This window comes from Novosphingobium hassiacum, assembly GCF_014196055.1.
GTDB lineage: Bacteria > Pseudomonadota > Alphaproteobacteria > Sphingomonadales > Sphingomonadaceae > Novosphingobium > Novosphingobium hassiacum.
This window is the reverse complement of the sequence record NZ_JACICY010000003.1, coordinates 55,303-284,692: the sequence shown is the minus strand read 5'-3', so window position 1 is coordinate 284,692 and position 229,390 is coordinate 55,303. Positions and strand designations below refer to the sequence as shown.

The window sequence follows — 229,390 nt, the reverse complement described above, 5'->3', positions numbered from 1 at the left end:
CTCCCGCGAGCGGGAGGGGGGAAGATTGGTTACTTCGCTGCGTTGGCGGCGCTGAGAACAGCGCGGACGCTGGCGGTGGCGACGTCTTCATCGATGCCGACGCCCCAGACGGTGCGGCCATCGGGCAGGACGCATTCGACATAGGCGGCGGCGCGGGCGTTGCTGCCCGAACCCATCGCATGTTCCGTATAGTCGCGGACGTCGAGGTCGAGGCCGAAACCGTCCTTGATCGTGGCGACGACCGACGAGATCAGCCCGTTTCCTCGGCCCGAAACCGACTGGACCATGCCATCGACTTCGACCTTGCCCGCGAAGATGCGGGTGCCGTCGGGGCCGCGTGCTTCTTCATAATCGACGAGTTGGAACGGCTGCGGTCCTTCGAGGCGGTAGGCCTTGCGGAACACCCCCCAGATGTCGGCCGCCTGCAGTTCGCGGCCCAATTCGTCGGCGAGATCCTGCACGTGACGCGAGAAATGCGCCTGCATCTTCTTCGGCAGCTTGAGGCCCTGATCCTGTTCGAGCACCCAGGCAAAGCCGCCCTTGCCGCTCTGCGAGTTGACGCGGATCACGGCTTCGTAGGTGCGGCCGAGGTCGGCGGGATCGATCGGCAGGTAGGGCACCGCCCAGAGTTCGTCGTTGCGCTGTTCCTGCGCTGCAAAGCCCTTCTTGATCGCGTCCTGATGGCTGCCGGAAAAGGCCGTGAACACCAGTTCGCCGCCATAGGGGTGGCGCGGGTGGACGGGCAGCTGGTTGCAGTATTCGACCGTCTGGATGACGTCGTCGATATTCGAGAAGTCCAGCTCGGGATCGACACCTTGCGTGTAGAGGTTGAGCGCGACGGTCACCAGACAACAGTTGCCGGTGCGCTCGCCATTGCCGAACAGGCAGCCCTCGACGCGATCCGCGCCTGCCATCAGCCCGAGTTCGGCCGCGGCAACGCCGGTGCCGCGATCGTTGTGGGTGTGCAGGCTGATCACCGCGCGATCGCGGTTCGGCAGGTTGCGGCAGAAGTACTCAATCTGGTCAGCGTAGATGTTCGCGGTCGACGCTTCCACCGTGGCGGGCAGGTTGAGGATGATCGGGCGGTCGACGGTCGGCTGGAGCACGTCCATCACGGCCTCGCAGCATTCGATGCTGAAATCGAGTTCGGCCGTGGAGAAGGTTTCCGGGCTGTATTCGAAGTGCCAGTCGGTCTGCGGGAAGCGCGCGGCCTGATCGCGCAGGACCTTGGCACCATCGATGGCGATCTGGCGGACGTCAGCCTTGTCCATGCCGAACACGACCTGACGCCACAGCGGCGAGACCGCGTTGTAGACGTGGACGATGGCCTTTTTTGCGCCGGCCAGGCTTTCAAAGGTGGTGCGGATCAGGTCTTCGCGTGATTGGGTGAGGACCTGGACGAAGACGTCGTCGGGAATGCGCCCGGTATCGACGAGGCCGCGGATGAAGTCGTATTCGGTCGCGCCTGCACTGGGAAAGCCGACTTCGATTTCCTTGAGGCCGACTTTGACGAGCAGGTCGAAGAAGCGGGCCTTCTTCTCGGCGTCCATCGGGTCGATCAGCGACTGATTGCCGTCGCGCATATCGGTGGAGAGCCAGCGCGGAGCCTGGGTGATGGTGCGGCTGGGCCACTGCCGGTCGGGCAGGTTGATCTGCGGAAAGGCGCGGTACTTGGCCGACGGGGTCTTCAGCATAGTCATGGGGATTTCGCTCGATATATCTGGATTTGTCTGCGTGTGGATCCGGCTTCCCTTGAGCGCCGATCCGCGCCGCGATGCGACACGTCAGCTCACGCCCAAGGGCGGATAAGTCGCAGGCTAAGGTCCAGTCGAGCAGTCATCGCGAAAGCCTATGATGATTTGGCGCGCGCTTGTCCAGAATGAATGCGTGATAACGTGCGCAAGCCCATCGCTCGCCGGGGGCAGTCCGAAGCGGACATACGGACTTCGGACTGCCAATCGTCAATTCAGCGGCGCCTACTTCTTTTCGAAGGCGACCGTGATGTCGAGCTTCACGTCATCGGAGACGAAGGGGATGCCGTACTTCACGTTGAAGTCCGAACGCTTGATCGTGGTCATGGCGTGAAAGCCTACGGTGGCAGCCTTGTTCATTGGATCGTTGCCAGCGCCCGAGAACGTCGCCGCGATAGCGACCGGCTTGGTCACGCCGTTGAGCGTGAGATCGCCGTTGACCGTGGCCGACATGCCGTCAGCACCGGGTACGACCGATGTCGAGACGAAGGTGGCGTCGGCGGGGGCAGGGCCGAAGAAATCGGCAGGCTTGCCGTCAGCGCCCGGCTTGAGCAGGTGTGCAGTCAGGCCGGGGCTTGCGGTCATGATCTTGGCGACCGGGATCTTGACCGAGACCTTGGCGTCAGCAGGCTTGGCCGGGTCTAGTGTCAGCGTGCCGGAGACATCACCGAACAGTCCGAAATAATCGTTGAAGCCGAGGTGGTTGACCTTCCAGCCGATCAACGAGTGCGAGGCGTCGGCGGTGTAGGTTCCGGCGGTGACGCGTGCCTTGTCGGCCTTGCCCGGAGTTTCGGGCATCTGCGCGAGCATCGGTGCGGCGGCAGCGGCGAGGGCGAGCGGCAGCGCAAGCTTGAGCGCGCGGGGCATCTTGGGGAGGGTCGGCAAGGGGGGATCTCCTCGATCACTGGGAAGCTGCAAGGATGCCAAAGGCGAGGCTATCGCACAAGGGCGATGAAGGCTTGTCAACCGCAGCGCATAGTCAGGATCTTGCCCGCATTGTCGATGATTACGTTAAGCCGGTCTGAGCGGTAGTCCTGCGTGACGATTTCGCCGGGCTTGATCCAGCGGATCCGGGTGTGCCCTGCGGCCTTGGCGACAGCCTCGCGCGTGGTGAGACTGGCGGTCCCGCCGATGTAGCGATGCGCTGGATCGAGGCCACAGGCATCGTCGCCAATGACACGCGCGGCCGGCTGCTGGACGATGGCGGGAACGGTGGGGGACCGGCCGAGGGCTGCGGTCGGAGCAGATGCTGATTGCTGGGCGAAAGCCATGTACAGCATGACCAAGCCCATCGACGAATTGAACACGGCGCGACCCTCGTTCGAGTGGATATCTCCAGAATGGAGAAGTATCATTCGTGAGGCTTACGTCCAATCGTTTCGTCGATGACGGGATGTCGTTGGTGGAACGGGCGGCTCCGTGTTGGAGCCGCCCGGCCAAGTCTCAGTTCTTGGTCTGGTCGACCAGCGCGTTGGCGCCGATCCACGGCATCATCGCGCGCAGCTTGGCACCGGTTTCCTCGATCGGGTGGCGCTTGGCGAGGCCGCGGGCAGCCTTGAGTTCCGGCTGGCCGGCGCGGTTGTCGAGCACGAAGTCCTTGACGAAGCGGCCCGACTGGATGTCGGCCAGAACGCGCTTCATTTCCTTCTTGGTCTCTTCGGTGATGATGCGCGGACCGGTCTTGATGTCGCCGTATTCAGCGGTGTTCGAGATCGAATAGCGCATGTTGGCGATGCCGCCTTCGTACATCAGGTCGACGATCAGCTTCAGTTCGTGAAGGCATTCAAAGTAGGCCATTTCAGGCGCGTAGCCTGCTTCGACCAGCGTTTCGAAGCCAGCCTGGACCAGCGCGGTGGTGCCGCCGCAAAGCACGGCCTGTTCGCCGAACAGATCGGTTTCGCACTCTTCGCGGAAGTTGGTCTCGATGATGCCCGAGCGACCGCCGCCGACGCCCGAAGCGTAGGCAAGGCCGACGTCATGCGCGTTACCGGTCACGTCCTGATGGACCGCGATCAGGCAGGGTACGCCGCCGCCGCGCTGGTATTCGCTGCGCACGGTGTGGCCGGGGCCCTTTGGCGCGATCATGATCACGTCGATGTCGTTGCGCGGTTCGATCAGGCCGAAGTGGATGTTGAGGCCGTGCGCGAACGCGATGGCCGAACCCGGCTTGAGGTTGGCGTGGAGATCGTTGGCATAGATCGCGGCCTGATGTTCGTCGGGCGCAAGGATCATCAGCACATCGGCCCATGCAGCGGCGTCGGCGTTGGCGAGGACCTTGAAGCCTGCAGCTTCGGCCTTCTTCGCGCTGGCCGAGCCCGGACGCAGTGCGATGGCGACGTCCTTGACGCCCGAATCCCGCAGGTTCTGCGCGTGGGCGTGGCCCTGCGAGCCATAGCCGAGGATCACGATCTTCTTGTCCGTGATCAGGTTCAAGTCGCAATCGGCGTCGTAGTAAACCTTCATTTCTTTCCCAATCCTGTTGAGTTCATGTCTGAAATCGTATGTGAAACCGTCAGGCGACCGAAGCGCCGCGCACCATGCCGACGATGCCGGTGCGGCCGACTTCGACGAGGCCGAGTTCCTTCATCAGCGTGACGAAGCTGTTGATCTTGTCGGGCGCGCCGGTCAGCTCGAAGATGAAGCTGGAGGTCGTGGTATCGACCACCTTGGCGCGGAACACGTCGGCGAGGCGCAGTGCCTCGACGCGGTTTTCGCCTTTGCCTGAGACTTTTACCAGCGCCAGTTCGCGTTCGACGTAAGGGCCGACTTCGGTGAGATCGGTGACCTTGTGGACCGGCACCAGTCGTTCAAGCTGGGCCCGGATCTGGTCGATGATCTCGGGCGGGCCGTGGGTGACGATGGTGATGCGGCTGACATCGTGGCCATCGGTGATGTCGGCCACGGTCAGGCTGTCGATGTTATAGCCGCGCGCGGTGAACAGCCCCGCGATCTTCGCAAGGATGCCTGCTTCGTTATCGACCATGATGGTCAGGACGTGGCGTTCGGACGCCTCGGTGGGGATGTGCATCATTTCCAGGTATCCTAAACCAGCGCCTTGGCTTCGTCGTCCATGACGCCGGAGACCTCGTCGCCGTAGAGCAGCATTTCGGTGTGGGCCGCGCCGCTGGGGATCATCGGGAAGCAGTTTGCTTCCTTGGACACGAGGCAGTCGACGAAGACCGGACCGTCGTGGTCGATCATCGCCTGGATGCCGGCGTCGAGCTCGCTCAGGTCGGAAATGCGGATTCCCTTCCAGCCGTAGGCTTCGGCGAGTTTGACGAAATCGGGCAGGCTGTCGGAATAGGAGTTCGAGAAGCGGCTCTCGTAAGTCAGCTCCTGCCACTGGCGGACCATGCCCATCCATTCGTTGTTGAGCACGAAGACCTTGACCGGCAGGCGATACTGCGTGGCGGTGCCCAGCTCTTGAATGTTCATCTGGATCGACGCGTCTCCCGCGATGTCGATGACCAGCGCATCGGGGAAGCCCGCCTGCGCGCCGATGGCGGCGGGAAGGCCGTAGCCCATCGTGCCGAGACCGCCCGAAGTGAGCCACTTGTTTGGCTTCATGAAGTGGAAGTGCTGTGCCGCCCACATCTGGTGTTGGCCAACTTCGGTGCTGATGATCGGTTCGCGGTGCTTGGTCAGTTCATACAGGCGTTCGATTGCCAGTTGCGGCATGATTTCCGAGGACTTGCGCGGATAGGCGAGGCTCTGGCGCGCGCGCCAGCCGTCGATGCGGGCGTGCCATTCGGTGAGGTCGCGCGCCTTGTGGCCCTGTTCCAGCCAACCGTCGATCAGTTGGGCGAGAACCTTGCCGCAATCGCCGATCACGGGGAGGTCGACGCGCACCGTCTTGTTGATCGAGGCGCGATCGATATCGATGTGGATCTTCTTGGAATTGGGCGCGAAGGCATCGAGGCGGCCGGTCACGCGATCATCGAAGCGTGCGCCGATGCAGACGACGAGGTCCGCACGGTTCATCGTCATGTTGGCTTCGTAAGTGCCGTGCATACCCAGCATGCCGAGCCACGCGGGGTGGTCGGCCGGGAAAGCGCCAAGGCCCATCAGCGTCGAAGTGACCGGCGCGCCGGTCAGCGCCTGCAGTTCGCACAGCAGACGGGCGGCTTCGGGGCCGGAGTTGATCACGCCGCCGCCGGTGTAGAACACGGGTGCCTTGGCGTTGGCGATCATCTCGACTGCGGTCGCGATTTCCTTTGCGCCGCCTTCGGTCTGCGGATTGTAGCGGTTGCGCTGCTGGGGCGCGTTGCTGCTCCACGGTGCGGTGGCGATCTGGACGTCCTTTGGGATGTCGATAACGACCGGGCCGGGGCGACCTTCGGTGGCGATGCGGAACGCCTCGTCGATGGTTGCGGCAAGCTGCGCCGGGTCTTTGACCAAGTAGTTGTGCTTGGTGCAGTGACGCGTGATGCCGACAGTATCGGCTTCCTGGAACGCATCGGTGCCGATCAGGCCGGTCGGGACTTGCCCAGTGATGACGACCATCGGGATTGAATCCATGAACGCATCGGCAATGCCGGTAACGGCATTGGTCGCGCCGGGTCCGGACGTGACGAGAACGACGCCCGGCTTGCCGGTGGCGCGCGCATAGCCTTCGGCAGCGTGCGCCGCGCCTGCTTCATGGCGGACGAGGATGTGGCGGATGCGTTCTTCACCAAACAGCGCATCGTAGATCGGCAGGACTGCGCCGCCCGGATAGCCGAACACGAATTCGACGCCCTTGGCGACAAGGCTTTCGACCAGGATCTCGGCGCCGCTGCGCTCGCTGTTCACGTTACTGTATCCTTCTGGACTCTCGCGTCCGGCTGGGGGCCGATAGCCGCGATAGGCAAGCCTTAGAACAAAAAATTCTCGGCCCGGTGCAGGCTGGCTGCGCCGGGCCATCTCTCACTTTCGGGTGCGCAACAGATGCAGGGCACCTGTCAGGCAATCGATAGCCTGCTACTTGACATAAAACACCATGTCAACGGCTAACTGCGCAATAAACTAACGACGTGATCTAGTTCTATGGAATTTTCGTACGTCAAGCGTGGCCATCCACTCGGGCTCTGGTTGTTGCTCCAGGTGTATTGGCGTTTGGCGTAGCGGCGGGTGGCCTGCTGGCCTGCCGCGATGGCATCGGCTGAAGAAAGGTCTCCGCGCAGGTATTTGGCGATCTCGGGTACGCCGATCGCGCGCATGACCGGCGCGTCTGCCGGCAGGTTGCGGGCGAGCAACGTTTCCACCTCGGCGAGCGCGCCACCGTGCCACATGGTTTCAAAGCGCAAGTCGCAGCGCCGATAGAGCCATGCGCGATCGGGCAGGAGGATCAACGGAGCAAGATCGACGCTGGCTGCGATCCCGCCGCTCAAGCGCTGCTGCCAGTGGCTGAGCGGGTGTGCGGTCGAGCGCACGACTTCGAGCGCGCGCGTGATGCGCTGCGCGTCGGCCGGGGCGAGGAGGGCGGCGCGCGCCGGGTCTTCGGTTTGCAGGGCGGCATAAGCGCGGTCGAGCGGCATGGCGCGAACTGCGGCGCGAATGTCCGGGTCGATTTCGGGCACGGGGGCGATCCCGTCGAGCAGCGTGCGTATATAGAGGCCGGTGCCGCCGACGAGGATCGGTAGAGCGCCGCGAGCATGGGCGGCGGCGATATCGCGCTTTGCTGCTGCCGCCCAGTCGGCCGCCGAGCAGGCCTGTGCGCCGTCCCAAGCGCCGAACAGAAGGTGGGGAACGCCGTGCATTTCCTCGTCGGAGGGGCGGGCGCTGAGCACGCGCAGATCGGCGTAGACTTGAGCGCTGTCGGCGTTGATGATGACCGCTTGTTGACCCTGTGCGATTACGTGTTGCGCGAGTTTCACCGCCAGATCGCTCTTGCCGCTGGCCGTCGGCCCTGCGATTAGCGCGAGCCTTGGCCGCTGGGCCGAAGGACTCACGTTTTCGCTCTCGAAGGAATTTCCGTTGATCATCGCGCGGCTGATAGCAGACCCGGAGACGCTTGGTGACAATCTTGCGCTGGCGATGGAGATGATCGAAGCGCGCGACTGGGAAGTGGCGGGCGCAGGGATGCTGGACTTCTGCGACGACGTGCTTGAGCTCGAAGTGCTGCACGGCGATCCGGCAGGCATCCGCGCAATCCTTGACCAGTGTTTCCCGGAGTCCGATCTCCTGCTCAGCGCAGGGTTGATCGAGGTGCCGAACTTGTTCGTGTCCGACATGGATTCGACGATGATCGGGCAGGAATGCATCGACGAACTGGCCGATTTTGCGGGGCTGAAGGACAGGATCGCAGCGATTACCGAACGCGCGATGCAGGGCGAACTTGATTTCGAATCTGCGCTGCGTGAGCGGGTGGGACTGCTGAAGGATCTGCCCGAAGCGGCGATCCAGCAGTGCCTGGATGAGCGCATCCAGCCGATGGCGGGTGCGCGGACGCTGGTCTCGACTCTGAAATCGCGCGGGTGCCAGACGGTGTTGGTGACCGGCGGGTTCCATTCGTTTGCCGATCCAGTGGCGGAGTTGCTCGGTTTCGACCGCGTCGTTGGCAACCGCTTGGGCCTGCATGAGGGCGTGCTGACCGGCGGCTTGGTCGGCGGGATCGTCGACAGTTCGGTCAAGAAGCAGGTGCTGCTCGATGAAGCCGCGCGGATCGGCGATGGGGCACTGAGCCTTGCGACGGGCGATGGCGCGAACGACATCCCGATGATCGAAGCCGCGAGCTACGGTATTGCCTACCGTGCCAAGCCGAAGGCGCGCGCAGCGGCGGACGGCTGGATCGATCGGGGGGATCTGACTTCGATCCTGTCGTTGCTGGGTATTGCGCGCAAGGACTGGGTGCTGGATTGACGTTCTATTTACACACCTGTTAGTATTACGGTGCAAGACCAGCGGAGAGTGGACGCGTGAATGCGATGACTGGTGCGATGCAAGCCGACCTGCCCATCTATGACGAGCGCCGCCCGGTATTACGCCTGCGTCCCGCCAAGGCCTGGCATCATTTCCAGAACCTGCTGAAGGACAAGGAAAATACTGAAGAGGTGTTTCACATCTTCGAATCGCTGCCGTGGCGGAACCTGCGTCCGGCAGGGGAGCGGTTCCTGCGTTCAGTACGTGGGCAGGCGATTCGTGCGAAAGAGCCTTATCTACCGGCGATCCTCGATGATCACGCTGCGCTTCGCCTTATGCCAGAGGGATCGCTGGCGCATGCCTATTGCGACTTCATGGAGCGCGAGGGGCTGACGGCGCAGGGGCTGGTCGACGAGTTCGACAAGTTCGCGCGCCACCATGAGAAATTCGACGACCAGTTCCGCTGGTACCTCAACCGTCTGCGCGACGTGCACGACATGCTGCATGTGCTGACCGGATACGGCCGCGATGCGCTGGGCGAGGCTTGTGTCCTAGCGTTTACCTACAGCCAGCAGCCGAGCTATGCTAACCTGTTCATCGGTTATCTGGCGGGGCTGAACATCAACAAGCAGACGCGGCGGTCTGCGCCGGTGCTGCGTGCGGTGCGCGAAGGGCAGAGGCTGGGCAAGGCGTGCCCGCGCCTGTGCGAGCAGTCGATCACCGAACTGCTGCCCTTGCCGCTTGAGGAGGTCCGGCGTCGGCTGAACATCACGCCTGCGGTGCACTATCATCAGGCGCATGCAATCTGGCGCGCGATCGGCGTCGATCCGTACGATCTGCTGGGCAAGAACGCCAAGCTGGCGGCCTGATTATAGCGTCTCGATCAGCGCCTGCGCGGCTGCCGGGTTGCGGTGCTTCGCGCCTGATATGAACAACATGAAGACGTCGCGGTTGCCGCGTGACCAATCGTGCGCGCGCTTGGCCCAGTCGGCGATGGCGGGCTTGGCGTAGCCTGTCTTTGGCTTGTCGCTGGACCGCTGCAGGCGGGCGTAGGTGAAGTCGGCGGTCTGTTCGTCGATTTGCGGAAACTCGGCGCTGTCGGCGAACACGACCGCGAAGTTGCGGGCGCGGCAGAGGTCGAGGAACGCGGTGTCGCGGAAGGTTTCGTCGCGCACTTCGATGGCGTGGCGCAGGGGCGCACCATCCTGCTTGTCGGGGATCAGATCCAGGAACCGGGCAAAGTCGTCGCGGTCGAATTTCTTGCCGTCGCGGAACTGCCAGAGGACCGGGCCGAGCTTGTCGCCGAGCTCGGTGAAGCCTTGTTCGAGGAACTTGGTGACCGAGTCCGCACCGTCGGCCAGCACCTTGCGCTGGGTGGTGTAGCGTGAAGCCTTGAGGCTGAAGATGAATCCATCGGGCGCGGCTGCCGCCCAGTTGGCGAAGCTCTGGCGCTTCTGGCGGCCGTAGTAAGTCGCGTTGATTTCGATGCAGGTGAGCTTGCTGGCGGCGTATTCGAGTTCACGCTTTTGCGGCAGACCTTCAGGATAGAACAGGCCGCGCCAGGGCTCGTACGTCCACCCGCCGATGCCGACGCGGATGGACCCGTGGGTCATGCTTCCATCCACTCGCGGAAAAACGCCTCGTTGGCTTCACGCAGGGTGATGACATCGACGCCTGCGACCTCGGTGCCCCCGACGCTGCCGATGCGGGTTGCGCCTTCCAGCGTATCGTTCGGCGCGGTGGTCACGATATAGCGCGACTGGTCCTCGCCGAATGCCATGGCGGTATCGAGAGGGATGTCGAGGGCACAGCCCTTGTTGCTGGCCAGCGCCATTTCCGTCAGCGCGACGAGCAGGCCGCCATCGGAAATGTCGTGAACGGCCGTCAGCTTGCCCGCGGAGATCCATTCGCGGACCTGCTCGCCATTCTTGCGTTCGAGGGCCAGATCGACCTTGGGGGCGTCACCCGCCTCGCGACCAGCAATTTCGCGCAAGTAGAGCGACTGGCCAAGGTGCGTGCCTTCGCCGCCGACCAGCCAGATCGCGTCGCCCTCGTTCTTGAACGCGATCGTCGCCATGATCGTGTGGTCGAGCATCAGGCCGACGCCGCCGATGGCGGGGGTGGGCAGGATGGCCGAGCCGCCGCCGGTCGCCTTGCTCTCATTGTAAAGCGAAACGTTGCCCGACACGATCGGGTAGTCGAGCGCGCGGCAGGCGTCGCCCATGCCCTCAAGGGCCTGGACGATCTGTGCCATGATCTCTGGGCGCTGCGGGTTGGCGAAGTTGAGGCAGTTGGTGATTGCGAGCGGGCGCGCGCCGACCGCGCAGATGTTGCGATAGGTCTCGGCCACGGCCTGCTTGCCGCCTTCGTAGGGGTCAGCGTAGCAATAGCGCGGCGTGCAGTCGGTGCTCATCGCGAGCGCCTTTTGCGTGCCGTGGATACGCACGACGGCAGCGTCGCCGCCCGACTTCTGCAGCGTGTCCGCGCCAACCTGCGAATCGTACTGTTCGAAGATCCAGCGGCGGTTGGCGAGATCCGGGCAGCCGATCAGTTTGCTCAGGTCCGCGCCGATATCAGTGCTTTCGGGTACGTCGCCGAGCGGCGCGACGTTCGCCCATGTCTTGTAGTCGGCAAGGCTGAGGGCAGGGCGGTCATAGAGCGGGGCGTCTTCAGCCAGCGGGCCGAGCGGAATGTCGCACACGGTTTCGCCCTGAAAGGTCAGGACCATGTGACCGGTGTCGGTGACTTCGCCGATGACCGCGAAGTCGAGTTCCCACTTCTTGAAGATCGCCTCGGCCATGGCTTCCTTGCCGGGCTTCAGCACCATGAGCATGCGCTCCTGGCTTTCCGAAAGCATCATTTCGTAAGGGGTCATGCCCTCTTCGCGGCAGGGCACCATGTCCATGTTGAGGATGATGCCGGCGCGGCCGTTGGTCGCCATTTCGACCGAGGATGAGGTCAGGCCAGCCGCGCCCATGTCCTGAATAGCAACGATGGCGTCGGTCGCCATCAGTTCGAGGCACGCTTCGATCAGCAGCTTTTCGGTGAACGGATCGCCGACTTGCACGGTGGGGCGCTTGGCTTCGGAATCCTCGCCGAAATCGGCGCTGGCCATCGTCGCGCCGTGGATGCCGTCGCGTCCGGTCTTGGAGCCGACGTAGACGATCGGATTGCCGAGGCCGGTGGCGGCGGAATAGAAGATCTTGTCCTGTTCGGCGACGCCCACGGTCATCGCGTTGACCAGGATGTTGCCGTCATAGGCGGGGTGGAAGTTGGTCTCACCACCCACCGTCGGTACGCCGACGCAGTTTCCGTAGCCGCCGATGCCCGCGACGACGCCCTGCACGAGGTGCTTCATCTTGGGGTGATCGGGACGGCCGAAGCGCAGCGCGTTCATGTTGGCGACGGGACGCGCGCCCATCGTGAACACATCGCGCAGAATTCCGCCGACGCCGGTCGCCGCGCCCTGGTAGGGCTCGATGTACGAGGGGTGGTTGTGGCTCTCCATCTTGAAGATGGCGGCCTGGTTGTCGCCGATGTCGATCACGCCCGCATTTTCGCCCGGACCGCAGATCACCCAGGGCGCCTCCGTGGGCAGCTTTTTCAGATGGATGCGGCTCGACTTGTAGGAGCAATGCTCGGACCACATCACCGAGAAGATGCCGAGCTCGACGAGGTTCGGCTCACGCCCGAGCGCGTTCAGGACGCGGGCGTATTCTTCCTCGGACAGCCCGTGGGCGGCGACGACATCTGCGGTGATCTGAGACATGCGCCGCGCCTTAGCGAGGGGCGGCGAAAGAGGCTAGTGCTAACCTGCGAATCTGATGGCGATCCATGTGGCCGCGGTGGCAGCGACGGCGGTGGCGAACGTGCCCCAGACGACGTCGATGATCGTCAGATGGACCGGCCAGCGTGCCAGCACGGCCTGGCTGGTCAGATCATAGGTCATGTAGCACATCGCGCCCAGCAGCGCGCCGTTGAGCGCGGCGGCGCCGAGGCCGCTGGCAAGACCAGGGCGAACCGCGAACCACACCATTCCGGCGATGTAGAGCACGTAGAACACCAGCGCCGGGCCGGTGCGGAAGGCGGGCGCGAGCAGGCTGCCGAGCGCGGGGCGGTAGAGCCGGGTCCCCGCCCAGCCGAGCCACACCGCGTCGAGTGCACCGAAAACGACGGCGGCTGCGACATAGGCGATGAGGTACTGCATGGCGTTTCACGACCTCCGCGGGCATCTTGTCATCGAAGCTTGACCCGACACCTGTGCGCCGTCAATGCTGCCCCGATGGGAACCATACCGGACAATGCGAACCTCAGCTTCGAAGAGGCGCTCAAGGAACTGGAATCCGTCGTGAGGCGGTTGGAAAGTGGTGAAGCGCCGCTCGATGAATCGATCGAGCTCTACGCCAAGGGCGACAAGTTGCGCGCGCATTGCCAGGCGCGGCTCGACGCGGCGCAGGCGCGGATCGAGGCGATTGTCGCGGATCGTGACGGCAAGCCGCAAGCCTTGCGTCCATTCGACGAAACTTCGGGTTGAGCGTTCACCAGATGACCGTAACCCCCGGCCTGCTCAAGCCCGCGCTCAAGGCGATTGCCGAGGATATCGATCACAGCTTCGATCTGCTGCTGCCGATCCCGGGCGATCCGCGCGACCGGCTGGTCGAGGCGATGCGCTATGCCACGATCGGGGGGGGCAAGCGGATCAGGCCGTTGCTCGTCTGCGCGACAGCCGCGCTGTTCGGCGTATCGCGCGAAGCGGCGGTACGCGTCGGAACCGCGATCGAGGCAGTTCACGTCTATTCGCTGATCCACGATGATCTGCCGTGCATGGACAATGACGCGTTGCGCCATGGCAAGCCGACCTTGCATGTGGCGTTCGACGAGGCAGCGGCCGTGCTGGCAGGCGATGCGTTGCATGACTTTGCGTTCGAGCTACTGTCCGATCCCGCCACCAGCGGCGATCCGTTCGTGCGCATCGAACTGATCCGCACGCTGGCGACATCGAGCGGGATGAACGGCATGTGCGGCGGGCAGATGATGGACATCGTCGCCGAAACGTCGAGCTTCGACCTGCCTACGGTCACCCGGTTGCAGCAGCTCAAGACCGGCGCCCTGCTGGGCGCGGCGGTAGAGATGGGCGCGATCCTGGGGCACGCGCCGATCGAGGGACGCTCGCACTTGCGCGGCTATGCCCGCGACATCGGGCTGGCTTTCCAGATTGCGGATGATCTGCTCGATCTTGAAGGTGACGAGGCCGAGGCTGGAAAGGCGCTGCGCAAGGACGCCGATCAGGGCAAGCAGACCTTTCTTTCGCTGCTCGGCCCAGAGCGCGCGCGCGAACAGGCGCGACGACTGGTGGAGCAGGCGATCGAATTGCTGGCCAGCTATGGTCCCGAGGCGGATCTGCTGCGCGAACTGGCGCGCTTTATTGTCGAGAGGGACCACTGATGGCAGACCGTGTGGGGGTTTATCCCGGGACATTCGACCCGATCACTCTGGGACACCTGGATATCATCCGGCGCGGCGCGAAGCTGGTTGATCGGCTGATCATCGGAGTGACGACGAATCCTTCGAAGAACCCTATGTTCACGACTGAAGAACGCATGGCCAGCGTGCTGCGGGAAATCGATCTGCAGGGCATCGCCAACGTCGAGGTCGTGGGTTTCAACGCGCTGCTGATGAAGTTCGCGCGGGCGCAGGGAGCCAGCGTGATCGTCCGCGGCCTGCGCGCGGTCGCGGATTTCGAGTACGAATACCAGATGGCGGGCATGAATCAGCAACTCGATGCCGAGATCGAAACCGTGTTCCTGATGGCGGACGTCTGCCTGCAGCCGATCGCGTCGAAGCTGGTCAAGGAAATCGCGCTGTTCGGCGGTGACGTTTCCGACTTCGTGACCCCGACAGTCCGCGACGAGATCGTCGCGCGGGTCGAGAAAATGGGCCGACTGGGCGACTACTGAACCGGATCGTAATCGTTCATTGCAGCGACAGCGCGAGACGCCTATCCGCGCTGCAGGTTTATTCGGAGTTCGACTGTCCCATGGTTTCGCGCATTCTTACCGCTTTCGCGCTTGGCGCAGCTCTGATCGCTTCACCCGCATTGGCGCAAGACAAGGCAGCCGCACCGGCAGTTGAAGCCAAACCTTTGACTTACGCGGTAAATGCAGATCCGACCGTTGACCGCGAGAACATCCTGGTGCTGGATCTGTCGAACGGCGGACGCGTGCTGATCCGGTTGATGCCGGAATGGGCGCCCAACCATGTCGAGCGGATCAAGACGCTGGCGCGGCAGGGATTTTACAACGGGGTAATCTTTCACCGCGTGATCGATGGTTTCATGGCGCAGACCGGCGATCCGACCGGGACCGGGCAGAGCGGCTCGACGCTGCCAGACCTGACCGCTGAATTCAACGCGATCCCGCACGTACGCGGTTCGGTGTCGATGGCGCGCACGAATGAGCCGAACACGGCCAACAGCCAGTTCTTCATCGTGTTCTATCCGCGCTTTGCGCTCGACCACAAATACACCAACTTCGGTCGCGTGATCGCAGGCATGGACTATGTCGATGCGATTGTCCGGGGCGAGCCGCCTGCGAACCCGACCAAGGTTGCCCAGGCCTCGATTGCTTCGGATAACAAGGCTCCGCCTGCACCATCGGCGACGACGGATGCGCCAAAGATCACGGCCGACATGCTGAGCAATTCGCAGTCGAACTGATCCGAGATTGCGGCTAGGGCGCGCCGATGCGCGTTGACCTGTTTGATTTCGAGCTGCCACCTGAACACATCGCTTTGCGTCCGGCAAAGCCGCGCGATTCTGCGCGCTTGCTGGGCGTGGGGCGTGAGGGTGTGTTTCGGGATTTGAGCGTGCGCGACTTGCCGTCGCTGCTTGAGCCCGGCGATGTGCTGGTTTTCAACGATACGCGGGTAATCCCGGCACAGCTCGAGGGTACAAGGGGCGAGGCGCGGATCGGGGCGACCCTGCACAAGCGCGTGGATTTGCGCCGCTGGCAGGCGTTCGTGCGCAATGCCAAGCGATTGGGTGAAGGCAACGTGATCGAATTTGGCGCGGGCGTGACCGGGATCGCCGAGACAAGGCATGCCGACGGAAGCTGGACGCTGATGTTTCCCGGGGACGAGCCGGTCGAAGTGCTTCTGGAACGCGCGGGGCGGATGCCGCTGCCGCCGTACATCGCGGGCAAGCGTCCGACCGATGAGCAGGACCGCACAGATTACCAGACGATGTTCGCGTCCAAGGATGGTGCGGTGGCCGCCCCGACAGCCGCGCTGCACTTCACGCCAGAATTGATCGAGGCGCTGGCTGGACGCGGAGTGAAGTCCGAGACGCTGACGTTGCATGTCGGCGCGGGTACGTTTTTGCCGGTCAAGGCGGACGACACGACCGATCATGCAATGCACGCCGAATGGGGGCGTATCGATGCCGAGACCGCCGATCGCCTGAATGCGGTGCGGGCTGGCGGCAACCGGGTGATCGCGGTCGGTACGACCAGCTTGCGCTTGCTTGAAAGCGCGACGGGTGCAGACGGCGTCATTCGCCCGTTCGAAGGCGACACCGCGATCTTCATTACGCCCGGCTACAAGTTCCGCGCGATCGACGGGCTGATGACCAATTTCCACCTGCCCAAATCGACGCTGTTCATGCTGGTCAGCGCGCTGATGGGGCTTGAGCGGATGCAGGCAGCTTATGGGCACGCGATAGCGAACGGGTATCGCTTCTACAGTTATGGCGATTCCAGCCTGTTGCTGCCTTAGCCAGCGAACCAGCCCCAGATCAGGCGCGCGGTCAGGCCGATGCTGCAAGTCACGAGAAGCGGGCGGATAAGTCGCGCTCCGAAACGCGTGGCATAGTGTGAGCCTATCCACGCGCCGGTCATGGCGCCCGCGCCCATGCACAAGCCTAACACCCACATAGCCTGCCCGCCGATAGTGAACACGATGACGCTGGCGATGTTGCTGCTGACATTGATGAATTTGGTGAGTCCCGTGGCGCGGGTCAGGCCGAGGCCGCGCAGGGCGACAAGGGTTGTCGCAAAGAATTGGCCTGCACCAGGCCCGAAGAACCCATCGTAAAATCCGATACTTGCCCCCACCGGCATATAACCACGTTCGCCGAGGTGCCCATGGCGTTCGGCGTCGCTCATGCTGGGGGAAAAGATGGTGTAGAGCGCAACGCCGATCAACAGGACCGGCACGACCAGTTTCAGAGCGTCGGCGCTGATCTGCTGGATCGTGAGGGACCCCGCCAGAGCGCCCATGAAAACGACGATGGCAGTCGGCGCGCTCTGGCGGAAGCTGAACAGGCCTGCGCGATGATAGCGCCAAGCTGCCATGCCAGTGCCAAAGCTCGACTGAATCTTGTTGGTACCGAGCACGACGTGCGGGGGCAGGCCGGTCGTCAACAGTATCGGCATCATCAGCAACCCGCCGCCGCCCGCGATCGCATCTACCACCCCGGTCAGTGCCGCCACCAAGGTGAGCGCCGGGTAAAGCCACAGATCGAGTTGCACCGGGTCAAGCATTTGCGCGCCTTGGCGAATGCGCCTAAGGGCCGCAAACTCTTTTTGCCGAGCAGATGCAATGACCCGCTTCGCCTTCGATATTCACGCAACCGACGGCAAGGCCCGCACCGGCACGATCCGGATGGAGCGAGGGGAAATCCGTACGCCTGCGTTCATGCCGGTGGGCACCGCTGCAACGGTAAAGGCGATGAAAGTCGAGGACGTTCGCGCTGCAGGCGCTGACATCATTCTGGGCAATACCTATCACCTGATGCTGCGGCCCGGCGCGGAACGCGTGGCGCGGCTAGGGGGCTTGCACAAGTTCATGGGCTGGGACCGCCCGATCCTGACCGACAGTGGGGGCTATCAGGTGATGAGCCTGTCGGACTTGCGCAAGATCACCGAGGAAGGGGTGACCTTCGCCAGCCATCTCGACGGATCGCGGCATATGCTCAGCCCTGAACGGTCGATGGAAATCCAGCGGTTGCTGGGCTCGGATATCGTAATGTGCTTCGACGAATGCCCGCGCGCCGACCAGCCGCGCGATGCGATCGAGAAATCGATGGAGATGTCGATGCGCTGGGCCAGGCGCAGCCGCGATGCGTTCGATGCAGGCGGCGACCATGCCGCGCGGTCGGCGCTGTTCGGTATCCAGCAGGGCGCGCTGGACGAAGGCCTGCGCAAGGCCAGCGCCGATGCCCTGGCCGACATCGGGTTCGATGGCTATGCGATCGGCGGGCTTGCGGTGGGTGAGGGGCAGGAGGCGATGTTCGCCACACTGGACTTTGCGCCGGGACAGTTGCCCGCTGATCGTCCGCGTTACCTGATGGGCGTTGGCAAGCCCGACGATCTGGTGGGAGCGGTCGAGCGCGGGGTCGACATGTTCGACTGCGTGTTGCCGACGCGGTCGGGTCGCAACGGGCAGGCGTTCACGTGGAACGGCCCGCTGAACCTGCGCAACGCGCGTCATGCCGAAGACACCGGGCCGTTGGACGAGCGTTGCCCGTGCCCTGTCTGCACGAAATACAGCCGGGCCTATCTCAATCACCTGCACAAATCCGGCGAGATGCTCGGCGCGATGCTCCTGACCGAGCACAACCTGTGGTTCTACCAGCAGCTGATGGCCGGAATGCGCGCGGCGATTGCCGACGGAAAGTTTACCGACTTCGCTTCCGGTTTTCGCCGTGATTACTTTAACCACTGAAATGATTGTAAAACGGGCTTGTCGCGAAAGCCGCGAAAGCTAGGTTGCGCTCCCATAGCGGGAGGCAAACATGATTCCGACGTCGAGACTTCTACTTGTGGCAGCGACGGCGCTTTGTTCGTTGCCGGCGATGGCACAGGCGGTCGATCCGCTTGCAGCCAAGTTCGGTGCGATAGAGTCGATCGTCAACGTCTCGATCTCTCCCGATGGCAAGCGCGTGGCGGTGCTTGCGCCCCGGCCCCAGGGCGGTGAGGCGATCCTGGTGGTTGCGCTGGATGGTGGGAACACCGTCGCCATACCTGGATCGAACGGCCAAAGCGACCGGTTGCGCTCTTGCGGCTTTGCTACCGATACGCGGATCGTCTGCAACGCGACCTACACACAGCGCCGGGGCCGGTATCTGGACGTGTTCAGCCGCCTGCTCGCGGTGGATAGCACCGGCACCAACATGAAAGTCCTGACACCGGGTGCAAGGTCGAACTCGTTCTACGAGGTCCGTTCCGGCGGATCGCTGATCGACCTGGTTTCACCGGATGGCGGCAACGCGATTCTGGTCAGCAAGGTGACGGCGGAAGAGTTCACGACCGGATCATACACGTCGCGTAACCGCCCCGGCACAAGCGTCATCTCGATCGACACGCTGAGCGGCAAGTTCAAGGAAATCGAGCCGCCAAAGCGGACCGCAACCGAGTACATCAGTGACGGCAAGGGCAATGTCCGTGTCATGGGGATCACGCGCGTCGAGGAAAGCGGGCAGCTGGCAGGGCGCAACACCTACCAGTACCGCAAGGCCGGATCGCGCGATTGGCTCCCGCTCAGCACCGTGGAGTTTGATTCCCAGACGTCGCGCGGCTTTGTCCCGCAGGCCGTCGATAGCGACATCGACGCGGTCTACGGCTTTGCCGACCATAACGGCTTCAAGGCGCTTTATCGGCGCAGCCTTGCACGCGACGATGCGCCCGAGCTGGTACTTGCGCGTAATGATGTCGATGTGGACGGTCTGGTCCGGATCGGTCGTCAGGAGCGGGTCGTGGGGGCGAGCTACGCGACCGAAAAGCGCATGGTGGAGTTCTTCGACCCTGAATTGCGTAAGTTGGCTGTTTCGCTGGGCCAGGCTCTGCCGAAGGGATCGCAGATCTCGTTCGTCGATGCGACATCGGACGAGGGCAAGCTGGTGCTGTTCGTCAGCAGCGATACGAATCCGGGCGTGTTCTACCTGTTCGACAAGGCGACCAAGCGCCTGTCGGAAATCGCTCCCGTTCGCCCGGAATTGGCAGGCCTGAAGCTGAGTACGGTCAAGCCGATTACGTTTCCAGCGGCCGATGGCACGATGATACCGGGATACCTGACGCTGCCTCCGGGAAGCGACGGCAAGAACCTGCCTGCCATCGTCATGCCACATGGTGGACCATCGGCGCGAGACGAGTGGGGGTTCGACTGGTTGTCGCAGTACTATGCGAGCAAGGGCTATGCCGTGCTCCAGCCGAACTTCCGTGGTTCAGCCGGCTATGGCTCGGCGTGGTTCCAGAAGAATGGCTTCCGCTCGTGGAAGCTTGCTGTCGGCGATGTTAACGACGCGGGGCGCTGGCTCGTGCGTGAGGGCATTGCAGCATCCGGCAAGCTCGGCATCGTCGGCTGGTCCTACGGCGGCTATGCGGCGCTGCAATCGCAGGTGCTCGACCCGGATCTGTTCAAGGCCGTCGTGGCCATCGCGCCGGTTACGGATCTCGATGAATATCGCAACGAGTTCAACGAGACCAGCATGGCTAATATGGTCCAGGCATTTGTTGGCCAGGGACCGTACATTGCTGAGGGATCACCGGCACGCCGGGCGAACCTGTTCAAGTCGCCGGTCCTGTTGTTCCATGGCGATGTCGATCAGAACGTAGCCGCGGCTGAATCGCGCCTGATGGCCGACCGGCTCAAAGCCGCGGGCAAGTCTGTCGAGTATGTCGAGTTCAAGGGGCTCGACCACTATCTCGACAATACCGCAGCGCGCACACGAATGCTGTCGGAAAGTGCTGCTTTCCTGTCGCGTAATCTTGGTGGCGGAACGGCACCCTGAGGCAAGCGGTACCGGAGGTGCGGCGGTGAATGAATCAGGCGGCGGTGTCGAACTCGTCGTTCTGTGAGTCTCCGTCGACCTCCAGCCGCGTCTCGGGATATTTGTAGAACATGCCGGTACGCTGATCGAGAAAGCCCGCGCCGATGGCGAACGCCTGACGTTGCGCAGTGAGCAGATCCGAGTACCATTTACCGGTGCGGTGGGGTGTGACGAAGCGATAGAGCGACATGTCGGTGCAATGGTCGCAATGCCCGCTTGTTCCCTCTCGAAGGCCCGATTTTGCCTTAGATTACAAAAAAATACGCCCAAGCTGCGGGCACGAAAAAGGCGGAGCTTGCGCCCCGCCTTTTTGCGTTTGTTCACGATGATTCGAAAGCTTAGCGCGAGTAGAACTCGACGACCAGATTCGGCTCCATCTTCACCGGATAAGGCACTTCGTCCAGCGTCGGAACGCGGGTGAAGGTGGCCTTGTCGGCATCGGTCGAAACGTAGTCGGGCACGTCACGCTCGGGCAGGGTCTGCGCTTCGGCGATCAGGGCCATTTCCTTGGCCTTCTTGCCGAGGCTGATCACATCGCCGGGGCGAACGCGACGCGAGGCGATGTTGCACTTCACGCCGTTGACGTAGATGTGGCCGTGCGAGACGACCTGACGAGCCGAGAAGATCGTCGGCGCGAACTTGGCACGGTACACGACCATGTCGAGGCGCTGTTCGAGCAGGCCGATCAGATTCTGACCGGTATCGCCCTTCATCTTCGACGCTTCCTGATAGGTGCGCTTGAACTGCTTTTCGGTCACGTCGCCGTAGTAGCCGCGCAGCTTCTGCTTGGCGCGCAGCTGGATGCCGAAGTCCGACACCTTGCTCTTGCGGCGCTGGCCGTGCTGGCCGGGACCGTACGAACGACGGTTCACCGACGACTTGGGGCGGCCCCAGATGTTTTCGCCGAGACGACGATCGATTTTGTACTTGGACGATTTACGCTTGGACATGCACTACCATTCAATTTGCCAACGCTTCGACGATGTGTCGATGCTTCGAGTCCCGGAACCGCACCATTCTGTCGATCTGGCGTGCCAAATACAGAATGCGGCCACCGCTTCACCGGGAGTGCGAGGCCAATTGCGAAGCGCGGCCAAGAACAGAGATTCAGGTCGATGTCAAGGGCAGCCCTCATAGACAGCGCGGGCGAATCCGGGTGATACAAGGATTGATGGACCAGTGGCCGCCTCGTCTCGATCTGAACCTGCCTCCCGGCGACGGTGCCGATGGGTTGGCCGCGATCGATGAGCATATCCTGAGCCTGCTGACCCAAAGGTTGGCCATGACGCCGTATCAGCCAAGTTCACCGCTGTTTAATGACCAGCATCGTCGGGACACGCTGTCGCTCGTTCGCAAAAAGGCGTTCAAGCTCGGCATTCCGGTGGGACTGGCGGTCGATTTCTGGGATCGCATGCTCGATGCGGCAGAGGCGATCCGGGACCGGGCAAAAGGCCCGGATCGTGATGCGACCGCCGAGCAGCTGATCAGTTGAAATCGTTGACCCCGCCGGACGTCTGCGCGCGGCGGCGATCGAGCGTCTGTTCGGCTGCGTTGCCAACCGCCTTGTCAAACTCGGCCCATTCGGACTGGGTATGGCAGATGCGTTTGCGCATGTGAGAACCCGTCGCGGCAATCGCCCGGCAGACTTTCTTGTCGGTCTTGGCAGTTGCAGTGGCTGGCTTGCCATCCGCTTCGCCATTATCAGCGAAGGCAGGCGATGCGGCGAGAATGATCGCAAGTGCGGCAATACGATGAATAATCACGAGAATCCTGACATGCTTGGTCTCATGCGCTCATATCGTAATGTTGCCAGCCATGTCGAGACGGTTTCTCGAGAAACAAGATTTCGTATGGTGAGCCGTCAACCGGCTCAATCGCGCGGATCGCCGGGCTTCGACCCGGGGCGGCGACGGAGTACGCTCAGGACCCCCCGGAACGTGCGCAGTTCCAGGTGATTCCAGCCCGGCTTGATCATCATCGAGCGCAGGGTCCGGCGGGTCGTTCCTGCGCGGCTCGGCGGTTCGAAATAGCCACGCGGTTCGAGCATGTCGCATAGCTGGCCGAACATGCCCTCGAATTCCTCCTGTGGGGCAGGGGGCAGCACCTCTTCTACGGTGGGCTGAACGAGGTCTGCGTGTTTGGACCATTCATAGGCGCACAGGATCACTGCCTGGGCAAGATTGAGCGAGCCGAATTCGGGATTGATTGGCACGGTGACGATCGCGCGAGCAAGCGCGACGTCGTCGGTTTCGAGGCCCGAGCGTTCGGGGCCGAACACGAATGCACTGCGGCCCTGTGCGACGAGGATTTCGGCGGCCGCCTGCTCGGGCGTGACCACCGGCTTGACCACGCCGCGTTTGCGGACGGTCGTGGCGTAGACATGCGCGCAGTCGGACACGGCCTCGGCGAGCGATTCGAATACCTGAGCGCGTTCGAGGACGATGTCTGCCCCCGCCGCAGCAGGCCCTGCCGATGGGTTGGGCCAGCCATCGCGCGGAGTGACCAGTCGCAACTCGACAAGCCCGAAGTTGAGCATCGCGCGCGCGGCCTTGCCGATGTTTTCGCCCAGTTGCGGGCGCACCAGCACGATGACCGGCTGGCGCTTGTCAGCTTCGCTCACTGCTCGCCGTTCCCGAGCCCGCTGACTTCCTGAACGCTGCTGGCAAATTCTTCGAAATCGCGGGCCTCGGCGAAATCACGATAGACGCTGGCGAAGCGGATATAGGCGACGCTATCGAGTTGGCGCAGGCCTTCCATGACCATCTCGCCGATGGCCTTGGACGGCACCTCGGCATCGCCCATCGTCTCGATCTGGCGCTGGATGCCCGATACCAGCTGGTCGAGACGCTCCTGCGAGACCGGACGCTTGCGGCAGGCGAGCGAGACGGATTGTTCGATCTTGGCGCGGTCGAACGTCTCGCGACGCCCTTCACTGCCGAGGCCGCCGCTTTTGACGACGACAACCTCGCGCAGCTGGACACGTTCAAACGTGGTAAAGCGCGCCCCGCACCCTTCGCACTGCCGACGCCGGCGAATCGAGGTATTATCCTCGCTCGGCCGACTGTCTTTTACCTGGCTGTTGTCATGGGCGCAAAAAGGGCAACGCATCGATCAGTTTTTGATCCGCTGCCAAAAGGCGTAGCCCGCGCCGACGGCAAGGCCGAGCGGAAGCGATACGACGGGCAGCAGCGCGCCGGCCACAGCCCCGATTGCAGCACCGGTCAGTACCGGCTTGGTCGAGGGGTGGGCCAGGCCCTGCTTGGCCATGCCGTTGAATTCTTCCTTGGCGCGCGTGGCGAGATCGTTCTGTTCGTTCATGGCATCAAAGCTCCGGGTAGATGGGGAAACGGTTGCACAGTTCGGCAACGCGGTCACGCACCCGCTGTTCCACCTGACCATCGCCCTCATCGCCATTGCGCGCAAGACCTTCGACAACTTCGGCAATCAGCCCACCAATCGCCCGGAATTCGTCCTCGCGGAAACCGCGCGTCGTTCCTGCGGGGGTGCCGAGGCGGATGCCAGAGGTCACGAAGGGCGAGCGCTTGTCGAAGGGGACGCCGTTCTTGTTGCAGGTCAGCCACGCGCGATCGAGGCCCTTTTCAGCGGCCTTGCCGGTAACGTCCTTGGCCGACAGGTCGACGAGCATCAGATGGTTGTCGGTACCGCCCGAAACGATGCCGAGGCCTGCGTCCTTGAGGCTCTCGGCCAATGCCTTGGCGTTGGCGACGATCTGGTGGGCGTAAGCCTTGAATTCGGGACGCAGCGCTTCACCGAAGGCGACCGCCTTGGCGGCGATCACATGGACGAGCGGGCCGCCCTGCATGCCCGGGAACACGGCCATGTTGAACTTCTTGGCCAAAGCCTCGTCGTTGGTAAGGATCACGCCAGAGCGCGGACCGCGCAGCGACTTGTGCGTGGTCGTGGTGACCACGTGCGCGTGCGGGATGGGCGAGGGGTGTGCGCCGCCTGCGACGAGCCCTGAGATATGCGACATGTCGACCAGCAGCCAAGCACCGATTTCATCGGCGATGGCGCGGAAGGCGCCCCAGTCCCAAGTGCGCGAATAGGCGGTGCCGCCCGCGATGATCAGCTTGGGCTTGTGCTCACGGGCAAGGCGCGCGACCTCGTCCATGTCGATCGTGTGATCGTCGGCGCGCACGCCGTAAGGGATCGGGTGGAACCACTTGCCGCTCATGTTGACGGGCGATCCGTGCGTCAAGTGCCCGCCCGAATTGAGGTCCAAGCCCATGAAGCTGTCGCCGGGCTGAAGCAGGGCGAGGAACACGGCCTGGTTCATCTGGCTGCCCGAATTGGGCTGAACGTTGGCGAAGCCGCAGCCGAACAGCTGTTTGGCGCGCTCGATCGCCAGCGTTTCGACGACGTCGGCGTACTCACAGCCGCCGTAATAGCGCTTGCCGGGGTAGCCTTCGGCATACTTGTTGGTGAACACCGAGCCAGTCGCTTCGAGCACGGCGAGGCTGGTGATGTTTTCGGACGCGATCAGTTCGATCTTGGTCTGCTGGCGGTTAAGTTCGCCCCGGATCGCGGCGAAAACTTCGGCGTCGGCGCTTTCGAGGTGCTGCGTGAAGAAGCCGGCCTTGCGGATTTCCGGCGCTGTGGTGGCGGTGGTCATCGTGAGGTAGCTCCTTCAGAAAGCGGGATTGTAGAGTTTGGCGACGCGGCCCGCGTGGCGGCCTCCGCCGAATTCGGTCGACAGGAAAGCGTCGAGGCAGGCCTTGGCCATGTCCTCACCGGTGAGCCGAGCGCCCATTGCGATCACGTTGGCGTCGTTGTGTTCGCGGGCCAAGGCGGCCGAAAGTGGCTCGGAGACCAGAGCACAGCGGCAGGCGGGGTCGCGGTTGACCGCGATCGAGATGCCGATGCCGGACCCGCACAGTGCCACGCCGAACTCCGCAGTGCCATCGGCGACGACAGAGGCCAGCTTGTAGCCGAAATCGGGATAGTCGACGCGATCGGCCGTCTCAGGACCGAGGTCTGCAACCTCGTGGCCCTGTTCGATCAGGTACTCGCGCAGGGTCGCCTTGAGGTCGACGGCGGCGTGATCGGAAGCGATGGCGATGCGCATGGAATCCGTTTCGATTGCGATGTGACGGGACTCGTTGGCGGCCCCATAAGCTGTCGCACCGCAACAAGCCACCGCAAATCGTGCGGGTGAACGTGCCCGATGGGGCCGATACTACCGGTTGTGACGATCCAGCTGCCGCAGGCTGGATGCTGTCATGAAAAAGGCGGCAGAACGAACTGCCGCCTTTTCAAATACCAAGATCCCGGAGGACCTACTGATCCAGGAACGAGCGCATCTTGCGGCTGCGGCTTGGGTGCTTGAGCTTGCGCAGCGCCTTGGCTTCGATCTGGCGGATGCGTTCGCGGGTGACCGAGAACTGCTGGCCGACTTCTTCCAGAGTGTGATCGGTGTTCATGCCGATGCCAAAGCGCATGCGCAGCACGCGTTCCTCGCGCGGGGTCAGGCTGGCAAGGACGCGGGTGACCGTTTCCTTGAGGTTCGCCTGGATCGCCGCATCGACCGGGATGATCGCGTTCTTGTCCTCGATGAAATCGCCCAGGTGCGAATCTTCCTCGTCGCCGATCGGCGTCTCGAGCGAGATCGGCTCTTTGGCGATCTTCATCACCTTGCGGACTTTTTCGAGCGGCATCGACAGACGCTCGGCCATTTCTTCCGGCGTCGGTTCGCGGCCCTGCTCGTGCAGGAACTGGCGGCTGGTGCGAACCAGTTTGTTGATCGTCTCGATCATGTGGACCGGGATGCGGATCGTGCGTGCCTGATCGGCGATCGAGCGGGTGATCGCCTGCCTGATCCACCACGTGGCATAGGTGCTGAACTTGTAGCCGCGGCGGTACTCGAACTTGTCGACCGCCTTCATCAGCCCGATGTTGCCCTCCTGAATGAGATCCAGGAACTGCAGGCCACGGTTGGTGTACTTCTTGGCGATCGAAATCACGAGGCGCAGATTGGCCTCGACCATTTCCTTCTTGGCGATGCGCGCTTCGCGTTCGCCCTTCTGGACCATGTTGACGATGCGGCGGAACTCACCGAGCGACATGCCGGTGGCTGCCGCAATGTCCGAGATTTCAGCACGGATGCGTTCAACCGGGTCAGCCTCGTTGGCGAAGAACGCCGCCCACTTCTTGTCGCGACCCGCAAGGTTCTGCAGCCAGCCATCGTCGAGCTCGTGCCCGACGTACATGTCGAGGAAGTCCTTGCGCGGCACCTTGTGACGCTCTGCCAGGCGGAGCATCTGTCCGCCGAGCGCGGTCAGGCGACGGTTGAAGGCATAGAGGTTGTCGACCAGGTATTCGATCTTGGATGCGTGGAACTGTACCGATTCCACTTGCGCGGTCAGGTCCTCGCGCAGCTTCTGGTACTGCGTTTCCTTCGATGCGGGGAAATCGTTGCCCAGGCCGAGTGCATCGAGGCGCGTGCCCTGAATCTTCTCGAACGCGCGGAACAGCGCGGTGATTTCGGCGAAGCGTTCGAGCGCGGCAGGCTTGAGCTGCGCTTCCATTTGGGCGAGGCTGAGGGTGTTGTCTTCCTCTTCCTCCTCGGCAGGACGGGCGCGGCGTTCGCGCAATTCATCGTCCTCGTCCTCGGCGGGTTCTTCCTCGGGCTCTTCTTCTTCCTTGAAAGTAGGGCCTGCGGTGGCTTCGCTGATTTCGGGCTCGCCGGTTTCCTCGCCGTCTTCGGCAAGAGCTTCGGGCGCTGGCTCCTTTGACAACATCGCATCGAGATCGAGGATCTCGCGCAGCTGCATTTCACCGGCGTTGAGCGCTTCGGACCACTGGATAATGGCGTGGAAGGTGATCGGGCTCTCGCACAGGCCCATGATCATCGTGTCACGGCCTGCTTCGATGCGCTTGGCGATGGCGATCTCGCCTTCGCGGCTGAGCAGTTCGACCGCGCCCATCTCGCGCAGGTACATCCGCACCGGATCGTCGGTGCGCTCGATCGTTTCCTTGCGCTTTTCGACGACCGGGCGATCGTCCATGCCGGTCTCCGGTTCATCCGGTTCGTCGGCTTCCTTGTCCTCGGGATCAATCGCGTCGTCGTCGCTCTCGACGATGTTGACGCCCATCTCCGAGATCGCGGCCATGATGTCTTCGATCTGGTCGGCCGACATCTGGTCTTGCGGGAGCGCTTCGTTCAACTCGTCCACGGTGATGATGCCACGGCGCTTGGCGCGGGCAATCAGCTTCCGGACAGAAGCATCATTGAGGTCGATCAGAGGAGCGTCGCCACTGTCGGTCTTGTCGTTCGAAGCCATTTAACCCCGGTACCACCATCTAAAGCCGGGCCCGGCGGACCCGATGTGCGTGAAAGTATAATTATAACGCAGCACGAGCGCGGTTCATTTGCTCCAAACGGCCAAACAAATCCACCCTTCGTTTGCGCAATCGTTGTTGCTCGGCATAACTATCGTCGGAAAACTCCGTTTCGTGGCGCTGCGTCGCGGTAGCGAGCGCCTCTTCGACGGCCGGCAGCTCGACCAACAGCGACACTGCCTCGGCCAGCTCATCGGTGGCCTGCTCGCTGCTGCCGGCCAAAAAGCCGAATCGCATTCCGGCGTAATGTTGCGCCGACGGTGGCCGAAGTCCCCGCTCGGCCAATATGGGATGAAGTCGCGTGCTTTCAAGCGCCTGCGCGTTGTCGGCAAGGTCCAGCAGGCAATCGAGCAACGCAGATGTCGCCGTGTCCTCGGGCTGAAGACGGACGAGCGCGCCGGCGTGGCGCGCGATTTCGCCTGGGTGGTTGATCAGCCCCGCGAGCACCGCTGCCAGCAGGTTGGTGCTCGGCCCGACGCCGATCTTGAGCATCCGCGCCTTGTCGTCCGCGCCCAGTGGCAGCGGCGGCGGTTTCCATGGACCTTTGCCCTGCGACCGCGCCGAACCGGGCTGGCGCGGCTGGAACGGCGCACGTTCCTTGCGGGCAAAAGCGAGTTCGCCGAATCGCTCGGTCAGCTCGCGGCGGTAGAGCGATTTGATGTCGGGATGCTGGATCGTCTCGCAGTGCTGGAGCAGCCGCGCCTTGAGCCCGGCCTTGTCCTCGGGCGTGGCGAGGGGCAGCGCGTCGCGTTCGACCTGCCACAGCATGTCGACCATGCTTTGCGCGCCGTTGAGCAGCGCTTCCATCGCCTGAGGCCCGTCGCGCTTGATCAGATCGTCGGGGTCCATGCCCTTGGGCAGCGTGGTGATGCGCAGGGAGTGGCCGGGCCGGAGCAGGGGAAGGGCGCGGGTGATGGCGCGCATCGCGGCGCGCTGGCCTGCAACATCGCCGTCGAAGCAGAGGGTGGGAGTTTCGACCAGCCGCCAGAGGCGTTCGATCTGGTGTTCGGTCAGCGCAGTGCCGAGCGGCGCGACGGCCTCGCCGATGCCTGCTGCGGCCAGCGCCACGACGTCCATGTAGCCCTCGACCACGACGACGCGCCCGTTGTTACGCGAGGCTGGTGCCGCGCGATGCAGGTTGTAGACCGTGCGGCCCTTGTCGAAGAGCGGCGTGTCGGGCGAGTTGAGGTACTTGGGCGCGTCGGTCTTTTCGGCTGAAAGGATGCGCCCGCCGAACGCGATCACGCGACCGCGCGGGTCGAGGATCGGGAGCATCAGGCGTCCGCGAAAACGATCGTACGGCTCTTTGCCTTCGACAACGATGCGCAGACCTGCTTCGATCAGCATGGCGTCGGGGAAGGCGGACAGGGCTTCCTTGAGCGCGGTACGGCTGTCCGGTGCGAAACCGAAGCCGAATTCGCGCACGACGTGCGCCGGAAAGCCGCGTGAGGCGAGGTAGCGGCGGGCTTCGGTGCCGCGATCCTCGGCCAAGCAATTGACGAAGAACTGCTGGGCGGCGGCCATCACATCGTGGAGCGACTTCTGCTGCTCGGCGACTTTGGCTGCGCGCGGATCGGGCGCGGGGACTTCCATGCCCGCCTGAAGCGCGAGTTCCTTGACCGCGTCCATGAACGGCAGGCCCTGATGGTCGGTCATCCAGCGGATCACGTCGCCATGCGCACCGCAGCCGAAGCAGTGGTAGAAGCCCTTTTCGTCGTTGATCGTGAAGCTGGGCGTTTTCTCGTTATGGAACGGGCAGCACGCCTTGAACTCGCGCCCCGCCTTGGTGACGCGCACGCTCCGCCCGATCACGCCTGAAAGCGAGATGCGGGTGCGTAGCTCGTCCATCCATTGCGGGGTTAGGGTCATGGGGCGATCACGCGCGCTTGAGTTCCGGCATCCATTCTACCGAAATTTCATCCTGACGTTCGCGGACTTCAGCGATGTCGTACGCCGATTGCATGCGCATCAGCGTATCGGCGTTGAGGCCGAACACTTTTTCGAAGCGGATGGCCATTTCGGCGGAAAGATCAGCATTGCCGTTGAGCAGGTTGCTGAGCGCAGGACGTGAAACGTGCAGCACTTCAGCCGCACGCTTGACCGTGAGACCATGCGGCTCGACAACCTGCCGTCGCAGCCAACCGCCGGGATGCACCGCCATGGATGGGTGAAGCTTGATTGCCATCAGTGGTAATCCTCCAGATCCAGATCACCGACAGCATGGTCTGCAATCCGAGTGAACGTCAGTCGCCAATTGCGCGTGACGGTCATCGCCCAAGTGCCGACGCGATCGCCCGTCAAGGGATGGAGGCCAAAATTGGGTGGCAATGCTAGCGCGTCAAATGATGTAGCTGCATCAATGTACGCCAGCATGTCTCGCAGCCGATCCGGCTCTATTAGCCCCTTTGCTTTGCCTTCGGTAGCAAAGCGACGGAGGGCCTTATGCCGGATCGATGCGATCTCCATGCATCATGGCCTACGCCAAAGAGTACAGTGCGTCAAGCGTAGCGTTACGCACTACACGTGCATTTCACCCAGCCAGTGCAGCCTTCACCAAGCCGCTGGCCTTGCTCATATCCAACTGTGTGCCATGCTTGGCCTTCAATGCCGCCACGACCTTGCCCATGTCCTTCATGCCCGCAGCGCCCGTCTCGGCAATCAGCGCAACAATCGCGGCGCGCGTATCGTCCTCGCTCATCTGCGCGGGCAGAAACTCGTCGATTACGGCCAGCTCCGCCTTCTCCATGTCCGCCAGTTCCTGCCTGCCGCCTTGCTCATACATCGTGATCGACTCGCGGCGCTGCTTGGCCATTTTCTGAAGGACGTCGGTGACGAGCACATCATCGTCGGGCTGCGTGGCGGCGGTACGCAGTTCGATGTCCTTGTCCTTGAGCTTGGCGAGAATCAGGCGGACGGCGGCGAGGCGAGGCTTGTCGCCTGCTTTCATGGCCGAAATCTGCGCGGCCTTGATGGTGTCGCGGATCATGGTGGTTCAATTCCTGTGAGTTTGGTGGCCCTAAGCAATCGGGCGAAAGCCATATGTAGGACAAACTTTCGGGGATCGCTAGGTTGACGCGCGGGGGACTCAGGTCTAACCGCCGCCCCTTAGCAACATCGCCATAAACCCTGCCAACGGAGCGCCCCAGATCATGGCCGACCCCGCACTTTCGCACGCGCCCAAACCAGACGGCGCGACGGGAGTCCTCGTACTTGCGGATGGGTCTGTGGCGTGGGGACGGGGCTTCGGCGCGACCGGATCGGCTGTGGGCGAGGTGTGCTTCAACACCGCGATGACCGGCTATCAGGAAGTGATGACCGACCCGTCCTATGCCGGGCAGGTGGTGACCTTCACCTTCCCGCATATCGGCAATGTCGGCACCAATGGCGAGGACATGGAAAGCCATGACGTGCCCGGCGCGGTCGGCTGCGTCGTGCGTGAGGACGTCACTGACCCCGCCAACTTCCGCAGCGCCGGACACTTCACCAAGTGGATGGAAAAGCTCGGCAAGATCGCCATCGCGGGCCTCGATACCCGCGCGCTGACCCGCCGCATCCGCATGTCGGGTGCGCCCAACGCGGTGATCGCGCACGATCCCAAAGGCGAGTTCGACATTCCCGCCCTGATCGAGCGCGCGCGGTCATGGCCGGGGCTCGAGGGCATGGACCTTGCCCGCGTGGTCACGCGTGACGGGCAGGAGGCGTGGGAAGGCTCGGTCTGGAAGCTGGGCGAGGGCTTCGGCCGCAGCCCGCACGACAAGCGCCCGCATGTCGTCGCGATCGATTACGGCGCGAAGGACAACATCTTCCGCAATCTGGTGAAGGCGGGCGCGAGCGTTACCGTGGTTCCGGCGCAGACCTCGTGGGAGACGATCCTCGAACTCAAGCCCGATGGCGTGTTTCTGTCGAACGGTCCGGGCGATCCGGCGGCGACCGGCGCTTATGCCGTGCCGGTGATCCAGAAGCTGCTTGAGGCCGATGTGCCGACCTTCGGCATCTGCCTCGGCCACCAGATGCTGGGCCTTGCCGCAGGCGCGCGCACGACCAAGATGCACCAGGGCCACCGCGGCGCGAACCACCCGGTCAAGCGCATGGCCGACGGCGTGGTCGAGATCACCTCGATGAACCACGGCTTCGCGGTGGACAACACGGCGCTGCCCGACAGCGTGGAGGAAACCCACGTCTCGCTGTTCGACGGCTCGAACTGCGGGATCGCGGTCAAGGGCAAGCGCGCGTTCGGGGTGCAGTATCACCCTGAGGCATCGCCGGGACCGCAGGACAGTTTCTATCTGTTCGAGAAGTTCGTGGGGATGTTGGGGTGAGTACTTTTGCTCAATATCTCGCCGTAGTCTTGCTCCATGAAGCGGAGCAACTTGAGGATGAGTCCTATTCGGGTTCATTCACTAGCGTAGCAAGCAAAGTCACGACTCTTTTACAAGGCGTAAAGGTCAGCAAGAATGAAGTTGCCGAGGCAATATCAATTTTGGTTGAATTCAGCGGTGTCCAACGTTACGAAAATCCCCTGACTGGTGGCTACTTTAAGGTTAACTACGATAACTTTAGATATTATTTCATTCAAGATGGCCCAGACCCAAGCGATGCCGATAAGGATGGGTGGAAGCGTTTACGAACTTTGCTTTTCGAGAAATATCCTATTCTCGTTACATACGCTGAGATAGGCCGTAATTTTGCGACAGACATTATTGAGCATTTGCGCCGGGTGCCGGAAAGTGAATGGGGTCACCTTCGTAGTGACCAAGCTTCAACTGCTATTCCTGCTTCTGACAGAATTGTCTCGCTCAGCCACAATCAAGTTGCTGAACTAGAAAATCCGCTGTCCGAGGTTATTGACGCCGTTGAAAAGACTAACGGTGATCCAGATAGTCCGGGTTTTCGAGAGAGAGTCTTAGGGCAACTGCGAGCGGGCCGGGAACTCATTAGAGCGGGAACTATAAAATCTTACCTTCTCTACACAGTTCTGCTTTCTGCGCTCGCGGAGGTGGCTGCCCGAAACAAGGGTACTGCCATTGAAGCCACAATCAACACGCTCGTCGAGCTTTTAATTAACCATGTTTTTTCAGGTGGCTAATGCCCAAACGCACTGACATCTCCTCGATCCTGATCATCGGCGCCGGGCCAATCATCATCGGCCAGGCTTGCGAGTTCGATTATTCGGGCACGCAGGCGGTGAAGGCGTTGAAGGAGGAGGGGTACCGGATCATTCTGGTCAACTCGAACCCCGCGACGATCATGACCGATCCGGACATGGCGCACGCGACGTACGTCGAGCCGATCACGCCCGAGGTTGTCGCCAAGATCATCGAGAAGGAGCGCCCGGATGCGCTGCTGCCGACGATGGGCGGGCAGACCGCACTCAACACCGCGCTGGCGCTGTTCAACGATGGCACGCTGGCCAAGTACGGCGTGCAGATGATCGGCGCCGACGCCGATGCGATCGACAAGGCCGAGGACCGCCAGCGCTTCCGCGATGCGATGGACAAGATCGGGCTGGAATCGGCGCGCTCGGGCGTGGCCCATTCGGTCGAGGAGGCGCTCGTCATTCTGGAGCGCACCGGCCTGCCTTCGATCATCCGTCCCAGCTTTACCATGGGCGGCACTGGCGGCGGCATTGCCTATAACAAGGACGAATTCGTCAAGATCGTGAAGGGCGGCCTCGAAGCTTCCCCCACCACCGAAGTGCTGATCGATGAATCGCTGCTCGGCTGGAAAGAGTACGAGATGGAGGTTGTCCGCGACAAGAACGACAACTGCATCATCATCTGCTCGATCGAGAACGTCGATCCGATGGGCGTCCACACCGGCGATTCCATCACGGTTGCGCCGGCGCTGACGCTGACCGACAAGGAATACCAGATCATGCGCAACGCCAGCATCGCGGTGCTGCGCGAGATCGGCGTCGAGACGGGCGGTTCCAACGTGCAGTTCGCGGTCAACCCCGCCGATGGCCGCATGATCGTGATCGAGATGAACCCGCGCGTGTCGCGTTCGTCCGCGCTGGCATCGAAGGCCACCGGCTTTCCGATCGCCAAGGTCGCGGCAAAGCTTGCCGTGGGCTACACGCTCGACGAGATCATGAACGACATCACGGGTGCAACGCCCGCCGCGTTCGAACCGACGCTTGATTACGTCGTGACCAAGATTCCGCGCTTTGCCTTCGAAAAGTTCAAGGGTGCCGAAAGCAACCTCGGCACCGCGATGAAGTCTGTCGGCGAAGTCATGGCGATCGGCCGCAACTTCAAGGAATCGATGCAGAAGGCACTGCGCGGCCTCGAAACCGGGCTCGACGGTTTCAACCGCGTGGTCGAACTCGAAGGCGTCAGCCGCGACCAGATCGTTGCCGCGCTGAGCAAGGCGACGCCGGATCGCATTCTGGTAATCGCGCAGGCTTTCCGCGAGGGGCTGAGCGTCGACGAAGTCCACGCCGTCACCAAGTATGAACCGTGGTTCCTGCGCCAGATCTGCGAGATCATCGCCGAGGAAGCCGCGATCCAGAAGGACGGCTTGCCCAACGATGCCGCGGGCCTGCGCCGGTTGAAGGCGATGGGCTTTTCGGACAAGCGCCTCGCCACATTGGCGGTGCGCTCGGTCGGCGTGGCTGGCGGCATGGGCGAGACACAGGCCAAGCGGTCGGGTCTGCTCCACGATGTTCTGAACGCGATGGCTGGTGCTACCAGCGAGGCTGAAGTCCGCGCACTGCGGCACAAACTGGGCGTGCGCCCGGTGTTCAAGCGCATCGACAGTTGCGCCGCCGAGTTCGAGGCGGTGACGCCGTACATGTACTCGACCTATGAAAGCGGATTGTTCGGCGAACCGGAGAACGAATCCGCGCCGACCGACCGCAAAAAAATTGTTATCCTCGGTGGCGGGCCAAACCGCATCGGGCAGGGCATCGAGTTCGATTACTGCTGCTGCCACGCGTGCTTCTCGCTGGCAGATGCCGGGTTCGAGACGATCATGGTCAACTGCAACCCTGAAACCGTCTCGACCGACTACGACACCTCGGACCGCCTGTACTTCGAACCGCTGACGGCCGAAGACGTGCTCGAAATTCTCGAACTAGAGCAGTCGAACGGCGAACTGGTCGGCGTGATCGTGCAGTTCGGCGGGCAGACCCCGCTGAAGCTGGCGCAGGCGCTGCAGGATGCTGGCATTCCGATCCTGGGCACCTCGCCTGACTCGATCGACCTTGCCGAAGACCGTGAGCGCTTTGCCGCGCTGGTCAGCAAGCTCGGCCTCAAGCAGCCGCTCAATGGTATTGCGCGCAGCCGTGACGAAGCCGTGGCCGTGGCAACGCGCATCGGCTTCCCCGTGCTGATCCGCCCAAGCTATGTGCTGGGTGGCCGCGCGATGGAGATCGTCGACAGCTTTGCGCAATTGGACGACTACATCGCCACTGCCGTGAAGGTGTCGGGTGACAGTCCGGTGCTGATCGACCAGTACTTGCGCGATGCGATCGAGTGCGATGTCGATGCATTGTCAGACGGTGAAGATGTCGTCGTCGCAGGCGTGCTGCAGCACATCGAGGAAGCAGGCATCCATTCGGGCGACAGCGCCTGCACCCTGCCGCCCTACAGCCTGCCTGCCGACATCATCGCCGAGATGGAGCGTCAGGCCGTGCTGCTCGCCAAGGGCCTCGACGTGATCGGGTTGATGAACATCCAGTTCGCGATCAAGGACGGCGAGGTCTACCTGATCGAGGTCAACCCGCGCGCCAGCCGCACCGTGCCTTTCGTTGCCAAGGCCATCGGTCAGCCGATCGCCAAGTTCGCCGCGCGGATCATGGCGGGCGAGAAGATTGCCAACCTGCCGCCGATCAAGCGCGACATCGATTACATGGCGGTCAAGGAAGCCGTGTTCCCGTTCGCGCGCTTCCCCGGCATCGACCCGGTGCTGTCGCCCGAGATGAAGTCCACCGGCGAAGTCATGGGCATCGACAGCACGTTCGCGGTCGCATTTGCCAAGTCGCAGCTGGGGGCAGGGACCATCCTGCCGCAAGGCGGCACGGTGTTCGTTTCGGTCAAGGATTCGGACAAGGCGATCGTGCTGCCAGCGGTCGGCAAGCTGACCGATCTCGGGTTCAAGATCGTGGCGACGGGCGGGACGGCGCGCTATCTGGCCGATGCCGGCGTGATCGTGGAGCGGGTCAACAAGGTCGCCGAAGGGCGACCGCATATCGTCGACCGAATCATCGATGGTGATATCGCGTTGATTTTCAACACGACCGAGGGCTGGCAGAGCCACAAGGACTCGGCCTCGATCCGTGCCTCGGCGCTTGGCGCGCGGGTTCCGTCGTTCACGACAGCGGCGGCGTCGGTCGCGGCGGTAGAAGCGATCGAGGCGATGCGGTCGGCTAAACTTGAAGTGCGTTCGTTGCAGGACTATTATAGCTGAACCTTGCGAAAGTACCCCGTCATCGTGGCACTTTTAGGCCGGTCAGGCGTATACGGCGTCTGCCGGTAAGGACAGTTTTTCCCTGAACGCCCTCGCGGCGTGCAGGGCGCAGTACAAAGAAAGAGAGTGACGGATGGCGAGTGTGGAAAAGCTGCCGATGCTAGCAGCAGGCTACGAACGCCTGACTGCCGAGCTGAAGGCGCTGCGCGAAGAGCGTCCCCTGATCGTAGACGCGATCGAGGAAGCCCGCGCCCACGGCGATCTGTCCGAAAACGCGGAATATCACGCAGCCAAGGAACGCCAGGGCCAGGTCGAGGCATCCATCGGCGATCTTGAGGACCGCGTCAGCCGCGCGCAGATCATCGATCCGGCAACGCTTTCGGGCGACAAGATCATCTTCGGTGCGACGGTTACGTTGCTCGACGAGGATGACAAGCCGGTGAAATATCAGATCGTCGGCCCGTACGAAGCCGATGCCAAGCAGGGCATGATCAGCTACGCATCACCCTTGGGCAAGGCGCTGATCGGCCGCAAGGTTGATGAAGAAGTCGAGGTGACGGTGCCCTCGGGCGACAAGTTCTATCTCGTCAAGAAAGTCGAATTCATCTGAGCTAAGCGAAGCGCGGCAGATATGGTGAGCGGTTGCCTGCACAAGGGACGCTCAACCGTCTCATGCGCTACTTGGCACAATTCCCGTAGACCGAGATCTCGTCGGTTGCGAAGACCTGTCTGACGGGTTGCCGCAGCCATAGCTCGCAATGCGCGACATAACCCCTGATCATGGCGGTGGTTGCAGGGTTTTGTGACGCGCTCGGCATATCCGAATACAACGTCACCACGGTCGGTTTCCACGCGAGAATGCGCTGAACTTCTGCCTTGGTATTGAACGGGCCGGAGTTATTCTCATACCGGTGAAACAGGTGCATGGGAAAGCGCAACGGGCTTGGCGGCAGCTTGGCGTCGAGCATGGAATAAAGCGCGACCGGGCCTCCGAAAATCAGCAATCGAGGGTGTGGATCACGCGATTGTATGGTCGTGACGATCCTTTGCGTCGCAACGCGCGATTGTGCGCGGAGATCGAAACGTAGCGCCGGGCCGATTGCCAACAGACCGACAAGAAGCAGCATGGCAGTCATCGGTCTGATCCGCCCCCCTGATATCGCGCCCCCCGCGGCGATGCTGGCGGGCACAAACAGTGGCAGCGCGTAATGTTCAAAAAAGTTCGGCATGATGGCGATTCCGCAGCAGGCTGCGAGCAGCCAACCACCCAGAAATCGGGTCTGCCAGTCATGTTCTTGCCGACGGAAAAGGCCGGCCGCCGCGACGATTAGGGCCGGACTGCAGCTGAGGAAAAACAACCCGCCCTGTGTCAGCATCGCTAAAGGAGGGTTGTAGGTGCGTTTCAAGTTCGCATCGACAATCGCGCTCCAGAAGAACGCAAAATGGCCTTGCGACGCGTATGACAGCGCGAAAATCATCATCGGCGCGGCGCCGCAAAATGCGAGTCCGAACCCGGCCCGGATCAGTTTCGGCAATTCCGTTCCCGACCTGCGAAGTTGCCAAAGGCAATAGCAGCCCAGAAAGGCACTTTCCGGAGCGGCGCATTGCTTGAAGGTGATTGCCATGCCTGCGCAGAACATCGCGGCGTAAATCTGCCAGCCAACGCGCCCCGCCTGTAGCTGCTGGCGCTCGTGCAATACGAGCCATCCCGCAAGCGCAATCAGGAGGTTGTAAAATACCGGCGATTGCCCGCCACCGCCGCCATACAGGGGCAACAGGGCAAGATAGAATGTTCCGGCAAACCAGGCTCCGGTGCGCCCGAAAAGCTTGCTCGATGCCGACGAGATCAACACCGCAGTCGCACTGGCGCAGAGCCATGCTGCGAGGCGGAACGACACCATCGTCGGTGACAATGCCGTAACCAGGAATGTGAGTAGGAACAAGCCTGGCCCCTTGCGGTCCCAGATGTCTACATAGGGGATGGTGCCCTGATGGGCCAACTGCCCCACAAGGACATAAAATGCTTCGTCGTTGGAATAGCTCTGATCGCCTAACGCCCCGATCCTGGTGAGAAGCGAAAATGCGAACAGCCAAGCCACCAGCGGCAATTTGCTGTTGGCCCAGTTGGCAGAGCGCCGGACGGCCAGCACTGGCAAAGATGCGGTTCGTGACGACATGGGGTTCACGTCACACTTACGCGCCAACACTTAAATATGCGTTGTGAATGCAGGCACCCCACAGCAGGCGGACTACTGCGGGGTGGCTGTCAATTCATGCAGCAGGCAGGTCCGGTTCGAGCAGCTTGTGCATATGTACGATCACATACCGCATTTCCGCATCGTCGACCGTACGCTGTGCCGCACCGCGCCAAGCTTCTTCTGCCGACGCGTAGTCAGGGAACACACCGACGACGTCGATCGCTTTGAGGTCGACGAATTCAAGGCCTTGCGGGTTTTTAACCCGCCCGCCCATCACAAGATGAAGCTTTTGCATTGGCGACTTTCCGTTGGGGAGGATTAACCTGTGCCCTGACAAAAAGCGCCAAGCAAAGCAAGTCGCTGGACGGCGTATTAGACCTTAGTATCCCCGGCCCTAGTGCTTCAACCGCGAAGCGATCTCATTGACCTTGCGGATCGCGATTTCGCTGGCGTCGGCTGCCGCCGAGCGCGCGATTTCGGCGAAATCGACGGCCTTGCGTCGGGCCTCGCCGCTACCATCGGCGATGCGGCTTCCTACGGTGCCACCAACATCAGCCAGCCTGGTGCCAACCGACCCGCCGACTTCCTCGACCTTGTGCAAGCCTTCGCGGCCCGCTTCAGCAGCCTTGCCGGCGTAATCGACCGCATACTTGCCCGCGAGCGTTGCCAGACCGACAGCGCAGCTGCGCATGCGCCCGCTCGAGGGCAGGGCCTTGGCGATCAGCGCACCGAGCAGGATGCCCGCGGCGAGCGATGCCACCGGGTGTTCCTCGATCAGGCTCTTCACGGTATCGACCGGGCGCGCATTGCCTGTACGTTCGGCCAACCGCGCCTTTGCCGCGTCGACCTTGTCACGCAGTTCGGGCTTGTCGGCCTGATTGGTGCCCGTCTTGTCAGCCTTGTTCTTGTCGGCCATGTTCAATCTCCAGATTTGACCGCGTCGCGCAACTTTTCCGCGAGCGCCAGAAGCTGATCCCTGAAGAACCAAGCTACCAGTGCAGCCGAAGTCGCGCCGATTACGGCCATGTTGTCCTTCGCGATGTCGCGAGCGGCGTCGACCAGTTCAACGGCTTCGTCGACCGCACGTTCCTTGATGCGGGCAGGCGACGATTCAGTCTTGGCAAGGTCGAGATCGGCGCGGAAAATCACGAGTGCTTCGTCACGCAGGGCGCGCGCTTCAGCAATGGTGCGGGCATTGCTCATGACGCAGCCCCCGACGTTGCTGACTCAGTTATGCCAAGTCCGGCCTTGGTCCGGGTGATGCGTCTGGACGCACTCAGCAGGCAGACGGCAGTCAGGACCAACAGCGCACCACCGACAATGCCGAGCGCTCCCCACACGCCTATATAAGGCGCTAGGGCCAGCAACAGGCCCACGACGATCGCAAGGAGCGTGAAGAAGCCGAACACCAGTCCGAACACGAGCAGAATGCCGATCGCCTTCGCTTCACCCAAGCCAAAGGAGGCTTGGGCTTTGCGGTAGGCGATCTCCGCTTCGAACAGCGTCTGTCCGTCCTCAACCAAGGCGCGGACAGCGTCGCCGATAGATGCGGGTTTGTGTTCCGCCGCAGCGGCGGGGGTTTCCAGTTCGCTCATCGTAACGATGGCCCCTTGTTCGGGTGCAACCGTCAGTCGTCCGACCCGCCGGAGAGGAGCTTTGCGATCGCGAACCCTGCGACGGCCGCAATGCCGACAGCAATGCCCGGGCTCTTCTTGACGAATTCCTTCACGTCGTCACCCAGTTCGCCCAGATCCTTGGCTTCGATGCGAGCAGCGGTTTCCTGAATGGAACGCGCTGCGCTGCGGGCGTAATCCCCGTACTGGACGCCCAGCTTATCATCGATCGTGGCGGCATTGTCGGAGATGGTCTTGCCCAATAGGCCCAACGCGTCGCTGGCCTTGGACTTGCCTTCGACGGCCAGAGACGCACCCTTTTCCTTGGCCTGGCTGGCGTAGACCTTGGCCTCGCCAACCCAGTCCGTAGTCGTTTCACCGACCTTGGCCTTGTACGCCGCGCTCTTGTCGAGCGCTTCGCCCTTGAGCGCCTCGACACCGGCCTTGGCTTCGTCGATTGCCTTGCTGAAGCGACCCTTGGCGCTGAGATCGGTGGTATCGCCGGCGATACCTGAAAGATCGGCCGTGCCGAGCGTGTTCGGAGCGTCTGCGGGGTTGATCGTCGTATCGGCCATGTTCGTATTCCCTTCGGCGTGTCGCGCAGCTTCTTGTCGCTACGATATGGGCGGTCCGCGCCATCTTGCTAGTGCCATGGGCACAAAGGCAAGAGGCAAGATGCCGCTTTGATCGGTCCCATACCCAACGCGGCTTGCCTGTCGGGGTTCCAGCCGATAGGAGCCGCGCCAAACGTTAGCCCAAACATTTGAAGCGCAAGATTCCTTGTGCCAGCCCTGCAGGGAGCAGACCATGACCGCGATCATTGACATCCATGCACGCGAAATTCTCGACAGCCGTGGCAATCCGACCGTCGAGGTCGATATTCTGCTGGAAGACGGCAGCTTTGGCCGCGCCGCCGTGCCTTCGGGAGCCTCGACCGGCGCGCATGAGGCCGTCGAACTCCGCGATGGCGACAAGGCGCGCTATATGGGCAAGGGCGTCACGAAGGCCGTTACTGCGGTCAATTCGGACATTGCCGAAGCGATCCTCGGTCTAGACGCCGAAGATCAGCGCGACGTCGACCTTGCGATGATCGAGCTGGACGGTACCGAGAACAAGAGCCGGTTGGGCGCGAATGCGATCCTGGGAACCAGCCTTGCCGTTGCCAAGGCCGCTGCGGATGCGCGTGGCCTTCCGCTCTACAGCTACGTTGGCGGAGTTTCAGCGCACGTCCTGCCGGTGCCCATGATGAACATCATCAATGGCGGCGAGCATGCCGACAACCCGATCGATTTCCAGGAATTCATGATCATGCCGGTCGGCGCGCCGACGCTGGCCGAAGCCGTGCGCTGGGGCGCGGAAGTGTTCCACACGCTGAAGAAGGGCCTGCACGACAAGGGCCTTTCGACCTCGGTGGGTGATGAGGGCGGTTTCGCGCCGAACCTTGCGAGCACGCGCGATGCGCTCGATTTCGTCATGACCTCGATCGAGAAGGCGGGGTTCAAGCCGGGCGAAGACATGATGATCGCGCTAGATTGTGCAGCGACGGAGTTCTTCAGGAACGGCAAATACGAAATCAGCGGTGAGGGCCTGTCGCTGTCGCCGGAAGCGATGGCGGATTACCTTGCCGCGCTGTGTGATGCCTACCCGATCATCTCGATCGAAGATGGCATGGGCGAGGACGATTTTGAAGGCTGGGCGGCGCTTACCGCCAAGGTCGGCAAACGCGTGCAGTTGGTCGGCGACGACCTGTTCGTGACCAACCCCAAGCGCCTGTCGATGGGGATCGGCAAGGGACTGGCGAATTCGCTGCTGGTCAAGGTCAACCAGATCGGCACGCTGACCGAGACGCTGGAGGCGGTCAGCATCGCGCAGCGCAACGGCTACACGGCGGTCATGTCGCACCGTTCGGGCGAGACCGAGGATGCCACCATCGCCGATCTGGCGGTCGCGACCAACTGCGGCCAGATCAAGACCGGATCGCTCGCGCGTTCGGACCGGTTGGCCAAGTACAACCAGTTGATCCGTATCGAGGAAGAACTGGGTAATTCGGCGCGCTATGCGGGCAAGGGCGCGTTCGGTCGCCTCGGCGCCTGATCAGCACTATTGGAATTCGAAGGGGCAGCGCCGGAAGGTCTGCCCCTTTCGATTCCGCCAGGCTACTGCGCCATTCTCATGGCGGGGAACTCGATTTCCTCGTCCTGGCGCATGTCGCCGGCGATATTGGCGAAGTACGCGACCATCTTTTCGTAGCCATCGGTCGATAGGCGAACGAACACGCGGCGCGCGTCGGCCGTGTCGTTTTCGCGCACGATCAGGCGCTTTTCCTCGAGCACCGTGAGCCAACGCAGCGCGGTCGTTGCGGGGACCGCCGCGCCGATACACGCGCTCGTCACCGGAAGACGCTTGCGTTCCTTGGCGGCGATGAACAGATCGAGCAGGATATCCCACGCTGGCTCACCAAACAGGGTGGGGTCGTTGAAGATGTTGCTCCGGCGGCGGCGCTCGCGATAGGCGGATCGTGCGACTTCGGACCAGACGGGGCTGTCCTTGGCGATGTGCAGCGCTGCAGAATCTTCTGCCCGTTGCTCGGCATCGCTTGATTCCAGTTCGTGCGCGATAGCGAGAAGTTCATTTGCCGTCGCGATCAACCGGCGCGCCTTCGCTCTCAGCTGGTCTTTGCCCATGCGACACACCCCCTAGAAAGAAAACGGCTGAAATCCGATGTCTTTCAGAAATCTGCCGCAGTCATTGTCCATAGTGCATGATGGTGCCATTCGTGCTCACGCTAAGTGCATTTCCTTATGCAACAGGCGTAATACTGGAATACCTTTGTAATCGCCTTGCAAAAATTTTGCTCGGATCCTTTTGTACTGCACAAATCAGCCATTTCGGATCAAACTACTTGGGTTATCTGGAAGTCTTCGGCTGTTCGCCTTTGATCAAATATTGCCAGACGCCCCATGCGTTCACGAACAACAGCGCACCATTCTGGATCACGAGCGAGATCGCGTCGTTCAGCAGGCCCGATACAACCCAGGATATCGACACGATCACGAAGAGGACAAAGCCCCAGCCGGTTGAGCGCCTGCCTAGGTCCGCTGCCACTAGTCCGGCCGCAACGATCGTTCCCACTGCTGCAAACCACTCAAGAATTCCGTCCACCTGCATGCTCCGTCCATCGCGCATGGTCCCCAACCGGCACAACCGCGATCCTGTTCCGACCCAGGCAATTAATCACCCGATTGAATGCCTCTTTTCACGTAGGTTCCCGTATCTCCGCCTGGGAGCGGGAGACGATGACGATGCGCTCTCGGTCGATGCCTTGGAAGTGCGCCCGTTGTGGCGGCGTGTCGCCAAGCTGATTCGCCGAATCACCCCTAATTTACCCTACGAGGTGACTAGCGGCGCTGAGATGCTGCGTGTTTCGCTGCAATGGGACGCTTTTCTAGTCTCGGATGAAACAAGCTTCCCTTACGGAAAGCCCTGTTTTTAATTATCCGATTGACAAAGAATCGCCGCTGTTATGTCCTGTGATTCAGGGTAGCTCGCGACCAATGACGGGCACCGCTGGAGAGAGAGGTCTGACTTATGAGGGGCAAGCTATCCCTGCTGGCTGGCGTCTGCGCCACGGCCATTGCGACACCGGTTTTCGCTCAGACGGCGACCGAAACCAACGGCATCGAAGAGATTATCGTGACAGCGCAGCGCCAGGCGCAGTCGCTGCAGGCGGTGCCGATTGCGGTATCGGCGTTCACTGCCGAAAACCTTGAGAAGCAGCAAATTCAGAACTCGTCGGATCTGCAACTGTCGCTACCGAACGTTACCTTTACCAAGACGAACTTCACGTCGTCCAGCTTCACCATCCGCGGTATCGGCGACTTGTGCGTCGGCGTGTCGTGCGATGCTGCTACCGGCATCCACCTCAATGACATGCCGATGGTCCAGAGCCGCCTGTTCGAGACCGAATTCTTCGATCTTGAGCGCATCGAAGTGCTGCGTGGACCGCAGGGTACGCTGTTCGGTCGAAACGCGACCTCGGGCGTGGTAAACGTCATCACCGCAAAGCCCGATCTGTCCGGCTTCGGCGCGGCGGGCGAAGTGGAGTACGGCAAGTACAACTCGGTTCGCGTCAAGGGCATGGTCAATGCGCCGCTGACCGAAACGCTCGGCGTTCGCGTGGCGGGCATGTACAACAAGCGCGACGGCTACACGTTTAACCAAGGCACCAACAGCCGCATCGACGGGCGCGACATGTACGCGCTGCGCGGCTCGCTGCGCTGGGAGCCGAGTTCGGACACGACGATCGATCTTTCGGCTTACTACTTCCGCGAAAACGACAATCGCAGCCGTGTCCAGAAACAGTTGTGTCATCGCGATCCCACTGGCGTACTCGGCTGCCTGCCCGACAAGCTGGCGAACGAGACGACAAATGGCGATTCCACCTTGGCATCGCTGCTTTCGTCGCGTGAATTCTTCGCTGTGGCGGTTGCCCCTTCCTTTGCGCCGCTCGGCCTTGGCAGCATCTACGGGAACGACGGCGACAGCCTGTTGGGCTCGACCAATCCTGCCGATGTGCGCACTGTCAATATCGATTACCTGCCGACCTACTTTGCCGAGGAAGAAGTCTACCAGGGCAAGTTGCAACAAGCCCTTGGCGACAGCCTGACGCTGAACGTCACCGCCGGCTACGCGCGCAATGAAGTTCGCAGCCGCACCGATTACAACCTCGCAACCGGGCGAAGCTTCGCCGGTAATCCCGGCCTGTTCGCACTCGCCGCTTTTGCAGCAAATCCCGCGACGGCATTTGCATTCGCACCGATCGCTGCACGCCTGATCCCCAATGGCCCGACGGGCAACGTGTGCCAGTCGGACATCGACTACAACAACGTCGGTGTCTTCGGCGCCAACGGCGGCAAATCGATCTGCGCCTCGACGTCGCTGGATTTCGACGAATCGAGCCAGTCGTACAAGCAGTACGCGGCAGAAGCGCATATCGATTCCGATTTCGACGGAATGTTCAATTTCCTGATCGGTGCCAACTACTTGCGTGGCGAAACGCGCAACAACAACTATTTCGTTAACTCGTTCGGCCTTGATTATGCGTCGGGTATCCTGGGTGCCGCAGCGGCAGCTTCCGGCGCAACTGGCGGCCGGGCCGTGTTCCGGCCTTCGCCGTTCTTCCGGAGCAACACGGTCAAGGGTGACCTCAACAGCTACGGCATTTTCGGAGAGGCGTACTTCCAGTTCAACGACAAAATCAAGCTCACCCTCGGCGCGCGTTACAATCACGACAAGAAGTTCACCAGCGCCCGCACCACACTTCTGAGCAACGGCCTGTCGAGCGAATTTGCCAGCGGCGGGGCAATCCTCGCACCCGTGGGCGCTAACAATCTCGAAGAGGCGCTGAACATCGCCACAGCCGATTTCGACAAGGGTCTGCTCGGCGTTCAGGCATTCCAGGAACGTTCGGTGAGCTTTGGCCGGATGACGGGCCGTGCGGTCCTCGATTACCAGATCACGCCGGACAATCTCGTCTACGCGTCCTACTCGCGGGGTTACAAATCGGGTGGCATCAATCCGCCGCTCTCGGTCGGCTCGGTCAATGACATCTTCAAGCCCGAGACCGTCGATGCGTTCGAACTCGGCTCAAAGAACCGGTTCGGTGCGTTGCAGCTCAACGTTTCGGCCTTCTACTATCGCTACAAGGACCTGCAGCTCAGCCGCATCACCGCACGCACTTCGGTCAACGACAACATCGATGCCAATATCTACGGTGTGGAGGCCGAGGCGATCATGGCGCCGAGCCGCAACTTGCTGGTCAACCTCTCCGCAAGCTACCTCAAGACCAAGGTCGTGGGTGACCAGTTCTTCATCGATACCCGTGATGTTTCGGCTGGCCGCTCCGACACGGTGATTATCAAGGACATCACGCTCGGCTCAAACTGCGCGGTTACCGGTGCCTCGGCGGCGGGAGCGAACGCGTTCGTCAACACGATCAACGGCGGAGCGGGCCTGCGTCCGACGACGCCGATCCCGGGCACGAACACTACCGGCGCATTCTCGATCTGCGGCGTGCTGGCACAACAGGCCGCTGCGATCGGCGGACTGTTCGGCGGCATCAAGGTCAGCTCGGGCATCGAAAAGAACGTGAAGGGCAACCAGCTGCCACAGGCGCCTGAATTCAAGTGGTCGGCGGGTATCCAGTACACGATCGAAGCCGGCGAAATGAGCCTCGTCCCCCGCTTCGACATCAACTATACTGGAGAAAGCTACGGCACGATCTTCAATGGCAGCATCAACCGCATCAAGGGCTACGCGGTGATGAATGCGCAGATCCAGCTGAACGCGCAGGACGAACGCTTCTTCCTGCGGGGCTTCATCCAGAACATTGCCAACAACAATGCGACGACGGGTCTGTACGTAACCGACCAGTCGTCTGGCCTTTTCACCAACATCTTCTCGCTCGAGCCGCGGCGTTATGGTGTTGCAGCCGGGTTCAAATTCTGAGCCGATTGACCGACAACGCAAAACGCCGGAGCCGCGAGGCTCCGGCGTCTTGTTTTTTTACCGGGTGATTGAACGACCCGGCGTTTACTTGTTTGCTTTCGCGTCGGCGTCGACCAGCAACTCGCGATCCCACACGCGCAATTTGCCGAGTGCCGCGACAAATGCAGCGGGATCGTCAGCGCTTTCGAGTGGGATGCAGCCGTCGTCGAGCTTGTCACCAAGCCCGGCCGCGCTCATCAAAGCCTTTCCGCCCTGCGACAGACCGATGAACTTGCAGTGCGCGAAAGCATCGCTGACGAAGTCGCGGGTTGGTGCATCGCCTGCCAGCATTTGCGCGCCCTCGACCGATGGGATCACCGCCACGGCATCGAACAGGACCGATGGGCCACCGTCGATCTTGTGTTTGGCGGCCAAAGCCTCACCGGACGACAAGGTGACGCCGCCGATCTTGGGTGCGATCACTTCGTAGACGCCGCCCGCCGCAGTCACTTCTTCGACAAGCGCATCGAACAGCGCGGTGTCTGACCCGTTGGTGACCACGATGCCAAGCTTGCGTCCAGCAAAGGCCTGGGGGCCGTTGCCGATGATGCTCAGCGCTGCGGAAGGCTGCAGATCCTGACGGGTCGGCACTGCAGCTTGCGCAGGCGCCGGCAAGTCCGCGCCAAGGCCATCGGCTACGGTCGCTGCAAGATCCGCGTCGATGTTCAGCAAATGCGACACTACGCGCAAACGGATATCTGCACGTTCGACCTTGCTTAGTTCGAAGGTCAGCGCATCGCCGATGTGCTTCTGCTCGACCGGGGTCTGGCTGATGTAGAACTGCCGCGCCTGACTGTAATGGTCAGCAAAGCTCTCGGGCCTCAAACGCTGCTTGGGCTCGGGATTGGTTTCGGCGAAGCTCTGGAAACCACGAACCGGGTCCTCGCGAGGGCCACCCATCTGCGGACCCCAGCTATTGGGCTCATAGTTCACACGGCCGCGCGGATTGCGCATCGCCATGTGCCCATCCTGCTGAAAGTGCGCCATCGGGCAGCGCGGCGCGTTGATCGGGATATGCGTGAAGTTCGGCCCACCCAGCCGCTTGATCTGCGTGTCGAGGTACGAAAAGTTGCGGCCCTGCAGCAGCGGATCGTTGCTGAAGTCGATCCCCGGCGGCACGTTTTGGGTGCAGAATGCGACCTGTTCGGTCTCGGCGAAGAAGTTGTCGACGACACGGTCGAGCACCAACCGACCGATGACGCGGACCGGCACCAGCTCTTCGGGAATGAGCTTGGTTGGATCGAGTACGTCGAAATCGAAGCTGTCGGCGAACTCCTGGTCGAACAGCTGGACGCCAAGGTCCCAGGCAGGGAAATCACCGCCTTCAATCGATTCCCACAGATCGCGACGATGGAAATCGGGGTCTGCACCGTTAATCTTGACGGCCTCGTTCCACACTACCGACTGCAACTTGAGCTGCGGCTTCCAGTGGAATTTGACGAAGGTCGAATTACCCTCTGCATCGAGCAGGCGGAAGGTATGAACGCCAAAGCCTTCCATGAAGCGCAAGGACCGCGGGATCGCACGGTCGGACATGGTCCACATGACCATGTGCATGCTTTCCGGCGTTAGGCTGATGAAGTCCCAGAAGTTGTCATGAGCGGTTTGCGCCTGCGGGAAATCGCGATCCGGTTCGGGTTTTGCTGCATGGATCAGGTCTGGGAACTTGATCGCATCCTGGATGAAGAACACCGGGATGTTGTTGCCGACGAGGTCCCAATTTCCCTCATTGGTATAGAGCTTTACCGCAAACCCGCGGACGTCGCGCGCAAGGTCGGCGGAACCCTTGTTTCCGGCAACGGTGGAAAAACGGACGAATGCGGGCACACGCTCGCCGACGCGCTGGAAAACATCTGCGCGGGTCACGTCAGCCAGCGAATCCGTCAGTTCGAAGAAGCCATGCGCTCCATAGCCGCGTGCGTGGACGACGCGCTCGGGAATGCGCTCATGATCGAAGTGGAACATCTTTTCGCGGAAGTGGGAATCCTCCAGCAGGGTGGGGCCGCGTGCGCCCTGCTTGAGCGAATTCTGGTCGTCCGCAACCGGGATGCCCTGCTGTGTCGTGAGCGTGGCAACGCCGTTGCCTGCGATCTGGTGTGTCTCGCCGCCCTGGCCCTGTGGCTCACCATAGCTGGTCGAGATATCGACACCCGGCGGGGCCTTGGGAGCCTTGCGTGGTGTCTCGCCGCTTTTAATCGCGGGCGGGGTCATGGTTTTAGGATTTCGGGCCAAGGGCTTGCTCCAGTGAATTCGGGTCGGATCAGGAAAGGGCGAGGATGGGATTGGACTTGGTAAAGCCGGTGAGCAGTTCCTGCTTCCGCAGCGCCATGGTCGCGCCAAGCGCGTCGAGATCGAGGCTGCTATCGCGACATTTGGGGAAGATTTCCTCTTCCTCCTCACCGACATGGTGGTCGATGTATTCGGCCAGAACCTTGACGCGGGCGTCGTAGAAGGGCTCGCCTGGCGCGCCGGCTTCGATCTGCGCGATCAGGTCCTTGGCGCTCGCATGTTCGACCTGCGCCTCGGCGATCAGGCTCTTGTCGTCGAGGACGGCGTAAGCGGCCGGGTAGAAGATTTCTTCCTCGATCCGCGCGTGGACCTTGAGCGCAACGCAGATGGCGATCGCGATGTCACGCTTGGTGGCATCACCGGTAGCCTGCTCGAACTGCTCGAACAGGCCCTCGACTTCGCGGTGATCTGCTTCGAGCAAGGCGATCGCATCACCGGTCGCTGGGGTCGCATCCGGGGTGATGGTCTTGCTCGACTTGTTTGCTTTGACGCCCTTACCGGTCTTCGGCTTTGCTGGCGATTGTGGGGATTGCGGCATGGGTTAGCTCCGGCTGCTTCCCAAGGCTAACCGCTCGGCTCCATCGGCGTTCCACCGGGCCACCCTTTTCTTTATGTAACATGTGTTGGAACGCCAGCGTTGCCAGCGTTGGAAAGCCGGTAAAATGCTTGGGTTACAAGGAGAAACCGGGGGGGCAGGTGGCAGCGGCTTGGCCCTTGCCAGGCACATTCCTGAAGTACCGGTCCGGCAAAGTGGGGTGGACTGTCAATTCGCCATCGGAACTACCGCATATCTGGCAGTTTTTGCGGCAACTCGTTTGGCCGCGAGAGTGCTGGTATCCAACCACCAGCAATCGGGAGTTGAAATGTCGGATCTGTTTGGTGTCGCCGGTAAGCGCGTGCTGATCACTGGTGGAGCTCAAGGGCTGGGCAACATGATTGCCGAGCGGCTCCTTTGTGCCGGGGCAGAGGTGATCATTACCTCGCGCAAGCTCGAAGCAAGCCAGGAAGCCGCAATGGCCTTGCAGGCTCATGGGAAGTGCATCGGGCTTCAAGCCGACCTGTCTACCGCCGACGGTGCTGTAGCGCTCGCAGATCAGATCAAGGCGCTAGGCGAGCCTTTGCACGTGCTGATCAACAACGCGGGCAAGGTGTGGGGGGCGCCGCTGGAAAGCTTCCCCGACAAGGCATGGCCCGACATCATGTCGATCAACGTGCAGACGCCCTTTACCCTCACGCACGAACTCCTGCCGCTGCTCAGTGCAAGCGCAACGACCGGCGATCCTGCCCGGATCATCAATATGGGTTCGCTAGTGGGCCACGTCGTCGAAAAGCGGCCAGCTTTTTCCTACGCAGCCAGCAAAGCGGCGATCCATCATCTCACGCGGATACTCGCAGCCCATCTCGCTGCGTCGAAAATCACCGTGAACGCGATCGCGCCCGGGTACTTTTCGACCCGCATGACTGCCTCGATGCGATGTCGTCCCGGCCGACAAGCTGCTCGAAACCGGACTTGAACTGGCGAACGACATGCTGAAGACCGCTCCGATGGGGCTGCGCATGACCAAGGAATCGCTCAACGCGCTTTCCCAGATCACCAGCATCGAAGCGGCGCTTGCATTCGAAGACAGGCAGCAGATCCTGCTGATGGAGACGGCCGATCACCGCGAGGCAATCGCAGCGTCCAAGGAAAAGCGCGCGCCGAACTTCACAGACACCTGAGCCGAGGTTCCGCACTTGCAGTCATGGGGTGCCCGGCACCCCATGACTTGCCGTTCGTCCGCCTCGGCAGCGGGGCGAACATTGGCAGGTGGGGTCAAATCGTCAGTGCCAACCGGGTTGCCTGGTCGATCGCGCGCACAGCATCCAGTTCTCCCGCCACGTTGGCGCCGCCAATAATGTGCAGCTTCGAAGGCGGTAGCCGGGTTGCAAGTTGATCATACAGCGAACGCCGCGATTCCTGGCCGGCGCAAATGACGATGGTGTCAGCCGCGATGACGCGTTCCTCGCCTTCGATCGAAATTACCAAGCCTTCATCGTCGATGCGACGATAGTCCACGCCTCCCAGCATTTCGACGCCCGCTCGATGCAGCTTGGCGCGATGAATCCAGCTTGTCGATACCGCCTGGGGGATGCCGGCTGGCTTGCTGCTTTTGCGCTGCATGAGCGTGATTTGGCGACGGGGGGCGGGCGCTGGCGCGTCCTGCGCCAGACCGCCGGGCGCGCGAAGGCTCAGGTCCAGTCGGTATTCCTCGGCAAAATCATCAATATCGGGCAAATGGTCAGGGTCACCGAGAAGAAACTCTGCAACGTCGAAGCCGATGCCGCCAGCACCGACAATTGCCACCCTGCTGCCTACCGGCTTGCGATCGCGCAAGACCTCCGCATAATTTAGCACCCTCGGATCCGCGATGCCGGGTATGTCCAGATGGCGCGGCAGGACACCGGTTGCGATCACAATCTCGTCATAGCCGCCAGCCGTCAGTATTTCAGCCGAACAGGCATGGTTAAGGCGAACGGTGACGTTCTCGTCGACCAGTCTTTGTCTGAAATACCGCAAGGCCCGCTTGAACTCGAATTTTTCAGGGGCTTCCTGGGCCATGAGCAGTTGGCCGCCCAATTACGGACCGGACTCATACAGCGAAATCGTGTGCCCGCGCGCGGCGGCGTTGATCGCAAAGTTCATGCCCGCCGCCCCGCCGCCGACGACCGCGATCTTTTTGAATTTCAGGCAGTCTGACCGGATCGACGATGCGGTCGTGCACATTCGCTGCTTCCCTAATCCGCTCCATCACACATTCGGCCTCGGTGCGACCGACAAGCCGACGTTGAACCACCTCACGTTCAACGTACACCACATCGACGATATCGGTCGCGCCAAGGTCCGCATGGAAGAGGCTGGCGTGCCGGTTGTCTACGGACCTGGACGGCATCCGCAATCGGGGTCGATCTTTTTCTACTTCCTCGATCCTGACGGTCTGACGATCGAATATAGCCAGGGCATGGAGGAGTTCCCCGAAGACAACCCGCGCCCGCCGCGGCGCTTCCCGCTTGAAGGCGGGGTGTTCGATTACTGGAACGGCAAGCCCAAGCCCGGCTTCACTGCCGTCGGCGCGATCGGCTGAAGGCGCCGAAGGGATTGCACGTCGCGCGACAGGTCTTGACGGAGCGAAGATGTTGGTCCTGATAGGGTAATGGATCGGCAACCTAGCATGCCGGGCGCGTCCGATTTCTCCGGGGACGTCCTCGTTGTCGGAGCGGGCGCGCTGGGTGGTTATATTGCGTCGCGATTGGCGGAAAGCGGGCAGCGGGTTGCCGTGGTTGCGCGCGGCCAGCGGCGTGAGAATATCGCGCAGCACGGCATCGTGCTCGACATGGCCAACCGGCGCCACGTTGTCGGGGTGAAGTGCCATGACAGCACGGCCACGGCCGCGGCAGCCGACCTCGTCGTCCTCGCAACGAAGTACGCAAACCTGGCCGAGGTGCTAGCTGAACTCGCCGGGTGGGACAAACCACCCCGAGCGGTGTTGACCTTGCAAAACGGGGTCGACGCTCCCGATCTGGCTGCGACGAAGCTGCCCGCGACGCAAGTGCTCGCCGGGCGAGTGCACGGGTTCTTCGAGCTTGTCGACAGTGTCGTCGTGCACGCCGGTGTGCCGCCCGAAATCGCGTTTGGTCCCTGGCGCTCGGCGGGCGATGCCGAGTCCGACCTGTTGGCTGTCCGCCTTGCGGCGGCTGGCATTCCGTTTTGCCGACCGACCGACATCGCCTCGGCGCTGTGGGAGAAATTCCTGCTCGCCTCGGCGATTGGCGGTGTCGGTGCGGCGACTGGTGTGCCGGTCGGTCGTTTGCGGGAGTCGCCGGAAAGTTGGTCGCTGCTAAGCTGTGCCATGCAGGAAATCCGGGAACTGGCAGAAGCGCGCGGGGTACGGCTTCCCGAAGGCTGCGTCGACAAAACGCTAGAGTTCGTCGCCAGCTTTCCGCCAGAGGCGACCAGTTCGCTGCAACGGGACCTGCTGGAGCGGCGAGAATCGGAGTATGCCACGTTGACCGGCGCGGTCGTGCGGATGGGACGCGAGTCCGGATTGCACCAGCCCGCGCATGACCGGATCGTGGGCCTCCTGATTGGCAACGGCAGTCTGCGCGCAGAGGATGGGCCGTCGACCCCGCCACAAAAAAGCTATACATTCAGGACGTAACGCTGCGCGACGGCGTGCACGCCATCCGTCAACCGCCATGATAAAGCGTGCTATCGAGGATAATCTCGATGACACCCGAGGCCCTGATCGGCCGCCGATCGCTTTAACGCTGGCAACTAACACAAACCTGATGCCATTCCGCGTCGCCTTTCCAAATCAAGGTGTTATGGCCATCGTCAACATTGGGACAACGCGATGGCGAGCGGCTTGGGAAGGGATTGGGCTTGAATAACCTCTAGCATCTCCACATGGCCTCAGGCCTTGAACCCAAGCGCCGTATAGCTGCGACTCGGCACTGCGAAACATAGGCGACAGATGTCAATTGCGATGCCAATTCCTGACGCGTCGACCCTGAAAAAACGGGCGACGATCATTGCTGCCATGCGGGAAATTGTGGCTTTCGACAATGTGATCGACGATATAGACGCATTGCGACCATACGAATCCGATGGCCTGACCGCATATCGTCAGCCCCCGATGCTTGTCGTTCTTCCCGAGACGGTCGAACAAGTTTCCGCGGTACTGCGCTGGTGCCACCGTGAAGCGGTAAGGGTGGTCCCGCGAGGATCCGGCACGTCGCTATCAGGCGGTGCATTGCCGCTGGCCGATGCAGTTCTGCTAGGCTTGGGAAAATTCAAGAAAATCATCGAAGTCGACTATGAAGAAAGGATCGCCGTCGTCCAGCCGGGGGTCACGAACCTCGCGATCACACAGGCTGTCGAGGGCAGGGGCTTCTACTATGCGCCCGATCCGTCGAGCCAGATCGCCTGCTCGATCGGTGGCAATGTCGCAGAGAATTCGGGTGGTGTGCATTGCCTGAAATACGGCCTCACCACGAACAATGTGCTGGGCGTGGAACTCGTCCTGATGGACGGAGAGATTGTCAGGCTCGGCGGTCGGCATCTCGACCCTGCCGGGCTCGACCTGCTCGGAGTTGTTGTCGGGTCGGAAGGGCTCCTTGGCGTCGTGACGGAGGTTACGGTCCGCATCCTGCCCAAGCCGCAGACAGCGCGCGCAATTCTGCTCGGTTTCCCTGATGCCGAGCGTGCAGGCGCATGCGTCGCTCAGGTAATTGCGGAGGGGATCATTCCGGCGGGTATGGAGATGATGGATAAGCCCGCGATTCATGCCGCAGAGGCCTTTGTAAACGTTGGATATCCGCTTGACGTGGGTGCTCTGCTCATCGTTGAAGTCGACGGTCCTGCTGCCGAATGTGATCACCTTGTCGCCGAGATAGATCGCATTGCCGGGGAAAACGACGCTGTCACCCGCCGCGTTTCGAACAACGACCAGGAACGCCTGTCGTTCTGGGCGGGTCGGAAGGCGGCATTCCCGGCGGTGGGGCGCCTGGCTCCGGATTACTACTGCATGGACGGGACCATTCCCCGTCGTCGCTTGCCCGAGGTACTGAGCAGGATGGAGCAACTTTCCGAAGAATACGGGCTGGCCGTTGCGAACGTGTTCCATGCCGGGGACGGCAATCTGCATCCTCTGATCCTGTATGACGCGAACAAGCCTGGCGAACTCGCCAAGGCCGAAGAATTCGGCAATGATATTCTGCGCCTTTGCGTTGAGGTGGGCGGTGTGTTGACGGGGGAACATGGCGTAGGCGTCGAGAAGCGCGATCTGATGCCGGAAATGTACAACGAGATCGACCTGGAGCATCAGCATCGCCTGAAATCCGCGTTCGATCCGTTGCTTTTGCTGAACCCCGGCAAGGTTTTCCCCCAGTTGCATCGCTGTGCTGAAATGGGCCGCGTCCACGTTCATGGCGGGCAGCATCGCTTCCCTGAAATCCCGCGGTTCTGATGACTGAAATCAATCCTCAGTCACCGCAAGACGTCTGTGACGCCATTGCCGACGCGAAGCGTGACGGAGTCCGGTTGGAGATCCGTGGCGGCGGCAGCAAGTCACTCATTGGTGCTCCTCGCGAAGCGCGAACATTGGGCATGTCGGCGATGGCCGGCGTGGTCGATTACGATCCGGCTGAACTCGTGCTTACGGTGGGCGCCGGAACGCCGCTGGCGCAGATCGAGCAACTCGTAGCGTCCGAGCGGCAGATGCTGGCTTTCGAACCGTTCGATCACGGACCGGTTTTCGGCCAAGCTGCGGGCAAGGCCACGATCGGCGGCGTGATCGCTGCTGGTGTTGCAGGATCAGGACGCGTGACAGCGGGCAGTGCTCGCGATCACCTGCTTGGTTTCACGGCAGTTTCAGGCCGAGGAGAAACGTTCGTCGCTGGCGGCAAGGTCGTCAAGAACGTTACCGGCTTCGACCTGTCAAAGCTTGTCACAAGCAGTTGGGGCAGGCTGGCGGCCATAACGGAACTGACCCTGAAAGTTCTGCCAAAACCCAGGACTTCCGTTACCTTGGGAATCGATGGCCTGGATTGCAGCAATTCCTGCGCGGCAATGGCCCAGGCGTTTGGAAGCAACGCTGAAGTTTCAGCTGCAGCACGTCATCATGATGGCGCAACCATATTCCGGCTGACCGGCTTCGAGCCGTCGATCGCAGCGCGCCTTGTCATGCTGCCAAAGGTGCTGGAAGCCTTTGGCACGATGATAGCGCTCGATCCAGACCAGGCAGACATATTCTGGCGCGAGACAGGTGCCGGTCTTGCCCTGAAGGGTGATGTCCTGTGGTGCATCCACGTACCACCGCGGCAGGCGGCCAATGTCATCGCCCGTCTTGAACCGTTCTCACCCCACTGGTCGCTAGATTGGGGCGGCGCGCGGATCTGGATGTCATTAGACAGCGGAGAGGCACCGGTACGCGGCGCAGCGGAAGCCGCTGGAGGGCACGCAATGCTGATCCGGGCGCCGCTGTCGATGCGCCAGGCTATTCCGGTACAGCACCCGCGGTTGGCCGGCGTTGCGGCACTGGAAGCACGCGTGCGCCGCGCGTTCGATCCCGATTGCATTTTCGAAACCGGCCGCTTTCTTGGTGAGGAGGTTGCCCATGCAGACTAGCTTTACTCCGGAAAGCTTGGCCGATCCGGCGATGGCCACGTCTGAGTCGGTTATCCGCAAGTGCGTTCACTGCGGTTTTTGCACGGCGACATGCCCGACATATACCCTGCTGGGCGACGAACTGGATTCGCCCCGCGGGCGCATCTATCTGATCAAGGACATGCTCGAGAATGACCGGGCGCCGACTGAAAAGGTCGTTCGTCACATCGATCGCTGCCTATCCTGCCTGTCTTGCATGACGACATGCCCTTCCGGGGTGAATTACATGCACCTGGTCGATCACGCGCGGACTTATGTCGAACAGCGTTATCGGCGTCCCCTGTTGCAGCGCATCTACCGCGCACTGCTGGCCGTAATCCTGCCGAATGCTGGTCGCATGCGCTTCGCGTTGCGACTGGCACCTCTGGCGAAACCCTTGCTTCCTGTATTCCGACGGTTCGAAGCATTCGGTCCGCTTGTCGCGATGCTTGACATGGCCCCGCGCTCGCTGGGCAAGAAAGCATCCGGCGTGTCGTCAGCCGTATCCCAAAGCAAGGGACGGGTCGCCATATTGCAGGGCTGTGCCGAGCCTGTTCTTCGGCCCGAGTTCCGTGCAGCTACGGTCCGGCTTATAAATCGCTGCGGTTACGATGTTGTTTTCGCACCGGGCGAAGGCTGTTGTGGCGCATTGGTGCATCACATGGGGCGCGAGGAAGCCGCGCTCGAATCCGCGAGGCGAAATGTCGATGCCTGGACGCGCGAAATCGATGCGGGCGGGCTGAAGGCAATCATCATCACAACTTCAGGATGTGGCACCACCATCAAGAACTACGGGTTCATGTTGCGGGATGACCCCGAGTACGCCGAAAAGGCGGCTCGGGTGTCCGAGCTAGCCCGCGATGTCAGCGAGTTTCTTGACGAGGTGGGGCTCCCTCCATCCATCCCAAGCGGGATGAAGGTTGCCTATCACGCCGCATGTTCGCTGCAACACGGGCAAAAGGTCACCGCCGCTCCAAAGAACCTTCTGTCGCAGGCCGGCTTCAGCGTGTTGACGCCTGCGGATTCGCATCTGTGTTGCGGTTCGGCGGGTACCTACAATATCCTTCAACCTGAAATTGCCGGCCAGCTGGGCGATCTCAAGGCCGCGCAGATCGACAAGCTTGAAGCTCAAGTCATTGCTGCCGGAAACATCGGCTGCGCGATCCAGATCGGCCAGCGCACAGGCACGCCGGTCGTGCATACCGTTGAACTGCTCGATTGGGCAACCGGGGGACCGGTCCCGTCGGTACTTCGCGATATCGAACGTAAAGGAACTCATTCATGACCCGCATAACCCACGATCAGGCAACGACCATCATTGCAGGCGCCTTCACCAAAGGAGCCGAACTCTCGCTCAAACCGCTCGGTGTGGTCGTGGTGGATGCAGGTGGTCATGTGATCGCGTATCAGCGCCAGGACGGCGCTTCGACCGGTCGGTTTCAGCTTGCACTGGGCAAGGCGGCAGGCGCGCTGTTTCTTGGAATGTCATCACGCAAGATCGCCGACATGACGGCCGAACGCGCGACCTTCGTCACTTCGCTTGGCCCGGTCGCGCCTGCGGGTGTCATACCTGCCGCTGGTGGGATAATCGTTGTCGACGCCGATGGCATGGCGATCGGGGCGGTCGGAATTTCTGGCGACTTGTCCGACATGGATGAAGCCTGTGCGCTTGCTGGAATAGCGGCGGCGGGATTGACGGCTCAGGGCTGAACATGCCCGGTGACAGGCTGGCATTCCGCCGGTCTGTCACCAGAACCTTGAAGGCATGTCGGATTGCACCATCGGCCATGTGGCGGTGCCGGGGCACATCGATCCAGTGATGGCGCGCACGGCCCCGCGGTTTCATTGGGCTGAACTAGCCGATCCTGAAGGGGTCGCCTGGCGCGCACCACCTCGCGCGACTGCAGGAAGGGCGGACGCTTCCTGCCAGAGCCTGTTTGAAGACTTGGTGGTCGTCGAGATCAGCGATACGCCGGCGGCTTGTTTTGCTGCAACTCTGTTCGCGGATTACGGCGCCACCACTTACATAATCGAGCCTGCGGCCTCCACCTCGAACCCGAATGTTCTGTCCCCCGCGCTTCGAACAGCGCTGTCGCGGAACAAGCGCTCCGTCGAACTCGATTCCGCGCGGGACAAGGACGCGGTCGAGGCATTGCTGGCCCGCGCCGACGTCGTTTGCACCGACGTGCCGCGCCGGTCCTGGGCGGATCACCCGTTGCTCGCGGGCATCAATGACAGGGACAATGCCCCGACAGTCGTCTCCATATTTCCCCCCGGTGCCGATCGTCCGGATTTATGGCCTTGGAGCACGCACCCGGCGTTTTCCGCAGCAGCTAGCGGGTTGATGACGATCACCGGTTGGGAGAATGGCCCTCCTGTGCAACCCGAAGTACCGCTCGCCGATTACTGCGCGGGGGCGCTTGCGACGCTGCAGGTCGCTGCAGCGCTTTGGCGAGGTTCGGCCCGAGGGCTCATCATCGAAGAGCCAATGCATCGGGCCCTTAGTCGCATGATCGAATGGCAGTGCCCGGCTGCTTCGGTGCTAGGCTATCCGGCCCAGCGGCAAGGCAACAGCCTGCCTCTGAACATGGGGGTTGGCTCGCTGTGCCGCTCGCGCGACGGAAAATACATTTCCGTCTCAGCGGTCGGCGACAAGATCGTCGCCAACTTGCTTCGCCTCATTGGCGGTGACGTCATGCTCCAGGATCCCCGCTTCGCCACCATGGAGGCCCGCCGTGTCCACGGACCAGAAGTCAACAGGCTGATGGGAGATTGGGCGAAGAACTACACTGCCGACGAACTCATGCGATTCGCGATCGAGCACGACATCGTGATGGGCCTTGTCCATGATGCGGGTGGAATAGGGCACGATCGGCAAGTAGAAGCGCGCGGTAACCTTGTGGAGGTTGCTGACGGAACCGCCAGCCTCACGCTCGTGGCGGTCACGCCGAGCCTGGGGAATGGGTTGGGCCGATCCGACTTGTGCAGTAAGCAAATAGTGGGAGTGGTCGCGGCAAGGAGATTTGGTCGATAACCATGGCAAGTTGCAACCTCGCAACATCCTTGCCCGGATTGTCTATCTCGCCACGTCGTGCTTGGATCTCAATCTGCTCGACTTCTGCGAAGCTTGGAACATAGTGGCAGCACCGCTTGCGGGGTGTTTTTTCGACTGCTGATCGGTTCCGATCAACCGGGCTGCAAGCAGCATTCCATGCACTGCAAGTTATGCATTTCCTTCATCCTTCGATCGCTTCGGCGTTCGCTCCCCATGGGGTAGCCGCGCGGAAGAGCTTCCGTCTGATCCGGCGCGCCATGTTGTCAAGCGCCCCGCAGAACGTTATGCGATGCAGGACACGCGCCGTCGTGGGAGGTCACGACAGACTCGAAGCCCAAAAAACAGTTAGTTCATCGCCGTTAGCCGCGAGACAATGGAATCACACCTTTCCCAAGTGCAGTTGGGACGAAAGGACGCACTCCCATGAATGAAACTGTCGGCATGGCTGCCGCATACAACGACAAGCCCGACGTATATTTCGGAGAGGGTCGGCATGACTACATCGCACAATTGCCGCCAAACACGAACGCCAAAATACTCGAGATTGGTTGCGGCAATGGATCGACCGGTGCGCTCGCCCTACAGGCTGGAAAGTGTAGCGATTACATAGGTGTCGAGATCTTTCCACCGGCAGCCAAGGTGGCAGAAGGTCGGCTGACGAAAGTCCACATTGGCAATGTCGAAGACATGCCCCTGCCATATCCCGAAGAACATTTTGATGCGCTAATTCTGAGCGAAGTGCTTGAGCACTTGGTCGATCCTTATTTGCTGCTCTCGGGACTGGTGCGGAAGGTCAAGCCATCCGGGTTGGTTATGGCCAGCTCGCCGAATATTTCACACTGGCGCATCCTGCGCAACCTCATCTCTGGAAAGTTCGAATACCAAGATAAGGGCCCTATGGACCGGACACACCTTCGCTGGTTTACGCCCGAGAGCTTCCGCCGAATGTTTGAAGACGCTGGCGTCGAGGTATTGAGCGTAGGCCCCGTTGCCCCGCCGCGTGGGAAAGCTAGACTAGCAGCCAAAATCTTGGGTAGTGGTTTCGAGCATCTGTTGTTCAGCCAAGTCAGCTTAATCGGCAGACGGACTTAATGGATGTCAGCCTGCCGCAGGAGCGAACGCATTGGCGTGGGTAAGGGCGGGGGACATCAGGTCGTCGACGGCAGGATGAGGTCAAGCCATCCCGCGCGAGCTATTTCTGATCCTGCAATCATAGATCCCCAAGCGAATGGCGACGTCATCTACAGTTCACACGATCATGTCGGCCAGTTCGCTTGGCGCAGAAACCGTCTCGTGGGCGAGCTCACGGGCGGTCAACGAGCGCGGTGAAAGCATGGTCCCAAGCACTTTTTGCCACAAATTCCCGAACGTTTGCAGGCGGCTTGAATCCTAATGCGCCCGCCAAAGCGGCTTTTGCTTGTGGCAGCGCACCACGCTTCACATTGCGCAATGACTGTAGGAGGATGAACGCATACGCCAAGGGCAATGCTGTCGGCATGAAGCGCCTTACGAAACGAATGCGATTTCTGCTGTTGAAATATGTGGAGAACGGGGAAGGCAAGCGATTGAGGGATCCTGAGCCGATGACAGTGCCGCCGTCGTGCAGGATCACAGCCTCGGGCACCTGCCGCAAGGGCAGTGCGCCTCTGCGGAATGCCCAGTCGACCTCCTCGTAATAGATGAAGTAGTCCTCCACCATGTAGCCTGCCGCTTCGATGAACTTGCGTGATGCCACGCAATTCGCGCCCGTGATGAAGTCGATTTCCGTGTCACTGGGCATCGCTGCCTGTCGCAGCGGGACGCCCCAATTGACCGACTTGCAAACGCCGGTCAGGCGAGAGACGCGGCCTCCGTCGGTCTGGACGATATCGGGGTTGTTGCGGAAGATCGTGCGCCCTCCCATCAGGGAAAACTCCCCTTGCGAGGCACCGCGAATGAACTGGGCAGCAGTATCAGGCAGCACTTCGCAATCCGGGTTGACGAGCCAGAACAAGTCAAGCCCTTCGATCGGCGTCAATAGCCGCAGTCCTGTGTTGCACGCATAGGCAAACCCACCGTTGACCGGTGATCTCACCAGGGTCAGGTCCGCGGTCGCTACGGAAATCTCGCCCAGGACGGCTTCCTGAAAGGTAACCCGGTCCGCGTTTTCCAAAGCCCACGCGCGGATGAGGTCTACTGTCTGATCGGTGCAGGCATTGTCCGTCACCACCACCCGAAGCGATGCGCCCTCGGATCTGAACAGGCTTTCGAGGCAGGCCAGGATCACGGGAGCAGACTGATAGGCTACTATTGCTACACCAATTTGGGGAGGGGAGACGGTCATTGGAGCTAGATACACAATGACCCCCTGCAAAACCATGGCGAATATCGGCTTTTGCATATTCCGATATTGCATCGCAGCAAGCCTTGCCTGGTAGCCCGACCGGTCGGAAGAGCGTAATGTGGCGAGTTGAGCGACGTGGTTCGTAATAGCTTATGCGGATCGTGTGCGATGCAGCATTTATCGGTGCCACGTTGCGCCCGCGGGTCAAAAATACATCCGAACCGGTATCCTCGGGTGTAATCGGGCAAAGCCGCCGTGGAACAGCAGGCGTGTAGCGCTTGCCATCCCACGTAGACGTCTTCAACTGAGCGCGCCGGCCGGTGCAAGCGTGGCACGAGGAGCATGTGTCTGATCGTGATTCAGACGCGGCACTTTGAGATTTGTGAGCAGTGCTCCGCCAGGAGCAAACTTGCCGATGCTGCCCAAGGGAAATAGAGTATCCTCGGTTCCGCCCTGACTTGTGTTTACCGAAAGGGCAGGGAGCGCGTAGCCAGCAAAAAAGTGATTGTCGGCAAGTCGCAAGTCTGAGTCTTGCGCAGTCGCAGGAGACCATTCAAAGTTATCAGCCACGTTGTTGGCGATTACACAGTAAGCGTCATAATCAGCACCAGAAACATTGTTGCCGCTCAAACGCATAATTTGACCAATGACCGTATTGTGTAGGAAAACTTGATGGCGGCCACGAATCAGGACGCTCCGAGCACTCGTCCTGAGGCCTTCTGTCCAGATCGCCTTTGTGCGCCATGTGTTGTTTATACAAATCCAGTCGTAGCAGTTTCTTTCGATAAAGATTAGCTGGCAAGCGATCTCATTCGCATAATTGTAGCCGATAAAGATGTTCTCGGATTCAGCCGTGTTGGTTCGCTGGTACCAATCCGAGTGTATGTCGATCATCGTGTCGAGGATCAGCACTCCGCCCGCGCCGCTTTGCGCCGCCCATGTACCCGGCAGTATTGTCGTCGAACCCGGCGCGAGAAGTGTGGCCGCTCGTGTATCGTCCAGCAACGTGGCGCTCCAGCCCGCAAGCCCGTTGACCCAATTGACCACATTTGCATTGGTATAGTTGGTGTTGGCGTTAAAATCTGCGAGTGCGTTCGCTAGTGTAAAACTGCCAACGACGCTGCCGTTGACACGAGCGGCAACAGTGTTGCCGGTACGCTCCAGAGTGCCGCCGGACGGCATATTGATCGAGATTGAGGGGATGCGCAGGCGAAATGCGCTGCTGTCGAAATCATTGACGCGGTTGTAGATCACGCATTGCGCACCGGTGAACAAATCGCCGTAGCACGCATCGAAGGTACAGCCGCGTACGAGCGGGCTTTCGTTGCCAGCGTTCCACAAATTTCGGAACTCACATTCCGTGACGTACGCGCCGGCGCGGAATATCCACCCGAGGATGCTGCGTGAAATCTTGCGGAACAGGTCGTAGCGGCCACGCGAGTTGGTAAAAATGCAACCATCGAACCAATGGTTCAGGCGTGTCGCGGTGTCACTGTGATAAGCCTCGCTGCAATTAGCGAAATCTACTGTAATGTTGCGTCCCTTGATGTGGAGCCCACACGTCGGACGCATGGGGGACGGATCGGCGTTCGAAGCTGGCACCGGTCGCCCCAATGTGACGGGTACGGTCGCTTCGAGATGCACGTATCCATTGATCCACGACCCTCCCGACCAATTGTTCGCGCCAGGAGGCTCGACATTGTATGTGCCGCTCTCGATAAAAGTCAGCCGCGGATTCGTAGCGTTCATTGTGCGCAGGTAGCTCAAGGCCGCGCCCATCGTCTTGTAGCGCGAACCGACGATCTCCGGCGGCGTTGCGGCGATCGTTATCTCATGGCTAAAGAGTGAGGCTTGCGGGCTGAACTGGAATGGTCCAATCACGCGGCGCTGCATGGACGGGTCCTTTGCGACACCTTCGAAGTAAAGCTGCGCATGTCCGTTTCTGCCGTCGTGGCGTAATCGGATCCACCATCCGTAATAGGGGCGCTTGATGCCGTTGGCATCAGTGATCACTTCGATCGATGGGCTCTCGATAAAGACGCGGGTCCCTTCGAAATGGGCGATGACCATATCGAGCCCCATGTCATTGATCAGCGTTCCACCGTCACTCGCCGCCGCGCATACGCCGACGAGCAACTGGTTACTGTACCACTGATACGGAGCTACCATGATCCGCATTGCTGGCTTCGCAGTGGACCTTACGGGATCTGTTGGAACGGTCGTGAATCCGCTGCCGCTGGTGCCGTTCCATGCTGCAGATGGCGCGATCGGGGGTGCAACAGACCTATAGCCCATACTTCGCCGTCGTCCGCTGCCGTAGCCGAGCCGTCCCATCAAGCCAGTCCGACGATATTGGAGGCTGTGGTTCCGGTTGCCCGGACTGCCTGAGTGCGGACGTCCAGAATCGTGCCGTCCTGAACGTTGGCAAATGTGACCGGGCTCGTTCCGCGGACCGAGAGGACCACAATTGATCCTCCGGTGCCAACATAGAGCGCCTTCGTCGCCCGCGGAAGGTCGGCCGTGTCACTTGGCGTGATGGAGAAGCAAAACTGGGCGGGGGCAATCGGACTATCTGCGTATCCTTCGAAAGCGTCTTGGATCATGGCTGCCTCCTAGATTTGGAACATCAAGAGAACATTTGCCTATCATTGGCCCGTCGGCGTAGGAAAGTTGTTTTTGCGCGTACGAAAGCGCCCGAAAAGACTTATGAACTTCGCGATACTGTCAGGCGATTCACGTCCTCGTCCCTCACTAACCTGTGGCACATCGGCGGCGGGAGCCTGACGTCAAAGCATTGTCATGATTGAGGAAATACCCATGAGGCCAAGGTCGGAAAACGCGTAGGTGATGATCCGCCCGATCTACCTCGTCATGATTTTGGCAGTCCCGGAGCGCATGCAGCAAGCAGAGGTACAGGGCAGCGCGCTGACGATTGGATGGCCCAGAATTGGCCAGACGTCATCTCATTGCGAATCGAGTGCGCTTAGCAGTGCTGCTGAATACTGCTTGGCAATCGCTGGCCGGGTAAAGCGTCTGGCATCAGGTGTACCTTGCCAGTCTAGCAGCCTTCGCTTCAGTTCCGCTTCTTCGTCCACCAATCTGGTCATGGCGCGGGCGATGGCGTCAGGGTCACGTGCATCGACGGCAATCGCAAATGGCAGTCCATCGAAATAGCCGTCCACGGCAGTTCCTGATGGATACACGATCGGCAGGCCGGCCATAAGCGCTTCGGTAAATACGAGGCCGAAGCTTTCGCGAAGTGACGGGAGGATCAAGCCCTTCGCCGAGCGCATGCGCTTCTGAACGCTCGAACGATCAAGTGGGCCCTCGAACACGATCCCGTTAAAGCCTTTGGCTAAATCGTGGCATTGCGCCAGTTCCGCGGGCGTTCCGCCTCCGACAACGGCCAAACTTACACGACGTCCGGTTTTTTCCAGCCGCTTCACCGCTTCAACCATGCCGTGCAAGTTCTTGCCGCGGTGATTCCACAAGTTGAACACCGTTAGCAGCGTGTCACCGTCGTTCTGCGGTGCCACGATCTGATCCATGTCGGTTGGACAAGGCACGACGAACGTTGGCTTGGTCCGCTGTCCGAGAAGCTCTTCGACAGCGGCGAGGGCCCAAGGCGTAAAGGGTACCACTGCAGCCGCGCCGTGAAACACCGCTTTCAGATCCTTCCGCAGATCTGGCCGCATTTCAAGAATTCGAGCGTCGGTATTGCCTTGGATCGTGATGGCGTAGGGTATGTTCAACAGCGCCGCAGCGCGGGCCACTGCGATCCCCTCGATGGTCAACTTGTGACCGACCAGCAGATCCGGGATGGGGCCGCCTGAGATCCGGCGCGCAATCCAATCACCCAACTGCCTGAGCATGGTAGCATGAAAGATCCCGCGGCCGGGGGCTTTGTATTCCAGGGCGGTGCCGTAATCAAACGGCTCAGAGGTGACTTCGAGCTTAAGCGCCTTACGATGAAGCCAACTCGACTGCAGCATCCGGACGACACCTGGAGACGAGCGATTGATTGAAAAGACCTGATGATCGAAGTTGTCAGCCGTTAGTTCCAGCAAGCTTCGAATTACGGGTGTCTTGAACTTCTTGATGGGATCCGGAAAGTCACCGCTAACGTGAACGACCAGCGGTTTTCGATGACTGTTGTCGTGCAAGTCCGGCCTCCATCTGTGTAATGCGACGCCGGATCTTATCGATCCGGCGTCGAATAACCTTGTCAGGACGCGCTGCGGTTGCCCTCGCCATACGTGTAATAGCGGTAGTGGTAGTTGTATTCCTGTCCAGCGTCGGCCGCACGATACTTGGTAAGCACCACGCCGAGTATGTTGGCGCTGGCGCCACGCAGACGCCGCAATGCCGTTTTTGCCTGGCCATGGTGAGCGCGGTTGGCCTCGACGATGAAGATCGTGCCATCCATCAGGCGCGACAGGATCGGCGCATCGGCGAGCCCCATCACTGGGGCTGTGTCGAAGATTACGAGCGCATATTCCTTGCGCATACGCTCGATGAACTCAGCCATCACGGGCGAAGACAGCAATTCCACCGGATTGACCGGCGTTTTGCCTACGGGAAGAATATCCAGGTTATCAACGCCGCTCGGCAACAAGACCGACTGGATGTCCACATCGCCAAGGAGCACTTCAGCGATACCCTTGTCGGGTCGTGTTTCGGCAAACAGATGGCTAAGCGACGGCTTGCGCAAATCGGCTTCGACCAACAGGGTCTTGCGGCCAAGTCGGGCATAGTTCCTGCCCAGAATGGCAGCCGTCAGCGACTTCCCTTCCGACGGTTCGGAGCTGGTGACCAGGAACACGCGGTTGGTGCCCGGGTGAGCAAAGTCGATTGCCGTCCGCACCGAGGAATATGCTTCCATCAGCGGGCTGAACGGATCGGTGAACTGCGCTGTCAACTCGTCATCGGCCACCATTGGTGTGTGACCAAGCAACGGATAGCCCAGCTTGCGTTCGACATCATCCGCACTGCGCAGGCGATCGTCAAAGGCTTCGCGAAGCACCGCAAGGCCAAGCGCAATGCCCAGGCCGGCGATGGCCGATACCAGCAGATTCTTCATCAGGTTTGGTGATACGGGACTTCCTGGCATAAGCGCGGAGTCCAGTTTCGTCGTATTGGTCGACTTCACTTCTGAAGCCGAGACCAACTGGTTGTAGCGATCGAGCAAAGTGGCGAGCTGCGTACGCAGCGCTCCAGCCTCACGGTTGAGCAGGTTGTAGCGTACACGCCGATCCTGCTCGGTCAGGGTCTCTCCCGATGCCTTGCTGACTTCTGTTGCCAAGCCCTGTTCTTGGCGAAGCGCCACTTCATAATCGTTTCGGACGCTGTTCTTCACGTCCGCGCCTGCCCGCGCGATCTGGCTCTCAAGCGAAGCGATCTGGCTTTTCAATTCTACGATGCGGGGAAAGTTGTCACCATACCGCTGACGCAATTGCGCAAGTTCGGTCGCCGCCTTGCCGCGGTCTGTAACCATGCTTTGAATGGCAATGTTCTGCTGAACTTCAGGCAACTGCGATGCCGGCACAGTGCTGATTGCACGCCAGCGTTGCTCAGCTGCGATGCGTTTTGCGCGGGCCTGCGTGTAGTTCGAATTGACGCTGAACAGATTGGTTGCCGTGATCGTCGGCGTAGCTTCGTTCGCTCCGCCAGCAGCACCGCCCGTTGCAGGTGCTTCACCGACAATACCGTTCTGCTTGGCGTAGTCGTTCGTGGCAAATTCTGCCAGCTGAAGCTTTGCGCGGACTTCGTCGATCTGCTTGCTGAGGTAGCCTACCGCATAGGTGTTTGCTTCAAGCTTGCGGCGCGAATCTTCGACGACGTAATTGTTCGCGATCGCATTCGCCACTTCCATGGCGATTCCGGGATTCTCGGACTTGAAAGATATCGTCAGAATGCTGCTGTCATAAGGGACGTCGACAGTAACGCCTCCTTGCACGATCGATGCCGCCGTTTCGCGCTTGCTCTTGGACCATTCGGCCGTCGAAGTTCCGGCCGGCTTTGGGTCGCTTGCTTCCACTCCGACGAACGCGGCGTTTTGATCAAGCTTGAGCGCATCGACGACCCGATAGGCGAGCTTCCGGCTCTTGATCACCACAGCCTGAGTGTTCATGTAACGACTGAACTCGTTGGCCGAAATGTCGTTTTCGAGACTTTGCCCTTCGATGATTTGGCCGCCACCGCGATCAATTTGTACCGTCGCGCTCGCCGAATAGATCGGCTTCGTCAACAGGGTCAGGACAAGACCCCCAATGAGCGCCAAGGCCACCGCTCCGATTAGAATATGGCGCTGACGATAAATGATCCCGCGGATCGCCGTGAGATTGAAAGAACCATCGCGCGGCGCTGCTTCTTCAGCGCCGCCGGGCAAGTAACGATCAATCCACGCCGCATTTGCCACGGTGGTCGGCCTGTCACCGTTTATCGAATTTTGCATTGTTTCGGCCACCACTATCACAATTGGTTAGAGAAGATGGCAAACACCGGCGCAGCCTTCAGGAAGTCTTGCCAGAATTGTGAGAGCCCTGAGGTGCCGACCACGATGCGGTCACCAGGTTGCAGTACCGGGTCCATCATAGAACCCGAGCGCACCGCGGCGTAGTCGAACTTGGCGACCTTCATGCCATCCGGGAACTGCCGGAAAACCGCGATCTGCTCCAGTTTTGCAACACGGCTCGGGCCCGACGCGAGCGACATCGCGGTCGAAAGGCGGGCGCCGGGACGGAATTGATAGACGCCTGGCTTTTCGACCGACCCATCGACGGTAACGACGTGCGAATCATAGCGGGTGACGTTCACGCTTACCGACGGTTCTTTAAGAAAACCTGCGCGCAGTTTCGTCTCGATCAGCGAAGAAAGCTCGGCTGGAGTCAGGCCGTCGGCCCTTACCACTCCGACCAGCGGTGTCGAGATCGTGCCGTCTACGCCCACTGGTATTTCCGAAACCGATAGATCCGGTTCGCGGAACACCGTTACATTCAGCACATCGCCTGCATGCAGCTTATAATTTGAAACCGGTTCCGTACTATAGTCACCTTGACCATCAGCCTCAACGGACCGCGCTTCGACGCGACCAATGGTGGGTGGGGGAGTGCTCGCACAAGCACCCAGCACCAGGGAGGTTGCGACCAGAACCACAGAAGCGCTGGTGCGCCTCTTAGCCAAACTGTTCATTCGCGAAGACATCCTGATTTCGACGGTAAGTCTTACTACGAGGGCACTTGTGTGATGGCAACCCCTGCCGCACGTTGGGATTTTGCATGGCAACATGCCTTGCTCTGACGTCATGAGCAGCCCCAAACATAAGAATCTGCCACCAGGTCGTCATTTGCGGGCCTGCAATGCTGCGGGGTATACAAAGCGTGTAGCCGATGATGCTGCACTGCGTTATGAAGCGCGGAACGTCAGCAAGGCTGCGTGGCCTGCAGGTCAATGCGCTGTCACCGATCATGCTCGAAAATTGCGGAACGAGGAAAAATGACGGGAGCACATCCATTTCTAGGTTTAGTTGCCTGCTTCTTCTACATCGGCGTAAGTTTTGCAGCATTGTCTGCTTGGCGGTTATCCGAAAGGCCTGACGATCGCTTGCGTTGGGGTCTTGTTGCCGCCTTTTTTGTCATGCTTGCCATTTTGCGCGGGAGCGGCCTGGAAGCTGCCGCCACTTCCGCCATGCGCGACGCCTTCATGCAGGACGGGTTGTACGAACAGCGCCGTGATGTGCAGCGCCCGCTGGCGGCCCTGGCAGTTGTATTGATCAGCGGTGCGCTTGCCTTGTTCTATTTCAAGCGTCCGCGCAGCCAAGGCAAGCGCGGGGTCGGCCGACGCGAATGGCCTCGTTTCTGGGCGATGGTCGGCGTCATCCTGATGTGCGGCGTCGTTCTCATGCGCCTGATATCGTTCCACGAACTCGATCGCTATCTATACGGGCCGGTGCGGGCGAACTGGATTCTCGATGTCGGCTCGAGCGCAATTGTCGTGCTGGCTGCGTTTCGGTTTCGTCAGGCCTCGCGCGAACCCGTCAGCCCGCCAGGTCGCCAGAAACGATGAAAGTATGCAGCGCCTGACGCAACTGGTCGCGCCGGGGGACCGTCTGCTCCGCAATCACATCGATCGCCAACCCTTGGGCAACGCCGGCAGCAAGGTCGGCTTCGTCCTCTACGACAATGACGCCCGGCCTGCCGCGCAATTGGCCAACGGTGGCGAGTTGATGGTCGTTGCGATGCTCGCCAAGTGCGGCCCGCCGCGGAAAAAGCAGGATCGGTTTGCCGAATTTCTGCGCGGTCAACACCGTCCCGATGCCGGCGTGGGCCACGATCAGGCGGGTTTCCCGAATCATTTCATCGAACTCGCTTGGCGGAATGCTTTCGAGCGTGCGGATGTTGCGGGCCTGATATGTACCTTTTCCGGTTTGCGCGACGACCGGCATGTCCAGTGTCGGAGCAAGTTCGTCCATTGCACGGATGAGCCTGTCAAAGGCCAACTGCATGCCCACGGTGACCAGAATCATAGCAGATTTCCGATGTATGCTGGTCGACCATCTTGGGCCAGATGCTCCCACTGCGTGACGCAATGGCTTGAAAAGTATCGGGACAGTTTCCCGCACATGGAGAGTTTCTCAGCGTTTGCGACGCTGTCGATCCATAAAGTCCGTGCACCGATGAGCCTGCCGGCCAAGATGCAGAAAAACCCCGGCGCTGCGCCCGTCGATATGACGACGTCCGGCCGGAACCGCAGCACCAGCGCTGCGGCTGCCATCAGGCAGCGCAGGGAATTGAACACCTGATCCTGGTTGCAATCAGGAAGGATCGTCGCGTCGGTGATACCCGCTCGCTTGGGCAAATCGGCCAGCGTTGTGGCAAAATGGACCTGGAATTGCTCCAGCGTCGGCCGAAGCAGCATCATCTGCTCCCAATGACCGCCCGCTGAGGCGGCGGCAAGGACCTTGGTCATCATATACTCCCGGGATTGCAAGCCAGGCTTGCACCGATCTGCTGAAAACTTTGCTTTACGCACAATCGATTGGTAGTTGCTGTCGCAAGATAGCACTGCGTGCCAACGAAGCCGGAGAAACGTTCTTGCCGAAACAGCGTTTTTTGCTGGCGTTTGTCCTGCTGCTCACTTCCGCGGTGCCCGTAAGTGCGCAGGACGCTCCGTGGCCGGTGCGCTACCGCAAGGACCTTGGCCGTATAGCTCAAATCGAGTGGCGTCTGCGCGACGCAGCCGGTCTTTCGTGTCCCGTCAGCGCAACTGACATTGGGGTCGTTTTCGACGATCGTCGCGCCTATCCCAAGCCGGATTGGACCTTGCTGGCGCAGGTTCTCGGCATGGGTGATCGTCCTGTCGTCGCGGCATTGGCAGTCGGCGGTCCTGCGGCTGTCGCCGGGCTTGCTGTGGGCGACGAAATCATCTCCATCGATGGCGAAGGTGTCGAGGAGATTGCCGCGCGCCGAAACGCCGGTTCGCTCATCGGTGAAGCACTGCTCGATGAAATCGCCGCGAAACCGCCGGGGCGTCCCGTCACGATAGCGGTTCACCGCAACCAATCCGATCACAATGTGTCGATTATGCCCGTCCGGCATTGTGCCGCGCGTCTGGTTCTTGTTTCGGATCGCAGCATCGACGCACACAGCGATGCGAACAACGTTGCAATCTCGACGGGCCTTGCGACTTTCGCCCGCAACGATGACGAACTCGCCCTCGCCGCTGGGCACGAACTGGCGCACATCATCCACCGGGACCGCCGAGGCGCAGGAATGAAGCGGCGCCGGGCCATGGAGGATGCTGCCGATGTTCTTGGCTTGCGCCTGATGCGTTGCGCCGGCTTTGACGGCGACAACGGCCTCGCGCTGTTCGAACGGCTGGGCGCACGCGATTGGCTCGGGTTCCTTCGGGCGCCAACTCATCGCTCTTTCAAGGCGCGGGTGGAGCGACTGCGTGCAGGACCGCTCCAGTCCGAATGTCCGATCACGATCCATCACGAAACGTCGCAGTGAGTGTCAAAACGCACGATCGTGGACCAGCACGCGGATCGTGTGCATGATGATCGTCAGGTCGCGCAGAATTGTCCAGCCATCGAGATATTCGAGGTCGGCCTGAAGACGGTTGGCGAGGTCTGTTTCAGTGTCGGTAGCACCACGCAGCCCGCGCACTTGGGCAAGTCCGGTAAGCCCTGGCATGAGCGAATGGCGTAGCCAGTACCGATGATCCACTTCCCAGAACAGTTTTTCGCCCGCAAGCGAACCGATTGCGTGAGGGCGGGGGCCTACGACCGACATCTCCCCCCGTAAGACATTGAAAAGTTGTGGTAATTCGTCAATGCTGGTGCGTCGGATGAACCGACCGACACGCGTGATGCGGTCATCGTCCTTGCTGGCCGATTGCGCCCCTGCCGAATCCAGTTTCTCGACACGCATCGAACGGAACTTGAAGATCGGAAAGAAGCGATTGCCCCGTCCGGTGCGCTTCTGGACGAAGAACACGGGGCCTCCATCTTCCAGCACGATCAGCGCGGCCACCAGCAGTAGAAGCGGTGACAGCAGGAGCACGGCAGACCCTGCCAGCGTCAGATCGAGCGCACGCTTGATCGCACGGGAGCGCAAGCCAAGGGGGCCGCTCGCGACGATCAGGGCGCCATAATCGCGCTCGCGCCGTGCGCCCAGGACGCCGAGCGTGCTCACCTCGGCATCGACAATCTCGCCAGAAATGTTCGCGCTCTTGAACACCAATGCCCATGCAACGCGACGGTCTGGCGGACAGCTGACCATGACCCGATCCATGTTCATCATGTAAAGGCCCAGTCTGTCCATCATGTGCGGATCGGACAGGTCAGGAGCCAGGTGATGTTCCCGAGCGTCGATGTGATAGGCGTGCGGTACGCGCAAGGCCTCGCCTCGGTCGTCGATAAGCAGTGTATTGAAGCCTGCCTCACCGCACCGTGCGCGGACCAGGGGGCGAACCAGACTGCGGACCCAGATCAGGATGGCCATGCTCAACAGCAGACCTAGCAGCGACGAAACGCGCGAAAATTGTTCGGTGCTTTTGGTGGCAAAGCCAACGAAAAGGACGATGGCTTCGGCCCCCAGCAGCGACCCAATTGCACGTGTCTTTGCAAATCCGGGCCGGCGCAGCGCGGGAAGCGTGTAGACCTGCAGGCTGAGCGCGATGGTCCAATAGATCGGCAGGATCACCTGGCCATGAAGCGTTGTGGCGTAGTCGAAAAAATCGCCGAGATACAGCCAGCTCGCGACGCAAAAGCCACCGAGCACGGCAGCAGCGTCGAGCAGCAGGAGCACAACATAGATCTGCAGCCGGCGCTTCTCGAGCGGCGGAGCAAGCGGAAGCGTAATACGCTTTATATGTTGCGTACCGGGTGTGTCCCTTGCCTCGATGATATGCGCCATGACCTCAAATCCGCTCACAATTCGAGACACCGTGCTCAGGCCGTTGCAAGAGCTCGAAGCCAACAATTTTGCGACCCTGGGCTTTGCTGCAGCGCGGTATGCATAGCTTTCCCGTCCGCAATAGCAATAGCCAAGCGTGTAATCGGAGGCTGACCCCAGGGCATTCTGACGGAATTTCTGAGCGCTCTGGCTGAGCTCTGGCAGCCGGGCCAGAAGATACGGCGCGATTGGCGAAATTCTTGATGCTGCGGCACAGAATCAGAACTTGCACGTTACCCGCCCATGATACGCACGAACGACGATACGATTGCTGCCGAGAGTGAGCGCAAGTTCCACGAAATGATCCAGCGATCCGATTTTCCCTGCGTAGGGGCGAAGTCCGCCCTTGCACAAGGTTCGCTGTCGATCGTGCAGGCCCGCAACATCCAGTCGGCCTGGAACGACCTGCAAATTCACCGCGACCTCCTGGTCTGGTCAGAGAAGTGGCGGGACGATCCTGAAGGACTGCGTAGTCTGGTCATCATCTTCGAAGGCCCGCTCGATCTCGACGAGGGGCAGTTCGAGGCCGCGATGTGGGAGCGCCTGCAGTCGCTCGCCGACAAGGATCATTGGCTCGGGCAGCGGCTGGACCGAACAGTGAGCGCCGATCCGGATGACCCACATTTCTCATTGAGTTTCGGTGGCGAAGCCTATTTCGCGGTTGGACTCCACCCCAATGCCTCGCGCCCCGCGCGACGCTTTGCCCGGCCCGCTATCGTGTTCAATCTGCATTCCCAGTTCGAACGACTGCGCGAGGAAGGCCGTTTCGAACGGATGCGCGAGCGAATTATGGCGCGCGACATCGAACTGGCGGGCACGCCCAACCCGATGTTGGCCGATCATGGAACCGGTAGCTCGGCCCGCCAATACAGTGGTCGCGCGGTAGGCCCGGAATGGTCCTGCCCGTTCCGCGATCCGCGCGCGTGACGGACAGCGTTCGCATTGCGCCGCGTTCGGGCATAGCCTTCGAATTGCCAAAGGGAGCTGCGCTGACAGTCATCGATCCGGAAGGATCGCAGGTAGCCGACTTGCTCGCTTACTCTCTGGCTGACGTGCGCGAGGTGATCTCGAATGGACGGACGTTCGACTATGAGGAGACGCTTTATCTGACGGCTGGCAATCGGCTGTGGTCAAATCGGTCCAATCCGATGCTGACGATCATCGAGGACAGCGTCGGGCGGCATGACTTCCTGCTGACCCCGTGCAGCACGGCGACTTTCGTGCACTTCTATCCCGACAAGCCCGTGCATCGCGGCTGCTTCGGCAACCTTGCCGAAGCCTTGCGCCCATGGGGCGTGACCGAGGATGACATCCCGACGGCGTTCAATGTTTTCATGAACGTCCCGGTCGATGGCACGAACGGGCGCATCGAGGTGCTGCCGCCGGTGAGCAAGCCGGGTGATCATATTACGCTCAGGGCCGAAATGGACTGCGTGATCGGGCTGACGGCATGCTCGGCCTATGCATCCAACGGCGGCAGCTTCAAGCCGATAGAGTTTCAGATAGGTTGATCGCCGCGCCGGCTCTGCGGCTTTCGGCCGGATCGGCCGACTCCCGCTGGGCGCGAAGGCGCGTGATCCTGACGTATCTTTGGCGCCACGGCCGCTTGCCCGATCTGATCGACGCGCCCCGCTTCACCGAGCTGGTCCAGCGCCGCAAACTGTACGACCGGGATACTCGCCATACGGCACTGATGGACAAGCTTGCCGCCAAGCGGGCCGTTGCCGCAAAGCTAGGTCCGGGGTGGGTCACCCCGACGATCTGGCAGGGCTTTGTCCTGCCCGAGCATCCGATCAGTCCTTTGCCGATCATCGTAAAGGCGCGTCATGGTTGCAACCAGTATGCGGTGTTGCGGCATGAGCCATCGCCCCGCCAATGGTCCGCGCTGCAAAGCAGTGCATCGCGATGGATGGCACTGCCTTATGGCAAATGGCTCGACGAATGGGCCTATGAAGGCGTACCGCGTGGTCTGCTGGCCGAACCTCTGCTCGGCGCCGGACCTGGCCTGCCGGTCGATTACAAGATCTACGTTTTCGGCGGGCATGCGACCCACGTTCAGGTCCATCTTGATCGTGGCAAGAATCACCACTGGGTACTGCATGATCGCGCGTTCCGGCCACTGGTGACGCACGGCCAGCGATGTTCCGAACCGCGCTCACTCGGCGCGATGCTCGAGGCGGCAGAAGCGCTGGGTGCAGGCCATGAATTTATCAGGATCGATTTCTACGAAGTGGACGGTGCCCCCCGCTTTGGCGAATTCTGCCTTTATCCTGGCTCCGGGCTTGATCCCTTCGCCGCCGATTGGATCGACTTCGAACTCGGAAAGCTGTGGCACGGCGCCCGCGCGCCTGTCCGACCGTCGCGCCTGGAGCGGCTCGTTCAGCCGGCCTAACGCGCTTTCCAGCATGTGGGTGTTGATCTTCGGGTCACCGCGCTCTCCGAAGCTCTTTGCCATGGGCAAGGGGCCTGCTAGCGCCGAGTTTTCGGCAAGGTACAGAGGAAGATAGGATGAGACTCGCCACGCTGTGTGACGGTACGAGGGACGGACGGCTGATCGTGGTATCGCCCGACGGCGCTGCTTATGCGCCCGCGCCTGTGGCAACGTTGCAGGATGCGCTGGAGGACTGGGCTGCATGTTCCGCCCAACTCGAAACAGTCGGCGAATTTCCTGAGCCGCTCGATCCGGTTCAGCTCGCAGCGCCCCTGCCACGCGCATGGCAGTGGCTCGACGGGTCGGCATTCCAGAGCCATGGCGACCTGATGGACGCGGTGCTCGGCATCACCAAGATCCAGACGCACCTCCCGCTGATGTATCAGGGTGCCTCGGACAAGTTCTACGGCCCGTATGACGACGTGCCATTCGGCGACGAAGCGCTCGGCATCGATTTCGAGGGTGAATTCGGGGTGATCGTCGATGCCGTTCCGATGGGTACGAGCGCCGCCGACGCGATGGCTTACATCCGCTTGATCGTGCAGATCAACGACTGGTCGCTGCGCACGCTGGCAGGCCCCGAAATGAAGACCGGGTTCGGCTGGGTACAAGCCAAGCCCCACTGCGCGATGGCGCCGTTCGCGGTCACGCCCGACGAGCTCGGCGACCAGTGGCGCGACGGACGCGTCTGCTTGGATCTCAACGTCGACTGGAACGGCAAGCGGTTCGGCGCGGCGAACGGTGGCGCGATGGGGTTCGGTTTCCATGAACTTGTTGCCCATGCGGCGCGGACGCGCGATCTGGTGGCGGGGACCGTGATCGGATCGGGCACCGTGTCGAACGCGAATTTCCGTGAAATAGGGTCGTCGTGCATTGCCGAGCGACGCGGGATCGAAGTGCTCGACCAGGGCGAGCCGAAGACCGCGTTCATGACATTTGGTGAGACCGTGCGGATGGAGGCTGTCGACGCCGCCGGTCGTGCGCCGTTCGGCGCTCTTGAACAGCGGGTGGTAAGTGTCCGATCATCGTTATGACTAACGGTGGACAATTTCGCTGACCTGGGCGAAAAGGGCGTAGTTCCATACTGTTCGGGCAGAGTTCAAATGACCGGGATCGATCGCCGACTTTTCATGGCTGGTGCTGGCGGCACGCTCTTTACTGCGGCGGCGGCCAAGGCTGCGGGTTCGGTGACACTGCCCTTCGGTAACGGGACCAGGCCGCTGGTGCGAATGCCGCAGAAGCGCCCGATGATCCTGCTGACCACGCGGCCGCCGCAGCTGGAGACTCCGTTTTCGGTGTTCAACGAGGGCCTGATTACGCCGAACGATGCCTTCTTCGTGCGTTACCACTTGTCCGGCCTGCCGTCGGAAATCGATCCGGCAACGTACACGCTGAAACTCGGCGGGCATGTAAACGCGCCGCTGTCCTTGTCGCTCGCCAGCCTGAAGCGCGACTTTCCAGTGACCGAGATTGTCGCCGTCAACCAGTGCTCGGGCAACAGCCGTGGGTTCGTCAATCCGCGCGTCGGGGGCGGTCAGATGGGCAACGGTGCGATGGGCAATGCGCGCTGGCGCGGCGTCGCGCTCAAGCATCTGCTTGCCAAGGCGGGCGTGCGTGAGGGGGCGCGGCAGGTCACGTTTAACGGGCTCGACAATCCACCGATCGACGGCATCCCCGATTTCGTCAAAGCGCTCGATATCGATCATGCGCTGGATGGCGAAGTCATGGTCGCCTTTGCGATGAATGGCGCGGACCTGCCGTTCCTCAATGGCTATCCCCTGCGTCTGATCGTTCCGGGGCACTACGGGACCTATTGGGTCAAGCACCTCGACGAGATCAATGTCGTAGATGCGGCTTTCGACGGGTACTGGATGAAGACCGCTTATCGCGTTCCGGACAACGCCTGTCTTTGTGTCGAGCCGGGGACCAAGCCCGACAAGACCAAGCCGATCGGGCGCTTCAATGTGCGCTCGTTCGTGACGAGCCATGCGGACGGCGCAAAGCTTGCGGCAGGACGCGCCACCGAACTGCGTGGCATTGCGTTTTCAGGGGGTGACCCAGTGGCCAAGGTTCTTGTTTCAACCGCTGACGGTCGCAACTGGCGCGAGGCGAAGCTCGGCGGGGCGCTAGGGCGTTATGCGTTCAATGAATGGCGCACGTCTATCGAACTGCCCGCGGGGCGCCATGCGATCAAGGTTCGGGCACAGACCGCAGGCGGGGAGATGCAGCCGCTAACCGCGTCGTGGCAACCGGCCGGCTATATGCGCAATGTGGTCGAGACCATTCAGGTGGAGGCAGTATGATGAAGCCGGTTCGCGAGATTCCCGCAAGTTTGTGCGTGATTGCGGCTCTGGCAGTGCTCGCCACTTCGTCCGCCGCCGTTTCGTCCACTCGCTCCAAGGCAGAGAAAAATGGTACCCCGGTTGCTTTCGTGATGCCGGACGAGGCCACACCCGCAGAACTGGGCGACGCCGGTGCGGAGATCGTCGTGGCAAACTGCGCGACGTGTCATTCGCTCGAATACATCACGACTCAGCCACGCGGCATGGGGCCAAAATTCTGGCAGGATTCGGTGGCCAAGATGGTCAAGGTCTATAGTGCGCCGATCGAGCCAGTCGATGCGGATGCGATTGCCGCGACGCTCGCCAAGCGGTTCGGCTAACCGATCAGCATCACCGCTGCGAAAGAGGCGGCCAGGCTGACCAGCGTAGCGATAATCACGGGGATGGCGGGCTTCATCCCGGTTTCCATCAGCAGGTCGAGACGACTGCGCATGGCGGTGGCGATTACCGCGACGAGCAGTAGACCCTTGGATACGCTGAGCGCAAAATCGCGCGAAGGGGCGGGGATGGAGACCATCGAGTTGAACAGGACCATGGCGAAGAACGCCACGATGAACCACGGCAGCGCCAGCCGCTTCCACGCCGGGTCGCTCGCCGACTTATCCGCACTACCGATCAGCAACCCGGTAATGATCACCACGGGCGCGAGCAGCGCGACGCGCGACAGTTTGACGATGGCGGCGTAGCTGCCGGCCGCCTCCGAAAATGCATAGCCGCCGCCGATGGCCTGCGCGACATCGTGTATCGACGCGCCAATCAGGAAGCCTGCCTGACGGTCGGACAGATGCAGATACTCGGCCAGCATCGGGTAGAGCGACATCGCCAGGGCGCTGGCGAGCGACACGACCACCAGGGTAATGGCGAACTGGGCTTGGCTTAGACGCTGGCGACCGATGATGCTGTACAGCGCCATCGCCGCGCTCGCGCCGCAGATCGCGGTCGCGCCGCCCGCCAGAATGCCGGTGTATAGCGACTGGCCGACGAGCCTTGCGCCGACGATCCCGGCGAGGAAAGTTACCGTCATGATCGCGATTAGCGCGGCGAATGGCTCGGGGCCGAGCGAGCCGATCTGCCCGAAGGTGACCTGCAGCCCTAGCAGCACGATGCCGAAACGAAGGCAGGTGCGCGAGGCGAAATCCAGCCCAAGATGGCTCCGCGGATCCTTGGCGACGAAGCTGAGCGAAAGACCGATCAGCAAGCCGAGCAGGATGATCGGAAAATGATAGTGTTCCGACAGCCACGCCGCCGCCGCCGCCGCAATGGCGCAGATGGCCAATCCGTGAAATACCGTGTCGCGCGGTTCCGCAGGCGATGGCGCGTGTTCGGCCAGATGAATTTCACCGAACAGGTCGGCGCCGGCGGGTAACGAGTCCCAGTCGATTTCCTTGCCCGCCATGCAGCTTCTCCCAAAGAGCGGTACTCTGTATGTCTCACGGTGTCATATAACGCTTCCCTTACGCGCGAGAGCGGCTATCGTGCAAGCGGGAAGCACCGTAAAACGGTCGAAAGAGCGGGAGAGATTGCATGGCGCAAGGCCACGGGCAGGGTATGGCAAAAGGAGCGGCAATTGCGCTGGTGGCGCTGCTGTTCCTCGGCAATGCGTTGAACTACGTCGACCGGCAGGTGCTCGCGCTGCTCAAGCCTACGCTCGAAGCTGAATTTGGCTGGTCGGACGCGGATTATGCGCACCTCGGCTCCTCATTCCAGATCGCGGCGGCGGGCACGCTCCTGTTCGTCGGCTGGTTCGTCGACCGGCTGGGCGTACGCATTGCCTATGCCATTGCGGTGACGGTTTGGAGCGCGGCGGGCATGGCACATGCGCTGGCGCAAACGGTGCAGCAGTTCGTTGCGGCGCGGATCGTGCTGGCGGCGGGTGAATCCGTCAGTACGCCAGCGGGGTTGAAGGCCGCCGCGATGTATCTGCCGGTGAAGGAACGCAATTTCGCCATCGGGCTGATCAACACCGCGCCCAACATCGGCGCGATCATGACGCCATTGCTGATCCCGCCGTTTGCTTTGGCGTTCGGCTGGCAGGCGGCGTTCTGGGTGACCGGGGGGCTTGGGTTTCTGTGGCTTGCCGGATGGTGGTTCGGCACGCGCAATCTCAAGCCGCTCGGCGATATGCCCGAACGCGCGCGGGTGCCGTGGGGCATCCTGCTGTCCGACCGCAAGACCTGGACCGTCATCGGCGCGAAGTTCTGCATCGATGCGGTGTGGTGGTTCGTGCTGTTCTGGATGCCCGATTTCTTCAACCGCCAATTCGGCATGTCGCAAGGGTCGCTTGGCTGGCCCATCGCGATCATCTTCACGCTGGCGGCATTGGGCGCGCTGACTTCGGGCGGGCTCTACCCGATCCTGCTGAGCAAGGGCCGCACCGTCAACGCCGCGCGCAAGACCTCGATGCTGTTCTTCGCGCTGGTCGTGCTGGCAATGCCGCTGGCGCTCATGACCGACAATCCGTGGATCTCAGCCGTGCTGATCGGCCTCGGCCTGTTCGCGCATCAGGGCTTTTCGACCAACGTCTTCGGCATGACCGCCGACATCATCCCCGCCACCCGCGTCGCCAGCGTGATCGCGCTGGGCGCGGTCGCGGGTAACCTCTCGGGCACTGCAATCATCGAGTTCGCAGGCTGGTCGCTGACCAACGGGCTGGGCTACGTGCCGCTGTTCGCGATCTGCGGGAGTGCATATCTGGTGGCGCTGGCGTTCATCCAATTGATGCAGCCGAAGCTGGTATTGGCGGTGGTTGAGTGAAAAAGCCCTCTCTCCTTCAGGGGAGAGGGTTGGGAGCGGGGGGCGCGCGCAACAACTCCCCACTCAACTCCGGCTAGCCAGCAAGCTGCCAAGCCTGCGTATCTCTCCCCTGAAGGGGAGAGAGCAAGGACGTGGTCTTGTGTTTCGGGTTGGTGGCTAAAGGTCAGAAAACAGACCGAAAAACTAGATCAAGCCACCCCAATCCTATTCCAGCCACCCAAACCCCGCTCATCCTGAGCCTGTCGAAGGACGCGCGCCGCAGCAGGTCCAGGCGCCTCCAACATTCCGGCCGCGACTCAATAAGATGCGGCGAGAACAGCCACGACCCGGCTCAACCTTCAGTGCGGCATCCTTCGAAAGGCTAAGGATGAGCGGGGCTGGGGTCTCGAAATTTACAGTCTGCTTACAGCGCGCCGATATCTAATTTTCGACAGCGTGAAATGGGAGGGATGCGGACGCGAAGTTAGCTTAGCTCGACGCTTAGTGGCGGACCATTCGTCAGCACGTGTAATGAAAAATCCATTGTTGAAATCACGAAGTGCCGCCAAGGGCGGTCGATACCTCCATTGCGTGCCGTTACACGCGCAACCCATGACGAATGCATGACTTCTTGTAGCGGGTATCGCCACTTGTCATCTTCGCCAATCACCTGTGGGAGCGGCAATCCACTAGCCATCCAAGGGTCGGAAAACTCTTCGTAGGCTTTGAAAGCTTCAACATAGTCAAACTCTATCGAAAGACGACGTGCCTCGCCCGTAGATGCATAACGGGCCAGCACGTTCAACTTGCAGTCTTCGAACCTGCAATCAAAGTCGCGTAATGGAGCTTCAGGCAACCCAATGATCGGCACCCATCGTTCGTAACGCTCAAGGTCGCTTTCCATGCATTGAAGATTGCACCAATGAGCCAATGCCCGCAATGGCGTCGTATCCGGAAAGACTGCTTTCAGGCAGATTCCCCGATACCAGCCGTTCCCCACACCCACACAAAAAAGAGGCCCCGGACCAACGCCCGGAGCCTCTTTCCTGCGACCCTTGAGGGAAGGGGATTACTGCAGTTTTGCCCGCAGGCTCACGCCGACATAGCGATCGGCGTCGCGAGGGATCTGGAGGCGCTGTCCGGCGCTGACGTTGAGCAGGGCGTAGGACTGATCAGTGATGTTCCGCACGTGGAACGTCAGGCGATACATGTCTTCCGCGTCCGAGAACCCGACGCTCGCGTTCCAGATGCCATAGGCATCGATCGGCCCGCTCTCGCCCAAGTCGGAGAACTGCTTGCCGACGTGGCGGAAGTCGGTGTCGAGGTAGGCCTTGAACCCGCCGAGATCGGCTTCGTAGCTGCCGCCCAGCGTCCAGGTGAACTTCGGCGCGAGCGGGAGGCGCGTGCCGTTGCGGGCGTCGGGTGCGTTTGTCGAGGGGTTCGGGTTGAACTTCAGCACCTTGGCATCGGCATAGGCACCGCTCGCGCGCAGTGTCAGGCCGTCGACCGGGACTGCCAGCAGGTCGAGTTCGAAGCCCTTGCTGCGAACCGATCCGGCGTTCGTGAGGTTCGAAACGGTCGCGCCGTTGAGCAAAACGAAATTGTTCGCCTGGAAGCCGTTATAGGTGACGGTGAAGGCTGCGGCGTTGAACTGCACACGGTTGTCGAGGAACTGCGACTTGAGTCCGATTTCGTATGCGTTCGAGGTTTCCTCGTCGATCGGCACGGCGTTGGTCGGCGCGGTGTGGTTGAAGAACACGTTGAACGCCGGGCCCTTGTAGCCACGGGTGTAGCTGCCATAGAGCATGACGTCGTCGCTTGGCGTGATCTGCAGTACGGCGCGGCCCGAAAGGTTGCCGTTGTTGCTCGATCCGGCCGAAGTGTTGGTGCCGTTGCCGCCCGATGCCAGCGTACCGCCAGCCGGGTTGCCGTTGGTGCCGGGGCCAGTCGCGGGAAGGCCGGTCGTGGCATTCACGGCCGGTGCGCGGGTGTGGGTGAAGTTCAGCTTGTCCCAGGTGTAGCGCAGGCCCCCGGTCAATGAGATCATGTCGCTGAAGCGATAAGTCGCTTGGCCGAATACCGCGTAATTGCGCGATTCCACATCGCTGAACGAAGTGGCGGTCGGGAACAGCGTGTTGACGGTGTCCGAAAGGTTGCACGGGCGTGCGCCCGATGCCGCAACCGGAAGCGTCGAACTGGCGCAGGTCACGTTGCGGCGGTTAAAGTCCTGCTGGTTGTTCGATCCCCAGGCAAACGCGCCGACCTGATAGAAGAACGGCTGCGTCTGGTCCGACGCAAGCCGCACTTCGAGGCTGAGCTGCTGCGTGCGCACTTGGCCGGTATCGTGCAGTTCACCGGTGCCGACGATCGCGCGGGGCAGGAAGTCGCCGTCGCGCGCTTCGTCGTTCTTCCAGTTGCGATAGCCCGCGATCACGCTCAGCGTGTGGCTCTCGAACACGTCGAAATCACCCGAAGCGGTCAGGCTCCACTGGCGGTCGCGGGTCCGGGTGACGAGGTTGTTGTTGATGTAACGCTGGTCGAGGCCCTGTGCCACGCCGCCGGGCAGGCCGAGTTCGGCATCGAGCACGGCGCCACGGCTGACCGTGGTGACATCGGCGCAGCAATCGTCGTTCGCCTTGAAGTAGTCGGCGATCAGGCGCAGCTTCGATCCACCGTTATCATAATCCAGGATGCCACGAACGCCGTAGTGTTCGTAGCCGTTGACCTTCTCGTTCGTACCGCCGAAAACATTGGTGATGTTGCCATCATAGCTGCCGTAGAAGCCGGTGACGCGGGCCGACAGTCCTTCCGCCAACGGGCCGGAAACGGCGGCGCGCAGGCGGTATTCCTCGCCTTCGTAGTATTCGGCGCGAGCTTCGGCCTGCAGCGTGTCCGTGCCGCCCTTCGAGACGATGTTGACCAGGCCTGCCGAGGCATTCTTGCCGAACAGTGTGCCCTGCGGACCGCGCAGTACTTCGAGGCGCGATGCGTCCACGAGGTCGATGAACGCCTGGCCCGAACGGCTCAGGACGACGCCGTCGACTACGGTCGAAACGCTGGGTTCTGCTGCCACCGAGAACGTGATTGTGCCCACGCCGCGCATGACGATCGCGCTGTTGGCGCTGGTCGTGCCTTTGCGGAAGGTGACCGAGGGGACCAGTTGGGTCAGGCCCTCAAGGCTGGTCACGCCACTCGATTCGAGGCGGTCGGCCGTGATCGCGGTGATTGCGATTGGCACGTCCTGAACGTTTTCGGCAACCTTCTGTGCGGTGACGACGATCTCGTCGATGCCTCCGGTTTCCGCGACGGCTTCCTGCGCCGATGCGGTGCCTGCGAATGCCAGTGCGGCAACGCTGGCGGTCATCGCCAAGGCGCGCGCGGTTGCGTTATTCCTGAAGCTCATGAAATCTCTCCCTGCGAAAAGCGGTCTTCCAAGGGTAGCGATGCTCCCTCGTCGATCGGCCGCTATTGGAGCTTGATCTGCTATGGTCGAGTGGATATGTCAAGCGGTGTCAGAAAAACGGACGGCGCCTGCGGCCAATCCGCAACACCAGCGCTGCCGGGATGAGGAAATGACCATTGCAACTGCGGATTGAGGCGGGAAACGACGGGTTCGATCTCCTTTTTGGGGACCGCGTGATTCTGCGTCACACCGATTCCTGTCCTGCGCTGGTCATTGCTCAAGGCGATGCTGACGTTTTGATGTATCGCGGAAACTTCCGCATTACCGACACGCCAACGGGCGAAGTTGCACCGTCATCCTGGCGCGAGTGCGATGGTGGTGTCGAACTGCTGGCAGACGGGGCGACGGTTGCTTCACTCACCGTTGCCGGAAACGCGATCCAAGTCCGCGCGCTGCAACCGCTACACGACCGCATGCGCCTTCGCTTTTACGCTGAACCGGATGAAGCCGTATGGGGCGGCGGCGAACAGATGAGCTACCTGGCGCTCAAAGGTCGTAGTTTCCCGATCTGGACGAGCGAGCCCGGCGTCGGTCGCGACAAGTCGACTGAACTTACCCGCCGCATGGATGCAGAAGCCATGGCGGGCGGCGATTACTGGAACACCAACTACCCGCAGCCAACCTTCCTGACCTCGCGTTGGCTGGCCGTGCATCTCGATGCAAGTTGCTACAGCGTGCTCGACTTCACCGACCCGGCGTTTCACGCGGTTGACGTGTGGAGCGCAACGGCGCGCTTCGAAGTGTTTGCCGACGACGGGCCGCAGGGCCTCGTCTCGCAGCTTTCAACGCGGTTCGGTCGCCAGCCCGAGCTGCCCGACTGGGCTATCGGTGGAGCAATCGTCGGGCTTAAATCGGGTGCATCCAGCTTCGAACGGCTCGAACGCTTTATCGAAGCCGGTGCCTCCGTCTCTGGACTGTGGTGCGAGGATTGGGCAGGCGTTCGCGAAACCAGCTTCGGCCGGCGCCTGTTCTGGGACTGGCACAGCGGCGCCCGCAGCGCGGAACGATACCCCGATCTGAAAGCCAGCATCGCAAGCTTGAATGAACGCGGCATCCGCTTCCTCGCCTACGCCAATCCCTACATTGCGGTGGATGGCGACCTCTTCGGAGAAGCCCGCGAGGGCGGCCACTTCTGCCTGCGCCAGGCCAGCGACGAGGTTTATCTCGTCGATTTCGGCGAGTTCGACTGCGGCGTGGTCGATTTCACCCGTGAGGACACCCGAATCTGGTTTGCCGAGCGCATCCTCGGTCGTGAGATGCTGGACATCGGGATCTCGGGCTGGATGGCCGACTTCGGCGAATACTTGCCGGTCGATCTGCGGCTCGCCGACGGGTCCGACCCGATGGAGGCGCACAACCGCTGGCCCGTGCTTTGGGCAGACGTCAACGCGCGTGCGCTCGCAAGCCGGGGTAAGACCGGGGACGCGGTGTTTTTCATGCGAGCAGGCTTTTCGGGCGTGCAGGCGCATTGCCCGTTGCTCTGGGCAGGTGACCAATGCGTCGATTTCACGCGGCATGATGGGATCGGCACGGTCATCACCGCGGCGCTGTCGGCAGGTCTGGTTGGCAATGCCTACAGCCATTCGGACTGCGGCGGCTACACCTCGCTCCACGGCAACGTGCGTACCACCGAACTGATGCAGCGCTGGTGCGAACTGGCAGCGTTCGCGCCGGTCATGCGCAGCCATGAGGGCAACCGGCCGGACGACAATCTGCAATACGACAGCAACGCCGACCTGCTCGCCTGCTTTGCACGCTGGAGCCGCGTCCACGCGCATCTCGCGCCATATGTCCGCCAGCTTTGCCACGAGGCATGCGAAACCGGCCTTCCGGCGCAACGTCCGCTTTTCCTGCATTACCCCGATGAGCCTGCGCTCTTTACGGTTCAGGATCAGTACCTCTACGGTGCGGACTTGCTGGTGGCGCCAGTGATCGAGGAGGGGGCTCTTCAGCGCCGCGTGATCCTTCCGGGTGAAGGCGTCTGGCGACACTGCTGGACGGGGGAGGATTTCGCTCCCGGTGCGCACTCTATCCCCGCCCCGATCAGTCAGCCGCCGGTGTTTTACCGCCCCGACAGCGCCTTTGCCGCGCTGTTCGCCGGGCTGAAGGGGGTGCTTGAGCAATGAGCGAACGGGCCAATATCAAGGACGTGGCGGCCAAGGCTGGCGTCGCAGTCAAGACAGTCAGCCGGGTGCTGAACGGTCACCCTTACGTCAAGGCCGAGACGCGTGTCCGGGTTGAGGAAGCAATGCGCGCGCTCGACTTCAGGCCGAGCATTGCGGCGCGTATCCTGTCGGGCGGCAAATCCAACCAGATCGCGCTGATCTACGATAATCACAGCCCATACTACATGTTCCAGATCCAGACCGGCTGCTGGGACCTATGCCGCGCCAATCGCATCCGCCTGCTCGCCCAGCCGGTGGACGTGGCGGACCCGGACGTTGGTGAACAGGTGCGGGGTCTGGTGACCGAAACCCATGTCGATGGAATCATTCTGTCGTCGCCCGTCACGGACTGCGACCCGGTGCTGCGCGCGCTGGAATCGATGGACATTCCATTCGTGCGGATCTCGCCCGGGACCAACCACGCGCTGACAAGTTCGGTATTCATGGACGATGCCCAGGCGGCCGACGACATGACTACTCACCTGATCAACGCCGGACATCGCCGTATCGGCTTCATCAAGGGTCATGAAAACCACATGGCATCGGACGATCGCCTGTTCGGCTACCGTCGCGCGCTGGACCGGGCAGGGATCTCGTACGACCCGGTGCTGGTCTGCGATGGCGAATTCGATTTCGAATCCGGCACGCGCGGAGGCCGGATATTGCTCGACCTGAGCAATCGCCCCACCGCGATCTTCGCTTCGAACGACGATATGGCCGCAGGCGTGCTCGCAGTGGCGCACGATCGGGGTATCAACGTTCCGGTCGAGCTGTCGGTGGCGGGGTTCGACGACACCACGCTCGCGCGCACCGTCTGGCCGCCCCTGACCACGATCCACCAGCCGATGGCCGAACTGGCCCGAACGGCCACCGAAATCCTCATTGCCGGCGGTGACATCACGCACCGTCGCTTGCCCCACACCCTAGTCGAACGCGCGTCCGTCGCGCCTCCTTTCAGGACTATTCCATGAGCGAACTGCCATTGCCGCCTGCCTTCCGCCCGCTGGGCAAGACCGACATCGCCGTGTCGCCCATCGCCTGGGGCATGTGGCGCCTTGCCGAGGGTGGCCGCAGTGCTGCTGAAGCAGCCAAGCTGGTCCACGCCGCGCTCGATGCCGGGATCAATTTCCTCGATACAGCAGATATCTATGGCTTCGACGGCACGGGGGGCTTCGGCGATGCCGAGGCGCTGCTGGGCGAAGTGCTGGCAGCAGAACCTGCCTTGCGCGACCGGATGGTGCTGGCGACCAAAGGCGGGATCTTGCCGCCGCTGCCCTATGACCAGAGCGCGGACTACCTGCGTGCCGCGATCGACGCTTCACTGACCCGGCTCAAGGTCGACAGCGTGGACCTGTGGCAGATTCACCGGCCCGACATTCTTGCTCATCCGCTCGAAGTCGCGCGCGTGCTCGATGACGCGGTGGCTTCGGGCAAGATCCGCACGATCGGCGTCTCCAACTTCACCCAACAGCAGATCGCGGCTCTCAGCCACTTCCTCGGCGAAAAGCTGGTCACCACTCAGCCGGAAATCAGCCCGCTGCGCATCGACTGCTTCGAGAACGGCGAGCTCGATCAGGCGATGATGCTGGGGCTGACCCCCATGGCATGGTCGCCGCTTGGCGGTGGTCGCTTGGCCGCACCCGAAACCGCGCGCGAAAATGCCGTGGCTGCGACGCTTGATGCAGTCGCTCAAGCGCAGGGCGTTTCGCGCACGGTCGCGGCCTATTCGTGGCTGATGGCGCATCCGGCGGGGATCATCCCGATTATCGGATCGCAGCAGGCATCGCGCATCGCCGAAGGAGCGCAGGCCGCTACCGTCCGCTGGACCCGCACCGACTGGTATGCCGTGCTCGTCGCGGCGCGTGGCGAAGCGCTGCCCTGAGTTCGATCGCATCCACCCATTTCGAAGGAGAGGTCAAGATGGCCGAACAGAATTGCGAAATCAGCTGGTTCTCCGCGCTGTGCGACGATGACTACGAATTTCTCGGGGTTCCCGACCCCTATCTGAAATCGAGCTGGGAGCACTGCCGCAACATCGTCACGCGCGCCGAAGAGGGCGGGTTTGACAACATCCTGCTGCCCTCGGGCTACAGCCTCGGCCTGGATACCACGGCCTTTGCCGCCGCCGTGTCCACGCAGGTGCGCCGGATCAAGCTGCTGTGGGCAACGCGCATGGGCGAGGACTGGCCGCCTCAACTGGCGCGCCGCATCGCCACGCTCGACCGCATCCTCGGCCCAAATGCTGCGGGCACGGGCGGGCGGCTCAACGTCAATATCATTTCGTCCGACATGCCGGGTGAGACGATCGCCTCGGCCGCCCGCTATGCCCGCGCGACCGAGATCATGACCATCGTGCGCACACTGCTGAACGGCGAACATCTCGATTTTCAGGGCGAGTTCTACAAGCTCAAGCTCGATCCGCCGCGTATCGGCACGATCTCGGGCAAGTGCCCTGCGTTCTACTTCGGCGGCCTCAGCCCCGACGCGCGCGAGTGCGCGGCGAAGGATTGCGACGTTTACCTGATGTGGCCCGACACGATGGTCAACGTCCGCGAAATCATCGCCGACATGAAGGCGCGTGCGGCCAACCATGGGCGGACATTGAAGTTCGGCTACCGCGTCCATGTGATCGTGCGCGAGACAGAGGACGAGGCGCGGGCCTATGCCGATCGGCTGCTGTCCAAGCTGGACGACGACGCAGGCCGCGCGATCCGCGAACAGTCGCTCGATGCCAAGAACTTCGGGGTACAGCGCCAGCAGGAACTGCGCGGCGCAGCCGATGGCGACGGCTTTGTCGAAGAGAACCTGTGGACCGGCATCGGCCGTGCCCGCTCGGGCTGTGGCGCGGCCATCGTCGGCACGCCCGATCAGGTCCTGGCCAAGCTGCGCGCCTACCAGGCCGAAGGTATCGAGGCGTTCATTCTCTCGGGCTATCCCCATGCGCAGGAGGCTGATCTGTTCGCGCGCCATGTGCTGCCGCACATCCAGCACGGCCCGCTGGCCATCTGATGCCCGCTAGCCAGATCTTCGACGTCGCGGTCATCGGCGGCGGCGTGAACGGTTGCGGCATCGCGCGCGATGCGGCAGGCCGTGGCGCGAAGGTGCTGCTGCTCGAGGCGGAGGATCTGGCCAGCGGCACATCGTCCAATTCGAGCAAGCTGATCCATGGGGGCTTGCGCTATCTCGAGCACTACGAGTTCGGGCTAGTGCGCGAGGCATTGGGTGAGCGCGAGATCCTGTGGGCGATCGCCCCGCACATCATTTGGCCGATGCGCTTCGTGCTGCCGTGGGTTCACGGCCTGCGTCCGCGTTGGCTGCTCCGGCTCGGCCTGTTCATCTACGACCACCTCGGCAAGCGCAAACGGCTGCCCGCGACCGAGACGATCCAGCTGGATCGCCATCCGGCGGGCGCGGTGCTCAAGCCCGAATTCCGCACTGCGTTCGTCTATTCGGACTGCTGGGTGGATGACGCCCGGCTGGTGGTGCTGAACGCGCGCGATGCAGCCGATCGTGGGGCCACGGTGCTCAATCGCTGTCCGGTGCACAAGCTGGAACGCGCCGATGGACTGTGGCGGATCGAAACCGCGAAAGGCAGCTTCCACGCACGGTCGATCATCAACGCCGGCGGTCCTAGCGTCTTGCGTGTACTGGATCGCAGCGGGGCTGCAGCCAAGCAGTCGATCCGGCTGGTGCGCGGGTCGCACATCGTCGTGCGCAAGCTGTTCGACCATCCACATCCCTATTTCCTGCAACTGCCCGATGGCCGCATCTTCTTTGCGATACCCTACGAGCGGGATTTCACGCTGATCGGCACCACCGACCGCGATCATCAGGACGGCGACAAGATCGCCGCCAGTGACGAGGAAATCGCTTACCTGTGCGACGGCGCCAGCCGCTTCTTCCGCCACCCGGTGACGCCCGCCGATGTCGTGTGGTCCTATTCGGGCGTGCGTCCGCTGGTGGACGATGGCTCGGGCAAACCGGAAGCGGCGACGCGCGGCTATCGCTTCGATCTCGGCTCGCCCCACGATGGCGCGCCGATCCTGTCGGTGTTCGGCGGCAAGATCACCACCTACCGCGTGCTGGCACAGGAGGCGGTCGATCTGATGGCCGAGCGTATCCCGATTCTGGCAGATGCCCACTGGACCGGCGGCGAGCCGCTGCCGGGAGGCAATTTCGGGGTGGACGATGCGGCCGTTTGCATTGCGAACCTGCGTGCGCGCTATCCATTTCTGGAACCAAGGTGGGCTGAGCGGCTCGTGCGTGCCTACGGTACACTGGCAAGCATGGTTCTGGGCGATGCCGTGCAGCTTGACGATTGCGGCAAGCATTTCGGCGAGGGCCTTACGGCGCGGGAAGTGCGCTATCTGCGCGAGCGCGAATGGGCCAACGATGCAGACGACGTGCTATGGCGGCGCAGCAAGCTCGGCTTGCATCTGAGCGCAGCGCAGCAGGAAGACTTGCGCCGCTTTTTTGATGAGGATGGGCTGAGATGAGCGACGCACGGTTCCTGCTGGTCCTCGACGAGGGGACGACCTCGACGCGCGCGATCCTCTACACGCCAACCGGCGAAGTGATCGCAACCGCGCAGGAGGACATTACCCAGCATTATCCTGCGCCGGGGCTGGTCGAACATAATGCTACGGAAATTTGGGACCGCACCCTGCGCTGTGCCCGCGCGATGGTCGAGCGGGCCGGGGGAGCGGACCGGATCGAAGCGATCGGCGTGACCAACCAGCGCGAAACTGTGGTGGCATGGGACCGGGCGACGGGCAAGCCGCTGTGCAGGGCGATCGTGTGGCAGGACCGACGGACCGAAGAGCACTGCGGCCGTCTGCGCTCCGCTGGCCATGAGGCCGTGATTCAAGCGCAGACCGGGCTTCTGCTCGACCCCTATTTCTCTGCAACCAAGATGGCGTGGATACTCGCCAATATCGAAGGCGCAGCCGCGCTGGGCGAACGCCTGGCATTCGGCACCGTGGAAAGCTGGCTGGTGTGGAACCTGACCGGTGGCCTCCACATCTCCGACGTGTCCAATGCCAGCCGCACGTCACTGTTCCCGTTGACAGCGACGACGTGGGATGACGGCTTGTGCGGTCTGTTTGGCGTGCCGCGCAGTGCGTTGCCGGAAATCGTGCCGAGCACCGGCGCTTTCGGGACGACGAAGCGCGACCTGTTCGGCGCGGAGATCGCGATCACTGGCCTTGCCGGAGACCAGCAGGCAGCGACCATTGGGCAGGGCTGCTTTGCGCATGGTCAAACCAAGGCGACTCTGGGCACGGGTGCGTTCATTCTTGCCAACATGGGCGATCAGCCGCCGAAGTCGGACCATCGTCTGCTCGGTACGGTGCTGTGCGAAGTGGGCGGGACACGGTCCTTCGCGCTCGAAGGGTCGGTGTTTGTCGCCGGGAGCCTGGTCAAATGGCTGCGCGACAGCATCGGCCTGCTTGGCGACGCCGCCGAGAGCGAGGCGCTGGCGCGCTCGGTTCCCGACAGCGGCGGCGTGGTCGTGGTTCCGGCGCTATCGGGCCTTGGCGCGCCCTATTGGCTGCCCGATGCGCGGGGAAGCATCAGCGGGCTGTCGTTCGCGACGACGCGCGCACACATCGTGCGGGCCTCGCTGGAATCCGTCGCCAACGTGTTTCACGACCTGGGCCGTGCGTTTGCTGCCGATGGCGCGGGTTGGTCGGTGCTGCGGCTGGACGGCGGGATGAGCGCGAACGACTGGATTGCGCAGGATATTGCCGATGTTCTGGCAATTCCGTGCGAGCGCCCGGTAGACGTCGAGACCACCGCGCGGGGCGCTGCGATTCTGGCCGCCATCGGCGCGGGGCTCTACGGATCGTTGGAAGATGCGCGACCGATGCTCGCGCGAAGCGACGTGTTCATGCCGGCAATGGCGGTTGATGAGAGGACGCGCCGCCTTGCCGACTGGCGTTTGGCCATGAATATCTGACCGCCAAAGCCCCAGATCGTGCGGCCTTGACCGGCTCTAGGCCGTCAGGCGGTAGCCGAAGCCGCGCACGTTCTCGATCACCGGGGGGCCGAGCGCGTGGAGCTTGCGACGCAGGCGGCTCAGGTAGACTTCGACGATATTGGTCAGCGGGTCGTCCTCGATCGCCCAAACGGCGCGCAGGATCTCGGTCCGAGAAATCACCTTGCCCGGCGATTCCATCAGCAGGCGGAGCACGCCCATCTCCTTCACCGTCAACTGGACCGGCGTACCGTTGCGGGTGAGCGTCATCGTGCGCGGATCGAAATGCAGATCGCCAACGCTAAGCGTGCCGTTGCCCTGAACAGCGGCACCGGCGGGGCGCTCGATGCGCCGCTTGACCGCGTCCATCCGCGCCAGCAGTTCCTCGAACGCGAAAGGCTTGGGCAGATAGTCGTCCGCACCGCCTTTGAGACCGCGAATGCGGTCGGCCACTTCGTCGCGCGCGGTGACCATGATGATCGGCGTGCTCTGGCCCGCTTCGCGCAGGCGTGCGCAGACTTCGAAGCCGCTCATGTCCGGCAGGTTCACATCGAGCAGAATAAATGCGAACCGCACTGAGCCTGCCAGTTCCAGGCCCATTGCACCGTCGGTTGCGAGAGTGACCTTGTAGCCTTCCTGTGTCAGGCCGCGATGCAGTGTGCCTGCCAGTTCGACTTCGTCTTCGATGATGAGAATTTTCATGACGTTGTCCCGTCGGTGGTATCTGGCAAGTTCGGCTTGAGCGGTGCGTCGGGCGGTCCGAGCAAGGGGAGACGGATCGATACGGTCGTACCCTCATGCAATTTGCTTTGGAGACTGATGGTCCCGCCAAGTGTCTCAGTTATCGAGCGCGCTATCGACAGGCCAAGGCCCTGACCGCTTCCGATACGCCGACCGCCTCTCCGAAATCTTTGAAAAAGCAACGGTATTTCTTCGGCAGGGATGCCATAGCCCTTGTCTTCGATCGTGATCAGGGCAGATCCCTGTTCCTCGCAAATCGCGACGTCGACCAGCGGCGCATGCGCCGAATAACAGACCGCATTGTCGACAATGATGCGGATCACCTGCTTGAGCCGTGTCTCGTCGCTCTCGATCATCAACTTTGCGGGTGCCTGGACAAGGCTGATGCGCCCCCCGTCAGATTCGATCACGCGGTGAAAATCGTCGATACAACTGCGGACCGCCTCGACCACGTCGATCGGCGCAATCGTCGAGTGCAGCATCGGCTCCTCGGCGCGCGCGACCTGGAGCATGTCATCGATCATTTCTGCCATCAGCGCGGTCAGGCGAACCACGCGATCCAATCCCATCCGCAAATCCTCAGGCGTGGCATCGGCCTGACGCAGCGTAATTTCCGCCTCGCTGCGCATGATCGAGAGCGGCGTGCGCAGTTCATGACTGGCATCGGCAAGGAACTGGCGGCGCAGCAGGTTTGCACGCTCAAGCGAGCGGTTGGTAGCTGCCAGTTCGGCTGTGCGCCGGGCAACCGCGCGCTCCAGACTGGCGTTGGTCTGCTGCAATGAGCGGGATGCGTCGTCGACTCGGCTCACCATCGCGTTGAAACTGCTGGCAATGGTGCGGAATTCAGTGGTGCCGACGATGGGCACCCGCTCTTCGTAGTCGCCCTGCGATATCGCCCGTGTGCCGCGCTGCAGGTTGCCCAGCGGCCGAATGATCTGTTGCTGGGTCCAGATCACGGCCAGGACGCCGCAGATACTGACGATCGCCAGCGTCCATTTGAAGGTTTCAGTGACCGCCTCGAACGTTTCGATCGATCCGCGCTGGTAGTCGCGCGTCTCAACTTCCTCGTCCTTGATGATCTTGAATAGCGTGGTTTCCCAGTCGGCATTCCTGTCGCCGCGCATGGCACGTTCCAGGTTTGCACCCACACTGCGCAGCTGTTCGCGTTGCTGAAATTCTTGGGCAATCTTGGCGGCACGCTTGGGTCTTTGCAGCGAAACTTCGCTGATCAGCCTGATTTCCGCGTCTATATAGCGATTGGCGTTGGCGACGTGCGAGCGGACGCCGTCGATATAGACCGAGCGATTTTCCTTGAAGGACTGCGGATCGACGTATTGGTCCTGGAGCAGCGTATAGCCCAGAAGCGCAAGGCGCTGATAAGCACTGAGCGTTTGTGCAGAAGCCTCGGCGCGGGCAGTCTGCGCATGAACCACCTGCAGCGCGTGATTGGCGATGAAGGCCGGAACCGCCACCAAAAACAACACGAAAACAATCGTTAGCCACAGCTTCAGCCGGAGCGCACTCACAGCGCGAACACCGTTCGCACAGCGCAGAAGGCGCCGGCGCCGTCCCTGCCTCGCTTGCTCGATTGCATTATCGCAATGTTCCCCGACCTGACCATTCCGTTTATACCCCATGCGGGCTGGGCAGGCACTGTCCTCTATTCACCTTGTCGCGGCAAAGCTTGGCAATCAACGAGTTGTGGAATTAAAATTCGATGAATGCACTGTTTAGGACAGCGAGTGTCGCCTTGCCTGCCTGACGGCGTTCGATGGTGACAACGCTTCATGCTGCTGCCAGACAACGGCAATGCGAACCACTCAGCAAGATGCAAACGTGCGGCTCTATCACCTCGGTGATGCAGCTGAAGGCGGATCGGCCGAAACACTGTGCTATGGTCCGCTGTCGCAGGCACTGGCGCTGGCAGCGGCGCAATCTGCGGAGATTCAGGAAGGTTTGTTCATCGCCACCGACAATGATGTCGTGGCCTATCTGGATCTGCTTTAGATCGTCTCGCCAGCAGCGCGTCCGCTGGCCCAGGCCCACTGGAAATTGTAGCCGCCGAGCCAGCCGGTTACATCGACCGCTTCGCCGATGGCGTAAAGGCCGGGGACGTTCGTTGCCTCCATCGTCTTTTGCGAAAGTGCGCGGGTGGATATGCCGCCTGCCATGACTTCGGCTTTTGCATAGCCTTCGGTTCCGTTCGGCGAAAACGCCCAGCGGGCGAGCCGGGCCTCCGCTTCGCGCAAGGTTGCATCCTTGCAATTGCTCAGTTCGGCGTCGATTCCCAGACGGTCGTTCAGCGCTTCGGCGAGGCGTTCGGACAGTCTCCGCGCCAGCGCAGAGCGGAGGGTAGCCTTGGGCCGCGCCTGCTTTTCGGCGATCAGCCAGCCGTTTTCGGCATTGGGCAGGAAATCGACATGGATCTCGGTGCGGTGCTCCCAGTAGGACGACACCTGCAGCATCGCCGGACCGGATAGTCCGCGATGGGTGAACAGCGCCGCCTCGCGGAACGCCGCCTTGCCCGCCTTGGCAACGACCTCGGCAGAGACACCCGACAGCGAGCGGAACAGCGCCTCGTCCTCGCCCAGCGTGAATGGGACGAGGGCAGGGCGGGTCTGCACCACGGGCAGACCAAAGCGCCGCGCCGTATCCATTGCGAAACCTGTCGCGCCCATCTTGGGGATCGAGAGGCCTCCCGTGGCGAGCACGAGCGCAGGTGCGCTGTGCTCGATGCCATCGAGCGTGATGCGGTAGATCCCGTCGGCATGGTCGAGCGCTGAAACAGGCTGGCCAAAGGCGAAGGCGACATTGCCGACCCGGCATTCGCCCATCAGCATTTCGACGATCGCGCGGGCCGAACCGTCACAGAACAACTGGCCCAGCGTCTTTTCGTGGTGCGCGATGCCGTGGCGGTTGACCAGCGCAATGAAGTCCGCAGGCGTGTACCGCGCGAGAGCGGACCGCGCGAAGTGCTTGTTTTCCGAGATGTAGCGGTCGGCGCTCGTGTGGATGTTGGTAAAGTTGCAGCGCCCGCCGCCCGAGATCAGGATCTTCTTGCCCGGCTCGTCCGCATGATCGACCAGCAGCACGCGCCGCCCGCGCTGGCCTGCGGTCAGGGCGGCCATCAGGCCCGCCGCACCGGCACCGAGCACGATCGCGTCGAAGTCGCTCACTTGAGGAGCTGCGCGGCAAGCGCCTCGGCGACCTTGATGCCGTCGACCGCTGCCGAAAGGATGCCGCCTGCATAGCCCGCGCCTTCGCCCGCCGGGTACAGCCCTTGCGTGTTGAGGCTCTGGCAATCGGCCCCGCGCGCGATCTTGACCGGCGAGGACGTGCGCGTCTCGACCCCGGTCATCACCACGTCGGGATGATCGTAGCCCGGCACCATGCGCCCGAACACCGGCAACGCCTCGCGGATCGCATCGGTCACATAGTCGGGCAGGCACTTGTTGAGTTCGGTCAGGTGCACGCCGGGTTGGTAGCTTGGCATTACGCTGCCGAATTCGGTGGACGGCCGGTCGGCGAGGAAATCGCCGAGCTTCTGCCCCGGAGCTTTGTAATCGCGCCCGCCCGCTTCGAACGCGAGGCTTTCCCAGTGCCGCTGGAACGCCATTCCCGCCATCGGCCCGCCGGGGTAGTCGCGCGAGGGATCGATATCGACAACGAGGCCGGAGTTTGCATTGAATTCGGCGCGCGAATACTGGCTCATGCCATTGGTCACGACGCGGCCTTCCTCGCTCGTCGCCGCGACCACGCGCCCGCCCGGGCACATGCAGAACGAATAGACCGTGCGCCCATTGCTCGCCTTGTGCGAGATCGAATAGGCGGCGGGACCGAGGATCTTGTTGCCTGCGTTCGACCCGTAACGCGCGGTGTCGATCCAGCCCTGCGGATGCTCGATGCGCACGCCGATCGCGAAGGGCTTGGCCTCGATATGCACGCCGCGATCATGGAGGACCTGGAACGTGTCGCGCGCCGAATGGCCGACCGCCATGATCACGTGGTGTGCTGGCAGGAAAGTGCCGTTCGACAGGTGCAGACCTGCCATCTTGCGCGAACCATCCGCCGCCGTCTCGATCTCGAAATCCTCGACCCGCGTGCCGAAGCGGTATTCGCCGCCCAGTTTCTCAATCGTCTCGCGCATCGAGATCACCATCGTGACCAGCCGGAACGTGCCGATATGCGGATGTGCCTCGGTCAGGATATCGTCGGGCGCGCCTGCCTTGACGAATTCGACGAGCACCTTGCGGCCAAGGTGGCGCGGGTCCTTGATCCGGCTGTAAAGCTTGCCGTCAGAGAACGTGCCCGCGCCGCCTTCGCCGAACTGGACATTCGATTCCGGGTGGAGCACCGACTTGCGCCACAGGCCCCAGGTGTCCTTGGTCCGCTCGCGCACCGCCTTGCCGCGTTCGATGATGATCGGTTTGAGGCCCATCTGCGCCAGGATCAGCGCGGCAAGCAGTCCGCAGGGACCTGCGCCGATCACCACGGGGCGTTCGCCGCTCCAGTTGGCAGGGGCCATGACGGGAAATTTGTATGACGTGTCGGGCGTAGCGCGGATGTTGTGGTCGTCGGCAAAGCTCGCCAGAACGGAAGCCTCATCGACCACCACGCAATCGACGACGTACGTCAGCAGGATCGCGTGTTTCTTGCGCGCATCGTTGCCGCGCCGGAAGATCTGGTAGCGCTCGAGTTCATCGCGTTCGATGCCCAGCCGCGCGCAGATGGCTACGGGCAGGTCCTCGGCCGCATGGTCGAGCGGCAGTTTCAGTTCATTAATGCGAAGCATGGCGCCGCCCTTAGCGAAATCCGCCGGACGGCGCCACACGTGCTTACTGCTTGAACGGCCCCGCAAACGCGATCTCGCTGACAGGCTTGCGATCGCTGATTACCTCGCGTTCCTGAAGCATTTCGGGCAGTTGCGAGACATCGCCCTGTTTGCCGATCACGAACGCCATTTCCACTCGGAAACCTTCGGGCACACCGACCACCTCGGCGGCCTTTTCAAAGTCGACACCACTCATCCCGTGGGTGTGGTAGCCCAGCTCCAAGGCCTGCAACGCCGCATGTGCCCAGGCGGCGCCGGTATCGAAGCTGTGCGAATGGTTGGGATTGTCACCCTTCTCGGACCGCATGAACTCGTCAGAAACCGCGTAGACCAGCACGCCTGCATCTTTGGCCCACGTCTGATTGAAAGGTACGAGCGCCGACAGGAAGGCGTCGTAATTGGCGTCACCCTTGTGCGCGTAGGCAAAGCGCCAAGGTTGGTAGTTGTAGGCGCTGGCGGCAAGGCCTGCCGCCTCGAAGATCACGTCAAGATCCTCCTGGGGCACGGCCGAGCCGTCGAAAGCACGTGGACTCCAGCGATCGACGATCATCGGCAGGACGCGGGGCGAGGCAGTACGGGTCATGGTGTTCTCCTTGCAACTTTTGGTGGATCAGGCTGCGTCGACGAGGACCAGCTCAGCATCTTCGAGGGCGGTTACGACGATCTCGGTCAGTCCGGTCATGGCCACGCCGTCGCGGGCGTTGGCTTCGACATCGCCGATCCGCACCCGGCCTGTTGCCGGAACCAGATAGGCGTGCCGCTCAGGCGTCAATGCATAGCGGATGGTCTCACCCGCCGCGACCGTCGCCCCCAGAACGCGAGCATTGGCATTGATCGTCAGCACATCGACGTCCCCGGTGATGCCTGACGCGAGTGGCACGAATTGGCCTGCGCGGCTGTCCTTGGGGAAGGGGCGGGCACCCCAGCTCGGCGCATGACCGCGCCGGTCGGGCATGATCCAGATCTGGAACAGGCGGGTTTCCTCGTCTTCCAGATTGAATTCGGAATGCTGGATGCCGGTTCCCGCAGACATGACCTGGACATCGCCTGCTTCCGTGCGACCTGCGTTGCCGAGGCTATCCTTGTGGCTGATCGCGCCTTTGGTCACGTACGTCACGATTTCCATGTCGCGATGGCCGTGTGGGGGGAAGCCCGTGTTCGCGGCAATCCGGTCGTCGTTCCACACCCGCAGTGCGCCCCACGTGGTGCGGTCCGGATCGTGATACTCCGCGAACGAGAAGTGGTGGTGCGCATCGAGCCAGCCGTGGTTGGCAGCACCGAGCGATGCGAACGGGCGCAGTTCGATGTGGGGTTTAAGGGTGGAGGATGTGATGGTCTGGGTCATGGCGGTCTCCGGTGGGACGGGCAGGCCGTCCTGATGCGACCTAGATAACTGTTGCAGGCCTCTCGAAATATCCCGATAAAACACGTCAGGATGTTCGATAATCCTGAAAGGTCACGCGCATGGATATAGGTCAACCAACCCTCGACCAGCTGCGCTTGTTCCTCACAGTTGCCGATGAAGGCAGCTTCAACGGCGCCGCGCGCAAGCTTGGCCGGGCGATTTCGGTGGTCAGCTACGGAATCACCGCGCTTGAAGCGCAACTCGGCGTCAACCTGTTCGCGCGCGAGGGCTCGCGCAAGCCGGTCCTGACCGAAGCGGGCAAGGCGATGCTGGCGCAGGCGCGCACGGTTGCGGACGATGTCGATGCGCTGCTCGCGGGCATGCGCAGCTTCAATCAGGGCCTGGAGGCCGAACTGGGCCTCGCTGTGGATGTGATGTTCCCGACCAACCTCGTCGCGAGTGTTCTGCGTGAATTCCAGCAGGAGTTTCCCACAGTTCACCTGCGGCTGTTCGTCGAGGCGCTGGGGGCAATCGATGCGCTTGTCATCGAAGGCGCGGCCGAGCTTGGCATCGGCGGGCCGGAACTTGCCGCGCGGCCCGAGCTTGAGCGCATTGCGATCGGGCAGATCGCGATGATTCCGGTCGCTGCGCCGGGTCACCCACTCGCCCGCATGGGCACGATCCCGCCGGGTGAGGTGCGCAAGCACCGCCAACTCGTACTGACCGACCGCTCCCACCTGACGCAGGGCCAGGACTTTTCGGTGTTCTCGCCGAACACATGGCGGCTGGGCGATCTGGGTGCGCGCCACGCGCTGATGCGCGAAGGGATCGGCTGGGGAAACATGCCTGCGCTCGCGGTAGAGGCTGATATCGCGGCGGGACGCCTGGTGCGCCTCGCGGTGCCCGAAGCACCGGGGATGGAATACAATTTCCACGCGCTGTGGCGACGCGATTGTCCGGCAGGGCCAGCGCGCAGCTGGATGCTCAACGCGCTGACCGAACGGCTGGCGCAATGCCCCGACGCAAAGACGGCCCGCCAGCCAGACTGAAGGGACGTCCTGGCTGTCAAGCGTGGCGGCTCAGGTGCCGTTGCTCTTGCGCTTGAACGCAGCGTTTTCGTTTGCCTTGATGGTCGCGATTGTCAGGCCAGGCGAGTTCGGAAAGCCGTTTTTCGGCCCTTGGCTTACGCTCGCGGGAATGACTTTGCTGGCGCTTGCGCGGGTTCCTGCCATGGCAGAAGCTGGCAAGAGTCCGACAACGAGCGCGGCGGTTGCCGCGATCCGAAAGGTGCTGGTTTTCATGATATGGCCCCCGAAGTGAATGATCATTTCATCAGGGAACGAAGGCTCGTCCAAAACCTTGCCCTGACGGGCACGTCTTCGGTCGCAAAGAGTTTATTGCATTGCAACAATTGTAATTAACTTCAAATTGACCATGTCAACTTGAGCCGATGTGGTTGTAATATTCAGGAGGGGAGGGAAGACCGTTTGAGCAATGCCGTGCGCAGGCACTGGCACGTAATTTCATCACGCTGGTTTTTCAGCTCATGACGGAAGGTTACGATGCCCGCTCCGGGTCTGGACTTTGATGCTTTTAATTCAATCACTTCGCTCGTTGCATGCATAGTATCCCCGATGAATACTGGCGCGGGCATGACCAGCTTGTCATAGCCTAGATTGGCCACCAGCGTGCCCAAGGTGGTATCTCCAACCGACAACCCGACCATTAAGGCGAAGGTGAAGGTCCCATTAACAAGGATCTGCCCGAACTCGCTCGCGCGGGCGGCTTCGGCATCGATATGCAGCGGCTGCGGGTTATGGGTCATCACCGAGAACAGCAGGTTGTCGGTCTCGGTCACGGTGCGCCTGATCTCATGCTCGATCCGGTCGCCCATCTGCCACTGATCGAAGTATTTGCCAGCCATCCTCAATCCTCTCCTGCAAGGGGAGGGGCACCGCCCCCTCCACCATGCCAAGCCCATTTACAAATCCCCGTTCGTGTCGAGCGTAGTCGAGACACTTCGCGCAGGTGTCTCGACTACGCTCGACACGAACGGTTCTTGGTTCAGTCCGCCTTTGTCACTTGCACGAGCACAGCCTCGACCTGAACTTGAGCGCCCGCCTCGACGTTCAACTCGGCGACTATGCCGTCAAACGGAGCCACCAGCGCATGCTCCATCTTCATCGCCTCAAGCACGAGCAACTTCTGTCCCTTGGTCACGGTTTGACCTGCCGCGACATCGACTGAGATTACTTTGCCCGGCATGGGCGAGAGGATTGCGCCGTCTTGCTGGACGTTCTGGCCGGTTCCACGCATTTGGTGTTTGAAAAAGTAGCCGTGACCGTGGTGAATGACCACCAGTCCGCCAGCACTCTCGTAAGATGAAACGTTCAAGCCGCCGCTCAAGGGGTCGGGAAAGGTGCAGGATTCCAATTTCACAGATCGGCTCGTGCCATCGAGGCCAATCGCCATGCGATCATAGTAAGGAGCGTTGAGACGAAAGCCGTTAAGCGGAGTCCACTCGAAGTTGCTCGAAAGTTCACGAGCGGCATAGAGCCACAACTTCTCCGATGGATTTGGCCGATTTATGAGCACATCCTCATTCTTTCCAATGAAGCCGGTATCGACGTTTGCCGCCAAGAAGTCCTGGTGGGTCAATGCAGCATGCAGGAAACCTGCATTGGTTCGTACCGGCCAGATCATGATGTTGCCTACCGCACGAGCGAGTTCGGTGATCGTCTCGTCGCGATCAGGACGATGAACAATCAACTTGGCGATCATAGGATCGTAAAATGTGCTGATTTCATCGGAACTGCCGACGCCGGTCTCCACGCGTTCTGACGTGTTGAAATCGAGGATTTCTAGCCGCCCTATGCTCGGCAAAAAACCCTTCGCCGGATCTTCCGCATAAAGCCGCGCTTCCATCGCCCAGCCGTTGATGCTCAGTTCATCCTGCCGCTTCGGCAACACCTCGCCCGAAGCCACGCGCAACTGCCATTCCACCAGATCGACCCCGGTGATCTCCTCGGTCACCGGATGCTCCACCTGCAACCGCGTGTTCATTTCCATGAACCATATGCGGTCCGCGCGCAGGCCTTCCGATCCATCGGCGATGAACTCGATCGTGCCTGCGCCTTCATAGTCCACCGCCTTGGCCGCGCGCACTGCTGCGCCGCACACCGCCTCGCGTGTGGCCTCGTCCATGCCGGGGGCGGGGGCTTCCTCGATGACCTTCTGGTGCCGCCGTTGCAACGAGCAGTCGCGCTCGAACAAGTGGACCACGTTGCCATGGCTATCGCCGAACACCTGCACCTCGATGTGGCGGGGTGAGAGGATGTACTTCTCGATCAGCACGCGATCGTCGCCGAACGAGGACGCAGCCTCGCGGCGGCATGACGTCAAGCTTTCCGCAAAGTCCTCAGCGCGTTCCACGCGCCGCATACCCTTGCCACCGCCACCCGCGACGGCCTTGATCAGCACCGGATAGCCGATCGCGTCGGCCTCGGCCTGCAAGCGATCGGGCGATTGGTCGTCGCCCAGATACCCCGGCGTCACCGGTACACCCGCCGCGATCATCCGCGCCTTGGCCGCATCTTTCAGCCCCATCGCGGTAATGCTCGCAGGCTTGGGGCCTACCCACACCAGCCCCGCGTCGATCACAGCCTGCGCGAACTCGGCATTTTCGGACAGGAAGCCGTACCCCGGATGGATCCCCTCCGCCCCGGTCGCCTTGGCCGCAGCGATGATCCGCTCGCCCACCAGATAGCTTTCGCGTGCCGGTGACGGCCCGATGTGCACCGCCTCGTCGGCAGAGCGCACGTGCAAGGAATTGCGGTCCGCGTCGGAATAGACCGCCACGGTGCGGATACCCATCCGACGCGCAGTGCGGATCACACGACAGGCGATCTCGCCGCGATTGGCGATGAGGAGCGATTTGATCATCGTCACATCCTGAACACGCCGAACGACGCGCGTTCGGGAATGGGAACCTCGAGGCATACTTCAAGCGCCAGCCCCAACACGTCGCGCGTTTGCACCGGATCGATTACCCCATCGTCCCACAGCCGAGCGGTCGCGTAATAGGGATTGCCTTCGTCCTCGTACTTCTGGCGTATCGGGGCCTTGAACGCCTCGGCCTGCTCGGGCGTCCAGCTGTCAGCGTCGCGGTGGACGGTCGCCAGCACCGATGCGGCCTGTTCGCCGCCCATCACACTGATGCGGGCGTTAGGCCAGGTGAACAGGAAGCGTGGGGAATAGGCACGTCCGCACATGCCATAGTTGCCCGCGCCGAAGCTGCCGCCGATCAGCACGGTGATCTTGGGGACTTGCGCAGTCGCCACCGCCGTCACAAGCTTTGCGCCATGTTTTGCAATGCCTTCGGCTTCATACTTTCCACCGACCATGAAGCCCGAGATGTTCTGCAGGAACAGCAGCGGGATGCGCCGCTGGCACGCCAGCTCGATGAAGTGCGCACCCTTTTGCGCGCTTTCGGAGAACAGCACGCCGTTGTTGGCCAGGATCGCCACCGGCTTGCCCCAGATATGCGCGAACCCGCAAACCAGCGTCGTCCCGTAAAGCGCTTTGAACTCGTGAAACTCGCTGCCATCAACGATCCGCGCGATCACTTCGCGCACGTCGTAGGGCGCGCGGACGTCGTCGGGGATGATCGAGTAGAGGTCTTCGGCGGGATAGACGGGCGCCCGCACCGCCTCAGGAGATTCCGCAATCTGGCCTGAGGCCCCCGCCTTCGCAGGGGAGCCGAGATGGCTGACGATGTCGCGGACAATGGTCAGTGCGTGTTCGTCGTTGTCGGCCAGATGATCCACCACGCCCGATTTGCGCGCATGGAGATCGCCGCCGCCCAGTGCCTCGGCCGTGATCTCCTCACCGGTTGCGGCCTTGACCAGCGGAGGGCCCGCCAGAAAGATCGTACCCTGTTCCTTCACGATCACCGATTCATCCGACATTGCCGGCACATAGGCGCCGCCTGCGGTGCACGATCCCATCACGCTGGCGATCTGCGGGATACCCAGCGCGCTCATCTGTGCCTGATTGAAGAAAAACCGGCCAAAATGGTCACGGTCGGGAAAAACCTCCGACTGGTTGGGCAGGTTCGCCCCGCCGCTATCGACCAGATAGACACAAGGAAGGAAATTTTCCCGAGCGATTTCCTGCGCTCGCAGGTGCTTCTTTACAGTCATCGGGAAGTATGTCCCGCCCTTGACCGTGGCATCGTTGGCAAAGATCATGCACTGCCGACCCGAGACCCGGCCGATGGCGGTGATGATCCCGGCACCGGGCACTTCGTCGCCATACATGCCGTTCGCGGTGAGCTGACCGACCTCGAGCAATGGTGATCCGGGATCGAGCAGACGTTCAACCCGGTCACGCGGCAACAGCTTGCCCCGCGATACATGACGGTCGCGGCTGCGCTCATCACCGCCCAGCGCTGCCTTGGCGACACGCGCGCGCAATTCTGCCGCGAGCGCTCGGTTATGCGCCGCGCGCGCCTGTGATTCAGCAGTGGATGTATCAAGGTTGCTCGAGATCACGGGAGCGGTCATGCGGAAAGCTTTCGGTTGAGCACGCGGATCCACAGCGGGATCGTCACCATGCCCATCTGGCTGAACTGGGGTGAGACGAAGGTAAGCGCGACACTGGTCAACGCACCCAGGATCACGCTGAACGCACCGTTTGCCTCACGAGCCAATGGCGCGTCGGCGAGCGACAACTCACGGATCCGGCGGACCAACACCCACCCGACCGACGCTGTCGCAAGAAGCGTGAGGTTGTAGAACATGGCGGGACCGAACTGGGTCAGGTTTGTGCCGAGCAGTGCCGTCGAGAACGGCATGAAGGCAATCGCCATCAAGTAGAACACGTTGGGCCACATCAGGCGGGGGCTGTACGCCACGACATGGCCGAACAACTGATGATGCGATATCCAGAAGCGGCCAATGACAAGGAAGCTCAGGCCGAAAGCGAAGAATTTCGGAAATAGCACCGCCATCGCCTCGCCGAACTGTTCGAGACCGCCGTCGCGTGCCAGGTGCGGAACCTCGATTTCCAGTACGAGCAGGGTGATCGCGATGGCGAACACCGCGTCGGAAAAGAATACCAGGCGCTCCAACGCCAGCCCGCCATGTTCCACTTGTGTCGTACGATCGGTCATTCGCATGTCCCCACCTTCGTTCGCCTCACAATCACGCCCTAGCTATGCGCAAGCTCAATCACGCGGCAGCTCCCTGATCTCGACGCTGCCGCCGCTCTCGTAGACAGGGTTTCCCGTGAGAAACGTTTCAGCTTCAGCAAGGTCGGCCACATGCAACCTGATATAACCTGCCAGTGGTGTAAGCTCGGTGCTTGCGGCAGCACCTTTCCTGAAACGCTTGCCATCCCCGATCGAACTGCCGCCGTCGAAAGCACCTGACGCGTGCAGGCGCGTGAAATAAGCATCCCACAGACCAGCATCTTCCGGCTGCGTGGCGTCGCCGCGCATCAGCAGGATGAAATCCGCCATCAACGTCCTCCGATCAGTTCGCGCCCGATCAGCATCCGCCTGATTTCATTGGTTCCCGCGCCGATGTCGAGCAGTTTTGCGTCGCGCAGATAGCGTTCGACCGGCCAGTCCTTGGTATAGCCCGCGCCGCCCAACGCCTGGACCGCCTCGCCCGAGACGCGGAAGGCGTTCTCGCTCGCCAGCAGGATCGCGCCTGCTGCATCGAACCGCGTCGTCTGGCCGGTGTCGCAGGCCTTGGCGACGGCGTAGACATAGGCTCGCGCCGATTGCATCGCGACATACATGTCCGCGATCTTGGCCTGCATCAACTGGAACGAGCCTATCGGCTGGCCGAATTGCTTGCGCTCGCGCACATAGGGGATGACCGTGTCGAGACACGCCTGCATGATCCCGATCTGCATGCCTGCCAGCACGACACGCTCGTAATCAAGCCCGCTCATCAGCACGCCGACGCCGCCGTGCAGCGGGCCCATGACGTTCTCGTCGGGGACGAAGCAGTCCTCGAAAACCAGTTCGCACGTCGGGCTGCCGCGCAGGCCCATCTTGTCTATCTTCTGGCCGATCGAGAAGCCGGGCATGTCTCTTTCGATCAGGAAGGCAGTGATACCGCGGCTGCCGGCGTCGGGCGACGACTTGGCGTAGACCACGAGGGTATCGGCATACGTGCCGTTGGTGATCCAGAACTTGGTGCCGTTGAGCCGGAACCCGCCTGCCACTGCGTCGGCGCGGAGCTTCATCGAGACGACGTCTGAACCGGCGCCCACCTCTGACATCGCCAATGCACCGACGTGCTCGCCCGAAATGAGCTTGGTGAGGTACTTGGCCTTCTGCTCGTCGTTACCCCAGCGGCGGATCTGATTGACGCAGAGGTTTGAGTGTGCGCCATAGGAAAGACCTACCGAGCCGGATGCGCGGCTGACTTCCTCGACCGCGATCACATGGTCGAGATAGCCCAGACCAAGCCCGCCGTGCTCTTCCTCGACAGTGATACCGTGCAGCCCGAGCGCGCCCATCGGCTCCCACAACTCGCGCGGAAAACGGTCGTTACGGTCGATCTCGGCGCTGAGCGGCGCGATCTGCTCGTCGGCAAAGCGACCCGCCGCTTCGCGGATCATCAGGGCGCTCTCGGTGAGGCCGAAGTCGAAATCGGGCGTTGCGCGCATTCTGGGGTATCCTCAGCCTTGTTTCTTGCAACCTACCACCGCCAAATCTCCGATCAAAATTGATTTACATCGCGACTTGCGATAGATTTTACCTATGATGAAACGCGCCCATCTTCGTCAGTTTCTGGCGCTGGTCGAGACCGGCAATTTTACGCGGGCAGCCGACCGCCTCGGCATTGCGCAACCCACCCTGTCGGCGGCGATTGCGGAACTCGAGCGGCTGGCGGGCAACCAGTTGTTCCTGCGTGACCGGCGACAGGTGCGGCTGACCGAGGCTGGCTCGCGGCTCGTTACCCACGCCCGCGCCATCGAGCGCGAGTTCCGCGCCGCGGAACTGGCATTCGGCGAGGCCACTGCACCGGTGACGCCGCTCCGCGTTGGCGTCGTACCGTCGATTGCAACGGCGATGCTTTCGGCAATCGTGCGGGGAAGTGCAGGACCGCAACCGCTGGTTCTCGCTGAAGGGACGGACGCCGAACTGCGCCGCAGGATGGGCGAAGGCCAAGTCGATGCGATCATCACCGTGCTACGTGCCGAAGACGCCGATCGTCCCTCATTACCGCTGATTGAAGAAGACTACAGGCTGTTCCTCCCCGAAGGTCACGCCCTTGCAGGCGCGGCCCAGATCGAGGCGGGAGACGTGGCCGCTGAAACCATGATCGCGCGGCGCAGCTGCGAAATTCTGGGCGAAACCAGCCGCTGGTTTACCCAGCGCGGCGTGCGGCCGCCATTTTTCCTGCGCTCGGCCAATGACGATCGCTGCATGGAGATGGTGCGCGCCGGAATGGGCGTTACCACCGCGCCGCATTCGCTTGGCCGAGATGGTGTGGTCGGGGTGCGGTTGTCGGGTTACGATTTCAGGCGAACGCTTGGACTACTCGCTCCTCGAGATCGGCCCGATCTTGTCAGTCCGGGGCACCCCCTGGCTGATGCTTGCAGGGCAAGCGGCGGCTGACCCGATTACTTCGTCGCGAGCAGCAAACGTCCTTCACCCAGTCGCTCAAGAACGCTGGTTATATCATTGTTCGAGAAAGCAAAGCATCCCTGACTACGGCCAATTCGGCCCTGATCCCGGGCCATGTCGGCATCGACGTAGGACGCAGCGTGGATCACGATTCCGCGTTCCATCGCCGCACTGTTAGCGTCTTCGAGCCCGATCAGGCGGCGCGAACGGCCATGCTTGCCGACATATGTGGTGCCCGTGAGGAAGGCGCCGGAACTCGACGCATTAGAGCCCATCTGGTTGGAGAACCGTTGAACCCACCCGCTGTTGGCCGGGTCCGATCCGCTCCCGTGCGAAACGAGGAGCGATGACAGGACCTTGCCACCGGCGATGTCGATGAGATGGAAGCGCGCTTCACGCGAGGCCTGCGAAAAATCCACGTATCCGACCAGATCGCGGTTGCGCACATGGTTGCCCTGCGCATCGAGCGCTGCAACTGCGCGCTGCACCATCGGCGGTAGAGTCGGCTTTGCGAAGGGGGAGGGTGCAACCTCCCGAGGCGGCGTGATCGCCAGGGCGGGTTGACCGGAAACGGCCAGACTTCCGACAGTTGCAGCAAGGGCGCCTAAAAATCGACGCCGATCAGGAACCATTACGCGAGACCCCGGTTGTTTTCTGTTGGACCGCAAATTGTATGCCGGACTGCGCTTTCGCAAGTCTGACAGCCTGCCCTTGCGACGAGGTGTGCCTCAGCCGCCGTCTGTCGAACGTTACCGAGCGCCTGGGACGACGAGCGCCACTCGCCAGCGCTGCAGTTGCCACCCGAGCTACACGCCCGCCGATACGATCCTGATGGCGCAAGCACGCGTCCGATCGTCGCAGGGCTATTGTCTATCTTTAAAGTTGAGTTACTTCTTGAGTGCGTCGGGACGTAAACCGAGTCGACCGGCTTTCAACTTCGGGAGTTAGCGAACATGACTCAATCAGCACATTCGACCGGCGGCAAAGATCCGCTGATCCTCACCGTTCCGGGCCTTGGCAATAGCGGTCCTGGCCATTGGCAGACACTTTGGGAAGAGACCCTTCCCAACTGCCGCCGCGTGGATCTCGGCTTGTGGGACGATCCGCATCGCAATACCTGGGTCAACAAGATCAACCTTGCCATCCAGCGCGCCGACCGACCCGTCGTGCTCGTCGCGCACAGTCTGGGGTGTCTTGCCGTAGCGTGGTGGGCCGAATTCGAGCAGCCGACCGACGGCAAGGTGATCGGCGCGCTTCTGGTTGCGCCGCCAGACGTCGAAGTGCGACCGATCGACCGTCGCCTCACGCGTTTTGCGCCGTTCCCGCACGGCGAACTGCCGTTTCCCTCGGTGCTCGTCGCCAGCCGCGACGATCCGTACATGGGCGTCGGTCAAGCGCACCACCTTGCGCGAACGTGGGGCAGCCGCTTCGCCGATGCGGGCGAGGTGGGCCACATCAATGCCGAGGCCGATCTGGGCGAGTGGACATTCGGCAAGCTTCTCCTCAACCAGCTTCTGCCCACGCCCGTTGCCCTGTCCGACGCGGGTGGGGTCTCGGCTGGCGGCAACTTTCAACCTGATCACGCGCTTCGGCGTCTTGGCGCTTGAGGGTCAGATTGGACCGGCTCGTGGGCCGGTCCGGTCGATGACCAGGCCATAGGCGTCGTTTGACCACGTAAAGCCTGCCGTCTCTGGGGTGTCCCATTGCGGAGACCCCATGGACACCCCTTGAAGGTCGCTCCAGACCCCGTGATCATCGAACCGGGAAAAATGCGAAATTCTCGTGGCACGCCAATGCGCTAACTCGAATACATGGGCCTCCAGCGCCCTGTCGCGCCGTTCCCAGCCGACCCACGTGATCGGGTTGTCCTGCGCATAGGCGTTGTTATTGCCGCGCTGGCTTCGCCCGAACTCGTCGCCCGCTGTCAGCAAGATCGTACCGGTTGATACGAACAGCGTGCCAAGCAGCGCGCGCGCATAGGCAGCGCGCCGCGCGAGTACCTGAGGATCCTGCGTTTCGCCCTCTATACCGTTGTTCCAGCTGAAGTTTTCGCCATGGCCGTCGCGGTTGCTTTCGCCATTCGCCCAGTTGAGCCGCTCTTTGTAGGCAAGGCCATCTGCCAGCGTGAAGCCATCGTGCGCGGCCAGGAAGTTGACCGATCGGCACCGTTTGCCGAACACATCGGACGATCCGGCAATGCGTGTGGCAAGTACGCCCACGCCGCCATCGCCACGCCAGAACCGCCGCACGTCGTCGCGGTATCTATCGTTCCATTCCAGCCAGTTATCTGGGAAACTTCCCAACTGGTAGCCGCCGGGGCCGATGTCCCAGGGCTCAGCGATCAGGACCCGGTCGGCCAGCCACGGATCGGCGGCGATATCGGGAAAGATTGGTGCGTCGGCGGAAAACCCGGGGCTGCGCGCAAGGGTCGTCGCCAGATCGAAGCGAAATCCGTCGATCCCGCAATGCTTTACGAAGTGGCGCAAAGTTTCGAGCGCCAGCGCACGGACGTTGGAATTGCCGAAGTCCAGCGTATTGCCGCAGCCGGTATCGTTGATCAGGCTACGGTCCGGCGCCTTGGCGTAGGCGTCATCATCGAGACCACGTAGCGATAGCACTGGCCCCAGAACGTCGCTTTCGCCCGTGTGATTCAACACGATATCGAGGATAACGCCGATCCCCTCCGCATGAAGCGCCGCCACCGTCGCGCGCAGTTCGGCCACCCCGCCGGGGCACAGCCTCGGGTCGAGCGCCATGGGAGTCACCGGATTGTATCCCCAAGCGTTGCTCAACCCGAGCGGGGGCAGGTGCCGCTCGTCGATCCACGCGACGATCGGCATCAATTCTATCGCCGACACGTGCAGGCTCTTGAGATGCCCGATGATCGCCGGATGTGCGAGCGCCGCGACGGTGCCGCGCAAGCGCTCCGGCACATCGGGATGGAGCATCGTGAACCCGCGTACGTTGACTTCGTAGATCAGCCCGCCATGCTGAAAACGCGGTGGTTCTGAGGCAACCATCTCGGATTGCGATACGATTGCTCGAGGAACCAAGCTCGCAGTATCAATGCCATATTCGGATAACTTCGGATCATACCTGAAGCATCTATCGAGCTCGATCGCGTATGGATCGACAAGCAGCTTGGCTGGATCGAACCACAGTCCTGCCGCCGGGTTCCATTCGCCCGCAGCACGATAGCCATAGCTTCTACCGGTCAAGTTCTGGGCGATTTCAACGTTCCAGCACGCACCGTCCCGCACCATCGGGATCCGCTGTTCGACCTCCTCATCGAACAGGCACAGCGTCAGGCCATCGGCGCGCGGGGCGCGGACAGTGAAGCGCGTCCGAAGCCCTGCAATCGAAACGCCTGGCGTCACGTCACCACATCGGGCGCAGTGCGGCCAGTGTGCCGCGCGATCCCGGCGATGGCGTCGGCAGCACCAATCAATTCAGCCAGCATATCGGGAGTCTCGCGGTCGAGATCACCGCCGACGGGCTCGTAGCGTTCGAGATAGACGCGCAAGGTCGCCCCTTCGGTGCCGGTGCCCGACAGGCGGAACGCTACGCGCGAGCCGCCCTCGAACAGCACGCGCACGCCCTGATTAGCGCTGGTCGAACCATCGACCGGATCGAGATAGGAGAAGTTATCCGCCGTCGAAATAGTCAATGATCCAAATGACTTGCCCGGCAAAGTTCCGAGGCTTTGGCCAAGTTCGGCCATCAGCGCATCGGCCTGTTCGGTGGCAATCGCTTCGTAGTCATGCCGAGCGTAGTAGTTGCGGCCGAACTTCACCCAGTGCTCGCGCGCCAGTTGATCGACGCTGATCTTGCGCACGGCCAGAATGTTGAGCCACAGCAGCACCGCCCACAGCCCGTCCTTCTCACGCACATGGTCGCTGCCGGTGCCCGCGCTCTCCTCGCCACAGATCGTCACCATGCCGGCGTCGAGCAGGTTGCCAAAGAACTTCCAGCCGGTTGGCGTCTCGAAACAGGGCAAGCCCAGTCCCTCGGCCACGCGATCGGCGGCGGCACTGGTCGGCATCGAGCGCGCGATGCCGTTGAGACCGTTCGCATAGCCCGGCGCGAGGTGGGCATTGGCGGCGAGCATCGCGAGGCTATCGGACGGGGTGATGAAGCGGTGCCGCCCGACAATCAGGTTGCGGTCGCCATCGCCATCGGAAGCCGCGCCGAAATCTGGGGCGTCAGCGGCGAACATTGTTTCGAACAACTCGTGCGCATGGACCATATTGGGATCGGGATGGTGTCCGCCAAAGTCTTCGAGAGGGACGCCGTTGCGCACGGTGCCCCTGGCGAACCCCAGCCGACCTTCCAGAATTTCGGTGGCGTAAGGGCCGGTGACCGCGCTCATCGCGTCGAACGACATCGTGAAGCCGTTCTGAACATTGGCGCGGACTGCATTGAAATCGAACAGGGATTCCATCAACTCGGCATAGTCGGCGACCGAATCGATCACCTCGACCGTCAAGTCGCCGACACGCGTCGCGCCGATCGTGTCGAGGTCCACGTCGGAAGCATCGACCGTCAGCCAGCGGTCGATCGTGGTCGTGCGCGCATAGATCGCGTCGGTTACGCCTTCGGGTGCAGGGCCACCGTTGGCGATATTGTACTTGATCCCGAAGTCCTCGTCCGGTCCGCCCGGATTGTGGCTGGCGGACAGGATCAGTCCGCCCGAGGCACAATACTTGCGGATCACGTGGCTGGCAGCTGGCGTGGACAAGATACCGCCTTGGCCGACGAGGACGCGTGCGTAGCCATTGGCCGCGGCGATGCGGATCGTCTGCTGGATGACCTCGCGGTTGTGGTAGCGTCCGTCGCCACCGAGCACCAGGGTGGAGCCGTCAGCACGCTCAACCACGTCGAACACCGCTTGGACGAAGTTTTCGGCGTAGTTGGGCTGCTGGAAGACTTTGACCTTCTTGCGCAATCCCGAAGTGCCCGGCTTTTGGCCAGAGTAAGGGGTGCTCTTAACAGTCCGGATCATTGTTCCTCCGCAATCAGGCTGGCGTAGAGGTCCGCATAGGCTTTGCCCGAGCGGGTCCATGAAAAGTCGGTCTTCATCCCGGCGCGCTGGATCGAGCGCCAGACTTCGGGTTGCTCATAGAGCGTCACAGTCCTCGTCAACGCATCGGCGAGCGAGGCGTAATGGACTCCGTCGAATTGCACCCCGGTCGCGACGCCCCCCATGACTGCTGCAAGGTTGGCGTCGATTATCGTGTCGGCCAGGCCACCCGTGCGCGCAACCACGGGCACGCAGCCATAGGCGAGGCCGTATAGCTGGGTCAGGCCGCAAGGTTCGAACCGGCTCGGGATCAGGATCGCGTCGCCGCCTGCCTGCATCCGGTGCGAAAGGTCTTCGTCATAGCCGATGCGGACCGCCACCTTGCCGGGGTGACGCATGGCGGCGGCGTGTAGACCCGCCTCCATTGCGGCATCACCCGACCCCAGCAGCGCGAGGCGGCCGCCGATGCCGACGAGATGGTCGATCACCTCGAGCAGGACGTCCATGCCTTTCTGCCAGGTCAGGCGCGAGATCACCACGAACAGTGGGCCGTCGCTGGGCTGAAGGCCGAACTCTGCTTCGAGCGCGCGCTTGTTGGCACTGCGCCTTGCGACGGTTTTGACGCTGAACCGTGCGGCAAGCGCGAGGTCTTTCTCGGGGTTCCACTGCGCCGTATCGATGCCGTTGACGATGCCCGATACGCGGCCACCCCGGCTGACTATCAGACCCTCGAGCCCCATGCCGAACTCCGGGGTGCGGATCTCGCGCGCATATGTCGGGCTGACCGTAGTGATAGCGCTGGCAGCTTCCAGGCCCGCTTTCAGGAAGCCGATGCCGCCGTGGTATTCCACTCCGTCGAGCGACCACGCCTCTGCCGGGAGGCCGAGAGCGGGGAACTTATCGGCGCTGCAGAACCCCTGGAATGCCATGTTGTGGATGGTCATCACCGACGGCGCGGCCTTGCCACCCGGGCTCGGGGCGAAGCGCAGATAGGCGAGCGCCATCGCGGCCTGCCAGTCGTGTGCGTGGACAAGATCGAACGTCCGCCCCTTTGCCGCGCCGCCTGCGATATCTGCAGCGGCGCGGCCGAATGCGGCGAAGCGGCGCCAGTTGTCGGTCCAATCCTTGCCCGAAACGTCGCCGTAAGGCCCGCCATCGCGCTGGAAATACGCAGGAGCGTCGAGCACCAGCAAGGGGTGTCCGTCGATCTTGCCCGCGAGCAGGCGGGCTCTCTCCCCGAGCAGGCTTTCCCAGACGTGGACCGCGCGCGGGCGCGAAAGATCCTTCAGAACGGTTGGATAGCCCGGCAGGAACGTCGTCAGTTCAGCGCCATGGGGCGCCAGCGCGGACGGCAGCGCGCCGACGACGTCGGCCAAACCGCCAGTCTTCACCAGCGGCACCGCTTCGGACGCGACCGAGAGCACCCTGATCGTCATCCGAGCTGATCAATCATCCGCTTGGTGATCAGGCAGACCCCGCTTTGCGTGCGGCGGAAACGCTTGGCGTCCAGTTCCGGGTCTTCGCCGACGATGAGGCCTTCGGGGATGCGAACGCCGGAATCGAGGATCACGCGGGTGAGACGGGCACTTCGTCCAATGTTGCAATAAGGCAGGATAACTGCTTCTTCACACTGGGAAAAACTGCCCATCTTGACGCCTGTAAACAACAGGCTGCGCCGCGCGACCGCGCCCGAGACGATGCAGTCCTGACTGATCAATGACGAGATCGCCATGCCGCGCCGTCCGTCCTCGTCGTGCACGAACTTCGCAGGGGCGGCGATGATCTGGTCGGTCCAGATCGGCCAGTCGCGATCGTACATGTCGAGCTTGGGCACGACATCGGTGAGGTCGAGATTGGCGTCGAAATAGGCGTCGAGCGTGCCGACATCCCGCCAGTATTCCTCGATTTCCTCGGCCGCGCGGATGCACGACGCAGTGAAGCGGTGCGCAACAGCCTTGCCGTTCTTGACGATGTCAGGGATGATGTCATTGCCGAAATCATGGCTGGAATTGGTGTCGGCGGCATCTTTCTGCAGGATGTCGAAGAGGAACTTCGTGTCGAACACGTAGATCCCCATCGACGCCAGCGCCATCGCCTCGTTGCCTGGGATGCCGGGCGGGTCGGCAGGCTTCTCGACAAAGGCGGTGATCGTGTCGGCGGTATCGACCGCCATGACGCCGAACCCGCTGGCCTCGGCGCGAGGAACGACGAGGCAGCCCACGGTGACATCCGCCCCGCTTGCCACGTGCTGGCGGAGCATCAGCTCGTAGTCCATCTTGTAGATGTGATCGCCCGCCAGAATGACCATGTATTTGGGTGCGTAGGACTGAATTATGTCGATGTTCTGGAATACCGCGTCGGCAGTCCCTTCGTACCACTGGTGTTCGGAGACACGCTGGGATGCGGGCAGGATGTCGAAGCTTTCGTTGCGTTCGGGCCGCATGAAGTTCCACGCGCGCTGCATGTGGCGGATCAGCGAATGCGCCTTGTACTGCGTGGCAACGCCGATGCGGCGGATCCCTGAGTTGATCGCGTTCGACAGAGCGAAATCGATGATCCGCGACTTGCCGCCAAAGTAGACCGCTGGCTTGGCACGATTGTCGGTCAGTTCGTTCAGACGGCTGCCGCGTCCGCCAGCGAGGACGTAGGCCATCGCATCGCGCGCGAGCGGCTGAGAGTAAGTTTCGCGCATTCCCGGTATCCCGTCCCTATCCCTGAAATTCGAGCATAATGGTCGCCAATGGTGGCAGTACGACGAAAGCTGCGCCGTCCTGTGCGGTCACTTCGCCCAGATTGCCGATGCCGCTGCCACCGTAGTCTTGCGCGTCGCTGTTGAGCACTTCGCGCCATGAGCCGTCGCGGGGCAGGAGCAGGCGATAGTGATCGTGGACTTGCGGTGTCATGTTGCAGATCACCGCGAGCGGCTTTTCGCCCGGAGCCTTGCGTAGCCAGGCGAAGACCGACGCTTGCGCATCGTCGACCACCAGCCACTCGAACCCTTCCGGCTCGCAATCGCGGGCATGGAGAGCAGGGCGTGCGATGTATATACGGTTGAGGTCGCGCACCCAGCGGCGAACGCCTTCGTGGGCCGGGGCCTCCAGCAGGTTCCAGTCGAGCGAACGCGCCTCGCTCCATTCGCGGCGCTGGGCGAATTCCTGGCCCATGAACAACAGCTTCTTGCCGGGATAGCCCCACATCAAGCCGTAATAGGCGCGCAGATTGGCGAACTTCTGCCAGTCGTCGCCGCTCATCTTGGTCAGCAGCGAGCCCTTGCCGTGGACGACCTCGTCATGGCTGATCGGCAGGACGAAGTTCTCGGAGAAAGCATACGTCAGGCCGAAAGTGATCTCGTCGTGGTGGAAACTGCGGTGGATCGGCTCGCGCGCCATGTACTGCAGCGTGTCGTGCATGAAGCCCATGTTCCACTTGAACCCAAAGCCCAAGTGCTCGCGCGGTGCCTCATCGAAGGCGGGCTTGCTGACACCGGGCCATGAGGTCGATTCCTCGGCGATCGTCAGGAAACCGGCATGGGCGGCATAGACCGCGCGGTTCATCTTCTGGAGGAAGGCGACCGCCTCCCAGTTCTCGCGTCCGCCTTCGTCGTTGGCGATCCACTCGCCCGCCTCGCGCGAGTAGTCGCGGTAGAGCATCGAGGCGACCGCATCGACGCGCAATCCATCGACGTGATAGCGCTCGGCCCAGAACAGCGCGTTGTTGACGAGGAAACTGACGACTTCGTGGCGGCCGAAGTTGTAGATCAGCGTGTTCCAGTCGGGATGGAAGCCGAGGCGCGGATCTTCGTGTTCGTAGAGCGCGGTGCCATCGAACCGGATGAGGCCGTGTTCGTCGGTCGGGAAGTGCGCGGGCACCCAGTCGATCAGGACGGAAACACCGGCGCGGTGTGCGCCATCGACGAAGCGGGCAAAACCTTCGGGTGGGCCGAACCGGGCGGACGGGGCGTAAAGGCCGGTGGTCTGATAGCCCCAACTCGGATCGTAGGGGTGTTCGGAAACCGGCAGGAACTCGATGTGGGTGAAGCCCATCTCGGTAACGTAGGGGATCAGGCGCTCGGCGAGTTCGTCCCACGTGTAGAAGCCCTCGTCATGCGGCTTCTGCCATGATCCGGGGTGCACTTCGTAGATCGACATGGGCTGGCGGCGGGCATCGACGCTTGCCCAATGCGCGCGGTGATCGGCGTCGCCCCAGTCGAGCTTGACCGGATGCGCAGTGACCGAACCGGTATAGGGCCGGAACTCGGAGGCGAGGGCGAAAGGGTCAGCCTTGAGTGGCTGGACGGTGCCGTCCGCGCCGACGACTCGGTACTTGTAGATGCGGTGTTCGCCGATGTCGGGAATGAACACTTCCCACACGCCGATATCGGCGCGGCGGCGCATCGGATGGCGGCAGTGGTCCCAGTCGTTGAAATCGCCCACCACGCTGACAAGACTGGCGTTCGGTGCCCATACCGCGAAGTGCACGCCGGACGCGCCTTCATGCTCGATCAGGTGTGCGCCGAGCTTGTCGAACAGGCGCAGATGCGTGCCTTGGGCGATCAGGAAATCGTCCGTCGGGCCTAGCACCGGTCCGAAGGAGTAAGGGTCGGTCACCAGCCACTCGTGCGTGCCTGCGGTGCAGGCATAGCGCACGGGCTGGCGCTGCCCCGTAACCTTGCCCTCGAACAATCCGCGTCCGTCCACACACGCAAGTTCGCCCAGCTTTTTGCCGCCAAGCGACCATGCAACGGCGGTCTGCGCTCCCGGCAGAACGGCGCGTGCAAACGCACCGGCAGGACCTTGGTGAATCCCCAGAAGCGAAAAAGGATCGGCGTGCGTCCCGTCAAGCAGGGCTTCGATGGCGCTCGCCGATGGCTGCATGTTGGTCCTTCAGACTCCCCAGATGTCGCTGGCGTATTCGCCGATTGTTCTGTCTGATGAGAACCACCCGACATTGGCAATGTTCCGAATGGCCGAGGCACGCCAGCCCTGCTGGTTTTCCCAGCGTCGGTCGATCTTGCGCTGGGCCGCGTGATAGGCGTCGAAATCGGCTGCGACCATGAACCAGTCGTGGTCGTAAAGTCCGCCCATCAGGCCCTTGTAGCGATCCTTGTCGTCGGGCGAGAACACGCCGCTGGCGATGGCTTCGATCGCCTGCTTCAATTCGCGTGAGTTTTCGATCACCTCGCGCGGGACATAGCCATTGGCGCGCTGGTCTTCGACCTCCTGCGCGGTCAGTCCGAAAATCTCGATGTGATCGTCGCCGACATGATCCTTGATCTCGACGTTGGCACCATCGAGCGTGCCGATGGTCAGCGCGCCGTTGAGCGCGAACTTCATGTTGCCCGTGCCCGACGCTTCCATGCCCGCGGTCGAGATCTGTTCGGACAGGTCCGCCGCCGGGATGATCCGTTCGGCCAGACTGACGTTGTAGTTGGGCACGAACACGACCTTGAGCAGCCCGCCGACCGAAGGATCGGAATTGACCCGGCGCGCAATATCGTTGGCCAGTTTGATGATTAGCTTGGCGTTGTGATAGCTCGATGCCGCCTTGCCGCCGAAAATCTTGACGCGCGGCACCCAGTCGCGTTCGGGGTGGCTGCGAATTTGGTCATAGAGCGCGACTGTCTCGATCAGGTTGAGCAGCTGGCGCTTGTATTCGTGAATGCGCTTGATCTGCACATCGAACAGCGCATCGGGATCGAGCCGCACGCCGGTCAGCGTCTTGATGTGCTTGGCCAGCGCGATCTTATTGGAGCGCTTAACCTCAGCGATGCGCTCACCCAGCGAAGCGTCGCCAGCCAGCGCGTTCAGGTCGGACAGCTTAAGCGCGTCGTCGAGGAACGCGTCGCCGATTGCGTCCTTCAACACCGACGTCAGCCCCGGATTGCACTGCTGCAGCCAGCGGCGCGGGGTAACCCCGTTGGTCTTGTTGTTGATCCGCGCAGGGTACAGCTTGTGCAGGTCCGAAAAGACCGTCGATTTCATCAGCTCGGTGTGGAGCGCGGCCACGCCGTTGACGCTGTGCGCGCCGGTAAAGGCAAGGTTTGCCATCCGTACGCGCCGCTCGCCGCCCTCTTCGATCAGGCTGATCGAAGAGATTGCGCCATCGTCCATCCCAGCCTTGCGGGCCTCGCGCAGCACGCGGCTGTTGATCGCGTAGACGATCTGCATGTGGCGCGGGAGCAGGCGTTCGAATAGCGGCAATGGCCAGGTCTCGAGCGCTTCGGGCAGCAAGGTATGGTTGGTGTAGCCCACGGTTGCCTTGGTCACCTCCCATGCTTCGCTGAATTCAAGCCCATGGACGTCGACCATCAGCCGCATCAATTCGGCCACGGCCACGGCGGGGTGGGTGTCGTTGAGCTGGATCGCGGCCTTGTCGGGCAGGGTCCGGATATCGCCGTGGTACTGGACGTGGCGGCGGACGATGTCCTGGATCGAGGCGGAGGTGAAGAAGTACTCCTGCCGCAGCCGCAGTTCCTGGCCCGCCGGCGTCGAGTCCGCAGGGTAGAGCACGCGCACCAGACTGTCGGCGCGGATCTGCTCGGCCTGCGCGCCAAAGTGGTCGCCTGCGTTGAAGGCATCCAGTCGCAGCGGATCGAAGGCATGCGCCGTCCACAGCCGCAGCGTATTGACGCGCTTGCCGCGCCAGCCGACGACCGGGGTGTCGACCGCGCTCGCCTCAACCTTTTCAGCCGGCTTCCATTCGACGCCTTCGCCGGTATCGACCACTTCTCCGCCGAAGCCGATGATATAGGCGCTTTCGCGGCGATCGAATTCCCACGGATTGCCATGGGACAGCCAGGTTTCGGGAAGTTCGACCTGCCAACCATCATCGATGCGCTGGCGGAACATGCCGTTCACATAGCGGATGCCATAGCCGTAAGCGGGGATGTCGAGGCTGGCGAGGCTCTCCATGAAGCAGGCTGCCAGCCGTCCGAGGCCACCATTGCCCAGCGCCGCGTCAGGCTCGAGGTCTTCCAGCGCGGACAGGTCGAACCCGTGTTCGCGCAGTGCCTTTTCCATGTCCCGGGTCAGGCCCATGTTCGACAGCGCATCGCGCAGCAGGCGGCCGATCAGGAATTCGAGGCTGAGGTAATAGACCCGCTTGCCGCCCTCGGCATAAGTCTTGCGGGTCGATTCCATCCAGCGGTCGATGATCGCATCGCGCAGGGTTAGTACAGTCGCGGTGTACCAGTCATGCGGCTTGGCGGCGCGCTCGTCCTTGCCCACGCGATGGCGCAGTACGTCGATAATCTGCGCGTCGATCTTGCCCGCATTGGAATCGATATCGAGGCTCATGGCACACGTCCCACCCTGTTGCTTCCGCACCTGCCTCTCGTCGCAGCCTGCTCGCGTAGTCGCGATGCCCTGGCTGCGGCTCATCAAACCCCCAGGTAGCGTGGGTAGGACAGCGCAACGCTGATCGGCAAGCGGCGAATTGGCGAGACTTGCAAGTTTATGATGCGATCGCCGTAGAGAATACGTTTGCGTTAGCGCAGGGCGATGCGAATGCCTGCCCAGACCGTGCGCGGCGTGCCGATGTCCATCGAACCGTCCTGCAACCGCGTCACGATCGTTTCACCGCCCAGATTCTCGCCGCGCAGGACCATGCTGACTGGTCCGGCAAGCGGGATTTGTGCGAATGCGTCCACAGTTGTCGCCGAGGGCAGCAGGTCAGTCTCAAGGTCGTCCTCGAACTGCGCCCCGGTGTGACGCAGCGTGACGCCAAGCGACCATCGATCCGCAGGACGCCATGACAGCGTGGTCGCCGCCGCCCAGCGCGGAGTCTGGGCAGGCCGCTTGCCGTCGAGCGCTGCCGAAGGTCCGGATGCTTCCAGTTCGGCATCGGTGTAGGCGAGCGAGCCCTCAAGCGAAACCTGGCCCGCGCGCATCCTGCCGCCAAGCTCGATCCCGCGCGCATGCACCGCATCCACGTTCTGGCGCTGACGGGTCACGGTATTGCCGCTGCTGCCGAGCGTGACGTTGGCTATCGCGTGGCGCACGCGGTTGTCGAAAGCGGTGGCGTTGAGCGTCAGGCCGGGGAGAGGCGTCAGGTCAACGCCCGCCTCGAATCCTTCCAGTTTTTCGTTGCGCAAGGCGGGATTGCGCTGCGTCGCGGTGATCGCCACTCCGCCGTTGTTGCGCGGTGCGACGACATTGAAAGAGCGGTAAAGCTCGTTCAGCGTCGGCAGGCGCAACCCGGTGTAGGCCGATGCGCGCAGCGATACGGTTCCGCTCGCGGTCAGCACTGCGCCGCCACGAAAGCTGCTCTGCCAGCCACTGCGGCCCGGGAAGGCGAGGTCGGTGGTCAGCGTGCCTGTTGGCGTTGCCTCGGCAAAGAAGCCCTTACGGATCGTCCAGCCGTCGGCGCGTGCGCCTGCGGTCAGGACCAGTGCGCCGATTGTCCAGTCGTCCTCGACAAACAGCCCCAGATCGCTGGTCTTGCCCCCAGCGCGACGGCGCGCGGTAACCAGGCCAGTAACAGCCGAATAGGCATCCTCCAGCGTCTCGCCATCGTTGAGCCGAACGTCGGCCCCCAGCCGCAGCACGTGGGCATCGCCGACCGGCGGGCGCAGTTCGGCCTTGCCGCCGACTCCGGTCGAGGGCGTCGCGCGCTGATCGAGCGTCTTGCGGAAGCTCGTCGAGCTGATCACGATGTTCGAGAAATCGCGCGCCTGCACGTAAGCCAGCACGTCGAATGCCCAGTCGCCTCGACCGACCAGCCGCAGCGAGGCATCCTGACCACTCGATGACGTGTTGGCGCCGGTGAAGCGCAGCGTGCGGCGGTCGTCGAAGACCAGTCCGCGCATCTGCAATTCGACGTCAGCCGAAAGTGGCGCGACAGCGCGAAGCCCTGCCGACCAGGCATCGAAACGTGCGCGCGCGCTGGCGGCAACGCGCTGGGAAACCGGCGTCGTGAAGAACCCCTTGCCTCGATCCCAGCGGCCCGAAACGATCGCGAACCCATCGCCCAGTTTCGGAGCGACGGCGCCCGACAGTTCGGTCTCGCCGCGATTGTTGGCCATCGCGCTTGCCTGTACCAGACCGAGCTGGTCGGCATTGGCGCTGTCAAGCTCGATCGTGCCCGCCACCGCGCCGGCACCAAATGCCCCCGCACCGCCGCCGCGCGTGACCCGCGCAGACGCCAGCCGCTCTGGCGCGATGGCGCTCAACGGGATGTAGCCGAAGAACGGATCAGCCATCGGGACACCGTCGAGTAGTACCAGCGTCCGGCTCGAAGCGTTTCCACCAAGCGAACGCAGGGTGATTCCTTGCGCCGACGGATTTGACGAGCGGCTGTCCGAGCGGCGGAACTGCTGGAAGCCTGCGGCCGACGACAGTGCGTCTTCAAGACGGCCCGATCCCGTCTGGAGCAGGCGTTCGCGTTCGATCGTCTGGACGTTGTAAGCGGTTGCGGCTGGTGGAGCCTGCAGGCCGGAGCCGATCACGACGATCGGACGCGTGGCCGGTGTCGGCTGGATATCGGCGTCCTGCGCCCGTGCGAACACCGGTACGATGATCGCGGAGAACGAGAGCAGGCCGGGCAGGCAAGTGGCTGTACGCCGCATCTAAAGCTCCAGAGCATGACCGGCGCAGCGGCGCTGGAGCGGTCAGTAGTCCGGCTCGCTCGATTCGCCAGAAAAATGTGAGGTTGTGCAATGCCGCCGATCGCTAGGTCGGGAGCCAGCATGCAAATTTATGACAATTGTCCGGGAATGACATTCGGCAAATGGCGTATCCCATGTGCTGCGCCGCAAAATATGGTGTGCAGCACATCCTAACGAGTGAGGGACAATGACAACGCAACGTCTCACCCAAGTCGAACCGGCCGTGGTGCATAAAATGGCGTCGATGCTGAAGAGCCAGAAGCCCGACGTGATCCAGAATCACTTCGGCATCGGCTTGAATACATGGGTTAAATTGCGCGAGGGGCAGGCAATCCGGCATTCGGTCGCGATACGTCTGTTGCAGCGCCTGCAACGTGACGAGGTGATTTGATCGCTTTGGGTAAGGCCCTCACGACTTCCCCTTAGGGTAGGGGGCACTCTCGGGGGCTTGAGTCGCAAACATTTGCAGTGCACAATCCCGTGGCCCGGATGACATTAGTTGGCGGGTGCTTGGGGTTGTGGGAATGGTTGCAAGCCAGAAGGACCGGACGGGGCGGGTCCTGAAAATACGGTGGACGAGATCGTGAGACTGCCTGCGCGCTTGTCTGCGCGGGCCGCTCCGTCGGCGCGCGCACCGCGCCGCGCCGAACTTGCCGCCGGCGTGTCCTGTGTCCTCACGCTTGTGCTGATAGCAGCCGACATGCTCGTGCCGGGTCAGAGCGACGTGCTTTATGTCGCCACCCTGATCAGCGCCATCGCGGCTTGTGCGCTGTTTGCCTTCGTCCCAGCCCGTGTCGAACCGGTGCCCGTCGAACTCGCCGAGCTCATCCGCGACCGTGATGCCGCGCAGTCGGCAAGTGCTGCCAAGAGCCGCTATCTGGCCAATGTCAGCCATGAAATCCGCTCGCCGCTCAACGCGATCTACGGCTACGCGCAGCTGGTTGAACAGGAAACGGCCGTCGACCCCAGGGACGCCGCGCGGGTCATCCGGCGCAGCGCCGAACACCTCACCAACCTTGTCGAAGGATTGCTCGATATCGCCTCGGTCGAACAGGGCATCGTGCGCATCGACAACGCCGTCGTTCGTCTCGGACCCGTGGTCGAACAGGTCGCCGACATGTTCCGTCCGCAGGCCGAAGCCAAAGGCCTCGAGTTTCGTTGCGAAACGCCCGATCGACTTCCCGAATTCGTCCGCATGGACGTGCGCCGCGTCCGGCAGGTGCTGATCAATCTGGTGTCTAACGCGGTCAAGTTCACAGCGTCGGGCACCGTCGTGTTGTCGCTGAAATGGGCGGGCCAGACCGCGACATTCGAAGTGCGCGATACCGGCCCCGGTATAGCGTCTACCGATGCCGAACAGGCGTTCATGCCGTTCGAGCGGATGGATCAGACCGGCGCCGGTGAGGCATCGGGCGCGGGCCTTGGCCTGGCGATCACGCGCGCGATCGTCAACATGCTTGGCGGCGACATCTCGGTCGACAGCCTTGCCGGGCATGGCACGTGCTTCACTGTCCGGCTGTTGATGCCGCAGGTTTCAGGCGTCGTCGACCGCGCTGCCGCTGCGCTCAGGCCGACCGGCTATACCGGTGATCGCCGCTCGCTCCTGCTCGTCGACGACGATCCCGACAACCGTTCGCTCCTGCGAAGTGCGCTGGGCGAACTCGGCTTCGAACTGTCGCAGGCCAGCGACGGCCATACCGCGCTGGCGCTTGCAGGACAGACGCACTTCGACGCGGTGATCCTTGATGTCAGCATGCCGGGAATCTCGGGTTGGGAGGCCGCCGCCCATTTACGCGCCGTGCACGGGGCCGCCATGCGGATCATCATGCTCTCGGCCAACGCGTCCGAGCGCCACGGCGCTTCCGGCCAGGAACCCGACCACGACCGTTTCCTGCTCAAGCCGATCGATCTTTCACTTCTGATCGACACGCTGGGAGAATTGCTCGGCCTCGAATGGACACGGCCCGTATCGGCCGATGCGGCAAAATCCGAACGCCGCGATAGCGTGCCTGAGCTGACACCAGCCGCGCTTGAACATGCCCAACGACTGAAATCGCTTGTGCGGATCGGCCACGTGCGCGCATTGGAGGACGAGATCCGCAATCTTGAACGTGCCGATCCCAATGCGCGCGTGCTGATTGCAACCCTGTACGATTGCCTCGACCGGTTCGATCTTGCGGGCCTTGGTCGAACGCTGGAGGAATTCTAGATGAGTGGCGGTGCCCGCCGCGATACGGTTCTCGTCGTCGATGACGAGCCGGATTCGCTGCGTTTCCTGACCGACACGCTCGAAGGCGCGGAGATCACCGTGCTCGTCGCCATCTCCGGCGATGCCGCGCTCGACTTGCTCCAGCATATCGTGCCCGACCTGATCCTGATGGACGCGGTCATGCCGGGGATCGACGGCTTCGAGACCACTGCGCGAATCAAGGCACGGCCTTTGCTCGCGCATGTCCCCGTCGTGTTCATGACCGGGCTGACCGAGAGCGAGCACGTGATCGAAGGCTTCGAGGTCGGCGGTGTCGATTACGTGCGCAAGCCGGTCAACGTCCATGAACTGCTTGCGCGCGTCCGCGTCCACATCGGCAACGCTCGGGCAATGCAGGCGGGCGCGGCAAGCCTCGACGCCACTGGGCGCATGATGATGGCGACAGATACGCGCGGGCAACTACTCTGGTGCACGCCGCTTGCGGAACAGGCGATCGCGCGCGCCAGCCCGGAATGGAGCCGTGAGCGCGGCCCGCTCCCCACTGCATTGCGCGTTCCGGTCGAACGGCTGCTCGGGCGCAGTTCGCCGCCCGGTGCCGCTGCCAAGATCGATCAGGGCGATACCACGCTCGAACTGGTGGTGATCGCGCAGTACCGCGAGAACGAGGTGCTTATCCGCCTCAACGAGCTGAACCCCCGCGCGGACGTGACCAAGCTGCAGCAACGCCTGTCGCTGACTGACCGTGAGGCCGAGGTGCTGCTGTGGATCAGCTACGGCAAGTCGAACGGCATGATTTCCGAAGTGTTGGCGATCAGTCCGCGCACGGTTCAGAAGCACCTCGAGCGGATCTATGAAAAGCTCGGCGTCGAAACGCGCGCGGCCGCCGCCGCCATGGCGATCAAGGTTTTGGGCAACTGACTGCCGACTGAGCGCTGTTTGCAACGCCGGACGCGCAAAGGGGAAACTTCCACGCGCCCAACGCCGCACCGGCCTGCATCGCTGTTGCAGGGCCAGCAGTAGGACGATGTGGTCTGGCTAGCGGCTTCGCGCGGCCTGACCATGTCTTGCAGCGCTCGCCATCTGCTGCACAATCGGTTCGACGCTCGCAATTGCCGCGCGACGACACTGGTAGTTCGGCAGCGTCTTGTCGATCCACCTGTCGGAAGGATCGCATGCCTCGGCCGCTGCTTCGGAAATTCGCACACGCAAGCGTCGCAGGTCCGATGAATTGCTGAGGTCGAGTCCCTCGGACGATACCGAGATATGGACGGTTTGAGCTGCTTCACCGGCGAAAGCCGTCTGCGGCGCAGACAGCAAGCCGATCGCCGCCAGGGCGATAAAGTGCCTCTTCATGGCATTCTCCTGCGTTTCTTGTCGAAGCGGCGGTTGGTCCGTCGCTCTTTCATGAATCGGCGGGCTTTCCCGGTTCCTGATCCAAGCTTGGAAAATACGCCGAATCACGTAGGCGCACAAGTGTAACTTAGGACAGTGGTCCAATATTTTTGCTGCCAGATCATGGTGCTGTGCGGCAATTGCGGGCGCAGCACCGAACGCGGTTGCCCTCTGCGCTGATCAAGGGCGTTTCGGCGGTAAGCGGGCGCCACGGCGGATACGGGCGGCGCTTTCCCGATGGCGGTGCAGAAAATAGCGCGAGCAATGTCGCGTTCGCATCCGCAGGTATGATCCTCCCACACGCCATCTGAACATTGCACCAGGGCAAAAAAGGGGCCGCTCCGTTGCCGGGGCGGCCCTTTGAAGTTTTGGGAGAGGATGCCTGAAAGGCCCGTCCGAGATGGGGCGGTTTCACTCGGGTCGCAAGTGCGAAAGTAACCACCGCAGTTGCGATATCTGCAACCGTACATGGTGCGCCTGGCTCTGCAGGTCCATCGAGGTGTAGTTAATTACAGGAAAAACAATGGACTCATACGAATGCGGGATAATCGCCTGAGTACATAAATGCATCGCGCGCATATCCAATGGCTGAATCGACGCGCTCGCTTCTGCGGTTGCAGACGCTCCCTCGGATTGCTATAACACATAACATATTGGCGCGGATTGACGTTATGGGTGGCCAGCGACCGCAGCCAACCCGACACGCTCGGGCCACTCCGATCTGACCTTCGCCATGCAAGAGGACCGACCATGACCGACCAGCCAAAAATCGAACGCGCCGAAGAAGACACTGTCGCCTATACCGTTGAAGACGGCATCGCCTGGGTGAAGTTCAATCGCCCGGAAAAGCGCAATTGCATGAGCCCCAAGCTCAACCGCCAGATGGGCAAGGTCGTCGCCGATCTCGAATTCCGCGATGACGTCAAGGTGCTGGTTTTGACCGGCGAGGGCGATGCCTGGTCGGCCGGGATGGATCTCAAGGAATACTTCCGCGAAACCGAAGCCGAAGGCCTCGGTGCGATCCGCAAGGCCCAGCGCGAAGCCTATTCGTGGTGGGAGCGCCTTCGCTGGTATGAAAAGCCGACCATTGCGATGATTAACGGCTGGTGCTTCGGCGGCGGCTACGGCCCGCTGTTCTCGTGCGACATCGCCATTGCCGCCGAAGACGCGCAGTTCGGCCTGTCCGAGATCAACTGGGGCATTCTTCCGGGCGGCGGCGCGTCGAAGGTCGCGGCCGACCTGATGCCGCTGCGCAAGGCGCTGTACCATGCGATGATGGGCGAGAACCTCACCGGCAAGCAGGCCGAGGCCCAGGGCCTCGTCACCGAAGCCGTCCCTGCCGCCCGGCTCCACGCCCGCGTCCTCGAAATTGCCCAAGCGCTGGCGAAGAAGGACGGCCACGCCCTTCGCGCGACCAAGTGGGCCGTGCGCCGTGTTGCGGAAATGACCTACGACAACGCCGAGGACTACCTGATCCGCACGCAGGAAGCCCTGCACAACTTCGGCGGCGTCGAGGCGCGTAAGGAAGCCACCCGCCAGTTCCTCGACGAGAAGAGCTTCAAGCCCGGTCTCGGCACGTTCGATACGAGCAAGATCAAGCGCTGATCTGACTGAACTTCCCCTCCCGTTTGAGGGAGCGCGCAACAAAAACGCCCCTCCCGCTTGCGGGAGGGGTTGGGGGAGGGCATGTTCCCGTTCCGACAAGGAGCGCCCGCACATTGCCCAACCGCTATGACGCACTGATCATCGGCGGCGGGCACAACGGGCTTGTGTGCGCCTTCTACCTCGCTCGCGCCGGGATGAAGGTCCGCGTGCTCGAACGCCGCCACGTCATCGGAGGTGCGGCGGTTACCGAGGAATTCCACCCCGGTTTTCGCAATTCCACCGCCAGCTACACGGTCAGCCTGCTCCAGCCCAAGGTCATCGCCGAGATGGCGCTTCACGATCACGGCTATCGCGTGATCGAACGCCAGATCAGCAACTTCTTCCCGTTCGAGGACGACTATCTGAAACTCGGAGGCGGACCCGGCCGGACCCAGGCCGAGTTCGCGCGGTTCTCAAACGCGGACGCGCTGGCCTATCCGGATTACGACGCGGCGCTCGGCCGCATCGCGCAAGTCCTGCGCGATATCGCGCTCAAGTGCCCGCCCAATGTCGGTGGCGGCATGAGGTCGCTGCTCGCCGCTGCGCAGCAGGGCTGGCCGCTCGCCAACCTCGATACCACCACGCAGCGTGACCTGCTCGCCGTGTTCACCAAGTCCGCGCGCGATTTTCTCGACGTCTGGTTCGAGAACGACCGCGTTAAATCGGCCTTCGCGTTCGATGCGGTCGTCGGAAACTACGCGGGCGTCTCGACCCCGGGCAGCGCCTACGTTCTGCTTCACCACGTCTTCGGCGAGGTCAATGGCAAGCCCGGTGCGTGGGGTCACGCCATCGGCGGCATGGGCGCGATCACCCAGGCGATGGCGCGTGCGTGCGAAAAGGTCGGCGTCGAAATCAGCCTCGAAGCGCCGGTCGCGCGCGTCCTCGTCAATAACGGCAAGGCGGCGGGCGTGAAGCTTGAAGGCGGCGAGGAACTCTACGCCCCGATTATCGCCGCGAACGTCGGCCCCGCGCTGCTCTACCGCCAGTTGATCGATTCAAGCGATCTGGACGAGGATTTCAACCGCCGGATCAAGGGCTACAAGACCGGCTCGGGCACTTTCCGCATGAACGTTGCGCTGTCCGAATTGCCCGATTTCACCGTCCTGCCGGGAAAGACCCAGGCCGAACATCACACCGCCGGGATCATCATCGCGCCGGGGATGGATTATATGGATAAGGCGTTCATCGACGCGCAGCAATTTGGCTGGTCCAAGCAGCCCATCGTCGAGATCACGATCCCCTCGACCGTCGACGATAGCCTTGCGCCGCCTGGTTGCCATGTCGCCAGCCTGTTCTGCCAGCAGTTCGCGCCGGAGCTTCCCGACGGCCGATCATGGGATGATTGCCGCGAAGAAGTGGCCGACCTGATCATCGACACAGTCACGGCCCACGCGCCCAATTTCAAGGCCAGCGTCATCGCCCGCCAGATCCACTCCCCGCTCGATCTCGAACGCAAGTTCGGCCTGATCGGCGGCGACATCTTCCATGGCACGATGGGCCTCGACCAGATTTGGGCCGCCCGTCCCGTGCTAGGCCACGGCGATTACCGCTCGCCGATCAAGGGCCTCTACATGTGCGGATCGGGCACGCACCCCGGCGGCGGCGTGACCGGCGCGCCGGGTCGCAACGCCGCAACCGAGATTCTGCGCGACCGGTCGGTGATCTGGAAGTTGTTGCATCGCGCGTGACACAACCGCCAAGGGTACTGCTCCCCCGCATAGGCGGGGGCCTCGGGAGTAGCGCGCAAAGGCTTGAGGTCCCCGCCTGCGCGGGGACGCCACTTCGTAAATCTATTAGCCCAAAACATCCGCCACGGGCACGTAATCGTATCCCAGTTCGCGGGCCACGGCTTCGTACGTTACCTTGCCGTCGTGCACGTTGAGGCCTGCCGCGAGATGCTGGTCTGCCAGAAGCGCCTGCTTCCAGCCCATGTTGGCGATGCGTAGCGCATGCGGCAGGGTCACGTTGTTGAGCGCATACGTGCTGGTCCGGGCGACTGCGCCGGGCATGTTCGCCACGCAGTAATGCACCACGCCATCGACGACATAGGTAGGCTCGGCGTGGGTCGTCGCGTGGCTGGTTTCGAAGCAACCGCCCTGGTCGATCGCGACATCGACCAGCACCGCGCCGGGCTTCATCGTCGACAGCATGTCACGCGTCACGAGCTTCGGCGCGGCGGCACCCGGGATCAATACGGCACCGATCACCAGATCGGCCTCGGCGACCAGCGCGGCAAGCGCGGCCTTGCCCGAATACAGCGTGCGGGCGCGACCTTCGAAGTGATTGTCCAGCCGCTCGAGCACATCGGGATCGCGGTCGAGAATGGTCACGTCGGCGCCGAGGCCCACTGCCATCTGCGCTGCGTTGACGCCGACTACGCCGCCGCCGATCACGACGACCTTGCCGGGAAGTACGCCCGGAACGCCGCCCAGCAGCACGCCGCGCCCGCCGTTGGCCTTCTCGAGCGCGGTTGCGCCAGCCTGGATTGCCATGCGGCCAGCAACCTGGCTCATCGGCTTGAGCAAGGGGAGGGCATTGCCCGCGCCCGTTACGGTCTCATAGGCGATCGCGGTGACGCCCGACTTGACGAGGTCGGCGGTCTGCTCGGCATCCGGCGCGAGGTGAAGGTAGGTGTAGAGGATCTGGCCACGGCGCAGCATGGCGCGCTCGCCCGCCTGCGGCTCCTTCACCTTCACGATCATCTCGCATTCCGCAAACAGCGTCGGCGCGTCGGCCTTGATCGTCGCGCCTGCCGCTTCGTAGTCCGCATCGCTCGCGCCGATGCCGTTGCCAGCGCCTGTCTCGACCCAGACCTCATGGCCATGCGCAACCAACTCCCGCGCGCTCTCGGGCGTCAGGCCGACGCGGTACTCATGGTTCTTGATCTCGCGGACGGTTCCGATGCGCATGACAGGACTCCTGAAGCTGGCTTTGGTTATGAACCCGAGGATATCCCGGACAGTCCGGTAGTTCTTGCCTTTTTCTACCTATCCGGCGGTACCGAATGGTGATATTTCACGAATGCATCCAAAAAAATGGGAAAATCTTGCATGGATCGCGCCGATCTCGCTCTGCTTGAAGCCGTTCAGGCCGATTCCAGTCTTTCCGTGGCCGAGCTTGCGGAGAAGATCGCGCTGTCCCCATCAGCCTGCCATCGCCGGATCAAGGCGCTCGAACAGGCGCACGTCATTGCGGGGTACGGCGCTCGTCTCGATCCGCGCAAACTCGGCCTGACCATCGAGGTGTTCGTCGAAATCACGCTGATCAGCCAGAGCCGCGAAGCGATGGACAAGTTCGAGCAGGCGGTGTCCGACTTCGACGACATTCTAGAATGCCACCTTATGTCGGGCACAGCCGATTATCTGCTGCGCGTGGCGGCGCGCGACCTTGAACAATACGATCGCATCCACCGCGATTGCCTGGCGCGGCTTCCCGGAGTCTCTTCGATGCGATCAAGCTTCTCACTGCGCCGCATCAAGCGGATGACGGGATACCCGGTCCGCCGCTCTTCGCTCGGCTGAAGTCCTCCAGAACGGAGCGAGTGTGCACCTGGCGAGAGGGATTTTGCGGATAGCGAATCGGTGGTGCGACTCGAAGCGCTCAGGCCACAGGGCAGTGCCAATTTTTAAGATTGGCGGCGTAAATCGTAGTCCCGAGCGTTAACCAATATTCGCAATATTTCAGCATAGTCGGCCGTTCGCGCTGCGCGATGAGGGTGCGACAGAGTGCGTCACGTCTTGCATAAATGCGAGGTAATGCGCGCGTCACAGTGGTTAACCCGGACCGTCTACTCGGTCGCCCGATCGGCCTTCGAAACTGCATTAACCACAAACATAAACCCTCCATTATCGATGCATCAGTGGCTACTTCGCTCCGAATCCAACGTATTCGGATTCACCGGAACGTGTCATTTGGCTTAAAAGATTTTCAACAAGTTAACCAATTGACGCAGTTGTTTGATAACGTTTGCCAGCCCGATCTTAACCCGTTCGACTTCACATGCACGAAGAACCGATTTTGGGTTGCCGATCTTACCGTGTCCTGATGGGCACTTTGGCATCGGAAGTTTGCAACGCGTCCCATCGACCAATCAGGTCGCGGGGGTATCGCATGCCGTTGTCACGAATGATCGCATTGTTGACGCTGGGCGCGGCATCGCTTTTGCCCGCCGCAGCCTTTGCGCAATCCACCGTTGCCGGTCCCACGGCTTATGTCGGCGGCAGTCGCGTGTTGACCATTCCAGTCACGGCATCGGTTGGCGGGCGCTGCACGTTCGCGCTGAACGGTGCACCTGGGGGCAGCTTCGACGCGGGTCAGATCGACAGGCTCGGGTGGGCCAACCAGTTTCCGTTCGTGCTCGATTGCAACGGTGCCGCACGTGTCGCCGTAACATCGGCAAACGGAGGTTTGCGCACATCGACGCAGCCGACCGACGTCGGCTACCTCGGGCTGGCCCCCTATCAGGTCCGTCTGAATTTGGCAGGCGATGCAAGCGCGACGGCGTCGGCGCAGTGCGATGTCGCCACTCTGGCCACTGGTGCCAGTAGTCCTTGCGCCTTTATCGGTCCGGCAACCCAGACCCAGGGCCTGCGCATCGCGCCAAGCTCGAAGAACCTCACCGGTTCTTATCTCGAAGTCAGCGCCGCCGCCTACTCGGGCCCGGGAATCCTGGTCCAGGGCGCTTACGCCGACACGCTTACAGTGACTGTTTCGGCCGCAATCTAGCGGTTTCGTCTACGGCCTCCGGCCTGACCGGTGCCGCAATACCCGCCAGTCGCCTGGCGAACAAGAAGAGCCGGGTAGCCGGCAAATGCAGAAGTGCCGGGCATCCGGCGAACACATGACAGCCGGGTTGTCGGCACAACACTGAAAGGTATCAAGGCAATGAAGAAGTTTCTCCTGCTCTCGGCGGGTGTCGCCATCGCCGCAGCCGCCAATCCGGCTGCCGCGCAGAGCGTGACCGGCACGGTCAATGTCACCGGCAGCGTAGCGGGCCGTTGCTCGGTCGTCGCGCCGGGCGGATCGGCCGTCCAGACGTTCTCCGGCACGATCGGCCTCGGCCAGCTCGATGAAGACGACGGCACCCTCAAGTCTTCGCTTGAAGGCACGACGGCTGGTGCCTCGGGCGGCACGCCGGTCGAAACCCGCGTTGTCTGCACTTCGGCCTCGGTGAACATCGACGTAACCGCCGAAACCCTTGCCAACGGTACGCGCGGCACCGCGCCTGCTTCCGGCTATGCCAACGAAATCAACTATACCGCAGAAATGCAGGTCGCGCTGGCATCGGGCAGCAGCGACAACAAGGTGACCTTTGATACCGCGACAGCGGCAACGGCCACGAAGACGGTCGGTCGCCTGGCCGCCAGCGGCAACAACGTCACTGTCAAGGCTTACGGCTTCGCCACCAAGGGCGGCGCGTCCGGCCTGCTCGTTGCGGGCGACTACACCTCCACCATCACTGTCAACGTCGCGCCTTCGGCCTGATCCCAAACCTGGAGTAATCATCATGTTCAAACTTACCATGGCCGCCGCAGTCTCGCTTGCCGCGATCTCGGCTCCTGCTTTTGCGCAGTCGTCGACCGGAACCGTCGATGTCAGCGGTTCGGTCGAGGGGCGCTGCCTGTTCACCGTCCCATCCGAGACGATCACTCTGGGTGAACTCGCCCTCGGCGGCGTCGATGGCACCGCTGGCCGTCTCGATACGGCCAAGGTCGATGCGCAGTCGGCTACGCTGAGCGGCTGGTGCAACAATGCCGCCGCAACGATGAAGGTCGAAGCTCTGGCGCTCACGAACTCGGCTGCCGCCAGCAGTGCTGCGTTCACCAACCGCATCGACTTCACCGCTTCGGCCGAAGCCAATTCGGTGACCGCTACCGATACGACCACCGATGCAGCCGTCGGCGCCGAAGAAGACGTCGGCATGTTCTCGGGCGACGTCGTGGTTACGCTGGCGAGCGCTGATGCTGCGGGCAAGCTGCTCGTTGCAGGTGATTACAGCGGTCAGGTGCTCGTCACGCTCGCTCCCAACTTCTGATCAGCCGCTCGCGCGCTGTCTCTTTCCGGAGAAATTCGATGAATTTTCGCAAATATCTTGGGTCGGTTGCTGTCTTGCCGCTGATCGTCTGCGCTGCCTCCGCGCAGGCACAGGATGCCGCTTCGGATAGTGACAGCGCGCAGGTTGCCGTGACCGGTTCGGTCGCCCGCCTGTGCATCCTGGGCGAGCCTTCGCAAGCGGTCGTCGATCTGGGCCAGATGGCCCAGACTTCGGGCACCAACGTCGGCAGGATCGCTGCCCTATCGGCTCAGACCGTCAGCTTACCCGCCAGCTTCTGCAATTTCGCCGGCTCGGTGGTCTCGGTCTCTGCAAGTGCCCTCGTTGGCAACAGCGGTGGTACGCCGCCTGCCGGTTTTGCCAAGGCGGTAAACTACACCGCGACCGCCTCGGGCTGGGCCACGCAGGACGCCACTGCCACCAGCGATGCCAGCGCCGACGGAGCGAACCCTGAACAGAGCGGCGCAGGCGGGACGCAGCCCGATCCCAAGCAGGCCGATATCGATGTGCAACTCGCGAATTACACCGTCCCGGGCAACGCACTGCTTGTTGCTGGTGCTTACACCGGCCTCGTGACTGTCACGCTTGGCCCGGTTCCGATCGCGGAGTGATCTGAAATGAAAGCACTCATTTTCGCTGGCACTGCTCTCGCGGCAGTGTTGGCACAGCCCGCACAGGCGCAGTCCGCATCGGACAGCCAGGATTTCTCGGTCATCGGCAACGTGCCGGCGCTCTGCGTCGGCGGTGCGGTCACTCCGGCAGGCGGGATCTTCGATCTCGGCGTGCTGGTCGATACCGCGACCGGTTTCCTGCGCACCGATCTGTCTGCTCCGGCACAACTGATCCAGGGCAGCTTCTGCTCGTCACGCAGCACGATTGCGGTCGTGGCAACGCCAATCCTTGCCCAAGGCTTCACCGGCACCGCTCCAGCAGGGTTCTCGCGCAGCATCGACTACGTCGCCTCGGCAAATGGCTGGACGGCCAGCCCTGCGGTCTTCGCAACCGCAAGCGCAAGCAATGCCGCTGCATCGCAAACGCGCGAAACGCCATTCAGCGGCCCGATCAGCGTCGGGATCGCAGGCTTTGCTACGACGGGCGGCTCGGCTCTGCGGATGGTGGCAGACACGTCCTACCTGGGTACGGTCACCGTCACCCTGACGCCTGATAACTGAGCGATGGCCAGGTTCGCCCCGCTAGCGTTGGTTATGGCGCCGCTTGTCCTGACGGGGCAGCCGGCCTTCGCGCAGTCGGCCACGGCCAGCCGCGCGATGCCGGTCACGGGCTCGGCGCCGCAAATCTGCGCTATCGCCGAGGGTGATCTGCAGGCGGGGCAGCTCGTCAATTTTAACGGGCTTAGCGGCGATACCCTGCAGATCACGCAACTGCTCGATCAGCAGACGCTGGCCGCCCGTCCAGCAAGCGCCACGTTGAGCTTCAGCGCGGTGTGTAACTATCCGCATCAAATACGTATAGAATCGCAGAACAATGGTCTCTGGCCAACCGATGGACGGCTCGTCACCGCAGCGCCCGGCTTCGCTTCGGCGCTGCCTTACGATGCCAGCGTGACGTGGAGTGATCGCACGGGAACACTGCGCACCGATGCGCTGGTGCGTGGTACGCGCGATCAGCGCATCACGCTCGATCAACCCGCTTCGGGCACCCTTACGCTGCGTTTGGCGATTGCGTCTGGGGCTTCGAACAACGGCAGCAACACGCCCGTTCTCGCTGGTGTCTACGGCGATACGCTGCGCATTTTCCTGGAGCCGCGTTGATGCGAAAAGCCGTTTTCTTAGCTGTCGCGCTCCTGCCGCAGACCGCATCCGCGCAGGACATTGCCCGGTCGGCGCAGGCGTTGGAATTGAGCGCGACCGCGCCGGCCAACTGCGTTGTTCGTGCGGTGCGCGCTACGGGCGCATCCAACGCCTCGTTCCAGTCGTCGGGTGCGACCGGCGGTCAGGTCACGATCACGCGGTTGGTCGATGCAGACACGGCCGAGCCCCGCGCGACATCGATCGACATCACCATTCCTGCCACCTGCAATGCCTCGCACCGCGTCAGTGCGCGCTCGGGGCAGGGCGGCTTGCAGCGGCTCGGCGCAACCGGCGCGCAAGGCACCGGCTTTTCGGAATTCCTGCCCTACTCGATCCAGGTCGGATGGGCGGGCAATCAACTGGCCCAGGCAAGCAACCAGGGGCCGCTCGCGATAGTCGTGCCCAACAGCGCGACGGGTGAATTGGCCTTGCGCATCGCCACAGCTGCGGGCGGCACCCCGTTGGTCGCAGGCCAGTACGAAGATTCGATCGTCATTCAACTACAGCCTGCGGACTGATCCATGACCGTGCGCATCAGGAGCCTGCCCGTGAAGTCCTTCGTAAACCGGTCGCTTTTCAAGCTGGCCGTCGCTGCTTCGACGATCATCGCGGCACCGGCAACATCTACTTGGGCGATGACGGTCCAGCCCGTCGTGATCGATCTCAAGACCTCGGGCCGCGACATGTCGCAGGTCGTCACGGTCGAAAACACGTTCGCTAATCCGCTGCCGGTCGAACTTACCGTGCAGGAACTCGCGTTGACCGAAACCGGCGTTTCGCCGACCGGCAAGGATCCGGGCGATCTGCTGGTGTTCCCGCCGCAAGCGCTGATCGAGCCGGGCCAGACCCAGTCGTTCCGCGTGCAATACGTCGGTGACCCCGCGTTGGCGGGCAGCAAGCACTACTACATCACCGTCGCACAGCTTCCGGTAAAGCTGCCCGAAGGCCAATCGGCGATCCAGATCCTCTACAACTTCCAGGTCCTCGCCAGCGTGTCGCCAGCCGGCGCGAAGCCCATGCTCGAAGTGCGTTCGGCAGAAGTGGGCAAGAACGCCGACGGCAAGCCCGTCGCGATCGTCACTGTCGGCAACGGCTCGCCGGTCCACGGCTACCTCAGCGCCAACAAGCTGCGCATCGTCGAACGCGATGCGGGCGGCAAGGAGCAATTCCGCCGCACGCTGTCGGGCCCGGAAATCCAGCAAACCATGGGCTTCGGCCTGATCGGGGGCAATCAGACGCGCAAGATCACCGTGCCGGTTGAACTGCCGCTCGCCGATGGCAAGGTCGAAGCGACCATCAGCCCGGAAGGTTGAACCGGTGAGGGGGTGGACCAGACGGGCTTGGGCGCTCGGCGCAAGCGTGTTCATACTCGGCCGCGTGCCGGTGGCGTGGGCCGAAGCGACCGAACTAGACGGGGGTAACCTCGACAGCGAGGCATCTGCTTCGAAGTCCGGCGCGGCGCAGGGTGGCGGCCAGTTGCCCGCGCCTGCATTTCGCGCGCAAAAGCTCAACCCGACCGGCCGTACCGTTGTGTTGACCGTTCCGGCCAAGGACGGAAGCAACTACCTTGGCGACATTCCGTTGCAGATCGAAGCAGACGACCGGCTCACGTTCCCGGCGATGCGCGCGGTCCAGGTATTGGCGAACACACTCGCTCCCGATATCGTCGAGAACCTGCGCGCAAGCTTTGCCGGCAAGACCCAGGTCGGGCCTGAGGATTTCGCCCCGCTGGGCATTCAGGTCGCCTACGATCCACGCACGCTTGAATTGCAGTTCCAGATCCCGACCGAGCGCCGCGCGTCACGCAGCGTCTCGGTTTCGGCGCTCGACCGCACGCGGCTGGGCGAAATCGCACAGCCTGCCGATTTCAGCGCCTACATCAATATGCGCAGCTCGCTCGACCTGATCGAGGATGGCGTGGATACCGGCTTCCAGTCGCCCAACATGCTGCTCGATGGTGCGGTGCGGCTCGGCCCGATCGTCGCCGAAAGCGACGCGATCTGGCAGCCGGGCGGCTTCGGCGCAGATTTCCAGCGCTTGGGCAGCCGCTTGGTGTTCGACGACACGAAGCACCTCGTGCGCTTTTCCGCGGGCGATCTGGAAACGCAGTCGCGCGGCTTCCAGTCGGCGCCCGACATCGCGGGCATTTCGTTGTTCCGCTCGTACAGCGTGCTCAATCCGCAGCAGATCGTGCGTCCGCGCGGCGACCGCGCCTTCCGCCTCGATCGCGCATCGACGGTCGAAGTCATCGTCAACGGCCAGCAGGTACGCCGCTTGCAGCTGACCCCGGGCAACTACAACCTGCGCGATTTCCCGTTCACCCAGGGTGCGAACGACATCCGCCTTAACATCCTCGACGATACCGGCAGGTCCGAAGTCGTGCGCTTCAACATCTTTGTCGACCAGACCCAACTCGCCAAGGGCCTCAGCGAGTTCGGCGTCTACGCCGGCGTCAAGGCGCCTCTGGGGCTGAGCGGGCCGCGCTATTCGAACGACTGGATCGCATCGGGCTATTTCCGGCGCGGCTTGACCGACGCGCTGACGCTCGGCGCAAACGTGCAGGCGGATGCGCGTAGCCGCATGGCAGGGATCGAGGCGGTGCTCGGCACCCCATTCGGAACGCTCGGGACCAATGTTTCGTTCAGCAAGGTCGATGGGATTGGCACGGGTCACGCGTTCAATGCGACCTTCCAGCGCTTGATCCAGCGGCCGAGCGGGTTGGGCGACACGTTCAACCTGTTCGTCGAACGCCGCAGCCGCCGCTTCGCCCCCGTCAACTTCTTCCTGCCCGACAATCCATACCGCTACGAATTGGGCGGCGGTTACACCCACTCGTTCACGACCAGCCTTTATGGCGGCGTCGATGCGCGCTTCTCCAAGGGGCGCGCCGGGCGACCCGATGTGCACAGCTACCGGCTCAGCGCGGGTTGGCGGTTGTCCGATCGCGCCACGCTCAACGCCGAAACACGCTACCAGCAGGATTCGCTGGGCAAGGATGTCAGCGCGTTCATGTCGCTCGTCGTCCGCCTCGGCCGCTATTCCTCGGTCCGCTCCGAGTTTGACACGCGCGACAACCGTTATCGCGCCTCGTACCAGACGCTCAACGGCAGCGGCATCGGCAGCTACAACGTCACCGCCGATGTCGAACGTTCGGACAACGGCGCGGGCATCAGCGTCAATGGCAACTATGTCGCCAATCGCGGTGAGCTCGGGTTCAGCCACTTCGGCACCTACACCCGCGGCTTCGGCGACAGCCAGAACCAGCGCAGCACCTTCCGCCTCGGCACTTCGCTGGCGCTGGCCGGTGGCGCGCTCTCGGTTGGCCGTCCGATCTATGACAGCTTCGCCATCGTCAAACCGCACAAAAGCCTTGGCAAGGCCGACGTCATCGTCGACGCCTCGACCTTCGGCAATGCGGCCAACACCGGCGCGTTGCGCGCCGCGACGATGCCCAGCCTGCCGTCCTATTCAGAACGCACGGTCCCGCTCGACGTCCGCGATGCGGTGCCCGGAACTGACATCGGTCAGGGCTCGTTCCGCGTCTTCCCAAGCTACCGCAGCGGTTACCTGATTACTGTCGGGTCCGATTACAACATCACCGCGCTGGGCGTGATGCGCAACATCGATGGTGAGCCTGTCTCGCTGGTCAGTGGCACGGCCACCGAGCTCGCCCATCCCGAACGTCCCGCGCAAACGGTCTTCACTAACCGTGCCGGCCGGTTCGGCGCGACCGGGCTGGCAGCGGGCAAATGGAAGATCGAGATGCTCGATGCAGCCCGCTCGACCTTTATCCTGAACATCCCGGCCGATGCCAAGGGCATCGTGCAACTGGGCGACATCAAGGCGGAAGAAAGCAAATGATGGTGCAGTCAATCGCCAAGGCCGCAAAGGTCCTCACGATCCTTGCGGGCGCCATCGTGTCTCTATGCGCAGCGTCTCCGGTGTTCGCGCAATCGTGCGGCATCAACGGCACAGCACTGGCAGGATCATCAGTCACCTATGACCCGTTCTCTCCATCGGGCCTGCAGTCTCTCGATATTCCGCTGACGCTGACGCGGGTCAATGGCACCGGCGGCAAGAAAACGCAGGAAGCATACTTCATCCTGACAAAACCTGCGGGAAGCCCTGCCTACACCGTGCAGGCGACCGTACCCAACGGCAGCACTTTTTCAAACGTCCTCTATGACAGCAACGCACTGCCGGCGCAGTTGCCCACGATCAGCAACATCGCGCAAGGCCAGATCAGCGTCCAGTTCGGCGGAGCCAGCCAGCCGGATTCGCTGACCATCAATATTCGCGTCTCAGTGCCTGCGAACGTCAACCTGTCGGCAGGCGGGACGATTGATTTCGGCATCCGCTATGTTTGCAAGGGAACCGGCGGGCTTTCCGACGTGCTTACGCCCGTCGATCGCCCATCAGGTATTTCGATCAACATCAACGTGTTGAGTGCGCTTCGGGCCAGCTTTGTGGGCACCGCACTCGATTTCGGTGAACTGGCACAAGTCACCGCCGCGCAAGCCTCCACTGTGAAGACTTCAGCCTCCAACTATGTGCGCGTGCAAAGCTCCGGCCCGTATACGGTATCGCTCGCTGTTGAGGGTACGGACACGAATCCCTACACGCTCACGCCGAATGCGACGGCGACCAACGACACACTCCAGCGGATCGGCTACTCGCTCAAGTTCCTCGGGCAGACGCGCTCGCCATCGTCAACGTCGCCGATCACCCAGACTTGCGCGCGCGCAGGCGTAGGCGACGCGGTCGAAGACCGGTTACCCTTGCAGGGGACGCTGATCGACGGGGGATCGAACAAGACGATCTCCCCCAACTACTCGGAATTTCTCGTCGTGACGATCACGCCGCAAGTGGCCGGATTCAACGCGCCCACCGACTGTGGCTCGATCACGCTCTAGGCGATTAACGCGGTTCGATCTGGAAGCGGATCGAACCGCCGTTGCGACCATTGCTGTCGATCGTGATCGAGCGCGCGACGATGCCGGCATGGGCACTTTCGCTGATCACGACTTCGCCCGAACGATCGAGGTTGAGCACCCGGCCGTCGATGATCAGTCGGCCCGATGCCAACTGCGGCGAATACTTCGCGACAACGCGATAGCCCGCGCCACTGTTGCAGAACTCACGCAACGTGCCCTGAACCTGGCTGGCCCCAAGCGTTGCGTTCGCGCCGTTCTCGAGATTGACTCGGCAGACCACCGGGACCGTCCCGCGAATTCCGATTGTAGTGACCGCTTCAGATGCGGACACGGTGCCTGCAGTTGCAGCAAGCCCAGCGACGCCGCCGAGAACGATTGCCTTCGTGATCTTCATGTTACGAACTCCGATAAGATGTTCGTACCTTGCATCAGCTTTCACCAACGCGGGGTTGCGCCAACTGGTTAACAAACAAGACGATCGGGGTAGGACTCGCGGAATTCTGCGGTTTTTAAGCCATAATGGTGCTAAGTATGAACACGGATGCCCCGCTAGGCAACTGCCGCCCGGATGACGGGATGCGCGCATGAACGGCCTTGCCGGGAACCATGATGCGAACTCGCGCATAGAGGTCGCGGCGGCACACATGGCTGCGCATCACAAGGATCATCGCAAATGGCCGCGCGCGCATTCTGGCAGGGACAGCTTCGTCTGGCTCTCGTTTCGATCCCCGTTGAAGTCTATCCCGCCACCCGCAGCGGTGCCGCCATTGCCTTCCATCAGATCCATGAGCCGACCGGCAAGCGCATCCGCTATGAGAAGACCGCGCCCGGTGTGGGGCCGGTGGACCGCGAAGACATCATCAAGGGCTACGAGATTTCGAAGGGCAACTATGTCCTGCTCGAAGACGAGGAAATAGAGTCCGTCAAGATCGAGAGCCGCAAGACGCTCGAACTCGTCCAGTTCGTCGGCGCGGACGAGATCGACGTGCTCTATTACGAAAAGCCGTACTTCGTCGTGCCCGCCGACGATCTTGCCGAAGACGCCTACATCGTGCTGCGCCAGGCGCTGCGCCAGACTCGCACGGTCGGCATTGGCCAGCTCTCGGTGCGCGGACGCGAACAGCTCGTCTCGCTCAAGCCCTGCGGTCGCGGGCTGATCATGGAAGTCCTGCGTTATGCCGATGAGGTCCAGCGCGCGCAGAAATGGTTCAGCGAGATACCGGCGCGCGATGCCGATCCCGAACTGCTGGATCTTGCCGCAAGCCTGATCGAAAAGAAGACCGCCAAGTTCGTGCCCGACAAGTTCCACGACCGCTATGTCGACGCGCTGCACGCGCTGATCGAGAAGAAGGTCAAGGCCAAGGGCAAGAAGATCGTCGAGGACCCCGATGCCGATGCCGCACCGCAGGGCGGCAACGTGATCGATCTGATGGCGGCGCTCAAGAAATCGTTGGGGAGCGACAGCGCAAAGCCCAAGTCGAAAGCCAAAGCTTCAGCCAAGGACGATGACGAAGACAAGCCCGCGCCCAAACGCCGCGCTCCAGCGCGCAAACGAGCCTGAGCGATGGTCAAGACCGATCCTCTCTCGAGCTACAACGCCAAGCGCGATTTCAAGCGCACGGCCGAGCCTGCCGGCCGCCGCAAGTCGAGCAAGGACGGTAACCTGTTCATCGTCCAGAAGCATGACGCTACGCGGCTGCACTGGGATTTTCGCATCGAGGTCGACGGCGTGCTCAAAAGCTGGGCGGTCACGCGCGGCCCCAGCCTCGACCCCGCCGACAAGCGCCTTTCGGTCCAGACAGAAGACCATCCGATGGACTACGCCGAATTCGAGGGCACCATTCCCGAAGGCGAATATGGTGGCGGCACAGTCATGCTGTGGGATCGCGGCACGTGGACGCCCATCGCAGGCAAGAGCGCTAAAGACCTCGAAAAAGGCCACCTCCACTTCTGCCTCGATGGCGAGCGGATGAAGGGCGAATGGCTGCTCATCAAGTTGAAGCGCCGCAGCAACGAAAAGCGCGACAACTGGCTGCTGCGCAAGATCGAGGACGCCTATTCCGGCCCCGGCCTCGGGCTGGTCGACCGCGCTCTGACCAGCGTCCTGACGGGGCGCACGATGGCCGAAATTGCTGCGGACAAGCAGAGCGCGCATTCGCTTAAAGGCAAGAAGGGCGATGCCTTTACTGCCGAGATGAAGGCAGCGGCCAAGCACAACGCGACCAAGGGCAGGGCGCGCGCAAAAAAGCCCAAGGATGCGCCGCTACCCAAATTTCAACCGGTGCAGCTCGCGACGCTGGTCGATGAAGTTCCGACCGGCAATCAGTGGATGCACGAGATCAAGTTCGACGGCTATCGCGCGCTAGTCGCCGTCAAAGGCCAGAACGTGCGCATCCACACCCGCAGCGGGCTCGACTGGAGTGAGAAGTTCGCGCCGCTCGTGCGCCACTTCGCTGCGCTCGACCTGCCGTCCTGCCTGATCGATGGCGAGATCGTCGCGATGGACGCCGATGGCAACCCCGATTTCTCGCGCCTCCAGTCTGTGCTCAAGCGTGGCCATGGCGAGCAAGGGGAAGGGGATGCGCTGTCCTTCCATGCCTTCGATCTGCTCGAACTGGAAGGCGAAGACCTCACGCCGCTTACCAACATTGAACGCAAGCAGCGCCTCGCCGCGCTGTTGTCGGCAGCGCAGGCGCCGATCCACGCGGCCGATCACGTCATTGGCGGCGGGGAGAAGCTGCTGGCTGCGCTGTGCGGTGCCGGACAGGAAGGGATCATCTGCAAACGTGCCGACGCTACATATTCGGGCAAGCGCACGCAGAACTGGCTCAAGGTCAAATGCATCCTGCGCCAGGAATTCGTAATCGTGGGCTACTCCAAGTCCAGCGCACGCCGCCGCCCGTTCGCCTCGCTTCTGCTCGCACAGCGCGAGGGCAAGGACATGGTCTACAAGGGCAAGGTCGGCACCGGCTTCAACGAAGCCCTGCTCGACGAACTCGCCGCCAAATTCGCCAAACTGGAGACGCCGGAGCGTCCGCTCGAAGTGCCGAAGGTCGAAGCGCGCGGGGCGACGTGGCTCAAACCCGAACTCGTCGCCGAAATCGCCTTTGCCGAATTCACTGGCGAGGGCCGCGTGCGCCACGCCAGCTTCGTTGGACTGCGTGAGGACAAGAAGGCTGCCGACGTCGTCCCCGAACGCGCGGTCAAGGTCGATACCGCCCCAGAACTTGTGCCTATCAGCAACCGCGATCGCGTGATCTTCCCCGAAAGTGGCCAGACCAAGGGAAACCTCGCCGATTATTACGCTGCGCTTGCCCCCGCGATGCTTGCCTTCGCGGCCAATCGCCCGATCAGCCTCGTCCGCTGCCCGCAAGGTCGGGCCAAGCAGTGCTTCTTCCAAAAGCATGACAGCGGTTCGTTCGGCGAACATGTCGGCCAAGTACCCATCCGAGAAAAGGACGGCCACACCGAGGATTACCTCTACGTCAAGGATGCCGCCGGAATTCTCACCTGCGTGCAGATGGGCACGATCGAATTCCACGGCTGGTGTTCGCGCACCGAAGATGTCGAGAAGCCCGACCGCATGGTCATCGACCTCGACCCTGACGAAGGGCTCGACTTCGAGGACGCCAAGCGAGCCGCCAAGGACATTCGTGACAAGCTCTCGGACTTGGGTCTGGTCAGTTTTGCCATGCTCTCGGGCGGCAAGGGCATTCATGTCGTGGTCCCGCTTCGCCCTGACCACAGCTGGGCCGAACACGCCGACTTCGCCGAACGCTTCGCCCGCGCGCTCGGTATGTCCGATCCCGAACGTTACGTCGCCACGATGAGCAAGGCCAAGCGCAAGGGCCGCATCTTTATCGATTGGCTGCGCAACCAGCGTGGCAGTACCGCCGTGATGCCATACTCGGCACGGGCGAGGGCTGGCGCGCCTGTCGCGATCCCGATCACCTGGGATGAACTCGCCCAATTCAAAGATGCGCACCCGTTCAGCATCGGCGATATCGACAAACTGCTCGAGCGGGAGAACTCGGGACTGCTGACGGGGTGGGGCACTGCGGCGCAAAGCCTGCCGAAGATCTAGACCATGTCCCCCGGCCGCACCAAGCGGTCGAACGTCGCCTCATCCACCAGCCCCAACGCCAGCGCCGCCTCGCGCAGGCTAAGGTCGTGCTCGTGCGCATGCTTGGCGATCTTGGCCGCATTGTCGTAACCGATCTCCGGCGCTAGCGCAGTCACCAGCATCAGCGAGCGCTCGACCAGGTCACCGATCCGCCGCCGGTTCGGCTCGATCCCCTCTATGCACCGGGTGGCAAAGCTCGCCATACCGACCGACAGCAGATGCACCGAACGCAACACCGCCGCACCGATCATCGGCTTGAACACGTTGAGTTCCAAGTGACCCTGCATCCCCCCGACAGTCACCGCCTGATGATTGCCGATGACCTGCGCGGCGACCATCGTCAGCATCTCGACCTGCGTCGGATTGACCTTGCCCGGCATGATCGAGCTGCCCGGTTCGTTGGCAGGCAATTCCAGTTCGCCCAAGCCTGAGCGCGGCCCCGATCCAAGCAGGCGGACGTCGTTGGCGATCTTGGTCAGCGCCACCGCCAGCGTCGCCAGCGTCGCGGAGAACTGCACCAGGGCGTCGTTCGAAGCCAATGCCTCGAACTTGTTCGGCGCGGTCACATAGGCGCGGCCTGTCAGCGCGGCAATTTCGGCAGCGATGTCCTCGCCGAACCCCGGCGGCGCGTTCAAGCCTGTGCCAACCGCGGTTCCGCCCTGCGCCAGCCGCAGCAGGTGTACTTTGGCTTGCCGCAACCGTTCGGTCGCATCGCTCAATTGCTGGGCGTACCCCGAGAACTCCTGTCCCAGCGTGAGCGGCGTCGCGTCCTGCAGATGCGTTCGCCCGATCTTGACGACATTGCCCCAAGCCAGCGCGGCTCCTGCCAAGGCGCCCCGTAGGCGGCCGAGTGCCGGGATTAGATCACCGTTCAACGCCTCGACTGCCGCAATGTGCAGCGCGGTAGGAAACGTGTCGTTCGAAGATTGCCCCCGGTTGACGTCATCGTTGGGATGGACCGGCACCTTGCCGCCGCGCGTGCCCGTAAGGATTTCATTCGCGCGACCAGCGATGACCTCGTTGACGTTCATGTTCGACTGCGTGCCGCTGCCGGTCTGCCAGATCATCAGCGGGAACTGGTCGTCCAGCTTGCCGTCGCCGATCTCTTGCGCCGCCTGCTCGATTGCATCCGCCAGCGTGCGATCCAGCCCATGCCGACGATTGACCCTTGCGGCAGCCCGCTTGACCAGCGCGATCGCGCGCACGATGCCGATCGGCATCGTCTCAGTCGGGCCGAAGGGAAAGTTCTCGATGCTGCGCTGCGTTTGCGCGCCCCAATAGGCGTCCGCTGCAACGTGCACATCGCCTAGGCTGTCGCTTTCAATCCGGTACATCTTGGGGCCTCCCGCCCGATCATCAATGCGCCTCGCGTCGCCTCAGCAACGCCTCGACAGTATCGTCAGCCGTTGCCTGCTTGTCTTCAAGTCCCTCGACCTCGCGCTCGAGCGCAGTGCGCAAGGTGCAGATCTGATCGTCGGTCAGATGCTCGATCCCGACGAAGCCTTCGCGGGCTTTGTCTACTGCGCGCAGCAGTTCGTCCAGCTTTGCCTGCATCGCGGCAGCATCGCGATTCTGGCTGTTCTGGATGAGGAACACCATCAGGAAGGTGATGATCGTCGTGCCGGTGTTGATCACCAGCTGCCAGGTATCACTCCACGCGAATAGCGGCCCACAGACGCCCCAGACGATTATGGTCGATAGCGCGACGATGAACGTAGCCGGGCGTCCGGCCCAGCCGGAAACCTTGTTGGCAACGATCGTGAAAAACCGGTCCATCGCCGGTCAGGACTTGCTGTCGTGTTCGGGCTTGCCCTTGCGCTTGGTCGACGCCAGTTCGTCCAGCTGCTTTTCAGTCATCGACTCTTCCATCGATTTCGACGCACCTTTCAGCTTGCTCTTGGGCGTATCGCCGCGCTTGGCGGACAGGGCAGCGCCTGCGGCCTTCTGCTGCGCTCCGGATTTTGCTGGCATCGTCGCTCTCCTGCTTGTGTTCGATGTTGCACCACAAACGGCTGTTGCGCGCCCGCGTTCCGCGATCATACCATCGCCATGCGTCATTTGGCGTAGCTATGAAACACCGTGCGCCCGGTAGCGTCGGGCAAGAGATAAACGTGCGGGATCGTACCCGGACAGACAGGGTGAATATTCGTGCAGCTTGGACGGGTCCTGAACCCAATCCGGTCGTCTTGACGGGAACCGCACCTGCGTTGCGTGACCTGCTAGCGATAGGGGACATGGCACAGGTGCTGGCTGCGACGGCGCAGCTTCTGGCGCAGCATCCGCATGACGCCGAAGCAAACTTCGTCGCCGCTGTCGCCTCCGCCGAATCCGGCCGCATCGGCGAGGCACTCGGCCACATCAAAACCGCCGTCGAGGCTTCTCCCGACAACGCGGAATACCTCGCCCAATACGCCCGCATCCTGCTGCTGGGCCGGCGCGAGGGCGAAGCCATGGCAGCCGCGCGGCGCGGGGTCAAAGCGGACAGCGACAAGCCGCTGGTGCTCGACACGCTCGGCTGCGTGTTCGCCAGGCTCGGCGCGCACGACGAAGCGCTGCCGCTGTTCGAGCGCGCGGTGAGTGCATCCCCCGAAGCCATCGAGTACCGCTTCAACCTCGCCAGCACTCTGGGCTTCTTCGGGCGCGTCGATGAAGCCGCCGCTCAATATGAAGCGATCATCGCCCGGCAACCCGCCCATGGACGCGCCCATCTTGGGCTGGTCGGATTGCACCGCTCGACCACGGCGGGTCAGGCACAGCGCATCGAAGACGCTCTCCCCATAACGCAGGACCCGGTCGAACGCGTGCGCCTGCACTACGCCGCCGCCGCCGTGCTGGAGAACGCGGGCGAGGCCGACCAGTGCTTCGCGCACCTCGCCAGCGGCAACGCCATCCACCGCGCCGCGCTCGCCTACGATTTCAGCGCCGACGAAGCGGTGTTTGACGCCATCCGCCGCGCGTTCAGCCGCGAACTCCCCCTGCTTACAGACAGCACGGTCGTCGATGCGCCACTGTTCGTCGTCGGTTTGCCGCGCACCGGTACCACGCTGGTCGATCGCATTCTGTCGTCGCATCCCGCCGTAACGTCGGCAGGCGAGCTTCAGGCCATGCCGCTCGCGGTCAAGCAGTTGTCGCAAACGCGCTCGCGGCTCGTACTTGATCCGGCCACGGTCGAGGCGCTTGCCGGTCGCTCGGCCCACGCGCTCGGCGAACTTTACCTCACCCGTGCCCGCCAGAACGCCGGCGCTGCGTCGGCGCGCTTCACCGACAAGTTTCCGCTCAATTTTCTCTATATCGGCTGGATCGTCCAGGCTCTGCCCAACGCCAACATCGTCTGCCTCCGACGCGGCGCGATGGACACCGTCTGGAGCAACTTCAAGCACCTGTTCGCCACCGGCTCGCCCTATTACCGCTGGTCCTACGACCTGATGGACACGGCCCACTACGTGCTCATGTTCCAGCGCCTGATGGCCTTCTGGCGCCAGCGCTTTCCCGGTCGGGTGCATGAGGTGAACTACGAGCAGCTTGTGGCCGATCAGGAAACCCAGACGCGGCGGATGCTCGCGCACTGCGGCTTAGGCTGGAACGCGGCCTGCCTCGATTTCCATGCCAACGCCGCCGCCGTCGCTACCCCGAGCGCGCAGCAGGTCCGTCAGCCGATCAACGCACGCGCGGTTGGGCGCTGGCACGATTACGAACGGCAGTTGGACGAGGTCATGGAATTCTTCGTCGCGAAGGGCATCCCGCTCGATTGACCGCGCACCCAAGTGAGCCGGTCCCGCCATACGCCAATCGCCCTATCCTCTCCGCACAGGTCTGCGGGCAAGGCGGTCAGCGTTGCCGAAGCGATGGCGACACTGGCGAGGGGGACGCTCTCTCAATCTCTTCGCCAAGTTGCGGGAAAGGCGTTAGCATCGCCACGATGAGATGTTCGCGCCTTTCCCGCAACGTTCTTTCGCTCACGCTGGCTCTCGCGGCGGCTCCCGCCATGGCGGTCCCTCGCGATGTGACGATCACGCGCGACGATTGGGGCATCGCCCACGTCACCGGCAAGACCGATGCCGACGCGGTGTTCGGTGCGATCTACGCCCAGGCCGAGGATGATTTCCCCCGCGTCGAGGCCAACCTGCTCACTGCGCTGGGCCGCACCGCCGAAGCGGACGGCGAGGCCGCGTTGTGGCAGGATTTGCGCCAGCGTTTGTGGATCGATCACGAAGCATTGAAGCGCGATTACGCCGAGTCGCCTGCATGGCTGCGCAAGCTGATGGACGCCTGGGCCGAAGGGCTCAATCACTACATCGCCACGCACCCTCAGGAAAAGCCGCGCGTTATCGCCCGGTTCGAACCGTGGATGGCGCTGTCGTTCACTGAAGGCTCGATCGGCGGCGATATCGAGAAGGCCGGGCTGAGGCCGCTCGCGACCTTCTACGGCGGCACCGTCACTCCGCTGGCGCTCTCGCGCGAAGCAATCCGAGACCGCGAGCCGCGCGGCTCGAACGGTATCGCCATCGCGCCGAAGCTGACGGCCAACGGCAACGCGCTGCTGCTGATCAACCCGCACACCTCGCTGTTCTTCCGTTCGGAACTGGCGATGGAGAGCGGGGAGGGGCTGCATGCCTACGGCGCATCGACCTGGGGTCAGTTCTTCATCTACCAGGGCTTCAACGAACACCTCGGCTGGATGCACACCACCAGCGGTGCGGACAACGTCGACGAATTCGTGGAGAAGGTCACCCGGCAGGGAGACAAGTGGTTCTATGCCCGTGGAGATTCGCTGAAGCCATTCACCGAGAAGCGGGTCACGCTGCGCTTTCGCCAGCCCGACGGCAGCCTTGGCGAGCGTACCTTCACCACCTATGCCAGCGACCATGGACCGGTCGTACGGGACGACAGCCGCGACAAGAGCCGGCAGTGGATCACTCTGTCGCTGATGCACAAGCCGGTCGCGGCGCTTAGCCAGTCGTGGCTACGGACCAAGGCGAAGTCGCAGGCCGAATATCTAAAAGTCGCGACTCTGAATGCCAATTCGTCGAACAACACGCTTTTCGCCGATCGTGCCGGCAACATCGCGCTGCTTATGCCGCAGTTCTCGCCCCGCCGCGATGCCCGGTTCGACTATCGCGATCCGGTCGATGGGGCCAACGCTGCGGCCGACTGGAACGGCGTTTATAGCGCGAAGGAGCGGCCGGACATCTTCAACCCGTCGTCGGGCTGGCTCTACAACTCCAACGATGCGCCCTGGCGTGCGGCGGGCGAGGGGACGCGCGATCCGGCGCGCTATGCCGCCACCTTCGATCAGGTCGGGGCCAACCCGCGCGGCGACCACGCGCTTGAATTGCTCGGCATAGCCAAGGGCCTGACCCTCGATAGCCTGCATGCGCTGGCTTACGATCCGCACATGCCGCTGTTCGAACAGCTAATCCCAGGGCTCCCCGACTTGCCTGATGGCGACCCGCTCGCAGGTCCGGTCGCGATGCTCAAGGCTTGGGACCGCCGCTGGTCGGCGCAGTCCGAAGCGATGACGCTCGCCAATTACTGGGGTGATGAGCTGGAAACGACCGTGCGTGCCAGTCTTCGCGCCCACGCCAATGTGTTCGACGAAATGCGCAAGACATCACCCGCCCAGCGCCGTGACGCCCTCCGCCGCGCGGTCGCGCGCATGGACAAGGATTGGGGCGGCTGGAGCGTGCCTTGGGGGCAGGTCAATCGCTACCAGCGCACTGGCGCCGCCATCGTCCAGCCCTTCGCCGACGACAAGCCCAGCCTGCCCGTAGTGTTCGCGTCGGCCCGTTGGGGCTCGCTCGCCTCGTTCGGCGCGCGACAGTATCCCGGCACGAAGCGCTGGTACGGCACCAGCGGCAACAGCTTCGTCGCCGTCGTCGAATTCGGTGCGCGCGTAAAGGCGATGGCGGTCTCCTCGGGCGGTGCCAGCGGGCGCGAGAGTTCGCCTCACTTCAATGATCAGGCCGCACTCTATGCCAGCGGAAAACTGCGCCCTGTCTATTTCTATGCAAGCGACCTCGCAGGCCACGTAGAGCGCAGCTACAAGCCCTGAAGCGCGGCCAGGTCGTCCGGCGTATCGACATCGAGCGCCAGTGCCGGGTCAAGCGTCACCGCAGACGCATCGCGCAACAGCGCCCCTGCACCGCGGTCGCCATCCAGCGCCTTCAGCGCCGCAAACCGCCGCGCGCCGAACATTGCCGGAACCATCGTCACGTTACCCACGCGCGTTCCGACCCGGTCGCCGTCGAAGTGTTCGAGCAGCCTTTGGAAATGTTCGATCGTCACCAGCGGCATGTCGGCGAGCGCGATCAGCGCCGCATCCTCATGGTCCAGCGCGGCGATGCCCATCGCGATAGATCGCGACAGCGGCGCGTCCACTGGATCGAGCAACAGCCGCTCGAACCCAGGCAGCTCAGGTGTCGCGGTTGAGCAGACCGCGATGTGCCGTGTAAACGCCATTGCGGCGAGCCGGTCCGCAGCATGACGGGCAAGCGGCTTTCCCGCCAGGTCCGCCCCCAGCTTGGCCCCGCCGAACCGCGAGCCGCGCCCGGCAGCAAGCAGGATCAGCGCAGTCACTTTGCCTCGGCGGTCTGCAGCGGGCGTCCCATCCAGTGCGTCCAATGCGCCAGCGCGTTGTAGTCGGCCACGATCTCGGCCAGCACCGAAATCGCCAGCGTCGCAGGATCACGCGTTGCCGGGATCAGCCCGATGTGGCCACGAAGAGCCTTGATCCGCTCGGCGCTTACACCCGCCTCCGCAAGGGCCGCAAGCCGCGTGGCATGGGTGCGGCGACTGCCGATCGCACCGGTATAGAATGCCCGCAGGCCGAGCGCCTCGGGCAGCAGATGCTCCTCCCAATCACGCCCGTGGAACAGAAAAATGACAGCGGTCCACGGATCGCTCTCGATTGCGGGCAAGGTCTTGCGCGAGGTCAGCTGCGTCACGGCCACGTCCTGCGCGGTCAGCAATGCCGCGTCGGACTCATCGGGCGTGTACGCATCGATCTGCGCTCCGAACGCCGCGCCAAGCCGCGCGAAGGCGGTCAGTTCCTCGCCCTGCCCAAGCACGACAACGCGCAACGGCGGCTGATAGGCGTGGACGAGCGATTTGCCATCCCACGCACGTGGCAAGGCCTCACTCGCCCGCTCCACACCATCGCAATCCAGCACGAGCGCGACCGAACAGCGCTGTTCGAGCGCCGCCAGCACCTCGCCAATCGCCGCCGGATCGGGGCGCGGGGTGAACAGCAGGTCTATCCCGCCGCCGCATGGCAGGCGCAAGTCGATGTAGGGTGATCCGACGCCGTAGCGCACCACGCGGCCCCAGCTCTCGTCCAGCGTTTCAAGCGCCTCGGCAACCACCGCGTCCTCGATGCACCCGCCCGAGAACGATCCGATGCGCCTCCCGTCGGCCGCAACCGCCATCTGTGCGCCAACCGCACGCGATGAGCCGCCTTCGATCGCGACCAGCGTTACGATGACGCAGGGCACGCTTTCGCTAGCGCGCTCGGCCAGAAAGCGGAGGATATCAACAGGTGTTGTGGCGATCATGCGCGCGGGGCTATATCATCTCCAGCGGCAGACGGCGATGACGCTTTCCGGTCGTGGCGTAAATCGCATTTGCCAGTGCCGGGATGACCGGGGGCAGGGCCGGTTCGCCCAATCCAGTCGGCGGGAAATCGGTCTTGAGAAACTCCACGGCGATCTCGCGCGGTACCGCGTCGATCCGCATCAGCGCGAAGTCGCCGAAGTTCTCGGCGGTGATCGCACCCATTTCCTGCACCAGTTTCTGCCCGATCATCGCCTGGCCCAAGCCTTCGATCGCCGCCCCCTGCGCCTGATGCAAGGCATTGATCGGGTTGATGATCTGCGACCCGACGTCGCCCGCCATCCACACCTTGTCGATCTTCACCACGCCATCGGAAACGCCGATATCGACGACTTCGGCGAAATAGCCGAGATGGCTGAAATAGAACCCGAAGCCGCGCCCCTTCTGGCGGCCCTTCCACCCGGCGTTTTTGCACACCGCGTCGATCACGGCGCGCGCTCGTCCGGTATGAAAGGCCACGCGCTCGCCCGGAATCTCGCGCGGCGCGCCCAGCGTGCGCCGCATCAGTTCGGGCAGATCGATGCCGGCAGCCTCGGCGACCTCGTCCATGAATGACTGGAACACGAACGACATCGCGTTCGAGCTCGGCGCACGCAGCCAGCCCGTCGCAAGGTTGGTCGCCATGTAGCTGACGTCCAGATCGACGTTCGGTACGACCGGCGCGGGATATTCGGTGATCGCCATCTGCGCCGCGCGGATCGGCTTGCCGTCCTTGCCGAAGGTGACAAAGTGGTTCTTGAGCGCCACCAACGCGCCGCCAGCGTCCAGCCCGGCGGTAAACCGATGCCACCCGGCAGGCCGGTAGAAATCGTGGCGGAAGTCGTCGGTCCGGTCGTACAGCACCTTGACCGGCTTGCCCGGCAGCGCCTTGGCCGCCTGTCCCGCGATGACCATGTAATCGTTCATCAACCGCCGACCGAAGCCGCCGCCCATGCGCGTCAGATGGATCGTCAGATCGTCGGGCGACAGCCCGCAGAGCTTGGCAGTCTCGGCCCGGCCCTGTCCGGGGTTCTGGCTCGGCACCCAGATCTCCAGCTTGCCATCCTTGAACAGCGCGGTGCAATTTTGCGGCTCGAGCGAGGCATGCGCGAGAAACGGATAGTCGTAGTCCGCCTTGATCACTTTGGCCGCCTTGGCCAGCGCCGCATCGGCATCGCCGGCCTTGAACAAGCTCGCCTGCGGAGTTTGCGCGAATAGCGCGGCCGCGTCCTTCTCGTACTTCGCGGTCGAGAACCCGGTGACGGCAGCATCGTCCCACTTCACCACCAGCTTCTCGCGCGCCTTGCTCGCCTTCCACCAGCTGTCCGCCACGATCAGTAGCGTGTCGGTCTTGCCCTCGGGCACGAATCCGCTGTTGACTGCAATCACCGCAATCACGCCGGGGATCGCCTTGACTGCCGCATCGTCAAACGAGGCAACCGTCCCGCCGTGCGCCGGACACTTCATCACCGCCGCGTGGACCATGCCTGGCACGCGGGTGTCGATGCCGAACAGTGGTTCGCCCTTGACGATCTTGGGCACGTCCACGCCCATCTTGGACTGGCCGATGATTGTGAATTTGGCCGGGTCCTTCAGCGCAACCTTGGCGAGATCCGGCGCAGCCTCAGCCGCCGCAGCCTTGCCCAGCGACGCGTAGGTCAGGCTCTTGCCGCTCGCCTTGTGCAGCACCGCGCCCCGCGCCGTCGTCAGCGCCCCAGCATCGACGCCCCACTGCTTTGCCGCCGCCGCGACCAGCATCGCCCGCGCGCCCGCGCCGACCTGCCGCATCGGCAGCCAGTTGCGCGGCGTAGCGGTGCTTCCGCCTGCGACTTGCGGCCCATAGAGCTTTTCGTCAGCGTCGGTCTGCTCGATCCTGACCTGCTCCCACGCCAGATCCATCTCCTCGGCGATCAGCATCGGCAGCATGACCTTCACGCCCTGGCCGATCTCGGGATTCTTCGCGCCGATGGTGACCGTGTTGTCCGCGTTGATCCGCACAAAGGCGTTGAGCACGTCGGGCGCGGCACCGGGCGCCGCCGCTGCAAGCGTGAGTGACGCGTCCAGCGTCAGCACTACGCCACCGGTCAGCGATGCCACCATGAAGGAACGACGGTTCAGGACTGCTGCATTGTTCATGCGACCTGCTCCCCATCGGCAGCATCGAACAGCGCAACTTCCGCCGGAAGACCTGCCGCCTGCCGGATCGCCGCGCGAATCCGCAAATAGGTCGAACACCGACAGATATTGCCGCTCATCCAGCCGTCGATATCCTCGGCGCTCGGCTTGGCATTCTGCTTGAGCAGCGCGGTGGCGGACATGATCTGGCCCGCCTGACAGTACCCGCACTGCGGCACGTCGAGCGCGACCCACGCGTCGGTCACGCGTTTGCCGATGGCGCTAGCGGCAACGCCTTCGATCGTCGTGATAGCCTTGCCTGCCGCGTCCGAAATCGGCGTCTGGCATGATCGTACGGCCTCTCCGTCAAGGTGCACCGTACACGCCCCGCACAGGCCCGCGCCACACCCGAACTTGGTCCCGGGCATGTCGAGATCCTCGCGCAGCACCCACAACAGGGGCTTGTCCGCGTCGGAATCGACCACGCGCTTGCGTCCGTTCACGGTGAGAGACACGCTCATCGCATTGTATCCTTAGATTTTTCTGGGCACGGCACGGCGGAAATCCCTCGCGCAGCCCCGCTCGGTCGAGAATCTGGACAGCCATCAAGCTGGGGTCAAGCGCCTTGTTGAGACGCACGGTGGCGCGAGCTCGACCTTGGTGTTATGCGCTGCCCATGGCTGCCAGCCCGGACACTCCCGCACCCGATCTTCCGTCTGCCCCGCGACCCGGCACCTACGTGCGCGGTACTGAGACGGTGGACGCGATCATCAAGGCGGCAATGCGCGTCCTGATCGACGAAGGCGCTGGCGCATTTACCATCCGCCGCATCGCTGCCGAATGCGGGATGAAGGTCGGCAACGTCAGCTATCATTTCCCCAAGAAAGAGCAGCTGATTCAGGTCCTGCTCGACGACATCCTGCAAAGCTACGGCAAGGTGCTCGACCGCACCGTGCGCCAGCCGGGCCTCGATGCCGAGGAACGTCTGCGCCTGATCATCGTGCTGTGTCTCGACGATATCGCAGGAAAGCGCACCACGCGCCTGTTCACCGAACTGTGGGCGCTGGCCAATCACAGCGCCTTCGTCGACGATCGCGTGCGCGTGTTCTACCACAGCGTCCACGACACGATCGCCGAATACGTCGCCGAGCTTAATCCTGCGCTGAACAGTGAAGAGGTGCGCTCGGTCGCGATTTTCATCAGTGCTTCGATGGAGGGTTCGACTCCGTTCCTGGGCTATGAAAAACCCTGGGCGAGCAGGATGCGGGCGTTTACCGCGATTGCGGTACACTCGCTGGTACACATGGCCAAGACCATTACCCCGCAGGAAATTGCAGGCATGGTCGACCGCTCCTGATCTCGCGCTCTTTCGCAACTGCAAACAAGGTGCTTGACTGACACTGGACGTACGTCAAGACTTGCCGCGTACAGGCAAGGGGGCCGTTATGACTCTGGGTCAAGCCAAGTTGGCGGGAATGCTTTTGGCAAGTGTGATAGCAGGGGCGTTCGCGGCACCTGTCCTTGCCGAAACCGGTGAGGCCGAGGAAGCGACGGTCATGACCATGGACGCGCCGAAATCCGGCTGGTTCTTTGTGCGCGGTGGCTGGGGCTCCAATGGGTCGAGCATCTTCGATTCCGCTACCGGCAAGATGGTCGGCATGATCGCCACCGGGCGCGATTCCGACCTCGGGATCGATCCTGCCGGCAAGGCCTATTATGTCGCCGAAACCATCTGGTCCAAGGGCAACCGCGGCACGCGGCAGGACATGGTCTCGGTCTATGACGCGAAAACGCTGAAACTGCTCACCGAAATCCCCACGCCGGGGCGTCTGGTCATCGGCGGGCTCAAGACCAACTTCGTCATCACCGACGACGGCAAGACCGCCTACGACTACAATTTCGACCCAGCCTCGTCGGTCAACGTGATCGATCTGGTCAAGCGCAAGTTCGTACGCGCGATCGAACTGCCCGGTTGCGCCAACATCATTCCCAACCCCGGCGTCGGTTTCTCATCACTGTGCGCCGATGGCACGCTGGCGACCGTCGCGATCAAGGGCAGCACACAGGAAATCACCCGGACCGAACCGTTCTTCGACGCCGCGGCCGACCCGATTTTCTCGAACTTCGCCTATGATCGCAAAAAGAAGCAGGCGGTGTTCCTTACCTACACCGGCCTGATCAGCGTCGCTTCGATCGGCGCAAAGCCAACCATCGGCGCCCCTTTCTCGATCCAGCAGGCAGCGGGTCTGCGCGTCGCCGATACCAAGCCGCTCGACATCAACTGGTACCCGGGCGGCATGCAGGTCATGGCGCTCCACCGGCCCACGGCTACGCTTTACGTGCTTATGCACAAGGGTGAATACTGGAGCCCCAAGGAAAGCGCAGAGGAAATCTGGGCGGTCGACCTTGCCACGAAGAAGGTCACCAAGCGCTTTCCGATCAAGGACGGCGGCGGCAACATCGAGATCACGCAGGACGATGCCGCGATGATCATGGTCACCGACAACAAGAACAACGCCCGCGTGATCGATTCGAAAACCGGCGAGATCAAGCACACCATCGAAAACGCCGGTGGCGGCCACATCACCGTCGTGGAGCCGATGTGAGCGCGCTCCTGCCATCCGCGCTTGCCGTGACCGGCGGCGCGGCGGCGATCGGGGTCGGGCTGGTGTTTCTGACTGCGTCGGTCGCAAAGCTGCGTAGCCGCGCGCTGTTTCCCGGCGTCGTCGCCAATTACCGCCTGCTCCCCGATGCTCTGGTCGCGCCGGTTGCAACCTCGCTCCCGTTCACCGAACTCGCCACAGGCATTGCGCTCATCGGCGGATCACGTCTCGCTGCAGTGCCCGCGATCGCCATGCTGCTGGTTTTCGCCGCCGCAATGGCGGTCAACATCGGGCGAGGGCGGGCTCACATCGATTGCGGCTGCGGCCGCTCCGAACTGCGCCAGCCGCTCAGTCGCGCGCTCGTCGTCCGCAACATCGTACTGGCACTACTGCTCGTCCCTACGCTGGCGACGACGCCCGCGTTCGGATCGGCCGAATGGCTGATTTCGCTGGCCGGCGGCCTCGCGCTCTATCTCCTGACGCACCTCGTCAATGCGCTTTCGGCGCTCGCCAGCGGCCCGCTTGCCGCCATGGAAAGGAATTCCCGATGATGACCGCACTCATCGTCAGCCAGGTCATATCCTGGGTCGTCATCCTCGGGCTGGTCCTGACCCTGCTCGCACTCGCCCGGCAGGTCGGCGTGCTGCACATGCGCGTTGCTCCGGCAGGTGCGCTCACGACCAACGCCGGCCCCGCAGTCGGTGGCAAGGCCCCCGTCGTGCCGGCACACACGCTCGACGGCAAGGACGTCATCGTCGGCGGACCGTCGGCCAGCACGCCGCTGCGCCTGCTGATGTTCGTCTCGGCCACATGCCCATTGTGCAAGGGCCTGATCCCGGTCGCGCGATCGTTCGCGCACGACGAACGGCTCGACCTGACTTTCGTCGGCGATGACGACGCATCGGCGCAGCACAAGATGATCGCCGCGCACGGCCTCGAAAGCTACCGCTTCATCAACGGACCCGAAGTCGGCCAGGCCTTCGAAATCGGCAAGCTGCCATACGCCGTGCTGCTCGATGCCGACGGCACGATCCTCTCGAAGGGTCTCGTCAACAGCCGCGAACATCTCGAAAGTCTGATCGTGGCACATGAGATGGGCGTCGCGACCGTGCAGGACTACATTTCCGGGCTCAACAAGGTTCAGGCCGCCTGAGCGCGGGACGAGAAGGGGGCATTTTCATGACCAAGTTCAATCCCGACGCGATTGGCGAAAACCTGCTGCGCCGCTTCGCCGGTCGCACCTCCCGCCGCGGCATCCTTTCACGCCTCGGCCTCGCCCTGGTCGCAGCACCGGTATTCCCGCTGCTGCCGGTCAGCCGCGCCGAGGCCGCAAAGCCCGATCGCACGCCCGAGGCCAAGACCGCGTTTGCACGCAACGCGCAGACGAAGGACGACACCAAGTGCGATTACTGGCGCTACTGCGCAATTGACGGCACCCTGTGCACCTGCTGCGGCGGTGGGATACATTCGTGTCCGGCTGGCTCCGAACCCTCGCCGGTGTCGTGGGTCGGATCGTGCATCAATCCCGATGATGGCAAGGCCTACATGATCGCCTACCGTGATTGCTGCGGAAAGCCCTCCTGCGGGCAGTGCGGTTGCGACAACACCGACCGCGCGACGCAGTTGTACCTCCCGCAGCTCAACAACAACGTCATCTGGTGCTTCGGCACGAGCAGCATGGAATACCACTGCTCGACCGCGATGATGATCGGCGCGGCCTGATCCGGAACCATGCGGCTGATCGCCCTTGCCGCAGGTGTCGCTGCGCTGTCCGTGTTGGCGCCTGCGCTCGCGGCAAAGGACGATCCACGTGCTGCCACGGTGGCGCGAGGATTGGCGGCGCTGGTCGATCCTGAATTGGCGCGCGCCGACTATGTCGAGCACTGCGCCGGGTGCCACGGCGTGCAGGGCATCTCGGCCCCGGCAAAACTGCCCGAATTGCGGGGCCGGGTCGGCTACATGATGTGCACGCCTGATACCCGCGCCTATCTGCTGCGCCTGCCCAACATCGCCAAGAGCCGCCTGACCGACAACGCGCAACTGGCAGACATGCTCAACTTCATGGTCTTCGCGATCGGCGGCGATAGCGTGCTGCCCGGCACCAAACCCTTCACCGCCGCCGAAGTCGGTCACGAACGCCAGTTCGCGCTTACCTCGGCATCGCTGGTTACCGAGCGGCGTCGTCATGTCGAAACCGCGATCCGCAAATGCGGTGCGCCAGCCTCCTTCCGCGATTTCTACAAACCGCGCTGACGCCGATGTGCCCGATGGGGGGTTTAAAGTTCGGGTTCGGACGATTAATTTGCGCAGCCATTGGCACGGCTGGCTGGGAGATTTTCGCGCTGGTCGAGTGATGGTCAACGAAGGATTGCGGACTTTCGATCGACCGAATCGATTTCCGATGAGCGCTCGGCGGGTCGCGCGAAGCCCGAGACATGCCCCGTGCCAGCCCATAAGGCTAAGGTCTTGCCGAAACGGAACTGGTTCCAGCCTGAATGGATCGGACTGTAAAACTGCGACGCCTTGTCCGCGCTCCCCGTAACTAGCAGCAGTGTAAGTATTTTGCGCAAGCCTCACACCACGCCATGTCCGGCCGTAGTCGAGATTGCTCATAAGCGGTGCTTTCTCTCCTTTTGTGCGGCAGGAACCGGATTACCACCCGGAACGTAGTCGCAAAAGCAACGGGCAACATCGTGTATGGACGGTTGCCCTACACCGAGGGAAAGACCATCACCATGCAAGCGACGGCAAGAGCGTTGGAAGATGTCTGCGAGAGCCTGACGGAAGCGCTCGATGACCTGGATATTCACGGACAGGCGATGGCGGCACTCCATCTGGCCATGGCGGTGGATTGCCTGCGCGCCAGCATGTCGGCTGAAGACGATAATCGCTCGGTACAGGTGGATGCGCGGCCTCAGTTGCGACTGGTTGCATCGTCGTGACCTGACAGGCGCAGGCGTGCGCCCACTTCTCGAACGCAGAGCGGGGGCAGAAATGTCCCCGTTTTTTGTGGTCACGTTTCGGCTCCGAATTCGCGCGCCTATCAAGGTCAGTGTCGGCGGGAACGAGCATGCGTCCGCGCTAGTATTTGGCGCCCCCCGATACTGAGCTGAAAGCTCAACTTCTTCGGTAGACAATCCTTCTTTAATGTCTATTATATCAGTTGAGTTTAAGGGTGTTGCAAGACAATCGAATCAGCCACAACCGGGGATCGACCGACGATGACCGAACTTTCCAACGTCCGGAGCAGTACCCTTCCAGACGATGGACGGCACGTTGAGGAAAGCATCGCCTGCGTACGCGAGGCCCTGACCGGGCTGCGTTATGGCAATGTTTCACTGACCGTCCACGAAGGCCGGGTCGTACAGATCGACGTTACCGAAAAGCGACGGCTCAAGCCGAACTGATCGGGCAGCAGCAAACAAAGAACAACCGAGCCGCCGACCGGTCATCCGGAAGCGTAGCCCCGACACCATCATGAGGTCATCAATGAAAGTCCGTCACTTGCTCGCTGCGGGGGCAGCTTCCCTTGCGCTCGTCTCACATGCAAACGCAGCCGAAACGCCAATCCCGGCCGCCCCGTCATCCGACGCTGAAGCAACCGCCGACCCGCAGACCACTTCGGTCGGCACCGGCGCGAGCGACAGCGGCGCCATTGTCGTCACTGCGCGCCGTCGCTCGGAAACCGCACAAAGCGTTCCGCTTGCCATTTCCGTGGTCGGCGGTGAACACATCGACAGCACCGGCAGCTTCAACGTCGGCCGGCTCCAACAGCTAACACCGACGCTGCAGTTCTACTCGTCCAACCCGCGCAACACTGCGGTCAACATCCGCGGCCTCGGCGTACCATTCGGCCTGACCAACGACGGCATCGAGCAGGGCGTCGGCATCTACATCGATGACGTCTACAATGCGCGCGTCGCCTCGGCCACGTTCGATTTCCTCGACGTGAAGCAGATCGAAGTGTTGCGCGGGCCGCAGGGCACGCTCTACGGCAAAAACACTACTGCCGGCGCGATCAACATCACCACCAACCAGCCGACCTTCGACTTCGAAGGCAAGGCCGAGGTCAGTGTCGGCAACTACAACTTCGTCCAGGCCAAGGCCGCCGTTTCCGGCCCGCTGACCGATACTCTCGCTGCACGTTTCGCGGTATCCTCGACCAATCGTCGCGGCACGATCTATAACGTCAAGACCAACCAGGACATCCAGAGCCAGGACAACCTCGGCCTGCGCGGTCAGTTGCTATTCAAGCCGAGCGACATCTTCACCATCACGCTCGCGGGTGACTACAGCGAACAAGACGCCACCTGCTGCGGCTCGGTCTACGTTCGCACCGGCCTGACCCAGCGTGCGCTCAACCGCCAGTACGCCGCGCTAGCTGCCGCGCAGAACTACGCAGCACCCAGCACAAACCCGTTCGACCGCGTGACAGATCTCGATTCACCGCTTCAGGCAGGCAACAAGATCGGCGGCGCATCGATCAAGGTGAAGTGGGACGTGGGTCCGGGCACGCTGACATCGGTCACCGCGTGGCGCTTTTGGGACTGGAAGCCGCAGAACGATCGCGACTTCACTGGCCTGCCGATCGTCAGCAAGTCGCAGAACCCGTCGCAGCAGGATCAGTACACGCAGGAGTTGCGTTACAACTACAGCGGCGACCGGCTCGACTTCGTGCTCGGCGCATTCGGCTTCTACCAGCGCATCGACACGCAGGGCACCGAACAGCACGGCAGCGCCTCCACCAAGTGGAACCTCGCGCCCAGCAATGCGCTCTACAATTCGAACGTGCTGAATGGCCTGACCGCGCGCAATTCGCAGTATCTCAAGAACACCAGTGTCGCGGTCTATGGTCAGGCAAGTTTCAAGCTGACGCCTGAACTGACCCTGCAGCCCGGCCTGCGCGTTAACTACGACAAGAAGGACGGCTTCTACCAGCGCCGCGTGTTCGACATCGCGGGCAACGAAATCCTGCTCAGCAGCCCCAGCACGCCGACGAAGACCGCGCAGCTCGGCATCTTCACGCCGCAGGAGATCGCGCCAAAGTTCAGCGACTGGAATTTCAGCTACGATTTCACTGCCAGCTACAAGGCGGCCGAGGGAATCCTGCTCTACGCGACGTACGCCAAGACCTTCAAATCGGGCGGCATCAACCAGAACGGCGTACCCACCGACACCGCCAACAACCCGATCCTTGCGTCCGCCACGGTAAAACCTGAATCGGTGCGCCACTACGAAGCGGGCATCAAGACCGAGTTTCGCGACCTGAACGCAATCCTCAACGTCGCGATCTTCCGTACCGACATCAAGGACTACCAGGCCAACGTCAACAACGGCCAGTTCGGCGTGTTGCGGGGTTACCTCGCCAACGCAGGCGCAGTGCGCTCGCAAGGCGTGGAGGCCGACTTCTCGGTCCGCCCGAACGAACGCTTCAACACGTACATCAATGCAGCCTACACCGACGCCACCTACCGCAAGTTCGTCGACGCGCCATGCCCGCCTGAGCTGTCGGGCGGCACCGTCGCCACTGGAGCGCAGGTTCCGGGAGCTGCCGGAACTCCCGGCGGGCTCAGCCCCGCAAACTGCGACATCTCGGGCCAGCGCCTGCCGGGCGTGTCCGAATGGTCGGTCTCGTGGGGCTTCGAAGCCAACGCCCCGGTCGACTTGTTCAAGCAGGACGGCTTGGTCTACCTCGGCTACGACGGCAGCTATCGCTCAAGCTTCTCGTCGAACCCGTCGCCGTCTGCCTACACGCAGGTTGCCGGGTACTCGCTGTCGAACTTCCGCCTCGGCTTCCGGACCGACAGCGGCTTCGACATCTACGGCTTCGTCCGCAATGCATTCGATCAGGACTACTTCGAGCAGCTGTTCGTCGGTCCCGGCAACACCGGCCTGATTGCAGGTCTGCCCGGCGATCCGCGCACGTTTGGTCTCACCGTCCGCACGGCGTTCTGATTCCCTCTATCGGATGCTTGTGCGCGCGGAGGGTCGGTGGAGCAGTCCACCGGCCCTTCTGCTTTCGCACGCGGCCGAGTATTTCCGCAAAAGGGTGACCGATGCGCTGCGCATGGACAAGCCGCCAGATCGTGGTTCATAACCCACGCATCCATGGGGAACACCGATCGATGACCACACTGCACCCGGCGCGCTACTCGCTGACGGCAATCATCCTGCACTGGGCGATAGCCGCGCTGCTGCTTTTGCAGATCGGCTTGGGCTGGGGGCTGGAAGATCTGCCCAAGGGCGTCGCGCAATTCGCTGGCTTCCAGTTCCACAAATCGATCGGCATCACGATACTGGTGCTCAGCCTCGCGCGTCTCGGCATACGCCTGGTCAAGCCGCGTCCCGCGCCAGTGCAGGACAGCAAGCCGCAGATGTGGCTCGCCAGCGCCGTTCACTTCCTGCTCTACGTCGTGATGATCGCTGGCCCGCTGACCGGATGGATCATCATTTCAACCTCGAAGATCCGCCTGCAGACGATGCTGTTTGGCACGATACCCTTGCCCGATCTGCCCGTCGGCCGCGCATTGCACGAGCCCGCCGAGAGCCTGCACGGGGCAATCGGCACGGTCGGCTTCGTGCTGATCGTGCTCCACATCGCCGGAGCGCTCTACCACCACTTCAAGCGCGAGGACGTCATCGGGCGAATGCTTCCCGCAGGCATCGCCACGCATAAGGGCATCGGCGTCGCAGCCTTGATCGCCATCGTGCTCGGAGGCATCGCTGTCGTTGCCGGTCGCACGATGTCGTTTGGTGCCTCGCCGCAACCTGTTGCCGCTCCCGTCGACGCGCCTGCCAGCGAAGTTGCCGTTGAGCCAAGCGAAGACGCTCCGCTACCGAGCCCGTCAGCCATTGCATCGGACGTCGCCATCACCGCCAAGGCCACGCCGTGGAAGCTGGAGCAGGGTGGCCGCCTCGGCTTCACCACCAGCTATACGGGCGATGCGATCAAGGGCAGTTTTTCACGCTGGAACGCCGCTATCGTGTTTGATCCTGCCGACCTTCCGGGTTCGTCGATCAAGGTCACCATTGACCTCGCCTCGGTCGAAAGCGGCGATGGCCAGCGTGACGACATGCTGAAAAGCGACAGCTTCTTCGGTGTCGCCACCAGCCCCAACGCGCAGTTCACATCGACCTCGATCCGCGAGGCCGGGGCAGGGCGCTACCTCGCCAGCGGCACGCTGTCACTACACGGCAAGACCCGTCCGATGACGGTGCGCTTCAACCTCAGGATCGACGGTGATCGCGCTACTGCCAGCGGCAGCGCGACGCTCCCGCGCCTCGCATTCGGCGTCGGGCAAGGGGAGTGGTCGTCAACCGAACAGATACCGGACGCCGTCGCGATAGAGTTCAGCCTGCGCGCGAGACGGCAACCTTAACGGGTCAACCGCCCAAAGAAGAAGTCGGAATAACTGCGCGCCCACTGCTCGGTGTCTGCCCTGTCGAACGCTCGCGCGCTGCCCATCAGCCGGATATGGCCGAGCAATCCCTCCATCCAGAACCGCGCCGCGAGCGGAAAGTCCGTGATACTGACATCGTCCCTCGCAGCGGCCCCGCGCAGTTCGGTCTCGATGCTTAACAGTGCGTTCTCGAACATGGCGTGGCGATAGTTGACCTGGCAATCGCCGAACTCCTGATCGCACCAGTCGAGCAGCCGCTCCATCATCAGGCCGTCAGGCGAAAGCATCATTTCCACCACCGCCACCGCGCGATGGCAGAAAGCTTCGATCAGCGGCAGGTCCGCGCCGATCGACATCACCGAGACCCGGCGCTGTTCGACCTTATGCTTCAGCAGGGCATCGAGGAACGCCTGCTTGCCGGTGAACCGACTGTAGATGGTGGCTTTGCCGATGCGGGCGTGGCGTGCGATGCGGTCGAAGGTAAATCCGTCGAAGCCATGCTGTGCAAGCACTTCCCAGCCGGCCTCGAGAATGCGCACAGGCAGACGCTGCGCTTCTTCGAGTGAGGGACGTCCACGGCGACTTGCGGCAGCGCCCTCAATTTCAATGCATTCGTCGTCAGTGCAGAGTGGGTTCAGCGGCCTGAATGGGTCGAACGTTGCGGGCGGCTTCATGATTGGTATCCCGCTCGCACGCGAGATGTGCGTCGACGCGACGGAAAGGGCAATTCATTTCCAAGCCTTCGCGATATGCCTGCCACAAACGGCGGCTCGCCTCGGTCAACCAGTTCATCCATCCCACCTTTCCGCCTTTGCGGCGTTTGGTGGGGATAAAGTGCCTCAGCCAGTGGCAGAGTCAATATGCTATAAATTGGACGAAACCGGCTCATTTCTGCGCCTCCGCAGCCTGCCAGCCAAGCCCAAGCGCCTTCTCGACCGCAACGAAAGCGGTCGTCAGATCGGCCTGCGCACCCGCCGCCGCCATCGACAGTTGCAGCGCCTGCCGCTCCGACGTCAGTGCGTCGCTGCGACCGACTGTGCCGGCGGTCAAACGCTGGTTCTGCAACTGCACGGTGCGCTGTCCGCGCTGCTCGGCATCGACTGTGCGAGCAAAAGTAACGCGTTGCGCCCCGAACCGCGCCAGCGATCCCTCGGCATCCTGCAGCGCCGCCAACACCGTCCGCCGGTAGTTGGCTTCGGCTTCGGCATAGGCACCCTTGGCCGCATCGACCTGCCGTTCGGCACGTCCGCCATCGAACAGAGACCACTTCAGCCTGGGCAAGGCGATCCCGACGATGTTCGACGGATCGAGCACATCGCCGATGTTCTGCCCACCCAGCCCGAGAATGCCAAGGAAGCTGATCGTCGGAAATTTCGCGGCAACCTGCACGCCGACGTCCGCATTTGCCGCCGCAAGCTGACGCTCGGCCACACGGATGTCGGGTCTGCTGCGCAGCATCAGCGCAGGATCGCCGATGCTCACTTGCACTGGCGGCAGCGGCACCGGGGCAGGGGTCGCCAGCAACCCGTCAAGCGCTCCCGGCTCCTTGCCCGTCAGCACTGCGAGCTGATCGGTGAGCACGACGATCTCAGCGCCTGTTTTGGCTAGGTCCGCCTCGCTTGCAAAAGCCTGCGCCTCGGCAGCGTTAAGCGGCTGCGCAGGCGCCGTGCCTGCTCCAAGTCGTTCGCGCGCCAAACCCACCAGAGCACGGTCGATCGCCACCTGGCGCTGCTGCAATCCTTGCATTGCCTGCCGCGCGCGCAAACCGACATAGGCGCGCGCAATTTCGGCCGACAGCGTCACCCGCGCGTCGGCCACCCCGGCCTCGGCCGCCTCGGCGCGCGCTGAGGCGGCCTCGACCTTTCGCCGCGTCCCGCCGAACAGGTCGATCTCCCAACCCGCGTCGAACCCCAGGTTGTAGGCGTTGATTTCGTCGCGCCCGCTTCCGTTGCCGACGATATTGCCAGGCACATTGATGTAGGGTGCAGAAAACGACGTGCCCAAGGTCGGCAGCACCGCCGTCTTGTTCGCCGCCAAAGACGCCCGCGATTGCGCCACGCGCGCGTTGGCCGCAGCCAGCGTCGGCGAATCCGCCAGCGCCGCCTCGACCAGCTGGTTTAGCACCGCATCGTTCAGGCTCTCCCACCAGCGTGCTGCAGGTGCCTGCACCAGCGCATCGCCGCCGCGCAGGAAGCCCCCGCGTACGACCGCCTGTGGTGCGCTCTGCGGCGCTCCGGCATAGTCCGGCCCCACCGTAGTGCAGCCCGAAAGCAGCGCGGCCACAGCCAGACTCAGCGACGCGGGACGGATCGATCGAATTGCAGTCATCAGTGCGCAGCCTTCGCGTGATAGCCCTTGGGAAGCGGGCGCAGGAGCAGGACCAGCGGTGCGACGACCAGCAAGGCAATCGTCAGCGCCATGAAATCGTCGTTGAACGCCATGACCAGCGCATCGCGCAGGACCATACCGTCGAGCGAGCGCATCGCCATGGCGAGGCCATCAGGCCCGCCGCCCGAGGTCATCACCTGCTGGCTGACCCAGTCCTGCAGACCCACATCGTTCGCACCAAGCGCGCTGTGGATCGTCCAGCGATGGAACTCCCAGCGTTCATCCTGCAGCGTGGCCAGCAATGCCAACCCGACCGAACCACCCAGGTTTCGCCCGGCGTTGAACAGGCCGGCGGCATCGCTCGCTTCCTCGATGGAAACCGAACTGATCGCCGCCTGATTGAGGAACATCATGCAGAACACGGTGCCAAGGCCGCGCAGCAACTGCGAAATCACGAAATCTTCGCCCCGCGACTGGGCGGTCAGCGCCACATCGAGATAGCAGCCTGCGGCAAGCAAAAGCACGCCAGCACCCACGATCAGCCGCAGGTCCACACGTGCGATCATAAGCGGGAACAGCGGCATCATCAGCAGCGCGGGAATGCCCGACAGGAAGACGACCTTGCCCGCCTGCATCGCGTTGTAGTCGCCAATTGCGGCCAGAAACTGCGGGATCACGTAGGCAGTACCAAACATCACTGCGCCGAGCACCAGGGACAGGCCGAACACTGCGGCAAAAGCCCGGTTGCGCAACAGCGCCAGTTTGACCACCGGGCGGCTTGCAAAGATCTGGCCCAGCCCGATCATCACGAACCCGACCGCAGCGACGAGCGCCAGCTTCCAGATCAGCGCGGATTCGAACCACTGTTCGCGGTGCCCTTCCTCCAGAAACACGGTCACGCCGCCAAGTCCCAGCGCCATGCCGATCACGCCCAGCCAGTCGGCATTGACCAGCTCGTCCAGTTTCATCCGGCCCTTGGGCAGGCCGACCAGCAGCAGAACGACAAGGATCATGCCGATCGGCACGTTCACGAAAAACGCGTAGTGCCAGCTGAAATTCTCGGTCAGCCATCCGCCGACCAACGGCCCCAGCACCGGCCCCATGATCACCGTCGAACCGAATAGTGCCGTGCCGATCGGCTGTTGCGACTTGGGCAACCGTGTCGCGATGATCGTCAGCGCGGTCGGGATCATTGCCCCGCCGGTAAGCCCTTGACCAACCCGGCCCAAAATCATCATCGTCAGCGATGTCGACAGGCCGCACACCACCGAGAACCCGGTGAACAGGATCGCTGCCATCAGCAGGAAACGCCGCAGCCCGAACACGCGCTCCAGCCAACCGGTCAGCGGGATGATGATGATCTCGGCCACCAGATAGGCGGTCGCGATCCACGTTCCCTCGCTCGCCGATGCGCCGATTTCACCCTGGATCGTGGGCAGCGAGGCATTGACGATGGAAATGTCGAGCGTCGCCATCAGCGACCCGATCGCACCTGCCGCAACGCCCAGCCACGCTGTCAAATCAGCCTTCTCCGGCTGCGCCGGGGGCGGGGGCAAACCCGCTCCGTCGATGGCGGCAGCGTCGCTCACTTGGTCACCGCTTCCTGTTCCTTGCGGATCGCATCGACAGCCGACTTGGCCGACCGCGTGTCGACATCGACATGCAGCGACAGGCCCGGAACCAGCACCTTGCGCGATTCAGGACCGGCGTTGATGCGGATGCGCACCGGCACCCGCTGCACGATCTTGGTGAAGTTGCCCGTCGCGTTCTGCGGCGGGATCAGCGAGAAATTGGCACCTGTGCCCGGTGTGATGCTCTCGACAACGCCGTGGAATTCCACATCAGGCAGTGCATCGGCCTTGATCGTCACCGGCTGTCCGGCGCGCATCAACCCGATCTGCGTTTCCTTGAAGTTCGCCTCGACATAAAGCGCCTGCGTCGGGACGATGGTCATCAGCCGCTGCCCGGGCTGGACGAACTGTCCGACGCGAACGGTCGAATTGCCGAGCCGGCCCGCTGCGGGTGCGACGATCCTGGTAGTACCCAGATCGTTATTGGCCGCATCGCGCTGTGCCTGAGCCGCGCGGATCTGCGCGGTCGACTGGCCGACTTGCGCCCGCGTCGTCGCCACGCGGTCGTTCGCCGCTGCGAGCCCCGCCTGCTTGGCGCTGACATCAGCCGCCGCTTTGTCACGGTTGGCGATCAGTTGGTCGAGAGCCTGCTTTGGCTCCGCACCACTCGCGACCAGCGGGCGAAACCGCGCAACCTCGCCGTTGAGGTAGGCCAGTTCGCGTTGGCTCGCCTGCAACGCTGCGCTCGCCTGGCCAACGTCCGATCGTGCTTCCTCGATCGATGCCACCGTCGCCGCCTCGGTTGCGCGTGCAACTTCGACCTGCGCCGACGCCTGCGCCAGCCGCGTCGAAAAGTCGGATGGATCGATCTGCACGAGCAGCGCGCCCTGCGCGACCGACTGGTTCTCGCTCACCGGCACTGCGCGAACATAGCCCGCAAGTTTGGAACTCACCGTGATGCTGTCCGCCTTTACATAGGCGTCGTTGGTATCCTGAAAGTACCGTCCCACGGTTTCGTATTGGTACAGCGTCCAGCCACCATAAAGCGCACCTACCGCCAGCGCACCCACCGCGATGCGACCGATCAACTTCTTGCGACCTTCGTTCGGTCCGGCGGGCGAGGGGGAATCGGTAACGCTGGCCATCATTCATCCATTCGCGACAATAATTGAACGAAATCGTTTCGTTGCAGATCGCCACTTGGTTTCACGCAGGGCCTTTGGCAAGTGCGGATTTTGGTCATCGCCTTGCAAAAAGTGCATTTGCTTGGTCAGAAGCACAGAAAATCAGCACGTTAGCATTCTGAAAAAGGCAGATCTACGCCAAACGGTTCATGGCCCGCCTCAGGCTGGTTTGGTTCTATTGATCGACTTGCTCAATCAATGCGGCCACAAATGCTCATTGGAAAAATCGCATGGCATGGCCTACTTCGGGATCACACCAGTTTCCCAACCGACCAATCAGAAGGATTTGAACGCAATGTCGATCGTCGGAACCAAGCTCCAGCCGTTCCAGGCAACCGCCTATCATCAGGGCAAGTTCGTCGACGTCAGCGACAGCGATGTCGTGGGCAAGTGGGGCGTATTCTTCTTCTACCCTGCCGATTTCACGTTTGTCTGCCCAACCGAACTCGAAGACCTCGCCAACATCTATGAGGAACTTCAGGGCCTCGGCGTGGAAGTCTACTCAGTGTCGACCGACACCCACTTCAGCCACAAGGCATGGCACGACAGCTCGCCTGCCGTCGGCAAGATCAACTACTTCATGCTGGGTGACCAGAACCACACGATCTCGAACAACTTCGGTATCCTGCGCGAAGGCGTTGGACTTGCCGATCGTGGTACGTTCGTGACCGATCCCGATGGCACGATCCAGCTCGTCGAGATCACGCCTGAGGGCGTGGGCCGCAACGCTGCCGAGCTGCTGCGCAAGATCAAGGCTGCCAAGTACTGGCGTGAGAACCCGGGCCAGGTTTGCCCGGCCAAGTGGGAAGAAGGCGGCGAAACGCTGGCTCCTTCGTTCGACCTCGTCGGCAAGATCTGATCCCTACGGCTGGGGCGTCCCGCGGGACCCCCGGCCGACTTCCCCGGACCGGGCAGTGCCGCAATCGGGCTGCCCGCCGGTTCTCCGAAATGACATCGAAATACGATCCCCGCGCGCCGACCACACGGTGACGCGCGGCGTCGATCGCCCGAAAGGTTGACCTGCCATGCCCGTTCTCGACGCCAACGCAACCGCCCAGCTCAAGGCCTATCTCGGCAACCTGCGCCGCCCGATCGAACTGGTCGGAACGCTGGATGACAGCCCGAAGTCGGCCGAAACGCGCGCGCTACTCGACGAGATCGCTGTGCTCTCGGACAAGGTTACCGCCCGCTTCGACGGCACCGATGAACGCGTGCCCAGCTTCGTCATCCGTGCGGAAGGCGGCGCATCGCAAACCACATTCGCGGGGCTGCCGATGGGCCACGAATTCACCTCGCTTGTCCTCGCGCTGCTCCATGTTGGCGGTCACCCGCCCAAGGAAGACGCCGATCTGCTCGATCAGGTGCGCAGCCTGGAAGGCCCGCTGCACTTCGAAACGTTCTTCTCGGTAACCTGCCAGAGCTGCCCCGAAGTGGTTCAGGCGCTCAACATCATGGCTGCGCTCAATCCCAACATCAGCCACGTCGCGATCGACGGTGCGCTGTTCAAGGACGAGGTCGAGCGCCGCCAGGTCATGGCCGTGCCCGCTGTGTTTCTAAACGGCCAGTCGTTCGGCGCAGGCCGCATGGATCTGGCGCAGATCGTCGCCAAGCTCGATACCAACGCCGCCTCGCGCGCTGCTGAAAAAATCGCCGCCAAGGAGCCGTTCGAAGTGCTGATCGTCGGCGGTGGCCCCGCAGGCGCTGCGGCTGCCATCTACGCGGCGCGCAAGGGGATCCGCACCGGCGTCCTCGCTGAACGCTTTGGCGGGCAGGTCCTCGACACCATGGGCATCGAGAACTTCATCTCGGTCCAGTACACCGAAGGCCCCAAGCTGGCCGCGCAACTCGAAAGCCACGTCAAGGAATACGAAGTCGATATCATGAACCTGCAGACGGCCACCGCGCTGGTGCCGGCAGGCGCTGACGGCCTCCATGAAATCCGCCTCGAAAATGGTGCGAGCGTCAAGTCGAAGACTGTCATCCTCTCGACCGGAGCACGCTGGCGGCAGATGGGCGCTCCGGGCGAAGACGAATACCGCAACAAAGGCGTCGCCTACTGCCCGCACTGCGATGGCCCGCTGTTCAAGGGCAAGCGCACGGCGGTAATCGGTGGCGGTAACTCGGGCGTCGAGGCGGCGATCGACCTTGCCGGCATCGTAGCGCACGTCACGCTGATCGAATTCGACAACCAGTTACGCGCCGACGCCGTGCTGCAGAACAAGCTGCGTTCGATGCCCAACGTCACGATCATCACCTCGGCGCTCACCACCCAAGTGCTGGGCGATGGCGCGAAAGTCACCGGCTTGATCTACAAGGACCGCGAAACCGACGCGACGCATACCGTCGAGCTCGAAGGCATCTTCGTCCAGATCGGCCTCGTGCCCAACACCGAATGGCTCAAGGGCACCATCGACCTCAGCCCGCGCGGCGAAATTGAGGTCGATGCACGCGGCGCCACCAGTATTCCCGGTGTGTTCGCGGCAGGCGATGTCACCACGGTGCCATACAAGCAGATCGTCATTGCGATGGGCGAGGGTTCGAAAGCAGGCCTGTCCGCGTTCGATTACCTGATCCGCCAGGGTTAACCCACCGAGAGGCTGCCCCCCTCAGCCTTTCGGGTCGCAGGGCGGCGGCGTGGCACGGATCTGCCACGCCGCCGCTTTTGCCGATTCAGGGCAGGGGCGGTGACAAGGCCGGGGAAACACGACCACCCGAGCTTGCTCCTCGCCACGCCCACGCTAAGAGCGCAAGCGTGAGCGCAACTATCGTCATCGGTGCCGACCGGTCCGGCGCCCCTGTCAGGATCGACGTCGAGGAACTGCTTGCCACCCGCCTGCTCGTGCAGGGCAACAGCGGGTCGGGCAAGTCGCACCTGTTGCGCCGCCTGCTCGAGGAAAGCGCAGGCATCGTCCAGCAGGTCGTTATCGATCCCGAGGGCGATTTCGTCACGCTCGCCGATGTCTTCGGCCACGTCGTGGTCGACGGCTCGGCTTACGATGGCCCCGAAATTGTCCGGCTCGCCGCGCGTATCCGCAAGCACCGCGCCTCGGTCATCCTCACGCTCGACGGGCTCGAACTTGAAGCCCAGATGCGTTGCGCTGCTGTGTTCCTCAACACCCTGTTCGATGCCCCGCGCGATGAATGGTATCCCGCATTGGTCGTGGTCGACGAAGCGCAGATGTTCGCACCCGCTGCCGCCGGAGACGTCTCGGACGAAGTGCGCCGCCTCAGCCTCTCGGCCATGACCAACCTGATGTGTCGCGGCCGCAAGCGTGGGCTGGCAGGCGTCATCGCCACGCAACGCTTGGCCAAGCTCGCCAAGAACGTCGCCGCCGAAGCATCCAACTTCCTGATGGGCCGCACCTTCCTCGATATCGACATGGCCCGCGCCGCAGACCTGCTCGGCATGGAGCGCAAGCAGGCCGAACAGATCCGCGATCTGGAACGAGGCCATTTTCTCGGCCTCGGCCCCGCGATCGCCCGCCGCCCGGTCGGCGTGCGCATCGCCGATGTCCGCACCACCGCGCGCAACGTGATTCACGGCCTCATGCCGCTCCCGCAGGCGGGTGGCGCAGAGATGGAGTCACTGCTGCACGATGACCCCCGCGAGCCCGAAGCGCCCCGACGCGAGCCGGAACTCGCGCCCGTCGAAGCGGTCGAGTTGCTCGACCAGATCGAAGGCTTCGTACCCGCAGGCGAGGACGTCGAACCGCCCGTCGCGCCCAGCCTGTTTGCGGCTGAGGAAACCGCTGCCGATGTTGCAGCCGTCCTGATCGACATGGCGGCAGAGCCGGACTGCACGTTCCAGCCCGCAGCACAGCTTTACCAGGACTTCACAGTGCGCTGTCGGATGCTGCGCATCCTGCCCGGTTTTGATCTCAATACTTTCCGCCGCCGCTTCGCCATGGCTGTCGCGGGAATGCCCGACGACCGCGAGCCGCGCTGGCAGGACCTGTTCGCGCTTGCCAAGGACGTTCCCGACGATCTGCTTGCGCCGTTTCTGACGCTCGCCCGCGCCGCTGTCGAAGGTGCAGCCTGCCCAGATGACGAAACGCTTGCCGTCATCTATGGAACCCGCTCATCCGGGCGGATCAGGCGGCTGCTCGAACATCTCGAAAAGAGCAACCTGATCGTCGTGCGCACCGATTACGGCGGCCGCCGCTCGATCGGCATCCCTGCGCTCGGATTAACTACCGCGCCGGTCGAGGCCTGAATCGGCAAAGCTCGATTGTCCGAGAGCTTCAATAGCAGCATCCGCCGCAATTCCGGTCCTCGACCAGTGAACATTTCCGTAAAACAGCCACGTTTTGAAACACCGCACTGCACAAACACTTTGCAGATTATGGTATGGCTACCTAATGACCGGACGTGCGCTCGCTGGCGTCAGTTTTCCAGTCGAAAGGATTGCCCGTGGCCGTGGCTGAAATAACCCGCCAGTCCGTCGTTCCGGATCTCGATCTCGATGGTATCGATGCCGTGCTCGGCCTGCATATCGGCACCGTCAACACACTGTTCGTGACGCGGCTCGAACGCCATCTCGACGCGCTCAGCGTCACGCCCAAGCAGGTGGCGATACTCTGGCTGATCAACGCCAACCCCGGCATCAAGCAGACAGACCTGTCCAAGTTCTTTCAGATCGAACGCCCTACGGTCCACCAGTTCGTGCGCCAGTTGCTCAAGAACGGCTTCGCGGTCAACGAACCGTCCAAGCTCGATCGTCGGGCAGGGGGCCTGTGGTTGACCGACAGCGGCCGCGAAACGCTCGCCAAGGCGCGCACCGCGATCTCCGAGCACGAGGAAAAGCTGACCGCCACCCTCACGGCTCGCGAAAAGAGCGAACTATATCGCATCCTGATGAAGCTATACCTCCTGGCACCCGCAAAGGACTGAATATTCAGGGGCGCGAAAGCAGAATTGTGGCATAAGCGTGGGATGATCAAACAAACCCGCCTTATCAATCGTCTCGCCGTCCTTCCGATAGCCGCGCTGGCGCTTGTCGGCGTCGGCTCCGCATTGGCGCAAAGCGCAGCAGGCGATCCCGTGCGCGGCAAGTCGGTATACGCCCGCTGCGCTGCCTGCCACGATCTCAACACCGGTGCCACGCGTCTCGGACCGTCGCTCAAGGGCGTTATGGGTCGTACCTCCGGCACAATGCCCAACTTCAACTACTCGCAGGCGATGAAGGACAAGGCCATTGTGTGGGACGCCACCAGCCTCGATGCCTATCTTGCCGCCCCGTCCAAGACGATCCCTGGCAACCGCATGGCGTTCCCTCCGCTCGCCAACCCGCAGGACCGTGCCGACCTGATCGCGTTTCTCCAGCAATCCGCCCGCTAACAAAAAGCCCCCTTCTTCAGAGCGGGGCGGTGGGGCGGTGCCGTCCCAGCTCTGAACAGCTAATTCTACCACCTGGGTTGACATTCTGCGCCAACCACCCTTTTCTACGCTTATGCTCTCGCAGAAGACGCGCTATACGATACGTGCCCTGCAGCACCTTGCCGACACCTGGGGCCAGGGTTCGGTTCGCCTCGATGCCATTGCCGAGGCGCAGAACATTCCGCGCAAGTTCCTCACTGTGATCCTCTCAGAAATGGCGCGCGAAGGCATCGTCATCTCGCACCGTGGCCGCGACGGCGGCTATGAACTTGCGCTGCCACCGGTCGATATCCGCTACGGCGACATCATCCGCCTCACGCGCGGCAGCCTCGCACTGGTCCCCTGCGCCAGCCGCAACGCACACGAACACTGCAACAATTGCCTGCCCGAAGTCGAATGCCGCCTGCGTGGCCTGATGCTCCAATTGCGCGACGATACAGCCGCGATTCTCGACCGGATCACGCTCGCCGATCCGATCGCCGTAGAGGCACCATTTGTCGAAGCGTAAAAGCGCACAACCTTCACTTGGCGTTCAGCAACCGGCTGGCTATAGGGTCGGCATGACCCTCTCCGCTTCTGTGCCTTCCGGCACGCGCCGCCCCATTCGCCTCGCCGTGCTTGCGGCCGCGACCGTCGCTATGGGCCTGACCGCAGGCTGTTCCGGGAGCAAGGGCAAGAAGGACGTTGCTTACGTCGCGCGCGATGTCGACACGCTCTACACCGCCGCCAAGGATCGCCTCGATCGCGGCGATTCCAAGCAGGCAGCGGCTCTGTTCGACGAAGTCGAACGCCAGCATCCTTACTCGCCATGGGCCCGCCGCGCCCAGTTGATGAGCGCGTTCAGCTACTACGCCGCACGCGATTATTCGAAGTCGGTCCAGTCGGCGCAGCGCTTCCTGTCGATCCATCCGGGCAACAAGGACGCACCTTACGCCTATTATCTGATCGCGCTGTGCTACTACGAACAGATCAGCGACGTCACGCGCGACCAGAAGATCACCCAGCAGGCGCTGACCGCGATGAACGAACTGGTCCGCCGCTACCCCAGCACCGATTACGCCGCTGACGCGCGCCTCAAGACCGACCTGATCAACGATCACCTTGCGGGCAAGGAGATGGAGATCGGCCGGATGTATCAGCGCAGCGGCAAATGGCTCGCCGCCTCGATGCGCTTCCGCACCGTGGCTGAAAAGTACCAGTCCACCAGTCACGCGCCCGAAGCGCTCTACCGCCTGGTCGAAAGCTACCTCACGCTCGGCATCCCGGTCGAAGCGCAGAAGACCGCAGCCGTCCTCGGGGCCAATTATCCCGGCAGCAAGTGGTACGAGCGTTCGTTCGACCTGATGAACAAGTACGCACCGGGCACGCAGGCGAGCTGACGCCCGGGCGGTATCGCCGCCCGGACGCTAACTTCACTGAACCCGGATCAGGCCGCTTCGTAAGTCCGCTCAGGCAATACAGCTTCGCCCACTGCTGTCAGAAACTGATCGGTCGCCCGGTCCCAGTTGTATGACGCCCCATGAACCGCCGCGCCGAGCCGGTCGCAGATAAGCGCCTTTTGGATCGCGATAGCCAGATCCTCGTCCAGCGCCCCGATCCGCATCGGCAAGTCGTCGCCAGCGCCACGGCCCTTCGCGCCGATCACATCGATCGGACCCGGCACGGGATAGGCCGCCACCGGCACGCCGCAAGCCAGCGCCTCGATCATCACCAGCCCGAACGTGTCAGTGCGGCTTGGAAACACCATCACGTCGGCCGAACAATAGGCGCGCGCCAACTCCTCGCCATGCAATGCACCCAGGAACCGCACTTGCGGATAGCGCGCCTTTAGCCGCACCAGATCCGGACCGTCACCGACCACGACTTTCGATCCCGGCACGTCGGCATCGAGGAAAGCGGCCAGATTCTTCTCCACCGCAACCCGACCCACGTTGAGCAGCACCGGTCCCGGCAGCACCGCCATCTGGGGCAGGGGTGCATGACCCGGTCTGAACAGCTCGCGATCGATGCCGCGCGTCCATAGCCGGGTGTGCGCGATGCCCTGACGCGCCAGCTCGTCCGCCAGCGTCGGCGTCGAAACCAGCACCGCGCGGCTGCTCTTGTGGAACCGGCGCATCACCGGCCAGAAGTGCTCAGGCTTCAGCCCTGTCCGGGCCGCCGCGTACTCGGGAAAACGCGTGTGGAACGCGCTCGTGAAGGGCACGCCACTGGCCTTGCACCATCCACGCGCAGACCAACCGATCGGGCCTTCGGTAGCAATGTGCACGATGTCAGGCGCGAAGTCGCCGAGCGTACGTCGCGTCCCGAAGCGTGGCGCCATGGCCAGGCGAATCTCGCCGTAGCCCGGCAGCGGCATCGTCATGAACTGCTCCGGCGTGACAAGCTCGACCTCATGCCCGCGCGCCAGCAGCCGCTCGACTGTCGCGGCCAGCGTCCGTACTACGCCGTTGACTTGTGGAGCCCAGGCGTCGGTGCAAATCGCGATTCTCATGCCGGTTCCTCCTCAAGCACCGGGATCGGCGCAAGCCGCGCCTTGACTGCCGCTGCACGGCGCGTTTCCTCGGCCCAATCAAGGATCGCCATCGAACCGTCGCGCTCCTCGATCAACGCCGTGCAGCTTTCGACCCAGTCGCCGTCGTTGTAATAGGTCACGTCGCCGATCTGGCGGATTTCGGCGCAATGGATGTGCCCGCAGACCACCCCATCCACGCCCATGTCGCGGGCCGCGTGAGCCACCGCTTCCTCGTAATCACAGACGAACTGCACTGCGTTCTTGACCTTCTTTTTAAGGAAGGCCGACAGCGACCAGTAAGGCAGCTTCATCATCCGCCTCGCGACATTGAACCATCCGTTCGCGCGCAGCAGCAGCGAATAGGCCTTGTCGCCGGCAAACGCCAACCACCGGGCGTAAAGCACGACGCCATCGAACCCGTCGCCATGCGTCACCAGCAACCGCCGCCCATCGGCCGTTGTGTGGATCGCCTCGAGCGCCAGTTCGACCCCGCCGAACTCCATCCCGGCGTAGGGCCGCAGCATCTCATCATGATTGCCCGCGATCAGCACCACCCGAGTCCCCCGGTGCGCCATCTTGAGCACGCGGCGGACCACTTCGTTGTGCTCGTCGGGCCAGTACCAGCCTTTGCGCAGCCGCCACCCGTCGACGATGTCGCCGACCAGATAGAGCGTTTCGCATTCGATCGAGGCGAGGAAGTCGAGCAGCAGCGCCGCATTGCAGCCGCGCGTGCCCAGATGGACGTCGGAAATCCACACTGTGCGCACTTTGCGTTTGGGCCGGAAGCCGCGTGGCTCAGGCATATCCAGCCATGACGGGATCGAAGCAAACAGGTCCTGTGAGGACTTGAACGGGACCTTCCCGTCCGATTTCGCGCGAAAAGCCATGAAGCGCATCCTTGTTCCAGAGGATGCCCGAATGGCGGATTTGCGTTGCGCGCTTATGGCACCCTGTCACGCCGCTGAAACAAGTGGTGAACAGCAGGTGACGAGCCGCCCGCAAGCCGCTAGAGAATCGGGTGATGCTGACCAGCCTGTCGATCCGCAACGTCGTGCTCATCGAAGCGCTGGACCTCGCGTTCTCCGGCGGCCTCGGGGTGCTGACCGGTGAAACCGGCGCGGGCAAGTCGATCCTGCTCGATGCGCTGGGCTTGGTGCTAGGCGATCGCGCCGACAGCGGCCTGGTGCGCGGGGGTGAGGATCAGGCCAGCGTCACCGCCACGTTCGAATTCGATTCCCTGCCCGTCCCCATCCGCACCGCGCTGTCCGATGCCGAAATCGATGTCGAGCCGGGCGAGGCGCTGATCGTCAAGCGGCGCCTCAAGGCCGATGGCGGGTCGAAGGCGTTCATCAACGACCAGCCAGTCGGCGTCGCACTGCTACGCGAGCTCGCGCGCAGCCTCGTCGAACTCCACGGCCAGCACGACGATCGCGGCCTCGTCAACGCACGCGGCCACCGCGCCCTGCTTGATCGCTACGCTGGGGCGGACGTGGCCGGCGTTGAGCAGGCTTGGCAGCGTTGGCGCAAAGCCGAGGACGCGCTTGCCACCGCCCGCGCCGCGGTGGCCAAGGCCTCGGCCGATCAGGACCTGCTGCTCGCCCACCTGACCGAATTGACCGCCCTCGAACCCGTCCACGGCGAGGAAGACGACCTCGCCGGACAGCGCGCCGACATGCAGAAAGGCGAACGGCTTTCGGGCGATCTCGTCGAACTCCAGCGCCTGTGGGAAGGCTCCGACTCCGCGCTCGCCACTTTGCGTAGCGCTGCTCGCCGCCTCGATCGCATCGCCACCGAGCACCCGATGCTCGCCGAAGCCTTGGAAGCACTCGACCGCGCGGTGATCGAGGCGGGCGAGGCCGAGGACAAGCTGGCCCGCGCCGCCGAACTGCTCGCGCACGATCCGGCCATGCTCGACCGCATCGAAACCCGCCTGTTCGAACTGCGCGCCGCCGCCCGCAAGCACAACTGCAGCGTCGACGATCTCCCGCACAAGATGCACGACATGCGCGCCGCGCTCGACGCCATCGAAGGCGGCGAAGCCCAGATCGGCGCGCTCGAACGCACCGCGCGTGACGCCGCGCTCGATTATCAGGCCAAGGCCGAGACGCTCTCGGTCACCCGCGCCGAAGCCGCGCGGCGCCTCGACAAGGCCGTGGCCGCCGAACTAGCCCCGCTCAAACTCGATTCGGCCAAGTTCCACACCGCCGTCCTGCGTCTGCCCGAAGATCGCTGGGGTGCAGGCGGTATCGACGCGGTCGAATTCCTCATTTCGACCAACCCGGGCGCCGAATTCGCGCCGCTCGGCAAGATCGCCTCGGGCGGCGAACTCTCGCGCTTCATTCTCGCGCTCAAGGTCGCTCTGGCCGAGGAGGGCGGGGCGGCCACGATCATCTTCGACGAGATCGACCGCGGCGTCGGCGGCGCAGTCGCCAGCGCCATCGGCGAACGCCTCGCGCGTCTCGCCAGCAACGGTCAGCTCCTCGCCGTCACCCACAGCCCGCAAGTCGCCGCACGGGGTGACCGCCACTACATGATCGCCAAATCCTCGCACGGCACCGTCACGCGCACCTCGGTCGCGTTGCTCGACGTACCATCGCGCAAGGAGGAAATCGCGCGCATGCTCTCGGGCTCCGAAGTCACCGCCGAAGCCCGCGCGCAAGCCGATCGTCTGCTGGAACAGGCATGATACTACAGCGCCGCACCTTCATCGGCAGCGCCGCCGCGACGTTGCTGCTCACCCGCAAAGGTTTCGCCATGGAAGAAATCGACCCCAACCAGGTCTACGCCATCATCGGCCAGATGCTGTCAGCCCCCGGCAAGCGCGACGAACTGATCGGCTATCTCTCTGAAGGTAGCGCCCAGATGCCCGGCAACCTCGCCTACGACGTCTGGCGCGACAAGGCGGACGAAAACTCCATCTGGATCACCGAAGTCTGGAAAGACGAAGCCTCGCACAAGGCCAGTTTGGGCCTGCCACAAGTCCAGGAAGCCATCCGCAAGGCCCGCCCGATCATCGCCGGGTTCGGGGCAAGGGCTGAGGTTGAGCGTTGAACAATCACCACCCCCCAACCCCCTCCTCTGAAGAGGAGGGGGAGCAGTCACTTAGAGCCCCCTCTTCTTTAGAGGAGGGGGTTGGGGGTGGTGTTGTCCCACAAAGCAACGCTCGGATTTCTCGTCGCCAAACCATGCTCACCCGTGCCAAAAATATGCGCCGCGAGCCGACAGAGCCGGAACGTCGCATGTGGATGGCTCTGCGCGACAGCCGACTGGGCGGACACAAATTCCGCCGCCAAACGGTTATAGAGCACCGCATCGCCGACTTCTTCTGCCCCGCAAAGGGCCTGATCGTCGAAATTGATGGCGAAACCCACGACCGTGAGCGCGACCAAATCAGGGACGCAAGCCTCGAAAGACGCACAGGTTTTCACACAGTCCGCTTCACCAATCACGAAATCATGACCAATCTGGAGGGCGTGCAAACAGCCTTGCTGCTTGCGTTGCAGGCGCAGGCGGATCGTTGGGCGCGGGCTGGCACCACCACCCCCCAACCCCCTCCTCTGAAGAGGAGGGGGAGTTGAAGATCACCGAAGCCGAAGCCGCCAACGAATTGATGCGGCTCGCGAAGCAGATTGCGCGCGCTAACCGCCTGTACCACGCCGAAGATGCGCCGGAGATCACCGACGCCGACTACGATGCGCTCGTTCGCCGCAATGCCGAGCTTGAGGCAGAATTCCCACACCTGATCCGGCCCGACAGCCCCAGCGCGCAAGTCGGCCACGAGGTCGCTGCCTCGCCCTTGGGCAAGGTCGCGCACGAGGTGCGGATGATGAGCCTCGACAACGCGTTTTCGGACGAGGAAATTGCCGAGTTTGCGGCCCGCGTGCGCCGCTTTCTCGCGCTGCCTGATGACGCTGAAGTCGCGATGACTGCCGAGGACAAGATCGACGGCCTGTCTTGTTCGCTGCGCTATGAAAACGGCAAGCTCGTCCGCGCCGCTACGCGCGGTGACGGGCAAGTGGGCGAGGACGTGACCGCCAATGTCGCCTACATCTCGGACATTCCGCAGGAATTGAAGGGCGAGGGCCTGTTCGACATTCCCGCCGTTTTTGAAATCCGCGGCGAGGTCTACATGGCCAAATCAGATTTCCTCGCCCTCAACGCAGCGCAGGAGGCCAAGGGCGACCGCCTCTTCGCAACCCCTCGCAACGCCGCCGCCGGTTCGCTACGCCAGAAAGACGCGACCGTCACCGCGAGCCGCCCCTTGCGCTTCCTCGCCCATGGCTGGGGTGCTGCCAGCGAGGTTCCGGCACAGACCCAGTTCGAGATGATGCACAAAATTGCAGGCTGGGGCGTGCCCGTCTCCCCACTGCTCGTCCGCTGCACCACAGCGGATGCCATGCTCGAACACTATCGCAAGATCGGCCAGCAACGTGCTGATCTGCCTTATGATATTGATGGCGTCGTCTATAAGGTCGATCGGCTCGACTGGCAGGCGCGGCTCGGCTTCGTCGCCAAAGCCCCACGCTGGGGCCTCGCGCACAAGTTTCCTGCCGAACAGGCCGAAACCACGCTCGAAGCGATCGACATCCAGGTCGGCCGCACGGGTAAACTGACCCCGGTCGGCCGTCTCAAGCCGGTGCTCGTCGGCGGCGTGACGGTTACCAACGTGACGCTCCACAACCGCGACGAGATTGGCCGCCTCGGACTGCGCATCGGTGACCGCATTGTCCTCCAGCGCGCGGGTGACGTCATCCCGCAGGTCGTCTCGAATCTCACGCGTGAAGAAACCCGCGAGCCCTACCATTTCCCCGACCACTGCCCGGAATGCCAGTCCGAGGCCGTCGCGGAAGAAGGCGAGGTCGATGTCCGCTGCACCGCCGGGTTGATCTGCCCTGCACAACGCGTCGAACGGCTCAAGCACTTCGTCAGCCGCGGTGCGCTCGACATCGAGGGGCTGGGCGAGAAGTCGATCATCGAATTCTACCAGCTTGGCTGGCTGGCAAGCCCTGCCGACATCTTCCGCCTGCGCAATCGTCGTTCCGACATCGTTGGGCGCGAAGGCTGGAAGGACAAGTCGGTCGACAATCTGCTCGCCGCGATCGAAGCCAAGCGCCAACCCGACGCCGCCCGCCTCCTGTTCGGCCTCGGCATCCGCCACGTCGGCGCAGTGACGGCGCGCGACCTGATGAAACGCTTCGTCACGCTGCCGGCGTTGCGAGAGGCGGCAGAAGCCGCGCATTCCTGCCCGCCTCACACCCAAGTTCCGTTCACGTCGAGCGAAGTCGAGACGCCGGGCTATGGTGTCTCGCCTTCGCTCGACACGAACGGAGTTAGGAGCGAAGCCACGGACGGAGCAGGTAGCGAGGCGAGAGCAGACCTCCTCTCAATCGACGGCGTAGGCCCGGTCGTCGTCGAAGCGCTCGCCGATTTCTTCCACGAACCGCACAATGTTACCGCGTGGGAAGACCTGCTCAGCGAAGTCGCTCCGCCGCCCTACATCGTCGAGACCCGCGCCAGCGCGGTCGCGGGTAAGATCGTCGTGTTCACCGGCAAGCTCGAAACGATGAGCCGCGACGAAGCCAAAGCGCAGGCCGAAGCCTTGGGCGCACGCGCTGCAGGCTCGGTCTCGGCCAAGACCGGCCTCGTTGTCGCAGGTCCGGGCGCAGGCTCGAAGCTCAAGCAGGCAGCCGCCCTCGGCATAGACGTCATCGACGAGGCCGCCTGGGCCGAAATCGTCCGCACTGCAGGATAAGCATGATGCTCGAAGACCTCGCCGCCATCGCCGCCCGCGCTGGAACCGCTCTAAAGGACCGCGGGCAGACGATCGCAGTGGTCGATGGCTCCACCGGCGGTCTGATCTCGGCAAGCCTGCTCGCCATGCCCGGAGCGTCGGCGTTCTACCTCGGTGGCGGAATTATCTATACCGTCAAGGGCCGCCGCATCGTGCTCGGTCACGAACCCGGCTCGCTGCGCCAGTACACATCGGCGACTGAAGCCTATGCCCTCGCGCAGGCCGACCTGATCCGCAAACGCTACGGCGCCGATTGGGGCATTGCCGAAACCGGAGCATCCGGCGGAAGAGCCCACCCGCTCGGTATCGGCTCGGGCACCAGCGCAATCGCGGTCGTCGGACCGAACGGCGTTTCGGCCTCGCGGTTGATCGAAACCCACAGCGACGATCGCCTTGCCAATATGCAGGCGTTCACCGCCGCCGCGCTGACCCTGCTCACCGAAACGCTGGTTACGCCCGCCGACGCCTAAGCCACAGGATCGACCAGTCCCCTCGCACGATCCGGCCCGCCAACCGCAGTCCGGCACGCCGATAGGCCGCCCGTACCGTTGGCTCCTGCGTCTCAAGCAATCCTGCCAGCAGCACGCTGCCGCCCGGCACCACGGCTGACGCAAAATCGGGCGCGAGTTCGACCAGCGGCCCCGCCAGAATGTTCGCGATCAGCAGATCATAAGGCCCGGCCGCCTCCAGCAAGGGATGCTCCATCCCCGCCGCGATCACCATCGTCAGCCGCCCCGGACCGCCACCGATGGCAACCCCATTCGCCGCCGCGTTCTCGAGCACCACCGGCCCGCACACCCCGTCGATGTCGCTCGCGATTGCCCGCGCGGCAGGCCACAGATGCAACCCCGCAAACGCCAGCAATCCGGTTCCGGTGCCGATGTCGGCAAGGTTGCGCACCCGCACGCCCTGCCGCTTCATGTGGCTCAGCATCGCAAGGCAGCCCGCTGTCGTCGCGTGCTGCCCGGTCCCGAACGCCTGGCTTGCGGGAATCACGAAATCGCGTACGCCCGGTTCGCGCAAGGCCAGATGCTCGGGCGTATGCACATGGAACACGCCCTCGCGGATGGGCTCGACGCCCTGTTGGCTCAGCGTCACCCAATCCTCGTCGGCCAGTTCCTCGATGTGCAGCGTCGGGGTGCTGCCGGGAAACAGCCGCGCGATCGCATTGCGGTCGGCCTTGCGCGGCTTGCGATCCATCCACGCTTCAAGCTGCCAGTCGTCGGGCTTGTCCTCGGCGATCTCGCTTCCCGCGATAACGATGTCATGGTCCCAGTCCCACGCATCCTCGTGCGCGACGAGCGCGGCCTGAACCAGATCGCGCGGCGCGAATGCGGTGATCTTCCAGCTCATGGCAGCAGCGCCGTATCGAGACGCGCGCGCGCTGACTTGACGATCACCCGGCAATCCTCGTCCTCGTACAAAGGCTCGGCCCCCGACATCCGCTCAGCCATCGCGCTGGCCGAAGGATGCGGCGTCAGCACGACGCCGCAGTCCATCTTGTCGACCATGTCGAACGTCTTGCGGAACATCGCCACCCGCTCGGGATGGTCGGCGAAGCGGTACGTGCCCAGCGGCAGTGCGGTCAGGCTGTCGAGATAGGTGAACTTGCGGCAGTCCGCGCCCTCGCAGCTCTGCCACGTCCAGCTGGTCGAGCCCTCGGTGTGGCCCGGCGTGGCGATCATCGTCAGGCGCAGCGGCCCGGCGACGAGTACCTGTCCGTCCTTCATGACCTTGTCGGGGCGAACCGGCGCAGAGCCATGGATTTCCTGAAATTGCGGATCGGCGGGATTGACCTTGCCCGATCGCAAGACCCGAACAGCCTCGGCCCGCGCCACGACTTTCGCCCCGGTCGCGCGCTTCAGTGCGGCCAGCCCGCCGACGTGATCGAAATGTTCGTGGCTCGATACGATCCAGCGCACGTCCTTCGGATTGAAGCCTGCAGTACGAATGTTCGCCAGTACCTGTGGCACGGCGCCCTCGGTTGCTGCATCCACCAGCACATGCCCCTTGGGCGAAGTCAGCAGCAGAACGGTCACGTTGCATGTGCCGACATACCAGACATTGCCATATATATGGACCGGCGGGGCAGGGTCGTCGAAGCTCTCCTTGCCCTTGCACTGTTCGACGAACCGGCGACCCGCAGCGGGGTCGGCGGCATCAGGAGCGGCAAGGGCGGGGAGGGCGGAACCGGACGCGATGAACGCAGTGGCGAAAAACAGGGGTAGACGAATGGACATCTGCGTTGTCTAGAAGCGCGCGAACGCAGGCGCAACGGGCTGTCCTTAATAACATCCCGCTCGCGCTTGCACGGTCGATCATTTCGACTAATACCGAATCGCATCCCGGCCGTGGCTTTGCTGCGGCCCCTTGCTGACTTCTAGGGGGTTACACGATGGCGCAGGCGCCCAAACCACGGCCACTATCGCCGCATCTTCAGATCTGGCGCTGGGGTCCGGGCATGCTGGTCTCGATCCTGCATCGCGTCACTGGCAACGGTCTGGCCTTTGCAGGCCTCGGCCTGCTGCTGTGGTGGATCGGTGCGCTGGCCAGCGGTCCCGAAAGTTACCAGAGCTTCCTCGATTACACGTGGACGGGCGCAGGTGGCGGCCTGCAGACGGCGACCGCACTGCTTGGCAAGGTCGTGCTGGTGGGCCTCAGCTGGGCGTTCTTCCAGCACGCGGCCTCCGGCGTGCGCCACCTGATCCTCGATATCGGCGCGGGTTACGAGCTCACCGCCAATAAGACGTGGTCCATCGCCACGATCGTCTTCTCGGTGATCGCCACCGTCCTGTTCTGGGCCTTCCTGCTGCTGCGCTGATGCGCCGGCGGGATTTGGCAAATTAAAGAGGCACACACCCATGGGTAACGGCACCTCAATCGGACGCGTCCGCGGTCTGGGCTCCAGTCACGAAGGCACCCATCACTGGCTGACCGCGCGGCTCACTGCTGTCGGCAACCTCGTCCTGATCACCTTCCTGATCGTCAGCCTCGCGCTGCTGCCGGACTACACTTACGCCACGGTGCGGGGCTGGGTCGCGCGGCCGCTGCCGTCGATCGCGCTGATCCTGATCATGATCAACACCTTCACCCATGCCCGTATGGGCGTTCAGGTGATGCTCGAAGATTATATCCACGGCGAAGGTGGCAAGGTCGCTGCATGGCTGCTGGTCAACATCGTGCCGTTCGTCGCTGCTGCTTTCGGCATCCTTTCGGTTCTTCGCATCGCCTTGGGGGGCGCGTAAGTCATGGCTTCCAGTTCCGCCGCTCCGGCATACAAGATCATCGACCACACTTATGACACCGTCGTCGTAGGGGCGGGCGGATCGGGCCTGCGCGCCACGATGGGCTCGGCACAAGCTGGCCTGCGCACCGCCTGCATCACCAAGGTCTTCCCAACGCGCAGCCACACCGTCGCCGCACAGGGCGGCATCGCGGCCAGCCTTGGCAACAACAGCCCGGATCACTGGACCTGGCACATGTACGATACCGTCAAGGGATCGGACTGGCTGGGCGATCAGGACGCGATCGAATATATGGTGCGCGAAGCACCAGCAGCGGTCTACGAACTGGAACACGCAGGCGTTCCGTTCAGCCGCAACGCCGAAGGCACGATCTACCAGCGCCCGTTCGGCGGCCACATGCAGAACATGGGTGAGGGGCCTCCGGTCCAGCGCACCTGTGCCGCTGCCGACCGTACCGGCCACGCCATGCTCCATGCGCTCTATCAGCAGAGCCTGAAGTACGATGCGGACTTCTTCATCGAATACTTCGCGATCGACCTGATCATGGAGAACGGCCAGTGCCGGGGCGTGATCGCGCTGTGCATGGACGATGGCTCGATCCACCGCTTCCGCAGCCACGCTGTCGTGCTGGCAACCGGCGGCTACGGTCGCTCGTATTTCACCGCGACCTCTGCCCATACCTGCACCGGTGACGGCGGCGGCATGGTGCTGCGCGCAGGACTCCCGCTGCAGGACATGGAGTTCGTCCAGTTCCACCCGACCGGCATCTATGGCGCGGGCGTGCTGATCACCGAAGGCGCGCGCGGTGAGGGCGGTTACCTGACCAACTCCGAGGGCGAGCGTTTCATGGAACGCTACGCCCCGTCGGCCAAAGACCTCGCCTCGCGCGACGTCGTGTCGCGGTCGATGGCGCTGGAAATCCGCGAAGGTCGCGGCGTGGGTCCGCACAAGGACCACATCTTCCTGCACCTCGATCACATCGATCAGAAGGTGCTGGCTGAACGCCTGCCGGGCATCACCGAGAGCGGCAAGATCTTTGCCGGCGTCGATCTGACCCGTCAGCCGCTGCCTGTGGTTCCCACCGTCCACTACAACATGGGCGGAATTCCGTGCAATTATCACGGTGAAGTCGTGACGATCGGCGCGGACGGCAATCCAGAGACGATCATTCCCGGCCTGTTCGCAGTCGGCGAAGCGGCCTGCGTTTCGGTCCATGGTGCAAACCGCCTCGGGTCTAACTCGCTGATCGATCTCGTCGTGTTCGGTCGCGCCACCGGCCTGCGGCTCAAGGAACTGATCAAGCCGGGCACCGCGCACAACGCGCTGCCCAAGGACAGCGCCGACATGGCGCTCGGCCGTCTCGATCACTTCCGCAACGCCAAGGGCGGCTCGCCCACCGCCGAAGTGCGCACCGAAATGCAGCGCACGATGTCGGCCCATGCAGCAGTGTTCCGCACCGACGAACTGATGGCCGAAGGCAAGGTCAAGCTGGCAGCCACGTACGAGCGCATGCAGGACATCAACGTGTCCGACCGCTCGCTGATCTGGAACTCGGATCTGGTGGAAACGCTCGAACTCGACAACTTGATCAGCCAGGCTTCGGTCACGATGCACTCGGCCTACAACCGCAAGGAAAGCCGCGGCGCCCACGCGCACGAGGATTTCCCCGATCGCAACGATGCCGAGTGGATGAAGCACACCGCGACGTGGTTCAATGGCTGGGGCGGCAAGGGCGGCGAGGTCAAGATCGACTACCGCCCGGTCCACGAATACACGCTCACCGACGATGTCGAGTACATCAAGCCCAAAAAGCGCGTGTACTGACCCTCGTAATTCCCGATTGAGTGCAACAGCGCGCGTCCCCATGGACGCGCGCTGTTGTCGTTTTGACACAGTGCCGACAAAGTTCGATTTGCTCGTGGACTTGTTGCAAATGATACTGGAACGCCCGCGGTCATCGGCTACCATCCGCTGATAGGATGTCGACAGGGGCAAAAATGCTTAAGATTCTACGTAACGGCCTGATCGGTGCAGCTTCGTTGCTGGCGCTATCGCAACCAGCGCACGCCGAATGGCTGCGGGCAAAGTCACCGCATTTCATCGTAATGGCCGACATGCCCGAAGCTGCCTTGAAAAAGCGGGTTGAACGCCTTGAGCGTTATCATGCTGCGTTGCGGACCCTGTTCAAGGTCGAACACGAAGGCGTCGGCACGATCTACATGATGCCAAGCCTCAGCGAACTGCAGAAGCTCGCAGGAGATGCCAACATCGGCGGTTTCTATCGCGGTGATGCACAGGGCGCGATCGGTTTCGTGCCGGAACGCCTGCCGTATGAGCGACCGGGCTGGACGCCCGAAATCGTCCTGTTTCACGAATACGCCCACCACATCCTGCTGTCCGGGTCGACCGAAGTCTATCCCGGATGGGTCAGCGAAGGGTTGGCGGAGCTTTTCGCCACGGCCAACCTGCGCCCAGATGGCAGCGTCGTGATCGGTGAGGAAAACGCATCGCGTGCTTTTGCCATGCTCGGCAATTCCCGCTGGACGGTTGAGCGTATGCTGGACAGCGACAGCAATCCGCCAAAGGGGCAGGAGCGCATCGAACTGTATTCCCGGGGGTGGGTGACGCTGCACTATCTTCTCGTCAGCGGAAAGCGGCCGGGTCAGTATGCGAAATTCGCGACGCTGGTCGATCAAGGCAAGAGCGGGCTCGAAGCTGGCCGCGCCGCATTCGGCGACCTTAAAAAGCTCGATAGCGAACTCGAAGCATACTTGCGTTCCAAGAAGTTCCGTAGCTACCTGATCGAAGCCGACAAGCTCGGCAACACCTCCAAGGTAGCAATCGAAAAGCTGTCAGCCGGTGAGGCAGAGTTCCTGCCGTATCGCGTGGTCTCAGCCAATGGCGTTGACCGCAAGAAGGCGCTGGCTCTCGTCCAGAAGGCCCGGCCTGTAGCCGCTCGCTATGCAAACGATGCGGCAGTCCAGCGCGGCCTCGCCGAGATGGAGTTCGACGCACAGGAGCTTGATCGTGCGGATGCCGCCGCCGACCGCGCCTTGGCGGTGGAGCCCGCAAATCTGATGGCAATCGTCTACAAGGGACGCATCGCCGCCACGCGCGCTGTCGCCAGCAAAGACCGCAACCAGTGGGCAACTGCGCGGCGCTATTTCCTGCAGGCTAACAAGCTGGATCCCGGCCACGCCCTGCCGCTGGTGCTTTATTACGACAGCTTCGTCGCCGCCAACGGCACCGCACCGCAAGGGGCTATCGACGGGCTCGCAAGCGCCTTCGCCCTCGCTCCTGCGGACCCGGGGGTTCGCGCGCGCATGGGCATCGAAGCGATCCGGTTGGGTCGCATTCCCCTCGCACGATCCATTCTTGCCCCCGTTGCCTATGATGCTCACAAGGCGGGCAAGAACCCGTTTGCCAAGCTCGTAGCCGATATCGATGGCGGCAAGGATCAGGCAGCGCTGCTGGCCAAAGCCGAGGAACTGAAGATCGGTCACGTCAACGAGTTCACCCAGCCCGTCGGTGAGGATGAAGAGGAAGGCAAGGAGACGAAGGGCAAGGAAAAGGCTCTGGCACTCTGAACAGGGCTGCATGGGCACGGACGTGACCGCCGTTCGTGCCCGCCGAGTCAGTTGTTCGACGATTGGGCTTTTGTTGGTGCGATCCCCGATGGCAGTTTCAGGCGTAACCTTCTGCCGAGGCGGATAGGTTCTGACGGATCTGGGAGTTAGCGATGAAAACAATCTTTGAGCGCCGTGCGGCACTGACCTTTGCCGCCGTTTGGGTCACGACCGCGACCCTTGCCTATGCCAGCGTCGCGCCGCAGGCTGTTCCGGCGCCACCCGCGCCTCCCTCACCGCCGTCGCCTCCCGCCTCACGCAATGCAGAGCATCGGGTGGTTATCGTCGAGAAGAATGAACAGGGCGCTGGCACTGACTACGTCCGCACGATTACGCGCGACGGCAAGACTTTCGTGTTCCAGACCGATCGGCCATTGTCTGATGATGAAGTCGAACGGCGCATCGTAGACGCTGAATCACGTGTCCCACCGGTGCGTCCGGTGCCACCCGTTGCCGACGGCTTTCACCGCCGGATCATGAAGCAGCGGGTCGTTGTGATGAACGACAATGGCGAGGACGTGACCGATGTGGTCACCGAGGAAAGCGAGCATTGCAAGGGCAAGAACCCGGTTTCCGACGTTGATACTTCAGCAGAAGACGGCGGAAAGCTCACGCGAGTCCGAGTGCGGATATGCGGCGCGCCCGAAGGACTGGAGCAGCACGCCATGGCCGAAGCGCTTAAGGGCGTGCGTCAGGCGCGCGACGAGATTGCCAGCGACAAGAGCCTGTCAGACTCCATCCGCGGACAGATTCTCAAGGATCTCGACGCAGAGATCGCGCGCCTGAGCAGCTGACGCTCAGTTGGTAGGCTGGACGACGGTCTTTGATTCGAACTTGACCGGCTTGCCCTTGGCATCCTTGGCAGCGACCTTCTTCTTGTCGCCATCCTTGGATTTGTCGTTGTCATCCTTGGCTTTTTCGGAAGCCTCTGCGGCATCGCGGGCGGCCCACAGCGTAGCGGAATCCTTGGCCGTCGCACTACGCGCCGGGTACTTGCAGCCGCGCTGCTCGCCCACGCCCTTCAGAAATGCGCGACGGACCGAGCCGGCATAGATCGCTTCGTTCCATTTGCGCTGCTGCGCATTGGCGCCGCTGATTTCGCGGATGACGCCGCCGAACGGAATCAGCGAGCTGACCAGCGACTTGGCCATGTTGCCGACTTTGGGGCCACCCTTGTCGTCGTCCCGGGCAATATCGATGTCATCGCCGAGAACCGCGTCAAGCTTGCCGATCTCGCTTGCGATCGCAGGACAACGCTTCAAGCCGCTGACATCGTACGGTTTGTCGCGTGCCGAGACCAGCAATGCTGGAACCTCGTCTTTCTTGATGTTGAGATCGCTGAGCGGCGTCGTTGCAACGTCGCCCGCAGTGACACGCTCTTGCGACACCGCCGTCTGCGCGATGGCAGGTCCGGCGATGGCGCAAGCGCAAGGCAATAGTGCGAACCGAAGAGCCTTGGTGATATGCATAAGTCTGTCCCCATTTTGTTGAGACAAGCACTGCAATCGGTTTCGGTTCCAAGAGACGACTTAAACTTCCTTGAACGTGTCGCACTGATCCTCGTCGGCGGTCTCCAAGCCCTTGCGCAACCATTGCATTCTTTGCGCGGCGCTACCGTGGGTGAAAGCGTCCTCTACCGGACGACGACCTGCAGCCTTCATCAGGGTATCGTCACCGATCTGGTGCGCCGCGCGCATGCCTTCTTCGATGTCACCCGCTTCGATCCGGTCGCGGTTTCGGCCTGCCCAGACGCCCGCGTAGCAATCGGCCTGAAGCTCAAGCTTTACAGAGAGTTGGTTTGCCTGACTGGGGCTGCGCTGTTGCAATTGTCGGACCTCCGTCGAGGTGCCGAGCACGTTCTGGATATGGTGCCCGTATTCATGCGCCATCACGTAGACGCGCGCAAAATCGCCGCCCGCACCCATCTGCTTGTCCATCTCGTTGTAAAAGTCGGTGTCGATGTAAATACCTGAATCACTGGGGCAATAGAACGGCCCCATCGCACTTTGTGCCGCACCGCAGCCCGATTGCCCCGCCTGCGAATAGAACACCAGTTTGGGCGGTTGGAATTTGATGTTGGCTTGTTGGAACAGCGGCCCCCAGGTCTTGTTGAGCGATGACATCGCGTTGCAGCTTTCGCGGCTGAATTCGTTCACCGCGCAGCTTTCTTCAAGCGACGTTCCGCCCTGCTGCTCGACCGGCGCGCTGCTTTGGCCCTGCTGGAGCGAGCCGAGCATCTGCGCCGGGTCCACCCCGAAAACCACCGCAGCGATCAGCGCGATGACGATCGAGCCGCAACCGATCTTGCCGCCACCGCCCATGGGGAAGCGCCCGCCGCCACCGCGCTGGTCCTCGACATTGATGGAGTTGTCGAAATCGTCGAGACGCATGGGCCTGCCCCTTTTTGTTTTGGCTACTGGACAAGCGCGATGCGGACCGCGATGCCTGATTGAAGATGGTATCCAGAAACCCCGGAGTAATTGAATGTTCCTGAAGGGCAAGAGTGCGCTCGTAACCGGCTCCACTTCCGGTATCGGCCTCGCCTATGCGAAAGCGCTCGCGGCAGAGGGTGCCGATATCGTGCTCAACGGCTTTGGCGAAGAGTCAGAACTTGCGCGGTTGTGTGATGAACTGGCGGCAACTAGCGGTGGACGCGCGATTTTTGCGCCAGGCGACTTGACCAAGCGCGAAGGCACCGAGGCGATGATGGCCACTGCGTTGGCAGAGTTCGGCGCGGTCGATATTCTGATCGCCAACGCGGGAATGCAGCATGTCGCGCCGGTCGAGGCGTTTCCCGTGGACAAGTGGGATGCAATCATCGCGCTCAACCTGACGTCCGCCTTCGACGCTTGCCGCCTTGCAATCCCGGGAATGAAAGCAAAGGGCTGGGGCCGGATCATCTTCACCGCATCGGCGCATTCGCTGACGGCTTCGCCGTTCAAGGCGGCCTACGTCGCGGCCAAGCACGGTCTGGCAGGCCTGGCAAAGACATTGGCGCTGGAGCTTGCCACCGATGGCGTGACCGCCAACTGCATCAGCCCGGGTTACGTGTGGACGCCGCTGGTGGAGAACCAGATCCCCGATACGATGAAGGCGCGCGGGATGACGCGCGAGCAGGTGATCAACGACGTCATGCTGGTTCGCCAGCCTACCAAGCAGTTTGTCCAACCCGATGATGTGGCGGCTCTCGCGTTGTTCCTGTGTCGCCACGAAGCGCGCAATATCACTGGCGCCAACTACAACATGGATGGCGGTTGGGTCGCTGAATAGCGAACGCCCAACTTTATCTGGCTCGGCGCGTCCAAAAAGGGAACTTGCGCTTGCTAGCTGGTTTTGTCAGCTAAGCGCTGCGATGAGGCGTTTGAGGGCAGCGATGAGGCGTTCAGTGGGCTTGCGCGGTGTATGGGTCGGGGCGCTAGCTTTCAGCGCCACTCTGCTCGTGTCCGCAACGGCTCCTGCACGCAAGCCGACTGCGCTTGAGGCAACACTGAAATCCCACGTCGAAACGCTGGCCAGCGACGATTTCGATGGCCGAGAACCGGGCACCGAGGGCGAAACCAAGACCTTGCGCTATCTAGCGCGGCAGTGGTTCGACATCGGTCTTGAGGCAGGCACGAACAACCCGGCCAATGGCTGGTTTGCGCCGGTCGAACTGGTCGAACGTGAGCCGGTCGTTTCGCGATCGAGCTTCATGCGCGGACGCAAGCGGATCGCTGTGCCCGATGATGCCGTGTTCGTAGTCACGTCCGGATTGCGCAGCCTTGTTCAGGATGCTCCGCTGTTGTTTGTAGGGCATGCGACAGCCGCCGCGATCCCGCGCGCCGAATTGGCGGGACGTATCGCGGTCATGCTCGACAGTGAGCCTGCAGGGGCCGACGGGAAGGGCACTACTGACCGCGCAGGCCGCCTGCTTAATGCTGGTGCGTCGGCGGTGGTCACCGTGCTCGACGATGCACGCGGGATAGATGACGTCATCGCGCGCAGGCGGCGCGCAGGATATGCCGTAGCGGGCGAGAAACTGGGCAGCGAAATCGAAGCATTCCTGACGCCGCGGGCAGTCGACCTGATCCTTGCAGGGACGGCCCACCGGGACACGGCCAGACTACGCGCCGATGCCGCATCGCCATCGTTCGTTCCGTACTTGTTGAGCGTGACCGCCAGTCTCGAGGCGACCAGTCGCGAGACGCGGATCCGGACGCACAACTTGATCGGACGCCTGCCGGGTCGGAACCCGGCCGCAGGGGCGGTGCTGGTCATGGCCCATTGGGACCACTTCGGCGAGTGCGCTGCGCCGCCTGCCGAAGACCTGATCTGCAACGGCGCGATCGACAACGCGAGCGGCCTGGCGGTCATTACCGAAGCTGCGCGTTTGCTCAGTCGCGGCCGTCCGATGGAGCGCGACGTCTATTTTCTTGCGACCACTGGCGAGGAACTGGGTTTGCTAGGCGCAACGGCATTTGCCGAGGACCCGCCCATACCGCTGGATAGGATCGTCGCGGCTTTCAACGTCGACAGTACCGGGCTTGTGGCTCCGGGGGGACCTGTCGGCATCGTCGGCAAGGGTATGACTCCCCTCGATCCGCTAATCGCAGAGGTTGTTCGGCGCATGAGGCGCAAGCTGGCCCCCGGCGACGGGGCCAATGACTATATCAAGCGGCAGGATAGCTGGGTGCTCAGGCAGCACGATGTTCCCGCCGTGATGGTCAGCAATAGTTACGGCGACATGGCCCGCCTCGAGCGTTTCATGGAGGACACCTACCACCGGCCGGGAGACCAGCCCAACAGCGCAATCAACTACGCTGGAATGGCCGATGACGTTGTTTTGCAAGTCGAACTCGTGCGCGCCTTTGCCGATCAGAAACGCTACCCCACGCCCGACCCCAAGCGCCGTCCGACCAGGTAGCGGAACCCACTAGCCGAACTGCACCTTCCTGTTTACATGGGCCGCCACGAATCTCCCCGCACACTTGGAAGTGGCAGCCATCATGGATATCCCTCTCGGCCTTACATTCGACGACGTGCTGTTGCGTCCTGCCGAGTCGGACATCGTGCCTTCGCAAGCCGATACGCGCACTTGGCTGACCAAGACGATCGGTCTGAATGTTCCGGTCGTATCATCGGCCATGGACACCGTTACCGAGGCCGACATGGCGATCGTCATGGCCCAATTGGGCGGCATCGGCGTGCTCCACCGTAACCTGTCGATCGAAGAGCAGTGCGCGGCGGTGCGGGCGGTGAAGCGGTTTGAAAGCGGCATGGTGGTGAACCCGATCACGATCACGCCAGGCGCGACGCTGGGCGAGGCCAACGCGATCATGCGCGCCAACAAGATCAGTGGCATCCCGGTCGTCGAGGCCTCGGGCAAGCTGGTCGGGATCCTCACCAACCGCGATGTCCGCTTTGCCGACAACCCGCTGCAGCCGGTACGCGAGCTGATGACTCACGAAAACCTGGCGACGGTTCCGCTTGGCACGACCGGCGACGAAGCGCGCCGCCTGCTGCACCAGCGCCGGATCGAGAAGCTGCTGGTGGTTGATGATGCCTTCCGTTGCATCGGCCTGATCACGGTGAAGGACATCGAAAAGGCAGTCACGTTCCCCAACGCAACCAAGGATGAGGCCGGACGCCTGCGCGTGGCTGCGGCGACGACCGTGGGCGAAAAGGGTCTCGAACGCACCCGCGCGCTGATCGACGCGGAATGCGACGTGATCATCATCGACACCGCACACGGTCACAACCGTGACGTTGCGCGTGCGGTCGAGGCGGCCAAGAAGATCTCGAATTCGGTGCAGGTCATTGCCGGAAACGTAGCGACCGGCGAAGCCACGCGCGCGCTGATCGATGCCGGTGCCGATGGCGTCAAGGTCGGGATCGGTCCCGGCTCGATCTGCACCACGCGCATCGTCGCGGGCGTCGGCGTGCCGCAGCTGACCGCGGTCATGGAATGCGCCAAGGAAGCCGAGAAGTCAGGCGTTCCGGTGATCGCCGATGGTGGCTTGCGCACCTCGGGCGATGCGGCCAAGGCGCTTGCTGCCGGGGCGAGTTCGGTGATGATCGGATCGATGCTGGCAGGCACCGAAGAAGCGCCGGGCGAGACGTTCCTCTACCAGGGCCGCGCCTACAAGTCGTATCGCGGCATGGGTTCGGTCGGGGCGATGGCGCGGGGAAGCGCGGATCGTTATTTCCAGCAGGACATCAAGGATCAGATGAAGCTGGTGCCTGAAGGGATCGAAGGCCAAGTGCCTTACAAGGGCCCGGCGAAGGACGTCGTTCATCAGCTCGTCGGCGGGATCAAGGCGGCTATGGGCTACACCGGCAGCGCCAGCATCGAGGAACTGCGCAAGCGGGCCAAGTTCGTGCGCATCACCGGTGCAGGCCTTCGTGAGAGCCACGTCCACGACGTGACGATCACGCGCGAAGCCCCGAACTACAAGGTCGGATGATCCTTCGACAGGCTCAGGATGAGCGGAACCGGTGTATGCATTCCAACCTCCGCTCATGCTGAGCTTGTCGAAGCATAAGGCACCAAACCAATGACGCCCTCGGCGCGCGTACAGGCGGCGATCGATATCCTCGATGCGGTGATTGCCGCCGCGCGGACGCAGGGCGCTTCGGCAGACCGGATTGCTGCCGACTGGTTCAGGACGCGGCGCTTCGTCGGATCGAAGGATCGCCGGGCTATCCGCGATCTTGCGTGGAACGCGATCCGGGTGTGCGGCGATGTGCCGGGCAATGGCCGCGCGGCGATGCTGCGTCTGGCACAGGATGACGCGGCGCTGGCAAGCCTGTTCGATGGTTCGAACTACGGCCCTATGGCGATCGTGTCGGGAGAGCCGGTCTCCGCAGGCGGGATAGCGCCATGCTGGCTTGAAGAACGGTTGGCTGGTTCGGGCCTCGGGGCGGACGAGCAGGCAGCGCTGCTTGGCCGTGCTCCTCTGGACCTGCGTACAAACACGCTGAAGACGACGCGCGATGATTTGCGCGCAAGCCTTCCCGTTGAAGCGCAAGTGACCGTAGCTCCAAACGCGTTGCGCTTTCCGTCGGGAACGGCAGCCGAAAGCTGGCCGCAATTTGCCGATGGCCTCTTCGAGATCCAGGATACCGGCAGCCAGTTGGCCTGCCTTGCGCTCGGCGTGCAGCCGGGCGAGGCTGTGGTGGACCTGTGTGCAGGGGCCGGCGGCAAGACCCTGGCGCTGGGCGCGGCGCTGCAGAACAAGGGTAAGTTGCTTGCCTGTGACATCGACCGGGCGCGCCTGTCGCGCCTGCCGGACCGAGCGGCGCGCGCCGGAGCGCTGTCCGAGACGCGGTTGCTCAATCCGGGGCGCGAGCTTGAGGCGCTCTCTGACTGGGCGGGGAAAGCAGACGCCGTGATGATCGACGCCCCTTGTTCGGGGACAGGCACCTGGCGGCGCAATCCAGAGGCGCGCTGGCGGCTCGATGACAAGGTGCTCGAACGGTATCACGCCATGCAGGCGCGGGTGCTCGATATCGGCGCTGCGCTGGTGCGGCCCGGCGGGCGGCTGACTTACGTGGTATGTTCGCTGCTCGATGCCGAGGGCACCGACCGCATCGACGCGTTTCTGGCCGGCAACGCGGGTTGGGACGTGACGTTGCCGACGCTGCCCGCTGGCGCGCCGCGAGGCCAAGGCTGGCGACTTACGCCCTTTCGCGATGGTACGGACGGGTTTTTCTTCGCAACAATCGTGCGCCGTGTTAACTGACCGGTCATGCACGCCGGTTCATTCAGCGATGGTCGCCGGCTCAAGGAGTTCTTGATGCGTTACGCTCCCGTTGCACTTGCCTTGTCCCTGATCGTCGGCGTCACCGGAAGCATGGGCTCCGCCAAGAACGCAGCTCCGCTCGAGCCAAGGGTGGAAGCGCTGATCAAGGACGGCCGCGCCGCCTTGTCGCGAGGGGATTCCGGCGCCGCCACCGACAGCTTTGAAGCCGCGCTGGCGATAAATCCTGCTAGCCCTGCGCCGTTGATTGCGCTGGCCGATGCAGCGCGCCACGAAGGTCTGCAGGGTAAGGCGATCCACTACTACCGCGAGGCGCTCGAGCGCGATCCCAACAACGTCGTCGCGATTTCGGGCGAGGGCGGGGCCATGGTCGAGAAGGGGGCGCTTGAGAAGGCGCGCCGCAATCTCGCGCGGCTCGAAGGGCTGTGCGGCAAGGGATGCGCGGAAACGACCGACCTGGCCGCCGCGATCGCGCGAGGCCCTGCGCCGCGTGTGGTATCCGCCGAAGCGGTGAAGCCTGAGCCCAAGGTTGAGAGCAACTAGGCGTTGTGTAACAAGGCCTGAGGCCCCCGCCTTCGCGGGGGCGCGCAGCCGTGAACGCTCAAATCAGGTCGCGAAACTCTTCCAGTACCTGACGGTAGACGCGCTTCTTGAAGGGGACGATGAAGTCCGGCAGCGTCTCGGGCTCGACCCAGCGCCATTCGCAGAATTCCGCCGGTTCATGTGCGTCCAGGCGAATATCGCTGTCCTGACCGCCGAAGCGCAGCAGCAGCCATTTCTGGCGTTGCCCGCGATACTTCCCGCCCCATAACTTGCCTTTCAGCTCGTCGGGAAGGTCGTAGAACAGTTCCTCGCGGCTCTCGGCGATGATCGTGATCAGATGGGGTGAAACCCCGGTTTCTTCGGCCAGTTCGCGCAAGGCGGCGGGGTGCAACTCCTCGCCGTCGTCGATCCCGCCCTGCGGCATCTGCCAGGCATCGCCTTCCTTGTTATCGATCCGCTTGCCGACGAACACGCGGCCTTCGGAATTGACCAGCATGACGCCGACGCAAGGTCGGTAAGGAAGTCCGGCAGATGTATCGCTCATTTTGACCTTTCCAGCAGCAGCCGAACCGCCGCGAAGATGGACTGCATATCGGCCTCTGCGCTTGGCAGTGCCTTGCGCAACTGCGTGAAGCCGTGGATCGTTCCCTTCATCTCGAGGAAAACGACTTCGGCCCCTGCGCGGATCAGTTCGGCACCATAGACACGTCCGCTATCGCGAATCGGATCGAGGCCTGCCGTCACTAGCACCGTCGGCGGCGTGGTCGAGTGCTCGCCGTGGATCGGATAGGCGCGGCGGTTCCCGCTCTCGGCCTTGTAGGATTCGCCGAACCATTGCATCGAATCCATCGTCAGCAGGTAGCCTTCCGCAAAATTGACGAAGGACGGATGGTCCGGCTTTTCGTCGCTGAGGGGGTAGATCGGGACCTGTAAGATCACGGGCACGTCTGCCGGACGCTCGACCAACGCCTGCGTGATCACGATCGCCAGGTTTCCGCCCGCAGAATCGCCCATCGGAATCAGACCCGTAACTTTGCGTCCCAGCTCTTCCGGGTTTGTGGCGATCCACCGTGCCGCTGCCTCGCAATCGTCGGGAGCGGCGGGGAAGGGGTGTTCGGGGGCAAGGCGATAATCGACCGCGATCACGGGCAAGTCCAGCTCTGCCGCGATTTCGGTGCAGAGGCTATGGTGGCTCTCGAGATCGCCGATTACAAAGCCACCGCCATGGCAGAACGTCACCACGGGTCCCGGCTCGCGGGCCTCGCGCGCATCGTAGAGGCGCAGCGGGATGTCGCCTGCCGGCCCGGGGCACGTCAGGTCACGGATCACGGCCAGATCGCGCGGCGGCTGTTCGGCAAGGGCACCCATGGCGAAAAAGCTGGCGCGGGCCATGTCGACGCCCATCTGGCTCATCGGTGGCGCCTGAGTGCCATTTAGGAATGCGAGGAAGGCGGCCACATCGGGGCGAACGAAATGCGTCGTCTGGTCGGTCATGGCAGGTCACTGTCCCATATCGGACCCCCTTGAGCGGGAATCGCTGTCTACATCGGGGTAAGTCCGCGATTGCAACTTGACTAGCCCGCACGGACGGATTCAACATTACGAGCTGATTTTGCCGCACAAGAGTTTTTCTTCTTTGCGAATGGATCGGGACGGGCATAGGCGCAGTTTCATTGATACGCGCTCATGGGGCACAGGGCATAAACCCGGCCACGCAGCAGAGGACGATATGGCTACAGTAGTTGATGGACCGGACGCGCTGACGGGCGGCAAGGACGAGCTGACCCCCGAAGCAGTGGTCGTACGCTTTGCCGGTGACTCGGGCGACGGCATGCAGTTGACGGGCGGTCAATTCACGCTTTCGACCGCACTTGCGGGCAACGACCTTGCCACGTTCCCTGACTTCCCCGCTGAAATCCGCGCGCCGCAGGGCACGCTGTTCGGCGTTTCGGCGTTCCAGATCAACTTCGGATCGACTGCGATCGACACGGCAGGCGACCAGCCCGACGTGCTCGTGGCGATGAACCCGGCTGCGCTCAAGACCAATGTCGGCGCGTTGAAAGCGGGCGGGTTGATCATCGCGGACAGCGGCGAATTCAACAAGCGTAACCTTGAGAAAGCCAAGTACGACGTCAATCCGCTCGAGGATGGCAGTCTGGAAAAATGGCAGCTGCTGGCGTTCGATATTTCGGCAATGACGCTGCAGGCGGTCAAGCCGTTCGGCCTTGGCAACAAGGAAGCGCTGCGCTGCAAGAACATGTGGACGCTCGGCCTTGCGCTGTGGATGTTCGACCGTGACCGTCAGCCGCTGATCGATTGGCTCAACGCCAAGTTCAAGAAGATGCCGGTGCTGGCAGAGGCCAATATCGCAGCGCTCAATGCGGGCCACGCCTATGGCGAAACCGCAGAGCTGTCGGGTCCGCTCAAGCAGTATCATATCGCCCCGGCCGAGAGCGAACCGGGCTTGTATCGCACGGTAACTGGCGCGGAGGCGATCAGCCTTGGCCTAGTGGCGGGTGCGCAGCTGGCTGAACTGCCGATGTTCTTCGGTGGTTATCCGATTACGCCTGCCTCGGCGATCCTGCACAATCTGGCGCGCCTCAAGGAATTCGGCGTGACCACGTTCCAGGCCGAGGACGAGATCGCCGCAATCGCGTCTGCCATCGGCGCGTCCTATGCAGGGCAGCTGGGCGTCACGTCCTCGTCCGGCCCTGGCATTGCACTTAAGGGCGAGGCGATGGGCCTCGCGATCATGACCGAGCTGCCGCTGGTCATCATCAACTCGCAGCGCGGCGGTCCGTCCACGGGTCTTCCGACCAAGACCGAGCAGTCCGATCTCTATCAGGCGGTCTATGGCCGCAACGGCGATGCCCCGATGCCGGTCATCGCCTCGCGCTCGGCTGCCGATTGCTTCGAAGTCGCGATCGAGGCTTGCCGTATCGCTGTTCAGTACATGACCCCGGTGATGATCCTGACCGACGGCTACATCGCCAACGCGGCCGAGCCATGGAAGGTGCCGGATCCTGCCAGCTTCACGCCGTTCCCGGCGAAATTCCTGGCGGAAAAGAACGGACCGGACGGCGAGTTGCTGCCCTTCGCGCGTGACGAAAAGGGCGCACGCCCGTGGATCAAGCCCGGCACGCCCGGCCTGATGCACCGTATCGGCGGGATCGAGAAGAATCCCGGCACCGGCAACATCGATTACAGCCCCGCCAGCCACCAGACGATGACTGACGCGCGTCGCGACAAGGTCGATGGTATCGCCGCCAACATCCCTCCGCAGGACGTTATCCTCGGTGAAACGTCCGGCAAGCTTGCGGTCGTCGGCTGGGGCAGCACCTACGGCCCGATCCATCAGGCGGTGCGTCGTGCCCGCCGCAAGGGTCAGGATGTCTCGCAGATTCACGTCCGTCATGTCTGGCCGCTGCCGACCAACCTTGGCGAATTGCTCAAGGGCTACGACAAGGTACTCGTGCCCGAAATGAACACCGGGCAGTTCAAGACGGTACTTCGCGACCAGTATTTGATCGACGCCAAGCCGCTCAACAAGACCAGTGGCCAGCCGTTCACCATCGCGGAAATCGAGGCCGCTATCGACGACGCGCTCGGCGGTCATGCCGGTGGCGAGGTAGATGCCGACAAGACCCAGCTGCCCAGCATCAAGAGTGTGAACCCATGAACGAAATGACCAAGATCGCGGTGCAGACCACGCTCAAGGACTGGGAAACCGACCAGGAAGTACGCTGGTGCCCGGGTTGCGGCGACTACGCCATCCTCAAGGCCGTGCAGCGTACTCTGCCCGAACTGGGTGCAGACCCGGCCAACACTGTCTTCGTCAGCGGTATCGGCTGCTCCAGCCGCTTCCCGTACTACATCGAGAGCTACGGCTTCCACACGATCCACGGCCGCGCGCCCGCGTTTGCGACCGGGATCAAGCTGGCCAATCCGGACCTCGACGTATGGCTGGTGACCGGCGACGGTGACGGCATGTCGATCGGTGGCAATCACACCATGCACATTCTGCGCCGCAACGTGAACGTGCAGATTCTGCTGTTCAACAACGAGATCTACGGCCTGACCAAGGGCCAGTTCTCGCCGACGAGCCGCGAAGGCACGAACAGTCCGACGTCACCGCTGGGATCGGTCGATCGTCCCGCCAGCCCATGCGCCTTTGCCCTCGGCTCGGGCGCCCGGTTCATTGCGCGGGCCTATGACGTGTCGAAGAACTTGGGTGGCGTGCTGAAAGCGGCGCATCGCCATCGCGGTGCGTCGTTCGTGGAAATCTTCCAGAACTGCATCGTCTACAACAAGGACCGCTTCGACGATTTCGTTGCCAAGGGTGTGGCCGACCAGAACCAGTTGTGGGTTGAAGACGGTCAGCCGATGCTGTTCGGCAGCGAGAAATCGGGCGGGATCAAGGGCATTGCGCTCGACATCGAGACATTGAGCCTCAAGGTCGTCGACGTTGCCGATGGCGATTGGCAGGCTGCGGGCGTGATCGTCCACAATGCCAAGAACCGGGCGATTGCGCACATGCTGGTCGAAATGCCGTTCGGACCATTTCCGATGGCGCTGGGCGTGATCTACGATGACCCGCGTCCGACCTACGAGGATACGCTGCTCGGGCAGGACGCGAAGTCGCGTGAGGGCAAGGACGCCAACCTCGCCAAGTTGCTCGCCAAGGGCCAGACCTGGACGGTGAGCGGCACCGCAGCCGACCCGGTCTGATCGAAGCTTTTGCCGGGGACGGCTGCTGGATAATATAACCCACAGCCTGACCGGTTGGGCGCTGGCGGAAACGGGGCTCAAGCATCGCACGCGCAAGGGTTTGGCTGCCTGCATTCTGGCGGCCAACCTGCCCGACATCGATGTGTTCTTTGGCTGGGCACCATGGGCTCCACTCGCCATGCATCGTGGCTTCACGCATGGGCTGGTCGGCGGCGTGCTGTTGCTCCCGCCCGTGCTGGCGCTGCTGTTGTGGGCGCTCGACCGCTGGCAGGGTCAGCGTGGCCGCATAGTGGCAGACGCGCCGCCAATGCATGTCGGCTGGCTTCTCACACTCGCCTATCTCGGCGCAATCACGCACCCCCTGCTCGATCTTCAGAACGTTTACGCGGTGCAGCTGATGTCACCGCTAAGCGAGCGGTGGTTTCATAGCGACGGCCTGTTCATCATTTCGCCCTGGCTACTGGCGATGCTTGGCGTCGGGATCTGGCGTTCGCGACGGCGGCGCAGCGGGACTGCGGCGATTGTCGCGCTCGCAGCTTGCGTGGTGTTCATCATCAGCAACGTTGGCATTTCGGCACTGGCATGGGCAGCACCTTCAAACGACGCGCCCTATGCGGCGCCGGATCGCATATTCGCTTCGCCCGAGGCGATCGCCTTCTGGCGGCGCGACGTTTTCTGGCGGCAGGACGAGGCCATTACGCGCGGCCGCTTCGATCCGCTGGTGAGCCTGACCCGTCTTGTTCGATATGGCCATGCGACGCCTGACAACATGAACGATCCACTCGTCCAACGTGCAAGGAACGACAACGCCAATGTTCGCGATTTCCTTGCGTGGGCCCAGATGCCCATGGCCCGCGTCGTGCGCAAGGGGTGCGAGGCTACCGTAACCATCGGCGACGCGCGCTACTCCGATCCCGCTGTGGCGGGCAGCTTCACCACCGAGGCGCACCTGACGGTCTGCTAGGCGGCGGGAGTCATCTTCTCGAGCGTCTCGTCGGCTCCGGCAGCCACTGCCTTGGCGGGGCGATGGAGGATGGCGGTCGCCAGAAACGCCCAGCCAGCGCCGCCCAGCCAACCCGCAGCGACGTCGCTGGGGAAGTGGACGCCCAGCCACACGCGGGTGAAGGCCACCGCCATGCTCAATGCGACGGCTACGCCGATCAAAGTCCAGCGCACGCCGCGACGCGGGCTCATTGCGGCGAACGCCAAGGCTATGGCGATGTAGACAACCGCAGAGTTGAAGCTGTGGCCGCTGGGAAAACTCTCGCCGCCCGCTTCGGTCAGATGCGGGACGATCAAGGGACGAGGCCGTCCAACCGCCAGCTTGACCAAAGTGTTGAGTATCCACCCCCCGGCAATCGTCGCCGTGAGCAAAACGGCCTCGCGCCGTAGCCGCGCAAACAACAGCGCGATAACAGCACCTAGCGCTATCAGATTGCGCAGCAGCACGCCGCCGAGCGACGTCAGGTCGCGGACAGCCTCAAGCAGCCATGGCGGACCGACCGGTACAAGACCTTCGCCATAGCGCCAGCGCAGCAGTCCGGCGCTATCCATTGCCTCGGTGCGGCCAGACCAGACTGCTAGCGTGACCAGAGCAAACCCCAGCCAGCAGATTCCTGCAGCTATCAGCGCGTGGCCCGGCGAAATTCGCCAGCCATGCGTCCTTTGGGACAGGTGGTTATCTGTGGCGGAGTTTATCATGCGATGGGGGAACGGGTTGTCATGGGGTGATGTTCCCCAAGGATGGGGCTAGACAAGACAGGAATTCGCATAGTGACCTCACGTGCCGGTACTGCCCCCTCGATCGTCTGGTTGCGGCGGGACCTACGGCTGGCTGATCAGGCGGCACTTCTGGCCGCTGCGCAAGAGGGCCCGGTCATTCCGGTCTACGTCCTCGATGACGAAACGCCGCGAAATTTCAGGATGGGCGCAGCCTCCCGCTGGTGGTTGCACCACAGCCTTGCCTGTCTTGACCGGCAACTGCGCGGGATTGGCTCGCGCCTGATCCTGAGGCGGGGCAAGTGCCACGAGGAACTGGCCGCGATCCGTCGGGAAACAGGCGCGCGGACTGTCCATGCACTGCATCATTACGAGCCATGGTGGCGCAATGCCGAGAGCGCAGTTGCCAAGACATTCCGGCTGCATCTACACGATGGCAATTACCTCGCGCCGCCAGGGTCGATCCTGACCGGCAGCGGGTCGCCTTACAAGATCTACACGCCGTTCTGGAACGCCCTGCGCGAGCGTATGCCACCGGCTCCGCCCACGCCCGAGCCAACGTCGCTCGAGGCGCCCGAGGTCTGGCCGCGAAGCGACAACCTCGAGGATTGGGGGCTGATCCCGGCCACGCCCGACTGGGCGAGCGGATTTCGTGAAGAGTGGACGCCGGGTGAAGTCGGTGCATGCGAACGACTGCAGGATTTCGCCGGGCGCGCGGGCGGCTACGCGAACTTTCGCAATCTTCCCTCTGATGATTGCACTTCGCGACTTTCGCCGCACCTGCATTTCGGTGAGATGTCACCAGCGACCGTGTGGCAAAGTGTCGCCGATGCGGGAGGGTCGGTCGAGGTGTTCCTTGGTGAACTCGGCTGGCGCGACTACGCCCAGACCGTCATCATCCAGTTCCCAGAGTACGGTTCACGCAACGCCCGCGAGGCCTATGACAGTCTCAACTGGCAAACCGACCGGGTTTCCCTGCTTGCCTGGCAACAGGGCCGCACCGGCTATCCGATCGTCGACGCCGGAATGCGCGAGCTGTGGCACACCGGCTGGATGCACAACCGCGTCCGCATGATCGCTGCCAGTTTTCTTGTAAAACACCTCCTGATCGACTGGCGCGAAGGCGAGCGCTGGTTCTGGGATACGCTGGTCGATGCCGACTACGGCTCGAACGCGGTCAACTGGCAGTGGACGGCGGGAACCGGGGTCGATTCGAACATGTTCGTGCGGATCATGGCGCCGCTGACCCAGTCGCCCAAGTTCGATGCTGCCGACTACATCCGGCGCTGGGTTCCCGAACTGGCGCATCTGTCCGATCGTGACATCCACGATCCCGCAGTGCCTCCAACCGGCTATCCGGCCAAGATTGTCGACCATGCCGCCGCGCGGGCAAGGGCGCTTGCAGCACACGACCGGATGAAGCACGGCTGACCTTGCGCGAAGCGGCCCGTCGCCGCATATGCCGCTCCATGAACGCGCAGACACCCGCACGCGGGGAGCACCTTATCTCCGGTGGGCGGAATCTATCGGCTGCCGGTCGTTGGCTCGGGCGGCTGTTTTCCGGCTCGTTCACGCGTGCGATCGAGCGTATCGACAGTGGGCTGGCGCAGGGCTCGATCATCGCGACCTTGCCCGATGGATCGCACCGAAAACTCGGCGGACGCAGCGATGGTCCGGTTGCCATAATACAACTCAACAGCTGGAACGCGCTGGTCCGGCTCGCAACCGCCGGGTCGATCGGCTGGTACGAGGCATGGGTTGCCGGCGAGTGGGAAAGCCCCGACCCGGTCCCGATCTTCGACCTATTCATGCGCAACGCGGACACACTGGGTGATACCGGACGTGCGAAGGGGCCTTGGCGCTGGGCAGGGCGGTTGCTGAACCTTGCGCGTCGCAATTCCAAAGCGCAGGCGCGGCGAAACATCGCGGCGCACTACGATCTTGGCAACGATTTCTACCGTCTGTGGCTTGACCAGACGATGAGCTATTCGAGCGCGCTATGGGATGGCATCGCAGCAGATGCGTCGCGGACAGAGGCGCAGGCCAACAAGGTCGACCGGTTGGCAGCCCGTCTGGAATTGCGGCCCGGAAGCACGGTGCTCGAGATCGGTTGTGGCTGGGGCTTTCTGGCACGCCGCCTTGCCCAGACTCATGGCGCGAAGGTCACTGCCATCAGTCTTTCGGACGAACAACTCGCTTGGGCAAAACGTGAAGCGGAGGACTCGGGTCCCATTGGTGTCGACTATCGCCACCAGGACTATCGCGACGTTCAGGGTCAGTTCGATGCCATCGCCAGCGTCGAGATGGTCGAAGCGGTCGGACGCGAGTACTGGCCATCCTACTTTGACTGCCTCGCGCGGTGCCTCAAGCCCGGTGGGCGCGCAGCCCTGCAGTACATCGCGATCCGCGACGAACTTTTCGAGGCATATGCCGCCAGTGCGGACTTCATTCAGGCCTACGTTTTTCCGGGGGGCTTGCTGATCAGCGAGCGTGAATTCCGGAAGCTGGCAGCAGAGCGCGGTTTGAGCTGGGAGGATCAGCAAAACTTCGGGCTCGACTACGCCCGCACGCTTGGGCTTTGGCGCGAGGCTCTGAATCGCGCCGTCGCCGAGGGAAATCTTCCACCCGGGTTCGACCCGCGCTTCGTCGATCTATGGCGCTATTATCTGATGTATTGTGAAGGCGGCTTCCGTGGCGGCGGGATCGATGTCGCCCAAGTGACGCTCGTCAAGAATTGAGCGCCATCATACGCGCCTGAACACGCCATCTCCGCGATAGCGCGCCAGAATGTTATCGTGCATGATCGGGCTGAGCAGGTTGGCAAAGGCGCAACCGACGCGGCCGCTTTCCCACCAGATCACGTCGGCCTGCTTTGCTTCCATGCCGGGCAGCGTCAGCCAGCAGCGGTTCCCGACATACATTTTCTGTAATGAGTTCGCGCAGAAGCCGCCAAGTGAAAGATCAACGACTACCGTCTGGAATCCGCGACCGCCCGATGGGCGCAGCGTAGCGGGGATGTTGACGCGCAAGCGTGGTGCGCAGCGATCCTCAAGAGCCGCATGGCCATAGGTTATGGTGTTCCAGTCACTGGTATCGCCATAGTCGCCATTTGTCGTCTTCATCGCCGAAAGACCCCGACCCTTTGCCCCCGGCGACAAAGATCGTCAGGGAACGCAAAGAATCGGCCAAGAACCTTAATTCCGACTTCTCAGGCTTGGTTAACCCGTTCACGGTGCGGGGAGCCGAATTGTTCACCACAAAGTGCAACGATCCGGTCCGCGACGACCTCGGGTGGCTTGACGCTTTCCGGGCTCTCTCCGGGATAGGCTCTGGCCCGCATCTTTGTGCGGGTAGCACCGGGATCGAGTACGGCAACACGGATTGAAGAAGTGTTACGCACCTCCTGTCCATAACAGTCGAGCAGCACGTCAAACGCCGCCTTGGATGCGCCGTAGGCGGCCCAGTAAGGACGCGGGGAGGCACCGACACTGCTTGTCACCCCGACAACGCGTGCATTCTTGCTCTTCCGCAGCATGCCGTCGAACCCGGCAAGCAGCGCCTGTGTGGCCAAGACATTCAGCGTCAGCGCAGTGTTGAACTCACGCGGATCGATCTGCCAGACCGGCGTCAGCGTGGGCAGAACGGCTGCGTTGATCACGAGGATGTCAAGCGTATCCCAGCGGCCCGAGATCGCCGTTGCAAGGCGGGCGATGCCGTCGGCTTCTGAAAGATCAACCGGCGCAATCGTGGCTGAACCGCCGGAATCGTGGATTTCCTGCTCGACCTTCTCGAGATCCTTGCCGTTGCGCGCGACCAGAACGACATGCGCGCCTGCTGCGGCCATCGCCTTGGCAGTGGCTGCGCCGATGCCCCGGCTGGCACCCGTAACCAGCGCCAGCTGGCCGGAATACGGCCCGTCAGTCATTCAGGCGACCTTGTCGACAGGGAACGACAGCTGGTCCGGGTTTTCACGGTCGGCAAGATCGGTCAGCCGTGTTGGGTATTCGCCGCTAAAGCACGCGTCGCAGTACTGTGGGCGGGCGCTATTGCGCTGCGCTTCGCCGACTGCGCGGTAAAGCCCGTCGATCGATACGAAGGCGAGGCTGTCGGCGTGGATAAATTCCGCCATCGCCTTCACATCCATGCGTGCGGCAAGCAGCTTCGACCGTTCGGGTGTGTCGACACCGTAGAAGCACGAATGTTCGGTTGGCGGGCTGGCGACGCGGAAGTGGACTTCGCTGGCCCCGGCATCGCGCATCATCTGCACGATCTTCATCGAGGTGGTGCCGCGCACGATCGAGTCGTCGATCAGCACGATCCGCTTGCCCGCTACAAGTGCGCGGTTGGCGTTGTGCTTGCGCTTCACGTCTGCATTGCGTGCGCCATCCGATGGCTGGATGAACGTGCGCCCGACATAGTGCGAGCGGATGATGCCCAACTCGAACGGAATGCCCGAAGCCTGCGCATAGCCGAGCGCTGCGGGGACTCCGCTGTCGGGCACCGGAATTACGAGGTCGGCATCGGCCGGGCTCTCGATCGCCAGCTGTGCGCCGATTTCCTTGCGCACCTGATAGACCGAGCGACCGCCCATCAGCGAATCCGGGCGGCTGAAATAGACATGCTCGAAGATGCAGGGACGCGCATCGGTTTTGCCGAACGGGTGATGGCTGCTGAGATTGCCGTCGAGATCGACCTGCACCAGTTCGCCCGGCTCGATCTCGCGGACGAAGTCTGCTCCGACCACGTCGAGCGCGACGGTTTCGGAGGCGAACACAATCGCGTCGCCCATCTTGCCCATGACCAGAGGACGGATGCCGAGCGGGTCGCGGCAGGCGATCATGCCGAGCGGCGTCATGCAGATCAGCGAGTAGGCGCCTTCGACCAGACGCAGCGCATCTACGAAGCGGTCAAGCAGCGTGGGGTAGCGGCTGGTGGCAACGAGGTGAATGATCACCTCGGTGTCGGAGGTCGACTGGAAGATCGCGCCCTTGCGGACGAGGTCGCGCTTCAGGAACATCGCGTTCGAGATATTGCCGTTGTGCGCAATCGCAAACCCACCGGATGCGAGGTCGGCAAACAGCGGCTGAACGTTGCGCAGTCCAGCGCCGCCGGTCGTCGAATAACGCACATGCCCCGCAGCCATCGTGCCTGGCAGTTCGGCGATCGCGGAAATGTTGGAGAAGTTCGCCGCGACATGGCCGATGCCCTTGCGCGAATAGAACTCCTGCCCGTCGAAGCTGGTGATGCCGACTGCTTCCTGACCGCGATGCTGCAATGCGTGAAGGCCAAGAGCCGCTGTCGCAGCCGCGTCACGAACACCCAGTACGCCGAATATGCCGCACTCTTCATGCAGCTTGTCGTCGTCGCTTCCGCCGCCAACATCCCAGGGTGCGTGGTCGAAATCTTCGTTCTGTGAAATCATGGGTCCGTAGGACTCGCGTGGGCGCAAGCGCCGGGAAACGTGGCGCCCAAATGGCGACGTTTGTCGCCAATGGCAAGGGCAACCTTTGGAACCTTTTGTTCGGGAGCGCGTACTTGCCGTTTCCCCGCGTCCATCGGATTCTGATCGTGAAAATTGCTCAAGTGACCATTCTTGCCGCTGTCATGCTTTTGGCATTGGCTGGCACACTGTCTTATCTGATGGGCGTCGTTCTTCGCTGATCTGACCTCACACGCGAGTTTGCGTCGTTTCGATCTTCGGTTGCTGAAGTTGCGACCGCGATTGGCCGGACTATGCGGGGCATTGCCGTTTTGCACGCATCGCCGTACAGGCGGGACAGCCGCGCTGGCCGAACGCTTTAAAAGGGCTGCTGCTTGATCCTGTCACCGTTCGAATGGACCATCGCCAAGCGCTACATGCTGCCAGGGCGGGGCGAGGCGTTCATCGCGCTCGTTGCCGGCATCAGTCTGGTCGCGGTGATGCTTGGCGTCGCCGCACTGGTGATCGTGATGAGCGTGATGAACGGTTTTCGTGCCGAACTGCTCGACAAAATTGTCGGGCTGAACGGCCATGCGATCATCCAGGCTTATGGCGGACGACTGGATAACTGGCAGGACATCCTCAAACGCGTCCAGAATACGCCGAACGTCACGCATGCCTCGCCCTTGATCGAACAGCCGCTATTGGCCAGCTTCAACGGCCGGGTCGAAGCTATCCTTGTGCGTGGCAACACTGCAGAGGATATCAAGCGGCTCGAGAGCAAGCGTGTCGACGGCGTGATATCGGCTTTGCGTCCGGGTTCGAACAACGTTGCTCTCGGTGCCCGGCTTGCTGAAAACCTTGGCGCGCGGGTGGGGGATTCGATCACGATTATCAACCCGCAGGGTCGCTCGACCCCGTTCGGCACCGTGCCGCGCCAGATCGCCTATACCGTCTCGGCGCTATTCGAGGTCGGCGTGTACGACTACGATCAGGCCTATGTCGTCATGCCGATCCAGGATGCCCAGACGCTGCTTCTGACGGGCGACACGATCGGCATGATCGAGGTGACGACCAACGACGCCGACAAGGTTATGCAGACGCTCGGGCCATTGAAGCAGGAGCTTGCGGGGCAAGCGGTCGTGACCGACTGGAAGACGATCAACGCCAGCCTGTTCGAGGCGCTGGCGGTGGAACGCGTCGCGATGTTCATCGTGCTGTCGATCATCGTGCTGGTCGCGGTGTTCAACATTCTGTCGTCGTTGATCATGCTGGTCCGCGCCAAGACGCGAGACATCGCGATCCTGCGCACGATGGGCGCCACACGGCGGTCGCTGCTCAAGGTGTTCGTGACGATCGGCTTCGTTATCGGGGCTCTCGGCACGCTGTCGGGGCTGGGCCTCGGCTTCGTCTTCCTGTTCTTCCGCCAGCCTATCGTCAACGCGATCCAGTTCGTTACTGGGCAGAACTTGTGGGATCCGTCGATCCGCTTCCTCACCGAGCTGCCGAGCCGTTCGGACCCGGTGGAAATCTTCACGATCAGCATCATGGCGCTGCTGTTCAGCTTCCTCGCCACGCTTTACCCGGCGATGAAAGCGGCGAGCACCGATCCGGTTCAGGTACTGCGTTATGAGTGATCCAGTCGTCAGCCTGCGCGATCTGCGCCGCTCATTCAGCCAGGGCGGGGTCACCATCGACGTCCTGCGCGGGGTAAACCTTGAAATCCGGCCGGGCGAGATCGTCGCGCTGCTTGGGCCATCGGGGTCAGGCAAGTCGACGATGCTACAGGCCATCGGGCTGCTGGAGGGTGGCTTCACCGGTGTGATCGAGATCGCCGGGACCGAGGCGACGAAGCTCTCGGGCGACGACCGCACGGCGCTGCGCCGCGATCATCTCGGGTTTGTCTACCAGTTCCACCACTTGCTTCCCGATTTCAACGCACTCGAGAATGTGGTGCTCCCGCAGCTGGTCGCGGGCACGGACCGCAAGGCGGCCGAAGCGCGGGCGAGCGAACTTTTGACAGCGCTCGGCCTTGCTGCTCGACTCGATCACCGGCCTAGCCAGCTCTCAGGCGGCGAACAGCAGCGCGTCGCAGTTGCCCGCGCGCTCGCCAATAGGCCGGAACTGGTACTGGCGGATGAGCCCACCGGCAATCTCGACGAGGCGACCGCCGACAGGGTGCTGGAGGAGTTCCTCAAGCTCGTTCGGGGCGAGGGCAGTTCTGCGCTGATCGCGACGCATAACGAACGCCTTGCGCTGCGCATGGATCGTGTGGTCCGCCTGCACGAAGGTGTCCTGGTTTAAGGGATACGAGCGGCCTTCGAAGCGTTTCATCGCAAAGAAGGAGATCGTTTCCCATGAACACCACGATTGGCGCCGAGCCCGCAAGCAATGCGTTCTGGCAAGACCATGCCACCGTTCTACGCCGGGAGGCGGCCGATGGCATTTTTCATGGTTTCGCTTCGCTCCACTCAGGAAGCTTTTCGGACATGGTACGTCTCGTTTCGCGCATGTCGGAGGGCGAGCGGGCCGACATGGTCATAGAAAAGTCCGGCGACCGCCAGTATTCGCCCGGCGAAATCCTGAGCTTGGCACGGCGGACCGATTTTCCGGGCTGATTCCCGTTGATCGCCTCCCCTTGTCGTGCGAACCGGGTTTACAATAAGGGGAGTTTACATGTCTGGTCTTGATTGGAATGCAGAGGCCACGCTGCATGAACGCGATGATGCGGGTTCGGAATTGCAATACAATTTCAACGTTGTGAAAAAAGCGCCGCTGCGTGAACTGGTCGCACTCGTTGCCACGATGACGGCTGACGAGCGCGCGCGGCTGATCATCGACATCGCTGGTGGCAAGTCGCTTAATGTCGGGGAAATCGTCGCTCTTGCCAAATCCGAGGGAATGGCGTGAGCACGCCGCATTCCATCGCCGATTTCAAGGCTATGAATCCCAATGGTGAGACAATCGATCTCGCTGACAAGCAGGGCAAAGTGCTCCTCGTCGTCAACACCGCGTCCAAGTGCGGCTTCACCCCGCAATACGATGGCCTTGAAGCGCTATACCAGCAGTACGCCGAGCAAGGTTTCGAGGTGCTTGCGTTCCCGTGTAATCAGTTCGGCGGGCAGGAACCGGGCAGTGCCGATGAAATCGAAAGCTTCTGCAAGGTAAACTTCGGCCTGAGCTTCCCGCTGATGGCCAAGATCGAGGTCAACGGCGTGGGAGCCGATCCGCTTTACGACTGGCTGAAAAGCGAGGCTCCGGGCGTGCTTGGCACCAAGGCGATCAAGTGGAACTTCACCAAGTTCCTGATCGACCGCGAAGGCAAGGTCGTGCGCCGCTACGCTCCGAACGACACACCCGAGAGCATTGCCAAGGACATCGAAGCGCTGCTCTGATCGGGGTGTCGAGATAGGGGAAAAGAACGCCGCAGCACTCGAAAGTGCGCCGTCTTTTCCCTACGTTACACAGATGCCCCATGCCCCTTTCGTATCGCTGCGAATTTTCTCGTCCTACACCATGCTGGATGGGGCGATCGATCCCAAGGCGATCGCGAAAACGGCGGCAGAGCGTGGCTTTCCGGCTGTTGCCATTACGGACCGCAATGGGCTTTACGGCTCGATAGCTTTTGCCAAGGCGTGCAAGGATGTCGGCGTGCAACCGATCATCGGTACGATGCTCGCAGTCGCCAGACCGGAACGCGACGGCGCGGCGACGGGCTTCGGGCCGTCCGCGCCGACGGTAGACTGGCTCGCGCTTTATGCGCAGGACAGCACCGGGTTCGACAACCTGTGCCACTTGGTCAGCCGCGCCCATCTCGACCGCCCGCTGGAACTGGTGCCGCATGTGGTGCTTGCAGATCTCATCGGCCACACCGATGGCTTGCTGTGCCTGACGGCATCGGGCGAGGGCGCGCTGACCCGGTTGTTCGGCGGCGGGCAGCATTCTGCCGCCACGGCCTATGCCGACCGCCTGCAGGAGCTGTTCCCCGATCGGCTCTATATCGAACTCGCCCGCCGCAACGATCCGGTGGAAGATGCAGCCGAACCCGCCTTGATCGATCTGGCCTATGCGCGGGACCTGCCACTGGTCGCCACCAACCCGGCCTGCTTTGCCGAGCGCGGCTTTTACGAAGCGCATGACGCGATGCTGTGCATCGCCAGTTCGACCCACGTCGACAGCACCGACCGCCCGCGTTCTAGCCGCGAATGGTGGATCAAGCCTGCCGAAGTGATGGAAAAGCTGTTCGAGGACTTGCCCGAGGCGATCGCCAACACGCTTGTCGTGGCACAACGTTGCGCGGTCATGCCGCCGCGGCGCAAACCGATCCTTCCCAGCCTCGCGGGCGATCAGGAAGGCGAGGCGAGGATGTGTGGGTCGGACAGCCGCACCGGCCTCGTCGATCGGCTGCGCCCTTACTATCCCGAAGCCACGCACGATGAACTGGCACGGTTGTTGTGTCTCGGCGCCGACGTCGAGCCGGACCCGCAGGACTATCCGCAGCTTGCCGTCGCAGGCGTGTGGGAGGAAGTCGTCGGCTACCGCGACCGACTCGAATTCGAAGTCGGCATCATCAACCGCATGGGCTTTGGCGGCTACTTTCTGATCGTTGCCGACTTCATCAAATGGGCCAAGGATCAGGGAATCCCGGTCGGCCCGGGCCGTGGTTCGGGTGCAGGCTCGCTGGTCGCGTGGGCGCTGACGATCACCGATCTCGATCCGATCAAGCTGGGCCTGCTGTTCGAACGCTTCCTCAACCCGGAACGCGTGTCGATGCCCGACTTCGATATTGACTTCTGCGAAACCCGACGCGGCGAGGTGATCCGATACGTCCAGCGCAAGTACGGGCTGGATCACGTCGCCCAGATCATCACCTTCGGCAAGCTCAAGGCCCGCGCGGTGCTGCGCGATACAGGCCGCATCCTGCAGATGAGCTATGGCCAGGTTGACCGGCTGTGCAAGATGGTGCCCAACCATCCAACCGATCCTTGGCCGCTGCCGCGCGCGCTCAACGGTGTGCTCGAACTCAAGCGCGAGTACGACCGCGATCCCGAGGTCAAGCGACTGATCGACCTTGCGATGCAGTTGGAAGGTCTGCCGCGCAACAGCTCGACTCACGCTGCGGGCGTGGTCATCGGCGATCGGCCGCTTGCGCAACTCGTACCACTGTACCGCGATCCGCGCTCGGACATGCCGGTCACGCAGTTCGACATGAAGCATGTCGAGGACGCAGGGCTGGTCAAGTTCGATTTCCTCGGCCTGAAGACGCTGTCGGTGCTGCGCAAGGCAGTGGATCTGCTCGGCAAGCGCCAGATCGAGATCGACCTGACCGCGCTCGCCTGGGACGACGAGCAGACCTACAAGCTGCTTCAGTCGGGCGACACCGTCGGCGTGTTCCAGCTCGAATCCGAAGGCATGCGGCGGACGCTGGCAGCGGTGAAGCCGACCAACTTTGGCGACATCATCGCGCTCGTGTCGCTCTATCGTCCCGGCCCGATGGACAACATCCCGCTGTTCGGCCGCCGCAAGAACGGCCTGGAAAGCATCGAGTACCCGCACGAGAAGCTCGCGGGCATCCTGTCCGAAACATACGGCATCTTCGTTTACCAGGAACAGGTGATGCAAGCCGCGCAGATCCTCGCGGGCTATTCGCTGGGTGACGCCGACCTGCTGCGCCGCGCGATGGGCAAGAAGGATCAGAAGGAAATGGACGCGCAACGTCAGCGATTCGCTGATGGCTGCAAAACCGTTTCCGGCATCGAGAAGGGCAAGGCCAACGAACTGTTCGACTTGATCGACAAGTTTGCTGGTTACGGTTTCAACAAGTCGCACGCAGCGGCCTATGCGTTGCTCGCGTACCAGACAGCGTGGCTGAAGACGCACTACCCGCACGAATTCTACGCCGCATCGATGTGCTTCGACATGCATCAGTCGGAAAAGCTGGCGATCTTCGTCGACGACATGCGCCGCAACCGGGTTGCGCTGGCAGGGCCGGACATCAATCACTCGGTCGCCGAATTCACCGTGGACCGCACGGACGATGGCTACGCCGTGCGCTACGCTCTGGCGGGTTTGCGCAATGTCGGCGAAAAGGCGATGGAACAGATCGTCGAGGAACGCGACACGTCAGGGCCGTTCGAATCGCTCGATGACCTGTTCCGGCGTATTCCGGCAGGCTCGATGAACCGACGTCAGCTCGAAGCGCTCGCTGCTGGCGGCGCGCTCGATTGTCTCGAACCGAACCGTGCCCAAGTCATTGCCAATGCCGAACTGCTGATGGCGGTGGCCGACGAAGCGGTTCGCTCGCGCACGTCGGGGCAGGGCGGGTTGTTCGGCGGTGACGACCACGCCGTGCCCGCGACGCGTCTTGCCGACGCCAAGCCATGGTCACGCGCCGACCAGATGGCAGCCGAGCGCGAGAATTTCGGGTTCTATTTCGCCGCGCATCCGGTGGAGGAATATCGCGCGGTCGCTTCGGCCAACGGGGCTCGCACGTTCGGCAGCTTAGTCGGGGGGGGCGAAGTCGCAGGCCGGTCGGGGGCGGTCATGGCGGCGCTCGTCGAAAACGTGCAGAAGCGCAAGACCAAGAAAGGCAAGGACTTCATCCTCGCCGACTTCTCCGACAGCACCGGGCTGTTTTCGGCGTCGTGCTTCGAGGAAGCGTTGGTCGAGCCATTTCAGCAATGGGCGCGCGACGGGGCTTGCGCGTTGCTCAACGTAGAGCTCGACCGCCCGAATCCGGATGAGGCACCGCGCGTCACGGTGCGCGGCGCCCGTCTGTTGGCATCGGTGACCAGTGCCTCGCAGATGCAACTCAAGCTCGAGATTTCCGATCCGGCAGCGATCTCGGAACTTGCGCTGCTTCTGCCACGAGCCGCTGATTCCAAGGGAGAAGTTCTGGCTCGACTCAAGACCGGCGGCCCGCGCGAACCGCTGATGCGGCTCGGCAACAATTTTAAGCTCGACAGCGAGTTAATTGAGCGTTTAATTTCGATAGACGGAATTGCAAATGTTGCACTGTCCGCAAGGCCGGAAAGGTATCTGCGGTTGGTCGAATAGTTAAAAGGGAGAGAGATGTGACCGCGCAGCTTGGAGCAATGCAGGACTGGAAGCTGCGGGTAACACATCTGATCGACCACGCAGCGCGCGAGCACGCAACGCGCGAGATCGTCAGCCGCTGGGCCGATGGCAGCGAGAGCCGGACCAATTGGGCCGGGATACGACATGACGCGTTGCGGATGACGCAGGCGCTCCGCCGTTTGGGGGTCGAGCCCGGGGACCGCATCGCCACTCTGGCGATGAACCACCATCGGCACCTCGTCAGCTGGTACGGCGCGGTCGGGCTCGGCGGCATCCTCCACACATTGAACCCGCGGTTGTTCGACGATCAGCTCGAGTACATCGTCAATCACGCCGAAGACCGCGTGATGCTGTTCGACCGGCAGTGGGCTCCGATTATCGAGCGGATGCGTTCGCGCTGGCCGACGGTCGAACATTACATCTGCTTCGACAGCAGCGAGCCTGCAATCCATTTCGAGGAGTGGATCGGCGGGGAAGACGGCCAAGCTGAGTGGGCGGATGGCGAGGAACGCGATCCGTGCATGCTCTGCTATACCAGCGGCACGACCGGCAATCCCAAGGGTGTGCTGTACGAACACCGATCGACCATGCTTCATGCGTTGTCGGCCATCAGCCCGCCAGTGTTCGGGATGGATTCCCGCACCGTGATGCTGCCGATCGTGCCGATGTTCCATGCGGCGAGTTGGGGCCTGCCGTGGGCAGGCGCGGCTGCGGGGGCCAAATTCGTCTACTCGGCGGTCAACGATGGCGAAGTGCTGTGCGATCTGATGAACCGCGAGAAGGTTACCTGTTCGGCGGGCGTGCCCACGGTGTGGCTGGCCCTGCTGCAGCACGTCGACCGAACAGAAGGCGAGATTCCTCCAAGCCTGAAGACCGTGGTCTGTGGCGGTTCGGCCATGCCGCGCGCGATGATCGAGCGATTTATGCGGCAGGGCCTGCGGGTCGCGCACGCCTGGGGCATGACCGAAACCTCACCTATCGGTACGACCGGGGCAGAGACGTGGGACTGGGATGAGTTGACCTTCGACGAGCAGGTCACGGTCAAGGCGATGCAGGGGCGGCCACCGTTCGGTGTCGAGATCCGGTGTGTCGATCTTGGCGATCCCGATAGGGAGCTCCCCCGCGATGGCGTCACATCGGGCGCGCTTCAGGTGCGTGGCCCGTGGGTCGTGAAGCGATACTTCAAGGCCGAGCAGGACGCGGTCGGGCCGGGGCAGTGGTTCGATACCGGCGATGTCGGCCTGATCTATCCCGACGGGACGCTGCAACTGACCGATCGCACCAAGGACGTGATCAAGTCGGGCGGCGAGTGGATCAGCTCGGTCGAACTCGAGAACGCCGCCGTCGGTCATCCTGCGGTGGCCGAAGCAGCCGCGATCGGCGTGTTCCATCCCAAGTGGGACGAGCGGCCATTGCTGGTCGTGGTTCGCAAGCCGGGCGTTGACGTTTCCCAGGACGACTTGCGCACGTTCCTCCAGAGCCACGTCGCCAAGTGGTGGGTTCCCGATGAAGTCGCGTTCGTCGACGAAATCCCGCACACCGGCACCGGCAAGATCAGCAAGAAGGACCTGCGCGAGCAGTTCCGCAGCTACAAGTGGGTAAACTGAGGTGAGCACGGTCTACATCGACCCGAGCCGCGAGAACTTCGAGCGTTTCAAGGCCCTTCCGCGTGACACGCCGATCCACATGCTCAACCTGATCAAGTTCAGAGACATCGCGGACTATCCCGAAGGCCATGCCAACCATGGCAAGGGCCTGACTGGCGCAGAGGCCTATGCAATGTACCGCGCGGGCTTTCAGGCGCTGGTCGCCGATGCGAATGCCGGAATGGTGTGGGAGGCGCCGATGGAATGCGTCGTCACCGGGCCGGAGGGCGAATGGGACGAGGCGTTCGTTATGGGCTACCCCAACGCTGGCGCGTTTTTCGCGATGGTCAAGGACCCGGCATACGCTCGCGACGTCCTGCCACATCGCACTGCGGCGGTGGCCGACAGCCGGTTGATCCGGTTCAGGGGCTAGAACAGGTCCAGTTGGCCATTGCGGCTCGGTTTCCTGAACTGGCTGCAGTCGAGGTCGATCTGGGCGCGTCCGATGCCATGCTTCCGGCAGGCCACGCGGAAGCGGTTGCGGATCAGGTCGGCCCAGACCCCCGTCGGCTTCATCCGCGTGAAGAAATCCGCGTCGTTGTCCTTCCCGCCGCGTACCGACTGGACGATCGCCATGACTTTTCCCGCACGCTCGGGAAAATGCGTCTCGAGCCATTCGCGGAACAGCGGTGCGACTTCGTGGGGCAGGCGGACCATGATCCAGCTTGCCGAACGCACGCCTCGCGATGCTGCTTCGTCTAGGATGTCCTCGAGAAATTCGTCGGTAATCGACGGTATGATCGGAGAAACCGATACGTGGACGGGCACGCCTGCTGCGACAAGCTTGCCCAAGGCATCGAGGCGCTTGGCCGGTGACGACGCGCGCGGTTCGAGCGTCGCGGACAGCTTGGGATCGAGACTGGTGACCGAAACACCGACCGCCGTCAGGTTCAGGCGGGCCAGCTCGGCGAGCAGGTCGAGATCGTCGAGCACGCGCGCGGACTTGGTCGTAATCGTGACCGGATGGCGCAACTCGAGACACAGCTCCAAAACGCTGCGGGTGATGCGATAGGAGCGTTCGATCGGCTGATAGGGGTCTGTGTTCGTGCCCATCGCGATAGGGGCAGGCGCGTAGCCCGGCTTCGCCAGCGTTTCACGCAGCAGTTTTGCAGCATCCGGCTTGGCAAACAGCTTCGTCTCGAAATCGAGGCCCGGTGACAGATCGTGGAACGCATGCGTCGGGCGGGCATAGCAATAAATGCAGCCATGTTCGCACCCGCGATAGGCGTTGACCGAGCGATCGAACGGAATGTCGGGGGACTTGTTGAAGCTCAGGATCGAGCGCGGTCGCTCGATCGTGACGGTCGTGCGCAGCTTCGACTCTGCGCCGTCGACTTGCTCACGCGCGTCGAGCCAGTCGCCGTCAGTGTCGCGTGCCGCCAGCCCGAAGCGGGAGGGGACGGCGCCGGATTGCGCACCTCTGCCATGAACCACCATGGCAGAGGTAGAACATAACTAGAACATACTCGCAAGACCCCGCCGACTACTTTTCCAGCAGTCTCGGCATTAGCTCGACGAAATTGCAGGGTCGGTTGCGGCTGTCGAGTTGCTCAACCAGTATGCCATCCCAGCCGTCTTTCACCGCGCCGTTGGATCCCGGTAGCGCAAAGATGTAGGTCCCGCGTGCAACCACGGCGCAAGCGCGCGACTGGATCGTGCTGGTGCCGATCGTCTTGAAGCTGAGCCAGCGGAACAGTTCGCCGAAGCCTGGGATGTCGCGCGTCTTCACCCGCTCCAGCGCTTCGGGTGTGACGTCGCGGCCGGTCAGACCAGTGCCGCCGGTGATGATCACCGCATCGACAGACCGGTCGTCGATCCAGTTGCTCAGCCGACTGGCGATGCGGTCGGCGTCGTCTTTCTCCATGCCGCGCGCTGCAAGCTTGTGGCCAGCCGCCTTCACCCGCTCTGCCAGAAGGTCGCCCGACGTGTCCTCATCGGGACCGCGCGTGTCGGAAACGGTCAGAAGGGCAATGTTGATCGGCTTGAATTCACGCGAAAGATCAATTGCCACGCGAAGCGATCCTGACGTTTTCAGCCCCGGCAAGCCCGGGGAACTTGGGCCACATGCCCTGGACCAGACCGAGACGACTGTCGGATGGCCCACCCGCCTGTCGCTCGTACATCCAGTAATTGCGCATCACGATGCCAACGTACCCGCGCGTTTCCCAGTAGGGGATCGATTCCATCCACAGCAACGGATCGGTGCCGCCGCGGATTTCCGTATTCCAGCGGGCAATTGGCAGCGGACCGGCATTGTAGGCGGCCATGACCTTGGGCAGCAGGCCCTGCGTTGCCTCGGAATCGCGCAGCTGCTGCAGGTATTGCTGCCCGAATGCCAGGTTCACATCGGGCAGGTCCAGCTGGCGATCGCGACCAGCCATCATCGGTTCGGCCCTTGCCATGTCCTTCGCCGTACCGGGTCGCACCTGCATCAGGCCTTGCGCGCCTGCAGGGCTGATCACAGCGGTACGGAAGTTCGATTCCTGCAGGGAATGCGCGAATAGCAGCGCTGGATCGACCTTCCACCCGGTCGACGGAACCCACTTTGGGGCGGGGAAGCGAGCGGATTCATCGGGCCGTGCGCCGGACGGGGCGTTGTAGGCCATCCACAATTGTGTCGAGGGTAGGCCAAGATCGCGCGCGAGCCGCGAAAGCGGGGCGTATTGCTGCGGATTACCAATGCGAGCCTGATGGCGCAGTACTTCGTCTGCCAGACCATCCTCTCCGACTTCGGCAAGCTGCACAGCGGTGCGAATGTTCGAGACGTTACGCAGCGATTGCCAGTCCGCAGCCGAAAAGTCGGGCGCGGCGGCGGGCTGGCTCGGCCGCATGCCCAATGCCTCGGTCGCCATCATCCCGTAGAGCGTGTCACCAAACCGCGCGGCAGAGCGCAGCGCAAGACTGACCTTTTCGGGCTTGCGGCAACGGACCCAAGCGCGGCTCGCCCAGTAATGCGCGGCTGAGGCAAGTTCGTCGTTCTGCGCAGATTTCGCAGTCTTCTCGAACGCGTCGCCCGCAGAAAAGCAATCGCCCAGCCGCCAGCTGGCAAGTCCAGCCGTCCAGTACGCTTCGGCGACCCATGGGCCTGTGCCTTCTGCGGCAGTGAGCGCTATAGCGCGCGCGGTCGCGTCGTCATTCTCGATGTAGAATGCCCAGCCCACCTTCTGCCGCCACTCGGCGCGGGCTTCTGACGAGAGTGTAGCATCGACCCCGTCAAGCAGCACGCGCGCGCCGACCGGATCATCATTCTTGATCCGGTCGAGGATCGCGGTCGATACTGCGTCGGGCATCGTGCCGTCAGAAGTCGAACGGGGGCGAATGCGCTTGGATACGGTGGGCAGGGATACGAACCGCTGCGCCTGGGGCAGGGCTGGGAGATCAACTGCACCGCGCTTCTGGGCAAGTCGGCTGAGTTGCTCAGCCCACGGCAGGTCCGGCGCGGTATTTAGTGCATCGGTTATCGGCCCCAGCTCCGCCTTCGGCGATGTTGCGGCAAGCATGTACTGCGTGCGGGCAACGGTATGCAGCGGCCCATCCTGGCGCTGTGAGAAAAGCGTCTGGACTTGAGTCCAGTCCTGCCGCTCAATCGCGCCGAACAAGGATTTGTAATAAGCGCGATCGTCCTGACTGAGCAGCGACGGCACAGCCGTGCGATCTGCGCGGCCACGGAAATAATCGACCGCCGCGCTATTGGCGTAAGCAGGCACCGCAGCGACCGTCGCGGCGGAAGCGACCATCGCGAACAGCGTGCATCGTGCAGCGCGAGCCAGTTTCACGTGTCTAGTTCCCCGTCCATTCGAGCCACCGGCTCCAGAATCCCGCCTTAAGTGCGGGCCGGACCAGCATGGCATCGAGATCCCACGCCGGCATGGCATCTATGCCTGAGGTTTCTTGATTAATACCACGTAAACCGTGAGCCAAATTCGTCGGGGCGTGTCCGAGAAGCGTCGAGATGCGGGACCCGCCGAGAATGAGAAGCTTCGCGGGCGCGGCCAGCGTGATGTGGTGAAGCAGGACATCGCCGAGACCGGTTGCGCGCAAGCCCTCCCAATCGGGCATCGGTATGTATGCAGGAACTGCAGACGCGATGTATGTTCGTGAGCGTTCGATACCCATCGCCGCTAGCATTGCGTCGAGCAGTCGTCCGCCGCGCCCCGATAACAAGGATGTGTTATCGTCGGGTGATGGCATTGGCACCAGCACCATAAGGCTGGCCTGTTCCTGACCCTCTGGAGCAAATCGGTTCAAGCCCGCGGGGGCGAGCAACGGCTCGCTCATCCACCAAGTGCGAAAGGCATCCAGCGTCTTGGGCCATTGCGAGGGGTCGCCGACTTTGGGCAACGCAGGAACTTCTCGTTCCGAAATTATCGCGTTTAGTGGCGGCGGCGGGGCTGAACGCTGCCCCTCTGTCTTCCCACTTGCCAGCCAGTTCTGCGCATCGTCGACGAACGTGCCGTCGACCCCAGCATCGCGCCACCAATCCAGCGCCGCCGTCAGGGCCGCGTTCCAATCTGTGGTGGTGGCATCAGCAGTGTCAGGCAACGCGACATTCCCTCCAGTCCAATTTGCGGTCTTGACCTTCCCGGTGGGCTCTTTCAAGGCAATTGGTGAAATCAAGCGCGCAATTAGTCGGAGTGGACGGGCATGAGCGAACGGGAATCGATGCCATATGACGTGGTCATCGTCGGTGGCGGCCCCGCCGGACTGGCGGCGTCGATCAGACTGAAACAGGCCAATCCCGATGTTTCAGTTTGCGTTCTCGAAAAGGGCTCGGAAGTCGGCGCGCACATTCTGTCAGGTGCCGTGGTCGATCCCAAGGCTCTCGACGAACTCCTGCCCGAATGGCGCGAGATGGGCTGCCCGATGGCTGAAACACCGGTCACCGACAACTGGCACTGGGTCCTGACCAAGACCGGCAAGACCGCGATCCCGCACTGGCCGATGCCTCCGTTCATGTCGAACGATGGCAACTACACCGGATCGCTGGGTAACCTGTGCCGGTGGATGGCCGAACAGGCGATGGAACTGGGCGTAGAGATCTTCCCGGGCTTTCCGGCAGCCGAAGTGCTGTTCGACGAAAATGGCGCGGTCATGGGCGTTGCCACCGGCGACATGGGCATCGGCAAGGATGGCGAGAAAAAGGCCGATTATCAGCCCGGCATGGAGCTCCATGCCAAGTACACGCTGTTCGCCGAAGGGGCGCGAGGAAGCCTGACGAAACGGCTGAAGGCGCACTTCGACCTTGAACGCGACTGCCAGCCGCAGGTCTACGGCATCGGCATCAAGGAACTGTGGGACATCGATCCCGAAAAGCACGTGCCCGGCCGGGTTCTGCACACGCAGGGCTGGCCGCTGTCCGAGTCCAACTCTTGGGGTGGTGGCTTCCTGTATCATCAGGCGAACAACCAGATCGCGATCGGCTTCGTCGTCGCGCTCGATTACGCCAATCCTTATGTCTATCCGTTCGAGGAATTCCAGCGCTGGAAGCAGCACCCGGCAATCCGTGAAGTTCTCGAAGGCGGACGCCGGGTTTCCTACGGCGCGCGCGCGATCAACGAAGGTGGCTGGCAATCGGTGCCGCGCCTGTCTTTCCCCGGCGGCGCGCTGATCGGTTGCTCGGCAGGATTCGTCAACGTGCCCCGGATCAAGGGCAGTCACACCGCGATGAAGAGCGGCATGCTGGCGGCTGAAACGATCGTGGCTGCGATCGCTGCGGGTCGCGAAAAGGACGACATGGTCGAATACGACGCGGCCGTTCGCGACAGCTGGATCGCCAAGGAACTCAAGAAGGTCCAGAACGCACAGCCACTGGTCGCCAAGTTCGGTGGTGAACTCGGCACCGTGCTGGCAGGCGCCGACATGTGGCTCCGCACGATCGGTGGCTTCGGCATCTGGAAGCCGATGAAGCATCACCGCGACAGCGAGGCAACCCAGCGCGCCGACCTGTACAAGCCGATCGCCTACCCCAAGCCCGATGGCGTGATCACCTTCGACCGCCTGACCAGCGTCGCGTTTTCCTATACCAATCACGAGGAAGACCAGCCAAGCCATCTGGTGCTCAAGGACCCCACCGTACCGACGCGGATCAACTTGCCGATCTATGCAGGGCCCGAGGCGCGCTACTGCCCGGCAGGGGTTTACGAATACGTCGGTGTCGATGAAGGCAACCCGCGCCTGCAGATCAACGCCCAGAACTGCGTCCACTGCAAGACCTGCGACATCAAGGACATGACCCAGAACATCGAATGGGTCACGCCCGAAGGCGGCGGCGGGCCAAACTATCCGAATATGTGACGTGATGGCCTATCAATCCTCCCCCCTTGGGGGAGGGGGGCCGCCGAAGGTGGTGGAGGGGGCTTGGCCTTCCCGCAATCCCCCCTCCGTCGATGCTTCGCACTGCCACCTTTCCCAGAGGGGGAGGATCGGGTGATGCGCGAGACTGCTTACGCTAAGATCAATCTTGCCCTTCACGTCAGGCGGCGCAGGGACGACGGCTATCATGACCTCGAGACGGTGTTCGCCTTCGTCGATGCGGGCGATGAACTGACCGCGCGTGCCGCCGAGCGGGATTCGTTGCGGGTCATGGGCGAGTTCGGCAGTGCGCTGGACAACCCTTTCGGCAACATCGTGGCCAAAGCGCTGGCTTCTCTGCCGCATGGGCCGGGCTGGGCGGTGACACTGGAAAAGACCTTGCCTGTTGCAGCAGGCCTTGGCGGCGGGTCGGCCGATGCCGGTGCCATCTTCCGGATGGTTGAGGCACAGTTCGGACTGCCCGATAATTGGCGCGAAAAGGCTGCAAAGCTCGGCGCAGATGTGCCGGCCTGTGTCGAATCGCGCGCTTGCATCGGGCGCGGCACGGGTACGGAACTCGAACAGGTCAGCAACGATCTGGCAGGATCGCCGGTGCTGCTGGTCAACCCCCGCGTGCCGCTGGCTACAGGCCCGGTGTTTCAGGGGTGGGACGGCAAGGATCGTGGCCCGCTGGAAGGCGATAATGTGCGTGAGATGACGCTTGATGGGCGTAACGATCTCGAACCTTCAGCGCTGTCTTTGGTGCCGCAGATTGCCGATGTTCTCGCGGCCCTGAGAAGCACCGGCGCCTGGGTAACGCGCATGTCGGGCTCAGGTGCCACCTGCTTCGCGCTCTACGATTCGCCCGATCAACGCGACGGCGCGCGCGCCGCGATGGCGCCTGGGTGGTGGACGCTGGCAGGAGTGCTTCGATGAGCGAACCCTTCCGCACGGTCGGAACGCCGCGCTTTGGCGGTATTCTGGTCGTGTCCGATCACGCGTCCAACCGCGTGCCCGCCGATGTCGATCTGGGTATCGGGCCCGATCTGCTCAGCCAACACATCGCGGTCGACATCGGCGTAGCGCAAGTCGGTGTGATCATGGCGCAACGTCCCGGAATAGCAGCGTTTCAGGGCAATGTCAGCCGACTGGTCTGCGATTTCAACCGCGACGAGCACCTGCCGACGGTTGTTCCAATCGCCAGCGATGGCCACACGATTCCCGGCAACGCTCTTGATCACGCCGGTCACGAGGCCCGTCTCGCGCGTTACTTCCGGCCTTATCACCACGCGTTGGCTGAAATTCTGGACAGCGTTCCGCAGGCGCTGATCCTGTCACTGCACAGCTTCACCCCGCAGCTTGCCTCAAACGACGCCCCCCGACCGTGGCATGTCGGCGTGCTCTATAATGAAGACGATCGCGCGGCGCGTCTTGCCATCCCACTGCTGGAGGCTGAAGGATTATGCGTGGGCGATCAGCTACCTTATTCTGGTAAACTGCTGAATGCGACAATGAACCGCCACGCTGAGGCAGAAGGCCGCCCGTACCTGGGTGTCGAGGTTCGGCAGGATCTGATCGCCGATGAAGCCGGTCAGATAGAATGGGCCGAACGGCTCTCGCGGATCGCCAATCAGGTTGCGCTTGCAATCAGCTAGCCCATGGTGAGGCTTCAAGCGTTCCATCCAGACTGACATGGTTGTAATTATTACTTTCGACACGGGCCGTTGCGCTGGGATAGGGCAAGCGCCAAGTCGCCACGAAAACTGATTCCCTGTCCGGAGTTGCACCATGCCCGCCTATCGTTCACGCACCACGACCCATGGCCGCAATATGGCGGGCGCGCGCGGTCTGTGGCGCGCCACCGGCATGAAGGACAGCGATTTCGGCAAGCCGATCATCGCTGTCGTCAACAGCTTCACCCAGTTCGTGCCGGGCCACGTCCACCTCAAGGACCTCGGGCAAATGGTCGCGCGGGAAATCGAGGCGGCTGGCGGAGTTGCCAAGGAATTCAACACCATCGCAGTCGATGACGGCATCGCGATGGGCCACGACGGGATGCTCTATTCGCTGCCGAGCCGCGACCTGATCGCCGACAGCGTCGAATACATGGTCAATGCGCATTGCGCCGATGCGATGGTGTGCATCTCGAACTGCGACAAGATCACGCCGGGCATGCTGATGGCAGCGCTGCGGATCAATATCCCGGTGGTATTCGTCTCGGGCGGGCCAATGGAGGCGGGCAAGGTCATGCTGCGCGGCAAGGAAACCGCGCTCGATCTGGTCGATGCGATGGTCGCCGCCGCCGACGAAAGCTACACCGACGAAGAAGTGAAGACGATCGAGCGATCGGCCTGTCCGACGTGCGGGTCGTGTTCGGGCATGTTTACCGCGAATTCGATGAACTGCCTGACCGAGGCGCTTGGCCTGTCACTGCCGGGCAACGGATCGACGCTGGCGACCCATGCCGACCGTAAGCGCCTGTTTCTGGAAGCAGGCCGCCTCGTCGTGGATCTGTGCAAGCGGTACTACGAACAGGACGACGAAACCGCGCTACCCCGCACGATTGCGGGCTTTGAGGCATTCGAAAACGCGATGAGCGTCGACATTGCGATGGGCGGATCGACCAACACCGTGCTCCACCTGCTCGCCGCCGCGCATGAAGCCGGCGTGGACTTCACCATGACCGACATCGACCGCCTGTCGCGCAAGGTGCCTTGCCTGTCGAAGGTCGCGCCGGCCAAGGCCGACGTGCACATGGAGGATATCCACCGCGCGGGGGGGATCTACGCGATCCTTGGTGAACTGGAGCGCGCCGGTCTGCTCCACACGCACTTGCCGACGGTTCACAGCCGCACGATGGGCGACGCCGTGAATCTATGGGATATTTCCCGGACCAATGCGCCGTCAGTGCAGGAATTCTACAAGGCCGCGCCGGGCGGGGTGCCGACGCAGGTCGCGTTCTCGCAGGATCGTCGTTGGAAGGAACTGGACCTGGATCGGGAGAGCGGAGTGATCCGGTCGGCCGAGAATGCGTTCTCGCAGGATGGCGGGCTGGCGGTTCTGTCGGGCAATGTCGCGCGCGATGGCTGCATCGTCAAAACGGCGGGCGTGGACGAAAAAATCCTCAAGTTCACAGGACCTGCCAAGGTCTTCGAGAGCCAGGACGCGGCGGTTACCGGCATCCTCACCGGGCAGGTTGTCGAGGGCGATGTCGTGGTGATCCGCTATGAAGGACCCAAGGGCGGGCCGGGGATGCAGGAGATGCTGTATCCGACGAGCTACATCAAATCGAAGGGCTTGGGCGCGGCCTGTGCGCTGCTGACCGACGGCCGATTTTCCGGTGGGACTTCAGGGCTTTCGATCGGCCACGTCTCGCCCGAAGCGGCTGAGGGTGGTGAGATCGGGCTGGTCGAGAACGGCGATGTGATCGCGATCGATATTCCCGCGCGCACAATTAACCTGCTGGTTTCCGACGAGGAATTGGCGACGCGCCGCGCCGCGCAGGATGCAAAGGGGTGGCATCCGGCGAAGGAACGGCCACGCAAGGTTTCTACGGCGCTGAAGGCTTACGCCGCGATGACGACCAGTGCGGCGCGGGGGGCGGTGCGGGATATCACGCAGCTTGAGCGCAAATGAGGGTGCGGGCGCTTTGCGGGCTGGCATTTTGCGCGGCGATTGCCGCGTGTTCCCCTGCTGAGGAAGCGCCCAAGGGCCGGGTGATCGACTGCGCGTTGGCGGGTTCGATGAAGTTCCTACCGGATTGTTTTGTCGAAGATTCCCGGGTGGGCGAGCGACGATTTCTGACCGTGCGCCACAAAGACGGCGCGTTCCGGCGGTTCGAAATGGTTGACGATGGACGCGGCGTGGTTGCCGCAGACGGGGCCGATCCGGCAACGGCCGACTGGTCCTCCGAAGGCGTTCTCGAAGTCTCGGTTGGCAACGACACTTACCGTTTTCCGGCGAGGATGAAAGCCGATGCCCCGCAATCGTGACCATGTGCTGCGACAGGTCCTGACCGTCGCGCAGATGCGCGATGCCGAGAATGCGCTGATCTCGAACGGAACCAGCGTCGATGAACTGATGCAGCGTGCCGGACGTGGGGCGGGCGAATGGGTGCGGAGGATCGCCGCCGGTAGGTCGGTCACGATCCTGTGCGGTCCCGGCAACAACGGCGGCGATGGCTGGGTCATCGCGGAATACCTGTGGGGAGCCGGAAATCAGGTTAGCGTGATTGAAGCGCGTGAGGCCGCCACCGATGCGGCACGCACGGCAAGATCGCTTTATCATGGTGCCGTGCGTGCGGTGTCCGATACCTGTCAGGGCGATGTGCTGGTGGACTGCCTGTTCGGCAGCGGTCTGACGCGCGCCCTGCCGGATGACCTGCATGCGTTGCTTGCAGGGCTTGCCGCGCGCCATCCCCTGCGTGTGGCCATCGACGTTCCGAGCGGAGTGGATAGCGATACCGGTGCCGTCCTCAATGAAGGTCTGCCCGACTGGACGATGACGATTGCGCTGGGCGCATGGAAGCATGGCCATTTTGGGATGCCGGCGCGCAATAACATGGGCGCACTCAGGCTGGTCGA

216 protein-coding genes and 1 pseudogene (1 of these 217 cut by a window edge) are annotated in these 229,390 nt (G+C 62.6%); 119 read left to right on the top strand and 98 right to left on the bottom strand.

All coding sequences use genetic code 11. The features are described from left to right. Positions 1-29: 29 nt before the first annotated feature. The 7 genes from leuA to miaA all read right to left on the bottom strand — a co-directional run bounded on the left by leuA (position 30) and on the right by miaA (position 7,714). Positions 30-1,700 (bottom strand): 2-isopropylmalate synthase, encoded by a 1,671-nt coding sequence (gene leuA / locus GGQ88_RS08595; protein ID WP_183612738.1) that lies wholly within the window; start codon positions 1,698-1,700, stop codon positions 30-32. 276 nt (positions 1,701-1,976) lie between these two features. Then, a complete protein-coding gene (locus GGQ88_RS08590; RefSeq protein WP_246385668.1) occupies positions 1,977-2,636 on the bottom strand; it encodes a YceI family protein in 660 nt (219 codons plus the stop codon). Positions 2,637-2,713: 77 nt separating this feature from the next. Beyond that, positions 2,714-3,106 (bottom strand): I78 family peptidase inhibitor, encoded by a 393-nt coding sequence (locus GGQ88_RS08585; protein WP_183612737.1) that lies wholly within the window; start codon positions 3,104-3,106, stop codon positions 2,714-2,716. A gap of 88 nt (positions 3,107-3,194) precedes the next feature. Continuing rightward, positions 3,195-4,214, bottom strand: coding sequence for a ketol-acid reductoisomerase (ilvC, locus tag GGQ88_RS08580; protein WP_183612736.1), 1,020 nt, complete (start codon positions 4,212-4,214; stop codon positions 3,195-3,197). A gap of 49 nt (positions 4,215-4,263) precedes the next feature. Then, on the bottom strand, positions 4,264-4,779 hold the full coding sequence (gene ilvN, locus GGQ88_RS08575; RefSeq protein WP_183612914.1) for an acetolactate synthase small subunit: 516 nt from the start codon (positions 4,777-4,779) through the stop codon (positions 4,264-4,266). A 14-nt stretch (positions 4,780-4,793) separates the two neighbouring features. Further along, the gene (gene ilvB / locus GGQ88_RS08570) at positions 4,794-6,542 is read right to left on the bottom strand and encodes a biosynthetic-type acetolactate synthase large subunit (RefSeq protein WP_183612735.1); all 1,749 of its coding nucleotides are present in this window, start codon (positions 6,540-6,542) and stop codon (positions 4,794-4,796) included. Between the two features lie 197 nt (positions 6,543-6,739). Further along, positions 6,740-7,714: a tRNA (adenosine(37)-N6)-dimethylallyltransferase MiaA gene (miaA, locus tag GGQ88_RS08565; RefSeq protein ID WP_183612734.1), complete on the bottom strand. Its 975-nt coding sequence runs from the start codon at positions 7,712-7,714 to the stop codon at positions 6,740-6,742. Between miaA and serB the strand changes: the two genes are divergently transcribed. Both serB and GGQ88_RS08555 read left to right on the top strand, forming a co-directional pair. Then, the gene (gene serB, locus GGQ88_RS08560) at positions 7,707-8,591 is read left to right on the top strand and encodes a phosphoserine phosphatase SerB (RefSeq protein WP_183612733.1); all 885 of its coding nucleotides are present in this window, start codon (positions 7,707-7,709) and stop codon (positions 8,589-8,591) included. The two genes, miaA and serB, sit on opposite strands and share 8 nt — an antisense overlap. Before the next feature lie 65 nt (positions 8,592-8,656). Beyond that, positions 8,657-9,460, top strand: coding sequence for a Coq4 family protein (locus GGQ88_RS08555; protein ID WP_183612913.1), 804 nt, complete (start codon positions 8,657-8,659; stop codon positions 9,458-9,460). Here GGQ88_RS08555 and GGQ88_RS08550 read toward each other — a convergent pair whose 3' ends face one another. The 3 genes from GGQ88_RS08550 to GGQ88_RS08540 are packed head-to-tail and all read right to left on the bottom strand — an operon-like array spanning position 9,461 to position 12,798. Next, a complete protein-coding gene (locus tag GGQ88_RS08550) occupies positions 9,461-10,204 on the bottom strand; it encodes a DUF72 domain-containing protein (protein ID WP_183612732.1) in 744 nt (247 codons plus the stop codon). Next, positions 10,201-12,360, bottom strand: coding sequence for a phosphoribosylformylglycinamidine synthase subunit PurL (gene purL, locus GGQ88_RS08545; RefSeq protein ID WP_183612731.1), 2,160 nt, complete (start codon positions 12,358-12,360; stop codon positions 10,201-10,203). Before purL ends, GGQ88_RS08550 begins: the two co-directional genes overlap by 4 nt. Positions 12,361-12,399: 39 nt before the next feature. Next, entirely contained in the window at positions 12,400-12,798 is a 399-nt protein-coding gene (locus GGQ88_RS08540) for a DUF2177 family protein (protein ID WP_183612730.1), read from the bottom strand. A gap of 75 nt (positions 12,799-12,873) precedes the next feature. Here GGQ88_RS08540 and GGQ88_RS08535 point away from each other — a divergent pair, with 75 nt between their 5' ends. The 5 genes from GGQ88_RS08535 to queA all read left to right on the top strand — a co-directional run bounded on the left by GGQ88_RS08535 (position 12,874) and on the right by queA (position 16,361). After that, positions 12,874-13,125, top strand: a complete 252-nt coding sequence (locus tag GGQ88_RS08535; RefSeq protein WP_183612729.1) for an exodeoxyribonuclease VII small subunit — start codon at positions 12,874-12,876, stop codon at positions 13,123-13,125. Between the two features lie 11 nt (positions 13,126-13,136). Next, entirely contained in the window at positions 13,137-14,036 is a 900-nt protein-coding gene (locus GGQ88_RS08530; RefSeq protein WP_183612728.1) for a polyprenyl synthetase family protein, read from the top strand. Further along, positions 14,036-14,548 (top strand): pantetheine-phosphate adenylyltransferase, encoded by a 513-nt coding sequence (gene coaD / locus GGQ88_RS08525; RefSeq protein ID WP_183612727.1) that lies wholly within the window; start codon positions 14,036-14,038, stop codon positions 14,546-14,548. The genes GGQ88_RS08530 and coaD overlap by 1 nt, the downstream gene beginning before the upstream one ends. 80 nt (positions 14,549-14,628) lie before the next feature. After that, on the top strand, positions 14,629-15,306 hold the full coding sequence (locus tag GGQ88_RS08520) for a peptidylprolyl isomerase (RefSeq protein WP_183612726.1): 678 nt from the start codon (positions 14,629-14,631) through the stop codon (positions 15,304-15,306). A gap of 26 nt (positions 15,307-15,332) precedes the next feature. Continuing rightward, positions 15,333-16,361, top strand: a complete 1,029-nt coding sequence (queA, locus tag GGQ88_RS08515) for a tRNA preQ1(34) S-adenosylmethionine ribosyltransferase-isomerase QueA (RefSeq protein ID WP_183612725.1) — start codon at positions 15,333-15,335, stop codon at positions 16,359-16,361. On the opposite strand, the gene GGQ88_RS08510 is transcribed toward queA, so the two are convergent. Further along, positions 16,358-17,128, bottom strand: coding sequence for a TSUP family transporter (locus GGQ88_RS08510; RefSeq protein WP_183612724.1), 771 nt, complete (start codon positions 17,126-17,128; stop codon positions 16,358-16,360). The genes queA and GGQ88_RS08510 overlap by 4 nt on opposite strands. A 58-nt stretch (positions 17,129-17,186) precedes the next feature. Here GGQ88_RS08510 and tgt point away from each other — a divergent pair, with 58 nt between their 5' ends. Then, positions 17,187-18,311: a tRNA guanosine(34) transglycosylase Tgt gene (tgt, locus tag GGQ88_RS08505; protein WP_183612723.1), complete on the top strand. Its 1,125-nt coding sequence runs from the start codon at positions 17,187-17,189 to the stop codon at positions 18,309-18,311. Between the two features lie 130 nt (positions 18,312-18,441). After that, positions 18,442-20,376: a S9 family peptidase gene (locus tag GGQ88_RS08500; RefSeq protein ID WP_246385666.1), complete on the top strand. Its 1,935-nt coding sequence runs from the start codon at positions 18,442-18,444 to the stop codon at positions 20,374-20,376. A gap of 34 nt (positions 20,377-20,410) precedes the next feature. On the opposite strand, the gene GGQ88_RS08495 is transcribed toward GGQ88_RS08500, so the two are convergent. Together GGQ88_RS08495 and rpsD are read right to left on the bottom strand one after the other, a co-directional pair. Beyond that, a complete protein-coding gene (locus GGQ88_RS08495) occupies positions 20,411-20,605 on the bottom strand; it encodes a hypothetical protein (protein WP_183612721.1) in 195 nt (64 codons plus the stop codon). A 148-nt stretch (positions 20,606-20,753) separates the two neighbouring features. After that, entirely contained in the window at positions 20,754-21,365 is a 612-nt protein-coding gene (gene rpsD / locus GGQ88_RS08490; protein ID WP_183612720.1) for a 30S ribosomal protein S4, read from the bottom strand. 221 nt (positions 21,366-21,586) lie between these two features. Between rpsD and GGQ88_RS08485 the strand changes: the two genes are divergently transcribed. After that, positions 21,587-21,907, top strand: coding sequence for a hypothetical protein (locus tag GGQ88_RS08485; RefSeq protein WP_183612719.1), 321 nt, complete (start codon positions 21,587-21,589; stop codon positions 21,905-21,907). Here GGQ88_RS08485 and GGQ88_RS08480 read toward each other — a convergent pair. From GGQ88_RS08480 to GGQ88_RS08430, 11 genes are all read right to left on the bottom strand, one after another. Then, a complete protein-coding gene (locus tag GGQ88_RS08480) occupies positions 21,900-22,178 on the bottom strand; it encodes a hypothetical protein (RefSeq protein WP_183612718.1) in 279 nt (92 codons plus the stop codon). The genes GGQ88_RS08485 and GGQ88_RS08480 overlap by 8 nt on opposite strands. 107 nt (positions 22,179-22,285) lie before the next feature. After that, a complete protein-coding gene (locus tag GGQ88_RS08475) occupies positions 22,286-23,035 on the bottom strand; it encodes a TrmH family RNA methyltransferase (RefSeq protein ID WP_183612717.1) in 750 nt (249 codons plus the stop codon). Beyond that, positions 23,032-23,523, bottom strand: a complete 492-nt coding sequence (gene nrdR / locus GGQ88_RS08470; protein WP_183612716.1) for a transcriptional regulator NrdR — start codon at positions 23,521-23,523, stop codon at positions 23,032-23,034. The genes GGQ88_RS08475 and nrdR overlap by 4 nt, the downstream gene beginning before the upstream one ends. 3 nt (positions 23,524-23,526) lie before the next feature. After that, positions 23,527-23,733, bottom strand: coding sequence for a hypothetical protein (locus GGQ88_RS08465; RefSeq protein WP_183612715.1), 207 nt, complete (start codon positions 23,731-23,733; stop codon positions 23,527-23,529). Positions 23,734-23,737: 4 nt separating this feature from the next. Beyond that, positions 23,738-25,048, bottom strand: coding sequence for a serine hydroxymethyltransferase (gene glyA / locus GGQ88_RS08460; protein ID WP_183612714.1), 1,311 nt, complete (start codon positions 25,046-25,048; stop codon positions 23,738-23,740). 15 nt (positions 25,049-25,063) lie between these two features. After that, positions 25,064-25,501, bottom strand: coding sequence for a ribose 5-phosphate isomerase B (gene rpiB / locus GGQ88_RS08455; RefSeq protein WP_183612713.1), 438 nt, complete (start codon positions 25,499-25,501; stop codon positions 25,064-25,066). 211 nt (positions 25,502-25,712) lie between these two features. Next, complete coding sequence (gene rpoD, locus GGQ88_RS08450; RefSeq protein ID WP_183612712.1) at positions 25,713-27,716, bottom strand: RNA polymerase sigma factor RpoD; 2,004 nt, start codon at positions 27,714-27,716, stop codon at positions 25,713-25,715. Between the two features lie 61 nt (positions 27,717-27,777). Beyond that, the gene (dnaG, locus tag GGQ88_RS08445; protein WP_183612711.1) at positions 27,778-29,643 is read right to left on the bottom strand and encodes a DNA primase; all 1,866 of its coding nucleotides are present in this window, start codon (positions 29,641-29,643) and stop codon (positions 27,778-27,780) included. A 7-nt stretch (positions 29,644-29,650) separates the two neighbouring features. Continuing rightward, positions 29,651-29,959, bottom strand: coding sequence for a HigA family addiction module antitoxin (locus tag GGQ88_RS08440; protein ID WP_183612710.1), 309 nt, complete (start codon positions 29,957-29,959; stop codon positions 29,651-29,653). Continuing rightward, the gene (locus GGQ88_RS08435) at positions 29,959-30,240 is read right to left on the bottom strand and encodes a type II toxin-antitoxin system RelE/ParE family toxin (RefSeq protein ID WP_183612709.1); all 282 of its coding nucleotides are present in this window, start codon (positions 30,238-30,240) and stop codon (positions 29,959-29,961) included. Before GGQ88_RS08435 ends, GGQ88_RS08440 begins: the two co-directional genes overlap by 1 nt. 64 nt (positions 30,241-30,304) lie before the next feature. Beyond that, complete coding sequence (locus tag GGQ88_RS08430) at positions 30,305-30,760, bottom strand: GatB/YqeY domain-containing protein (RefSeq protein WP_183612708.1); 456 nt, start codon at positions 30,758-30,760, stop codon at positions 30,305-30,307. A gap of 163 nt (positions 30,761-30,923) precedes the next feature. Between GGQ88_RS08430 and carA the strand changes: the two genes are divergently transcribed. The 4 genes from carA (at position 30,924) to greA (ending at position 36,793) form a co-directional block, all read left to right on the top strand. After that, positions 30,924-32,093 carry a glutamine-hydrolyzing carbamoyl-phosphate synthase small subunit gene (gene carA, locus GGQ88_RS08425; protein WP_183612707.1) on the top strand — a complete coding sequence of 390 codons (1,170 nt, stop codon included), beginning with the start codon at positions 30,924-30,926 and terminating at the stop codon, positions 32,091-32,093. Then, positions 32,090-32,860 carry a hypothetical protein gene (locus GGQ88_RS08420; protein ID WP_183612706.1) on the top strand — a complete coding sequence of 257 codons (771 nt, stop codon included), beginning with the start codon at positions 32,090-32,092 and terminating at the stop codon, positions 32,858-32,860. The genes carA and GGQ88_RS08420 overlap by 4 nt, the downstream gene beginning before the upstream one ends. Further along, positions 32,860-36,183, top strand: coding sequence for a carbamoyl-phosphate synthase large subunit (gene carB, locus GGQ88_RS08415; protein WP_183612705.1), 3,324 nt, complete (start codon positions 32,860-32,862; stop codon positions 36,181-36,183). The genes GGQ88_RS08420 and carB overlap by 1 nt, the downstream gene beginning before the upstream one ends. Before the next feature lie 133 nt (positions 36,184-36,316). Beyond that, positions 36,317-36,793, top strand: a complete 477-nt coding sequence (gene greA, locus GGQ88_RS08410; RefSeq protein ID WP_183612704.1) for a transcription elongation factor GreA — start codon at positions 36,317-36,319, stop codon at positions 36,791-36,793. A gap of 67 nt (positions 36,794-36,860) precedes the next feature. Here the strand turns inward: greA and GGQ88_RS08405 are convergent, their stop codons facing one another. The 6 genes from GGQ88_RS08405 to GGQ88_RS08380 form a co-directional block, all read right to left on the bottom strand. Further along, entirely contained in the window at positions 36,861-38,360 is a 1,500-nt protein-coding gene (locus tag GGQ88_RS08405; protein ID WP_183612703.1) for an ArnT family glycosyltransferase, read from the bottom strand. Positions 38,361-38,454: 94 nt separating this feature from the next. Continuing rightward, a complete protein-coding gene (locus GGQ88_RS08400; protein ID WP_183612702.1) occupies positions 38,455-38,676 on the bottom strand; it encodes a DUF4170 domain-containing protein in 222 nt (73 codons plus the stop codon). A 99-nt stretch (positions 38,677-38,775) separates the two neighbouring features. After that, on the bottom strand, positions 38,776-39,297 hold the full coding sequence (locus GGQ88_RS08395; protein WP_183612701.1) for a hypothetical protein: 522 nt from the start codon (positions 39,295-39,297) through the stop codon (positions 38,776-38,778). 2 nt (positions 39,298-39,299) lie between these two features. Next, positions 39,300-39,584: a hypothetical protein gene (locus GGQ88_RS08390; protein ID WP_183612700.1), complete on the bottom strand. Its 285-nt coding sequence runs from the start codon at positions 39,582-39,584 to the stop codon at positions 39,300-39,302. Then, positions 39,581-39,976: a phage holin family protein gene (locus tag GGQ88_RS08385; protein ID WP_183612699.1), complete on the bottom strand. Its 396-nt coding sequence runs from the start codon at positions 39,974-39,976 to the stop codon at positions 39,581-39,583. The genes GGQ88_RS08390 and GGQ88_RS08385 overlap by 4 nt, the downstream gene beginning before the upstream one ends. A gap of 32 nt (positions 39,977-40,008) precedes the next feature. Further along, positions 40,009-40,569: a hypothetical protein gene (locus GGQ88_RS08380; protein ID WP_183612698.1), complete on the bottom strand. Its 561-nt coding sequence runs from the start codon at positions 40,567-40,569 to the stop codon at positions 40,009-40,011. A gap of 232 nt (positions 40,570-40,801) precedes the next feature. On the opposite strand from GGQ88_RS08380, the gene eno reads away from it, so the two are divergent. Beyond that, positions 40,802-42,088, top strand: a complete 1,287-nt coding sequence (gene eno / locus GGQ88_RS08375) for a phosphopyruvate hydratase (RefSeq protein ID WP_183612697.1) — start codon at positions 40,802-40,804, stop codon at positions 42,086-42,088. Between the two features lie 62 nt (positions 42,089-42,150). Here the strand turns inward: eno and GGQ88_RS08370 are convergent, their stop codons facing one another. After that, complete coding sequence (locus GGQ88_RS08370) at positions 42,151-42,678, bottom strand: helix-turn-helix domain-containing protein (protein WP_183612696.1); 528 nt, start codon at positions 42,676-42,678, stop codon at positions 42,151-42,153. A gap of 77 nt (positions 42,679-42,755) precedes the next feature. Between GGQ88_RS08370 and GGQ88_RS08365 the strand changes: the two genes are divergently transcribed. Then, positions 42,756-43,487: a hypothetical protein gene (locus GGQ88_RS08365; RefSeq protein ID WP_183612695.1), complete on the top strand. Its 732-nt coding sequence runs from the start codon at positions 42,756-42,758 to the stop codon at positions 43,485-43,487. Between the two features lie 95 nt (positions 43,488-43,582). Further along, the gene (locus GGQ88_RS08360; protein WP_183612694.1) at positions 43,583-46,501 is read left to right on the top strand and encodes a TonB-dependent receptor; all 2,919 of its coding nucleotides are present in this window, start codon (positions 43,583-43,585) and stop codon (positions 46,499-46,501) included. An 84-nt stretch (positions 46,502-46,585) separates the two neighbouring features. Here the strand turns inward: GGQ88_RS08360 and katE are convergent, their stop codons facing one another. Next, positions 46,586-48,751 (bottom strand): catalase, encoded by a 2,166-nt coding sequence (gene katE, locus GGQ88_RS08355; protein WP_221214576.1) that lies wholly within the window; start codon positions 48,749-48,751, stop codon positions 46,586-46,588. 49 nt (positions 48,752-48,800) lie between these two features. Next, the gene (locus tag GGQ88_RS08350) at positions 48,801-49,367 is read right to left on the bottom strand and encodes a hemerythrin domain-containing protein (protein WP_221214575.1); all 567 of its coding nucleotides are present in this window, start codon (positions 49,365-49,367) and stop codon (positions 48,801-48,803) included. Between the two features lie 85 nt (positions 49,368-49,452). Between GGQ88_RS08350 and GGQ88_RS08345 the strand changes: the two genes are divergently transcribed. Then, the gene (locus tag GGQ88_RS08345) at positions 49,453-50,343 is read left to right on the top strand and encodes an SDR family NAD(P)-dependent oxidoreductase (RefSeq protein WP_246385662.1); all 891 of its coding nucleotides are present in this window, start codon (positions 49,453-49,455) and stop codon (positions 50,341-50,343) included. 13 nt (positions 50,344-50,356) lie between these two features. After that, positions 50,357-50,548, top strand: coding sequence for a Clp protease/crotonase-like domain-containing protein (locus GGQ88_RS08340; protein WP_246385660.1), 192 nt, complete (start codon positions 50,357-50,359; stop codon positions 50,546-50,548). 94 nt (positions 50,549-50,642) lie between these two features. Here the strand turns inward: GGQ88_RS08340 and GGQ88_RS08335 are convergent, their stop codons facing one another. After that, the gene (locus GGQ88_RS08335; protein ID WP_183612692.1) at positions 50,643-51,428 is read right to left on the bottom strand and encodes an FAD-dependent oxidoreductase; all 786 of its coding nucleotides are present in this window, start codon (positions 51,426-51,428) and stop codon (positions 50,643-50,645) included. Here GGQ88_RS08335 and GGQ88_RS08330 point away from each other — a divergent pair. The 8 genes from GGQ88_RS08330 to GGQ88_RS08295 all read left to right on the top strand — a co-directional run bounded on the left by GGQ88_RS08330 (position 51,427) and on the right by GGQ88_RS08295 (position 60,159). Continuing rightward, positions 51,427-51,951, top strand: a complete 525-nt coding sequence (locus tag GGQ88_RS08330; RefSeq protein ID WP_246385657.1) for a VOC family protein — start codon at positions 51,427-51,429, stop codon at positions 51,949-51,951. The two genes, GGQ88_RS08335 and GGQ88_RS08330, sit on opposite strands and share 2 nt — an antisense overlap. Positions 51,952-52,020: 69 nt before the next feature. Continuing rightward, positions 52,021-53,025 (top strand): ketopantoate reductase family protein, encoded by a 1,005-nt coding sequence (locus tag GGQ88_RS08325; protein ID WP_183612690.1) that lies wholly within the window; start codon positions 52,021-52,023, stop codon positions 53,023-53,025. Between the two features lie 327 nt (positions 53,026-53,352). After that, the gene (locus tag GGQ88_RS08320; RefSeq protein WP_246385654.1) at positions 53,353-54,834 is read left to right on the top strand and encodes an FAD-linked oxidase C-terminal domain-containing protein; all 1,482 of its coding nucleotides are present in this window, start codon (positions 53,353-53,355) and stop codon (positions 54,832-54,834) included. Beyond that, entirely contained in the window at positions 54,834-55,994 is a 1,161-nt protein-coding gene (locus GGQ88_RS08315; RefSeq protein ID WP_183612688.1) for an FAD-binding protein, read from the top strand. The genes GGQ88_RS08320 and GGQ88_RS08315 overlap by 1 nt, the downstream gene beginning before the upstream one ends. Positions 55,995-56,010: 16 nt before the next feature. Next, entirely contained in the window at positions 56,011-57,297 is a 1,287-nt protein-coding gene (gene glcF / locus GGQ88_RS08310) for a glycolate oxidase subunit GlcF (protein WP_246385652.1), read from the top strand. Further along, positions 57,294-57,722, top strand: a complete 429-nt coding sequence (locus GGQ88_RS08305; protein WP_183612687.1) for a GlcG/HbpS family heme-binding protein — start codon at positions 57,294-57,296, stop codon at positions 57,720-57,722. The genes glcF and GGQ88_RS08305 overlap by 4 nt, the downstream gene beginning before the upstream one ends. A 238-nt stretch (positions 57,723-57,960) precedes the next feature. Beyond that, entirely contained in the window at positions 57,961-59,046 is a 1,086-nt protein-coding gene (locus GGQ88_RS08300) for a CoA transferase (RefSeq protein WP_183612686.1), read from the top strand. Between the two features lie 444 nt (positions 59,047-59,490). Beyond that, a complete protein-coding gene (locus tag GGQ88_RS08295; protein ID WP_183612685.1) occupies positions 59,491-60,159 on the top strand; it encodes a class I SAM-dependent methyltransferase in 669 nt (222 codons plus the stop codon). A 211-nt stretch (positions 60,160-60,370) separates the two neighbouring features. Here the strand turns inward: GGQ88_RS08295 and GGQ88_RS08290 are convergent, their stop codons facing one another. From GGQ88_RS08290 to GGQ88_RS08265, 6 genes are all read right to left on the bottom strand, one after another. Further along, positions 60,371-61,390 carry a glycosyltransferase family 2 protein gene (locus GGQ88_RS08290; RefSeq protein ID WP_183612909.1) on the bottom strand — a complete coding sequence of 340 codons (1,020 nt, stop codon included), beginning with the start codon at positions 61,388-61,390 and terminating at the stop codon, positions 60,371-60,373. 300 nt (positions 61,391-61,690) lie between these two features. After that, the gene (locus GGQ88_RS08285) at positions 61,691-63,568 is read right to left on the bottom strand and encodes a hypothetical protein (protein ID WP_183612684.1); all 1,878 of its coding nucleotides are present in this window, start codon (positions 63,566-63,568) and stop codon (positions 61,691-61,693) included. A gap of 155 nt (positions 63,569-63,723) precedes the next feature. Continuing rightward, positions 63,724-63,993 (bottom strand): spike base protein, RCAP_Rcc01079 family, encoded by a 270-nt coding sequence (locus tag GGQ88_RS08280; RefSeq protein WP_183612683.1) that lies wholly within the window; start codon positions 63,991-63,993, stop codon positions 63,724-63,726. A 360-nt stretch (positions 63,994-64,353) separates the two neighbouring features. After that, positions 64,354-65,553, bottom strand: a complete 1,200-nt coding sequence (locus tag GGQ88_RS08275) for a glycosyltransferase (RefSeq protein WP_183612682.1) — start codon at positions 65,551-65,553, stop codon at positions 64,354-64,356. Between the two features lie 62 nt (positions 65,554-65,615). Beyond that, positions 65,616-67,844, bottom strand: a complete 2,229-nt coding sequence (locus GGQ88_RS08270) for a GumC family protein (RefSeq protein WP_183612681.1) — start codon at positions 67,842-67,844, stop codon at positions 65,616-65,618. 17 nt (positions 67,845-67,861) lie between these two features. Continuing rightward, the gene (locus tag GGQ88_RS08265) at positions 67,862-68,581 is read right to left on the bottom strand and encodes a polysaccharide biosynthesis/export family protein (protein ID WP_183612680.1); all 720 of its coding nucleotides are present in this window, start codon (positions 68,579-68,581) and stop codon (positions 67,862-67,864) included. A 243-nt stretch (positions 68,582-68,824) separates the two neighbouring features. Between GGQ88_RS08265 and GGQ88_RS08260 the strand changes: the two genes are divergently transcribed. Then, positions 68,825-69,454 (top strand): hypothetical protein, encoded by a 630-nt coding sequence (locus GGQ88_RS08260; RefSeq protein WP_183612679.1) that lies wholly within the window; start codon positions 68,825-68,827, stop codon positions 69,452-69,454. Here GGQ88_RS08260 and GGQ88_RS08255 read toward each other — a convergent pair. Then, positions 69,426-69,860, bottom strand: coding sequence for a glycosyltransferase (locus GGQ88_RS08255; RefSeq protein WP_246385650.1), 435 nt, complete (start codon positions 69,858-69,860; stop codon positions 69,426-69,428). The two genes, GGQ88_RS08260 and GGQ88_RS08255, sit on opposite strands and share 29 nt — an antisense overlap. Positions 69,861-69,910: 50 nt before the next feature. Then, positions 69,911-70,360 carry a glucuronosyltransferase gene (locus GGQ88_RS08250; RefSeq protein WP_246385648.1) on the bottom strand — a complete coding sequence of 150 codons (450 nt, stop codon included), beginning with the start codon at positions 70,358-70,360 and terminating at the stop codon, positions 69,911-69,913. Between the two features lie 122 nt (positions 70,361-70,482). Between GGQ88_RS08250 and GGQ88_RS08245 the strand changes: the two genes are divergently transcribed. Beyond that, complete coding sequence (locus GGQ88_RS08245) at positions 70,483-71,400, top strand: M48 family metallopeptidase (protein ID WP_183612676.1); 918 nt, start codon at positions 70,483-70,485, stop codon at positions 71,398-71,400. 3 nt (positions 71,401-71,403) lie between these two features. Here GGQ88_RS08245 and GGQ88_RS21250 read toward each other — a convergent pair whose 3' ends face one another. Then, the gene (locus GGQ88_RS21250; RefSeq protein WP_343057131.1) at positions 71,404-72,825 is read right to left on the bottom strand and encodes a sugar transferase; all 1,422 of its coding nucleotides are present in this window, start codon (positions 72,823-72,825) and stop codon (positions 71,404-71,406) included. 264 nt (positions 72,826-73,089) lie between these two features. Here GGQ88_RS21250 and gntA point away from each other — a divergent pair, with 264 nt between their 5' ends. The 6 genes from gntA to sorB all read left to right on the top strand — a co-directional run bounded on the left by gntA (position 73,090) and on the right by sorB (position 77,939). Further along, positions 73,090-73,773 (top strand): guanitoxin biosynthesis heme-dependent pre-guanitoxin N-hydroxylase GntA, encoded by a 684-nt coding sequence (gene gntA, locus GGQ88_RS08235; RefSeq protein ID WP_183612675.1) that lies wholly within the window; start codon positions 73,090-73,092, stop codon positions 73,771-73,773. Continuing rightward, the gene (locus GGQ88_RS08230; protein WP_343057130.1) at positions 73,770-74,357 is read left to right on the top strand and encodes a DUF1989 domain-containing protein; all 588 of its coding nucleotides are present in this window, start codon (positions 73,770-73,772) and stop codon (positions 74,355-74,357) included. Before gntA ends, GGQ88_RS08230 begins: the two co-directional genes overlap by 4 nt. Positions 74,358-74,419: 62 nt before the next feature. Then, positions 74,420-75,238 (top strand): ATP-grasp fold amidoligase family protein, encoded by an 819-nt coding sequence (locus GGQ88_RS08225; protein WP_343057129.1) that lies wholly within the window; start codon positions 74,420-74,422, stop codon positions 75,236-75,238. A 116-nt stretch (positions 75,239-75,354) separates the two neighbouring features. Continuing rightward, on the top strand, positions 75,355-76,311 hold the full coding sequence (locus tag GGQ88_RS08220; protein ID WP_183612672.1) for a fumarylacetoacetate hydrolase family protein: 957 nt from the start codon (positions 75,355-75,357) through the stop codon (positions 76,309-76,311). Positions 76,312-76,380: 69 nt separating this feature from the next. Next, complete coding sequence (gene sorA, locus GGQ88_RS08215) at positions 76,381-77,580, top strand: SorA family sulfite dehydrogenase catalytic subunit (protein WP_183612671.1); 1,200 nt, start codon at positions 76,381-76,383, stop codon at positions 77,578-77,580. Then, the gene (gene sorB, locus GGQ88_RS08210) at positions 77,577-77,939 is read left to right on the top strand and encodes a SorB family sulfite dehydrogenase c-type cytochrome subunit (protein WP_183612670.1); all 363 of its coding nucleotides are present in this window, start codon (positions 77,577-77,579) and stop codon (positions 77,937-77,939) included. Before sorA ends, sorB begins: the two co-directional genes overlap by 4 nt. Here sorB and GGQ88_RS08205 read toward each other — a convergent pair. Then, positions 77,936-79,015 carry a YeiH family protein gene (locus GGQ88_RS08205; protein WP_183612669.1) on the bottom strand — a complete coding sequence of 360 codons (1,080 nt, stop codon included), beginning with the start codon at positions 79,013-79,015 and terminating at the stop codon, positions 77,936-77,938. The genes sorB and GGQ88_RS08205 overlap by 4 nt on opposite strands. A 128-nt stretch (positions 79,016-79,143) precedes the next feature. On the opposite strand from GGQ88_RS08205, the gene GGQ88_RS08200 reads away from it, so the two are divergent. Beyond that, a complete protein-coding gene (locus GGQ88_RS08200; protein WP_183612668.1) occupies positions 79,144-80,373 on the top strand; it encodes an MFS transporter in 1,230 nt (409 codons plus the stop codon). A gap of 463 nt (positions 80,374-80,836) precedes the next feature. Here GGQ88_RS08200 and GGQ88_RS08195 read toward each other — a convergent pair whose 3' ends face one another. Both GGQ88_RS08195 and GGQ88_RS08190 read right to left on the bottom strand, forming a co-directional pair. Beyond that, the gene (locus tag GGQ88_RS08195; RefSeq protein WP_183612667.1) at positions 80,837-81,256 is read right to left on the bottom strand and encodes a hypothetical protein; all 420 of its coding nucleotides are present in this window, start codon (positions 81,254-81,256) and stop codon (positions 80,837-80,839) included. Between the two features lie 165 nt (positions 81,257-81,421). Then, entirely contained in the window at positions 81,422-83,755 is a 2,334-nt protein-coding gene (locus GGQ88_RS08190) for a TonB-dependent receptor (RefSeq protein WP_183612666.1), read from the bottom strand. 176 nt (positions 83,756-83,931) lie between these two features. Between GGQ88_RS08190 and GGQ88_RS08185 the strand changes: the two genes are divergently transcribed. Genes GGQ88_RS08185 through GGQ88_RS08160 form a run of 6 tightly spaced genes read left to right on the top strand, consistent with a single transcriptional unit; the run spans position 83,932 to position 91,936 of the window. Continuing rightward, positions 83,932-85,941 (top strand): alpha-glucosidase, encoded by a 2,010-nt coding sequence (locus GGQ88_RS08185; RefSeq protein ID WP_183612665.1) that lies wholly within the window; start codon positions 83,932-83,934, stop codon positions 85,939-85,941. After that, a complete protein-coding gene (locus tag GGQ88_RS08180; protein WP_183612664.1) occupies positions 85,938-86,951 on the top strand; it encodes a LacI family DNA-binding transcriptional regulator in 1,014 nt (337 codons plus the stop codon). Before GGQ88_RS08185 ends, GGQ88_RS08180 begins: the two co-directional genes overlap by 4 nt. Beyond that, positions 86,948-87,862: an aldo/keto reductase gene (locus GGQ88_RS08175; protein ID WP_183612663.1), complete on the top strand. Its 915-nt coding sequence runs from the start codon at positions 86,948-86,950 to the stop codon at positions 87,860-87,862. The genes GGQ88_RS08180 and GGQ88_RS08175 overlap by 4 nt, the downstream gene beginning before the upstream one ends. A 38-nt stretch (positions 87,863-87,900) precedes the next feature. Beyond that, a complete protein-coding gene (locus tag GGQ88_RS08170; protein ID WP_183612662.1) occupies positions 87,901-88,989 on the top strand; it encodes an LLM class flavin-dependent oxidoreductase in 1,089 nt (362 codons plus the stop codon). Beyond that, a complete protein-coding gene (locus tag GGQ88_RS08165) occupies positions 88,989-90,476 on the top strand; it encodes a glycerol-3-phosphate dehydrogenase (RefSeq protein ID WP_183612661.1) in 1,488 nt (495 codons plus the stop codon). The genes GGQ88_RS08170 and GGQ88_RS08165 overlap by 1 nt, the downstream gene beginning before the upstream one ends. Continuing rightward, positions 90,473-91,936 (top strand): glycerol kinase, encoded by a 1,464-nt coding sequence (locus tag GGQ88_RS08160; RefSeq protein ID WP_183612660.1) that lies wholly within the window; start codon positions 90,473-90,475, stop codon positions 91,934-91,936. The genes GGQ88_RS08165 and GGQ88_RS08160 overlap by 4 nt, the downstream gene beginning before the upstream one ends. A gap of 36 nt (positions 91,937-91,972) precedes the next feature. Here GGQ88_RS08160 and GGQ88_RS08155 read toward each other — a convergent pair whose 3' ends face one another. Continuing rightward, on the bottom strand, positions 91,973-92,656 hold the full coding sequence (locus tag GGQ88_RS08155) for a response regulator transcription factor (RefSeq protein ID WP_183612659.1): 684 nt from the start codon (positions 92,654-92,656) through the stop codon (positions 91,973-91,975). Continuing rightward, a complete protein-coding gene (locus GGQ88_RS08150; protein WP_183612658.1) occupies positions 92,653-94,179 on the bottom strand; it encodes an ATP-binding protein in 1,527 nt (508 codons plus the stop codon). The genes GGQ88_RS08155 and GGQ88_RS08150 overlap by 4 nt, the downstream gene beginning before the upstream one ends. A gap of 325 nt (positions 94,180-94,504) precedes the next feature. Between GGQ88_RS08150 and GGQ88_RS08145 the strand changes: the two genes are divergently transcribed. Next, positions 94,505-94,702 carry a hypothetical protein gene (locus GGQ88_RS08145; RefSeq protein ID WP_183612657.1) on the top strand — a complete coding sequence of 66 codons (198 nt, stop codon included), beginning with the start codon at positions 94,505-94,507 and terminating at the stop codon, positions 94,700-94,702. On the opposite strand, the gene GGQ88_RS08140 is transcribed toward GGQ88_RS08145, so the two are convergent. Genes GGQ88_RS08140 through GGQ88_RS08125 form a run of 4 tightly spaced genes read right to left on the bottom strand, consistent with a single transcriptional unit; the run spans position 94,699 to position 98,871 of the window. After that, entirely contained in the window at positions 94,699-95,871 is a 1,173-nt protein-coding gene (locus GGQ88_RS08140) for an aminoacetone oxidase family FAD-binding enzyme (RefSeq protein ID WP_183612656.1), read from the bottom strand. The genes GGQ88_RS08145 and GGQ88_RS08140 overlap by 4 nt on opposite strands. Continuing rightward, a complete protein-coding gene (locus GGQ88_RS08135) occupies positions 95,868-97,487 on the bottom strand; it encodes an NAD(P)/FAD-dependent oxidoreductase (protein WP_183612655.1) in 1,620 nt (539 codons plus the stop codon). Before GGQ88_RS08135 ends, GGQ88_RS08140 begins: the two co-directional genes overlap by 4 nt. A 43-nt stretch (positions 97,488-97,530) precedes the next feature. Continuing rightward, positions 97,531-98,109: a nitroreductase family protein gene (locus tag GGQ88_RS08130; protein WP_183612654.1), complete on the bottom strand. Its 579-nt coding sequence runs from the start codon at positions 98,107-98,109 to the stop codon at positions 97,531-97,533. A gap of 27 nt (positions 98,110-98,136) precedes the next feature. After that, positions 98,137-98,871: a pirin family protein gene (locus GGQ88_RS08125; RefSeq protein WP_183612653.1), complete on the bottom strand. Its 735-nt coding sequence runs from the start codon at positions 98,869-98,871 to the stop codon at positions 98,137-98,139. A 119-nt stretch (positions 98,872-98,990) separates the two neighbouring features. On the opposite strand from GGQ88_RS08125, the gene GGQ88_RS08120 reads away from it, so the two are divergent. Further along, positions 98,991-99,920: a LysR family transcriptional regulator gene (locus tag GGQ88_RS08120; protein WP_183612652.1), complete on the top strand. Its 930-nt coding sequence runs from the start codon at positions 98,991-98,993 to the stop codon at positions 99,918-99,920. Positions 99,921-99,950: 30 nt separating this feature from the next. Here GGQ88_RS08120 and GGQ88_RS08115 read toward each other — a convergent pair whose 3' ends face one another. The 7 genes from GGQ88_RS08115 to GGQ88_RS08085 all read right to left on the bottom strand — a co-directional run bounded on the left by GGQ88_RS08115 (position 99,951) and on the right by GGQ88_RS08085 (position 106,554). Further along, positions 99,951-100,172, bottom strand: coding sequence for a hypothetical protein (locus GGQ88_RS08115; RefSeq protein ID WP_183612651.1), 222 nt, complete (start codon positions 100,170-100,172; stop codon positions 99,951-99,953). 164 nt (positions 100,173-100,336) lie between these two features. Beyond that, positions 100,337-100,795: a MaoC family dehydratase gene (locus GGQ88_RS08110; protein WP_183612650.1), complete on the bottom strand. Its 459-nt coding sequence runs from the start codon at positions 100,793-100,795 to the stop codon at positions 100,337-100,339. Between the two features lie 140 nt (positions 100,796-100,935). Next, the gene (locus GGQ88_RS08105) at positions 100,936-102,813 is read right to left on the bottom strand and encodes an acetyl/propionyl/methylcrotonyl-CoA carboxylase subunit alpha (protein WP_183612649.1); all 1,878 of its coding nucleotides are present in this window, start codon (positions 102,811-102,813) and stop codon (positions 100,936-100,938) included. 2 nt (positions 102,814-102,815) lie between these two features. Then, positions 102,816-104,435 (bottom strand): carboxyl transferase domain-containing protein, encoded by a 1,620-nt coding sequence (locus tag GGQ88_RS08100; protein WP_183612648.1) that lies wholly within the window; start codon positions 104,433-104,435, stop codon positions 102,816-102,818. Next, complete coding sequence (locus tag GGQ88_RS08095) at positions 104,432-105,043, bottom strand: TMEM175 family protein (RefSeq protein WP_183612647.1); 612 nt, start codon at positions 105,041-105,043, stop codon at positions 104,432-104,434. Before GGQ88_RS08095 ends, GGQ88_RS08100 begins: the two co-directional genes overlap by 4 nt. 54 nt (positions 105,044-105,097) lie before the next feature. Next, positions 105,098-105,391: a YciI family protein gene (locus tag GGQ88_RS08090; RefSeq protein WP_183612646.1), complete on the bottom strand. Its 294-nt coding sequence runs from the start codon at positions 105,389-105,391 to the stop codon at positions 105,098-105,100. Next, on the bottom strand, positions 105,391-106,554 hold the full coding sequence (locus GGQ88_RS08085) for an isovaleryl-CoA dehydrogenase (protein ID WP_183612645.1): 1,164 nt from the start codon (positions 106,552-106,554) through the stop codon (positions 105,391-105,393). Before GGQ88_RS08085 ends, GGQ88_RS08090 begins: the two co-directional genes overlap by 1 nt. A 94-nt stretch (positions 106,555-106,648) precedes the next feature. On the opposite strand from GGQ88_RS08085, the gene GGQ88_RS08080 reads away from it, so the two are divergent. Then, entirely contained in the window at positions 106,649-107,509 is an 861-nt protein-coding gene (locus GGQ88_RS08080) for a LysR family transcriptional regulator (RefSeq protein WP_221214574.1), read from the top strand. A 5-nt stretch (positions 107,510-107,514) separates the two neighbouring features. Here GGQ88_RS08080 and GGQ88_RS08075 read toward each other — a convergent pair whose 3' ends face one another. Then, entirely contained in the window at positions 107,515-108,009 is a 495-nt protein-coding gene (locus GGQ88_RS08075) for a murein L,D-transpeptidase catalytic domain family protein (protein ID WP_246385747.1), read from the bottom strand. Positions 108,010-108,075: 66 nt separating this feature from the next. Continuing rightward, a pseudogene (locus tag GGQ88_RS21245) lies at positions 108,076-108,150 on the bottom strand (twin-arginine translocation signal domain-containing protein); the annotation flags it as partial. Positions 108,151-108,471: 321 nt separating this feature from the next. On the opposite strand from GGQ88_RS21245, the gene GGQ88_RS08070 reads away from it, so the two are divergent. Beyond that, positions 108,472-109,125 (top strand): RBBP9/YdeN family alpha/beta hydrolase, encoded by a 654-nt coding sequence (locus GGQ88_RS08070; protein WP_183612642.1) that lies wholly within the window; start codon positions 108,472-108,474, stop codon positions 109,123-109,125. A 3-nt stretch (positions 109,126-109,128) separates the two neighbouring features. Here GGQ88_RS08070 and glgX read toward each other — a convergent pair whose 3' ends face one another. The 7 genes from glgX to GGQ88_RS08035 form a co-directional block, all read right to left on the bottom strand. Next, on the bottom strand, positions 109,129-110,895 hold the full coding sequence (gene glgX, locus GGQ88_RS08065; RefSeq protein ID WP_183612641.1) for a glycogen debranching protein GlgX: 1,767 nt from the start codon (positions 110,893-110,895) through the stop codon (positions 109,129-109,131). Beyond that, on the bottom strand, positions 110,892-112,520 hold the full coding sequence (locus GGQ88_RS08060) for an alpha-D-glucose phosphate-specific phosphoglucomutase (RefSeq protein WP_183612640.1): 1,629 nt from the start codon (positions 112,518-112,520) through the stop codon (positions 110,892-110,894). Before GGQ88_RS08060 ends, glgX begins: the two co-directional genes overlap by 4 nt. Beyond that, positions 112,517-113,974, bottom strand: a complete 1,458-nt coding sequence (glgA, locus tag GGQ88_RS08055; RefSeq protein ID WP_183612639.1) for a glycogen synthase GlgA — start codon at positions 113,972-113,974, stop codon at positions 112,517-112,519. The genes GGQ88_RS08060 and glgA overlap by 4 nt, the downstream gene beginning before the upstream one ends. Next, on the bottom strand, positions 113,971-115,230 hold the full coding sequence (gene glgC / locus GGQ88_RS08050; RefSeq protein WP_183612638.1) for a glucose-1-phosphate adenylyltransferase: 1,260 nt from the start codon (positions 115,228-115,230) through the stop codon (positions 113,971-113,973). The genes glgA and glgC overlap by 4 nt, the downstream gene beginning before the upstream one ends. Positions 115,231-115,246: 16 nt before the next feature. Next, a complete protein-coding gene (gene glgB / locus GGQ88_RS08045; protein ID WP_183612637.1) occupies positions 115,247-117,412 on the bottom strand; it encodes a 1,4-alpha-glucan branching protein GlgB in 2,166 nt (721 codons plus the stop codon). 9 nt (positions 117,413-117,421) lie between these two features. Further along, positions 117,422-119,833, bottom strand: a complete 2,412-nt coding sequence (locus GGQ88_RS08040; RefSeq protein ID WP_183612636.1) for a glycogen/starch/alpha-glucan phosphorylase — start codon at positions 119,831-119,833, stop codon at positions 117,422-117,424. A 191-nt stretch (positions 119,834-120,024) separates the two neighbouring features. After that, a complete protein-coding gene (locus tag GGQ88_RS08035) occupies positions 120,025-122,103 on the bottom strand; it encodes a TonB-dependent receptor (RefSeq protein WP_183612635.1) in 2,079 nt (692 codons plus the stop codon). Between the two features lie 226 nt (positions 122,104-122,329). Between GGQ88_RS08035 and GGQ88_RS08030 the strand changes: the two genes are divergently transcribed. From GGQ88_RS08030 to GGQ88_RS08020, 3 genes are all read left to right on the top strand, one after another. Beyond that, positions 122,330-122,533: a hypothetical protein gene (locus tag GGQ88_RS08030; protein WP_183612634.1), complete on the top strand. Its 204-nt coding sequence runs from the start codon at positions 122,330-122,332 to the stop codon at positions 122,531-122,533. Positions 122,534-122,725: 192 nt separating this feature from the next. Continuing rightward, complete coding sequence (locus tag GGQ88_RS08025; protein ID WP_343057126.1) at positions 122,726-124,351, top strand: ATP-binding response regulator; 1,626 nt, start codon at positions 122,726-122,728, stop codon at positions 124,349-124,351. Continuing rightward, a complete protein-coding gene (locus tag GGQ88_RS08020) occupies positions 124,352-125,269 on the top strand; it encodes a response regulator transcription factor (RefSeq protein ID WP_183612633.1) in 918 nt (305 codons plus the stop codon). Positions 125,270-125,386: 117 nt separating this feature from the next. On the opposite strand, the gene GGQ88_RS08015 is transcribed toward GGQ88_RS08020, so the two are convergent. After that, positions 125,387-125,704, bottom strand: a complete 318-nt coding sequence (locus GGQ88_RS08015; protein WP_183612632.1) for a UrcA family protein — start codon at positions 125,702-125,704, stop codon at positions 125,387-125,389. Between the two features lie 789 nt (positions 125,705-126,493). Here GGQ88_RS08015 and GGQ88_RS08010 point away from each other — a divergent pair. Both GGQ88_RS08010 and GGQ88_RS08005 read left to right on the top strand, forming a co-directional pair. Continuing rightward, positions 126,494-127,348 (top strand): p-hydroxycinnamoyl CoA hydratase/lyase, encoded by an 855-nt coding sequence (locus GGQ88_RS08010; protein ID WP_183612631.1) that lies wholly within the window; start codon positions 126,494-126,496, stop codon positions 127,346-127,348. A 113-nt stretch (positions 127,349-127,461) separates the two neighbouring features. After that, a complete protein-coding gene (locus GGQ88_RS08005) occupies positions 127,462-129,075 on the top strand; it encodes a phytoene desaturase family protein (protein ID WP_183612630.1) in 1,614 nt (537 codons plus the stop codon). 105 nt (positions 129,076-129,180) lie between these two features. On the opposite strand, the gene ald is transcribed toward GGQ88_RS08005, so the two are convergent. Beyond that, entirely contained in the window at positions 129,181-130,296 is a 1,116-nt protein-coding gene (gene ald / locus GGQ88_RS08000) for an alanine dehydrogenase (protein ID WP_183612629.1), read from the bottom strand. Between the two features lie 141 nt (positions 130,297-130,437). Here ald and GGQ88_RS07995 point away from each other — a divergent pair, with 141 nt between their 5' ends. From GGQ88_RS07995 to GGQ88_RS07945, 11 genes are all read left to right on the top strand, one after another. After that, positions 130,438-130,908 carry an Lrp/AsnC family transcriptional regulator gene (locus tag GGQ88_RS07995; RefSeq protein ID WP_183612628.1) on the top strand — a complete coding sequence of 157 codons (471 nt, stop codon included), beginning with the start codon at positions 130,438-130,440 and terminating at the stop codon, positions 130,906-130,908. A 589-nt stretch (positions 130,909-131,497) separates the two neighbouring features. Then, positions 131,498-132,112: a hypothetical protein gene (locus GGQ88_RS07990; protein ID WP_183612627.1), complete on the top strand. Its 615-nt coding sequence runs from the start codon at positions 131,498-131,500 to the stop codon at positions 132,110-132,112. Between the two features lie 159 nt (positions 132,113-132,271). Next, entirely contained in the window at positions 132,272-132,871 is a 600-nt protein-coding gene (locus GGQ88_RS07985) for a hypothetical protein (RefSeq protein WP_183612626.1), read from the top strand. 22 nt (positions 132,872-132,893) lie between these two features. After that, complete coding sequence (locus tag GGQ88_RS07980; RefSeq protein ID WP_183612625.1) at positions 132,894-133,421, top strand: hypothetical protein; 528 nt, start codon at positions 132,894-132,896, stop codon at positions 133,419-133,421. A 38-nt stretch (positions 133,422-133,459) separates the two neighbouring features. After that, the gene (locus GGQ88_RS07975; RefSeq protein ID WP_183612624.1) at positions 133,460-134,050 is read left to right on the top strand and encodes a hypothetical protein; all 591 of its coding nucleotides are present in this window, start codon (positions 133,460-133,462) and stop codon (positions 134,048-134,050) included. Between the two features lie 6 nt (positions 134,051-134,056). Further along, positions 134,057-134,611: a hypothetical protein gene (locus GGQ88_RS07970; RefSeq protein ID WP_183612623.1), complete on the top strand. Its 555-nt coding sequence runs from the start codon at positions 134,057-134,059 to the stop codon at positions 134,609-134,611. Between the two features lie 33 nt (positions 134,612-134,644). After that, entirely contained in the window at positions 134,645-135,211 is a 567-nt protein-coding gene (locus GGQ88_RS07965; protein WP_183612622.1) for a hypothetical protein, read from the top strand. After that, positions 135,211-135,768 (top strand): hypothetical protein, encoded by a 558-nt coding sequence (locus GGQ88_RS07960; RefSeq protein ID WP_183612621.1) that lies wholly within the window; start codon positions 135,211-135,213, stop codon positions 135,766-135,768. Before GGQ88_RS07965 ends, GGQ88_RS07960 begins: the two co-directional genes overlap by 1 nt. 30 nt (positions 135,769-135,798) lie before the next feature. Continuing rightward, complete coding sequence (locus GGQ88_RS07955) at positions 135,799-136,563, top strand: fimbria/pilus periplasmic chaperone (protein ID WP_343057125.1); 765 nt, start codon at positions 135,799-135,801, stop codon at positions 136,561-136,563. A gap of 4 nt (positions 136,564-136,567) precedes the next feature. After that, entirely contained in the window at positions 136,568-139,111 is a 2,544-nt protein-coding gene (locus tag GGQ88_RS07950) for a fimbria/pilus outer membrane usher protein (RefSeq protein ID WP_343057124.1), read from the top strand. Beyond that, entirely contained in the window at positions 139,108-140,163 is a 1,056-nt protein-coding gene (locus GGQ88_RS07945) for a hypothetical protein (RefSeq protein ID WP_183612618.1), read from the top strand. The genes GGQ88_RS07950 and GGQ88_RS07945 overlap by 4 nt, the downstream gene beginning before the upstream one ends. Positions 140,164-140,167: 4 nt before the next feature. On the opposite strand, the gene GGQ88_RS07940 is transcribed toward GGQ88_RS07945, so the two are convergent. Next, positions 140,168-140,578, bottom strand: a complete 411-nt coding sequence (locus GGQ88_RS07940) for a hypothetical protein (RefSeq protein WP_183612617.1) — start codon at positions 140,576-140,578, stop codon at positions 140,168-140,170. 279 nt (positions 140,579-140,857) lie between these two features. Between GGQ88_RS07940 and ku the strand changes: the two genes are divergently transcribed. Both ku and ligD read left to right on the top strand, forming a co-directional pair. After that, positions 140,858-141,745 (top strand): non-homologous end joining protein Ku, encoded by an 888-nt coding sequence (ku, locus tag GGQ88_RS07935; protein WP_183612616.1) that lies wholly within the window; start codon positions 140,858-140,860, stop codon positions 141,743-141,745. A gap of 3 nt (positions 141,746-141,748) precedes the next feature. Continuing rightward, positions 141,749-144,268: a DNA ligase D gene (gene ligD / locus GGQ88_RS07930; RefSeq protein ID WP_183612615.1), complete on the top strand. Its 2,520-nt coding sequence runs from the start codon at positions 141,749-141,751 to the stop codon at positions 144,266-144,268. Here ligD and fumC read toward each other — a convergent pair. From fumC to GGQ88_RS07915, 3 genes are read right to left on the bottom strand one after another with little or no spacing between them, the layout of a single operon-like run. Further along, on the bottom strand, positions 144,265-145,641 hold the full coding sequence (gene fumC, locus GGQ88_RS07925; protein ID WP_183612614.1) for a class II fumarate hydratase: 1,377 nt from the start codon (positions 145,639-145,641) through the stop codon (positions 144,265-144,267). The genes ligD and fumC overlap by 4 nt on opposite strands. A 22-nt stretch (positions 145,642-145,663) precedes the next feature. Next, complete coding sequence (locus tag GGQ88_RS07920; protein WP_183612613.1) at positions 145,664-146,083, bottom strand: low affinity iron permease family protein; 420 nt, start codon at positions 146,081-146,083, stop codon at positions 145,664-145,666. A gap of 6 nt (positions 146,084-146,089) precedes the next feature. Further along, on the bottom strand, positions 146,090-146,278 hold the full coding sequence (locus tag GGQ88_RS07915) for a DUF3008 family protein (RefSeq protein ID WP_183612612.1): 189 nt from the start codon (positions 146,276-146,278) through the stop codon (positions 146,090-146,092). Between the two features lie 167 nt (positions 146,279-146,445). Between GGQ88_RS07915 and GGQ88_RS07910 the strand changes: the two genes are divergently transcribed. After that, on the top strand, positions 146,446-148,059 hold the full coding sequence (locus GGQ88_RS07910; RefSeq protein ID WP_425490424.1) for a tetratricopeptide repeat-containing sulfotransferase family protein: 1,614 nt from the start codon (positions 146,446-146,448) through the stop codon (positions 148,057-148,059). 167 nt (positions 148,060-148,226) lie between these two features. Next, on the top strand, positions 148,227-150,359 hold the full coding sequence (locus GGQ88_RS07905) for a penicillin acylase family protein (protein WP_183612610.1): 2,133 nt from the start codon (positions 148,227-148,229) through the stop codon (positions 150,357-150,359). Here GGQ88_RS07905 and GGQ88_RS07900 read toward each other — a convergent pair. The 4 genes from GGQ88_RS07900 to GGQ88_RS07885 are packed head-to-tail and all read right to left on the bottom strand — an operon-like array spanning position 150,347 to position 154,530. Next, entirely contained in the window at positions 150,347-150,883 is a 537-nt protein-coding gene (locus GGQ88_RS07900) for an NTP transferase domain-containing protein (protein WP_183612609.1), read from the bottom strand. The two genes, GGQ88_RS07905 and GGQ88_RS07900, sit on opposite strands and share 13 nt — an antisense overlap. Next, complete coding sequence (locus GGQ88_RS07895; protein ID WP_183612608.1) at positions 150,880-151,857, bottom strand: XdhC family protein; 978 nt, start codon at positions 151,855-151,857, stop codon at positions 150,880-150,882. Before GGQ88_RS07895 ends, GGQ88_RS07900 begins: the two co-directional genes overlap by 4 nt. Positions 151,858-151,867: 10 nt before the next feature. Further along, positions 151,868-154,030, bottom strand: a complete 2,163-nt coding sequence (locus GGQ88_RS07890; RefSeq protein ID WP_183612607.1) for a xanthine dehydrogenase family protein molybdopterin-binding subunit — start codon at positions 154,028-154,030, stop codon at positions 151,868-151,870. Continuing rightward, entirely contained in the window at positions 154,027-154,530 is a 504-nt protein-coding gene (locus GGQ88_RS07885; protein ID WP_183612606.1) for a (2Fe-2S)-binding protein, read from the bottom strand. The genes GGQ88_RS07890 and GGQ88_RS07885 overlap by 4 nt, the downstream gene beginning before the upstream one ends. 155 nt (positions 154,531-154,685) lie before the next feature. On the opposite strand from GGQ88_RS07885, the gene GGQ88_RS07880 reads away from it, so the two are divergent. The 10 genes from GGQ88_RS07880 to GGQ88_RS07835 all read left to right on the top strand — a co-directional run bounded on the left by GGQ88_RS07880 (position 154,686) and on the right by GGQ88_RS07835 (position 163,991). Further along, positions 154,686-155,366, top strand: a complete 681-nt coding sequence (locus GGQ88_RS07880) for a TetR/AcrR family transcriptional regulator (protein WP_183612605.1) — start codon at positions 154,686-154,688, stop codon at positions 155,364-155,366. An 88-nt stretch (positions 155,367-155,454) separates the two neighbouring features. Then, positions 155,455-156,615: an amine dehydrogenase large subunit gene (locus GGQ88_RS07875; RefSeq protein WP_183612604.1), complete on the top strand. Its 1,161-nt coding sequence runs from the start codon at positions 155,455-155,457 to the stop codon at positions 156,613-156,615. Then, positions 156,612-157,163, top strand: coding sequence for a MauE/DoxX family redox-associated membrane protein (locus GGQ88_RS07870; protein ID WP_343057122.1), 552 nt, complete (start codon positions 156,612-156,614; stop codon positions 157,161-157,163). The genes GGQ88_RS07875 and GGQ88_RS07870 overlap by 4 nt, the downstream gene beginning before the upstream one ends. Beyond that, positions 157,160-157,765 (top strand): thioredoxin domain-containing protein, encoded by a 606-nt coding sequence (locus GGQ88_RS07865; RefSeq protein ID WP_183612603.1) that lies wholly within the window; start codon positions 157,160-157,162, stop codon positions 157,763-157,765. The genes GGQ88_RS07870 and GGQ88_RS07865 overlap by 4 nt, the downstream gene beginning before the upstream one ends. Before the next feature lie 26 nt (positions 157,766-157,791). Further along, complete coding sequence (locus GGQ88_RS07860) at positions 157,792-158,334, top strand: methylamine dehydrogenase light chain (protein ID WP_183612602.1); 543 nt, start codon at positions 157,792-157,794, stop codon at positions 158,332-158,334. A 9-nt stretch (positions 158,335-158,343) separates the two neighbouring features. Next, a complete protein-coding gene (locus GGQ88_RS07855) occupies positions 158,344-158,865 on the top strand; it encodes a cytochrome c family protein (protein ID WP_246385644.1) in 522 nt (173 codons plus the stop codon). 452 nt (positions 158,866-159,317) lie between these two features. After that, entirely contained in the window at positions 159,318-159,554 is a 237-nt protein-coding gene (locus tag GGQ88_RS07850; RefSeq protein WP_183612601.1) for a hypothetical protein, read from the top strand. Between the two features lie 279 nt (positions 159,555-159,833). Beyond that, on the top strand, positions 159,834-160,019 hold the full coding sequence (locus tag GGQ88_RS07845) for a YezD family protein (protein ID WP_183612600.1): 186 nt from the start codon (positions 159,834-159,836) through the stop codon (positions 160,017-160,019). Between the two features lie 82 nt (positions 160,020-160,101). Next, positions 160,102-162,567, top strand: coding sequence for a TonB-dependent receptor (locus GGQ88_RS07840; protein ID WP_183612599.1), 2,466 nt, complete (start codon positions 160,102-160,104; stop codon positions 162,565-162,567). 170 nt (positions 162,568-162,737) lie between these two features. Beyond that, positions 162,738-163,991 (top strand): cytochrome b/b6 domain-containing protein, encoded by a 1,254-nt coding sequence (locus GGQ88_RS07835; RefSeq protein ID WP_183612598.1) that lies wholly within the window; start codon positions 162,738-162,740, stop codon positions 163,989-163,991. Here GGQ88_RS07835 and GGQ88_RS07830 read toward each other — a convergent pair. The 4 genes from GGQ88_RS07830 to GGQ88_RS07815 form a co-directional block, all read right to left on the bottom strand. Further along, positions 163,988-164,686, bottom strand: coding sequence for a TetR/AcrR family transcriptional regulator (locus GGQ88_RS07830; RefSeq protein ID WP_183612597.1), 699 nt, complete (start codon positions 164,684-164,686; stop codon positions 163,988-163,990). The genes GGQ88_RS07835 and GGQ88_RS07830 overlap by 4 nt on opposite strands. A gap of 211 nt (positions 164,687-164,897) precedes the next feature. Further along, on the bottom strand, positions 164,898-166,340 hold the full coding sequence (locus tag GGQ88_RS07825; protein WP_183612596.1) for an efflux transporter outer membrane subunit: 1,443 nt from the start codon (positions 166,338-166,340) through the stop codon (positions 164,898-164,900). Next, positions 166,340-167,929, bottom strand: a complete 1,590-nt coding sequence (locus GGQ88_RS07820) for a DHA2 family efflux MFS transporter permease subunit (protein WP_343057121.1) — start codon at positions 167,927-167,929, stop codon at positions 166,340-166,342. Before GGQ88_RS07820 ends, GGQ88_RS07825 begins: the two co-directional genes overlap by 1 nt. Beyond that, on the bottom strand, positions 167,926-169,059 hold the full coding sequence (locus tag GGQ88_RS07815) for an HlyD family secretion protein (RefSeq protein ID WP_183612595.1): 1,134 nt from the start codon (positions 169,057-169,059) through the stop codon (positions 167,926-167,928). Before GGQ88_RS07815 ends, GGQ88_RS07820 begins: the two co-directional genes overlap by 4 nt. Positions 169,060-169,079: 20 nt before the next feature. On the opposite strand from GGQ88_RS07815, the gene GGQ88_RS07810 reads away from it, so the two are divergent. The 8 genes from GGQ88_RS07810 to GGQ88_RS07775 all read left to right on the top strand — a co-directional run bounded on the left by GGQ88_RS07810 (position 169,080) and on the right by GGQ88_RS07775 (position 175,850). Next, entirely contained in the window at positions 169,080-169,217 is a 138-nt protein-coding gene (locus GGQ88_RS07810; RefSeq protein WP_183612594.1) for a hypothetical protein, read from the top strand. A gap of 173 nt (positions 169,218-169,390) precedes the next feature. Continuing rightward, positions 169,391-169,954: an alkyl hydroperoxide reductase subunit C gene (gene ahpC, locus GGQ88_RS07805; protein ID WP_183612593.1), complete on the top strand. Its 564-nt coding sequence runs from the start codon at positions 169,391-169,393 to the stop codon at positions 169,952-169,954. Between the two features lie 166 nt (positions 169,955-170,120). Then, positions 170,121-171,680: an alkyl hydroperoxide reductase subunit F gene (gene ahpF / locus GGQ88_RS07800; RefSeq protein WP_183612592.1), complete on the top strand. Its 1,560-nt coding sequence runs from the start codon at positions 170,121-170,123 to the stop codon at positions 171,678-171,680. A gap of 167 nt (positions 171,681-171,847) precedes the next feature. After that, positions 171,848-173,308: a helicase HerA domain-containing protein gene (locus tag GGQ88_RS07795; RefSeq protein ID WP_183612591.1), complete on the top strand. Its 1,461-nt coding sequence runs from the start codon at positions 171,848-171,850 to the stop codon at positions 173,306-173,308. Between the two features lie 203 nt (positions 173,309-173,511). Beyond that, a complete protein-coding gene (locus tag GGQ88_RS07790; protein WP_183612590.1) occupies positions 173,512-173,985 on the top strand; it encodes a MarR family transcriptional regulator in 474 nt (157 codons plus the stop codon). A gap of 42 nt (positions 173,986-174,027) precedes the next feature. Then, positions 174,028-174,432, top strand: a complete 405-nt coding sequence (locus tag GGQ88_RS07785) for a c-type cytochrome (RefSeq protein ID WP_183612589.1) — start codon at positions 174,028-174,030, stop codon at positions 174,430-174,432. Between the two features lie 112 nt (positions 174,433-174,544). Beyond that, entirely contained in the window at positions 174,545-174,979 is a 435-nt protein-coding gene (locus tag GGQ88_RS07780) for an RrF2 family transcriptional regulator (RefSeq protein WP_183612588.1), read from the top strand. 52 nt (positions 174,980-175,031) lie between these two features. Further along, the gene (locus GGQ88_RS07775; protein ID WP_183612587.1) at positions 175,032-175,850 is read left to right on the top strand and encodes an outer membrane protein assembly factor BamD; all 819 of its coding nucleotides are present in this window, start codon (positions 175,032-175,034) and stop codon (positions 175,848-175,850) included. Between the two features lie 47 nt (positions 175,851-175,897). On the opposite strand, the gene GGQ88_RS07770 is transcribed toward GGQ88_RS07775, so the two are convergent. Both GGQ88_RS07770 and GGQ88_RS07765 read right to left on the bottom strand, forming a co-directional pair. Then, complete coding sequence (locus GGQ88_RS07770; RefSeq protein ID WP_183612586.1) at positions 175,898-176,962, bottom strand: glycosyltransferase family 4 protein; 1,065 nt, start codon at positions 176,960-176,962, stop codon at positions 175,898-175,900. Next, complete coding sequence (locus GGQ88_RS07765) at positions 176,959-177,786, bottom strand: UDP-2,3-diacylglucosamine diphosphatase (protein WP_246385724.1); 828 nt, start codon at positions 177,784-177,786, stop codon at positions 176,959-176,961. Before GGQ88_RS07765 ends, GGQ88_RS07770 begins: the two co-directional genes overlap by 4 nt. Positions 177,787-178,004: 218 nt before the next feature. Between GGQ88_RS07765 and recN the strand changes: the two genes are divergently transcribed. The 5 genes from recN (at position 178,005) to GGQ88_RS07740 (ending at position 183,244) form a co-directional block, all read left to right on the top strand. Further along, positions 178,005-179,669 (top strand): DNA repair protein RecN, encoded by a 1,665-nt coding sequence (recN, locus tag GGQ88_RS07760; protein WP_183612904.1) that lies wholly within the window; start codon positions 178,005-178,007, stop codon positions 179,667-179,669. Continuing rightward, positions 179,666-180,034 carry a putative quinol monooxygenase gene (locus GGQ88_RS07755; protein ID WP_183612584.1) on the top strand — a complete coding sequence of 123 codons (369 nt, stop codon included), beginning with the start codon at positions 179,666-179,668 and terminating at the stop codon, positions 180,032-180,034. Before recN ends, GGQ88_RS07755 begins: the two co-directional genes overlap by 4 nt. Positions 180,035-180,168: 134 nt before the next feature. After that, positions 180,169-180,561, top strand: a complete 393-nt coding sequence (locus GGQ88_RS07750) for an endonuclease domain-containing protein (RefSeq protein WP_183612583.1) — start codon at positions 180,169-180,171, stop codon at positions 180,559-180,561. Positions 180,562-180,593: 32 nt separating this feature from the next. Beyond that, positions 180,594-182,735: an NAD-dependent DNA ligase LigA gene (gene ligA, locus GGQ88_RS07745; protein ID WP_183612903.1), complete on the top strand. Its 2,142-nt coding sequence runs from the start codon at positions 180,594-180,596 to the stop codon at positions 182,733-182,735. A 2-nt stretch (positions 182,736-182,737) separates the two neighbouring features. Next, positions 182,738-183,244 (top strand): CinA family protein, encoded by a 507-nt coding sequence (locus tag GGQ88_RS07740; RefSeq protein WP_221214572.1) that lies wholly within the window; start codon positions 182,738-182,740, stop codon positions 183,242-183,244. Here GGQ88_RS07740 and GGQ88_RS07735 read toward each other — a convergent pair. Together GGQ88_RS07735 and bla are read right to left on the bottom strand one after the other, a co-directional pair. Further along, positions 183,225-184,127, bottom strand: coding sequence for a 50S ribosomal protein L11 methyltransferase (locus GGQ88_RS07735; protein ID WP_183612582.1), 903 nt, complete (start codon positions 184,125-184,127; stop codon positions 183,225-183,227). The genes GGQ88_RS07740 and GGQ88_RS07735 overlap by 20 nt on opposite strands. Next, positions 184,124-185,014 carry a subclass B3 metallo-beta-lactamase gene (bla, locus tag GGQ88_RS07730; protein ID WP_183612581.1) on the bottom strand — a complete coding sequence of 297 codons (891 nt, stop codon included), beginning with the start codon at positions 185,012-185,014 and terminating at the stop codon, positions 184,124-184,126. Before bla ends, GGQ88_RS07735 begins: the two co-directional genes overlap by 4 nt. A gap of 155 nt (positions 185,015-185,169) precedes the next feature. On the opposite strand from bla, the gene sdhC reads away from it, so the two are divergent. The 5 genes from sdhC to GGQ88_RS07705 all read left to right on the top strand — a co-directional run bounded on the left by sdhC (position 185,170) and on the right by GGQ88_RS07705 (position 190,439). Beyond that, positions 185,170-185,595, top strand: coding sequence for a succinate dehydrogenase, cytochrome b556 subunit (gene sdhC / locus GGQ88_RS07725; protein WP_183612580.1), 426 nt, complete (start codon positions 185,170-185,172; stop codon positions 185,593-185,595). A gap of 40 nt (positions 185,596-185,635) precedes the next feature. Beyond that, positions 185,636-186,019 (top strand): succinate dehydrogenase, hydrophobic membrane anchor protein, encoded by a 384-nt coding sequence (sdhD, locus tag GGQ88_RS07720; RefSeq protein WP_183612579.1) that lies wholly within the window; start codon positions 185,636-185,638, stop codon positions 186,017-186,019. Positions 186,020-186,022: 3 nt separating this feature from the next. Beyond that, positions 186,023-187,843 (top strand): succinate dehydrogenase flavoprotein subunit, encoded by a 1,821-nt coding sequence (gene sdhA / locus GGQ88_RS07715; protein WP_183612578.1) that lies wholly within the window; start codon positions 186,023-186,025, stop codon positions 187,841-187,843. A 173-nt stretch (positions 187,844-188,016) separates the two neighbouring features. Then, positions 188,017-189,606, top strand: coding sequence for a hypothetical protein (locus tag GGQ88_RS07710; protein ID WP_183612577.1), 1,590 nt, complete (start codon positions 188,017-188,019; stop codon positions 189,604-189,606). Between the two features lie 152 nt (positions 189,607-189,758). Beyond that, positions 189,759-190,439, top strand: a complete 681-nt coding sequence (locus tag GGQ88_RS07705; protein ID WP_183612576.1) for a hypothetical protein — start codon at positions 189,759-189,761, stop codon at positions 190,437-190,439. Positions 190,440-190,442: 3 nt separating this feature from the next. Here GGQ88_RS07705 and GGQ88_RS07700 read toward each other — a convergent pair whose 3' ends face one another. Both GGQ88_RS07700 and ypfJ read right to left on the bottom strand, forming a co-directional pair. Next, positions 190,443-191,114: a hypothetical protein gene (locus GGQ88_RS07700; RefSeq protein ID WP_183612575.1), complete on the bottom strand. Its 672-nt coding sequence runs from the start codon at positions 191,112-191,114 to the stop codon at positions 190,443-190,445. A 60-nt stretch (positions 191,115-191,174) separates the two neighbouring features. Next, on the bottom strand, positions 191,175-192,035 hold the full coding sequence (gene ypfJ, locus GGQ88_RS07695; RefSeq protein ID WP_183612574.1) for a KPN_02809 family neutral zinc metallopeptidase: 861 nt from the start codon (positions 192,033-192,035) through the stop codon (positions 191,175-191,177). A gap of 94 nt (positions 192,036-192,129) precedes the next feature. On the opposite strand from ypfJ, the gene GGQ88_RS07690 reads away from it, so the two are divergent. The 5 genes from GGQ88_RS07690 (at position 192,130) to GGQ88_RS07670 (ending at position 197,927) form a co-directional block, all read left to right on the top strand. Continuing rightward, positions 192,130-192,915, top strand: coding sequence for a 3-hydroxybutyrate dehydrogenase (locus tag GGQ88_RS07690; protein WP_183612573.1), 786 nt, complete (start codon positions 192,130-192,132; stop codon positions 192,913-192,915). 103 nt (positions 192,916-193,018) lie between these two features. Continuing rightward, positions 193,019-194,548: a M28 family metallopeptidase gene (locus GGQ88_RS07685; protein WP_183612572.1), complete on the top strand. Its 1,530-nt coding sequence runs from the start codon at positions 193,019-193,021 to the stop codon at positions 194,546-194,548. An 82-nt stretch (positions 194,549-194,630) separates the two neighbouring features. Continuing rightward, positions 194,631-196,088 (top strand): IMP dehydrogenase, encoded by a 1,458-nt coding sequence (gene guaB, locus GGQ88_RS07680; protein ID WP_183612571.1) that lies wholly within the window; start codon positions 194,631-194,633, stop codon positions 196,086-196,088. A gap of 90 nt (positions 196,089-196,178) precedes the next feature. Then, the gene (locus tag GGQ88_RS07675; protein ID WP_183612570.1) at positions 196,179-197,366 is read left to right on the top strand and encodes an RsmB/NOP family class I SAM-dependent RNA methyltransferase; all 1,188 of its coding nucleotides are present in this window, start codon (positions 196,179-196,181) and stop codon (positions 197,364-197,366) included. A gap of 54 nt (positions 197,367-197,420) precedes the next feature. Next, the gene (locus GGQ88_RS07670; protein ID WP_246385642.1) at positions 197,421-197,927 is read left to right on the top strand and encodes a hypothetical protein; all 507 of its coding nucleotides are present in this window, start codon (positions 197,421-197,423) and stop codon (positions 197,925-197,927) included. Between the two features lie 58 nt (positions 197,928-197,985). Here GGQ88_RS07670 and GGQ88_RS07665 read toward each other — a convergent pair whose 3' ends face one another. Continuing rightward, entirely contained in the window at positions 197,986-198,471 is a 486-nt protein-coding gene (locus GGQ88_RS07665; RefSeq protein WP_183612568.1) for an RNA pyrophosphohydrolase, read from the bottom strand. Next, a complete protein-coding gene (locus tag GGQ88_RS07660) occupies positions 198,468-199,421 on the bottom strand; it encodes an alpha/beta hydrolase (protein WP_183612567.1) in 954 nt (317 codons plus the stop codon). Before GGQ88_RS07660 ends, GGQ88_RS07665 begins: the two co-directional genes overlap by 4 nt. A gap of 235 nt (positions 199,422-199,656) precedes the next feature. Between GGQ88_RS07660 and GGQ88_RS07655 the strand changes: the two genes are divergently transcribed. Genes GGQ88_RS07655 through GGQ88_RS07645 form a run of 3 tightly spaced genes read left to right on the top strand, consistent with a single transcriptional unit; the run spans position 199,657 to position 203,619 of the window. Further along, positions 199,657-201,606: a 2-oxoacid:acceptor oxidoreductase subunit alpha gene (locus GGQ88_RS07655; RefSeq protein ID WP_183612566.1), complete on the top strand. Its 1,950-nt coding sequence runs from the start codon at positions 199,657-199,659 to the stop codon at positions 201,604-201,606. Further along, positions 201,603-202,655, top strand: coding sequence for a 2-oxoacid:ferredoxin oxidoreductase subunit beta (locus GGQ88_RS07650; RefSeq protein ID WP_183612565.1), 1,053 nt, complete (start codon positions 201,603-201,605; stop codon positions 202,653-202,655). The genes GGQ88_RS07655 and GGQ88_RS07650 overlap by 4 nt, the downstream gene beginning before the upstream one ends. Before the next feature lie 22 nt (positions 202,656-202,677). Then, entirely contained in the window at positions 202,678-203,619 is a 942-nt protein-coding gene (locus GGQ88_RS07645) for a metal-dependent hydrolase (protein ID WP_343057151.1), read from the top strand. Here the strand turns inward: GGQ88_RS07645 and GGQ88_RS07640 are convergent. Then, on the bottom strand, positions 203,616-204,209 hold the full coding sequence (locus tag GGQ88_RS07640; protein WP_246385640.1) for a phosphatase PAP2 family protein: 594 nt from the start codon (positions 204,207-204,209) through the stop codon (positions 203,616-203,618). The genes GGQ88_RS07645 and GGQ88_RS07640 overlap by 4 nt on opposite strands. A 219-nt stretch (positions 204,210-204,428) precedes the next feature. On the opposite strand from GGQ88_RS07640, the gene GGQ88_RS07635 reads away from it, so the two are divergent. Then, positions 204,429-205,805 (top strand): cryptochrome/photolyase family protein, encoded by a 1,377-nt coding sequence (locus GGQ88_RS07635; RefSeq protein WP_425490423.1) that lies wholly within the window; start codon positions 204,429-204,431, stop codon positions 205,803-205,805. 38 nt (positions 205,806-205,843) lie between these two features. Then, complete coding sequence (locus GGQ88_RS07630; RefSeq protein ID WP_183612562.1) at positions 205,844-207,112, top strand: SAM-dependent methyltransferase; 1,269 nt, start codon at positions 205,844-205,846, stop codon at positions 207,110-207,112. Between the two features lie 6 nt (positions 207,113-207,118). Here GGQ88_RS07630 and GGQ88_RS07625 read toward each other — a convergent pair whose 3' ends face one another. The 3 genes from GGQ88_RS07625 to purF form a co-directional block, all read right to left on the bottom strand. Next, entirely contained in the window at positions 207,119-207,496 is a 378-nt protein-coding gene (locus tag GGQ88_RS07625; RefSeq protein ID WP_183612561.1) for a PilZ domain-containing protein, read from the bottom strand. 86 nt (positions 207,497-207,582) lie between these two features. Then, positions 207,583-208,299: an SDR family NAD(P)-dependent oxidoreductase gene (locus GGQ88_RS07620; protein WP_183612560.1), complete on the bottom strand. Its 717-nt coding sequence runs from the start codon at positions 208,297-208,299 to the stop codon at positions 207,583-207,585. Next, positions 208,300-209,796: an amidophosphoribosyltransferase gene (gene purF / locus GGQ88_RS07615; protein WP_183612559.1), complete on the bottom strand. Its 1,497-nt coding sequence runs from the start codon at positions 209,794-209,796 to the stop codon at positions 208,300-208,302. Positions 209,797-209,846: 50 nt separating this feature from the next. On the opposite strand from purF, the gene GGQ88_RS07610 reads away from it, so the two are divergent. From GGQ88_RS07610 to GGQ88_RS07570, 9 genes are all read left to right on the top strand, one after another. Continuing rightward, positions 209,847-210,035, top strand: a complete 189-nt coding sequence (locus GGQ88_RS07610) for a hypothetical protein (RefSeq protein WP_183612558.1) — start codon at positions 209,847-209,849, stop codon at positions 210,033-210,035. 153 nt (positions 210,036-210,188) lie between these two features. After that, positions 210,189-211,430 carry a lipoprotein-releasing ABC transporter permease subunit gene (locus tag GGQ88_RS07605; RefSeq protein ID WP_183612557.1) on the top strand — a complete coding sequence of 414 codons (1,242 nt, stop codon included), beginning with the start codon at positions 210,189-210,191 and terminating at the stop codon, positions 211,428-211,430. Next, entirely contained in the window at positions 211,423-212,097 is a 675-nt protein-coding gene (locus tag GGQ88_RS07600) for an ABC transporter ATP-binding protein (protein ID WP_183612556.1), read from the top strand. Before GGQ88_RS07605 ends, GGQ88_RS07600 begins: the two co-directional genes overlap by 8 nt. A 53-nt stretch (positions 212,098-212,150) precedes the next feature. Beyond that, a complete protein-coding gene (locus GGQ88_RS07595; protein ID WP_183612555.1) occupies positions 212,151-212,411 on the top strand; it encodes a hypothetical protein in 261 nt (86 codons plus the stop codon). A gap of 58 nt (positions 212,412-212,469) precedes the next feature. Then, positions 212,470-212,703: a hypothetical protein gene (locus GGQ88_RS07590; protein ID WP_183612554.1), complete on the top strand. Its 234-nt coding sequence runs from the start codon at positions 212,470-212,472 to the stop codon at positions 212,701-212,703. Next, positions 212,700-213,188, top strand: a complete 489-nt coding sequence (locus GGQ88_RS07585) for a redoxin domain-containing protein (RefSeq protein WP_183612553.1) — start codon at positions 212,700-212,702, stop codon at positions 213,186-213,188. Before GGQ88_RS07590 ends, GGQ88_RS07585 begins: the two co-directional genes overlap by 4 nt. Before the next feature lie 73 nt (positions 213,189-213,261). Further along, the gene (gene dnaE / locus GGQ88_RS07580; RefSeq protein WP_183612552.1) at positions 213,262-216,849 is read left to right on the top strand and encodes a DNA polymerase III subunit alpha; all 3,588 of its coding nucleotides are present in this window, start codon (positions 213,262-213,264) and stop codon (positions 216,847-216,849) included. A 38-nt stretch (positions 216,850-216,887) separates the two neighbouring features. After that, a complete protein-coding gene (locus tag GGQ88_RS07575) occupies positions 216,888-218,477 on the top strand; it encodes a long-chain fatty acid--CoA ligase (protein WP_183612900.1) in 1,590 nt (529 codons plus the stop codon). 1 nt (position 218,478) lies between these two features. Continuing rightward, positions 218,479-218,889 carry a DUF1330 domain-containing protein gene (locus GGQ88_RS07570; RefSeq protein ID WP_183612551.1) on the top strand — a complete coding sequence of 137 codons (411 nt, stop codon included), beginning with the start codon at positions 218,479-218,481 and terminating at the stop codon, positions 218,887-218,889. Here the strand turns inward: GGQ88_RS07570 and GGQ88_RS07565 are convergent. The 4 genes from GGQ88_RS07565 to GGQ88_RS07550 are packed head-to-tail and all read right to left on the bottom strand — an operon-like array spanning position 218,886 to position 223,058. Further along, complete coding sequence (locus tag GGQ88_RS07565) at positions 218,886-219,953, bottom strand: PA0069 family radical SAM protein (protein WP_183612550.1); 1,068 nt, start codon at positions 219,951-219,953, stop codon at positions 218,886-218,888. The genes GGQ88_RS07570 and GGQ88_RS07565 overlap by 4 nt on opposite strands. Before the next feature lie 46 nt (positions 219,954-219,999). Then, positions 220,000-220,527: a molybdenum cofactor biosynthesis protein B gene (gene moaB / locus GGQ88_RS07560; protein WP_183612549.1), complete on the bottom strand. Its 528-nt coding sequence runs from the start codon at positions 220,525-220,527 to the stop codon at positions 220,000-220,002. Then, a complete protein-coding gene (locus GGQ88_RS07555; protein WP_183612899.1) occupies positions 220,517-222,253 on the bottom strand; it encodes a lytic transglycosylase domain-containing protein in 1,737 nt (578 codons plus the stop codon). The genes moaB and GGQ88_RS07555 overlap by 11 nt, the downstream gene beginning before the upstream one ends. A gap of 43 nt (positions 222,254-222,296) precedes the next feature. Then, on the bottom strand, positions 222,297-223,058 hold the full coding sequence (locus GGQ88_RS07550; RefSeq protein WP_183612898.1) for a uracil-DNA glycosylase family protein: 762 nt from the start codon (positions 223,056-223,058) through the stop codon (positions 222,297-222,299). 102 nt (positions 223,059-223,160) lie between these two features. Between GGQ88_RS07550 and GGQ88_RS07545 the strand changes: the two genes are divergently transcribed. The 6 genes from GGQ88_RS07545 to GGQ88_RS07520 form a co-directional block, all read left to right on the top strand. Next, positions 223,161-224,810 (top strand): electron transfer flavoprotein-ubiquinone oxidoreductase, encoded by a 1,650-nt coding sequence (locus GGQ88_RS07545; RefSeq protein WP_183612548.1) that lies wholly within the window; start codon positions 223,161-223,163, stop codon positions 224,808-224,810. A gap of 135 nt (positions 224,811-224,945) precedes the next feature. After that, positions 224,946-225,743, top strand: coding sequence for a 4-(cytidine 5'-diphospho)-2-C-methyl-D-erythritol kinase (locus GGQ88_RS07540; RefSeq protein ID WP_183612547.1), 798 nt, complete (start codon positions 224,946-224,948; stop codon positions 225,741-225,743). Next, complete coding sequence (locus tag GGQ88_RS07535; protein WP_183612546.1) at positions 225,740-226,462, top strand: N-formylglutamate amidohydrolase; 723 nt, start codon at positions 225,740-225,742, stop codon at positions 226,460-226,462. The genes GGQ88_RS07540 and GGQ88_RS07535 overlap by 4 nt, the downstream gene beginning before the upstream one ends. Positions 226,463-226,595: 133 nt before the next feature. After that, entirely contained in the window at positions 226,596-228,443 is a 1,848-nt protein-coding gene (gene ilvD, locus GGQ88_RS07530) for a dihydroxy-acid dehydratase (protein ID WP_183612545.1), read from the top strand. Further along, the gene (locus GGQ88_RS07525; RefSeq protein ID WP_183612544.1) at positions 228,440-228,799 is read left to right on the top strand and encodes a hypothetical protein; all 360 of its coding nucleotides are present in this window, start codon (positions 228,440-228,442) and stop codon (positions 228,797-228,799) included. The genes ilvD and GGQ88_RS07525 overlap by 4 nt, the downstream gene beginning before the upstream one ends. Next, positions 228,783-229,390 carry the 5' portion of an NAD(P)H-hydrate epimerase gene (locus GGQ88_RS07520; RefSeq protein ID WP_183612543.1) on the top strand. Its footprint extends 802 nt past the window's final position, so the window shows 608 of its 1,410 coding nt (coding positions 1-608); its start codon is at positions 228,783-228,785; its stop codon lies beyond the right edge, outside the window. Before GGQ88_RS07525 ends, GGQ88_RS07520 begins: the two co-directional genes overlap by 17 nt.

Coding starts and splice junctions, on each gene's coding strand:
- GGQ88_RS08395 (WP_183612701.1), bottom strand. CDS start 39,297: ATGGCCGACAAGAACAAGGCTGACAAGACGGGCACCAATCAGGCCGAC.
- GGQ88_RS07885 (WP_183612606.1), bottom strand. CDS start 154,530: ATGAGCGTGTCTCTCACCGTGAACGGACGCAAGCGCGTGGTCGATTCC.
- GGQ88_RS07960 (WP_183612621.1), top strand. CDS start 135,211: ATGCGAAAAGCCGTTTTCTTAGCTGTCGCGCTCCTGCCGCAGACCGCA.
- GGQ88_RS07875 (WP_183612604.1), top strand. CDS start 155,455: ATGACTCTGGGTCAAGCCAAGTTGGCGGGAATGCTTTTGGCAAGTGTG.
- GGQ88_RS08070 (WP_183612642.1), top strand. CDS start 108,472: ATGACTCAATCAGCACATTCGACCGGCGGCAAAGATCCGCTGATCCTC.
- GGQ88_RS07535 (WP_183612546.1), top strand. CDS start 225,740: ATGAGCGAACCCTTCCGCACGGTCGGAACGCCGCGCTTTGGCGGTATT.
- GGQ88_RS07755 (WP_183612584.1), top strand. CDS start 179,666: ATGATACTACAGCGCCGCACCTTCATCGGCAGCGCCGCCGCGACGTTG.
- GGQ88_RS07525 (WP_183612544.1), top strand. CDS start 228,440: ATGAGGGTGCGGGCGCTTTGCGGGCTGGCATTTTGCGCGGCGATTGCC.
- carA (WP_183612707.1), top strand. CDS start 30,924: ATGGCCGACCCCGCACTTTCGCACGCGCCCAAACCAGACGGCGCGACG.
- GGQ88_RS08135 (WP_183612655.1), bottom strand. CDS start 97,487: ATGCTTCGCATTAATGAACTGAAACTGCCGCTCGACCATGCGGCCGAG.
- GGQ88_RS08390 (WP_183612700.1), bottom strand. CDS start 39,584: ATGAGCAATGCCCGCACCATTGCTGAAGCGCGCGCCCTGCGTGACGAA.
- GGQ88_RS07685 (WP_183612572.1), top strand. CDS start 193,019: ATGAGGCGTTCAGTGGGCTTGCGCGGTGTATGGGTCGGGGCGCTAGCT.
- GGQ88_RS08105 (WP_183612649.1), bottom strand. CDS start 102,813: ATGATCAAATCGCTCCTCATCGCCAATCGCGGCGAGATCGCCTGTCGT.
- coaD (WP_183612727.1), top strand. CDS start 14,036: ATGGCAGACCGTGTGGGGGTTTATCCCGGGACATTCGACCCGATCACT.
- ald (WP_183612629.1), bottom strand. CDS start 130,296: ATGCGCATCGGAACCGTCCGCGAGATCAAGAACCATGAGTACCGCGTC.
- GGQ88_RS07590 (WP_183612554.1), top strand. CDS start 212,470: ATGTCTGGTCTTGATTGGAATGCAGAGGCCACGCTGCATGAACGCGAT.
- leuA (WP_183612738.1), bottom strand. CDS start 1,700: ATGACTATGCTGAAGACCCCGTCGGCCAAGTACCGCGCCTTTCCGCAG.
- GGQ88_RS08015 (WP_183612632.1), bottom strand. CDS start 125,704: ATGAAGAGGCACTTTATCGCCCTGGCGGCGATCGGCTTGCTGTCTGCG.
- fumC (WP_183612614.1), bottom strand. CDS start 145,641: ATGTACCGGATTGAAAGCGACAGCCTAGGCGATGTGCACGTTGCAGCG.
- GGQ88_RS07880 (WP_183612605.1), top strand. CDS start 154,686: ATGGCTGCCAGCCCGGACACTCCCGCACCCGATCTTCCGTCTGCCCCG.
- ligD (WP_183612615.1), top strand. CDS start 141,749: ATGGTCAAGACCGATCCTCTCTCGAGCTACAACGCCAAGCGCGATTTC.
- GGQ88_RS08435 (WP_183612709.1), bottom strand. CDS start 30,240: ATGGAGATCGCATCGATCCGGCATAAGGCCCTCCGTCGCTTTGCTACC.
- GGQ88_RS07965 (WP_183612622.1), top strand. CDS start 134,645: ATGGCGCCGCTTGTCCTGACGGGGCAGCCGGCCTTCGCGCAGTCGGCC.
- GGQ88_RS07705 (WP_183612576.1), top strand. CDS start 189,759: ATGAAAACAATCTTTGAGCGCCGTGCGGCACTGACCTTTGCCGCCGTT.
- sdhD (WP_183612579.1), top strand. CDS start 185,636: ATGGGTAACGGCACCTCAATCGGACGCGTCCGCGGTCTGGGCTCCAGT.
- GGQ88_RS08160 (WP_183612660.1), top strand. CDS start 90,473: ATGAGCGACGCACGGTTCCTGCTGGTCCTCGACGAGGGGACGACCTCG.
- GGQ88_RS07660 (WP_183612567.1), bottom strand. CDS start 199,421: ATGACCGACCAGACGACGCATTTCGTTCGCCCCGATGTGGCCGCCTTC.
- GGQ88_RS08095 (WP_183612647.1), bottom strand. CDS start 105,043: ATGACCGATCGTACGACACAAGTGGAACATGGCGGGCTGGCGTTGGAG.
- eno (WP_183612697.1), top strand. CDS start 40,802: ATGACCGCGATCATTGACATCCATGCACGCGAAATTCTCGACAGCCGT.
- GGQ88_RS08315 (WP_183612688.1), top strand. CDS start 54,834: ATGACTGAAATCAATCCTCAGTCACCGCAAGACGTCTGTGACGCCATT.
- GGQ88_RS08165 (WP_183612661.1), top strand. CDS start 88,989: ATGCCCGCTAGCCAGATCTTCGACGTCGCGGTCATCGGCGGCGGCGTG.
- GGQ88_RS07905 (WP_183612610.1), top strand. CDS start 148,227: ATGAGATGTTCGCGCCTTTCCCGCAACGTTCTTTCGCTCACGCTGGCT.
- GGQ88_RS07990 (WP_183612627.1), top strand. CDS start 131,498: ATGCCGTTGTCACGAATGATCGCATTGTTGACGCTGGGCGCGGCATCG.
- GGQ88_RS08350 (WP_221214575.1), bottom strand. CDS start 49,367: ATGCCGCAATCCCCACAATCGCCAGCAAAGCCGAAGACCGGTAAGGGC.
- GGQ88_RS07600 (WP_183612556.1), top strand. CDS start 211,423: ATGAGTGATCCAGTCGTCAGCCTGCGCGATCTGCGCCGCTCATTCAGC.
- GGQ88_RS08195 (WP_183612667.1), bottom strand. CDS start 81,256: ATGGAAAGCGACCTTGAGCGTTACGAACGATGGGTGCCGATCATTGGG.
- GGQ88_RS07710 (WP_183612577.1), top strand. CDS start 188,017: ATGCTTAAGATTCTACGTAACGGCCTGATCGGTGCAGCTTCGTTGCTG.
- GGQ88_RS08130 (WP_183612654.1), bottom strand. CDS start 98,109: ATGACCCGTACTGCCTCGCCCCGCGTCCTGCCGATGATCGTCGATCGC.
- GGQ88_RS08250 (WP_246385648.1), bottom strand. CDS start 70,360: ATGATGACCAAGGTCCTTGCCGCCGCCTCAGCGGGCGGTCATTGGGAG.
- GGQ88_RS08030 (WP_183612634.1), top strand. CDS start 122,330: ATGACAACGCAACGTCTCACCCAAGTCGAACCGGCCGTGGTGCATAAA.
- GGQ88_RS08110 (WP_183612650.1), bottom strand. CDS start 100,795: ATGGCTGGCAAATACTTCGATCAGTGGCAGATGGGCGACCGGATCGAG.
- GGQ88_RS08255 (WP_246385650.1), bottom strand. CDS start 69,860: ATGGACGAACTTGCTCCGACACTGGACATGCCGGTCGTCGCGCAAACC.
- miaA (WP_183612734.1), bottom strand. CDS start 7,714: ATGATCAACGGAAATTCCTTCGAGAGCGAAAACGTGAGTCCTTCGGCC.
- GGQ88_RS07845 (WP_183612600.1), top strand. CDS start 159,834: ATGACCGAACTTTCCAACGTCCGGAGCAGTACCCTTCCAGACGATGGA.
- katE (WP_221214576.1), bottom strand. CDS start 48,751: ATGACCCCGCCCGCGATTAAAAGCGGCGAGACACCACGCAAGGCTCCC.
- GGQ88_RS08540 (WP_183612730.1), bottom strand. CDS start 12,798: ATGCAGTACCTCATCGCCTATGTCGCAGCCGCCGTCGTTTTCGGTGCA.
- GGQ88_RS08145 (WP_183612657.1), top strand. CDS start 94,505: ATGCGAACCACTCAGCAAGATGCAAACGTGCGGCTCTATCACCTCGGT.
- GGQ88_RS08020 (WP_183612633.1), top strand. CDS start 124,352: ATGAGTGGCGGTGCCCGCCGCGATACGGTTCTCGTCGTCGATGACGAG.
- GGQ88_RS07595 (WP_183612555.1), top strand. CDS start 212,151: ATGAACACCACGATTGGCGCCGAGCCCGCAAGCAATGCGTTCTGGCAA.
- GGQ88_RS07835 (WP_183612598.1), top strand. CDS start 162,738: ATGACCACACTGCACCCGGCGCGCTACTCGCTGACGGCAATCATCCTG.
- GGQ88_RS08510 (WP_183612724.1), bottom strand. CDS start 17,128: ATGCTTGACCCGGTGCAACTCGATCTGTGGCTTTACCCGGCGCTCACC.
- GGQ88_RS07655 (WP_183612566.1), top strand. CDS start 199,657: ATGGCTACAGTAGTTGATGGACCGGACGCGCTGACGGGCGGCAAGGAC.
- rpiB (WP_183612713.1), bottom strand. CDS start 25,501: ATGCGCATCGCCATCGCTTCCGATCACGCCGCCGTCGACCTCAAGGCG.
- GGQ88_RS08125 (WP_183612653.1), bottom strand. CDS start 98,871: ATGACCCAGACCATCACATCCTCCACCCTTAAACCCCACATCGAACTG.
- ilvC (WP_183612736.1), bottom strand. CDS start 4,214: ATGAAGGTTTACTACGACGCCGATTGCGACTTGAACCTGATCACGGAC.
- GGQ88_RS07855 (WP_246385644.1), top strand. CDS start 158,344: ATGCGGCTGATCGCCCTTGCCGCAGGTGTCGCTGCGCTGTCCGTGTTG.
- ahpC (WP_183612593.1), top strand. CDS start 169,391: ATGTCGATCGTCGGAACCAAGCTCCAGCCGTTCCAGGCAACCGCCTAT.
- GGQ88_RS07980 (WP_183612625.1), top strand. CDS start 132,894: ATGTTCAAACTTACCATGGCCGCCGCAGTCTCGCTTGCCGCGATCTCG.
- GGQ88_RS08555 (WP_183612913.1), top strand. CDS start 8,657: ATGACTGGTGCGATGCAAGCCGACCTGCCCATCTATGACGAGCGCCGC.
- GGQ88_RS07750 (WP_183612583.1), top strand. CDS start 180,169: ATGCTCACCCGTGCCAAAAATATGCGCCGCGAGCCGACAGAGCCGGAA.
- GGQ88_RS07545 (WP_183612548.1), top strand. CDS start 223,161: ATGAGCGAACGGGAATCGATGCCATATGACGTGGTCATCGTCGGTGGC.
- rpsD (WP_183612720.1), bottom strand. CDS start 21,365: ATGTCCAAGCGTAAATCGTCCAAGTACAAAATCGATCGTCGTCTCGGC.
- GGQ88_RS07985 (WP_183612626.1), top strand. CDS start 132,272: ATGAAGAAGTTTCTCCTGCTCTCGGCGGGTGTCGCCATCGCCGCAGCC.
- GGQ88_RS08535 (WP_183612729.1), top strand. CDS start 12,874: ATGGGAACCATACCGGACAATGCGAACCTCAGCTTCGAAGAGGCGCTC.
- GGQ88_RS08075 (WP_246385747.1), bottom strand. CDS start 108,009: ATGGTGCAGCGCGCAGTTGCAGCGCTCGATGCGCAGGGCAACCATGTG.
- GGQ88_RS08090 (WP_183612646.1), bottom strand. CDS start 105,391: ATGGCGGATTTCATCCTGCTGATGCGCGGCGACGCCACGCAGCCGGAA.
- GGQ88_RS08190 (WP_183612666.1), bottom strand. CDS start 83,755: ATGAGCTTCAGGAATAACGCAACCGCGCGCGCCTTGGCGATGACCGCC.
- GGQ88_RS08305 (WP_183612687.1), top strand. CDS start 57,294: ATGACCCGCATAACCCACGATCAGGCAACGACCATCATTGCAGGCGCC.
- GGQ88_RS08330 (WP_246385657.1), top strand. CDS start 51,427: ATGAGCAGTTGGCCGCCCAATTACGGACCGGACTCATACAGCGAAATC.
- gntA (WP_183612675.1), top strand. CDS start 73,090: ATGATACGCACGAACGACGATACGATTGCTGCCGAGAGTGAGCGCAAG.
- GGQ88_RS07620 (WP_183612560.1), bottom strand. CDS start 208,299: ATGACTGACGGGCCGTATTCCGGCCAGCTGGCGCTGGTTACGGGTGCC.
- GGQ88_RS07740 (WP_221214572.1), top strand. CDS start 182,738: ATGATGCTCGAAGACCTCGCCGCCATCGCCGCCCGCGCTGGAACCGCT.
- GGQ88_RS08495 (WP_183612721.1), bottom strand. CDS start 20,605: ATGTCGCTCTATCGCTTCGTCACACCCCACCGCACCGGTAAATGGTAC.
- GGQ88_RS07650 (WP_183612565.1), top strand. CDS start 201,603: ATGAACGAAATGACCAAGATCGCGGTGCAGACCACGCTCAAGGACTGG.
- GGQ88_RS07860 (WP_183612602.1), top strand. CDS start 157,792: ATGACCAAGTTCAATCCCGACGCGATTGGCGAAAACCTGCTGCGCCGC.
- bla (WP_183612581.1), bottom strand. CDS start 185,014: ATGTCCATTCGTCTACCCCTGTTTTTCGCCACTGCGTTCATCGCGTCC.
- GGQ88_RS07890 (WP_183612607.1), bottom strand. CDS start 154,030: ATGAACAATGCAGCAGTCCTGAACCGTCGTTCCTTCATGGTGGCATCG.
- GGQ88_RS07830 (WP_183612597.1), bottom strand. CDS start 164,686: ATGAAGCCGCCCGCAACGTTCGACCCATTCAGGCCGCTGAACCCACTC.
- guaB (WP_183612571.1), top strand. CDS start 194,631: ATGGATATCCCTCTCGGCCTTACATTCGACGACGTGCTGTTGCGTCCT.
- GGQ88_RS08285 (WP_183612684.1), bottom strand. CDS start 63,568: ATGCGGATCATGGTAGCTCCGTATCAGTGGTACAGTAACCAGTTGCTC.
- GGQ88_RS08175 (WP_183612663.1), top strand. CDS start 86,948: ATGAGCGAACTGCCATTGCCGCCTGCCTTCCGCCCGCTGGGCAAGACC.
- ku (WP_183612616.1), top strand. CDS start 140,858: ATGGCCGCGCGCGCATTCTGGCAGGGACAGCTTCGTCTGGCTCTCGTT.
- GGQ88_RS07665 (WP_183612568.1), bottom strand. CDS start 198,471: ATGAGCGATACATCTGCCGGACTTCCTTACCGACCTTGCGTCGGCGTC.
- GGQ88_RS07565 (WP_183612550.1), bottom strand. CDS start 219,953: ATGGTGGTTCATGGCAGAGGTGCGCAATCCGGCGCCGTCCCCTCCCGC.
- GGQ88_RS07630 (WP_183612562.1), top strand. CDS start 205,844: ATGAACGCGCAGACACCCGCACGCGGGGAGCACCTTATCTCCGGTGGG.
- GGQ88_RS08100 (WP_183612648.1), bottom strand. CDS start 104,435: ATGACCGCTCCCGTGATCTCGAGCAACCTTGATACATCCACTGCTGAA.
- GGQ88_RS07920 (WP_183612613.1), bottom strand. CDS start 146,083: ATGGACCGGTTTTTCACGATCGTTGCCAACAAGGTTTCCGGCTGGGCC.
- GGQ88_RS07700 (WP_183612575.1), bottom strand. CDS start 191,114: ATGCATATCACCAAGGCTCTTCGGTTCGCACTATTGCCTTGCGCTTGC.
- GGQ88_RS08080 (WP_221214574.1), top strand. CDS start 106,649: ATGATGAAACGCGCCCATCTTCGTCAGTTTCTGGCGCTGGTCGAGACC.
- GGQ88_RS07540 (WP_183612547.1), top strand. CDS start 224,946: ATGCGCGAGACTGCTTACGCTAAGATCAATCTTGCCCTTCACGTCAGG.
- GGQ88_RS07765 (WP_246385724.1), bottom strand. CDS start 177,786: ATGCCTGAGCCACGCGGCTTCCGGCCCAAACGCAAAGTGCGCACAGTG.
- GGQ88_RS08120 (WP_183612652.1), top strand. CDS start 98,991: ATGGATATAGGTCAACCAACCCTCGACCAGCTGCGCTTGTTCCTCACA.
- ligA (WP_183612903.1), top strand. CDS start 180,594: ATGCGGCTCGCGAAGCAGATTGCGCGCGCTAACCGCCTGTACCACGCC.
- GGQ88_RS08155 (WP_183612659.1), bottom strand. CDS start 92,656: ATGAAAATTCTCATCATCGAAGACGAAGTCGAACTGGCAGGCACACTG.
- GGQ88_RS08040 (WP_183612636.1), bottom strand. CDS start 119,833: ATGAGCCTCGATATCGATTCCAATGCGGGCAAGATCGACGCGCAGATT.
- GGQ88_RS08335 (WP_183612692.1), bottom strand. CDS start 51,428: ATGGCCCAGGAAGCCCCTGAAAAATTCGAGTTCAAGCGGGCCTTGCGG.
- GGQ88_RS07995 (WP_183612628.1), top strand. CDS start 130,438: ATGGATCGCGCCGATCTCGCTCTGCTTGAAGCCGTTCAGGCCGATTCC.
- sorA (WP_183612671.1), top strand. CDS start 76,381: ATGACCGGGATCGATCGCCGACTTTTCATGGCTGGTGCTGGCGGCACG.
- GGQ88_RS08550 (WP_183612732.1), bottom strand. CDS start 10,204: ATGACCCACGGGTCCATCCGCGTCGGCATCGGCGGGTGGACGTACGAG.
- GGQ88_RS07970 (WP_183612623.1), top strand. CDS start 134,057: ATGAAAGCACTCATTTTCGCTGGCACTGCTCTCGCGGCAGTGTTGGCA.
- GGQ88_RS08205 (WP_183612669.1), bottom strand. CDS start 79,015: ATGGCGGGCAAGGAAATCGACTGGGACTCGTTACCCGCCGGCGCCGAC.
- GGQ88_RS07610 (WP_183612558.1), top strand. CDS start 209,847: ATGGCGACGTTTGTCGCCAATGGCAAGGGCAACCTTTGGAACCTTTTG.
- GGQ88_RS08170 (WP_183612662.1), top strand. CDS start 87,901: ATGGCCGAACAGAATTGCGAAATCAGCTGGTTCTCCGCGCTGTGCGAC.
- GGQ88_RS07670 (WP_246385642.1), top strand. CDS start 197,421: ATGCGTTACGCTCCCGTTGCACTTGCCTTGTCCCTGATCGTCGGCGTC.
- GGQ88_RS07625 (WP_183612561.1), bottom strand. CDS start 207,496: ATGAAGACGACAAATGGCGACTATGGCGATACCAGTGACTGGAACACC.
- GGQ88_RS08010 (WP_183612631.1), top strand. CDS start 126,494: ATGACCGACCAGCCAAAAATCGAACGCGCCGAAGAAGACACTGTCGCC.
- GGQ88_RS07575 (WP_183612900.1), top strand. CDS start 216,888: ATGCAGGACTGGAAGCTGCGGGTAACACATCTGATCGACCACGCAGCG.
- dnaE (WP_183612552.1), top strand. CDS start 213,262: ATGCCCCATGCCCCTTTCGTATCGCTGCGAATTTTCTCGTCCTACACC.
- glgB (WP_183612637.1), bottom strand. CDS start 117,412: ATGCAGCCATCGGCGAGCGCCATCGAAGCCCTGCTTGACGGGACGCAC.
- dnaG (WP_183612711.1), bottom strand. CDS start 29,643: ATGACCCTAACCCCGCAATGGATGGACGAGCTACGCACCCGCATCTCG.
- GGQ88_RS08360 (WP_183612694.1), top strand. CDS start 43,583: ATGAGGGGCAAGCTATCCCTGCTGGCTGGCGTCTGCGCCACGGCCATT.
- rpoD (WP_183612712.1), bottom strand. CDS start 27,716: ATGGCTTCGAACGACAAGACCGACAGTGGCGACGCTCCTCTGATCGAC.
- GGQ88_RS08270 (WP_183612681.1), bottom strand. CDS start 67,844: ATGCAAAATTCGATAAACGGTGACAGGCCGACCACCGTGGCAAATGCG.
- glgA (WP_183612639.1), bottom strand. CDS start 113,974: ATGACGATCAGGGTGCTCTCGGTCGCGTCCGAAGCGGTGCCGCTGGTG.
- GGQ88_RS07770 (WP_183612586.1), bottom strand. CDS start 176,962: ATGAGAATCGCGATTTGCACCGACGCCTGGGCTCCACAAGTCAACGGC.
- GGQ88_RS08400 (WP_183612702.1), bottom strand. CDS start 38,676: ATGCAAAAGCTTCATCTTGTGATGGGCGGGCGGGTTAAAAACCCGCAA.
- carB (WP_183612705.1), top strand. CDS start 32,860: ATGCCCAAACGCACTGACATCTCCTCGATCCTGATCATCGGCGCCGGG.
- GGQ88_RS07865 (WP_183612603.1), top strand. CDS start 157,160: ATGATGACCGCACTCATCGTCAGCCAGGTCATATCCTGGGTCGTCATC.
- GGQ88_RS08365 (WP_183612695.1), top strand. CDS start 42,756: ATGATGGTGCCATTCGTGCTCACGCTAAGTGCATTTCCTTATGCAACA.
- GGQ88_RS07940 (WP_183612617.1), bottom strand. CDS start 140,578: ATGAAGATCACGAAGGCAATCGTTCTCGGCGGCGTCGCTGGGCTTGCT.
- GGQ88_RS08035 (WP_183612635.1), bottom strand. CDS start 122,103: ATGCGGCGTACAGCCACTTGCCTGCCCGGCCTGCTCTCGTTCTCCGCG.
- GGQ88_RS07785 (WP_183612589.1), top strand. CDS start 174,028: ATGATCAAACAAACCCGCCTTATCAATCGTCTCGCCGTCCTTCCGATA.
- GGQ88_RS07555 (WP_183612899.1), bottom strand. CDS start 222,253: ATGGTCGCTTCCGCCGCGACGGTCGCTGCGGTGCCTGCTTACGCCAAT.
- GGQ88_RS08465 (WP_183612715.1), bottom strand. CDS start 23,733: ATGAACGAACAGAACGATCTCGCCACGCGCGCCAAGGAAGAATTCAAC.
- GGQ88_RS07825 (WP_183612596.1), bottom strand. CDS start 166,340: ATGACTGCAATTCGATCGATCCGTCCCGCGTCGCTGAGTCTGGCTGTG.
- glgC (WP_183612638.1), bottom strand. CDS start 115,230: ATGCGCGAAACTTACTCTCAGCCGCTCGCGCGCGATGCGATGGCCTAC.
- GGQ88_RS08520 (WP_183612726.1), top strand. CDS start 14,629: ATGGTTTCGCGCATTCTTACCGCTTTCGCGCTTGGCGCAGCTCTGATC.
- GGQ88_RS08115 (WP_183612651.1), bottom strand. CDS start 100,172: ATGAAAACCAGCACCTTTCGGATCGCGGCAACCGCCGCGCTCGTTGTC.
- GGQ88_RS07735 (WP_183612582.1), bottom strand. CDS start 184,127: ATGAGCTGGAAGATCACCGCATTCGCGCCGCGCGATCTGGTTCAGGCC.
- ypfJ (WP_183612574.1), bottom strand. CDS start 192,035: ATGCGTCTCGACGATTTCGACAACTCCATCAATGTCGAGGACCAGCGC.
- GGQ88_RS08500 (WP_246385666.1), top strand. CDS start 18,442: ATGGCACAGGCGGTCGATCCGCTTGCAGCCAAGTTCGGTGCGATAGAG.
- GGQ88_RS07690 (WP_183612573.1), top strand. CDS start 192,130: ATGTTCCTGAAGGGCAAGAGTGCGCTCGTAACCGGCTCCACTTCCGGT.
- GGQ88_RS07815 (WP_183612595.1), bottom strand. CDS start 169,059: ATGATGGCCAGCGTTACCGATTCCCCCTCGCCCGCCGGACCGAACGAA.
- GGQ88_RS08320 (WP_246385654.1), top strand. CDS start 53,353: ATGCCAATTCCTGACGCGTCGACCCTGAAAAAACGGGCGACGATCATT.
- GGQ88_RS08200 (WP_183612668.1), top strand. CDS start 79,144: ATGGCGCAAGGCCACGGGCAGGGTATGGCAAAAGGAGCGGCAATTGCG.
- GGQ88_RS07895 (WP_183612608.1), bottom strand. CDS start 151,857: ATGATCGCCACAACACCTGTTGATATCCTCCGCTTTCTGGCCGAGCGC.
- ahpF (WP_183612592.1), top strand. CDS start 170,121: ATGCCCGTTCTCGACGCCAACGCAACCGCCCAGCTCAAGGCCTATCTC.
- queA (WP_183612725.1), top strand. CDS start 15,333: ATGCGCGTTGACCTGTTTGATTTCGAGCTGCCACCTGAACACATCGCT.
- GGQ88_RS07775 (WP_183612587.1), top strand. CDS start 175,032: ATGACCCTCTCCGCTTCTGTGCCTTCCGGCACGCGCCGCCCCATTCGC.
- greA (WP_183612704.1), top strand. CDS start 36,317: ATGGCGAGTGTGGAAAAGCTGCCGATGCTAGCAGCAGGCTACGAACGC.
- GGQ88_RS08280 (WP_183612683.1), bottom strand. CDS start 63,993: ATGATCCAAGACGCTTTCGAAGGATACGCAGATAGTCCGATTGCCCCC.
- GGQ88_RS08325 (WP_183612690.1), top strand. CDS start 52,021: ATGGATCGGCAACCTAGCATGCCGGGCGCGTCCGATTTCTCCGGGGAC.
- tgt (WP_183612723.1), top strand. CDS start 17,187: ATGACCCGCTTCGCCTTCGATATTCACGCAACCGACGGCAAGGCCCGC.
- GGQ88_RS07975 (WP_183612624.1), top strand. CDS start 133,460: ATGAATTTTCGCAAATATCTTGGGTCGGTTGCTGTCTTGCCGCTGATC.
- GGQ88_RS07945 (WP_183612618.1), top strand. CDS start 139,108: ATGATGGTGCAGTCAATCGCCAAGGCCGCAAAGGTCCTCACGATCCTT.
- GGQ88_RS08265 (WP_183612680.1), bottom strand. CDS start 68,581: ATGAACAGTTTGGCTAAGAGGCGCACCAGCGCTTCTGTGGTTCTGGTC.
- glyA (WP_183612714.1), bottom strand. CDS start 25,048: ATGACCACCGCCACCACAGCGCCGGAAATCCGCAAGGCCGGCTTCTTC.
- purL (WP_183612731.1), bottom strand. CDS start 12,360: ATGTCTCAGATCACCGCAGATGTCGTCGCCGCCCACGGGCTGTCCGAG.
- recN (WP_183612904.1), top strand. CDS start 178,005: ATGCTGACCAGCCTGTCGATCCGCAACGTCGTGCTCATCGAAGCGCTG.
- GGQ88_RS08405 (WP_183612703.1), bottom strand. CDS start 38,360: ATGTCGTCACGAACCGCATCTTTGCCAGTGCTGGCCGTCCGGCGCTCT.
- GGQ88_RS07840 (WP_183612599.1), top strand. CDS start 160,102: ATGAAAGTCCGTCACTTGCTCGCTGCGGGGGCAGCTTCCCTTGCGCTC.
- GGQ88_RS07640 (WP_246385640.1), bottom strand. CDS start 204,209: ATGGATAGCGCCGGACTGCTGCGCTGGCGCTATGGCGAAGGTCTTGTA.
- ilvN (WP_183612914.1), bottom strand. CDS start 4,779: ATGCACATCCCCACCGAGGCGTCCGAACGCCACGTCCTGACCATCATG.
- GGQ88_RS08430 (WP_183612708.1), bottom strand. CDS start 30,760: ATGATCCGCGACACCATCAAGGCCGCGCAGATTTCGGCCATGAAAGCA.
- nrdR (WP_183612716.1), bottom strand. CDS start 23,523: ATGCGTTGCCCTTTTTGCGCCCATGACAACAGCCAGGTAAAAGACAGT.
- sdhC (WP_183612580.1), top strand. CDS start 185,170: ATGGCGCAGGCGCCCAAACCACGGCCACTATCGCCGCATCTTCAGATC.
- ilvD (WP_183612545.1), top strand. CDS start 226,596: ATGCCCGCCTATCGTTCACGCACCACGACCCATGGCCGCAATATGGCG.
- GGQ88_RS08295 (WP_183612685.1), top strand. CDS start 59,491: ATGAATGAAACTGTCGGCATGGCTGCCGCATACAACGACAAGCCCGAC.
- GGQ88_RS08530 (WP_183612728.1), top strand. CDS start 13,137: ATGACCGTAACCCCCGGCCTGCTCAAGCCCGCGCTCAAGGCGATTGCC.
- GGQ88_RS08085 (WP_183612645.1), bottom strand. CDS start 106,554: ATGCGCGCAACGCCCGATTTCGACTTCGGCCTCACCGAGAGCGCCCTG.
- GGQ88_RS08585 (WP_183612737.1), bottom strand. CDS start 3,106: ATGATACTTCTCCATTCTGGAGATATCCACTCGAACGAGGGTCGCGCC.
- GGQ88_RS08485 (WP_183612719.1), top strand. CDS start 21,587: ATGGACCAGTGGCCGCCTCGTCTCGATCTGAACCTGCCTCCCGGCGAC.
- GGQ88_RS08440 (WP_183612710.1), bottom strand. CDS start 29,959: ATGGCAATCAAGCTTCACCCATCCATGGCGGTGCATCCCGGCGGTTGG.
- sdhA (WP_183612578.1), top strand. CDS start 186,023: ATGGCTTCCAGTTCCGCCGCTCCGGCATACAAGATCATCGACCACACT.
- GGQ88_RS08340 (WP_246385660.1), top strand. CDS start 50,357: ATGCTGAAGACCGCTCCGATGGGGCTGCGCATGACCAAGGAATCGCTC.
- GGQ88_RS07915 (WP_183612612.1), bottom strand. CDS start 146,278: ATGCCAGCAAAATCCGGAGCGCAGCAGAAGGCCGCAGGCGCTGCCCTG.
- GGQ88_RS08220 (WP_183612672.1), top strand. CDS start 75,355: ATGAGACTCGCCACGCTGTGTGACGGTACGAGGGACGGACGGCTGATC.
- purF (WP_183612559.1), bottom strand. CDS start 209,796: ATGATTTCACAGAACGAAGATTTCGACCACGCACCCTGGGATGTTGGC.
- GGQ88_RS08370 (WP_183612696.1), bottom strand. CDS start 42,678: ATGGGCAAAGACCAGCTGAGAGCGAAGGCGCGCCGGTTGATCGCGACG.
- GGQ88_RS08290 (WP_183612909.1), bottom strand. CDS start 61,390: ATGACCGTCTCCCCTCCCCAAATTGGTGTAGCAATAGTAGCCTATCAG.
- sorB (WP_183612670.1), top strand. CDS start 77,577: ATGATGAAGCCGGTTCGCGAGATTCCCGCAAGTTTGTGCGTGATTGCG.
- GGQ88_RS07780 (WP_183612588.1), top strand. CDS start 174,545: ATGCTCTCGCAGAAGACGCGCTATACGATACGTGCCCTGCAGCACCTT.
- GGQ88_RS08060 (WP_183612640.1), bottom strand. CDS start 112,520: ATGATCCGGACTGTTAAGAGCACCCCTTACTCTGGCCAAAAGCCGGGC.
- GGQ88_RS08180 (WP_183612664.1), top strand. CDS start 85,938: ATGAGCGAACGGGCCAATATCAAGGACGTGGCGGCCAAGGCTGGCGTC.
- GGQ88_RS07675 (WP_183612570.1), top strand. CDS start 196,179: ATGACGCCCTCGGCGCGCGTACAGGCGGCGATCGATATCCTCGATGCG.
- GGQ88_RS08385 (WP_183612699.1), bottom strand. CDS start 39,976: ATGAGCGAACTGGAAACCCCCGCCGCTGCGGCGGAACACAAACCCGCA.
- GGQ88_RS08380 (WP_183612698.1), bottom strand. CDS start 40,569: ATGGCCGATACGACGATCAACCCCGCAGACGCTCCGAACACGCTCGGC.